The 229,357-nt window shown below is 59.6% G+C and carries 202 protein-coding genes, 12 tRNA genes, 3 rRNA genes and 6 pseudogenes (1 of these 223 cut by a window edge); 106 read left to right on the forward strand and 117 right to left on the reverse strand.

Annotation, left to right across the window (positions count from 1 at the left end; all coding sequences use genetic code 11):
- Window positions 1-46 precede the first annotated feature (46 nt).
- Together ACKZ62_RS18730 and ACKZ62_RS18735 are read right to left on the reverse strand one after the other, a co-directional pair.
- Window positions 47-796, reverse strand: a complete 750-nt coding sequence (locus tag ACKZ62_RS18730; RefSeq protein ID WP_032886672.1) for a TerC family protein — start codon at window positions 794-796, stop codon at window positions 47-49.
- 28 nt (window positions 797-824) lie between these two features.
- Window positions 825-1,076 (reverse strand): hypothetical protein, encoded by a 252-nt coding sequence (locus ACKZ62_RS18735; RefSeq protein ID WP_032886673.1) that lies wholly within the window; start codon window positions 1,074-1,076, stop codon window positions 825-827.
- 134 nt (window positions 1,077-1,210) lie between these two features.
- Here ACKZ62_RS18735 and nhaR point away from each other — a divergent pair, with 134 nt between their 5' ends.
- Window positions 1,211-2,113 (forward strand): transcriptional activator NhaR, encoded by a 903-nt coding sequence (nhaR, locus tag ACKZ62_RS18740; RefSeq protein ID WP_122765007.1) that lies wholly within the window; start codon window positions 1,211-1,213, stop codon window positions 2,111-2,113.
- A 4-nt stretch (window positions 2,114-2,117) separates the two neighbouring features.
- Here the strand turns inward: nhaR and ACKZ62_RS18745 are convergent, their stop codons facing one another.
- Window positions 2,118-3,275: an MFS transporter gene (locus ACKZ62_RS18745; RefSeq protein ID WP_447095651.1), complete on the reverse strand. Its 1,158-nt coding sequence runs from the start codon at window positions 3,273-3,275 to the stop codon at window positions 2,118-2,120.
- A gap of 241 nt (window positions 3,276-3,516) precedes the next feature.
- Here ACKZ62_RS18745 and sstT point away from each other — a divergent pair, with 241 nt between their 5' ends.
- Window positions 3,517-4,737, forward strand: coding sequence for a serine/threonine transporter SstT (gene sstT / locus ACKZ62_RS18750; RefSeq protein ID WP_032886678.1), 1,221 nt, complete (start codon window positions 3,517-3,519; stop codon window positions 4,735-4,737).
- A gap of 63 nt (window positions 4,738-4,800) precedes the next feature.
- On the opposite strand, the gene ACKZ62_RS18755 is transcribed toward sstT, so the two are convergent.
- The gene (locus tag ACKZ62_RS18755; protein WP_032886679.1) at window positions 4,801-5,310 is read right to left on the reverse strand and encodes a DUF1993 domain-containing protein; all 510 of its coding nucleotides are present in this window, start codon (window positions 5,308-5,310) and stop codon (window positions 4,801-4,803) included.
- A 117-nt stretch (window positions 5,311-5,427) separates the two neighbouring features.
- On the opposite strand from ACKZ62_RS18755, the gene ACKZ62_RS18760 reads away from it, so the two are divergent.
- Entirely contained in the window at window positions 5,428-6,075 is a 648-nt protein-coding gene (locus ACKZ62_RS18760; RefSeq protein WP_401380538.1) for a YceH family protein, read from the forward strand.
- Window positions 6,076-6,520: 445 nt separating this feature from the next.
- On the opposite strand, the gene ACKZ62_RS18765 is transcribed toward ACKZ62_RS18760, so the two are convergent.
- Window positions 6,521-7,339, reverse strand: a complete 819-nt coding sequence (locus tag ACKZ62_RS18765) for a shikimate 5-dehydrogenase (RefSeq protein WP_032886683.1) — start codon at window positions 7,337-7,339, stop codon at window positions 6,521-6,523.
- 156 nt (window positions 7,340-7,495) lie between these two features.
- Between ACKZ62_RS18765 and ACKZ62_RS18770 the strand changes: the two genes are divergently transcribed.
- From ACKZ62_RS18770 to ACKZ62_RS18780, 3 genes are all read left to right on the forward strand, one after another.
- Window positions 7,496-7,849, forward strand: coding sequence for a hypothetical protein (locus tag ACKZ62_RS18770; protein WP_032886686.1), 354 nt, complete (start codon window positions 7,496-7,498; stop codon window positions 7,847-7,849).
- Window positions 7,850-8,082: 233 nt separating this feature from the next.
- On the forward strand, window positions 8,083-8,277 hold the full coding sequence (locus ACKZ62_RS18775; protein WP_447095652.1) for a hypothetical protein: 195 nt from the start codon (window positions 8,083-8,085) through the stop codon (window positions 8,275-8,277).
- A gap of 92 nt (window positions 8,278-8,369) precedes the next feature.
- Window positions 8,370-8,552 carry a hypothetical protein gene (locus ACKZ62_RS18780; protein ID WP_032886689.1) on the forward strand — a complete coding sequence of 61 codons (183 nt, stop codon included), beginning with the start codon at window positions 8,370-8,372 and terminating at the stop codon, window positions 8,550-8,552.
- A gap of 3 nt (window positions 8,553-8,555) precedes the next feature.
- On the opposite strand, the gene ACKZ62_RS18785 is transcribed toward ACKZ62_RS18780, so the two are convergent.
- Window positions 8,556-9,623 (reverse strand): AI-2E family transporter, encoded by a 1,068-nt coding sequence (locus ACKZ62_RS18785; RefSeq protein WP_032886690.1) that lies wholly within the window; start codon window positions 9,621-9,623, stop codon window positions 8,556-8,558.
- Between the two features lie 160 nt (window positions 9,624-9,783).
- On the opposite strand from ACKZ62_RS18785, the gene trhP reads away from it, so the two are divergent.
- Window positions 9,784-11,097, forward strand: a complete 1,314-nt coding sequence (gene trhP / locus ACKZ62_RS18790) for a prephenate-dependent tRNA uridine(34) hydroxylase TrhP (RefSeq protein WP_442116640.1) — start codon at window positions 9,784-9,786, stop codon at window positions 11,095-11,097.
- On the opposite strand, the gene ACKZ62_RS18795 is transcribed toward trhP, so the two are convergent.
- The 3 genes and pseudogenes from ACKZ62_RS18795 to ACKZ62_RS18805 form a co-directional block, all read right to left on the reverse strand.
- Window positions 11,094-11,915 carry a methyl-accepting chemotaxis protein gene (locus ACKZ62_RS18795; RefSeq protein ID WP_371260722.1) on the reverse strand — a complete coding sequence of 274 codons (822 nt, stop codon included), beginning with the start codon at window positions 11,913-11,915 and terminating at the stop codon, window positions 11,094-11,096. The genes trhP and ACKZ62_RS18795 overlap by 4 nt on opposite strands.
- A 36-nt stretch (window positions 11,916-11,951) precedes the next feature.
- Window positions 11,952-12,773 (reverse strand): annotated as a pseudogene (locus tag ACKZ62_RS18800) (cache domain-containing protein); the annotation flags it as partial.
- 61 nt (window positions 12,774-12,834) lie between these two features.
- Window positions 12,835-14,154, reverse strand: coding sequence for a Na+/H+ antiporter NhaC family protein (locus ACKZ62_RS18805; protein ID WP_181640430.1), 1,320 nt, complete (start codon window positions 14,152-14,154; stop codon window positions 12,835-12,837).
- Between the two features lie 239 nt (window positions 14,155-14,393).
- On the opposite strand from ACKZ62_RS18805, the gene ACKZ62_RS18810 reads away from it, so the two are divergent.
- On the forward strand, window positions 14,394-16,541 hold the full coding sequence (locus tag ACKZ62_RS18810) for a methyl-accepting chemotaxis protein (RefSeq protein ID WP_122754037.1): 2,148 nt from the start codon (window positions 14,394-14,396) through the stop codon (window positions 16,539-16,541).
- A 13-nt stretch (window positions 16,542-16,554) separates the two neighbouring features.
- Here ACKZ62_RS18810 and ACKZ62_RS18815 read toward each other — a convergent pair whose 3' ends face one another.
- From ACKZ62_RS18815 to ACKZ62_RS18830, 4 genes are read right to left on the reverse strand one after another with little or no spacing between them, the layout of a single operon-like run.
- Window positions 16,555-17,907, reverse strand: a complete 1,353-nt coding sequence (locus ACKZ62_RS18815; RefSeq protein ID WP_032886697.1) for a sensor histidine kinase — start codon at window positions 17,905-17,907, stop codon at window positions 16,555-16,557.
- Window positions 17,904-18,572: a response regulator transcription factor gene (locus tag ACKZ62_RS18820; RefSeq protein WP_032886699.1), complete on the reverse strand. Its 669-nt coding sequence runs from the start codon at window positions 18,570-18,572 to the stop codon at window positions 17,904-17,906. The genes ACKZ62_RS18815 and ACKZ62_RS18820 overlap by 4 nt, the downstream gene beginning before the upstream one ends.
- On the reverse strand, window positions 18,572-18,883 hold the full coding sequence (locus ACKZ62_RS18825; RefSeq protein WP_032886701.1) for a PepSY domain-containing protein: 312 nt from the start codon (window positions 18,881-18,883) through the stop codon (window positions 18,572-18,574). Before ACKZ62_RS18825 ends, ACKZ62_RS18820 begins: the two co-directional genes overlap by 1 nt.
- The gene (locus tag ACKZ62_RS18830) at window positions 18,883-19,185 is read right to left on the reverse strand and encodes a PepSY domain-containing protein (protein WP_032886703.1); all 303 of its coding nucleotides are present in this window, start codon (window positions 19,183-19,185) and stop codon (window positions 18,883-18,885) included. The genes ACKZ62_RS18825 and ACKZ62_RS18830 overlap by 1 nt, the downstream gene beginning before the upstream one ends.
- A 158-nt stretch (window positions 19,186-19,343) precedes the next feature.
- On the opposite strand from ACKZ62_RS18830, the gene ACKZ62_RS18835 reads away from it, so the two are divergent.
- The 5 genes from ACKZ62_RS18835 to codA all read left to right on the forward strand — a co-directional run bounded on the left by ACKZ62_RS18835 (window position 19,344) and on the right by codA (window position 24,917).
- A complete protein-coding gene (locus tag ACKZ62_RS18835; protein WP_181640403.1) occupies window positions 19,344-20,423 on the forward strand; it encodes a patatin-like phospholipase domain-containing protein in 1,080 nt (359 codons plus the stop codon).
- Window positions 20,424-20,499: 76 nt separating this feature from the next.
- A complete protein-coding gene (gene queD, locus ACKZ62_RS18840; protein WP_003173033.1) occupies window positions 20,500-20,856 on the forward strand; it encodes a 6-carboxytetrahydropterin synthase QueD in 357 nt (118 codons plus the stop codon).
- Window positions 20,857-21,183: 327 nt separating this feature from the next.
- Window positions 21,184-22,452, forward strand: a complete 1,269-nt coding sequence (gene codB, locus ACKZ62_RS18845; RefSeq protein ID WP_122681507.1) for a cytosine permease — start codon at window positions 21,184-21,186, stop codon at window positions 22,450-22,452.
- On the forward strand, window positions 22,449-23,654 hold the full coding sequence (locus tag ACKZ62_RS18850) for a PucR family transcriptional regulator (protein ID WP_447095653.1): 1,206 nt from the start codon (window positions 22,449-22,451) through the stop codon (window positions 23,652-23,654). Before codB ends, ACKZ62_RS18850 begins: the two co-directional genes overlap by 4 nt.
- Before the next feature lie 27 nt (window positions 23,655-23,681).
- Window positions 23,682-24,917, forward strand: coding sequence for a cytosine deaminase (gene codA, locus ACKZ62_RS18855; protein ID WP_181640405.1), 1,236 nt, complete (start codon window positions 23,682-23,684; stop codon window positions 24,915-24,917).
- A gap of 9 nt (window positions 24,918-24,926) precedes the next feature.
- Here the strand turns inward: codA and ACKZ62_RS18860 are convergent, their stop codons facing one another.
- From ACKZ62_RS18860 to ACKZ62_RS18880, 5 genes are all read right to left on the reverse strand, one after another.
- A complete protein-coding gene (locus tag ACKZ62_RS18860; protein WP_447095654.1) occupies window positions 24,927-27,077 on the reverse strand; it encodes a lipase family protein in 2,151 nt (716 codons plus the stop codon).
- A 12-nt stretch (window positions 27,078-27,089) separates the two neighbouring features.
- On the reverse strand, window positions 27,090-27,872 hold the full coding sequence (locus tag ACKZ62_RS18865) for a hypothetical protein (RefSeq protein ID WP_260368138.1): 783 nt from the start codon (window positions 27,870-27,872) through the stop codon (window positions 27,090-27,092).
- Entirely contained in the window at window positions 27,865-28,701 is an 837-nt protein-coding gene (locus ACKZ62_RS18870) for a DUF4123 domain-containing protein (protein WP_447095655.1), read from the reverse strand. The genes ACKZ62_RS18865 and ACKZ62_RS18870 overlap by 8 nt, the downstream gene beginning before the upstream one ends.
- A complete protein-coding gene (locus ACKZ62_RS18875) occupies window positions 28,701-30,719 on the reverse strand; it encodes a type VI secretion system Vgr family protein (protein ID WP_447095656.1) in 2,019 nt (672 codons plus the stop codon). Before ACKZ62_RS18875 ends, ACKZ62_RS18870 begins: the two co-directional genes overlap by 1 nt.
- 305 nt (window positions 30,720-31,024) lie before the next feature.
- On the reverse strand, window positions 31,025-32,011 hold the full coding sequence (locus ACKZ62_RS18880) for a diaminopimelate epimerase (RefSeq protein ID WP_447095657.1): 987 nt from the start codon (window positions 32,009-32,011) through the stop codon (window positions 31,025-31,027).
- A gap of 349 nt (window positions 32,012-32,360) precedes the next feature.
- On the opposite strand from ACKZ62_RS18880, the gene ACKZ62_RS18885 reads away from it, so the two are divergent.
- On the forward strand, window positions 32,361-33,512 hold the full coding sequence (locus ACKZ62_RS18885; protein ID WP_032886723.1) for an MFS transporter: 1,152 nt from the start codon (window positions 32,361-32,363) through the stop codon (window positions 33,510-33,512).
- 4 nt (window positions 33,513-33,516) lie between these two features.
- Here ACKZ62_RS18885 and ACKZ62_RS18890 read toward each other — a convergent pair whose 3' ends face one another.
- The 3 genes from ACKZ62_RS18890 to ACKZ62_RS18900 form a co-directional block, all read right to left on the reverse strand.
- Window positions 33,517-34,434: a type III secretion protein gene (locus tag ACKZ62_RS18890; RefSeq protein WP_177434325.1), complete on the reverse strand. Its 918-nt coding sequence runs from the start codon at window positions 34,432-34,434 to the stop codon at window positions 33,517-33,519.
- A gap of 605 nt (window positions 34,435-35,039) precedes the next feature.
- Window positions 35,040-36,092 carry a type III secretion effector protein gene (locus ACKZ62_RS18895; protein WP_178075189.1) on the reverse strand — a complete coding sequence of 351 codons (1,053 nt, stop codon included), beginning with the start codon at window positions 36,090-36,092 and terminating at the stop codon, window positions 35,040-35,042.
- A gap of 238 nt (window positions 36,093-36,330) precedes the next feature.
- Complete coding sequence (locus tag ACKZ62_RS18900) at window positions 36,331-36,495, reverse strand: hypothetical protein (RefSeq protein WP_164440459.1); 165 nt, start codon at window positions 36,493-36,495, stop codon at window positions 36,331-36,333.
- A 116-nt stretch (window positions 36,496-36,611) separates the two neighbouring features.
- Here ACKZ62_RS18900 and ACKZ62_RS18905 point away from each other — a divergent pair, with 116 nt between their 5' ends.
- The 3 genes from ACKZ62_RS18905 (at window position 36,612) to ACKZ62_RS18915 (ending at window position 40,423) form a co-directional block, all read left to right on the forward strand.
- Window positions 36,612-37,412: a glucose 1-dehydrogenase gene (locus ACKZ62_RS18905; protein ID WP_447095658.1), complete on the forward strand. Its 801-nt coding sequence runs from the start codon at window positions 36,612-36,614 to the stop codon at window positions 37,410-37,412.
- On the forward strand, window positions 37,405-39,246 hold the full coding sequence (locus tag ACKZ62_RS18910) for a glycoside hydrolase family 15 protein (RefSeq protein ID WP_447095659.1): 1,842 nt from the start codon (window positions 37,405-37,407) through the stop codon (window positions 39,244-39,246). The genes ACKZ62_RS18905 and ACKZ62_RS18910 overlap by 8 nt, the downstream gene beginning before the upstream one ends.
- A 271-nt stretch (window positions 39,247-39,517) precedes the next feature.
- Window positions 39,518-40,423: an alpha/beta fold hydrolase gene (locus ACKZ62_RS18915; RefSeq protein ID WP_095186466.1), complete on the forward strand. Its 906-nt coding sequence runs from the start codon at window positions 39,518-39,520 to the stop codon at window positions 40,421-40,423.
- Between the two features lie 148 nt (window positions 40,424-40,571).
- Here the strand turns inward: ACKZ62_RS18915 and ACKZ62_RS18920 are convergent, their stop codons facing one another.
- The gene (locus ACKZ62_RS18920; protein WP_447095660.1) at window positions 40,572-41,540 is read right to left on the reverse strand and encodes a GlxA family transcriptional regulator; all 969 of its coding nucleotides are present in this window, start codon (window positions 41,538-41,540) and stop codon (window positions 40,572-40,574) included.
- A 90-nt stretch (window positions 41,541-41,630) separates the two neighbouring features.
- Between ACKZ62_RS18920 and inhA the strand changes: the two genes are divergently transcribed.
- Window positions 41,631-42,311 carry an isonitrile hydratase gene (gene inhA, locus ACKZ62_RS18925; protein WP_447095661.1) on the forward strand — a complete coding sequence of 227 codons (681 nt, stop codon included), beginning with the start codon at window positions 41,631-41,633 and terminating at the stop codon, window positions 42,309-42,311.
- Between the two features lie 50 nt (window positions 42,312-42,361).
- Here the strand turns inward: inhA and ACKZ62_RS18930 are convergent, their stop codons facing one another.
- On the reverse strand, window positions 42,362-42,991 hold the full coding sequence (locus ACKZ62_RS18930; RefSeq protein ID WP_032888237.1) for a LysE family translocator: 630 nt from the start codon (window positions 42,989-42,991) through the stop codon (window positions 42,362-42,364).
- A 158-nt stretch (window positions 42,992-43,149) separates the two neighbouring features.
- Between ACKZ62_RS18930 and ACKZ62_RS18935 the strand changes: the two genes are divergently transcribed.
- The 15 genes from ACKZ62_RS18935 to ACKZ62_RS19005 all read left to right on the forward strand — a co-directional run bounded on the left by ACKZ62_RS18935 (window position 43,150) and on the right by ACKZ62_RS19005 (window position 62,980).
- Window positions 43,150-43,665 carry a sigma-70 family RNA polymerase sigma factor gene (locus ACKZ62_RS18935; protein WP_447095662.1) on the forward strand — a complete coding sequence of 172 codons (516 nt, stop codon included), beginning with the start codon at window positions 43,150-43,152 and terminating at the stop codon, window positions 43,663-43,665.
- Window positions 43,652-44,602: a FecR domain-containing protein gene (locus tag ACKZ62_RS18940; RefSeq protein ID WP_181640416.1), complete on the forward strand. Its 951-nt coding sequence runs from the start codon at window positions 43,652-43,654 to the stop codon at window positions 44,600-44,602. The genes ACKZ62_RS18935 and ACKZ62_RS18940 overlap by 14 nt, the downstream gene beginning before the upstream one ends.
- Before the next feature lie 105 nt (window positions 44,603-44,707).
- Window positions 44,708-47,194: a TonB-dependent siderophore receptor gene (locus ACKZ62_RS18945; protein ID WP_122681522.1), complete on the forward strand. Its 2,487-nt coding sequence runs from the start codon at window positions 44,708-44,710 to the stop codon at window positions 47,192-47,194.
- Between the two features lie 431 nt (window positions 47,195-47,625).
- A complete protein-coding gene (locus ACKZ62_RS18950) occupies window positions 47,626-49,065 on the forward strand; it encodes an undecaprenyl-phosphate glucose phosphotransferase (RefSeq protein WP_095186468.1) in 1,440 nt (479 codons plus the stop codon).
- On the forward strand, window positions 49,065-50,525 hold the full coding sequence (locus ACKZ62_RS18955) for a mannose-1-phosphate guanylyltransferase/mannose-6-phosphate isomerase (RefSeq protein WP_181640417.1): 1,461 nt from the start codon (window positions 49,065-49,067) through the stop codon (window positions 50,523-50,525). The genes ACKZ62_RS18950 and ACKZ62_RS18955 overlap by 1 nt, the downstream gene beginning before the upstream one ends.
- Window position 50,526: 1 nt before the next feature.
- Window positions 50,527-51,438, forward strand: a complete 912-nt coding sequence (locus ACKZ62_RS18960; protein ID WP_181640418.1) for a glycosyltransferase family 2 protein — start codon at window positions 50,527-50,529, stop codon at window positions 51,436-51,438.
- A 29-nt stretch (window positions 51,439-51,467) separates the two neighbouring features.
- Window positions 51,468-52,244, forward strand: a complete 777-nt coding sequence (locus ACKZ62_RS18965; RefSeq protein ID WP_032888222.1) for a polysaccharide biosynthesis/export family protein — start codon at window positions 51,468-51,470, stop codon at window positions 52,242-52,244.
- 14 nt (window positions 52,245-52,258) lie between these two features.
- Complete coding sequence (locus tag ACKZ62_RS18970; RefSeq protein WP_181640419.1) at window positions 52,259-54,250, forward strand: GumC family protein; 1,992 nt, start codon at window positions 52,259-52,261, stop codon at window positions 54,248-54,250.
- Window positions 54,250-55,440 carry a glycosyltransferase gene (locus tag ACKZ62_RS18975; protein ID WP_122681526.1) on the forward strand — a complete coding sequence of 397 codons (1,191 nt, stop codon included), beginning with the start codon at window positions 54,250-54,252 and terminating at the stop codon, window positions 55,438-55,440. Before ACKZ62_RS18970 ends, ACKZ62_RS18975 begins: the two co-directional genes overlap by 1 nt.
- Window positions 55,430-56,758, forward strand: coding sequence for a GH39 family glycosyl hydrolase (locus ACKZ62_RS18980; protein WP_447095663.1), 1,329 nt, complete (start codon window positions 55,430-55,432; stop codon window positions 56,756-56,758). Before ACKZ62_RS18975 ends, ACKZ62_RS18980 begins: the two co-directional genes overlap by 11 nt.
- Before the next feature lie 8 nt (window positions 56,759-56,766).
- Entirely contained in the window at window positions 56,767-57,984 is a 1,218-nt protein-coding gene (locus ACKZ62_RS18985; RefSeq protein ID WP_447095664.1) for a glycosyltransferase family 4 protein, read from the forward strand.
- Window positions 57,975-59,078, forward strand: coding sequence for a glycosyltransferase family 4 protein (locus ACKZ62_RS18990; RefSeq protein ID WP_260368147.1), 1,104 nt, complete (start codon window positions 57,975-57,977; stop codon window positions 59,076-59,078). Before ACKZ62_RS18985 ends, ACKZ62_RS18990 begins: the two co-directional genes overlap by 10 nt.
- A 2-nt stretch (window positions 59,079-59,080) precedes the next feature.
- On the forward strand, window positions 59,081-60,508 hold the full coding sequence (locus ACKZ62_RS18995; protein ID WP_442116734.1) for an O-antigen ligase family protein: 1,428 nt from the start codon (window positions 59,081-59,083) through the stop codon (window positions 60,506-60,508).
- Window positions 60,508-61,917 (forward strand): murein biosynthesis integral membrane protein MurJ, encoded by a 1,410-nt coding sequence (murJ, locus tag ACKZ62_RS19000; protein ID WP_032888208.1) that lies wholly within the window; start codon window positions 60,508-60,510, stop codon window positions 61,915-61,917. The genes ACKZ62_RS18995 and murJ overlap by 1 nt, the downstream gene beginning before the upstream one ends.
- A gap of 22 nt (window positions 61,918-61,939) precedes the next feature.
- On the forward strand, window positions 61,940-62,980 hold the full coding sequence (locus tag ACKZ62_RS19005; protein WP_032888206.1) for an acyltransferase family protein: 1,041 nt from the start codon (window positions 61,940-61,942) through the stop codon (window positions 62,978-62,980).
- 26 nt (window positions 62,981-63,006) lie between these two features.
- Here the strand turns inward: ACKZ62_RS19005 and ACKZ62_RS19010 are convergent, their stop codons facing one another.
- The 4 genes from ACKZ62_RS19010 to ACKZ62_RS19025 form a co-directional block, all read right to left on the reverse strand.
- Window positions 63,007-63,582 (reverse strand): DUF4174 domain-containing protein, encoded by a 576-nt coding sequence (locus ACKZ62_RS19010; protein WP_181644460.1) that lies wholly within the window; start codon window positions 63,580-63,582, stop codon window positions 63,007-63,009.
- Window positions 63,583-63,746: 164 nt separating this feature from the next.
- Complete coding sequence (locus ACKZ62_RS19015; RefSeq protein WP_447095665.1) at window positions 63,747-64,379, reverse strand: glutathione S-transferase family protein; 633 nt, start codon at window positions 64,377-64,379, stop codon at window positions 63,747-63,749.
- Window positions 64,380-64,438: 59 nt separating this feature from the next.
- The gene (locus ACKZ62_RS19020; RefSeq protein WP_447095666.1) at window positions 64,439-66,796 is read right to left on the reverse strand and encodes a DNA polymerase II; all 2,358 of its coding nucleotides are present in this window, start codon (window positions 66,794-66,796) and stop codon (window positions 64,439-64,441) included.
- Between the two features lie 209 nt (window positions 66,797-67,005).
- Window positions 67,006-67,473, reverse strand: coding sequence for an SRPBCC family protein (locus ACKZ62_RS19025; RefSeq protein ID WP_447095667.1), 468 nt, complete (start codon window positions 67,471-67,473; stop codon window positions 67,006-67,008).
- 99 nt (window positions 67,474-67,572) lie between these two features.
- Here ACKZ62_RS19025 and ACKZ62_RS19030 point away from each other — a divergent pair, with 99 nt between their 5' ends.
- Window positions 67,573-67,974: a GFA family protein gene (locus tag ACKZ62_RS19030; protein ID WP_032888194.1), complete on the forward strand. Its 402-nt coding sequence runs from the start codon at window positions 67,573-67,575 to the stop codon at window positions 67,972-67,974.
- Between the two features lies 1 nt (window position 67,975).
- Here ACKZ62_RS19030 and mrdA read toward each other — a convergent pair whose 3' ends face one another.
- The 6 genes from mrdA to ACKZ62_RS19060 all read right to left on the reverse strand — a co-directional run bounded on the left by mrdA (window position 67,976) and on the right by ACKZ62_RS19060 (window position 75,367).
- A complete protein-coding gene (gene mrdA, locus ACKZ62_RS19035; RefSeq protein WP_032888193.1) occupies window positions 67,976-69,868 on the reverse strand; it encodes a penicillin-binding protein 2 in 1,893 nt (630 codons plus the stop codon).
- A gap of 272 nt (window positions 69,869-70,140) precedes the next feature.
- Window positions 70,141-70,256, reverse strand: a 5S ribosomal RNA gene (gene rrf, locus ACKZ62_RS19040).
- Between the two features lie 169 nt (window positions 70,257-70,425).
- Window positions 70,426-73,317 (reverse strand): 23S ribosomal RNA (locus ACKZ62_RS19045).
- A gap of 247 nt (window positions 73,318-73,564) precedes the next feature.
- A tRNA-Ala gene (locus tag ACKZ62_RS19050) sits at window positions 73,565-73,640 on the reverse strand.
- Between the two features lie 30 nt (window positions 73,641-73,670).
- Window positions 73,671-73,747 (reverse strand) — tRNA-Ile (locus tag ACKZ62_RS19055).
- 83 nt (window positions 73,748-73,830) lie between these two features.
- Window positions 73,831-75,367: ribosomal RNA gene (locus ACKZ62_RS19060) — 16S ribosomal RNA — on the reverse strand.
- The 16S, 23S and 5S rRNA genes sit together here with 2 tRNA genes alongside, the layout of an rRNA operon.
- 642 nt (window positions 75,368-76,009) lie before the next feature.
- Between ACKZ62_RS19060 and rhtA the strand changes: the two genes are divergently transcribed.
- Window positions 76,010-76,897 (forward strand): threonine/homoserine exporter RhtA, encoded by an 888-nt coding sequence (rhtA, locus tag ACKZ62_RS19065; RefSeq protein ID WP_032886027.1) that lies wholly within the window; start codon window positions 76,010-76,012, stop codon window positions 76,895-76,897.
- Window positions 76,898-77,061: 164 nt separating this feature from the next.
- Window positions 77,062-77,343, forward strand: coding sequence for a hypothetical protein (locus tag ACKZ62_RS19070; RefSeq protein ID WP_032886026.1), 282 nt, complete (start codon window positions 77,062-77,064; stop codon window positions 77,341-77,343).
- 110 nt (window positions 77,344-77,453) lie between these two features.
- On the opposite strand, the gene ACKZ62_RS19075 is transcribed toward ACKZ62_RS19070, so the two are convergent.
- The 3 genes from ACKZ62_RS19075 to ACKZ62_RS19085 form a co-directional block, all read right to left on the reverse strand.
- A complete protein-coding gene (locus ACKZ62_RS19075) occupies window positions 77,454-79,262 on the reverse strand; it encodes an aminopeptidase P family protein (protein ID WP_099603145.1) in 1,809 nt (602 codons plus the stop codon).
- A gap of 39 nt (window positions 79,263-79,301) precedes the next feature.
- Window positions 79,302-80,462 (reverse strand): cysteine desulfurase family protein, encoded by a 1,161-nt coding sequence (locus tag ACKZ62_RS19080; protein ID WP_447095668.1) that lies wholly within the window; start codon window positions 80,460-80,462, stop codon window positions 79,302-79,304.
- 232 nt (window positions 80,463-80,694) lie between these two features.
- Window positions 80,695-80,964: a hypothetical protein gene (locus ACKZ62_RS19085; protein ID WP_447095669.1), complete on the reverse strand. Its 270-nt coding sequence runs from the start codon at window positions 80,962-80,964 to the stop codon at window positions 80,695-80,697.
- Window positions 80,965-81,363: 399 nt separating this feature from the next.
- Between ACKZ62_RS19085 and msuE the strand changes: the two genes are divergently transcribed.
- Genes msuE through ACKZ62_RS19105 form a run of 4 tightly spaced genes read left to right on the forward strand, consistent with a single transcriptional unit; the run spans window position 81,364 to window position 85,436 of the window.
- On the forward strand, window positions 81,364-81,927 hold the full coding sequence (msuE, locus tag ACKZ62_RS19090; RefSeq protein ID WP_447095670.1) for an FMN reductase: 564 nt from the start codon (window positions 81,364-81,366) through the stop codon (window positions 81,925-81,927).
- A 9-nt stretch (window positions 81,928-81,936) separates the two neighbouring features.
- Window positions 81,937-83,076: an FMNH2-dependent alkanesulfonate monooxygenase gene (gene ssuD, locus ACKZ62_RS19095; protein WP_032886023.1), complete on the forward strand. Its 1,140-nt coding sequence runs from the start codon at window positions 81,937-81,939 to the stop codon at window positions 83,074-83,076.
- 55 nt (window positions 83,077-83,131) lie between these two features.
- Window positions 83,132-84,319 carry an acyl-CoA dehydrogenase family protein gene (locus ACKZ62_RS19100; RefSeq protein ID WP_032886022.1) on the forward strand — a complete coding sequence of 396 codons (1,188 nt, stop codon included), beginning with the start codon at window positions 83,132-83,134 and terminating at the stop codon, window positions 84,317-84,319.
- A gap of 13 nt (window positions 84,320-84,332) precedes the next feature.
- Window positions 84,333-85,436 carry a sigma-54 interaction domain-containing protein gene (locus ACKZ62_RS19105; protein WP_032886021.1) on the forward strand — a complete coding sequence of 368 codons (1,104 nt, stop codon included), beginning with the start codon at window positions 84,333-84,335 and terminating at the stop codon, window positions 85,434-85,436.
- Here the strand turns inward: ACKZ62_RS19105 and ACKZ62_RS19110 are convergent.
- Entirely contained in the window at window positions 85,425-85,790 is a 366-nt protein-coding gene (locus ACKZ62_RS19110) for an antibiotic biosynthesis monooxygenase (protein WP_032886020.1), read from the reverse strand. The two genes, ACKZ62_RS19105 and ACKZ62_RS19110, sit on opposite strands and share 12 nt — an antisense overlap.
- 99 nt (window positions 85,791-85,889) lie before the next feature.
- Here ACKZ62_RS19110 and soxR point away from each other — a divergent pair, with 99 nt between their 5' ends.
- From soxR to ACKZ62_RS19155, 9 genes are all read left to right on the forward strand, one after another.
- On the forward strand, window positions 85,890-86,330 hold the full coding sequence (gene soxR / locus ACKZ62_RS19115; protein ID WP_032886019.1) for a redox-sensitive transcriptional activator SoxR: 441 nt from the start codon (window positions 85,890-85,892) through the stop codon (window positions 86,328-86,330).
- 425 nt (window positions 86,331-86,755) lie between these two features.
- Window positions 86,756-87,955 (forward strand): PepSY-associated TM helix domain-containing protein, encoded by a 1,200-nt coding sequence (locus tag ACKZ62_RS19120; RefSeq protein WP_099603147.1) that lies wholly within the window; start codon window positions 86,756-86,758, stop codon window positions 87,953-87,955.
- A complete protein-coding gene (locus ACKZ62_RS19125; RefSeq protein ID WP_122752749.1) occupies window positions 87,955-88,491 on the forward strand; it encodes a PA2404 family protein in 537 nt (178 codons plus the stop codon). Before ACKZ62_RS19120 ends, ACKZ62_RS19125 begins: the two co-directional genes overlap by 1 nt.
- Window positions 88,488-88,811, forward strand: a complete 324-nt coding sequence (locus tag ACKZ62_RS19130; RefSeq protein WP_032886016.1) for a hypothetical protein — start codon at window positions 88,488-88,490, stop codon at window positions 88,809-88,811. The genes ACKZ62_RS19125 and ACKZ62_RS19130 overlap by 4 nt, the downstream gene beginning before the upstream one ends.
- Complete coding sequence (locus tag ACKZ62_RS19135; protein ID WP_447095671.1) at window positions 88,808-89,368, forward strand: DUF6162 family protein; 561 nt, start codon at window positions 88,808-88,810, stop codon at window positions 89,366-89,368. The genes ACKZ62_RS19130 and ACKZ62_RS19135 overlap by 4 nt, the downstream gene beginning before the upstream one ends.
- A gap of 19 nt (window positions 89,369-89,387) precedes the next feature.
- On the forward strand, window positions 89,388-90,308 hold the full coding sequence (locus ACKZ62_RS19140; RefSeq protein WP_122755843.1) for a metal ABC transporter substrate-binding protein: 921 nt from the start codon (window positions 89,388-89,390) through the stop codon (window positions 90,306-90,308).
- Entirely contained in the window at window positions 90,305-91,051 is a 747-nt protein-coding gene (locus ACKZ62_RS19145; protein ID WP_032886012.1) for a metal ABC transporter ATP-binding protein, read from the forward strand. Before ACKZ62_RS19140 ends, ACKZ62_RS19145 begins: the two co-directional genes overlap by 4 nt.
- Entirely contained in the window at window positions 91,048-91,947 is a 900-nt protein-coding gene (locus tag ACKZ62_RS19150) for a metal ABC transporter permease (protein ID WP_032886010.1), read from the forward strand. The genes ACKZ62_RS19145 and ACKZ62_RS19150 overlap by 4 nt, the downstream gene beginning before the upstream one ends.
- Entirely contained in the window at window positions 91,948-92,862 is a 915-nt protein-coding gene (locus tag ACKZ62_RS19155; RefSeq protein WP_447095672.1) for a metal ABC transporter solute-binding protein, Zn/Mn family, read from the forward strand.
- Window positions 92,863-92,962: 100 nt separating this feature from the next.
- Here the strand turns inward: ACKZ62_RS19155 and ACKZ62_RS19160 are convergent, their stop codons facing one another.
- Window positions 92,963-93,676 carry a UTRA domain-containing protein gene (locus tag ACKZ62_RS19160; protein WP_032886008.1) on the reverse strand — a complete coding sequence of 238 codons (714 nt, stop codon included), beginning with the start codon at window positions 93,674-93,676 and terminating at the stop codon, window positions 92,963-92,965.
- Window positions 93,677-94,028: 352 nt separating this feature from the next.
- Between ACKZ62_RS19160 and ACKZ62_RS19165 the strand changes: the two genes are divergently transcribed.
- The 6 genes from ACKZ62_RS19165 to ACKZ62_RS19190 all read left to right on the forward strand — a co-directional run bounded on the left by ACKZ62_RS19165 (window position 94,029) and on the right by ACKZ62_RS19190 (window position 99,400).
- Complete coding sequence (locus tag ACKZ62_RS19165; RefSeq protein WP_032886007.1) at window positions 94,029-95,105, forward strand: ABC transporter substrate-binding protein; 1,077 nt, start codon at window positions 94,029-94,031, stop codon at window positions 95,103-95,105.
- Between the two features lie 190 nt (window positions 95,106-95,295).
- Window positions 95,296-96,102: an alkaline phosphatase family protein gene (locus tag ACKZ62_RS19170; protein WP_447095673.1), complete on the forward strand. Its 807-nt coding sequence runs from the start codon at window positions 95,296-95,298 to the stop codon at window positions 96,100-96,102.
- Window positions 96,103-96,107: 5 nt separating this feature from the next.
- Entirely contained in the window at window positions 96,108-96,944 is an 837-nt protein-coding gene (locus ACKZ62_RS19175) for an ABC transporter permease (protein ID WP_163033160.1), read from the forward strand.
- Window positions 96,931-97,731 (forward strand): ABC transporter permease, encoded by an 801-nt coding sequence (locus tag ACKZ62_RS19180; protein ID WP_032886004.1) that lies wholly within the window; start codon window positions 96,931-96,933, stop codon window positions 97,729-97,731. Before ACKZ62_RS19175 ends, ACKZ62_RS19180 begins: the two co-directional genes overlap by 14 nt.
- The gene (locus ACKZ62_RS19185; RefSeq protein WP_032886002.1) at window positions 97,728-98,717 is read left to right on the forward strand and encodes an ABC transporter ATP-binding protein; all 990 of its coding nucleotides are present in this window, start codon (window positions 97,728-97,730) and stop codon (window positions 98,715-98,717) included. Before ACKZ62_RS19180 ends, ACKZ62_RS19185 begins: the two co-directional genes overlap by 4 nt.
- Before the next feature lie 29 nt (window positions 98,718-98,746).
- Window positions 98,747-99,400, forward strand: a complete 654-nt coding sequence (locus ACKZ62_RS19190; protein ID WP_447095674.1) for an HAD family hydrolase — start codon at window positions 98,747-98,749, stop codon at window positions 99,398-99,400.
- A 146-nt stretch (window positions 99,401-99,546) separates the two neighbouring features.
- Here ACKZ62_RS19190 and ACKZ62_RS19195 read toward each other — a convergent pair whose 3' ends face one another.
- The gene (locus tag ACKZ62_RS19195) at window positions 99,547-100,509 is read right to left on the reverse strand and encodes a zinc-binding dehydrogenase (protein WP_099603152.1); all 963 of its coding nucleotides are present in this window, start codon (window positions 100,507-100,509) and stop codon (window positions 99,547-99,549) included.
- A 137-nt stretch (window positions 100,510-100,646) separates the two neighbouring features.
- On the opposite strand from ACKZ62_RS19195, the gene ACKZ62_RS19200 reads away from it, so the two are divergent.
- Window positions 100,647-102,728: a carboxy terminal-processing peptidase gene (locus tag ACKZ62_RS19200; protein ID WP_177326425.1), complete on the forward strand. Its 2,082-nt coding sequence runs from the start codon at window positions 100,647-100,649 to the stop codon at window positions 102,726-102,728.
- A gap of 118 nt (window positions 102,729-102,846) precedes the next feature.
- Window positions 102,847-104,616 carry a bifunctional diguanylate cyclase/phosphodiesterase gene (locus ACKZ62_RS19205; protein WP_447095675.1) on the forward strand — a complete coding sequence of 590 codons (1,770 nt, stop codon included), beginning with the start codon at window positions 102,847-102,849 and terminating at the stop codon, window positions 104,614-104,616.
- On the opposite strand, the gene ACKZ62_RS19210 is transcribed toward ACKZ62_RS19205, so the two are convergent.
- The 4 genes from ACKZ62_RS19210 to ACKZ62_RS19225 form a co-directional block, all read right to left on the reverse strand.
- Window positions 104,613-104,984: a hypothetical protein gene (locus ACKZ62_RS19210; protein WP_005786715.1), complete on the reverse strand. Its 372-nt coding sequence runs from the start codon at window positions 104,982-104,984 to the stop codon at window positions 104,613-104,615. The two genes, ACKZ62_RS19205 and ACKZ62_RS19210, sit on opposite strands and share 4 nt — an antisense overlap.
- Window positions 104,981-105,319: a helix-turn-helix domain-containing protein gene (locus tag ACKZ62_RS19215; RefSeq protein ID WP_099603161.1), complete on the reverse strand. Its 339-nt coding sequence runs from the start codon at window positions 105,317-105,319 to the stop codon at window positions 104,981-104,983. The genes ACKZ62_RS19210 and ACKZ62_RS19215 overlap by 4 nt, the downstream gene beginning before the upstream one ends.
- 92 nt (window positions 105,320-105,411) lie before the next feature.
- Window positions 105,412-105,870, reverse strand: a complete 459-nt coding sequence (locus ACKZ62_RS19220; RefSeq protein ID WP_447095676.1) for a YkvA family protein — start codon at window positions 105,868-105,870, stop codon at window positions 105,412-105,414.
- Window positions 105,871-106,181: 311 nt separating this feature from the next.
- On the reverse strand, window positions 106,182-106,913 hold the full coding sequence (locus ACKZ62_RS19225; protein WP_032885995.1) for a BamJ family beta-barrel-assembly machinery protein: 732 nt from the start codon (window positions 106,911-106,913) through the stop codon (window positions 106,182-106,184).
- Between the two features lie 247 nt (window positions 106,914-107,160).
- On the opposite strand from ACKZ62_RS19225, the gene ACKZ62_RS19230 reads away from it, so the two are divergent.
- Complete coding sequence (locus ACKZ62_RS19230) at window positions 107,161-108,969, forward strand: di-heme-cytochrome C peroxidase (RefSeq protein WP_032885994.1); 1,809 nt, start codon at window positions 107,161-107,163, stop codon at window positions 108,967-108,969.
- Entirely contained in the window at window positions 108,966-110,132 is a 1,167-nt protein-coding gene (locus ACKZ62_RS19235) for a catalase family protein (RefSeq protein ID WP_122755838.1), read from the forward strand. The genes ACKZ62_RS19230 and ACKZ62_RS19235 overlap by 4 nt, the downstream gene beginning before the upstream one ends.
- A gap of 266 nt (window positions 110,133-110,398) precedes the next feature.
- Here the strand turns inward: ACKZ62_RS19235 and ACKZ62_RS19240 are convergent, their stop codons facing one another.
- From ACKZ62_RS19240 to ACKZ62_RS19250, 3 genes are all read right to left on the reverse strand, one after another.
- Entirely contained in the window at window positions 110,399-111,766 is a 1,368-nt protein-coding gene (locus ACKZ62_RS19240) for a glutamine synthetase family protein (protein ID WP_122680070.1), read from the reverse strand.
- A 69-nt stretch (window positions 111,767-111,835) separates the two neighbouring features.
- Window positions 111,836-113,236: an aspartate aminotransferase family protein gene (locus tag ACKZ62_RS19245; protein ID WP_447095677.1), complete on the reverse strand. Its 1,401-nt coding sequence runs from the start codon at window positions 113,234-113,236 to the stop codon at window positions 111,836-111,838.
- A gap of 169 nt (window positions 113,237-113,405) precedes the next feature.
- Window positions 113,406-114,197 (reverse strand): SDR family NAD(P)-dependent oxidoreductase, encoded by a 792-nt coding sequence (locus tag ACKZ62_RS19250; RefSeq protein WP_447095678.1) that lies wholly within the window; start codon window positions 114,195-114,197, stop codon window positions 113,406-113,408.
- A 97-nt stretch (window positions 114,198-114,294) separates the two neighbouring features.
- On the opposite strand from ACKZ62_RS19250, the gene ACKZ62_RS19255 reads away from it, so the two are divergent.
- Window positions 114,295-115,200 (forward strand): LysR family transcriptional regulator, encoded by a 906-nt coding sequence (locus ACKZ62_RS19255; RefSeq protein ID WP_032885989.1) that lies wholly within the window; start codon window positions 114,295-114,297, stop codon window positions 115,198-115,200.
- 22 nt (window positions 115,201-115,222) lie between these two features.
- Here ACKZ62_RS19255 and ACKZ62_RS19260 read toward each other — a convergent pair whose 3' ends face one another.
- Window positions 115,223-116,113: a LysR family transcriptional regulator gene (locus ACKZ62_RS19260; RefSeq protein WP_032885988.1), complete on the reverse strand. Its 891-nt coding sequence runs from the start codon at window positions 116,111-116,113 to the stop codon at window positions 115,223-115,225.
- A 165-nt stretch (window positions 116,114-116,278) separates the two neighbouring features.
- On the opposite strand from ACKZ62_RS19260, the gene ACKZ62_RS19265 reads away from it, so the two are divergent.
- From ACKZ62_RS19265 to ACKZ62_RS19295, 7 genes and pseudogenes are all read left to right on the forward strand, one after another.
- Window positions 116,279-117,361, forward strand: coding sequence for a 4-oxalomesaconate tautomerase (locus ACKZ62_RS19265; RefSeq protein ID WP_032885987.1), 1,083 nt, complete (start codon window positions 116,279-116,281; stop codon window positions 117,359-117,361).
- Window positions 117,362-117,404: 43 nt separating this feature from the next.
- Window positions 117,405-118,718 (forward strand): dicarboxylate/amino acid:cation symporter, encoded by a 1,314-nt coding sequence (locus ACKZ62_RS19270; RefSeq protein ID WP_032885986.1) that lies wholly within the window; start codon window positions 117,405-117,407, stop codon window positions 118,716-118,718.
- A gap of 135 nt (window positions 118,719-118,853) precedes the next feature.
- A complete protein-coding gene (locus tag ACKZ62_RS19275; RefSeq protein ID WP_032885984.1) occupies window positions 118,854-120,158 on the forward strand; it encodes a CitMHS family transporter in 1,305 nt (434 codons plus the stop codon).
- 91 nt (window positions 120,159-120,249) lie between these two features.
- Window positions 120,250-121,503 carry an OprD family porin gene (locus tag ACKZ62_RS19280; RefSeq protein WP_095184287.1) on the forward strand — a complete coding sequence of 418 codons (1,254 nt, stop codon included), beginning with the start codon at window positions 120,250-120,252 and terminating at the stop codon, window positions 121,501-121,503.
- Window positions 121,504-121,586: 83 nt separating this feature from the next.
- Window positions 121,587-122,375: pseudogene (locus ACKZ62_RS19285) on the forward strand (cache domain-containing protein); the annotation flags it as partial.
- A gap of 102 nt (window positions 122,376-122,477) precedes the next feature.
- On the forward strand, window positions 122,478-123,233 hold the full coding sequence (locus ACKZ62_RS19290; protein ID WP_375803682.1) for a methyl-accepting chemotaxis protein: 756 nt from the start codon (window positions 122,478-122,480) through the stop codon (window positions 123,231-123,233).
- A 72-nt stretch (window positions 123,234-123,305) separates the two neighbouring features.
- Window positions 123,306-123,455: pseudogene (locus ACKZ62_RS19295) on the forward strand (AAA family ATPase); the annotation flags it as partial.
- A gap of 240 nt (window positions 123,456-123,695) precedes the next feature.
- On the opposite strand, the gene ACKZ62_RS19300 reads toward ACKZ62_RS19295, so the two are convergent.
- From ACKZ62_RS19300 to ACKZ62_RS19315, 4 genes are all read right to left on the reverse strand, one after another.
- Window positions 123,696-123,772: transfer RNA gene (locus ACKZ62_RS19300), tRNA-Asp, on the reverse strand.
- A 19-nt stretch (window positions 123,773-123,791) separates the two neighbouring features.
- Window positions 123,792-123,867: transfer RNA gene (locus tag ACKZ62_RS19305), tRNA-Val, on the reverse strand.
- 176 nt (window positions 123,868-124,043) lie between these two features.
- Window positions 124,044-124,120 (reverse strand) — tRNA-Asp (locus ACKZ62_RS19310).
- Between the two features lie 19 nt (window positions 124,121-124,139).
- Window positions 124,140-124,215, reverse strand: a tRNA-Val gene (locus ACKZ62_RS19315).
- 159 nt (window positions 124,216-124,374) lie between these two features.
- On the opposite strand from ACKZ62_RS19315, the gene rdgC reads away from it, so the two are divergent.
- The 3 genes from rdgC to sugE all read left to right on the forward strand — a co-directional run bounded on the left by rdgC (window position 124,375) and on the right by sugE (window position 126,834).
- The gene (rdgC, locus tag ACKZ62_RS19320; protein ID WP_010567523.1) at window positions 124,375-125,295 is read left to right on the forward strand and encodes a recombination-associated protein RdgC; all 921 of its coding nucleotides are present in this window, start codon (window positions 124,375-124,377) and stop codon (window positions 125,293-125,295) included.
- Window positions 125,296-125,448: 153 nt separating this feature from the next.
- Window positions 125,449-126,414, forward strand: a complete 966-nt coding sequence (locus tag ACKZ62_RS19325; RefSeq protein WP_032885981.1) for a bile acid:sodium symporter family protein — start codon at window positions 125,449-125,451, stop codon at window positions 126,412-126,414.
- A 105-nt stretch (window positions 126,415-126,519) separates the two neighbouring features.
- Complete coding sequence (gene sugE, locus ACKZ62_RS19330; protein ID WP_095184284.1) at window positions 126,520-126,834, forward strand: quaternary ammonium compound efflux SMR transporter SugE; 315 nt, start codon at window positions 126,520-126,522, stop codon at window positions 126,832-126,834.
- 118 nt (window positions 126,835-126,952) lie between these two features.
- On the opposite strand, the gene ACKZ62_RS19335 is transcribed toward sugE, so the two are convergent.
- From ACKZ62_RS19335 to ACKZ62_RS19345, 3 genes are all read right to left on the reverse strand, one after another.
- Entirely contained in the window at window positions 126,953-128,827 is a 1,875-nt protein-coding gene (locus tag ACKZ62_RS19335; RefSeq protein WP_447095679.1) for an MFS transporter, read from the reverse strand.
- A 68-nt stretch (window positions 128,828-128,895) separates the two neighbouring features.
- A complete protein-coding gene (locus ACKZ62_RS19340; protein WP_447095680.1) occupies window positions 128,896-130,044 on the reverse strand; it encodes a TDT family transporter in 1,149 nt (382 codons plus the stop codon).
- A gap of 88 nt (window positions 130,045-130,132) precedes the next feature.
- Window positions 130,133-131,332, reverse strand: coding sequence for an MFS transporter (locus tag ACKZ62_RS19345; RefSeq protein ID WP_099601090.1), 1,200 nt, complete (start codon window positions 131,330-131,332; stop codon window positions 130,133-130,135).
- Between the two features lie 91 nt (window positions 131,333-131,423).
- On the opposite strand from ACKZ62_RS19345, the gene ACKZ62_RS19350 reads away from it, so the two are divergent.
- Complete coding sequence (locus tag ACKZ62_RS19350; protein WP_179179298.1) at window positions 131,424-131,963, forward strand: TetR/AcrR family transcriptional regulator; 540 nt, start codon at window positions 131,424-131,426, stop codon at window positions 131,961-131,963.
- Between the two features lie 125 nt (window positions 131,964-132,088).
- Here the strand turns inward: ACKZ62_RS19350 and ACKZ62_RS19355 are convergent, their stop codons facing one another.
- From ACKZ62_RS19355 to ACKZ62_RS19370, 4 genes are all read right to left on the reverse strand, one after another.
- Window positions 132,089-132,868, reverse strand: coding sequence for an ABC transporter permease (locus ACKZ62_RS19355; RefSeq protein ID WP_032889243.1), 780 nt, complete (start codon window positions 132,866-132,868; stop codon window positions 132,089-132,091).
- Entirely contained in the window at window positions 132,865-133,797 is a 933-nt protein-coding gene (locus ACKZ62_RS19360) for an ABC transporter ATP-binding protein (RefSeq protein WP_095184279.1), read from the reverse strand. The genes ACKZ62_RS19355 and ACKZ62_RS19360 overlap by 4 nt, the downstream gene beginning before the upstream one ends.
- A 134-nt stretch (window positions 133,798-133,931) precedes the next feature.
- Window positions 133,932-134,549 carry a glutathione S-transferase family protein gene (locus tag ACKZ62_RS19365; protein WP_032889239.1) on the reverse strand — a complete coding sequence of 206 codons (618 nt, stop codon included), beginning with the start codon at window positions 134,547-134,549 and terminating at the stop codon, window positions 133,932-133,934.
- A 54-nt stretch (window positions 134,550-134,603) separates the two neighbouring features.
- Window positions 134,604-135,263, reverse strand: coding sequence for a transglutaminase-like domain-containing protein (locus ACKZ62_RS19370; protein ID WP_447095681.1), 660 nt, complete (start codon window positions 135,261-135,263; stop codon window positions 134,604-134,606).
- A 191-nt stretch (window positions 135,264-135,454) separates the two neighbouring features.
- Between ACKZ62_RS19370 and ACKZ62_RS19375 the strand changes: the two genes are divergently transcribed.
- Both ACKZ62_RS19375 and ACKZ62_RS19380 read left to right on the forward strand, forming a co-directional pair.
- Window positions 135,455-137,902, forward strand: a complete 2,448-nt coding sequence (locus ACKZ62_RS19375) for an acyl-CoA dehydrogenase (RefSeq protein ID WP_447095682.1) — start codon at window positions 135,455-135,457, stop codon at window positions 137,900-137,902.
- Window positions 137,903-137,977: 75 nt separating this feature from the next.
- A complete protein-coding gene (locus ACKZ62_RS19380) occupies window positions 137,978-138,385 on the forward strand; it encodes a PA2817 family protein (RefSeq protein ID WP_010567536.1) in 408 nt (135 codons plus the stop codon).
- Here ACKZ62_RS19380 and ACKZ62_RS19385 read toward each other — a convergent pair whose 3' ends face one another.
- Entirely contained in the window at window positions 138,386-139,333 is a 948-nt protein-coding gene (locus tag ACKZ62_RS19385; RefSeq protein WP_032889233.1) for a LysR family transcriptional regulator, read from the reverse strand.
- Window positions 139,334-139,422: 89 nt separating this feature from the next.
- Between ACKZ62_RS19385 and ACKZ62_RS19390 the strand changes: the two genes are divergently transcribed.
- Complete coding sequence (locus tag ACKZ62_RS19390; protein ID WP_032889231.1) at window positions 139,423-140,049, forward strand: serine-tRNA(Ala) deacylase AlaX; 627 nt, start codon at window positions 139,423-139,425, stop codon at window positions 140,047-140,049.
- A gap of 215 nt (window positions 140,050-140,264) precedes the next feature.
- Complete coding sequence (locus tag ACKZ62_RS19395) at window positions 140,265-142,004, forward strand: dipeptidase (protein WP_122765359.1); 1,740 nt, start codon at window positions 140,265-140,267, stop codon at window positions 142,002-142,004.
- Window positions 142,005-142,084: 80 nt separating this feature from the next.
- Here the strand turns inward: ACKZ62_RS19395 and gltS are convergent, their stop codons facing one another.
- From gltS to ACKZ62_RS19430, 7 genes are all read right to left on the reverse strand, one after another.
- Window positions 142,085-143,296 carry a sodium/glutamate symporter gene (gene gltS, locus ACKZ62_RS19400; protein WP_095184274.1) on the reverse strand — a complete coding sequence of 404 codons (1,212 nt, stop codon included), beginning with the start codon at window positions 143,294-143,296 and terminating at the stop codon, window positions 142,085-142,087.
- A gap of 249 nt (window positions 143,297-143,545) precedes the next feature.
- A tRNA-Gly gene (locus tag ACKZ62_RS19405) sits at window positions 143,546-143,621 on the reverse strand.
- A gap of 3 nt (window positions 143,622-143,624) precedes the next feature.
- A tRNA-Glu gene (locus tag ACKZ62_RS19410) sits at window positions 143,625-143,700 on the reverse strand.
- A 103-nt stretch (window positions 143,701-143,803) separates the two neighbouring features.
- Window positions 143,804-143,879, reverse strand: a tRNA-Gly gene (locus ACKZ62_RS19415).
- Window positions 143,880-143,882: 3 nt separating this feature from the next.
- Window positions 143,883-143,958 (reverse strand) — tRNA-Glu (locus ACKZ62_RS19420).
- Window positions 143,959-144,063: 105 nt separating this feature from the next.
- Window positions 144,064-144,139 (reverse strand) — tRNA-Gly (locus tag ACKZ62_RS19425).
- A 3-nt stretch (window positions 144,140-144,142) separates the two neighbouring features.
- A tRNA-Glu gene (locus ACKZ62_RS19430) sits at window positions 144,143-144,218 on the reverse strand.
- Window positions 144,219-144,576: 358 nt separating this feature from the next.
- On the opposite strand from ACKZ62_RS19430, the gene ACKZ62_RS19435 reads away from it, so the two are divergent.
- A complete protein-coding gene (locus ACKZ62_RS19435; RefSeq protein ID WP_032889225.1) occupies window positions 144,577-145,347 on the forward strand; it encodes a hypothetical protein in 771 nt (256 codons plus the stop codon).
- Window positions 145,348-145,446: 99 nt separating this feature from the next.
- Window positions 145,447-146,259 (forward strand): alpha/beta fold hydrolase, encoded by an 813-nt coding sequence (locus ACKZ62_RS19440; RefSeq protein ID WP_032889223.1) that lies wholly within the window; start codon window positions 145,447-145,449, stop codon window positions 146,257-146,259.
- A gap of 36 nt (window positions 146,260-146,295) precedes the next feature.
- On the opposite strand, the gene ACKZ62_RS19445 is transcribed toward ACKZ62_RS19440, so the two are convergent.
- The 4 genes and pseudogenes from ACKZ62_RS19445 to ACKZ62_RS19460 form a co-directional block, all read right to left on the reverse strand.
- Window positions 146,296-147,177, reverse strand: coding sequence for a methyl-accepting chemotaxis protein (locus tag ACKZ62_RS19445; RefSeq protein ID WP_447096971.1), 882 nt, complete (start codon window positions 147,175-147,177; stop codon window positions 146,296-146,298).
- Window positions 147,154-148,263 (reverse strand): annotated as a pseudogene (locus ACKZ62_RS19450) (HAMP domain-containing protein); the annotation flags it as partial. The pseudogene ACKZ62_RS19450 and the gene ACKZ62_RS19445, both read right to left, overlap by 24 nt.
- Before the next feature lie 115 nt (window positions 148,264-148,378).
- Window positions 148,379-149,791 carry an aminotransferase-like domain-containing protein gene (locus ACKZ62_RS19455; protein ID WP_447095683.1) on the reverse strand — a complete coding sequence of 471 codons (1,413 nt, stop codon included), beginning with the start codon at window positions 149,789-149,791 and terminating at the stop codon, window positions 148,379-148,381.
- 202 nt (window positions 149,792-149,993) lie between these two features.
- Window positions 149,994-150,755 carry an SDR family oxidoreductase gene (locus ACKZ62_RS19460; protein WP_122680085.1) on the reverse strand — a complete coding sequence of 254 codons (762 nt, stop codon included), beginning with the start codon at window positions 150,753-150,755 and terminating at the stop codon, window positions 149,994-149,996.
- 228 nt (window positions 150,756-150,983) lie between these two features.
- On the opposite strand from ACKZ62_RS19460, the gene ACKZ62_RS19465 reads away from it, so the two are divergent.
- Complete coding sequence (locus ACKZ62_RS19465; RefSeq protein WP_447095684.1) at window positions 150,984-151,991, forward strand: NADP-dependent oxidoreductase; 1,008 nt, start codon at window positions 150,984-150,986, stop codon at window positions 151,989-151,991.
- Window positions 151,992-152,050: 59 nt separating this feature from the next.
- Here ACKZ62_RS19465 and pyrF read toward each other — a convergent pair whose 3' ends face one another.
- Window positions 152,051-152,749 carry an orotidine-5'-phosphate decarboxylase gene (gene pyrF, locus ACKZ62_RS19470; protein WP_017734306.1) on the reverse strand — a complete coding sequence of 233 codons (699 nt, stop codon included), beginning with the start codon at window positions 152,747-152,749 and terminating at the stop codon, window positions 152,051-152,053.
- Window positions 152,750-153,008: 259 nt separating this feature from the next.
- Here pyrF and ACKZ62_RS19475 point away from each other — a divergent pair, with 259 nt between their 5' ends.
- Together ACKZ62_RS19475 and ACKZ62_RS19480 are read left to right on the forward strand one after the other, a co-directional pair.
- The gene (locus ACKZ62_RS19475; protein WP_095184333.1) at window positions 153,009-153,773 is read left to right on the forward strand and encodes a response regulator; all 765 of its coding nucleotides are present in this window, start codon (window positions 153,009-153,011) and stop codon (window positions 153,771-153,773) included.
- A complete protein-coding gene (locus tag ACKZ62_RS19480) occupies window positions 153,773-154,810 on the forward strand; it encodes a sensor histidine kinase (RefSeq protein ID WP_447095685.1) in 1,038 nt (345 codons plus the stop codon). The genes ACKZ62_RS19475 and ACKZ62_RS19480 overlap by 1 nt, the downstream gene beginning before the upstream one ends.
- Here the strand turns inward: ACKZ62_RS19480 and ACKZ62_RS19485 are convergent.
- From ACKZ62_RS19485 to ACKZ62_RS19525, 9 genes are all read right to left on the reverse strand, one after another.
- Complete coding sequence (locus tag ACKZ62_RS19485; protein WP_032889210.1) at window positions 154,807-155,868, reverse strand: AI-2E family transporter; 1,062 nt, start codon at window positions 155,866-155,868, stop codon at window positions 154,807-154,809. The genes ACKZ62_RS19480 and ACKZ62_RS19485 overlap by 4 nt on opposite strands.
- A 72-nt stretch (window positions 155,869-155,940) precedes the next feature.
- Window positions 155,941-156,759: a DUF4892 domain-containing protein gene (locus ACKZ62_RS19490; protein WP_032889207.1), complete on the reverse strand. Its 819-nt coding sequence runs from the start codon at window positions 156,757-156,759 to the stop codon at window positions 155,941-155,943.
- Window positions 156,760-156,861: 102 nt separating this feature from the next.
- Complete coding sequence (locus ACKZ62_RS19495; protein WP_447095686.1) at window positions 156,862-157,716, reverse strand: alpha/beta hydrolase; 855 nt, start codon at window positions 157,714-157,716, stop codon at window positions 156,862-156,864.
- Window positions 157,713-158,516 carry an alpha/beta fold hydrolase gene (locus tag ACKZ62_RS19500; RefSeq protein ID WP_122680086.1) on the reverse strand — a complete coding sequence of 268 codons (804 nt, stop codon included), beginning with the start codon at window positions 158,514-158,516 and terminating at the stop codon, window positions 157,713-157,715. Before ACKZ62_RS19500 ends, ACKZ62_RS19495 begins: the two co-directional genes overlap by 4 nt.
- 97 nt (window positions 158,517-158,613) lie before the next feature.
- Complete coding sequence (locus ACKZ62_RS19505) at window positions 158,614-159,057, reverse strand: hotdog fold thioesterase (protein WP_032889200.1); 444 nt, start codon at window positions 159,055-159,057, stop codon at window positions 158,614-158,616.
- A gap of 30 nt (window positions 159,058-159,087) precedes the next feature.
- A complete protein-coding gene (locus ACKZ62_RS19510) occupies window positions 159,088-160,737 on the reverse strand; it encodes an AMP-binding protein (protein ID WP_447095687.1) in 1,650 nt (549 codons plus the stop codon).
- 85 nt (window positions 160,738-160,822) lie between these two features.
- Window positions 160,823-161,272: a phosphohistidine phosphatase SixA gene (gene sixA / locus ACKZ62_RS19515; RefSeq protein WP_122752724.1), complete on the reverse strand. Its 450-nt coding sequence runs from the start codon at window positions 161,270-161,272 to the stop codon at window positions 160,823-160,825.
- Window positions 161,269-161,616 carry a DUF4389 domain-containing protein gene (locus ACKZ62_RS19520; protein WP_122680088.1) on the reverse strand — a complete coding sequence of 116 codons (348 nt, stop codon included), beginning with the start codon at window positions 161,614-161,616 and terminating at the stop codon, window positions 161,269-161,271. The genes sixA and ACKZ62_RS19520 overlap by 4 nt, the downstream gene beginning before the upstream one ends.
- Before the next feature lie 10 nt (window positions 161,617-161,626).
- Complete coding sequence (locus tag ACKZ62_RS19525) at window positions 161,627-162,652, reverse strand: NAD(P)H-dependent glycerol-3-phosphate dehydrogenase (RefSeq protein WP_032889192.1); 1,026 nt, start codon at window positions 162,650-162,652, stop codon at window positions 161,627-161,629.
- A 195-nt stretch (window positions 162,653-162,847) separates the two neighbouring features.
- On the opposite strand from ACKZ62_RS19525, the gene ACKZ62_RS19530 reads away from it, so the two are divergent.
- The 5 genes from ACKZ62_RS19530 to fabB all read left to right on the forward strand — a co-directional run bounded on the left by ACKZ62_RS19530 (window position 162,848) and on the right by fabB (window position 169,794).
- Window positions 162,848-164,968 (forward strand): TonB-dependent receptor plug domain-containing protein, encoded by a 2,121-nt coding sequence (locus ACKZ62_RS19530; protein WP_447095688.1) that lies wholly within the window; start codon window positions 162,848-162,850, stop codon window positions 164,966-164,968.
- A 1-nt stretch (window position 164,969) separates the two neighbouring features.
- Window positions 164,970-165,899 carry an ABC transporter substrate-binding protein gene (locus ACKZ62_RS19535; protein ID WP_122755819.1) on the forward strand — a complete coding sequence of 310 codons (930 nt, stop codon included), beginning with the start codon at window positions 164,970-164,972 and terminating at the stop codon, window positions 165,897-165,899.
- Complete coding sequence (locus ACKZ62_RS19540; protein ID WP_095184262.1) at window positions 165,896-167,797, forward strand: ATP-binding protein; 1,902 nt, start codon at window positions 165,896-165,898, stop codon at window positions 167,795-167,797. The genes ACKZ62_RS19535 and ACKZ62_RS19540 overlap by 4 nt, the downstream gene beginning before the upstream one ends.
- A 249-nt stretch (window positions 167,798-168,046) precedes the next feature.
- Entirely contained in the window at window positions 168,047-168,562 is a 516-nt protein-coding gene (gene fabA, locus ACKZ62_RS19545; RefSeq protein WP_010211704.1) for a 3-hydroxyacyl-[acyl-carrier-protein] dehydratase FabA, read from the forward strand.
- A gap of 11 nt (window positions 168,563-168,573) precedes the next feature.
- Window positions 168,574-169,794: a beta-ketoacyl-ACP synthase I gene (gene fabB, locus ACKZ62_RS19550; protein WP_012723103.1), complete on the forward strand. Its 1,221-nt coding sequence runs from the start codon at window positions 168,574-168,576 to the stop codon at window positions 169,792-169,794.
- Window positions 169,795-169,913: 119 nt separating this feature from the next.
- Here fabB and ACKZ62_RS19555 read toward each other — a convergent pair whose 3' ends face one another.
- Window positions 169,914-171,539, reverse strand: coding sequence for a methyl-accepting chemotaxis protein (locus tag ACKZ62_RS19555; protein ID WP_447095689.1), 1,626 nt, complete (start codon window positions 171,537-171,539; stop codon window positions 169,914-169,916).
- Window positions 171,540-171,635: 96 nt separating this feature from the next.
- Complete coding sequence (locus tag ACKZ62_RS19560; protein WP_447095690.1) at window positions 171,636-172,658, reverse strand: amidohydrolase family protein; 1,023 nt, start codon at window positions 172,656-172,658, stop codon at window positions 171,636-171,638.
- A 139-nt stretch (window positions 172,659-172,797) separates the two neighbouring features.
- On the opposite strand from ACKZ62_RS19560, the gene ACKZ62_RS19565 reads away from it, so the two are divergent.
- Together ACKZ62_RS19565 and ACKZ62_RS19570 are read left to right on the forward strand one after the other, a co-directional pair.
- Window positions 172,798-173,214, forward strand: a complete 417-nt coding sequence (locus ACKZ62_RS19565) for an OsmC family protein (RefSeq protein WP_447095691.1) — start codon at window positions 172,798-172,800, stop codon at window positions 173,212-173,214.
- Between the two features lie 64 nt (window positions 173,215-173,278).
- A complete protein-coding gene (locus tag ACKZ62_RS19570; protein ID WP_447095692.1) occupies window positions 173,279-174,145 on the forward strand; it encodes a pirin family protein in 867 nt (288 codons plus the stop codon).
- Between the two features lie 113 nt (window positions 174,146-174,258).
- Here the strand turns inward: ACKZ62_RS19570 and ACKZ62_RS19575 are convergent, their stop codons facing one another.
- The 4 genes from ACKZ62_RS19575 to ACKZ62_RS19590 form a co-directional block, all read right to left on the reverse strand.
- Entirely contained in the window at window positions 174,259-174,987 is a 729-nt protein-coding gene (locus tag ACKZ62_RS19575) for a dienelactone hydrolase family protein (protein ID WP_122680094.1), read from the reverse strand.
- Window positions 174,988-175,053: 66 nt separating this feature from the next.
- A complete protein-coding gene (gene htpG, locus ACKZ62_RS19580) occupies window positions 175,054-176,958 on the reverse strand; it encodes a molecular chaperone HtpG (RefSeq protein ID WP_447095693.1) in 1,905 nt (634 codons plus the stop codon).
- 89 nt (window positions 176,959-177,047) lie between these two features.
- A complete protein-coding gene (locus ACKZ62_RS19585) occupies window positions 177,048-177,500 on the reverse strand; it encodes a PaaI family thioesterase (protein WP_122680095.1) in 453 nt (150 codons plus the stop codon).
- Window positions 177,497-177,973, reverse strand: a complete 477-nt coding sequence (locus tag ACKZ62_RS19590) for a PaaI family thioesterase (RefSeq protein WP_095184257.1) — start codon at window positions 177,971-177,973, stop codon at window positions 177,497-177,499. Before ACKZ62_RS19590 ends, ACKZ62_RS19585 begins: the two co-directional genes overlap by 4 nt.
- Before the next feature lie 158 nt (window positions 177,974-178,131).
- Here ACKZ62_RS19590 and ACKZ62_RS19595 point away from each other — a divergent pair, with 158 nt between their 5' ends.
- Window positions 178,132-178,383 carry a hypothetical protein gene (locus ACKZ62_RS19595; protein ID WP_010211724.1) on the forward strand — a complete coding sequence of 84 codons (252 nt, stop codon included), beginning with the start codon at window positions 178,132-178,134 and terminating at the stop codon, window positions 178,381-178,383.
- 106 nt (window positions 178,384-178,489) lie between these two features.
- Here the strand turns inward: ACKZ62_RS19595 and ACKZ62_RS19600 are convergent, their stop codons facing one another.
- The 11 genes from ACKZ62_RS19600 to sdhC form a co-directional block, all read right to left on the reverse strand.
- Entirely contained in the window at window positions 178,490-179,227 is a 738-nt protein-coding gene (locus ACKZ62_RS19600; protein ID WP_032889167.1) for a DUF599 domain-containing protein, read from the reverse strand.
- Window positions 179,228-179,459: 232 nt separating this feature from the next.
- A complete protein-coding gene (gene brnQ, locus ACKZ62_RS19605; RefSeq protein ID WP_447095694.1) occupies window positions 179,460-180,773 on the reverse strand; it encodes a branched-chain amino acid transport system II carrier protein in 1,314 nt (437 codons plus the stop codon).
- 359 nt (window positions 180,774-181,132) lie between these two features.
- Window positions 181,133-182,014 carry a succinate--CoA ligase subunit alpha gene (gene sucD, locus ACKZ62_RS19610; RefSeq protein ID WP_003210566.1) on the reverse strand — a complete coding sequence of 294 codons (882 nt, stop codon included), beginning with the start codon at window positions 182,012-182,014 and terminating at the stop codon, window positions 181,133-181,135.
- Window positions 182,014-183,180, reverse strand: a complete 1,167-nt coding sequence (gene sucC / locus ACKZ62_RS19615) for an ADP-forming succinate--CoA ligase subunit beta (RefSeq protein WP_003210567.1) — start codon at window positions 183,178-183,180, stop codon at window positions 182,014-182,016. Before sucC ends, sucD begins: the two co-directional genes overlap by 1 nt.
- Before the next feature lie 204 nt (window positions 183,181-183,384).
- Entirely contained in the window at window positions 183,385-184,821 is a 1,437-nt protein-coding gene (lpdA, locus tag ACKZ62_RS19620) for a dihydrolipoyl dehydrogenase (RefSeq protein WP_032889163.1), read from the reverse strand.
- A 98-nt stretch (window positions 184,822-184,919) separates the two neighbouring features.
- On the reverse strand, window positions 184,920-186,143 hold the full coding sequence (gene odhB, locus ACKZ62_RS19625) for a 2-oxoglutarate dehydrogenase complex dihydrolipoyllysine-residue succinyltransferase (RefSeq protein WP_447095695.1): 1,224 nt from the start codon (window positions 186,141-186,143) through the stop codon (window positions 184,920-184,922).
- 44 nt (window positions 186,144-186,187) lie between these two features.
- The gene (locus ACKZ62_RS19630; protein ID WP_032889159.1) at window positions 186,188-189,019 is read right to left on the reverse strand and encodes a 2-oxoglutarate dehydrogenase E1 component; all 2,832 of its coding nucleotides are present in this window, start codon (window positions 189,017-189,019) and stop codon (window positions 186,188-186,190) included.
- A gap of 261 nt (window positions 189,020-189,280) precedes the next feature.
- Window positions 189,281-189,985, reverse strand: a complete 705-nt coding sequence (locus ACKZ62_RS19635) for a succinate dehydrogenase iron-sulfur subunit (RefSeq protein ID WP_003172807.1) — start codon at window positions 189,983-189,985, stop codon at window positions 189,281-189,283.
- Window positions 189,986-189,996: 11 nt separating this feature from the next.
- Window positions 189,997-191,769, reverse strand: a complete 1,773-nt coding sequence (gene sdhA / locus ACKZ62_RS19640) for a succinate dehydrogenase flavoprotein subunit (RefSeq protein WP_032889157.1) — start codon at window positions 191,767-191,769, stop codon at window positions 189,997-189,999.
- Between the two features lie 3 nt (window positions 191,770-191,772).
- Window positions 191,773-192,141, reverse strand: a complete 369-nt coding sequence (sdhD, locus tag ACKZ62_RS19645; RefSeq protein ID WP_032889156.1) for a succinate dehydrogenase, hydrophobic membrane anchor protein — start codon at window positions 192,139-192,141, stop codon at window positions 191,773-191,775.
- Window positions 192,135-192,509 carry a succinate dehydrogenase, cytochrome b556 subunit gene (gene sdhC / locus ACKZ62_RS19650; protein ID WP_016979564.1) on the reverse strand — a complete coding sequence of 125 codons (375 nt, stop codon included), beginning with the start codon at window positions 192,507-192,509 and terminating at the stop codon, window positions 192,135-192,137. Before sdhC ends, sdhD begins: the two co-directional genes overlap by 7 nt.
- A 364-nt stretch (window positions 192,510-192,873) precedes the next feature.
- On the opposite strand from sdhC, the gene gltA reads away from it, so the two are divergent.
- On the forward strand, window positions 192,874-194,163 hold the full coding sequence (gene gltA, locus ACKZ62_RS19655; protein WP_032889154.1) for a citrate synthase: 1,290 nt from the start codon (window positions 192,874-192,876) through the stop codon (window positions 194,161-194,163).
- Between the two features lie 241 nt (window positions 194,164-194,404).
- On the opposite strand, the gene ACKZ62_RS19660 is transcribed toward gltA, so the two are convergent.
- The 3 genes from ACKZ62_RS19660 to ACKZ62_RS19670 all read right to left on the reverse strand — a co-directional run bounded on the left by ACKZ62_RS19660 (window position 194,405) and on the right by ACKZ62_RS19670 (window position 197,485).
- On the reverse strand, window positions 194,405-196,063 hold the full coding sequence (locus ACKZ62_RS19660; RefSeq protein ID WP_095184254.1) for a cation acetate symporter: 1,659 nt from the start codon (window positions 196,061-196,063) through the stop codon (window positions 194,405-194,407).
- The gene (locus ACKZ62_RS19665; RefSeq protein WP_027607054.1) at window positions 196,060-196,371 is read right to left on the reverse strand and encodes a DUF485 domain-containing protein; all 312 of its coding nucleotides are present in this window, start codon (window positions 196,369-196,371) and stop codon (window positions 196,060-196,062) included. Before ACKZ62_RS19665 ends, ACKZ62_RS19660 begins: the two co-directional genes overlap by 4 nt.
- Before the next feature lie 262 nt (window positions 196,372-196,633).
- The gene (locus tag ACKZ62_RS19670) at window positions 196,634-197,485 is read right to left on the reverse strand and encodes a glycine betaine ABC transporter substrate-binding protein (RefSeq protein ID WP_032889150.1); all 852 of its coding nucleotides are present in this window, start codon (window positions 197,483-197,485) and stop codon (window positions 196,634-196,636) included.
- Between the two features lie 332 nt (window positions 197,486-197,817).
- Here ACKZ62_RS19670 and ACKZ62_RS19675 point away from each other — a divergent pair, with 332 nt between their 5' ends.
- The gene (locus ACKZ62_RS19675) at window positions 197,818-199,371 is read left to right on the forward strand and encodes a glycoside hydrolase family 17 protein (protein WP_122752715.1); all 1,554 of its coding nucleotides are present in this window, start codon (window positions 197,818-197,820) and stop codon (window positions 199,369-199,371) included.
- A gap of 81 nt (window positions 199,372-199,452) precedes the next feature.
- On the opposite strand, the gene ACKZ62_RS19680 is transcribed toward ACKZ62_RS19675, so the two are convergent.
- Window positions 199,453-199,821 carry a hypothetical protein gene (locus ACKZ62_RS19680; protein ID WP_095184252.1) on the reverse strand — a complete coding sequence of 123 codons (369 nt, stop codon included), beginning with the start codon at window positions 199,819-199,821 and terminating at the stop codon, window positions 199,453-199,455.
- Window positions 199,822-200,057: 236 nt separating this feature from the next.
- On the opposite strand from ACKZ62_RS19680, the gene ACKZ62_RS19685 reads away from it, so the two are divergent.
- From ACKZ62_RS19685 to ACKZ62_RS19695, 3 genes are all read left to right on the forward strand, one after another.
- Window positions 200,058-201,356, forward strand: coding sequence for a lipid asymmetry maintenance lipase MlaY (locus tag ACKZ62_RS19685; RefSeq protein ID WP_032889143.1), 1,299 nt, complete (start codon window positions 200,058-200,060; stop codon window positions 201,354-201,356).
- Complete coding sequence (locus ACKZ62_RS19690) at window positions 201,349-202,137, forward strand: MlaA family lipoprotein (RefSeq protein WP_032889141.1); 789 nt, start codon at window positions 201,349-201,351, stop codon at window positions 202,135-202,137. Before ACKZ62_RS19685 ends, ACKZ62_RS19690 begins: the two co-directional genes overlap by 8 nt.
- A gap of 230 nt (window positions 202,138-202,367) precedes the next feature.
- Window positions 202,368-202,883: a hypothetical protein gene (locus ACKZ62_RS19695; RefSeq protein WP_447095696.1), complete on the forward strand. Its 516-nt coding sequence runs from the start codon at window positions 202,368-202,370 to the stop codon at window positions 202,881-202,883.
- Window positions 202,884-202,947: 64 nt separating this feature from the next.
- Here the strand turns inward: ACKZ62_RS19695 and ACKZ62_RS19700 are convergent, their stop codons facing one another.
- Window positions 202,948-203,868, reverse strand: a complete 921-nt coding sequence (locus ACKZ62_RS19700) for a DUF808 domain-containing protein (RefSeq protein ID WP_099601481.1) — start codon at window positions 203,866-203,868, stop codon at window positions 202,948-202,950.
- 133 nt (window positions 203,869-204,001) lie between these two features.
- Between ACKZ62_RS19700 and ACKZ62_RS19705 the strand changes: the two genes are divergently transcribed.
- Entirely contained in the window at window positions 204,002-204,607 is a 606-nt protein-coding gene (locus ACKZ62_RS19705) for a TetR/AcrR family transcriptional regulator (RefSeq protein ID WP_032889137.1), read from the forward strand.
- A 118-nt stretch (window positions 204,608-204,725) separates the two neighbouring features.
- Here ACKZ62_RS19705 and ACKZ62_RS19710 read toward each other — a convergent pair whose 3' ends face one another.
- Complete coding sequence (locus tag ACKZ62_RS19710) at window positions 204,726-205,166, reverse strand: GlcG/HbpS family heme-binding protein (RefSeq protein ID WP_095184250.1); 441 nt, start codon at window positions 205,164-205,166, stop codon at window positions 204,726-204,728.
- A gap of 255 nt (window positions 205,167-205,421) precedes the next feature.
- On the opposite strand from ACKZ62_RS19710, the gene gcl reads away from it, so the two are divergent.
- The 9 genes from gcl (at window position 205,422) to ACKZ62_RS19755 (ending at window position 216,312) form a co-directional block, all read left to right on the forward strand.
- Complete coding sequence (gcl, locus tag ACKZ62_RS19715) at window positions 205,422-207,197, forward strand: glyoxylate carboligase (protein WP_447095697.1); 1,776 nt, start codon at window positions 205,422-205,424, stop codon at window positions 207,195-207,197.
- A gap of 10 nt (window positions 207,198-207,207) precedes the next feature.
- The gene (gene hyi, locus ACKZ62_RS19720) at window positions 207,208-207,990 is read left to right on the forward strand and encodes a hydroxypyruvate isomerase (RefSeq protein ID WP_032889131.1); all 783 of its coding nucleotides are present in this window, start codon (window positions 207,208-207,210) and stop codon (window positions 207,988-207,990) included.
- Between the two features lie 126 nt (window positions 207,991-208,116).
- Window positions 208,117-209,007, forward strand: coding sequence for a 2-hydroxy-3-oxopropionate reductase (locus tag ACKZ62_RS19725; protein ID WP_032889129.1), 891 nt, complete (start codon window positions 208,117-208,119; stop codon window positions 209,005-209,007).
- A gap of 178 nt (window positions 209,008-209,185) precedes the next feature.
- A complete protein-coding gene (locus ACKZ62_RS19730) occupies window positions 209,186-210,466 on the forward strand; it encodes a glycerate kinase type-2 family protein (protein WP_032889128.1) in 1,281 nt (426 codons plus the stop codon).
- Window positions 210,456-211,871, forward strand: coding sequence for a pyruvate kinase (gene pyk / locus ACKZ62_RS19735; RefSeq protein WP_095184248.1), 1,416 nt, complete (start codon window positions 210,456-210,458; stop codon window positions 211,869-211,871). The genes ACKZ62_RS19730 and pyk overlap by 11 nt, the downstream gene beginning before the upstream one ends.
- 137 nt (window positions 211,872-212,008) lie before the next feature.
- Window positions 212,009-212,884, forward strand: a complete 876-nt coding sequence (locus ACKZ62_RS19740) for an urea transporter (protein ID WP_032889124.1) — start codon at window positions 212,009-212,011, stop codon at window positions 212,882-212,884.
- A gap of 31 nt (window positions 212,885-212,915) precedes the next feature.
- Complete coding sequence (locus ACKZ62_RS19745) at window positions 212,916-213,740, forward strand: ion transporter (RefSeq protein ID WP_032889122.1); 825 nt, start codon at window positions 212,916-212,918, stop codon at window positions 213,738-213,740.
- 96 nt (window positions 213,741-213,836) lie between these two features.
- Window positions 213,837-214,841 carry a sulfate ABC transporter substrate-binding protein gene (locus tag ACKZ62_RS19750; protein ID WP_447095698.1) on the forward strand — a complete coding sequence of 335 codons (1,005 nt, stop codon included), beginning with the start codon at window positions 213,837-213,839 and terminating at the stop codon, window positions 214,839-214,841.
- Window positions 214,842-215,115: 274 nt separating this feature from the next.
- Window positions 215,116-216,312 (forward strand): MFS transporter, encoded by a 1,197-nt coding sequence (locus ACKZ62_RS19755; RefSeq protein WP_081797774.1) that lies wholly within the window; start codon window positions 215,116-215,118, stop codon window positions 216,310-216,312.
- On the opposite strand, the pseudogene ACKZ62_RS19760 reads toward ACKZ62_RS19755, so the two are convergent.
- Together ACKZ62_RS19760 and ACKZ62_RS19765 are read right to left on the reverse strand one after the other, a co-directional pair.
- Window positions 216,309-216,758, reverse strand: a pseudogene (locus ACKZ62_RS19760) (type II toxin-antitoxin system HicB family antitoxin). The gene ACKZ62_RS19755 and the pseudogene ACKZ62_RS19760 overlap by 4 nt on opposite strands.
- Window positions 216,759-216,865: 107 nt before the next feature.
- Window positions 216,866-217,990 (reverse strand): cytochrome P450, encoded by a 1,125-nt coding sequence (locus ACKZ62_RS19765; protein WP_447095699.1) that lies wholly within the window; start codon window positions 217,988-217,990, stop codon window positions 216,866-216,868.
- Window positions 217,991-218,064: 74 nt separating this feature from the next.
- Between ACKZ62_RS19765 and ACKZ62_RS19770 the strand changes: the two genes are divergently transcribed.
- On the forward strand, window positions 218,065-218,760 hold the full coding sequence (locus tag ACKZ62_RS19770; protein WP_447095700.1) for an ArsR/SmtB family transcription factor: 696 nt from the start codon (window positions 218,065-218,067) through the stop codon (window positions 218,758-218,760).
- A gap of 35 nt (window positions 218,761-218,795) precedes the next feature.
- On the opposite strand, the gene phnN is transcribed toward ACKZ62_RS19770, so the two are convergent.
- Entirely contained in the window at window positions 218,796-219,368 is a 573-nt protein-coding gene (gene phnN, locus ACKZ62_RS19775; protein WP_447095701.1) for a phosphonate metabolism protein/1,5-bisphosphokinase (PRPP-forming) PhnN, read from the reverse strand.
- Window positions 219,368-219,599: pseudogene (locus ACKZ62_RS19780) on the reverse strand (alpha-D-ribose 1-methylphosphonate 5-triphosphate diphosphatase); the annotation flags it as partial. The gene phnN and the pseudogene ACKZ62_RS19780, both read right to left, overlap by 1 nt.
- A gap of 95 nt (window positions 219,600-219,694) precedes the next feature.
- Between ACKZ62_RS19780 and ACKZ62_RS19785 the strand changes: the two are divergent.
- On the forward strand, window positions 219,695-220,678 hold the full coding sequence (locus ACKZ62_RS19785) for a hypothetical protein (RefSeq protein WP_447095702.1): 984 nt from the start codon (window positions 219,695-219,697) through the stop codon (window positions 220,676-220,678).
- A 209-nt stretch (window positions 220,679-220,887) separates the two neighbouring features.
- On the opposite strand, the gene ACKZ62_RS19790 is transcribed toward ACKZ62_RS19785, so the two are convergent.
- From ACKZ62_RS19790 to ccmA, 10 genes are all read right to left on the reverse strand, one after another.
- On the reverse strand, window positions 220,888-221,286 hold the full coding sequence (locus ACKZ62_RS19790; protein WP_032889109.1) for a hypothetical protein: 399 nt from the start codon (window positions 221,284-221,286) through the stop codon (window positions 220,888-220,890).
- 16 nt (window positions 221,287-221,302) lie between these two features.
- Complete coding sequence (gene ccmI / locus ACKZ62_RS19795) at window positions 221,303-222,487, reverse strand: c-type cytochrome biogenesis protein CcmI (protein WP_032889107.1); 1,185 nt, start codon at window positions 222,485-222,487, stop codon at window positions 221,303-221,305.
- Window positions 222,480-222,953, reverse strand: a complete 474-nt coding sequence (locus ACKZ62_RS19800) for a cytochrome c-type biogenesis protein (protein ID WP_032889105.1) — start codon at window positions 222,951-222,953, stop codon at window positions 222,480-222,482. The genes ccmI and ACKZ62_RS19800 overlap by 8 nt, the downstream gene beginning before the upstream one ends.
- Entirely contained in the window at window positions 222,950-223,486 is a 537-nt protein-coding gene (locus ACKZ62_RS19805; RefSeq protein WP_032889103.1) for a DsbE family thiol:disulfide interchange protein, read from the reverse strand. The genes ACKZ62_RS19800 and ACKZ62_RS19805 overlap by 4 nt, the downstream gene beginning before the upstream one ends.
- Complete coding sequence (locus ACKZ62_RS19810; RefSeq protein WP_095184240.1) at window positions 223,483-225,471, reverse strand: heme lyase CcmF/NrfE family subunit; 1,989 nt, start codon at window positions 225,469-225,471, stop codon at window positions 223,483-223,485. Before ACKZ62_RS19810 ends, ACKZ62_RS19805 begins: the two co-directional genes overlap by 4 nt.
- A 3-nt stretch (window positions 225,472-225,474) precedes the next feature.
- Entirely contained in the window at window positions 225,475-225,930 is a 456-nt protein-coding gene (gene ccmE, locus ACKZ62_RS19815; protein ID WP_447095703.1) for a cytochrome c maturation protein CcmE, read from the reverse strand.
- The gene (ccmD, locus tag ACKZ62_RS19820) at window positions 225,927-226,103 is read right to left on the reverse strand and encodes a heme exporter protein CcmD (RefSeq protein WP_003172771.1); all 177 of its coding nucleotides are present in this window, start codon (window positions 226,101-226,103) and stop codon (window positions 225,927-225,929) included. Before ccmD ends, ccmE begins: the two co-directional genes overlap by 4 nt.
- Window positions 226,100-226,855: a heme ABC transporter permease gene (locus tag ACKZ62_RS19825; protein WP_447095704.1), complete on the reverse strand. Its 756-nt coding sequence runs from the start codon at window positions 226,853-226,855 to the stop codon at window positions 226,100-226,102. Before ACKZ62_RS19825 ends, ccmD begins: the two co-directional genes overlap by 4 nt.
- Window positions 226,856-226,946: 91 nt before the next feature.
- Window positions 226,947-227,615, reverse strand: coding sequence for a heme exporter protein CcmB (ccmB, locus tag ACKZ62_RS19830; RefSeq protein WP_003189951.1), 669 nt, complete (start codon window positions 227,613-227,615; stop codon window positions 226,947-226,949).
- Window positions 227,612-228,247, reverse strand: coding sequence for a cytochrome c biogenesis heme-transporting ATPase CcmA (ccmA, locus tag ACKZ62_RS19835; protein ID WP_122680110.1), 636 nt, complete (start codon window positions 228,245-228,247; stop codon window positions 227,612-227,614). Before ccmA ends, ccmB begins: the two co-directional genes overlap by 4 nt.
- 200 nt (window positions 228,248-228,447) lie before the next feature.
- Here ccmA and fliK point away from each other — a divergent pair, with 200 nt between their 5' ends.
- Window positions 228,448-229,357 carry the 5' portion of a flagellar hook-length control protein FliK gene (gene fliK / locus ACKZ62_RS19840; RefSeq protein WP_122680111.1) on the forward strand. Its footprint extends 668 nt past the window's final position, so the window shows 910 of its 1,578 coding nt (coding positions 1-910); the start codon lies at window positions 228,448-228,450; its stop codon lies beyond the right edge, outside the window.

Genomic DNA, 229,357 nt, shown 5'->3' on the forward strand with positions numbered 1-229,357 from the left:
GCCGGCTGGGCGCTTGCGAGCACAGCCGGCTTTCAGGTTTCAGCGATTACTGGCGGGCAGCGAGCAAACGCTTGTGACGGTTGCGTCGTGCGATGTTCAAGCATTCGATGGCCGCCGAGAAAGCCATGGCTGCGTACACGTAGCCTTTAGGCACATGGGCGCCGAAGCCTTCGGCGATCAGCGTCATGCCGATCATGATCAGGAAGCCCAGGGCCAGCATCACCACGGTCGGGTTGTCGTTGATGAATTTGGCCAACGGCTCAGCCGCCACCAGCATCACGATCACCGAGGTCACCACGGCAATGATCATGATCGGCAAGTGCTCGGTCATGCCCACAGCGGTAATGATGCTGTCGATGGAGAACACCAGGTCGAGCAGCAGGATCTGCCCGATCGCCGCGGCGAAGCCAATGGCCACGGTGTTGCCAACCGACGCTTTCTCTTCAGGCTCCGGGTCCATGCTGTGATGGATCTCGGTGGTGGCCTTCCACACCAGGAACAGACCACCGGCGATCAGGATCATGTCCTTCCACGAAAACGCCTGGCCGAGTACTTCAAACACCGGTGCCGTCAACTGCACGATAAACGCGATAGTGCTCAACAGGCCCAGGCGCAATATCAGCGCCATGCTGATACCGATGCGCCGTGCCTTGGCCCGGTGCTGCTCGGGTAATTTGTTGGTGAGGATCGAAATAAAGATCAGGTTATCGATGCCCAGCACGATTTCCATGACGATCAGAGTGGCCAGTGCAACCCAGGCGGTGGGGCTGGCGGCCAGTTGTAAAAGGTAATCCATAGGTCAGTCCTGAGGTTGTGCCGGGAAATTAAGCTTCTTTACTGTTCGAGTCAGACTCGTTTTCTTCCTGATCGTCCTTTTTTTGCGGACTGATAAGGCCTTGTGTCGCTTCACTCAATGCCTGCTCGGCAGCCTTGTGGGTGTCATCGATGGCTTGCTTGGCCGACTCGGTAGCCTTGCCCAAGACCTGCTGCGCACTTTTCTCGACCTGATCGCAACCACTGATCATTACCAAGGTAAGCGCAAGCAACGATGCCGCGCCCAGGGAATTGAGCTTCATCATGTATTCCTCGTTAGAACCATTGGGTCCAAATAGTGGCCCCGCGATAGCGAGGCATTCTATGCACGCGAACACTTCAGTAAAATTCGTATTTTTCTAGCATATACTTCGTTTTTTACGAAGTGATGGCTGCCATGCTCAATTACCGACAATTGCACTACTTCTGGGTCGTGGCCAAAACAGGCAGCATTGTGCGCGCCTGTGAGCAACTGAACCTCACGCCCCAGACCATCAGCGGGCAGATCAGCCTGCTGGAGCAAACCTTCGGTCTCGCGCTGTTTCAACGAGTCGGCCGCCAGTTGGAGCTGACCGAAGCCGGGCGCCAGGCTCTGCCCTATGCCGAGCACATGTTCCAGACCGGCAATGAATTGGAAGCAATGCTGCGCGCGCAACCCGATCAACAGCAGATTGTGTTCCGAGTCGGTGTGGCGGATGTGGTGCCCAAGTCCATCGTCTACCGTCTGATCGCGCCGACCATGGAGCTGAGCGAGCCGCTGCGCATCACCTGCCGCGAAGACAAACTCGAACGCCTGTTGGCCGACCTGGCGATCCAGCGCCTGGACCTGGTGATCTCCGACAGCCCGATGCCGTCGCACCTCGACATAAAGGGCTACAGCCAGAAATTGGGGGAATGTGGCATCAGCTTTTTTGCCACTCAGGCATTGGCCGACCAACATGGCGGCGATTTCCCACAGTGCTTGCACGGCGCGCCGCTATTGATTCCAGGCGCGGAGACGGTAGTGCGCAGCCGCTTGCAACGCTGGTTCGCCGAGCAGCAGATCCAGCCGAAGATCATCGGCGAGTTCGATGACAGCGCCCTGATGCAGGCGTTTGGCCAATCCGGCAGCGGGATTTTTATCGCTCCCAGCGTGATCGCCGAGGAGGTGGTGCGCCAGTACGGCGTGGCGCTGATCGGTCAGACCGATGCGGTCACCGAGTCGTTCTACGCGATCTCGGTGGAACGCAAGGTCAAGCACCCCGGCATCGTGGCGATTACCGAAGGGGCAAGGCGCGAGCTGTTCACCGCCCTGCCCTGAAGACTCAGGCCCCGGACGCGACCGGCTGTTTGGCGGTCATCAGCCACAGCGCCAGCAGGATCGACACCAGGATAAACCCGGACGCCGCAAAGCCCAGACTGCCCAGGCCAAAGGTGTCGATGACATGCCCGCCGACCAACGCCCCCAAGCCAATCCCCAGGTTGGCCCCGGCAATGTTGAGCGACGCGGCGAACGCCGGCGCATGGGGCGCGGCCTTCATCAGTCGCACATGGCTGACCAGGAACATCGCCGCTTGGGTCACGCCCCACACCGCCATCGCTGCCGCCAGGCCGACGGTGGAGTGAATCGCCGGCACCAATGCAACCATACCGGCGATCATGAAACCGCAGAACACCATGGACGCGATCAACGGGTGGCGATCCACAGCGCGGCCGCCCAAAGAGTTGCCAATCAGCCCGACAGCACCAAAGCCCATCAGGCACCAGCCCACCAGGGTCCCGTCGAAACCGGCCAGGCGTTCAAGGATGTCCGCCAGGTAGGTATAAGCCGTGAACATGCCGCTGAACACCAGGATCGACAGCAGGATATTACCCTGCATCAAGGGGTTGCGCAGGATCTTGAACTGCGAGCGCAGTGTCACTTCGTCGTTTTTCGGTTTCGTCACTGGCAAGTAGATAAACAGCAGCAAAGCCTTGGCCAACGCCACCACAGCCAGGATGGCGAACGCGGTACGCCAGCCGAACATATCGGAAATCAGCGTGCCCACCGGGATGCCAAATACCGTGGCGCAGACAATGCCGAAGCCGATCTTTTCAATGGCACGCCCGGCGTATTCCGGACCGACGATGTCCACCGCCGTTTCGCTGGCCAAGGCCCAGAACAGCGGCAAGCCCAGGGCCGGAATCAGACGCGCCACGGCCATTACCCAGATATTCGGCGCCAGCGCGGCCACGGTGTTGGCTGCCGCGAACATGATCAGGATGGTGATAAACAGGCGCTTGCGCGGGAAACGAGCGCAGTACGCCGTTAGGAACGGCCCGAACGCCGCTACGGTAAACGCGAACAGCGTCACCAGCAGCCCCGCCTGGGACACGCTGACATTCAGGTCCCGGGCAATCGACGGCAACAGACCGACGATGATGAATTCTGTGGTCAGCACGGTAAAGCCGGCGGCCGACAGCAGCAGGATGGGAAACAGCATGAAAACTCCAGAAACAACGACATCAACGACAGCCCGGAGGGCCCGCTGACGGATAGGAAAGTTGAGAGGGGGCGAATCTTAACAGAGTATGTCCGGAGTTGAACAAGGCTCGCCGCCGTGGGTGACGGAATGCCGCACTAAACGGGACATGTCCTACAGCATGCTAGACTCGCCGCCTGCTTCCTACAGCGCTTTCGCCTGCAATGCTGCGCCCTACTAAAAAAACTAGAGACAACTGTTTATGACTCCTGCCCCTTCCCTCCTCCAACGGCTGACACGCGTCAGCCTGGTCACGCAAATCGTCATCGGTTTGATCGCCGGCATTCTGCTGGCATTGCTGTTGCCTGAAGCCGCCAGAGCCACCGGATTTATCGGCAAAGTGTTTGTCGCCGCGCTCAAGGCAGTCGCGCCGATATTGGTGTTTGTGCTGGTGATGGCCTCGATAGCCAACCATAAACACGGCCAGGAAACCCATATCAAACCGATTCTGTTCCTGTATTTGCTGGGCACATTCGCCGCCGCCGTGGTGGCGGTGATTGCAAGCATGTGGTTTCCCTCGCCGTTGGTGCTCGTCACCCATGACGCCGCCGTCAGCGCTCCCGGCGGTATCGACGAGGTGCTGCAAAGCCTGCTGCTCAGCGTCGTGGACAACCCGATCAGCGCGCTGATGAACGCCAACTTCATCGGCATCCTGGCCTGGGCGATCGGCATGGGCATCGCCATTCGCCATGCGGGCGAAACCACCCGCACCGTGCTCGACGACCTCTCCAACGGCGTGACCCTGATCGTGCGCGTAGTTATCCGCTTCGCCCCCCTGGGTATTTTCGGCCTGGTCGCCTCGACCCTTGCCACTTCCGGTTTCGGCGCCCTGCTCGGCTACGCGCACCTGCTGCTGGTATTGATCGGCTGCATGCTGTTCGTGGCCTTGGTGGTCAACCCGGCTATCGTGTTCTGGAAGCTGCGCCGCAACCCCTATCCGCTGGTGTTGATGTGCCTTCGCGAGAGCGGCATCACCGCGTTCTTCACCCGCAGCTCCGCAGCGAACATTCCGGTAAACCTGGCGTTGAGCAAACGCCTGGGCTTGCATGAAGACACCTATTCAGTGTCGATCCCGCTGGGTGCCACCATCAACATGGCCGGCGCCGCGATCACCATCACCGTGCTGACCCTGGCCGCCGTGCATACCCTGGGCATCAATGTCGACCTGCCGACCGCCGTGCTGCTTAGCGTGGTCGCGGCCGTGTGTGCGTGTGGCGCATCAGGCGTGGCCGGGGGTTCGCTGTTGCTGATCCCGCTGGCGTGCAGCCTGTTCGGTATTCCGAGTGAAATCGCCATGCAGGTGGTGGCCGTCGGCTTCATCATCGGTGTGCTGCAGGATTCGGCGGAAACTGCGCTCAACTCCTCCACCGATGTGCTGTTCACCGCCGCTGCGTGCCTGGGCAAGGAAGAGCAACCAGCTTAACGTTCGCGCACAAAAAAACCGGGGCGATTCCAGAGGGAACTGCCCCGGTTTTTTTATGGAAGCTTAGAACGCGCCCATGTAGTCACGCTTGCCCACTTCAACGCCGTTATGGCGCAGCAAGGCGTAAGCGGTGGTGACGTGGAAGAAGAACTGCGGCAGGCCGTAGGTCAGCAGGTAGGACTGGCCGCTGAAGCGCTTCTCTTTCGGGGTGCCTGGGCGGGTGATGATCTCGATACCTTCTTTGCCGTCGACTTGCTCAGGCTTGATGGTGTCGACAAACGCCAGGACCTTGGCGATCAGCGCTTGCAGGTCGGCGAAGGTCACTTCGCTGTCTTCGTATTTAGGCACTTCGATCTCGGCCAGGCGCGCAGAAACGCCTTTGGCGAAGTCGACGGCGATCTGCACCTGGCGCACCAGTGCGAACATGTCCGGGAACAGACGCGCTTGCAACAGAGCGTTGGGTTCGATGTTCTTGGCAGTAGCGTGGGCTTCGGCCTTGTTCAGCACATCGCTGAGGGCGTTAAGCATTTGCTTGAAGACTGGGATGGAGGCGGCGTACAGGGAAATAGTCATGACAGTCTCATCGGTAATGGCAGGGTTGGAACCAGCGGCGATTATAGCCATGCCCGGCGCTTGTCTTTTATTTTTTCAGGATTACGCTAGTGGCCTTCACTGCATAGGGAACGCGCGATGACCGCCGAGCACGACACCGACACCCCTGAGCCGCGCCTGAACAGCACGGAAATCCGCATTCTGGGCTGCCTGATCGAAAAACAGGCAACCAACCCGGAGACCTACCCCCTGACCCTCAACGCCCTGGTGCTGGCCTGCAACCAGAAGACCAGCCGTGAACCAGTGACAAACCTCAGCCAAGGCCAGGTCGGGCAAAGCCTGCGCGTACTGGAAGGCCAAGGCTTTACCCGCCTGGTGATGGGCAGCCGCGCAGACCGTTGGGAACACCGTGTGGACAAGACACTGGAGCTGGTACCGGCGCAGGTGATCCTGATCGGGCTGCTGTTTTTACGTGGCCCGCAGACCGTCAATGAACTACTGACCCGCAGCGGACGCATGCATGATTTCGAAGATGCCGAGCAGGTGGTGCACCAACTGGAACGCCTGATTGCACGCGGGTTGGCGCTGCTGGTGCCGCGTCAGGCGGGGCAGCGGGAAGATCGGTATACCCATGCGCTTGGGGATCCGGCGGATATCGAGGTAATCATCGCGGCGCGAGGGAATCCTGTGGAGCGCGGGGCTGGAGTGTCTGTGGAGCGTATTGAAGAGCTGGAAGCGCGGATCGCAGCGCTGGAAGAGCGCCTCGCACAGCTGGAACAGGCATAACTCGGTAAAAACTGTGGGAGGGGGCGGTTCAGTTGGATCAGATTTGACTGACACACTGCTATCGGGAGCAAGCCCCCTCCCACAGTTGAGTGGATTCCAGTCCGGCAATGTGTTGATCGTGAATGCGTAAAGTTAAAGCTAAGTAACTGCCCGCTGAAGATCAACATGTGGGAGGGGGCTTGCTCCCGATGGCGGTGCTTCAGTTGGAACAGCTTGTACTGACTCAGCACTATCGGGAGCAAGCCCCCTCCCACAGTTGAGTGGATTCCAGTCCGGCAATGTGTTGATCGTGAATGCGTAAGGTTAAAGCTAAGTAACTGACCCCCAGGAGATCAATATGTGGGAGGGGGCTTGCTCCCGATGGCGGTGGTTCAGCTGGAACAGCTTGTACTAACTCAGCGCTATCGGGAGCAAGCCCCCTCCCACAGTTGATTACCAGCGATCTTCAGCTCCGGGCAAAAGCCACGGCTTTTTCGAACTGTTCCGGGGTCGGCCGCACGCCCGTGTAGAGCACAAACTGTTCCAGCGCCTGGATTGCAATCACTTCCAGCCCAGTAATGACGCGCTTACCTTGGGCCCGTCCACGCACGATCAACGGCGTTTCGGCGGGAATCGCCACCACGTCGAAAACAGTCTCGGCGTTATCAACCGCATCCGCTTCAAACGCCAACGCATCTGCCTCGGCGCCGCCGGTCATGCCAATCGGTGTCACGTTGACCAGCATCTGCGGGCGCAGGTCGCCCAGTTCAGCCAGCCACTCATACCCCAGGCTCTGCGCCAGCGCCTTGCCCGTTGCTTCATTGCGCGCCACGATTACGCCATTGGCATAACCGCCGTCACGCAAGGCGCTGGCCACGGCCTTGGCCATACCGCCGCTGCCGCGCAGGGCGAACGTGGAGTCTTTGGGCACATCGTGCTTTTTCAGCAATTGCTCGATGGCGATGTAATCCGTGTTGTAAGCCTTCAGATGCCCGCCGGTATTGACGATGGTGTTGAGGGAGGCGATGGCCTGAACCGAATCGTCGAGTTCGTCCACCAAGGCAATAGCGGCCTCCTTGAACGGCATCGACACCCCGCAACCACGAATGCCCAACGCCCGGATACCGCCTATCGCTCCCGATAAATCCTGGCTGCTGAACGCCTTATAGTAGAAATTCAGACCCAACTGTTCGTACAGGTGGTTATGAAAACGCAGGCCAAAATTCCCGGGGCGGGCCGACAATGACATGCACAGCTGGGTGTCCTTGTTGGGGTGCATCTGCATGGATAACTCCTTTGAGTAAGCAAATCGGTACAGACCTTACACAACCTTTACCTAGCGGCCGTGCTGTTTTTCAGAAATACGTTGTCTTAAAAGTATCCCCGCGACATTACTTGAGTCTATTGACTGCAGACCACAAGCGCAGGGGCCAACCGAGGAATGACCATGATTCGTAAACTCCCCAAGATCGCCTTGCTGGTAGGTGCACTCGCTATGGCCGGCCAAGCCTCCGCCCACGGTGGTGGATGGGGTGGCCCGGCCGTCTTGGGTGCACTGGTCGGCGCCGCCGTGGTGGGCTCCGTAGTTGCCAGCCAACCCCGTGAGGTCTATGTGCAGCAGCCGGTGTACGTGCAACCGCAGCCGGTGTATGCCGCGCCGCCACCGGTCTACTACGCACCGCCTCCACCTGTGTATGTGCAGCAAGAGGTGTATTACCGCCCGGCTCCCGTCTATTACGGCCCACCGCGTGGTTATTACGGCCCTCCCCACGGCTACTACCGTCACGGCTGGTAAGCCCTTATCTTCATGTTCGAAACAGGCCTCGCCCAACAAGCGAGGCCTTTTTTGTACACAACGACCGGATTTATCGTGCCAAGGTCGCTCTGAGGACAATGGCCAAGCGACAATCGCGCACTATTCAGTTCGAAAGTCTACTTGCCCGACCGGGGCTCACGCTGTCATGTTTGTGTCACGACACACTCCCACTATCCATGCAGTCCACCCAATAACAACAAGGACGACAGACCATGCCCACACAAAACCCGCACCGCACCGCTGGCCTCTGTACGTCCAGCAAGGTTTACAGCGCCCTCACGGAACTCAAGCACCTGGAAGGCCACCGCACCGCAAAATTCCTGGCGTTGCTGGCGGAAAACCTCGTGCTCAAAGGTCTGCTCAATGAGCAGGAAGTGGTGAGCATGCTCGATCAGGTAGTCGACTGACGTCTCTTGTTGATGTCGACTATTGAGCCAGGTGATTTTTCTTAAGCCGCCAGGCCCCTTAAGGTGACCCCCATAGCGATTGGAGGCCCCTTATGCCAACTGTTCAAATCATGTCTGTCATCGGCAGCGCCGTCCCCGCCCCTCTTCGGGAGCTGGGTTTGCTTGCCTGCTGGTACCTGGTACGCGACGGCGAAACCATCAGCGGCCCACTCACGTCCCTGTCCGCCGCCGAAAAACAACTGCAAAACGCCTCGAATTTCCGGCTCCACGCCTGAGACTTATGGCAATGGCAGCTTGACCCGAGGCTTACTTTCGACAAACAGCGCCCAACTGGACATGAACAGCGCCGCCACCAGCGGCCCTATCACAAACCCGTTGAGGCCAAACACCGATAAGCCGCCCAGCGTCGAGATCAGGATCAGGTAGTCCGGCATCCTGGTGTCTTTGCCCACCAGGATCGGGCGCAGCACGTTGTCCACCAGCCCAATCACAAACACGCCAAACAAGCTCAACACGATGCCCTGCCAAATCGAACCGCTCAGCAGGAAGTAGGCGGCCACAGGCCCCCACACAATCCCCGCGCCCACCGCTGGCAGCAACGACAGAAACGCCATCAATACCGCCCAGAGCAACGCACTGGGAATGTCCAGGAACCAGAAAATCAAACCACCCAGTGCCCCTTGAGTCACGGCCACCAACACGTTGCCCTTGACCGTGGCACGCACCACCCGATTGAACTTCAGCTGCAACCGGCGCTTCTGCGGCTCGGCCAGCGGCACTGCCGTTCGCACTTTGCGCACCAGTTCCGGACCGTCGCGCAGCAGGAAAAACAGCAGATACAGCATGATGAAAAAACTCACCAGGAAATCAAACGTGCCCTGCCCAAAGCTGAACGCCTGCGACGCGAAGAACTGGCTGCCCTGCATCGCGCTCTTGACGATATTCTCACGCAGCCCCTCAAGGTTACCCATGCCAAAGCGGTCCAGCAGGTGCTGGAAGTAAGGCGGCAGGAAGTGCTTGAACTGCTCGATATAACCGGCCACGTCGAGCTTGCCACTCTCGATGTTTTTGTAGAGCGTCGCGCCCTCTTGCACGAGCAAGGCGCTGGTGATGATCACCGGCAGGATCGCGATCACCAGGCACACCATTAAGGTACTCAGGGATGTAAGGTTGCGGTTCCAGCCGAACCGCTGCTGCAGGCGGCGCTGCATGGGGGCAAAGATGATGCCGAGGATCACGGCCCAAAACACCGCACCGTAGAACGGCAGCAATATCCAGATAAAGGCGATGGTCACCAGGACCAGCAGCAGCAACAGGGTTTTGAATTGCAGGTTGGTTTGATTCATGTTCGATCCATGTCAAAAAAGCAGGGCGCGCGTTTGCGTCCCGGTGCTTAGTCCCCCGCAACTCCTGGGAGTGCCATCTTTGTTGAGGTAAGCGTAGACCCAGATCAATAAAGCCTTGCGCCGCTTCAACTACCCTCGCGCCTTTTTGCGACCCAAGCCCATGCCTCCTATCATCGCCCCCGAACTGCTCGCCCCCGCCGGCACCCTGAAAAACATGCGCTACGCCTTCGCCTACGGCGCCGATGCGGTGTACGCCGGCCAGCCGCGCTACAGCCTGCGCGTGCGCAACAACGAATTCGACCACGCCAACCTGGCCCTCGGCATTGACGAGGCTCATGCACAGGGCAAGCGCTTTTACGTGGTGGTCAACATCGCGCCGCACAACGCCAAACTCAAAACCTTCCTCAAGGACTTGGCCCCGGTCATCGCCATGGGCCCGGACGCACTGATCATGTCTGACCCTGGCCTGATCATGCTGGTACGTCGGCATTTTCCGATGATGCCGATTCACTTGTCAGTGCAGGCCAATACGGTGAACTGGGCCAGCGTGGAGTTCTGGCAGCAGCAAGGGATTTGCCGAGTGATCCTGTCGCGGGAACTGTCACTGGAAGAGATCGAAGAAATCCGCCAGCAAGTGCCGGCCATGGAGCTGGAGGTGTTTGTGCACGGCGCCCTGTGCATGGCCTATTCCGGGCGCTGTCTACTCTCGGGCTACATGAACAAGCGCGACGCCAATCAAGGCAGTTGCACCAATGCCTGTCGCTGGAAATACCAGGCCACACCGGCGGTGGAGAACGCCACGGGGGATATCGTCCAGGAGTATCAGCCGACCCTCGGGATTGGCGCACCGACTGATCAGGTGTTCCTGTTGCAGGAGGCCAACCGTCCCGATGAGCAGATGCCCGCCTTCGAAGACGAACACGGCACCTACATCATGAACGCCAAGGACCTGCGCGCGGTGCAGCACGTAGAACGCCTGACTCACATGGGTGTGCATTCGCTGAAAATCGAAGGCCGCACCAAGTCCCACTTCTACTGCGCACGCACCACCCAGGTGTATCGCCAGGCCATTGATGATGCAGTGGCCGGTCGCGCGTTTGATCGCGGCTTGATGATTAATCTGGAGTCCCTGGCCCAACGCGGCTACACCGAGGGTTTTCTGCGCCGCCATGTGCACGATGAATACCAGAACTACCAGAACGGCAGCTCAGTGTCCGAGCGCCAGCAGTTTGTGGGCGAGTTGACCGGCGAGCGCCGGGGCGACCTGGCCGAGGTCAAGGTTAAAAACCGCTTTGCCGTGGGTAATCACCTGGAGCTGATGACCCCCGCCGGCAATTTCCACTTTGACCTGGCCGACTTGCGCAACGCCAAGGGCGAAGCCATCGAGGTAGCGCCGGGAGACGGACACACAGTGTATGTGCCGCTCCCAGCCCAGATGGACTTGCGCTTCGGCTTGCTGATGCGCGACGTTTAAATCCGGAACTGCCCGACCAATTGCCCCAAACGATGCCCCAGATCCGCCAGGCTGCGAGAGGTCTGGGCGCCCAATTGGGTTTCGTCTGCCACGCTGTCCACCGCCACGGCAATCTGGTGCACGCTGCGGTTGATCTCTTCGGCCACAGCGGTCTGTTCTTCGGCGGCGCTGGCGATCTGTGCGTTCATTGAATTAATGGTGCCGATCAACTGGGCCATGGTGTCCAGGGATGCGCCAGCCTGATTGGCCTGGGCCGAAGTGCCGTCACCGGCATCGCTGGAGCGGCGCATCGCGTCCACGGCGGCGACCGTGCCTTTTTGCAGGCGGTCGATCATGCCCTGGATTTCCTGGGTGCTGGTCTGGGTGCGACTGGCGAGGGCACGTACTTCGTCGGCGACCACCGCAAAACCACGGCCGGCCTCCCCTGCCCGCGCGGCTTCAATCGCCGCGTTCAGGGCCAACAGGTTGGTCTGCTCGGCAATCGAACGGATTACGCTCAATACGCTGACAATCGACGCCACATCCTGCTGCAGGCTGTCGAGGGATACGCCGCTGCTGCGGATATCGCTCACCAGTGCATGGATCTGCGCGATGCTGCCGTCCACCACCCGCTTGGCGGCCTGGCCTTCGGCGTCGGTCTGTTGCGCCGCCACGGAGGCGCCCTGGGCACTGCGCGCCACTTCTTGCGCAGCCGAGGACATCTGGTTGATCGCGGTGGCCACCTGGTCGGTCTCGTGGCGCTGGCGTTCCATGGCCTGCTCCGAGCGCTGGGCCTGGTCGGACACCTGGCTCACCAGCCCGGTCAGTTGCGCGGTCATTTCGGTGATCTGGCGCACCAGGCCGTGGATCTTGTCGACAAACCGGTTAAACGCGCCGGCCAGCTCGCCCAACTCATCCTGACTGGTGATGGCCAGGCGGCGGGTCAAGTCGCCTTCACCGGCCGCGATGTCATCAAGGTTGGCTTTCATCAGGTGCAGCGGACGCAGGATGGTATTGGCCAGCAGCATGCCCACGGCGGCAATCACCAACAGCACCACCGCGGCCACGCCAAGGATGCTCAGCAACACGCCTTCCATGCGCTTTTCTACCTTGGCCTCGACCACTGCCACCTGGGCTTCGATGCCGTCCAGGTTCACCGAGGTACCGATGACCATGTCCCACTTGGGCAGGTATTCGGTGTAGCCGAGCTTGGGCACCAGTTCGGTCTGGCCGGGTTGGGTGGAGCTGTATTGCAGGTAGTGGCTGCCGTCCTTACCGACCTTGACCAAGTCGCGGTTGACGTAGACGCCGTTGGGGTCACGGTTGTCCTTGAAACTCTTGCCCACGCCGTCGGGGCTGTTGCCCTTGAACAGGCGGATGGTCTCGGAGTCGTAGCCGAAGAAGTAACCGTCCTTGCCGTAGCGGGTGTTGGACAGCAGCTTGACCACCTCGGCGCGCGCCGCTGTGTCGCCAGGTGCGGCAGCGTCGTAAAGCGGCTTGATGGTGGTCATGGCCACTTCTACATAACTTTGCAGAGTGGCCTTGGCGTCGTTGAGCAGGCGCTGGCGGGTTTCATCCACCTCGTTGCGCGCCTGCCCCTGGAGGATCCATACGGTGGTCAGGCTGATCACCACGGCAAACAGCAGCACCGGCACGATCGCGAGGGACAGTACTTTGGCCTTCAAATTCAGACGCATGGCTTTTCTCTCTTATTAGGCGACTTGAGAGGTTATCGACCAACGTCAATGAATCTGTAGATCAGAGCGTCATCGCCGCAAACCAGCCAAATGCCAGCAACGGGATGTTGTAGTGCAGGAACGTCGGCACCACGGTGTCCCAGATATGGTGATGCTGGCCGTCGATATTCAGGCCGGAGGTCGGACCGAGTGTCGAGTCCGACGCCGGTGAACCGGCGTCGCCCAGCGCACCCGCCGTACCGACGATGCACACGATGGCCATCGGGCTGAAGCCCAACTGCACACACAGCGGCACAAAAATCGCGGCAAGGATCGGCACCGTGGAAAACGACGAGCCGATGCCCATGGTCACCAACAGGCCCACCAGCAACATCAACAACGCACCGACCCCACGGCTGTGGCCGATGAACGCCGCCGAGGCTTCCACCAGCGAGCGCACGTCGCCGGTGGCCTTGAGCACCTCGGCAAAGCCTGAGGACGCAATCATGATGAAGCCGATCATGGCCATCATCTTCATGCCTTCGGTGAACAGGTCGTCGGTGTCGCGCCAGCGCACAATCCCCGACACCGAGAAGATGAGGAAGCCAGCCAAAGCGCCGATGATCATCGAGTCCAGCCACAGTTGAATGATGAACGCCGAGGCAATCGCCACGCCGGCCACCATCAGGGTCAGCGGGTTGTACTGAACGGCCACTTGCTCGACCCGCTCGATTTTTTCCAGGTCATACACACGTTTTTTGCGGTAGCTGATAAACACCGCCACCAACAAGCCAACCACCATGCCCAGGGCGGGCAGGCTCATGGCGTGGGTCACGTTGACCTGACTGATGTCCACCCCACTGTTGGCCACATTGGCCAGCAGGATCTGGTTTAGGAAGATGTTGCCGAAGCCCACCGGCAGAAACATGTAGGGGGTGATCAGGCCGAAGGTCATCACGCAGGCAACAAGGCGGCGGTCCAGTTGCAGCTTGGTCAGCACGTACAACAGTGGCGGCACCAGCAGCGGGATAAACGCAATGTGGATCGGCAGGATGTTCTGCGATGCAATCGCCACTATCCACAGCAGGCCGATCAACAGCCATTTGACGTGGCTGCCGCCGGTGGCTTCCTGGCGATCGACCAGCAGCAGCGCCTTGTCCGCCAGGGCGTGGGCCAGGCCTGACTTGGCAATCGCCACCGCGAAAGCGCCGAGCAATGCGTAGGACAACGCCACGGTCGCGCCGCCGCCCAAACCGCCGTTGAAGGCTTTGAGCGTGGCTTCGATGCCCAGGCCACCGGTCAACCCGCCCACCAGGGCGCCGACAATGATGGCGATGACCACATGCACGCGGGACAGGCTGAGCACCAGCATGGTGCCGACCGCGGCGATGACTGCGTTAATCATGGTTACCTCAAGCAGAAACATAAAAAACAGGCATGCCCGCGCCCAGGTGGCCATTGGCTGGCGACCCGCGTGCAGGCTTTAAGGAGGTCTTATTAGAGGGCGCGCACTTTGCAGCAGGTAGGGCTACATGTCAAAAAACGACACCGATTTCAGATTTAAATTGATTGTTTGAATAAAGAAGCCTTCACAGCGGCCGATAAACTGACTCTATGTGCTTTCAGGTTAAGGATGTCCCGATGTCGCTCAGGCAGCTCTCCATTCAATGGAAAATCACCCTGCTCGCCGGTCTTTGCCTGCTAGGGATCGTGACCCTACTGGTGGGTTTGTCGCTGTATCGCATGGCGCAAAGCTCGGAGCAGGTCCAGGCGTCCAGCATGCAGATGCTCAACACCTCCGCCCAGGCACGCATCGAAGCCCAGGGCGAAGCGCAGGCGCTGGGTATTCGTCGCCAGTTCATGGATGCCTACCAATACGGCCACGGTTTTTCCCGTCAGGTCCTGTTCCTGCGCGAACAGGCCGAAAAGCGCTTCCTCGATGCCTTCGACACCCGCGAAGACCTGACCCGCCAGGTCAAGGCCGCGCTGCAGGCCAACCCGGACTTGCTGGGTTTGTCCCTGGTGTTTGAAGCCAACGCGCTGGACGGCAAGGACGAGTTGTTCGCCGATCAGGCGGAGTTGGGCAGTAACAACAAGGGCCGCTTCGCCCTGTACTGGTCTCAGCCAACTCCGGGCACACTCACCTCGATGGCGCTGCCTGAAAGCGACATGGCCGACACCAGCATTGGCCCCAGTGGTGAACCGGCAAACGCCTGGTTCACGTGCCCACGCACCACCCTCAAGCCATGCGTGATCGAACCGTACTTTTATATGATCAACGGCCAGAACGTGCTGATGACCAGCATCGTGTTCCCGCTGATGGTCAACGGCAAAGTCATCGCGTCGCTGTCGGTGGACATCAACCTCAACAGCCTCCAGGCCGTGAGCCAACAGGCCAGCAAAAAACTGTACGACGGCCAGACCCAGGTGAGCATCCTCAGCTCCACCGGTTTGCTCGCCGGCTACAGTGCGGATGCCACTCAATTAAGCAAACGCCTGGATCAAGTCGACACCGTCAGCGGCCCTAAAGTGCTCAGTGCATTGGCCAGCGGTCCACAGATCCGCAGCCTGCGCACCGACCGTCAGCTCAAGGTGCTGGCGCCGTTCGCGCCGATCCCCGACGGCAAGCTGTGGGGCGTATTGCTGGATGTGCCGGAAAAAGTCCTGGTCGGCCCAGCCGAAGCACTGAAGGCGCAATTGGATGCCGACAACGCGCGTGGCACGTTGCTGGAACTGGGCCTGGGCCTGCTGGCCGCGGTGATCGGCCTGATCCTGGTATGGCTGATGGCCCGCAGCGTGACGCGACCGATCCTCGGCGTGGCACACATGCTCGAAGACATCGCCAGCGGCGAAGGCGACCTGACACGTCGCCTGGCCTACGACAAGAAGGATGAGTTGGGGCAGCTCGCGGGCTGGTTCAACCGTTTCCTCGACAAGCTGCAGCCGATCATTGCCGAAGTGAAACGCTCGGTGCAGGACGCTCGTGGCACCGCCGACCAATCCGCCGCGATTGCCACGCAGACCAGCGCCGGCATGGAACAGCAGTACCGCCAGGTCGACCAGGTGGCTACCGCCTCCCACGAAATGAGTGCTACCGCCCAGGACGTCGCACGCAGCGCGGCCCAGGCCGCGCAAGCCGCACGCGATGCCGACCAGGCCACCCGCGACGGCCTGACCGTGATCGACCAAACCACCACCAACATCGGCCACCTGGCGGCGGATATGAGCACGGCCATGGCCCAGGTCGAAGGCCTGGCCGCCAATAGCGAAAAAATCGGCTCGGTACTTGAAGTGATTCGCGGCATTGCCGAGCAGACCAACCTGCTGGCGCTCAACGCAGCCATCGAAGCCGCCCGCGCCGGTGAGGCCGGTCGTGGCTTTGCGGTGGTGGCGGATGAAGTGCGCAACCTTGCGCGGCGCACCCAGGAATCGGTGGAAGAAACCCGCCTGGTGATTGAGCAACTGCAAAGCGGCACCGAGGATGTAGTCGGTTCCATGGGCAACAGTTATCGCCAGGCGCAGGGCAGTGTCGAACAGGTCGGCCAAGCCGTGACGGCCCTGCGCCAGATTGGCGATGCGGTCACAGTGATCAGCGACATGAACCTGCAGATCGCCAGCGCCGCCGAAGAGCAAAGCGCGGTGGCCGAGGAGATCAACAACAACGTGGCAACCATTCGCGATGTGACCGAGTCGTTGTCGGAACAAGCCAATGAATCGGCGCGGGTGAGCCAGGCGTTGAACAGCCTGGCGAATCAGCAGCAGGGGTTGATGGACCAGTTCCGCGTCTGAGGGTTGAAGAGGGTCAAATGTGGGAGGGAGCCGGTCGAATCGTCGCACCGCCCCTTCCACAGGGCAATTCGATCAGCACCTTGAGCCCGCCCAGCTCGCTTTCCTGCAACTGCAACACCCCGCCCCACACCTCGACGATATCCCGCACGATCCCCAGCCCCAAACCATGGCCATCAATCTGCTCATCCAGGCGTGTGCCACGGCTGAATACCTGATCGCGCTGGGTTTCGGGGATACCGGGTCCGTCATCCTCAACCACCAGCAGGTAGCTGTTGGCGGTTTCACTGATATTCAGCCGCACATCGGCATCCGCCCATTTGCAGGCGTTGTCCAGCAGGTTGCCGAGCAGTTCCAGTAGGTCTTCCCGGTCCCAAGGCAATTGCAAGCCTGGGGCCGCGTGGTAACTGAGGTCCAAGTGCTCGCCGTGGACCATGTTCAGGGTGGCCAGCAAACCGGGCAGTTCTTTTTCACAGTCGAACAAGGCGCCCGGCAAGGTTTCGCCGGCCAGGCGTGCGCGGTTGAGCTCACGGTTGAGGCGCTGTTGAACCTGCTCCAACTGCTCGCGCAAGAGTTTGCTCAGTTTAGGGTGATCCTTGAGCGCCTCGCTCGACGCAGCGCTCAACAGCACCGCCAGCGGGGTTTTGAGGGCATGGCCCAGGTTGCCGAGGGCATTGCGTGAGCGCTTGAGGCTGTCTTCGGTGTGGGCCAGCAGGTGGTTGATCTGCGCCACCAGCGGCTCCAGCTCCAACGGCACCTGGGTGTCGAGTTGCGAGCGCTGGCCCTGCTGCAATTGGGCGATCTGGTTGCGGGCGGTTTCCAGCGGGCGCAAGGCGCGACGTACGGTGACCCGCTGCAGGATCAATACCAGCAGCAACGCCGCCAACCCCAGCACCAGACCGATCTGACGCATCAGCCGGAAGCTTTCCCGCACGGGTGTGTAGTCCTGAGCCACGCTGATGGAAATTGATTGGCCAAAGCGTTTGTAGTCCGAGCGCAATACCAGCAACTGCTGGCCTTCCGGGCCCAGTTGCAGGTTGCCCTTGAGCCCCACTTCGGGCAGTCGGGGCAACTCCTGATCCCACAGCGAACGGGAACGCCAATGGGTGTCAGCAAAATCGATACGGAAGTAATGCCCGGAAAACGGCCGCTGATAGGCCGGCGAGAGGCGCTGCTCATCCAACTGTACGCCGTTGGGCCCGCGCACCAGCGCCACCAACAGGTTTTCAGCGTCGTTGCGCAACCCCGCTTCCAGGTAGCGCTGCAAACCGGCTTCGAACAACCACAGACTGGTTTGCGCCAACACCAGACCGACGATCACCATCACACTGATCAACCCCAGGCTGAGGCGGCGTTGAATCGACTTCATGCAGGGCTGGCGCCAAAGCGGTAACCCTGGCCGCGCCGGGTTTCGATCACGCTGCGCCCCAATTTGCGGCGCAGGTGATTGACGTGGACTTCCAGCACGTTGGAATCGCGCTCTGTCTCGCCGTCATACAAGTGCTCAGCCAGGTGGCTTTTCGACAGGATCTGTTCGGGGTGCAGCATGAAGTAGCGCAACAGGCGGAATTCGGCGGCGGTCAGTTGGATCTCGTCACCGTCGCGCAGTACGCATTGGCGACCTTCGTCCAGGTGCAGACCAGCGGCCTGCAAGGTGGGCTGGTTGGCCTGGCCGTGGGAACGGCGCAACAGCGCCTGGATGCGCAGGTGCAGTTCTTCGGGGTGAAAGGGTTTACTCAGGTAGTCGTCGGCACCGGCCTTGAGCCCTTCGATCCGTTCTGCCCACGAATCGCGGGCGGTAAGAACGAGCACCGGAGTGGCCAACGCGGCTGCACGCCATTGCGCCAGCACCTCAAGGCCGGGCAAACCGGGCAGGCCGAGGTCGAGGATGATCAGGTCGTAGGGTTCGCTGCGGCCCTGGTAAGCAGCGTCGCGGCCGTCGGCCAGCCAGTCGACGGCATAGCCCTGGCGCTGTAGGCCGGCCAACAATTCATCGGCCAGGGGTACGTTGTCTTCCACCAGGAGCAGGCGCATCAGTCTTCCTCGTCTTTGATCAGTACACCGTTGGTGGCGTCGAGTTTAATCTCACGTACCACACCTTCGGTGGTCACCAACTCCACTTCGTAGGCATATTGGCCGTGTTTTTTCTCAAGCTCGGCTTCCAGCAAACGGGAGCCGGGATACCGCGCCATGGCCTGCTGCAACAGTTGCTCCAGCGGCAGGATCACCCCCTGCTGGCGCAGCGCGAGGGCTTCGTCCTGGTTGAGATCGCGGGCCTGCAAACCTGAGCAGAACACCACCAGCACCAACGCCACTCGACTGCCGGCGCGTAAATTTACCTTCATTACGTATCCTGATGATTCTTGAGAACCTGCCCGGTGAGCGCGTCCAATTCAACATCCCATTCAATGCCGTGGCGATCTTCCAACTCAACCTCGTAGACGTACTTGCCATACGCCTCGTCCAGATCGGTGTCCAGCAGCGTCGAACCGGGGTGCAGGGCCAGGGCCGTGGCTTCCAGTTGGTCAAAGGCGACAATTGTAACAGTGGCGGGCACGGTCAGTGGCTTGTCGGGGTCCACGGCTCCGGCCTGGGACGCCGCGGAGGCGATGATAGCGGCGGCGACCAGAGCAGTGAGGCGTTTCATGATAAGTCTCCATAACACGAAGTTAGTCCTACGCCAGCCACGGTATATGCCGCAACTTAACTGAAACTGAATTGCCACCATGGCAATTTCGGGAAAGGCCTTTTCCCACAACCCGCGAGATTTCCTATACTGCCCCGCTCGCTTCAACAGAGACCGGTATGACAGCCATTCACATCAAGTTTCCCGCCCTGACCCTCAAGGCCGGCACGCGCGCCCTCGCCCGCATCCGCGAACAAGGCCTTAAGCCTGCCGACGTAGGCATCCTCCCCGGTGCGGCTGGCGGCCCCAAGGCTTTGGGCATCCAGGGCCTGGACTTGGCGCTGTTCGGCGACTGGCTGCCCCGCGCACCACGGGAGCGGGCGCTGATAGGCGCATCCATCGGTTCCTGGCGCTTTGCCAGCGCCTGCCTGCCCGACCCGGTGCAAGGCCTGCTGGACCTCGGCCGCTTGTACAACGAGCAGCGTTTTGCCAAAGGCGTGACCATGGCCGAGGTCACCCAGAGCTGCCAGCGCATGCTCGACGACCTACTGGCCGGCCGCGATGCACGCGTACTGGACAATCCCGACTATCGCCTGAATATCATGGTGGTCAAAAGCCACGGCCTGCTTGCCGACGACCATCGCGGGCGCCTGGGTCTGGGCCTGTCAACGGTGATCGCCGACAACCTGCGCGGCCGCGCGCGGCTGTCGCGGCATTTCGAACGGTTGATCATCCATGACCCGCGCCAACTGCCACCGGTGCATCCACTGAAGGATTTCCCATCGCGGTTTCTTGAACTGGATGCAGGCAACCTGCGCCAGGCACTTCTGGCGTCGGGCTCGATCCCGATGGTGATGCAAGGCGTGCGCGACCTGCCCGGCGCAGGCACTGGCACCTACCGCGACGGCGGCCTGCTGGACTACCACCTTGATCTTCCCTACCACGGCGATGACATCGTGCTGTACCCGCATTTTACCGATCGGGTGATCCCCGGCTGGTTCGACAAAGGGCTGCCATGGCGGCGCAGCAATCAGCAGGGATTGCAGGACGTGTTGCTGCTGGCGCCGTCCAAGGACTACCTGGCCCGCCTGCCCCAAGGCAAACTGCCGGACCGCAGCGATTTCAAACGCTTTTTGGGCGACGACAAAAGCCGCAATAAGTACTGGCAAACCGCGATGAGCGAGAGCCAGCGGTTGGGGGATGAGTTTCTGCAACTGGCGGATAACGGAGGCCTGGGCGAGCGCTTGCAGGCGCTTTGACCCAGCGGTATGCGCGGCGCGTGATCAAGCTGTTAAACTCGCCGCCTGCCAGATACCTGACCGAGCTGAAAATACTGTGGAAATCTTCAAAGAGTTTACCTTCGAATCCGCCCACCGCCTGCCGCACGTGCCGGATGGCCACAAATGCGGGCGCCTGCATGGGCATTCGTTCAAGGTGGCGATTCACCTGAGCGGCGACCTGGATCCCCACACCGGCTGGATTCGCGACTTCTCGGAGATCAAGGCGATTTTCAAGCCACTCTATGAACGCCTCGACCACAACTACCTCAATGACATCCCAGGCCTGGAAAACCCAACCAGCGAAGTGCTGGCCAAGTGGATCTGGAATGAACTGAAACCACTGCTGCCAGAACTCAGCGCAATTCGCATCCATGAGACCTGCACCAGCGGCTGTATCTATCGCGGCGAGTAAGCCAGCGATGTGAAAAAACCACCCATGCGGTGGTTTTTTTGTGGCTGCCTCACTTACAGCCACGCTTCCCGACGGTAAGGAGCACTTGCGCCGACGGCCGGACTCAAGCCCAGCGATCACACACGCTGTCCGACTGATCCATTTTGTATCACCCCTGCACTGCTTTCGTGCCCGACTGGGCACAGCGAACATTCTTTTCTGCGCGTCTCCCCTGTTTGGCTATAAATACTGTGCACCGTGCACAGCCGCCACCGTGCGCCCGTCACTGCTGCGGATTTGGCACGCGCGGTGCAATAGGCCTCGTCACTCATTCAGGGAGCAAGGCACATGACGCAGCAAGAAACGGGCAACGATTACCCTTTAAGCGAAGTCCCCATGCATGCGCGCAAGGGCCTGGCGTCAACCGCCATGGTGCTGTTGGGCTTTACGTTTTTTACCGCGACCATGTTTGCCGGCGGCAAGCTGGGAGTAGCGTTCAGCTTCACCGACATGCTCGGCGTGGTGGCCCTGGGTAACCTGCTGCTGGGTATTTACGCCGCAGGCCTGGGCTACATTGCCTTCAAGAGTGGTTTGAACTCGGTGCTGATGGGGCGATTCTGCTTCGGCGAAGTGGGCAGCAAACTCAGCGACTTGATCCTCGGTTTCACCCAAATCGGCTGGTACGCCTGGGGCACCGCCACTGCTGCCGTGGTGCTGGGTAAATATTTCGAGCTGAGCCAGGGCAGTGTGCTGGCCTTGATGGTGCTGTTCGGCCTGGTGTTCTGCGCGACAGCCTACGTGGGCTATCGCGGGTTGGAGATTTTGTCCTACATCGCGGTGCCGGCCATGGGCCTGTTGCTGTTTTTGTCGATGTGGGTCGCCACGATGAAAATCGGCGGGCTGGACGGGTTGCTGGCGGTGGTGCCGACCGCTGAACTGGACTTGTCGACGGCAATCACCCTGGTGTTCGGCACCTTTGTCAGCGGCGCGACCCAGGCCACCAACTGGACGCGGTTTTCACGCTCAGCCAGGGTGGCGGTGCTGGCCAGCCTGATCGGTTTCTTTATCGGCAATGGCCTGATGGTGTTGATCGGGGCCTATGGCGCCATCGTCTATCAGCAACCGGACGTGGTGGAAGTATTGCTGCTGCAAGGCTTTGCCATGGCGGCGATGGCCATGTTGCTGCTCAACATTTGGAGCACCCAAGACAACACCATTTATAACTTCGCCGTGGCCGGCTGCAATCTGCTGCGCACCAAACGCCGCAAAACCGTGACCCTGGCTGGTGCGGTGATCGGCACGTTGCTGGCGCTGCTCGGCATGTACGACATGCTGGTGCCCTACCTGATCCTGCTGGGCACGGTGATCCCACCCATTGGTGGCGTCATCATGGCGGACTTCTTCTACCGCTATCGCGGCCAATACCCGCGCCTGGCTGAAGCGCGTCTGCCGGCGTTCAACTGGCCGGGGCTAGTGGCGTATGCGGTGGGCACCGTGCTGGCATTCAACTCACCCTGGGTCGCGCCGTTGGTGGGGATCGCTGCCGCGTCGCTGACCTACATCGCGCTGACCGCCGTACTACGCGTGCGTGTACCGCTGGCTGACGCCCAGGCATGAGCCTGACCCTCGCCGACGTACTGGCCCTGCCCGGGCTGGAATCCATGCGCCTGCGGGCCGGTGAAGCCAGCCTGGATAACCGCGTTCGCTGGCCGTACGTGGCGGAAAACAGCGGGATCGCCGAGTGGGTACTGGGCGGCGAACTGGTGTTCGTCACCGGCATCAACCACCCACGGGATGAAGCCAATCTGCTGCAACTGCTGGACGAAGCGTGTCAGCGCCAGGTCGCCGGATTGGTGATTCTTACCGGGCCGGCATATATCCAGGCGATCCCCCAGCGTTTACTCGACGCCGCCGAAGCCGCCGGCATGCCACTGATCGAACAGCCTTATTCGTTGAAAATGGTACTGGTGACCCAGGCCATCGGCTCCGCACTCATTCAGTCCGAACAGCTGGGGCGCTCACGCCATGATGTGCTGGAGCGCTTGCTGACCGGTGACTATCAATCCCTGGATCTGCTGCTGCACCGCGCCGTGCAATTGGGCATGTCCCTGGCAGGGCATTGGCAAATTGTGCAATTGCAACTGGAAGGCAGTGAATTGCTGTTCGCCCAAGACGACGCGACGCGGGTGGAGGCGCAACTGGCCCGACAGCATGATGCAATCAGTCGCCGCTTGCGTCAGTTGTCGACCGCGCTGCCGATACTCGGGCGGGCCGGACAATGGACCCTGTTGCTACCGGCGCCGGATGCTGTCGCGGCCTCGGCCAACCGTCAGCAATTGGCCCAGTGGCTGAAGCCCCTGAACCTGCGCCTGGCACCCCTCAAGCTATTTATCGGCTTGAGCGCGGCGCGCCATCCGGCCGAGCGCCTGGCTCAAGCACAGGATGAAGCGCGCCAGGCCCTGGCCGCCGCGCGACGGTTCAGCGAGCGGGCCGGATTGTGCGTGTATGACGAATTGGGCGTGCTCAAGTTGCTCAGCGGCGTGCGTGATCGCGCCCTGCTCGACCAATTTCTCAATGAGCGCCTCGGCCCGTTGCTGCGCCACGACCTGCACCATGGCCCCGGCCTGATGCCAACCCTGGAAGCCTGGTTTCACGAGAATGGTAACCTGATGGCCGCCGCCCAGCGCCTGGCCGTACACCGCAATACCCTGACCCACCGCATCCAGCGCATCGAAGCCCTGTGCGGGCTGACGCTGGATAATTCATATGACCGCCTGGACATCGGCATTGCCCTGATGATCTGGCGGCTGTCTGCCTGATTGTTTTTAGCCAAGAGGAACTTGCCCATGCACATCATCAACGCCCGCCTGCGCAACCGTGAAGGCCTGCATGATCTGCACCTGGAAAACGGCCGGATCGCCAGCATCACCCCACAAGCGACGCCACCCGTCATGAAGGCTGGCGACCTGGATGCCGCTGGCAATCTGGTAGTCCCGCCCTTCGTCGAACCCCATATCCACCTTGACGCCACTCTTACCGCTGGCGAACCACGTTGGAACATGAGCGGCACCCTGTTCGAAGGCATCGAGTGCTGGGGAGAACGCAAAGCCACCATCACCGAGGAAGACACCAGGACCCGTGCCAAGAAAACTATCCAGTCCCTTGCCGCCCACGGCATCCAGCACGTACGCACGCATGTCGACGTGACCGACCCCGACCTCACGGCGCTCAAGGCCATGCTGCAAGTGCGCGAAGAAAGCACGCACCTGATCGACCTGCAAATCGTCGCCTTCCCTCAAGAAGGCATCGAGTCGTACCGCAACGGCCGCGAGCTCATGGAAGAAGCCATCCGCCTGGGCGCCGACGTGATCGGCGGCATCCCCCACTTTGAATACACTCGCGACCAAGGCGTGAGTTCTGTGAAATTCCTGATGGACCTGGCAGAGCGCACCGGTTGCCTGGTGGACGTGCATTGCGACGAAACCGACGACCCCCATTCGCGCTTCCTCGAAGTGTTGGCAGAAGAAGCCCGCAGCCGCGACATGGGCGCCCGCGTCACGGCCAGCCACACAACGGCCATGGGTTCCTACGACAATGCCTACTGCGCCAAGTTGTTCCGCCTGCTGGGCCACTCCGGTATCAGCTTCGTCTCGTGCCCGACCGAAAGCATCCACTTGCAAGGCCGCTTCGACAGTTTCCCGAAACGCCGAGGTGTCACGCGGGTCAACGAACTGCTCGAAGCGGGCATGAACGTGTGCTTCGGACAGGACTCCATCGTCGATCCCTGGTACCCGCTCGGCAACGGCAACATCCTGCGGGTGCTCGAAGCCGGTTTGCACATCTGCCACATGCTCGGCTACCGCAACCTGCAAAGCGCACTCGACCTGGTGACCGACAACAGCGCCAAGGCCATGGCCCTGGGTGATCGCTACGGCCTTGAGCCTGGACGCCCAGCCAATTTGTTGATCCTCTCGGCGGACAGCGACTACGAGGTGATTCGCAGCCAAGGACTACCGCTGTACTCGATTCGCAACGGCAAGGTGTTGATGAAGCGCCAGCCCGCGCAGGTGGAGTTTGTGTAAGCACGGGGATCATACGACTGAGTCGATATCCAGCGATTGCGCCCTCCCCAGCTCGCTTGGCGTGGCGGGAGGGATACTGGCGACCTGAGGCAGTGCCTGGTTTTCACGATGACGAAACCAGCGCTTCAGGCTCGGCGGCAGCGCTGCAGAGTGGGCGTGGCTCCCGTAGATATCATGGGCATCGAGGCGACGCCAACGCAGGGTTTGCAGGCGTTCGCGACTGGTGTGCAGGCGGTCGATTTCGGCATTCAAGGGCTCGTGATATTCATAGGACCGTGCGTTGGTCGGGCGATGTCGGGTGAGTTCACGCCGCTTGTCTTGCAGTTGTTTGCGCATGGTCGCCAGGGCATGGTCGAGCAGTTCAAACTCGCGCTGGGTCACCAGAGGGCCGTTGCTATCCAAAGCTTGTTGCCAGCGCCGCAACGTCGCCCAGGCAGCAGGGATGTAGCTGGCGGTCATGAAGTGCTGTTTGTATTGCACCAGTTGCCTGATCAAACCTTCGCGGTCGGGCATGTCACCTCGCACTTGCAACGCTCGACTGTGACCAGCCTCTTCGATGGACTCACAACCAGGCTTCCACAATACCGACGAGTGCGTGCCATCCGGGAGCATGATCGGCATAAAGTGCTGCTGCTCGCCATGATGTTGGTAAGGGTTGCCGCCAATACGTACCAAGCCGGCTGCGAACAGCAGACCACCTGCGGTGGGCGCGCTGAATAGCGTGACGGCGCCAGGGATCCAGAGCTTGGCGGTGGTATTCATCCAGGGCGCAGGGACGCTGGGAACGGGGTCGTTGTGGTTGACGATGCGATGGTGAACCAACGTGGATGCGCCGCGAGTGAACTCGGAGTCGGCGGCGCGGGGAGCGCCGTAGGTGTAAAGGAGGACGTTGTAATTGGCATCGGGAATTCGACGTAACCCTTCAGCCAGGAGCAACGCAATCGCGCCGCCCAGGCTGTGGCCACAAATCACAATGCGCTGGCCGGTGTGAAACTGATCAAGGTAGCGTAGTACGAAATCACGCACCGCTTGGTATGCCAGATAAAACCCTTCATGCGCCTTGCCAACACCCTCCGCGAAAAGCACCTGGTGGGCGTTGGCATCTCGCAACCCATCAGCTGAACTGGCAGTGCCTCGCACCGCTATCAGAATTACCTCATCGTGGTGAGTGATGAACGCCTGAGTATCAGTGCCGCCTTTTTCGTCATCGAAGAAATGCAAGCGCGCGGGGTGTTCCTGTTCATCCCCCAGTTCCGGGCGATTCTGTGGGTATAACGCAGGATCAAAGGGCAGGATTTCGAAGCGCCTGGAGTACGGGACTTCCTCATAGAGTGGATAGAAACGCTGTGTTTGCTCCGGATCAACCCGCCACGCTTCCTGATGCCCTGAAAGCTGCTCAGCAAATAGATTTCCGACACTTGGGTCTAGCGGAAAACGCACTTCATCCTGGGGTTTCTCCGGCGGCACCTGACCGAAGTTGCAATAACTCAGTGATGCAAACAATGCCAACTGGTACAGGTTCAACGCACAGAAATCGTCTTGAGTGGAAAGCATTGGGCGCAGGGCTCGAAGCGGACGTACTTCGAGAACCGTGTGGTTGTTGGGGAAGAGCACGACCCCGAACAAGGCTGGCTGGGGTGGGCCGAAGCCGAGGTCTGCCATCATTTTTAGGGCGTGGCGTTGGGGGCGATGGGCTGAAGGTGCTACAGGGGGTAGGTGGGCAATGTGACGAACCAAGTCGCTCACTTCGACTTGATAAAACTGATCGCCTTTATGACGCGAGTGATTACGCTCGGCTCGTTTGCCATTAGGATTTAAAAAATGCGTTTGCTCAGCTCTGACTTGAAGGTCGGTAATGGGTAATGGATATTTTTCTCGCTCCTGCAATGTCGAATAAAAGGAGCCCGTTGCCTTATATTCAGCATCGAAAACCAGCACGACAGGACCACGGCATTGCCCGTGTATACGTGCAACACCATCTCCGTTTAAATGCCCTTTGTATCCTTTCCCAGCGCTGTCAAAAACTTCATATTTGAGCCCACCATAAACTTGCCAATCGCCTGATTCATCTACTAGGCAAAAACTCAAACTGCCATCACTCAACGCACAGGCAGGCATATTTTCATTAAAAAAAGGTTGCTTCCATTGCTCCATCGTCATGCCTGGATATCCTTATTCAGTACAAGTCGGGTATATGTCGCATACGCGCCCATCGGGCATTTTGAAGGGTTTGAAATCCGTAGTGTTACCCATGCAGAACGCGTACTGGTCCTCCATACTCGTCCCCCGGCAACGTTTCCATCCCTGAGGAAAACGAACCCAGTTGTCGCCCATATAAGGTCGTTCTTCGTTAGTCAGGCCCAGTTTTATCAGTATCGTTTTTCCTCCCAATTCATCTCGCGAAAAACCTCCGCCAGCGTAAGCTGTGCGCGATTGAACCCTCGCGCCCGACGAATTACAGCTCAGAACCTTCCTGATCGCATGTATCGGCCCCACCGTCCGAAACAACCACTGGCACTGCCACGACAACTCCTGAATCCCAGACTCAGGCATCACCAGCATTTCTCCCGCTAAACGATCTCGAATGGAAATACCCGCAATATCCCCCCCAACATCCCCATCCCGTTTCCCCCATTTCGCATAAAAATCAAACTCGACGCCACGCAACACCAACGGGCATCCCTCCACCGTTTCAGTTAGCGGCAATTGATAACTCACCCGACTGGCCGCAGGTTTGTATTCGGTAAAAAAGACCTTCCGCTCTGGCCGCTTGCCTCGACGCCTTGGCAAGGTGCAGGTCTCACCCGTGGCGGGCCTGTAGTTGGCGGCTGTTTTAAGTTTAAATTCCGGTGGTAGATCCACCTGCAGCGTAAAGCTTTCGACCGGCTTTACCGCACACCCCGAAAGCCCCGCCATCCCCAGCGCCAGCAGCACACCCAAGATCCGCCTACTCATCGGTTTTCTCCATCGAGCGCCACAGCTGCAACGTCCGCTGGAAATGATCTTCAGGGGTTTCTCCGACGGTTGGCTGCCATCGAATCACACTGGCGCGACTGGCCTCTTCCAACCGTCGCACTACCAGAAACTCCAACTGCTCCGGCCGGTTCCATTGCCAGGCCCGAGCCTGTTCGAGTACCTGGGTCAGCCATACCCTGGGGTCTTGGAATTCGACCAGCGCTGCCAGACTTTCACTGTGCTCCGCCAGCAGGTAACGCAGGATATTGGCGTGCAAAATGGCGTAGGCATTTGGGTTAGGTATGTTCAGCCAAGGGGCTGGATCGGGCACCGGATAATCACCGGGAGCAGGGTTACTGCCATAGTGCCAACGGTCTTCATGCCAGTAACACACACTGATCAGCGGACCTAGGAATGCTGGCCATTGCTCAACCTTCAGGCAGTTGAGTGCACGCGCCAGCGTACGATTGTCGTGAAAGCGGTACAGCGCCTGGTGCCCCTCGGGCCCGACCAGCAGCCGGTCGCGCCAATGCCGCGTCACGTCCGTGAGGTCCACGTTTGGCAAACTGCCCAACCACCCCCAATTCATCTCCGGCTTTTGTAGAAGATCGAGCAGCGCGGGCTCGCCAACCTGATCCAGCAGCAGGATCAAGGGGCCAGCCGTGGCGATTTCCGCCAGCGGGGTTTGTGCGTAGAGGCTGCAATAGTCTGGAAAGCCTCGCGCTGCCAACATCGGCTGGCGGGCTGCGTTACTGCCTTCAAGTATCAAACACAGCCTGTGCCCTGCCTGCAGCTGCTGGCTCATCCATTGATTTGGAAGGTTGTCCATCAGGCAGCCCTCTCACTGATATCGCACAGGCCTTCGCGGCAGCGTTCGCACACTGGACAGAAGTCCGCGCCCAGTTGCTTGGCCAAGTGCATGATGACGCCCTGGACAACGGAGACTTCAGGGGTTGTAGCAACCGACACAGAACTCGCCGACCCGGTCGCGGACGGTGTGCCACCGAGAGTAATGGGCCGACTACTGAAAATACCTCCCGCCTGGATCACCAGGTGCTCTCCGCCCGCCTTGAAGCTCAGGTGTGCGCCGGCGTCGATCACCAAGCTGGCACCGGCCTTGAGATGCACCTCTTGGCCAGCTTCGATCACGAGGGTCTGCCGGACATACGTCTGGCTATCGCCCTGCACGTCCAGGTGGTCGCTGGCTTTGAGAACAACCTTACGATCACCCGTGACATGACGATGCTCCTCACTTTCCAGGTGAACCGTGCTTAACCCCCGGATGATTTCCCGTCGCTCCCCATCCACTTCCAAGCGAGCGTCATGGCCCACCTGTTGCTCAAAATCCCGTTGAGCCCGAACGTAGATGAGCTCCTCGCCACGACGATCTTCGAGGTGCAACTCGTTGGAACCTTCACCGCCCAGGGTGCTGCAAGTGCGCAAGACACTGCGGGTCTTGTGTTGCGGCAAAGGATAGGTAGGCATGTGCAACGCATTCGGCAGGCAACCGTGGATCAACGGCTGGTCCGGGTCTCCTTCAAGGAAGGTCACCAGCACTTCCATGCCCACCCGTGGGAGCATCGTTGCGCCAAACCCATCACCGGCCCATCCTGACGCCACTCGCACCCAACAACTGCTTTTGTCATCGGTCTTGTCCAACCGGTCCCAATGAAATCGCACTTTCACCCGACCGTATGCATCGCAATGCACCTCCTCACCGGAAGGCCCGGTGACCGTTGCGGTCTGGGTCCCGTTGATGGTCGGCTTGGGGTGTTTGAGGGGCGGTCGATGCGTCGCACTCCAGGGTGTCGCCGTGAAGCGATTGCGATACCCCTGAAATGTACCCACTTCCTCTGCCGCTTCCTCCAGCACCTGGGGTTGATAACCCTCGTGACGGACCGAAGTGATTAACCAAAGGTCGTTGCAGAGCGGGTCTGGATAGTCTTGCAATTCAAGGAAATGCCCACTGCGCAATACCGGCTGGTCGCTCTTGCCCAGCGCGCGAAAACGGTCGCGTTGATGACGCTCCAAGCCTCTGCGTGCCAGGCGCGAACCCCGTGCATGACCGCTAAAACCTGCTGGATAACAGTAGTCTTCAAGGGTTTGCGCTGCGGTCGAGCCTGCGGTGGTCTGTAAGCGCAAGGAGGGATGTTCAAAGTCATGATCGCGGCGCACCGTTTGCCCACTACGGGTGCCCAGGCGCACATCGAAACGCTGGATAACCCGCGTATCAGCCTGCGGCCCGCCGGCAGGTGAATAACGTTGCACGGGCAAGCGGCGGAATACGGTCTGGTCATCGCCAAATACCAACACATGCGCGCCCTCGCTGTGACGGAAGTGGTAATGAATGCCCTCCTCTTCACACAGCCGCTGGATGAAATGCAGGTCGGTTTCCGCGTATTGCACACAGAACGTACGCGGCGGATACACCACTGGCCCCAGCTCAAAGACATAGCTGTCGGCCAGAACGCCGTGGTGCTCAAGGACTGTCGCGATGATCTGGGGAACGCTGCGCTGCTGGAAAATCCGCTGGTCGCGCCGATGACCAAGGTAGGCAAGGCGCGGCGCCAACGTCAGGTGATAGCGGGTGAGCCGCTGGCCAGGATCATCGCGGCCAATTGCGTAAATCTGCCCATGCAATCCTGTATCCGTGTCGCCGAACGCCAGGTATGCAGGCTGGTGGAGCAAAGCCTCCAGATCCAGTGAAGGATTTTCGCTGACCACCTGCACCTGAATAAAAAATGGTTGATCAACGACCTCCTGGCCTTTGAACGCCAACACTTGAAAGTCACTTTTAATACCTGGAAGGATCAAATTGAAACGTGACGAAAAAAACGCACTAACCATCCGTTGTTACCCGCCAAATCTATTTATTACCGTACTGAAATACTTCCCCCGTCAAACGTAGAAAAGTTACCGAGAGAAAGCGCCTGAACGCCATGAAGCTTAGCGATTTCAGGAAAAAATCGACCTCGGAAAAATAAAAGAGAAGTTTCGTACAACGAAGATTGAAGGGTCTTTTACAAGATATTAATTCTATTCAATCAAACACTTCTTAAAGACAAGAAATGCCCTACACCAACTTTCGTCTAATCAATTAATTGATCGTGAAACAGCTGACACCCCCTTGGGCATCAGCGATTCAAAAAGCTTTACGCCTGAGGCCGCGCGGTCCCGAACAGACTGACGCTCTGCAGTGTGTCGTTCTGCGTATGCAGGCGGACCGGCGCAGTGCCACCAGGCATCACCACGGCGACTTCACCGCCCTCAACCCAACCCGCTCGCCAAGCCGCACAGGCCACGGCACTGGCGCTGGTTCCGGAGGACGCCGTAGGGCCTTCTCCCCGTTCGAACACCCGGGCAATCACTCGGTTGCGGGAGTGCCTGGCGACCCATTGCAAATTGACCCCGGCCAAACAGGGGCGACCGCTGCCAGCCGGAGGGGCGAAGGCTATCGCCTGCAAGGGTTCATACAACGCGGGTTGCTGCATCTGTAGGTTTTCCGGCAAAGCTGACACCTGATCGACCAAGGTCACACAATGAGGGTTACCTACACGCACAAACTGACTGTGTGTCCACCGCGGATCGATCGCCGCCAACGCCCTCACGTAACTCAGTTCAGTGCCGGCCAGAATTGTCTGCTCCACCTCTTGCGCACCAACGGCTGACGGCCCAAATCCAGGCAAACCCAAGGCCAGCCAAAATCCCGAGAGGTGCTCGTAGACGGCAGGCTCGACACGAGTCACCACCGGCGACACTGCATCAGGCTTGTCATGATGCACTCGCAATTCACACGCCTCAGTCATCAAGCCCTGGTCAGTGAGGGCCTGGGCGAAAATCGTCAACCCATTGCCACTGCGCTCAGCCAGGGAGCCGTCGGTGTTCACGATCAATAGGTCAAACGGCGGTTCGGTCTGGAACGGGCCAACCAACAAACCATCACAGCGGTGGGGCTTGGCATTGATGGGACGCGGCGTCGTACCCCAGTCGCATTCAGACGTTATGGCTCGGGTTGCCCAACGCTCGCGAGCACGCACGGCTTGCGCGGCGCTGTCGGGCACCTCAATGCCCTGGTTTCGTAAAAAAGCCGGGCTGGTCACGCCATAAATATTGCCTCGTGCGTCATAGAACAGGGTCATGGTGCTAGTCGCCTTCCAATTTTCATCGGTTCGTCCGCTCACTTGCCTACAGGCTGGGCAAGCAGCGTATTACACAACATAGCGTTTGTGGGAGGCGGCCTGGAAGGTGGTAATCCACCACGAGAAACCCGGGGTTCACCGGTTTCCACAGGGATTACGCACCTTCCAGGCCGCCTCCTACGAGCTCAACACCTCCTGTTGTGGCTGCCGACATCCATAGGGTTCCTGGTTTTTAAAAATTAACCTGAGTACAGGTCATCTTCGGGGAACCCGGCTCGCCCCCCAAGGCCCGATGTGCAAGGATGTCGCATCGGACACCGTTCGTTGAACGCAAAACCAAGGATTTTTCATGACTGCCATTCCCACCTCCGCGCCCGTGATCCCCGGGCGGTTGGAGCAGATGTCGACACGTATTGCATTTTTTATCGCCGGCTTCGGCATTGCTGCGTGGGCGCCGCTGGTGCCGTACGCCAAGGCTCGTGCAGAACTGAGTGAGGGCACCTTGGGCCTGCTGCTGTTGTGCCTGGGGGTGGGGTCTATCATCGCCATGCCGGCCGCCGGCGCATTGGCATCGCGCTATGGTTGCCGACGCGTGCTGAGCGCCGGCACGATCATGATCTGCCTGGCCCTGCCCATGCTGGCCACGGTCAGCTCGATACCGTTACTGATCGCCGCGTTGTTCCTGTTTGGCGCGGGCTTGGGCACTGTGGACTCCACGGTGAACCTGCAAGCCGTGATTGTTGAGCGGGCCAGTGGCAAAACAATGATGTCGGGCTTCCATGGTTTGTTCAGCCTGGGAGGTATTGTCGGCGCGGCGGGGGTTGCCGGGTTGTTGGGACTGGGGCTGTCGCCTCTCCAAGCGACCCTGGTGGTGATCGTCATCATGGCGGTGGCGCTGCTCAAGGCCGGGCCGCATTTGCTGCCCTACGGCAGTGAAAGTTCGGGCCCGGCATTTGCTGTTCCCCACGGCGTGGTGCTGTTTATCGGCTGTCTGTGCTTTATCGTGTTTTTGGCCGAAGGCGCCGTGCTTGACTGGAGTGCGGTGTTCCTCAGTGCCGAACGCGGACTTGACGAAGCCTACGCTGGCCTGGGTTACGCAGCGTTCGCCCTGACCATGACCGCCGGCCGTTTGACGGGTGATGCCATCGTACGGCGCCTGGGCGCTACGCGGGTGATCGTGATCGGGGGCGCACTGGCCACCGCCGGCATGTTGCTGGCGACGCTGCTTCCTGCCTGGGAAACCGCTCTGCTGGGCTACGCATTGGTAGGCGCCGGGTGTTCTAATATCGTACCGGTGCTGTATACCGCCGTCGGTAAACAGACAGTGATGCCAGAGCACATCGCCGTGCCCGCCATCACTACCCTGGGGTATGCCGGGATTCTTGCCGGCCCCGCCGTGATCGGTTTCATCGCACATGGCAGCAGCCTGAGCAGCGCCTTCGTGCTGATCGCATTGTTACTTGCGGGTGTGTCCCTCAGCGGCAAAATTCTCAAGGTGTAAACCATCAGCGCGCCTTGCGAGCTTCGTCTTGTTCCAGCCAACGATCGAGACTTTTGTTGCTGAGCCAGCCTTCCTTTTGAGGAGGCCCAAATAGTCGCGTTCCGTTCGCGCGCTCCAGTGAAGGCAGTAACCCTGGCCGCTCTAGAATGTTCTTTGCGGTGTAGACGCAAAGCTCGCTGTACTTGGGCCTGGGCATGCCGGTGGACGGCTCCAGCACTGGGATACCCTGCGGGTCAACGGCATACGGGTCCTGCATGACCGCCTTGAGTGTGGCGATTTCGACGTACTGGTGCTGCTCAAACAGAAACGTCCGGTCCTGGGATTTGTCTCTCAGTTGCTCGAAGTGGCCCTGCAGGGCCTGCACCACCTGGGTGTTACTCTGGGCATGGAACGGATCCTGGCTGAACACGCTCGGAGAACTATTGCCCTGCAATGTTTGGGCGGCGGCCCTGAGACTGTCACGAGTAATATCACCGTCGCGGCTCAAGATCGCGTCATTCAATCGCGGTCGCTTCAGAATTTCACTGACCACCTGAATCGTTCGGTCCAACTCCTCGTGTTGACCCGTACGTTCAGCGGCAACGCGCCGCAATGACGACCAGGTCAAACGTCCTTCGTTCAGGAATGGGTGCAGCCTGCCAAAATCTTTCTCCAGGGCCGTTGCTAATTGGCTGTCCGTGGACGCCACCCCGGGAGGCGAAAGATTGGCGCGCGTCACTGACAGGTTCTGCAGTGCTCGGTGATGCAGCACCGACAATGTACCGCGCAACGGCAATCGCCCGCGCGACGCGTTTTCCGGGTGCGCTGGGCGAGCGTCATTCCAGGTTTCAGCGTGGGTGAGCGACGCTGGCGCTGTGGGTCTCGAAACCATCCCGTCCAGTGCCAGAGGCCCACCATGAGGTAGTACACCCTCGATTTTCATGGGTTTTCTCCAACTTTTTCCCGATCCCTGCCTGTACGGTGATCGCCCCCTTGGCGGCCGAAATCATTGAATGGATTCCACTCAGGCAAGCACCTCATGTGTGGCTGGACGAATACGACAGTTCCTTACGACCAATGAATTCCAATGACAGCATGTAAAAACCCACGAACGCGCCTTTACCGACTCCACCAGGCCGTCAGGTAACTCATCAGCCTGGAGTGTTTAAGTGGCTTGGTGTTATCACTAGAGGCGTGGTTGGACTTGAGCAGTCCCCTGCAAAAATCTTCCTCTACGGGCGCCTGGAATTTGTGCTGACCTGCGAATGTCCTCATGCGCCTGGCTTCGACAGCATGCGCAGTCTGCAGGGCCAGGGACTCTTGCGTCGCTATGTCGCCTTTGGACAGAGTTGAGTCGCCATCATGAGAATCACGAAACAACTCATGACAGCTGGGTTGAGATGAGTGAAACGAGGTTGACGTCATTTGCTAGCCCTCCACTTGGAATTTGAAAGACGGTGCATATGACCTATGTGGTAAATCGACGTAAACAGTTCCTGACACAATTGAAGCAGACGCCGTCATTCAATAACGGCGTCTGAGTTTCGGTTAACGGGAAAGCTGGTAGAGCGCTTGCCAGCTGATGCGACCGTCGTTATCACGGCCCGCGAGATTGTCCATTTTCTTCAACACGTCACTGCGTCTGAGAATTTCCTGGGCAAGCTGGACAAGGTGATCCTTGGAAGAATCGCCCGTCTGAGACTGTGACGCCAACCGCCTGAGGTCATGGAAGCTCAGTTCCCCGGCCCTGGGATTACTTTTCAACTCGTTGAAGTGCTTAAGCATTTCCCCGGCCAACTCCTTGTCGCTCTTGTATTTGAAGTAATTTTCTCCCTTGATTACAGCATTCACATTTTGCCGATTGATCAGGCCATCCAACGCACCGGTGGAGGTATTCCGGTCAAGGGCGCTCATCAGTTCTGGACGACGTAGCAACTCGTTGGCCAGGCGAATGTTCGCGTTCGTGACGGGATCGGGAGACCAGCCTTTTTTGGCCATCGCATGGATACTATCAACGCTTATATACCCAGGGTTATTGCGGTCCCTGAAGGCGTTGAAGTTGTCGCTCAACTGCTGCGCCAATTGTTCGTTGTTTTTCAACGAGTACTGCGGATCAGGCCTGCATGGAGGCATCGGATAGGGTCTGCAGGGGGTGGGGTTGGGTCGTGGGGGTGGATTGCTACAGCCAGGATTTGGCCTCGGCGGCGGATTACTGCAACCAGGGTTTGGCCTTGGTGGCGGATTGCTGCAGCCTGGGTTTGGCCTCGGTGGTGGATTGCTGCAACCGGGAAAGGGTGGTCGATAGCCGGAAAAACAATGGCCTACCCAGTGTTTGAAAGAGGTCACGAAATTCGACGTGGCCGGCGCGCTGTAAGAAGGCTCCATACGTTCAAAAGGGTTCTGACGGGCCGGCAACGACTGGCGATCGCCGAATACCGGCCCGCCCTGGCTCTCCGGCGACAGGAACCTGACGTTCGCAGCCGCGTTGCCGTTCGGGGCGGGCACCTGCCGTTCGGCGTTGCCTTGAGGCGCAACATTGTCCTGCGAACGAGCAGAGGTTGATGAAGCAGCAGCGTGTGTATCGGACATCGATACCGACATAAGTTTTCTCCATTGCGGTGGGCGCGATCTTCAGCTTGTCGCTCCAACGTAACGTCGAAGCCCATCAGCTTTCCCATGCGTGGTGCTTTCGTCGGTACCGGTTCCTGTGTCCGCCGCAATATGCGCTGCATGGATGTAAGAAATAGCCAAAAAAATCAAAGCCCCTCGCTGAGCTGCGACTTTTCCCAAACGATACGGGTCAGAACCCGACGCTGGCCTGTAAAAAGAACGTACACGGCTAGCCCAGGTACAACCCCGCGGTGTTGTCGCTGGAGCGGGTGTAGTGCTGCTGGTCGAACTCATAGTGGTGTTCTGAGTTCTCAGTGCGCCACGCGTCGAAACGCTGGCGCTCGATGGCGTCCACATTGCGCGCGGTTTGATACGGATACGTCGATATAAGCACCCGCACAACAACCAGTGTGAGTCGGCTCAGTTTCTCCCAGCTACCACACGGATGAACTTCCGTTGCGCGCCATCAGTCAGCTAATTGAACTCATGAATTAATAGGCTGGGTGGGCAATGCACATCTCGTTAGAGCAACAAGTAGCACTGGTGACGGGCGCCAGTTCCGGAATCGGTGCTGGTGCGGCCAAGGCTCTGGCTCAGGCCGGGGCTGCCGTGGTGCTGAACTACAACCGCCAAGCCGCCCCCGCCGAAGCGCTGGCGGCGCAGATCAACGCCGACGGCGGGCGGGCGATTGCCATTGGCGCCGACGTGTCCAAAGAGGCCGATGTAGAACGGCTGTTTGCCCAGACCCTCGATGCGTTTGGCCACTTGGATATCCTGGTGGCCAACTCCGGCATGCAGAAGGACGCTGCCGTGGTCGACATGAGCCTCGACGATTGGAACAGCGTGATCGGCGTCAACCTCACCGGCCAGTTCCTCTGTGCCCGCGCCGCCCTGCGTATCTTCAACCGCCAGGGCATCCGTGAAGGCGTGTCCCGGGCGGCGGGCAAAATCATCCATATGAGCTCGGTGCACCAACTGATCCCTTGGGCCGGGCATGTGAATTACGCCGCGTCCAAAGGCGGCGTGGAAATGCTGATGCGCAGCCTTGCCCAAGAGGTCAGCGAGCAGCGCATCCGCATCAATGGGATTGCGCCAGGGGCGATTCGGACGGCGATCAACCGCGCAGCCACCGAAGGCGCGGCGGAAAAAGAACTGCTCAAGTTGATCCCGTATGGCCGGGTCGGCGATGTGGAAGACGTCGCCAACGCCGTGGTCTGGCTGGCCAGCGATGCCTCCGACTATGTGGTCGGCAGTACCTTGTTCATTGACGGCGGCATGAGCCTATATCCGGAGTTTCGTGACAATGGTTGATTTGAAAAAGGTTGATTTGAAAAACGAACCACAGAGCGCCATTGACGCCCACGGCATCATCGGCGACATGCGCAGCGCGGCGCTGGTTAACGATAAAGGCAGCATCGATTTTTTCTGCTGGCCGGAATTCGACAGCCCCTCGATCTTTTGCTCGCTGCTCGACACCCCCGATGCCGGTATCTTCCAACTCGCCCCGGATTTGCCCAACGCCCGCCGCGAGCAGATCTACCTGCCCGACACCAACGTGCTGCAAACCCGCTGGCTCAGCGATGAAGCCGTGGTGGAAATCACGGACCTGCTGACCATCAGCGAAGAAGCCGATGATCTGCCACTGTTGATCCGCCGGGTACGCGTGGTCAGCGGCCAAGCTAACATTCACCTGCGCTGCGCCGTGCGCCATGACTACGCACGCACGCCAACCGCCGCCTCCCTCGATAACGGCACCGTGTGCTTCAGCGCCGACGGCCAGCCTGGCCTGCGTTTGTCCAGCAGCCATCCACTGCAACTCGAAGACAACACTGCCGTGGCGAGCTTTACCCTGACTCAGGAAGAAGGCGCCGAATTTGTCCTCGGCGGCCAAAACGATGAACGCGTCGACAGCAGCTGTACCGACTTGGCGCTGGCCCACACGTTGAAGTTCTGGCGTGGCTGGATCGCCCAATCGAACTACCGTGGGCGCTGGCGCGAAATGGTCAACCGCTCGGCCCTGGCGCTGAAGCTGTTGACCTCGCGCAAACACGGCGCAATTATCGCCGCCGCCACCTTCGGGCTGCCGGAAGCACCCGGCGGCGAGCGCAACTGGGACTACCGTTACACTTGGATCCGTGACGCCTCGTTTACCGTCTATGCCTTTATGCGCTTGGGCTTCATCGACGAAGCCAATGCTTACATGCGTTGGCTCAAAGGACGCGTCAGCGACTGCTGCGGCAAGCCGACCAAAATCAACATCCTCTACGGCATCGACGGTCGTCAGGAGCTGCCAGAAACCGAGCTGGACCACTTCAGCGGCCACGGTGGCGCCCGGCCGGTGCGCATCGGCAATGAGGCCGTCGACCAGATCCAGCTGGATATTTATGGCGAGTTGATGGACGCGGTGTACTTGGTCAACAAGTACGGCGAAGCCATCTCCCACGAGGGTTGGAAACACACCGTGGAAGTCGCCGATCAGGTCTGCGAAATCTGGAACCAGAAAGATGTGGGCATCTGGGAAATGCGCGGTGAGCAGCACCACTTTCTGCATTCGCGATTGATGTGCTGGGTGGCCGTGGACCGTGCGATCCGCCTGGCCTCCAAACGCTCGCTGCCGGCGCCGTTCGCGCGCTGGGACCAGACGCGCCAGGCGATCTACGCCGACATCTGGAGCAACTTCTGGAACGAAGAACGCGGGCACTTTGTACAGCACATCGGCAGCACGGCGCTGGATGGTTCGATGCTGCTGATGCCGCTGGTGCGCTTCGTCGCCGCCACCGACCCGCGCTGGTTGAGCACCCTGGAAGCGATCCAGAAAAGCCTGGTGCGCGACGGCATGGTCTACCGCTATCGCAACGACGACAGCCAGATCGACGGCCTGCAAGGCACCGAAGGCGCATTCACCGCTTGCTCGTTCTGGTACGTGGAATGCCTGGCCCGCGCCGGCCAGGTGGAAAAGGCCCACCTGGAATTCGAACAACTGCTGCGCTACGCCAACCCACTGGGGTTGTATGCCGAAGAGTTCGACAGCCAGGCGCGGCATCTGGGCAATACGCCCCAAGCGTTGAGCCATTTGGCGCTGATCAGCGCGGCGACATTCCTGGACCGTAAATTGAGTGGGGAGAAAACGGTATGGCAACCCTGAGAGGTGACCGGTAAGGCACTGACTCACTGCGGTCCAAATAGCGGTCTGTGATCCACAAAAATGCAAAGGCTGACACATACTTCTGTGGTGAGCGGGCTTGCCCCGCGCTGGGCTGCGAAGCCGACCCAGTAAAAACGCCGCATTCTGCCTGACAGAACGCGGCGTCTGATTTCAGGGCCGCTTCGCAACCCAGCGCGGGGCAAGGCCGCTCACCACAAGGGCCTTGCGTCCCTTCAAATGTGCTAACGCTGGCCAACCACGGAGCCCAACCATGACCCTGACCGCCCCATTGCTCCACGCGCAAACCTCCATGCTCGACATCGCCTATGAAGCCCACGGCCCTGCAGACGGTGAGCCGGTGATCCTGCTGCATGGTTTCCCTTACGACCCGCGCGCTTACGACGCCATTGCCCCGGTGCTCGCCGGGCGCGGCTGCCGGGTGTTGGTGCCGTACCTGCGCGGTTATGGCCCCACGCGTTTTATCAATGCGCAGGTAATGCGTTCCGGGCAACAGGCCGCGTTAGCCAAGGATTTGCTGGAGTTCATGGATACGCTGGGTATCGCGCAAGCCACGCTGGCGGGTTATGACTGGGGTGGGCGCGCCGCGTGTATCGTCGCCGCGCTGTGGCCGCAGCGGGTGCGCGGGCTGGTGACCGGGGATGGCTACAACATCCAGAACATCGCCAAGTCGCTCAAGCCTCGGGCGCCGGTGACGGAGCATCGGTTGTGGTACCAGTATTACTTTCACACCCAGCGCGGTGTGGACGGGTTGACCGCCAACCGTCGCGAGCTCTGCCAATTGCTATGGGCGCTGTGGTCGCCGTCATGGGCCGAGGGGCCGGACCTGTATGGGCAGACGGCGCCGTCCTTCGATAACCCGGACTTTGTCGAGGTGGTGATTCACTCATACCGCCACCGTTTCATGTATGCGCCCGGCGATCCGGCGCTGGAAGCCATCGAGCAGGCGTTGGCGATGCAACCGGCGATCTCGGTGCCGAGCATCTCGTTGTGCGGTGCCGATGACGGCGTAGGCCCACCGCCGGAAGAGGACGATGACGTGGAGCACTTCAGCGGTTTTTACCGACGCCAGGTGTTGCCCGGCGTGGGCCACAATATTCCCCAGGAAGCACCGCAGGCGACCCTGTCAGCGATCATCGAGCTACTCGATAGGGCTTAAGGCACTGCGGCAATCCTGAAGCTGAACACGCTGCCCTGCCCCTCCTCGCTCTCAGCTCGGAGGGTGCCGCCGTAGGCTTCGATAAAAACCCCGCCCGCTGTGGGTGGGAGGCCAACATAGCACCTTGGTTCAACGGTGTACTTTTCGTTCAGGCCAGTGCGCAAAAGCGTTCGCGGTAGGCCTGGGGCGTGACCGACAAGGCCCGCAAAAAGCTGCGGCGCAGGGTTTCTTCACTGCCAAAACCGCACTGCACGGCAATACGTTTGATTGACGCATTGCTGTCTGCCAATTGCCGGCGGGCGGTTTCGACGCGGATCAGCTCGACGGCGCGCGCTGGGGTTTGCCCGGTTTCGGCGCGGTAGTGGCGCACAAAGCTGCGCTCGCTCATGCCGGCCTGGGCGGCCAGGGTCGAGATGTTCAATTCCAGAGTGAGGTTTTCGGCCATCCAGGCGTGGAGTTCTGCGAAGCGGCTGTCGCCCTTTTGCAGGGACAGGGTCACGCTGAACTGCGATTGGCCGCCGGGGCGCTTGAGAAACACCACCAGGTGCCGCGCCACTTCCAGCGCTACCGCGCCGCCGAGATCTTCCTCCACCAAGGCCAGGCACAAGTCGATGCCGGCGGTGACACCGGCCGACGTCCACACGGCGCCCTGCTGGATGAAGATCGGATTGGACTCCACCGTCAGCGAAGGAAACCGGCGCGCCAATTCCTCGCAGCGCGTCCAGTGAGTCGCCACGCGACAGCCATCGAGCATGCCGCTGGCGGCCAGCAAAAATGCGCCCGTGCACACCGAGGTCATGCGTCGGGTATGCCGGGCCTTTTCCCGAACCCAGTCCACCAGCGCCAAGTCTTCGGAGGCGCCATAAACGCCCCAGCCGCCAGCGATTACCAAGGTATCGCAAGGCGCATCGACGGCGGGCAGCGGTTCGGCTACCAGGGCCAGCCCGGCAGAGGTCATCACCGGCGCGCTTTGAGCAGCGATCACCGAGACCGCATAAGGCAGCGGCAGGCCGCGCTGGCGGGCCAAGTCATTGGCGGAAGCGAACACCTGCAACGGCCCGGTCACGTCAAGCACTTGGGCGTTATCGAAAGCGAGGACGTGGACAATTCTGGGCATGATTGGCGTAATTCGTGGGTTCAATGGCGTATTCGCCAAAGCCTAGGCCTCTAGAGTGAAGCCGTCCACCTCTTTATCGGAGCATCCTTGATGACCTTGCAGATCGGCTTTGTGTTGTTTCCCGGCATCCAGCAACTGGACCTGACCGGCCCCTATGACGTGCTGGGTTCTCTGCCGGACGTGAAATTGCACCTGGTGTGGAAAGACCTGGCGCCGGTCACCTCCAGCACTGGGTTGGTGTTTACACCGACCACCACCTACGCCGACTGCCCCAATCTGGATGTGCTCTGCGTGCCCGGCGGTTCCGGCGTGGGTGCGCTGATGGAAGACCCGGCCACCCTGGATTTCCTCAAGACCCAGGCCCAGACCGCACGCTATCTGACCTCGGTGTGCACCGGCTCGCTGGTACTCGGCGCGGCGGGTCTGCTGCGCGGCCGCAAGGCCACCACCCACTGGGCCTACCACGACATGCTTGCCCCGCTCGGTGCTATCCCGGTGCAGGAGCGCGTAGTGCGTGACGGCAACCTGTTTACAGGGGGTGGAATCACTGCGGGGATCGACTTCGCGCTGGTGCTGGCGGCCGAGTTATACAGCGAAGCGGCGGCGCAACTGGTGCAGTTGCAGATCGAATATGCACCCGCACCGCCGTTCGATTCGGGCAGCCCGCAGACGGCGCCTGCGCATGTGCTGGAAGAGGCGAAGAAGCGCACGCAGGAATCGCGCAGGGTGCGCGGTGAGATCACCGCACGGGCGGCGGCGCGGTTGGGCTGACATGGACGCGCGCCGCTAGCTCTGCCTGGCGTGCTCCCCGCCACCCAAGATCAGTTGGGACGAGACATCACCGCCAGGCGCACCGCCAGCAGCATCAGTACCGTCGCCAAGCCCCACTTCTGTAGCCAGGCGCTGTTCGAGCGCCTGGCAAAGAACCGGCTGAGCGCCCCGCCAAAACACCCCAGCAGTACGTGAAATACACCGGCAATCACAGTCAGCACACCGCCGAGCACCATCAACTGCATGGCAATGGGCCCGGCCTCGGGCCTTACGAACTGCGGCAGGAATACCAAAAAAAACAGCAACGCCTTAGGGTTGAGCAAGCTGTTGAGCATCGCCTGCCAACAGACTTGGCCCAAGGCCACGCGGTTGATGTGAGCCATGTCCAGGCCAGGGCTTTTCTGCAAGGTCTTGAACACCAGCCACAGCAGGTAGATCACTCCCGCATAGCGGATCACATCAAAGGATGGCGGCCAACTGGCAACCAGCGCCGTCACCCCGCTGGCAGTCAATACCGTCAGCAGCAGGTCCGCCACACAGATGCCCAACGCCGACGCCATTGCTCCGCGCCAGCCGTGGGTCACGCCATGGCTGATGACAAAAGCCATGTTCGGCCCCGGTGATAGCAACAACAGCACCACGGCACCGGAAAATATCGCCAGGGTCGCCACGTCGATCATGCTCAGCCCTCCACCAGGAAAGCCCGCAGACTAATCGGCGCGCTTTGGGCAAACAAAAAATTGTGCTGGATACATTGCTTGCCAGTGATTGCTCAACGCCACGACCAACGTCTAGAATGCGAAACATTATCAATTAAGACTGCTGCGCCAGGATGCCCATGTCGAGCGATCACCCACTGGACCATGCCGCCATCGGCCAGCTGTACAATGCCCATCATTCGTGGTTGCGCGGCTGGTTGAGTCGGCGCACGGGTTGCCGTGAGCATGCCGCCGACCTGGCCCAGGAAACCTTCGTACGCCTGCTCAATGCGCGCAAGCAGCAGACGGTGCAGCAGCCGCGCGCGTACCTGAGCAGCATCGCGCGCAGCCTGATGATCGACCAGTACCGGCGCCGTGAACTGGAGCGTGCCTACCTCGAAAGTCTCGCGCATTTTCCGCAGGCTGAAGTGCCGTCGGAGGAAACCCGGCGGCTGATCCTCGACAGCCTCGAACGTATCGACCGCCTGCTCGACCAACTCAAGCCGCGCGTGCGCGAAGCGTTCCTGTTGGCCCAACTTGATGGCCTGACCTGCGCCCAGATCGCCCTGCGTCTGGGCGTGTCCAAAGCGACCGTGGAGCGCGACCTGTCCAAGGCGCTGCACGCCTGTTATCGGTTGCGTTATGCCGAGCTATGACCCGCGCCTCGTAGACCAGGCCATCCAGTGGATGATCACGCTGCGCTTCAACACAGCCGACGACGCCAGCACCGCCGCATTTGACCGCTGGCTGCACACCAGCGCCGAACACCAGCAAGTGTGGCAGCGGGTGGCGACGATGAATGACGACTTCAGCCAACTACCGGCCCAGGTCGGGCGCCATGCCCTGCGGGGTGCGCGCCAACGCATCAGCCGTCGTGATGGCTTGAAACTGCTCGGGCTGACGGCCGGCGCAGCCGGTTTGACCTGGCTTGGCCGCGACTACACGCCGCTGCCGGCCCTGATAGCCGATTACCGTACCGTCACCGGCGAACGACGCTGGGTGGCGCTGAACGATGGCAGCAACATCCAGCTCAACAGCGCCAGCGCTTTCGATACGGCGTTCAATCAAGAGCGGCGCCTGGTGCACCTGCGCCAGGGTGAAATCCTGGTCAATACCGGCGTCGACAGCCGACCTTTCTGGGTGCAGACCCGCGACGGTTACTTGCGCGCCATTGGCACCCGCTTCCTGGTACGCGAAGACGCCCAAGGCACATTGCTCGCCGTGCAACAGGGCAGCGTGGCGCTGTTTGCCGACCGTCACGACACCCACGCACAGCAGTTGATAAAGCCGGGCGAACAGGTGCTGTTCGACCGCAATGGCATCCGCCCTCCCCTCGCCAATGGACTCGACCCTTGGGCCTGGAGCGATGGCGTGATCAGCGCCCACAACATGCGCCTGGATAACTTCCTCGCCGAGCTGGGGCGCTATCGAAACGGCCTGCTGCGGTGCAGCGAAGCGGTCGCCGGGATGCGCGTGTCGGGCACCTATCAGTTGGACGATACCGATCAAGTGCTCAGCCTGGTGGCGCATTCACTCAAGGTCGACGTCACCTACCGCAGCCGTTATTGGGTGACTGTTTCACCCCGCGTATAACCCTTCAAAAATAAATGAGGTGAATTCGCATTACCGCTCGACCTGTTAGGAAAGGCCGATCAACAGGCCGGTTCTGTTCACTTCCTTCAGGAGCATCCCGCGGTCATGCAAGCGTTCCCCTCCCAACGTTCCCCCCTCAAACGCGCAGCGCAGGCCGCTTTGCTCGGCGCCTGCCTGAGTGGCGCGGCTGTGCCATTGGCCGTGATGGCTCAAACCCCAGCCAGTGACATCCAGGCCCGCGACTGGCATATCGCCGCCGGCTCCCTGGCCGATGCGCTGGACCAGTTCGCCCGTCAGGCCAGTATCAGCCTGTCGTATGACGCCACCAGCGTCGCCGGCAAGGCCAGCCCAGGCCTCAACGGCCGCTTCGACCCGCAACAGGCCCTCGGCCAGTTGTTGCGAGGCCAAGGCCTGGAAGCCCAGCGCCAGGGCAACAACACGTGGTTGCTGCTGCCCGAAGTGGCCGAAACCGGCGCTCTGAACCTGGGCGCCACGATGGTCACCGGCGAGCGCTTGGGCGTCATCACCGACGGCACCGGTTCGTACACCACCGGCGCAGTGACCATTGGCAAAGGCGAACACAGCCTGAGGGAAACGCCGCAGTCGGTCAGTGTGCTGACCCGCCAACTCATGGATGACCAGAACCTCACCACCATCGACGATGTGATGGAACGCACGCCGGGGATCACCACCTACGAGTCGCCCATGGGCGGCAAGTACTTCTATTCCCGTGGCTTCAAGATGCTCGGCCAGTACCAGTACGACGGCGTGCCGTTGGACATGGGCAAAGACTACGTACAAGCCGACAGTTTCAGCGCCAACATGGCGATCTACGACCGAGTGGAAGTGCTCAAGGGTGCGGCCGGGATGCTCAAGGGCGCCGGCACCGCCAGCGGCGCGGTGAACTTCGTGCGCAAGCGACCCCAGGCCAATCCCACCAGCAGCCTGTCGTTGTCCGCCGGCACCTGGGACAACTACCGCGCCGACGTCGACACCGGCGGCCCGTTGAATGACAGCGGTACTATTCGCGGCCGCGCAGCGATCAGCCAGCAGGAGCGCGGCTCTTACATGGACATCCAGAAGCGCCAGGACCAAGCGTTCTACGGCGCGCTGGACATCGACCTCAGCCCCGAAACCACCCTGGGCGTCGGCGCCAGTTACGAAGACGTCGACGCCACACCTTGCTGGGGCGGCCTGCCCCGCTACGCCGATGGCAAAAGCGCCAACCTCAGCCGCTCCACTTGTCTGGGCCAGTCCTGGAACGACTGGCAAAGCCGGCGTACCACGTTCTTTGCCGACTTGACCCATCAATTCAATGATGACTGGAAACTCAAGGTGTCGGCGGTGCACAGCCGCAATCTGCAAGACACCAAGTACGCTGCCAGCGAAGGCACGATCGCCTACGGTGATCCGGCACCCACGGCCGGTTCCTATGCCGCATTGATGGACTACAACCACAAGGACTTCGGCCTCGACGCCTACGTCGATGGCACGTTCGAAGCCTTCGGCCTGGAACATGAGTTGATCCTCGGCGCCAACGGCAGCCGTGGCACTCAGGACGATGTCTACGCGATCCAGAGCCTGGCCTTGCGCCAGAGCATCTACCAACCTAATCGTCACTTCCCGGAACCGGCCGACAGCACCTTCTGGCCGAACATGTACCGTGGCGGCACGGTCAAGGAGACCGCTACCCAATACGGCACCTATGCCACATTGCGCCTGCGCCTGGCCGAGCCGCTGATGTTAATCGTCGGCAGCCGCGTCAGTTGGTACGAGAACCGTCGCCAATCCTACAACCTGGCCTGGGGCGAATGGGCCTCGCAGGATGCACGCACTCGGGAAACCGGCGAAGTCACACCGTTTGCCGCGCTGATCTACGACCTCAATGAGCACCTGTCGGTGTACGCCAGCTATGCGGATATCTTCCAGCCGCAGAGTTCCTACGCTACCGTCGACGGCGCTGCGCTCAAGCCGAAGATCGGCGACAACTACGAGTTGGGCATCAAGGGCGAATGGTTCGACGGACGCCTCAACAGCTCCCTGGCGCTGTTCCGCGCCCTTGAGAAAAACGGCGCCGAATCCGACTACACCACCCAATGCGCGACCTCCGCCGATGGCTATTGCTACACCGACAAAGGCAAGGTGCGCGCCCAGGGCATAGAGGCCGAAATCAGTGGTGAAGTGCTGGAACGCCTACAGCTGTTCGGCGGCTATACCTACACCCAGACCAAGTCCCTGAGCAACATCGAAGTCGCGAAGGAAGGTGGCGTTTCCAACACCTACGTGCCCCGCCACATGCTGCGTTTGTGGGGCGATTACCAACTCGACGGCGCGCTATCGAAATGGAGCGTCGGCACTGGGGTCAACGCCCAGAGCAGCAACTATCGTGTGCAGACCATCAAGCTCGAACAGCCCGGTTACGCCACTTGGAATGCGCGCCTGGCCTACCGCGTGGATGACACCTGGACCGTAGCGCTCAACGGCAACAATCTGTTTGATAAAACCTACTACAACACCGTGGGTACCGCCTCTTGGGGAAACTTTTATGGCGAACCGCGTAATTTTTCGGTGAGTTTGAAAGGCAACTTCTAATCCCGCGAAAGCCCCAGTGGCAAGGCACTTAGTGCGCCTTGCCACGCCCTCTTTGTCCCCCTTTCCTACCTCGGTCATAAAAAGGTTTTCCCGTTAAGCAGGAAAAATCTCACATTTATTCCTACACTCAAAAACACACCCCATCACCGAGTGTTCGGACAAGGAATGTCAATAAAATGCCGATAAAAAGACTGATTAACCCGTCTATCCTGCATGCCCCGCAACATCGTCAATCCGTTGACTAGCACTATGAAGGAAACACTCCTTAAGTCACTACCCCCGCGAAAAGCATTCAAATGGATTTATTTTTTTGAATGGATAGTTGCGTATTACCCAGCGTAGCCGTAGTTCGAAGTGCCTTTAAAGCAACCCGTTGCTTTATTGAACAAACAATCGAGCAAGCGCGACTGGAGTGCAATGAGGGATGTTTTATGCGAGAAAAGTCGTCCGTCGACAGTCTGTTTTTAACGCGTGCCGGTTTTGTTGAGTTCTTTGTTGTTTTCGTCAAATTCATACATGGCCTGAGCGCCATTTTGCCCCCGTTGGTCCTGGTGATTTTCATCGACCCGATGGACCCAGAGCTACGCGGTCATTTCCTCGGCCTATTGGTATTTTTCGCGGTCCTGACGATCATTCTGTTCCAGGCCCTGGGCATCTATTCCGAAGAGTTATTCAGCAACCGGTTGCGTCTGAAAACCAAGATCAAAGCCTGGTCGGCGGCGTTTTGCATCCTGCTGTTCATGTACCAGATCCTGCAGTTTTTCCCGCTATTGACCCCGCGCAATCTGGTGGCGTGGTACGTCGCCAGCCTCTGCTTGTTCTGCCTGGAACGCCTGCTGATGCTGCGCCTGTACCGCCACCTGATGCGCAAGGGCAAATACCTTCAACGCACGGTGATCCTGGGCTTTACCGACACCGCCGTGCATGTGGCCGACCACCTGCAACGCAACGGCGATATCCGTTCCGGGCTGATCGGTTTTATCGACGACCGCACCGAACGCATCCCCAAGGAATTGAGCCGCCTGCCCTTGCTGGGAAACACCCGTGACCTGGAAAAACTGATCCGCGCCGAGCAGGTCAACCAGGTGATGATCTGCCTGCCTTGGGCCGCCGAGCAGCGCATTCATGGGCTGGTCAATCGCCTGCGGCAGCTGTCGGTGAACGTGATGCTGGTGCCCGACATGGCCGCCTTGCGCTACGGCCACAGCAAAATCACCGACGTCGGCGGCATCCTGATGTTCAACACCTCGCAACTGCCGTTGCGCGGCTGGTCGCCGGTGATTAAGCGCTTGGAGGATTGCTTCCTCGCCAGCCTGGCGCTGGTGTGTCTGTCGCCGGTGATGGTGGTCACGGCGATTGCGATCAAACTCGATTCCAAGGGCCCGGTACTGTTCCGCCAGAACCGTTACGGCTACAACGACAACGAAATCCGCGTCTTCAAGTTCCGCTCGATGTACACCGACCAGAGCGACTTCACCGCCGAACGCCAGACCACTCGCCAGGACCCACGCATCACTCGGGTGGGCCGCATCATCCGTAAGACCAGCATCGACGAGCTGCCGCAGTTGTTCAACGTGCTGCTGGGCAACATGTCGATGGTCGGCCCGCGCCCGCACGCCACGGCGACCAAGGCCGCAGGTGTCCCGTTCGAAGTGGCGGTGAGCGAGTACAGCTCGCGCCACCGCGTGAAGCCAGGCATCACCGGCTGGGCGCAGATCAATGGCTACCGGGGTGAAACCGACACGCTGTTCAAGATCCAGAAACGCGTCGAATACGACCTGGAATACATCTCCAAATGGTCGGTGTGGTTTGACCTGTACATCGTCTTCATGACGGTCCCCGCCGTCCTTTCCACCAAGGAAGTCTATTGATGAATACCCTCAACGGATTAATTCCCTGCATCGTTTCCGGTGGTTCGGGCACACGGCTGTGGCCGGTGTCGCGACAGAACATGCCCAAGCCCTTCATGCGCATGCGTGACGGCCAGAGCCTGCTGCAAAAAACCTTTCAGCGCGCAGCCAAATTGCCTGGGGTGGAAAGCGTGCTGACGGTGACCAATCGCGACCTGCTGTTCCGCACCCTGGATGACTACCGACCGGTCAACAACGCCCACCTGCCCCTGGACCTGCTGCTGGAACCGTTCGGCCGCAACACAGCGGCGGCCATCGCCGTGGCGGCCTTGCATGTGCAGGAACACTTCGGCGGCGACGCGCAGTTGCTGGTGATGCCCGCCGACCATTTGATCCTCAATGAAGCCGCGTTCGCCGAGGCCGTGACTCAGGCCCGCGACCTGGCCGAAGCCGGCTACCTGGTGACCTTCGGCATCCAGCCCGACCATGCGGAAACCGGCTTCGGCTACATCGAGCAGGGCGAAAAACTGAGCCACGGTAACCGGGTAAAACGCTTCGTCGAGAAACCCGACCTGGCCACCGCCCAAGGCTACCTCGACGGCGGCAAGCACCTGTGGAATGCCGGCATGTTCTGCTTTAAGGCCAGCACCCTGGTAGACGAACTGGCCGCCCATGCCCCGGACGTGCTGGACGCCGCACGCGCCGCGCTGGAGCGCAGCCAGAGCCTGCAAAACAAAACCTCGCGCCAGCGTGAATTGGACGCCGACGCCTTCGCCACTGCGCCGGATGTTTCCATCGATGTGGCACTGATGGAAAAGTCCAACCAAGTGGCCGTGGTGCCCTGTGACATTGGCTGGAGCGATATCGGCTCGTGGGAAGCCCTGCGCCAGCTCACCCCCAGCGACGCCCAGGGCAACCAGGTCAATGGCGAAGCAATTTTGCATGACGTACACAACTGCTACATCGACTCACCCAAGCGCGTATTGGGCGCCGTGGGCGTGCGCGACCTGATCATCGTCGACACCCCCGACGCCTTGCTGATCGCCGACGCCCACCGCAGCCAGGACGTGCGCTACATCGTCGCCGAGCTCAAGCGCCAGAACCATCCGGCGTACAGCCTGCACCGCACCGTCACCCGGCCGTGGGGCACCTACACCGTGTTGGAGGAAAGCAGCCGCTTCAAGATCAAGCGCATCGTGGTCAAGCCCCAGGCGTCGTTGTCGCTGCAGATGCACCACCACCGCAGCGAGCACTGGGTGGTGGTCAGCGGCGCGGCGCAGATCACCAACGGCGAGCGGGAGTTCCTGATCAACGCCAACGAGTCCACCTACATTCCGGCCGGGCACAAACACCGGCTGACCAACCCCGGCATCATCGACCTGGTGATGATCGAGGTGCAGAGCGGCGAGTACCTGGGCGAAGACGACATCGTGCGCTTCGACGACATCTACGGCCGTGCGCCTGCCGACGTGAAAAAATGACATGCGCACCTCCTTGATCATCCCGACCCGTAACGCATCCAGCCACCTGGCACGCCTGCTGCCGGCGCTGAAGATGCAAACCCTGCAACCGGACGAAATGCTGGTGGTGGACAGCGCCTCCAGCGATGACACCGTGGCGCGTTTTCGAGAGTTCGGAGCATGGGTCGAAGTGATCGACGCCCGTGACTTCAACCACGGCGGCACCCGCCGTTGGGCCAGCGAGCAAGTTGGCGGCGACGCGTTGTTCGTGATGACCCAGGACGCTATTCCCGCCACGCCCGAAACGTTCGCCAACCTGCTCGCCGAGTTGCAGGAGGACCCGCTCAATGGCGTCGCCTATGGGCGCCAACTCCCCCACCCTGACGCGGGTGTACTGGGCGCGCAATCGCGACACTTCAACTACCCGGAGCACAGCCGCAGCAAAAGCCTGGCCGACGCGCCCACGCTTGGGATCAAGACCTGCTTCAGCTCCGACTCATTCTCCGTGTACCGACGCAGTGCACTGCACGCGGTGGGTGGTTTCCCCGCCGACGTGATCGGCAGCGAAGACGCCTACGTCGCCGCGCGCATGCTTCTCGACGGCTATAAGGTGCGCTACGCCGCTACGGCGCTGGTGCATCACTCCCACGATTACAAACTCATGGACGAGTTTCACCGCTACTTCGATATCGGCGTGTTCTACGGCCGTGAGCCGTGGATCAAACAGGCCTTTGGCGACGCGGGTGGCGAAGGCAAACGCTATGTAATGGCTGAACTCGCAGCCTTGCGCAAAGCCGGCGCCTTGCACCGCGTGCCGGAGGTGCTGGTGCGCAGCGCGTTCAAATTGCTCGGTTACCGCCTGGGCCATCTTGAGCGTCGTCTGCCTCTCGCCCTCAAGCGGCGCATCAGCATGTTTCCCGGTTATTGGAGGTGAGCATCATGACCCACAGGAAGTCCCCCTTGATGAAACGAACCCTGCTCGTCGTGGCCATGATGGCTCTGGCCGCCTGTAATACACCGGCGCGCATCGTGCCGCCCGACAGCCAGACCGTCGAGGACGGCAAGCGCGCCCTCGACCAACTGGCCCAGTTGCCACCGGCGGTGGAACGCATCCGCATCGGCGACCAGTTGCGCATCGTGCGTGATGCCGGCGAGATGCCGACGCTGTCGGCGTTCAACGTCAGCACGATCTACGAGTTGACGCTGTACACCGTGCAGACCGACGGCAAGATCAACTACCCGTTCCTGGGGCCAATCCAGGTTGCGGGGCGCCAGCCTTCGGAGCTGGCGACAGAGCTGACCGGCAAGCTCGCGCAGACATACCGCGAGCCGCGTGTGACGGTGAACATCAATCAGGCGCCGGGCAGCTCTGTCATTGTCGGCGGCGCGGTGAATAACCCGACGGCGGTGCAGATCGCCACGGCCAACACGCTGGAACAGGCGATTATCGGCGCCGGCGGGGTGAGCCCGGCGGGCAATGCCAGCATGGTTGCGCTGCTGCGCGAAGATGCCCAGGGCGCCTATCGCGCCTATTTCCTGGACTTCAGCCAACTGCTCAAGACCGGCCCCAACGGGCGCAAACCGGTGCACCTGCAACGCGGCGATGTGGTTTTCGTGCCCAAATCCAACGTGGGCGAGCGCATCCAGGGAGTGGATACCTACATGAACCAACTGATCCCGTTCACCAAGTCCATTGGGGTTGGCTACAACTACACACGCACCAGCGGCGGCAATAACTAAAGGAGCGACATCCTATGATCGAGATCCGTTCTTTTCGTGATCTGCTGCGCCTGTTCTTCATCTTCCGGCGCGAGTTCAAACTGGCCGCCATTGCCGCGTTGGTGATCATACTGCTGGGGGCGTTCCTGCTGCCGGCCAAGTACGAATCCACCGCTCGACTGCTGGTGAAACCGGGCCGCGATTCGACCCTGCCCATCGAGATCAGTAATCGTCAGGCGCTGGTGATGCCCAGCACCCAGCGCGACCCGATTGTCGACGAAGAACGCCTGCTGACCGGGCGCCCTATCGTGCGTGCAGTGGCCGAGCACTACCTGGAAGTCATCAACAATGCGCCGCCGCCGGAGGGTTTCTGGAAGCGCACCAAGCACGCCGTCAAGGAGGGCGTCGGCGCGGTGTTCGACGGTATCCGCGTGGTGCTGGAAAGCATCGGTGTGATCGAAAAAACCACGCCGGTGGAACGCCTTGCCGCCAACCTGGAAAAGAGCTTTGAAGTGAGCCACGCCGCCGGTTCCACGGTGATGGACATCAGCTTCACTTGGGGTGATCCGCAAATCGCCCAGGCGGTGGTCAAGGATTGGGTCGAGACCTACATCAACGAACGTACCCAGGCTCTGGGGCGCAAGAGTTTGTATGTGTTCTATGAAGGTCAGGTGTCCACCAGCGCCACGGAGATCAAGGGCTACAAGGAGCAGATCCTCACACACCTGAATGAGATCGGTGCGGCCAGCATCACTGATCGCCTGGAAGACTTGTCCGAGCGCATCAACGTATTGCGCGGCGAGACGTTCAACACCACGCGCCTGATCGCCTCCTCCGACAGCGCCATCGCGAGCACTCGCACGCAGCTCAAGACCCAACCCAAGGAAGTGACCACGGTTCGCCAGATCGCACTGAACCCGCAGCAGCAGGACTTGCGTCGCCTGCTCAACCAGAAGCTGCTGGAAAAGGCTGACATGATGCGCACCTACACGGATAACGCGCCGCCGGTCAAAGCCCTGGATGCGTCGATCCGCGCGATGCAGGCCCACGTCTCCAGCGAAAGCAACACCGTGCAGAGCTCGGAAAACCGTGCGCCCAACACGCTGGAAATCCACTTGCAGCGCGTGCTGCTGGATGAAACGAGCAACAACCTGGCGCTGCGCACTCAACTGGTCCAGCAGCAAAAGCAACTGGTCAACCTTGAAGCTCAACGCAAGCAAGCCCTGGAGATCGAACCGGAATTGACCCGCCTGGGCCGCGAGCTGAGCACCGCCGAACGCAACTACGCGTTGTACGTGGACAACCTGGAAAAATCGCGTATCGACCGTGAGCTGGATAACAGCCAGATCAGCAACATCGCGGTGATCGAAGAAGCCACCCTGAACCCTGGCCGCATCTTCCCGAAAACCCTGGTGATGCTGCTGTTGGCGATTCCGTTTGCGATCGTCGTCGGCCTGCTTGTGATCTACCTTTGCTACCTGCTCGACCAGCGCATCCACGACGGTGGTTTGGTGGAACGCAAGTTCGGCCTGCCACTGTGGACGACCCTGCCGGAGTTGGACACCAGCACCGCCCAAGGCACCAACGCGTTCAATGCGAGCATCTACCGCCTGTACGGTTTGCTGCAGTTGGAGCGGATTGCCGAGCAAGGCATGACGCTGGGGCTGACCTCGGCGCGCCATGGCGAGGGGGTGACCTTTGTGGTGGAACACCTGCGTCAGTTGCTTCAGGAAAACGGCATCAACGTGCGGGTCGGCGGGGCTGAACCTGCCAAGCCGGGCGAAGTGGTGCTGCTGGACGCGTCGGCGCTGCTGGATAACCGCGATGCGTTTATCAACCTGCGCCGCGCCGACCTGATCGCCCTGGTGGTGGAAGCGAACACCAGCACGGTGCCCGTGGTCGAGCACGCGCTGTCGATCCTCAATACGGCATTCGGCAAGGTGGACGGCATCATCATCAACCGGCGTAAGTTCGAAGTGCCGGCCAAGGTGCTTAAATTCATCGCCAAGTACCGGGGAGCGTTCTGATGCGCATCGCCCTGCTCGCCCCATTGCCGCCGGAAAAAAACGGGATCGCCGACTACGCGAACCATTTCCGCACGGCATTGGAACACCTGGGCGTAACGGTGCTGACGCCGTTGACCGGTGTGGCGAGCAACAGCGAGGCCATCAAGCAGGCTATCGCTGCATTCGACTGGCAGAGTGTGGACCTGGTCCACGCCGAGCTGGGCGGCGGGCGGCTGGGGGAGTTTCTGGCCCTGCGTGAACTGCGCAAGACCTACCCGGCATTGCCCTTGACCGCCACCGTGCATGACCCGGAACGGATCGTGTGGCGGCGCGAGCAGTTGCCATTTCCGTTGAACCTGCTGGACCGCTTGCCGAGCCCGCTGCCCCAGGCGGCGGTCGTGCTGGCCGACCCACTGACCCTGCGTGAAGAGCGTCAGGTCGCTAAAGGCCTGACGCGGCTGATCACCCTCACTCGCCTGGGCGCCCAATGCCTGAGCCAGCGCATGCAACTGCCGGCGGGCAAAGTCGCGGTGATCAACCACGCCAACCTGGCCATCCCACCCGTGCCGCTGCCGCCGTTGGACACGCTGCACCTGCTGTACTTCGGTTTTATCTACCGGGGCAAAGGCATCGAGGACCTGCTGCAGGCCCTGGCCGCCGTGTTCGAACAAGCCCCTGAATTGCGAGACCGTGTGCGCCTGACCCTGGCCGGAGGCACAGCCGCCGAAATGGCGTTTGGCGCAGGCAGCAATTACCTGGAGCAGTTGAATAGCCAAATCGCCGACCTCGGCCTGACGGACGCTATCGATTGGCGGTTGAACTTGCCGGCCGACGACATCGCCCAGACCATTCAGGCGCACCATGTGATGGTGCTGCCCTACCGTGAATCGAAAAAACTCGGCCTGCTCGGGCGCCAGCGCGGCACCAGCGGCGCGTTGTCCTGGGCGGCGGCGTGCGGGCGTGGAGCGATTACCTCGGATGCCCGGGCGTTTGCCGAAGAAGTCGCCAGCGGCAACGGCGCCATCTACCCCGAAGGCGACGTGGCCGCGCTCAGCGAGCAACTGCTGCGTCTGGCGCGCACACCGCTGTTGGCCCGGGACTGGGCCGAACGCGCCGGCGAAATCGGCCGTGAGCGCTTGTGGCCGTTAACCGCGCAGAAGTTCGCCGCACTGTTTGGCGACGCCATTTCAGGAGCTCGCCATGGCGCGTAAACGCACCTACTTCGCCACCCTGGCCGTGGTCGCTGCCTTGGGCCTGACTGCGTTTTTTTGGGGGCGCCAGGCGGATGCAGAAAGCCATGTGCTCAAGGGCAACAAAGAGGTGGTATGGAAGGATTTCCTGGGGGTGAACGCGCAATTCCTATGGTTCAGCCCCGAGCGTTATCAGAAGCAGATCGACCGTCTCAAGGCGCTGGGTTTGGAGTGGGTGCGCCTGGACCTGCATTGGGATCAGTTGGAACCCGTAGAGGGCCAGTACCAAGTGGCACCCCTGGACCAACTGGTGGGCAAGCTGCAGGACAACCAGCTCAAGTCGGTGTTTTACCTGGTCGGCTCGGCGCCGTTTGCCACCACGGCACCGGCGGGTGCGCCCTATCAGGACCAGTACCCGCCGAAGGACCCGAACGTGTTCGCCAACCGCATGGCGTTGCTCGCCCAGCGCTACCCCAGCGTGGACGCCTGGCAAGTGTGGAATGAACCTAACCTGCTGGGCTTCTGGCGTCCGGTGGCCGATCCGGCCGGCTACGCCACGCTGCTGACCACCTCAGCCGCCGCGCTGCGAGCGATGAGCCCGAGCAAACCGGTGGTCGCAGCCGGTATGGCGTTCTTCAGCGAAATGCCTAACGGCCAGACCATGTTCGATGCCCTCGGCGCACTCGGCGTGGCCAGCCTGAATACCGTCATCTCCTACCACCCCTACACCCAATTGCCCGAAGGCAACGACCCCGCCAACCTGGACTTTATCGCCAAGACCACCGCACTCAACCAAGCCTTGCGCACCGGCGGTGTGCAGACCCTGTGGAGCACCGAATGGGGTTGGTCGACCTACACCGGCCCCAAAGACGCCCAGGACATCATCACCCCACAGGCCCAGGCCGATTACGTAGTACGCCGCCTGGCGCTGATGAGCGCGATGGATTACGACAAGATTTTCCTGTTTACCTTGAGCGATCTGGACCAGCGCGCCAGCGTGCGTGACCAGTCCTACGGTTTGCTGGACATCGACACTAACCCCAAGCCGGTCTACACCGCGCTGAAAAACTTTCTCGACGTCAGCGGGCCGAAGCTAATCCCCGGCGACCCACCCACCGCCGACCAATTGCCCGATGGCCTGTTCAGCATCGGCTGGACCCGCACGGATGGTCGCAAGTTATGGTTTTTTTGGTCGGCACAGGGCGGTGACGCTCACTTGCCAGGATTGGCCAGCGCGACCCTGTATGACCCGCTGCGCGGCACGCAAACCCCGGTGAGCGGCACCAACGGACTGACCATCACGGTCAAGCCAAATCTGCAAATACTGTTATGGGAGTGAGGCCTGCGATGCGCATTTTATGGATCCTGCCCTACTCGCCCTGGCCCGCCACCAGCGGCGGCAAGACGCGTCAGTTCCATTTGCTGCGCAGCCTTGCGGCGCGTGGGCACCAGATCACCTTGCTGCTGCATGACAAGCACCCGGTGTCGCTCACCGACCGCCAGGTGCTGGAGGCGTTTGTCGAACAGTTGATCATCCTGCCGCGCCGCCCGTTGCGCAGTTTCAAGACCCTGGTGGCCGGGCTGTTTGCGCCCTACCCGCTGCTGGCCAGCGTGAATGGTTTGGCGGGCGAGTTGCAGGACACTTTCAATTGGTTGCTGGGTGAGCAGTGGGACGTGGTGCAGATTGAGCACAGCTACAGTTTCCAGCCTTACGAAGACGCACTGGCGCGCAAGTCACAGCCGTTTGTGCTGACCGAACACAATGTGGAGTCGGCCCTGGGCGCAGCCACTTACGACCGTTTGCCGCGTTGGGCGCTGCCGTTCATTCGCTACGATCAATGGCGCTATACCCGCTGGGAACGCCGAGTGATGCGCCAGGCCGCGCAGGTGGTGGCCGTCACCGACAGCGACGCGCAGGTCCTGGAAAAAATCGCCGGAAAACCGGTACCGGTGGTGGTCAATGGCGTGGACTGCGATCACTTCGCCGCCGCCCGTCCCGACCCGTCGACCCGACGCGTGCTGTTCCTGGGCAACTATGAATACGCGCCGAACGTGGACGCCATCGAATGGGCGCTGGATGAAATCCTGCCCAAGGTCTGGGCGCACTGCCCGGATGCGCGCATGAGCGTGTGCGGTTTCGGCATGCCGGGCAGTTGGCGCGAGCGCTGGAAGGACCCGCGCATCGAGTGGCAAGGTTTCGTGCCCGACCTGCTGAATCTGCAATCAAGCTGCTCGGTCTTTCTGGCGCCGTTGCGCCACGGCGGCGGGTCGAAACTCAAGGTGCTAGAAGCCCTGGCCGCCGGCCTGCCGTTGGCCAGCACCGAGCAAGGTGTATCCGGGCTGGACTTGGTGGAAGGCCTGGACTACCTCGGCGGACAAAGCGCCACCAAGCTGGCCGATGCGGTGGTACGCCTGCTGCAATTCCCCGACGCCGCCGCGCCCATGGGTGAAGCTGGCCGCGCCTACGTGCGTCGGGCCCATGACTGGAGCGTCGCCGCCAGCCAGTTGGAGCAGGTGTACGCCACCCTCGCGCCGCAGAACCAAAAGGAGCCGGCATGCGTGTAGGCCTGGATTACCGCACCGTCGGCACCTCGCCGCAATCGGGCATCAGCCGCCAGGTGTATGCGCTGGAGAGTGCGCTGCACACACTGCCGAACATCGAGGTCGAGCGCTTTACCGTAGCGCCCCTGGGCGATGAAACCCGGCTGTGGGCCCATTGCCCGGCTTGGGGCTGCGCCAAGACTGCCATGCACCAGCCACAGAATCGCCTGCGTTTCGAGGCGGGTTTCTTGCCGCGGGCGTTGCGCGAACACCATGTCGATCTGTACATCAGCACCTTCAATATGGGCCTGCCGTTGCCACCCAAGCCTCAAGGACTGCGCACCGTCGTGCTGTTGCATGATCTGTTTCAGATCACCCTGAACAACTACCACGCCAACCGCTTGAAGGCGTTGATCTACAAGACCAGCGATCGCCTGTCGATTGCCTACGCGGTGCACAGCGCCGACCGCGTGTGGACGCCGTCGCAGTACAGCGCCGATGAAACCGCGCGGCTGTTCCCCAAGGCGGCGGGCAAGATTCGCGTGTTGCCCAACCAGGTCGATGGGTTCTCCGAGCTGGCCGCCGACCTCAGCACGCGCCAGTTGCCTGCGCGTTACTGGTTGCTGGTGGGCACCCGCGAGTTGCGCAAAAACGTGCCATTTCTGGTGGACGCCTGGCAGCAAGCGCGACGCCAATCGCCCTCAGTGCCGGAACTCGTATTGGTAGGCAGCCTCGATCATTTGCCCGAAGCCCAGCGCACACTGCCAGGTATTCGCGCCTTGAGCGGTGTGTCGGACGCTGAGTTGCACGCGTTGTACCGCCGGGCCTCGCGCCTGTGGCAGCCGTCGTATGCCGAAGGGTTTGGCCTGCCGGTGATCGAAGCCTTGAGCGTCGGCACCCCCGTGGCGGTGGCCAGCGGTACATCACTGGATGAAATCACGCCACCGTCAGCCCCCCGCTTTTCGCCCACCGATGGCCCGGCGCTGACGCAATTGATGATAGGCCTGGGCGAGCAACCCGACGAAGAATCCCCCGAGCAACGCCGCCAGTGGGCGCAACGCTTCAACCACCACGCTTATCGCCGGCGCCTGGCCGAACTGATCGAGGAACTGACGTGAGAGTGAATCTGGCAAGCCTCGTCGCGATACTCTTCGGCCTGCTGTTTGGCGCCCTGGCTTTGCTGCTGTCGCCGGCCAAGGCGTTTCTGGCTGTGGTCGGTCTGGCGGCTGCGGTGACCATCCTGCGCTTTCCGTTCTGGGGCCTGTTGCTGTTTGCGGCCGTGGCGACGTTCATGCCGTATTCCACGGTTAACCTGGGCATTCGCACCACGGTGAGCGAGGCGATTCTGGCCCTCACCTGGGGCGCGATCCTGTGGCACAGCTTCCTGTCGCGCCTGCCGCAAGCGCCCAGCCTGACACGACGGCCCACCGACCAAATGCTGTTGTGGCTGATGCTGTTCAGTGCGTTCCCCTTCATGGTCGGTCAGGTTATCACCCACGCCGACAGCAGCGGCTTGGCCAACTGGCTGCGCTGGTTGCTGAACCTGTCGGGGGTGTTCCTCGCGGCCAAATTGCTGGTGGATCAAAAGCACCGCGAATCCCTGGTGATCGCACTGTTGCTCGGCACCCTGGCGATGCTGGTGTTGTCCATTGGGGTGTTTGTGCGCACACGCTCAGGGGCCGGGATCGCGCCGATTCTTGGCCTGTTCAACTACGCCAATTTCGACATGCTCAAATTTGGTCTGGAGGCCATGTCTTCGCGCATGGGCTCGCCGTGGACGCACCCGAATGCCATCGGTGGGATCATGGCGTTGCTGCTGCCTTTAGCCTTCTGCTTCGGCATGACCGAACAAGGCTGGAAACGCGCACTCGGTTTGGGCGTGGCCTGTTTGGGAGCGGCGGCATTGCTGCTGGCCAGCAGCCGTGGCGCGATGGTCAGCCTGGCGCTGGTGCTGATATGGATGGCCTCACGGCGCGTGCCGTACACCGGTCGCCTATTGATGATCGGTGCGGCGCTGACGATAGCGCTGGTGATGGCTTATCCACCGTTGCAGGATCGCCTGGCGACGATTTTTTCTTCGAACAACGCCAGTACCGAAGTGCGTTTCGATGAGTACCGCATGTTCCCGCAGGCCGTGGCGGCCTATCCGCTGGGCATCGGCTTCAAGGTCGACCCGCCAGTGCCGGGCACTGGTCTGCTGGGCATCTCCAACCTGTGGCTGAACTACATCTACAAGATCGGCCTCGTTGGCATGCTGCTGTTTGTGGCGGTAACCGTCCGCTGGTGGCGTGAAGCCCGTCCAGAGAAAGGTCCGATCCGCCTGACCAAGGACAACGCCCTGTGGCTGGGTACCACGGCGGGGATTCTGTCCGCGCTGGTCAGTGGCTTGTTTGACCACTACTTCAGTTTTGCGGTGGTGATGGTGGCGCTGTTCTGGCTGATGGTGGGCATCAATGTGCTGGAGGCGCGGCGCTTGTTTCCGGCGCGCCTGCCGCAGGTCAAGACAGTGACCTACCGTAAACCGCTGTTCAGCGGCGCACGGCCCTGATGCTGGGCTCCGCCGCATGGCTGACCCTGGCGACCTTGCTGGGCCTGTGCCTGGGGTTCGCCCGTGAGTGGTTGCTGGTCGCGGCGTGGGGCGCGGGGGAGCGCAGTGATGCGTTCCTGATTGCGCTGTTCTTGCCCGAGGCGCTGCGCATGTCTTTGGCCGGCGGTGTGCTCAGTGCGGCGGCGTTGCCGTTGTACCTGGCGCGCAAGGATGGCGAGCGGCTGGACTGGCTGGCGGTATTGTTTCCGGCCTTGATGCTGATCGCCTTGGTGACCAGTCTGCTGCTGACGCTGTTGGCGCCGTGGCTGGTGCAAGTGCTCGGCCCAGGGTTGGCCGACACGGCGACGGCGTTGGCCAGCAGCAACCTGCAGGTCGTCGCCTGGTGCGTACCGGGGCTGATGCTGCATGCGCTGTTCAGCATTCCATTGCAGGCCAGCGAGCGTTTTGTGCTGGCCGGCTTGGGCTCGCTGCTGTTCAACCTGCCACCAGTGACGTACCTCGCCCTCGCCGGCACCGCGACTCAACCCCACTCACTGGCCCTGGCATGCCTCGCCGGCAGCTTGCTGATGCCATTGGCGCTGCTGCCGTCGATGTGGCGCCAAGGCTGGCGGCCGTGGCGCTGGCAGCTGAGCTTCGCGCCGTTACGCGAGCTGGGCCAACGCATCGGCCCCTTATTGATAAGCAACGGAGCCAGCCAGGGCCTGGCGCTGATCGAAAGACTCGTAGCATCGCTGCTTGGCGAAGGCGCAGTCACCTGGGTCAACCTGGCCCGCAAGCTGATGAACCTGCCGCTGATTGCGCTGATGAGCCTCAATCAGGTGCTGCTGGGCATGATGAGCCGACGTCAGGGCGATGCGCGCCTGGCCCTGCTCAAGCGCGGCCTGGAAACCGCCAGCGTGCTGACGCTGCCCGCCGGCGTCGGGCTGGTAGCCGCCGCACCAAGCCTGGTGGCGCTGCTGTTGCCCCAGCAATCGTCTGACTCACCATTGCCGCTGCTGCTGGCGTGGTTTGCCGTGCCGTTGGTGTTCGGCGCCTGGAACGCCTTGCTCGCGCGTTACGCCTACGCAGCCGGCGATACGCGCCAGCCGCTGCGCTGCGAATTGCTCGGCAGCCTGGTCAACGTGTTGCTGCTCTGCGTCTTGCCATTTGTGTTCGGCCTGGCAGGAATTCCACTGGCCGCGCTGGCGGGAGTGATCTGCACCGCGCTGCTGCTGATGCAACGCCAAACACTGCTCGGCGCCCTGCCCTGGGCCCGGCACTGGCTACTCAGTGCGCTGGTGCTGGGCGTGGCGGCGCTGGTGTTGTTTCGTCTTGAAGGCGTATGGCTGCAACTGGGGCTGAGCACCCTGGCCGGTGCCTTGGTATTGCTCGGGATGGGGCTGTGGCTGAAACCATGGCGCAAGGCATGAAGGGTTGACTGGGGAGACGCAGATGAAACATCGCTGGATCCAAATGGACATCGCCAAAGGCATCGGCATCCTGGTGATCGTGTATGCCCACAGTTGGTTTGTCGCCACGTCACCGGACCTTATGTACCTGATCCTGGCGTCGTTCGTGCTGCCTTTGTTCTTCTTTCTGTCGGGGGTCCTTTTCAAGCCTGAACAGCCCTTTCTCGAGATGGCGGTGCGTAAGGCGGATGCTCTGCTCAAGCCGTTTTTCTTCACCATGCTGGTGTACGTGATCGTGCGAGATCTGCTGCGCGGCCAGCCGCTGCTGCCGGATATCGGCGGCGTGTTGTATGCCTCGGTGGACACCATCCCATGGCAGGCTCTTTGGTTTTTGCCGCACTTTTGGGTGGCGATTCTGTTTGGTTGGGTGCTGCTACGGTTGATCCAGCGTCTTTCGCTGGCCGTGAGTTGTGTACTGATGCTGGTGCCGCTGCTGATCGGCATCTGGATGCTGCCCTGGTTCTGGCAATTGCCGGTGACGGTCGGCGGGCAAACCTGGGTACTGCCCGGCTTGCCGTTCAGCCTGGACATCACGCTGATCAGCAGCGCGTGTTTCGTCTACGGCTATCTGCTGCGGGACTGGCTGCGTACCCATGCGGGGTCAGTGCTGACCCTGTTGCTTTCGGTGGCGCTGTTCGCGGTTGTGTTCATCTACAGCCACGACACCATGGACCTGGCGCAACGGCGCTACGACCACTGGCTGTGGACCAGCCTGCTTGCGGTGATTGGTGTTTACGTGTGCTGGGCGCTGGCACGGGTGCTGATGGTGTCGGCACTGATTACCCGGGCGATGACCTATATTGGCCAATCGACGCTGATTTTGTTGATCTTCCATGGCGAGATCCAGCACAAGACGTTTGACCTGATGGAGCGGCTGGGGCTGCATGCGTTTGTCGCGGCGTGTATCGGTTTTGTCGTGGCTGTGGTGGTGCCGTTGTTGATCGGGGAAGTGATCAAGCGGGTGGCGTTTTTGCGGTTTTTCTACTTTCCGTTTCCGGTGCGTAAGCCACAAAAAACCCTGTAGGCGGCGGGGCCTACAGGGTTTCGGGTTCAGTCATCCAGTTGTTGAGGGGCTGGCTTGCTGCCCGGCTTTGCGGGCTTGGCGCCCTTGGCTGGCGCTGGTGGGGCGGGTTCAGGTTCTGCGGCGGCAGCGGCTTCTTTCTCCGCCATGGGCATCTGGTCGATGGTGCTGAAGAATTCCTTCAAGTCGAGGGTATCCGGTGGCACGGTCTTCTCAAGTTTCTTATCGCCATCCTTGCCGATCAGGATCACCTTAGTGCCGCTGCCAGCGCCAAGTTTGAGTGCGCGGATCAGTGCATTGGTTTCGGGCGGCGTTAGCTTTTTATTGTCCTTTGGGTCCTTGGCGAACTTCTCGCCTTCGGCGCCAATGCTGCCGAACTTCACGGTGTAGAACACCATGGCGCGCTCTTCAAAGGACTGCTTGATGGCGGGCTCGTCCAGTTGTTTCTTAAGGGTCACCAGCGTGGAGTTGCCTGAATCAAGCTCAACCACCACCAACGGCCGGGCCTTGCCCAGATCCTGCTTGAGCGGGTTGATATCATCAGCAGCCAACAGCGGCCCCGTAAAAGCCATCAAGGTAGCCAGGGTCAGCGACCGGATGAGCATGCGCACCTCCTTTGAATTCCATGCAGGGTTCTTGAGTTTCATGTCTGCGACAGTCAAATTCAAGGATGATTCCTACAGCGCTTTAAGAAAGCGTAGGTCAGGACGCCCGCTACGCAAGGGTTTGGCGCGGACATCCGTGATTGTTTCCGTTGATTGCGGAAACATTACGAGACCTTCCACTCCGGCCAATGCCGCGCAAAAACCGGGGCCACGACAGGATCGGCATCCACCTGCGCCAACGTCTGGGCAAAGCCGGGTGCCAAGCCGCCCAACGCCTCACGGGCGTCATCCCAGCGCGACACTGCTGCCGCCATAATGCCCAGTGCATTCGGCTCACCGTTCGGCGCAAACAGCTGCTGTTCGAACTGATCGGCGAACACTACCCAGGCCTGATGCAGATAGCGGCGAGTGCCGGTCGCCAGTTGCACTTGGGCCGCTTCATTGGCGTTGCCCAACCAACGTTGCGGGTAGTCAATGATGCCGATCGCCGAATAACAGTTGGCGGCGATATACACCAGGCCTCTGATGATCTGCGCCCGGTCGCCGTTCAGCAGGTGCGAGTCAGGAAATTCGAGCCCCAGGTGAATGAGGATCGCGGCTCTTTCCGTCAGCACCTGCCCGCCGGGAGTGACCAGCGTGGGGATTTGCTTGAGCGGGTTGATGCGTGCCAAGGCTTCGCTGCCCTCGCTCTCCTGCCAGGAGCTGGCGTCCACTCGGTGCCACGGCACCGCACAGCGCTGCAGGGCGATTTCGATCATGCAAGAGCCGGATTCGTCGGTGCCGTAGAGCGTGTACATGAGCGTTTTCTCCTATCGATGGAGGCGTAACCTCCCACACTTTTAAGGGGTGTTGATCGTTAGAACAGCCCCATTTGCCCACCGACCAAGGTGCCGAAATCGTCATTCACAAAGGGCAGAATCGCATCGGCCACCGGCTGCAATTGCCGGGTAACGTAGTGATCGTAGTCGATGGGCGCTTGGCGCACTTCCAACGGTTCAGGGCCGTTGACGCTGATCACGTAGCTGATCCAACCGCCGCGCTGGTACTGGCGCGGCCGCCCCAGGCGGTCATTGTAGTCATCGGCCAGGCGCGCGGCGCGCACGTGGGGCGGTACGTTGCGTTCGTAGTCATCCAACCGGCGGCGCAGGCGCTTGCGGTAAATCAGCAGTTCGTCGAATTCGCCGCTCAGGGTTCGGCGAACGTAGTCGCGAATGTAGTCCTGATGGGGCTGGCGGTGAAAGATACGCTGGTAGAGTTCCTGCTGGAATTGCCGAGCCAGGGGCGACCAGTCGCTGCGCACGGTTTCCAGGCCTTTGTAGACCATGTCTTCGCTGCCATCAGCACGCGTGACCAAGCCGGCGTAGCGTTTTTTGCTGCCCTCCTCTGCACCGCGAATGGTGGGCATGAGAAAGCGCGTGAAGTGGGTTTCGTATTGCAACTCCAAAGCGCTTTGCAGGCCAAATGCGCTGTGCAGATGCTCGCGCCACCACGCATTGACGTGCTGCACCAGCGCCTGTCCGATACGGCTGGCAGCTTCCTGGGAATGGGCCTTGCCGAGCCAGACGAAGGTTGAATCGGTGTCGCCGTAGATCACCTCATAGCCCTGAGCTTCGACCAGCTCGCGGGTCTGACGCATGATCTGGTGGCCGCGCATCGTGATCGAGGACGCCAGTCGTGTGTCAAAGAAGCGGCATCCGCTGGAACCGAGCACGCCATAAAACGCATTCATGATGATTTTCAGAGCTTGGGACAGCGGCGCGTTGTGTTCGCGCTTGGCCACTTCACGGCCCTCGGAGACGCGGGCGACGATAGACGGCAGGCAATGACGCGTACGGGAAAAACGCGCACCGCGAAAACCTTCCACTGATTCGCTGTCGTCCGGGTGCTTGAGGCCTTCGATCAAGCCCACGGGGTCGATCAAAAAGCTGCGGATGATCGACGGGTAGAGGCTTTTGTAATCGAGTACCAGCACGGATTCGTAGAGACCGGGACGTGAGTCCATGACAAATCCGCCGGGGCTGGCCTGGGGCGGTTTGTCGCCCACGTTGGGCGCGACAAAACCCTGGCGGTGCATCAGCGGCATGTACAGGTGGGTGAATGCTGCGACCGATCCGCCATTGCGGTCGGCTGGCAACCCGGTGACGCTGGCTCGTTCGAGCAGGAACTTGAGCAGTTCGGTCTTCTCGAAAATCCGCGTGACCAGCTCGCAGTCCTTGAGGTTGTAGCGCGCCAGTGCGGGCTTGTCCTCGGCGAACATGCGGTTGATTTCGTCCATGCGCTGGTAGGGCGTGGAGATATCCTTGCCCTCGCCCAGCAAGGTCTGCGCAACGTTTTCCAGACTGAAGGATTCAAAGCTCCAGGTGGCCGACCGCAGGGCTTCGATACCGTCGATGATCAGGCGCCCCGCCGCTGAGGCGAAGTAATGGTTGCGACTGCCATGTTCGCGCCAGGCCATGGGTTCGTCGCCACGGCCAAGCATGAGCGGCACCTTGAGGCGTTGGGCGTGTTCGTGGAGCACGCGCAGGTCGAACTGCACGACATTCCAGCCGATGATGGCGTCGGGATCAAAGGTGGCGAGCCATTGGTTGAGGCGCTCCAGCAGTTGGGCGCGGGTGTCGCAGTAGTCGAGCTTGAAGTCCACTGCGTCGGTTTTGTTCGGTGGCCCGAGCATGTAGACCTGGCGCTCACCGCAGCCTTCAAGGGCGATGGAGTACAGGTCGCCCTGAGCGGTGGTCTCTATGTCCAGGGACACCAGTTTGAGCGGTGGGCGGTAGTCGGCGGAAGGTTTCATCTGCGCGTCGCACAGAGCGCCAGAGACGTCGGGTGTGCCACCGAACCAGACCGGGGCGGTGATAAAGCGCTCCATCATGTAGCGCTCAGGTGGACGTACATCGGCTTCGTAGACGTCGACGCCGGCAGCGCGCAGGCGTTTTTCTACATCCATCAATTGGCGGTGCTGGCGGGTGTACAGGCCCAGGACCGGGCGGTGATGAAAATCGCACAACTGCAAGGGGCGCAATTCAATATCACGCTCGCCCTTGAGCAACCAATCCAGCGGCTTGCGATGGGCCTCTGGGATGAACATCACCGAGGTCTGCATGGGTAGGCGGATGAACTGTGGGCCCTGGTCCGTGGCCAGCCAGAAACTGACCTCCGTACCCGCCGGGGTATCGCGCCAATGCCGGGTCAGGACAAAACCCTGCTGTAAATCCACCTTGCCGCACCTCAGGAATCGCTTTCAGGCGTTGATTCTACGCGGCATCTGGGCCAGCGCGGCAGGTAAACGCGTACGCAGGCTGCAATCTCACACATTTATTGCATTAGCCGACTCAGGGCTCTTGGCACATGGAAGTTCTGGAAGTCACTACAGCCATGGGAGCTGAAAGCTGTAAGCACGGGCATCAGCAATGATGCCCGTTTGGGTCATGCCCGACGGGCAGTGTTCAGATAGTTTTCGATATTACCCATCTGCTCGTCCCAGCCACGAGAGTTCATCTTGAAGGCCTTCTGGCGACGAGCCTGGGGCACTGCGTCGAAGCCGGACTCCACAACCCGAAGCAGAATGCCCGGGGCACGATCTTCAATCGTGAACTCAACCAAGGTGGGTGTCTCCTGGTCATAATCGACGCCCTTCTCAACCGCAAAGGGATGCCACCAGAAAGAGAACAATGTCTGTGGCAGGATGCGTTCGATTTTGGCTTTCCAGACCACATGCTCGTAACCTGGATAGGTAATCGGCGCCTCGATGGTTTCTCCCGCCCCGAAAACTTTGCCCTTAAGGGCGACGCCAAACCAATCGCCGAATTGCTCAGCGTTGGTCAGTGCCTCCCAGACCTGTTTGCGTGAAGCGTTGAGCAGGACTTTTCGCTCGATGCGATCTAATACGTGCATAAGTCACCTCCTCCATTGACAGTAGGCGACATCAAACAATGCGCAACCTGAGGTTGTAAGCAATGATGATGACCCCATCCTTGAACCCGGCAATACGTTATGACTGAACCATTGAATGGAAGTTGCTTTTGCAAAGGTGTGCGCTATCAGGTGGACATCTTGGATATGCCCATCAGCCACTGCCATTGCAGGAGCTGCCGCAAGATACACGCGGCGGCGTTTGTCGCCACGGCAGGGGTAATGCGCGAACATTTTCGCTGGACGTTAGGGGAGGAATTGCGCGCGGCCTTCGAGTCTTCACCGGGAAAATTCAGACATTTTTGCAAACGCTGCGGCTCACACCTGATGGCGGAGCGTAGCCAGCAGCCCCATGTAATTGTGCGAGTGGCAACGCTGGATGATGATCCGGGCGTCAGTCCCACCTCGCACATATGGGCGAGCCACGATGTACCCTGGCTCGCCTATGAGGATATGGAACGCTGGGACGAGTGGAAGCCATGACCTAGACGCGCGGCTCACCCGGTGCCTTGGCTGGCGCTGCATATTGCGGCTTCAGGTGACCGTCCTGGTCCAGCAGCCAAGCATCCATGATCTGCCGCACGACCGGTCCTGCAACGCGACCACCGGCCTCACCGTTTTCGATCATCACCGAGATCACGATTTTCGGGTGTTCGGCGGGAGCAAAGCCGACGAACAAGGCGTTGTCGCGGTGGCGTTCCAATGTCTTCTCACGGTTATAGCGCTCGCCCTGCTTGATCGCGACCACTTGGGCCGTACCACTCTTGCCGGCGATGCGATATTGCGCACCTTGCGCAGCGGCCCGGGCGATACCGCGCGGATCGTGCATTACCAGTTGCATGCCGTGGTTGACCTGCTCCCAGTCGCGAGGGTCTTTGAGTACAACGTTCGGCATGGGGTTTTCGTCAACGGGCGGCACGCCATTGATCGTTTTGGCCAGGTGCGGTCGGTTCCATACACCTTTGTTGGCGATCAGCGCGGTGGCCTGAGCCAGTTGCAGCGGCGTGACCTGCATGTAGCCTTGGCCGATGCCGAGAATCACGGTTTCGCCTGGAAACCAGGGCTGGCGGCGGGTCGCGCGCTTCCAGGCCTGAGACGGCATCAGGCCGGCTGACTCTTCAAACATGTCTAGGGATACTTTCTGACCCAGGCCGAATTCCGCGAGATAGTCGTGTAGGCGGTCGATACCCAGCTTGTGGGCCAGGTCGTAAAAGTATGTGTCGTTGGAGCGCATGATGGCTGCGTCCATATCCACCCAACCGTCGCCGCTATGGTTCCAGTTGCGGTATTTGTGGTCGAAGTCGGGTAGTTGGTAGTAACCCGGGTCGAACACACGGGTTTGGGCGGTGACGACACCGCTGTCTAGGCCTGCGATGGCCACTTCTGGCTTGATGGTCGATCCCGGTGCGTACAGGCCTCTAAGGACACGGTTGAACAGCGGTCGGTCGATGGAGTCATGCAGCGCGGCATATTCCTTGAAGCTGATACCGGTTACGAACAGGTTCGGATCGAAGCTGGGCTTGCTGACCATGGCCAGTACTTCACCGGTTTGCGGGTCAAGTGCCACTACTGAGCCGCGACGATCACCCAGGGCCTCCTCAGCCGCTTCCTGGAGCTTGACGTCGAGGCTCAGGACGATGTTCTTGCCGGGGATCGGGTCAGTATGCTTGAGCACGCGCAGCACGCGACCCTGGGCGTTGGTCTCAACCTCTTCATAACCGACATGACCGTGTAGCTCGGATTCGTAAAACCGCTCAATACCGGTCTTGCCGATAGACTGCGTGCCACGGTACTCCACCGAGTCGAGGGTCTTAGATTCTTTCTCGTTAATACGGCCCACATAGCCAATGGAGTGGGCGAAGTGAGCGGCGAGCGGATAGTGACGGACGAACTGTGGTTCTACATCGACCCCCGGCAGGCGGAACTCATTCACTGCCAGCAACGCAATTTGCTCTTCGGTCAACTCGTAAAACAACGTCACTGGAACGAAGGGATGGCGCGCTTGCTTCAAGGCCTTGTCGAATAATCCACGGTCCTCAGGCGGCAAGTGCAGAAGATTGACGATGGCATCCAACTCCCCCTTGAGGTCGGTGGTGCGTTCGCGGGTGATGGTCAGGTTGTAGCTGGGGCGATTGTCGGCCAATACCACACCGTTGCGGTCATAGATAAGGCCACGCGTCGGTGTAATGGGTAATACGTGGACGCGGTTGTTCTCAGAAATTGTGGAGTGGTAGTCGAACTGTACGACCTGCAGGAAATACATACGCCCCACCAGAGCGCATGTGATGCCAATGACCAGTAGCGCGCAAGCGAGCAGGCGTTTATTGACAAGACGGTTTTCTTTTTCGTGATCTTTGATCGGTATCGGTTCTGGCATTTCTACAGCATCTCGTTGAAGAGGGTCGACGCCGCATCCTGCGATGAAAGATCAATCCTTGGGAAAATGTGCTGCACCATACCAAAAATGCAGAAACACTTTGCATTGAATTCCTCAACGGTACTTTGACGGATGTTTGCACATCAATGACAAAGGTGGCAGGCCCGCCGCCCCTGAGGATATTCGAGAGCACGCCCTGACCCGCCCTCGCACTTTCCGCCCGCCCAAAACAAAACCCCATCTGCTTTCGCAAATGGGGTTTCGGAATTTAATCTTGACGATGACCTACTCTCACATGGGGAAACCCCACACTACCATCGGCGATGCATCGTTTCACTACTGAGTTCGGGATGGGATCAGGTGGTTCCAATGCTCTATGGTCGTCAAGAAATTCGGGTACTGAGTCGTGACCAGCTGGCCTCGCTTCAGCAAATTGGGTATGTGATAGCTTTCGGTGTTTGCAAGAGTCGAACTTTCGGTTCATTTCGTCTTCACACACCGCAATCTGGTGCTCTTTCGCTTTTCAGCTCGAAGCAAGCAAATTGCTTGGGTGTTATATGGTCAAGCCTCACGGGCAATTAGTATTGGTTAGCTCAACGCCTCACAGCGCTTACACACCCAACCTATCAACGTCGTAGTCTTCGACGGCCCTTTAGGGAACTCAAGGTTCCAGTGAGATCTCATCTTGAGGCTAGTTTCCCGCTTAGATGCTTTCAGCGGTTATCTATTCCGAACATAGCTACCCGGCAATGCCACTGGCGTGACAACCGGAACACCAGAGGTTCGTCCACTCCGGTCCTCTCGTACTAGGAGCAGCCCCTCTCAAATCTCAAACGTCCACGGCAGATAGGGACCGAACTGTCTCACGACGTTCTAAACCCAGCTCGCGTACCACTTTAAATGGCGAACAGCCATACCCTTGGGACCGGCTTCAGCCCCAGGATGTGATGAGCCGACATCGAGGTGCCAAACACCGCCGTCGATATGAACTCTTGGGCGGTATCAGCCTGTTATCCCCGGAGTACCTTTTATCCGTTGAGCGATGGCCCTTCCATACAGAACCACCGGATCACTAAGACCTACTTTCGTACCTGCTCGACGTGTCTGTCTCGCAGTCAAGCGCGCTTTTGCCTTTATACTCTACGACCGATTTCCGACCGGTCTGAGCGCACCTTCGTACTCCTCCGTTACTCTTTAGGAGGAGACCGCCCCAGTCAAACTACCCACCATACACTGTCCTCGATCCGGATAACGGACCTGAGTTAGAACCTCAAAGTTGCCAGGGTGGTATTTCAAGGTTGGCTCCACGCAGACTGGCGTCCACGCTTCAAAGCCTCCCACCTATCCTACACAAGCAAATTCAAAGTCCAGTGCAAAGCTATAGTAAAGGTTCACGGGGTCTTTCCGTCTAGCCGCGGATACACTGCATCTTCACAGCGATTTCAATTTCACTGAGTCTCGGGTGGAGACAGCGCCGCCATCGTTACGCCATTCGTGCAGGTCGGAACTTACCCGACAAGGAATTTCGCTACCTTAGGACCGTTATAGTTACGGCCGCCGTTTACCGGGGCTTCGATCAAGAGCTTCGCGTTAGCTAACCCCATCAATTAACCTTCCGGCACCGGGCAGGCGTCACACCCTATACGTCCACTTTCGTGTTTGCAGAGTGCTGTGTTTTTAATAAACAGTCGCAGCGGCCTGGTATCTTCGACCGGCATGAGCTTACGGAGCAAGTCCTTCACCCTCACCGGCGCACCTTCTCCCGAAGTTACGGTGCCATTTTGCCTAGTTCCTTCACCCGAGTTCTCTCAAGCGCCTTGGTATTCTCTACCCAACCACCTGTGTCGGTTTGGGGTACGGTTCCTGGTTACCTGAAGCTTAGAAGCTTTTCTTGGAAGCATGGCATCAACCACTTCGTTAACTAAAAGTTAACTCGTCATCAGCTCTCGGCCTTAAGATCCCGGATTTACCTAAGATCTCAGCCTACCACCTTAAACTTGGACAACCAACGCCAAGCTGGCCTAGCCTTCTCCGTCCCTCCATCGCAATAACCAGAAGTACAGGAATATTAACCTGTTTTCCATCGACTACGCTTTTCAGCCTCGCCTTAGGGACCGACTAACCCTGCGTCGATTAACGTTGCGCAGGAAACCTTGGTCTTTCGGCGTGGGTGTTTTTCACACCCATTGTCGTTACTCATGTCAGCATTCGCACTTCTGATACCTCCAGCAAGCTTCTCAACTCACCTTCACAGGCTTACAGAACGCTCCTCTACCGCATCACTTACGTGATACCCGTAGCTTCGGTGTATGGTTTGAGCCCCGTTACATCTTCCGCGCAGGCCGACTCGACTAGTGAGCTATTACGCTTTCTTTAAAGGGTGGCTGCTTCTAAGCCAACCTCCTAGCTGTCTAAGCCTTCCCACATCGTTTCCCACTTAACCATAACTTTGGGACCTTAGCTGACGGTCTGGGTTGTTTCCCTTTTCACGACGGACGTTAGCACCCGCCGTGTGTCTCCCATGCTCGGCACTTGTAGGTATTCGGAGTTTGCATCGGTTTGGTAAGTCGGGATGACCCCCTAGCCGAAACAGTGCTCTACCCCCTACAGTGATACATGAGGCGCTACCTAAATAGCTTTCGAGGAGAACCAGCTATCTCCGAGCTTGATTAGCCTTTCACTCCGATCCACAGGTCATCCGCTAACTTTTCAACGGTAGTCGGTTCGGTCCTCCAGTTAGTGTTACCCAACCTTCAACCTGCCCATGGATAGATCGCCCGGTTTCGGGTCTATTCCCAGCGACTAGACGCCCTATTAAGACTCGCTTTCGCTACGCCTCCCCTATTCGGTTAAGCTCGCCACTGAAAATAAGTCGCTGACCCATTATACAAAAGGTACGCAGTCACCCAACAAAGTGGGCTCCCACTGCTTGTACGCATACGGTTTCAGGATCTATTTCACTCCCCTCTCCGGGGTTCTTTTCGCCTTTCCCTCACGGTACTAGTTCACTATCGGTCAGTCAGTAGTATTTAGCCTTGGAGGATGGTCCCCCCATATTCAGACAAAGTTTCTCGTGCTCCGTCCTACTCGATTTCATGACTAAGAGATTTTCGCGTACAGGGCTATCACCCACTATGGCCGCACTTTCCAGAGCGTTCCGCTAATCTCAAAGCCACTTAAGGGCTAGTCCCCGTTCGCTCGCCACTACTAAGGGAATCTCGGTTGATTTCTTTTCCTCAGGGTACTTAGATGTTTCAGTTCCCCTGGTTCGCCTCTTACGCCTATGTATTCAGCGTAAGATAACCATCTTATGATGGCTGGGTTCCCCCATTCAGACATCTCCGGATCAAAGTCTGTTTGCCGACTCCCCGAAGCTTTTCGCAGGCTACCACGTCTTTCATCGCCTCTGACTGCCAAGGCATCCACCGTATGCGCTTCTTCACTTGACCATATAACCCCAAGCAATCTGGTTATACTGTGAAGACAACATTCGCCGAAAATTCGATTTGGCTCTTTCGAGCCACTCACAAATTTTACCTTAGCCTGATCCGTTACCAGTGAAAGTAACGTTCAGTCTATCTTTCTATCACATACCCAAATTTTTAAAGAACGATCTAATCAAAGACTAGAAATCAACATTCACCATCATAACAATGGAATGCTCATTTCTAAGCTTTCAACAAACAGAAGCAGTAGTGGTGGAGCCAAACGGGATCGAACCGTTGACCTCCTGCGTGCAAGGCAGGCGCTCTCCCAGCTGAGCTATGGCCCCGTATTTCTACAGGCGTTTCCCACACAAAATTGGTGGGTCTGGGCAGATTCGAACTGCCGACCTCACCCTTATCAGGGGTGCGCTCTAACCAACTGAGCTACAGACCCAATTTCGGGCTGCTTCTTTATCGTCTTCTTCAATGAATCAAGCAATTCGTGTGGGAACTTATGGAGCAGCTGATGTCGTCGATTAAGGAGGTGATCCAGCCGCAGGTTCCCCTACGGCTACCTTGTTACGACTTCACCCCAGTCATGAATCACACCGTGGTAACCGTCCTCCCGAAGGTTAGACTAGCTACTTCTGGTGCAACCCACTCCCATGGTGTGACGGGCGGTGTGTACAAGGCCCGGGAACGTATTCACCGCGACATTCTGATTCGCGATTACTAGCGATTCCGACTTCACGCAGTCGAGTTGCAGACTGCGATCCGGACTACGATCGGTTTTATGGGATTAGCTCCACCTCGCGGCTTGGCAACCCTCTGTACCGACCATTGTAGCACGTGTGTAGCCCAGGCCGTAAGGGCCATGATGACTTGACGTCATCCCCACCTTCCTCCGGTTTGTCACCGGCAGTCTCCTTAGAGTGCCCACCACTACGTGCTGGTAACTAAGGACAAGGGTTGCGCTCGTTACGGGACTTAACCCAACATCTCACGACACGAGCTGACGACAGCCATGCAGCACCTGTCTCAATGTTCCCGAAGGCACCAATCTATCTCTAGAAAGTTCATTGGATGTCAAGGCCTGGTAAGGTTCTTCGCGTTGCTTCGAATTAAACCACATGCTCCACCGCTTGTGCGGGCCCCCGTCAATTCATTTGAGTTTTAACCTTGCGGCCGTACTCCCCAGGCGGTCAACTTAATGCGTTAGCTGCGCCACTAAGAGCTCAAGGCTCCCAACGGCTAGTTGACATCGTTTACGGCGTGGACTACCAGGGTATCTAATCCTGTTTGCTCCCCACGCTTTCGCACCTCAGTGTCAGTATCAGTCCAGGTGGTCGCCTTCGCCACTGGTGTTCCTTCCTATATCTACGCATTTCACCGCTACACAGGAAATTCCACCACCCTCTACCATACTCTAGTCAGTCAGTTTTGAATGCAGTTCCCAGGTTGAGCCCGGGGATTTCACATCCAACTTAACAAACCACCTACGCGCGCTTTACGCCCAGTAATTCCGATTAACGCTTGCACCCTCTGTATTACCGCGGCTGCTGGCACAGAGTTAGCCGGTGCTTATTCTGTCGGTAACGTCAAAACAATCACGTATTAGGTAACTGCCCTTCCTCCCAACTTAAAGTGCTTTACAATCCGAAGACCTTCTTCACACACGCGGCATGGCTGGATCAGGCTTTCGCCCATTGTCCAATATTCCCCACTGCTGCCTCCCGTAGGAGTCTGGACCGTGTCTCAGTTCCAGTGTGACTGATCATCCTCTCAGACCAGTTACGGATCGTCGCCTTGGTGAGCCATTACCTCACCAACTAGCTAATCCGACCTAGGCTCATCTGATAGCGCAAGGCCCGAAGGTCCCCTGCTTTCTCCCGTAGGACGTATGCGGTATTAGCGTCCGTTTCCGAACGTTATCCCCCACTACCAGGCAGATTCCTAGGCATTACTCACCCGTCCGCCGCTCTCAAGAGAAGCAAGCTTCTCTCTACCGCTCGACTTGCATGTGTTAGGCCTGCCGCCAGCGTTCAATCTGAGCCATGATCAAACTCTTCAGTTCAAACATCTTTGGGTTTTTAAGAAACCCTAAACTTGGCTCAGCAATCGTTGGTTACATCTTTGATTTCTCGCGGAGTAACTTGTGATGCTGATAATCTTGTTGACTATCAGTCTGACTCCACAAGCACCCACACGAATTGCTTGATTCAGTTGTTAAAGAGCGATTGGTTAAGATCTTTCGTCTCAACCGAGGCGCGCATTCTACAGCAGCCTCATTTGCTGTCAAGTGATTATTTTCAGAAGCTTTCGAAGATTTCTTCAACAACTTCAACCACTTGCGCTTCTGATCTCTCATCAGCGGGAGGCGAATTCTACAGCGTTACACGCTGCTGTCAACACCTCTTTTTCAACTTCCTTTTGGCTTCGATGAACTGAAGCAACTTACTGCCGAAAACTGCGTAACTCGTTGTTTACCAAGGAGTTTTCCGTTTCGACTGCGCCGGAAGTGGGGAGAATTATAGGCTCCCAGAATTTTACGTCAACCTTTAATTTGGTTTTTCTATCAAGTCGCCCACCAACCTTCATGTCCTTCTATATATAGACAGCCACCCGCATAACACTGAGCAATATATTGCTCAATTCCAAGTAGTTAAGCATCATAGCAGCCTCTGCTACTCAAATATGACATCGGACGTACATCCCAATGACCACCTCTCCCCGCAGCCTGGCTTCGGCATTATTTCCTGTCGGCCTGCTGCTGATCGCCATGGCTTCCATCCAGTCAGGAGCCTCGTTGGCCAAGAGCATGTTCCCGATTGTAGGCGCACAAGGCACTACAACCCTGCGCCTAATTTTCGCCAGTGTGATTATGCTGCTCATATTGCGACCATGGCGCGCCAAGCTGACCGCCAAGTCCCTGCGCACCGTGGTCATCTACGGAATGGCCCTGGGCGGCATGAATTTCCTCTTCTATATGTCACTGCGCAGCGTGCCCCTGGGCATCGCCGTAGCCCTAGAATTCACGGGACCTCTTGCAGTGGCCATCTACGCGTCGCGCCGGGCGGTGGACTTCCTGTGGATTGCCCTCGCAATCGTCGGCCTGCTTCTATTGATCCCCATGGGAGAAGCGAGCAATGGTATCGACTTAGTTGGCGCAGCCTATGCATTAGGAGCGGGAGTCTGCTGGGCACTCTACATTCTGTTCGGACAGAAAGCAGGTAACGACAACGGCGTCCAGACCGCCGCTCTTGGGGTGATGATCGCAGCACTGTTTGTCGCGCCCATTGGCATCGTCCACGCTGGCAGTGCCTTGTTGACGCCTGCGCTGATTCCAATAGCCATCGGCGTCGCCATTCTGTCCACTGCCCTACCCTACACCCTGGAGATGGTAGCGCTGACGCGCCTCCCTGCACGAACCTTTGGCACCCTCATGAGCATCGAACCCGTATTCGGCGCGCTCTCAGGCCTGCTCTTCCTGCAAGAGTACTTATCACTGGCACAATGGCTGGCCATTACCTGCATTATCCTGGCCTCGGTAGGCGCGACGCTGACGATGCGCAATGACTCGAAACCACTGGTTCCAGCGGATTGAATCATCTTTGAATGTACCTCTGGCATTTGCCGCTCATTTAGGCCATGTTTAAGCGCTAAACGAATGTCATTCATGGAGTTTTTCGACAAGGACAGCGCGAACACTACACTCGAGAGCGAGTAGAGCCGGCTTCAAGTATTGGGAAGTGGCTATTAAGGATGGGAATGAAGCGAATTTTGATAGTGTTAATGGTCGTAGCCATTGCTGGCTGTGCCGCGACTACCAAGACAGAAGTAAAACGGGGAAAAAGAGGACTGCATATCAACTGTTCCGGCCTGTCCTCCTCTTGGGACCAGTGCTACACCAGTGCAACCAACTCTTGCGGTACCAAGGGATATCGGGTCATCGCCAAGTCCGGTGACAATTCCGAGGAACCCGGGGACTATCCCTTTGGCATCAATCCTGCCGGGTACACCAGCCGCAGCATGATCGTTATCTGTAAGTAATCGCCCCCGAGCAGTCATCCTCGACTGCTCATCGTGCCCAATCAGCTCTCGATTAACACTCATCCTTGAACGCCGCTTGCAAGCAGATCGCAGGCGGCGTTTGCTTCAGATCAGATAGCTGCCGTACGCAGTTGCAACCACTCTAGCCCCGCGCCGCTCAGCAACGAGCTCAAGCGCTCACGCACCTGCGCGTGATACGCGTTGAGCCACGCGCGCTCATCCGTGGTGAGCAGCGACGGCTCAAGACAACGCGTGTCGATCGGGCAAAGCGTCAGGGTTTCAAACGACAGAAACTCACCAAACTCGGTCTTGCCCGCTTCGCGGTTCAGCACCAGGTTCTCGATACGCACACCCCAACGCCCCGGCCGGTACGTACCCGGTTCAATGGAAGTGATCATCCCCGGCTGCATCGCCGTTTGCGGAGCGGCGGCGGCCTGATAAGCAATCACTTGTGGACCTTCATGCACATTGAGGAAATAACCTACGCCGTGCCCAGTACCGTGGCCGTAGTCCACACCTTCAGCCCATATCGGCGCACGGGCAATGGAATCCAGCAACGGCGATAGAATCCCCCTCGGGAAATGCGCACGGGACAGCGCAATAACGCCCTTCAGCACCCGGGTGCAGTCTCGTTTCTGCTCCTCACTCGGCGTACCGATAGGCACCATGCGTGTGATATCCGTTGTGCCGCCCAAGTACTGGCCACCCGAGTCGATCAGCAGCAAGCCATCACCTTCGATCACCGCATGCTCTTCCTCGGTGGCGTGGTAATGGGGCATTGCGCCATTGGCGTTAAAGGCGGCAATAGTGTTGAAACTCAGCGACACATAGTCGGGGCGACGGGTACGTGCTGCGGTCAGGTGTTCATCAATGGTCAACTCCGTGATGCGCTCACGGCCCAGCGCACTGTCCAGCCAGGCGAAGAATTCGCACAGAGCGGCGCCATCCTGCTCCATGGCCCGGCGGATGTGCTCGGCGTCTGCCAGACTCTTGCGTGATTTGGCCAATGTGGTCGGATTCAGTCCTTCGATCAACTTGACGCCAGCATCCAGGTTTTCCAGCAAGCCGGCGGTTACGCGGGCAGGGTCGACGTGCAAACCTGCACCCGACGGCACTGCACGCAAGGCATCCGCGACCTCGCTGTAATCGCGCAACGCCACGCCATCCTGTTCAAGCACAGCACGCAGATCCGCGTCGACTTTACTCAGCGCCACGAACAACGTGGCCTGCTGTTGACTGATCAGCGCAAACGATACAAACACCGGGTTAAATGAAACGTCGCCGCCACGCAGGTTGAACAACCAGGCGATGTCGTCCAGGGTCGCGATAAAGTGCCAGTCGGCGCCCTTCTCTTTCAAACTGGCGCGCAGTGCAGCGAGCTTCTCGCCACGACTAACGGTCGCTTGCGGTGGCAGATGCGCATAAATCGGCTGGTTCGGCAGGCTTGGACGGTCTGTCCAAACCGTATCGAGCACGTCGATATCGGTACGCAAGCGCGCGCCACGTTCTGCCAGCTTGGCGCTCAAGGTGCGCGCCGAAGCGACCGCCATCACTGCACCGTCCACCGCCACCACACCGCCTTCCGGAGTTTGCTCGGCCAGCCACTCCAGCGGTCCAGGTTGGCCCGGCTGCAGTTTTACTAGCTCGATGCCGCTGCCCTTAAGCTCCTTGGTCGCTTGTTCCCAGTAACGGCTGTCGGCCCACACGCCAGCGAAATCTGCGGTGACAATCAGCGTCCCCACCGAGCCATGGAAACCCGATAACCATTGGCGGCCCTGCCAGTAACCCGGCAAGTATTCGGACAAATGCGGGTCAGCCGACGGCACCAGCAGGGCGTGGATGCCCTCGCGGCTCATCAGTTCGCGGGTGCGCGCCAGGCGCTGGGGAACCGTTCCATGGGTCAAAGGCTGCGTGCTCATTGTGTCTCCTGCTAACCACTAATAATTGTTATGTGAAAATCAGACGGCCCAGAAGGCCGGCGCGCTGGCCAGTGCGGCCTTAATCAATAGCACCGCTTGGTCAATGTCATGCTCGGTGGTGAACCTACCCAGACTCAAGCGAATGGTGCGGCCGGCCGAGCGGGCGTCATGGCCAAGGGCAAGCAACACGTGGGACGGTGCATTGCTCGCAGAATTGCAGGCCGACGTCGCGGAAAAAGCGATACCGGCGCTCAATGCCGCGGCATTGAATTCACCTTCGCCGAACGTAAGGCTCAGGGTGTGGGGAATACGTTGCGTGGCACTGCCATTGAGGCGTACACCGGCGATCGAAGCCAACTGATCCAGCAGGCGTTGCCGCAACGCGACGATCACCGCTTTCTCTTCGGTGAACGACTGCGCTGCCAGCGCAAATGCCGTGCCCATCCCTGCAATCTGGTGGGTCGCCAACGTGCCGGAGCGCAAGCCGCCCTCGTGTCCGCCGCCATGAATCTGGGCCAACACCTTCTGTTGCGCCCGAGGCCCGACGTACAGCGCGCCGATACCCTTGGGGCCGTACAACTTGTGCGCAGAAAACGACATCAAATCCACCGGCCATTGCGCCAGATCGATCGCCACCTTGCCTGCTCCCTGAGCCGCGTCCACATGCAGCAGCGCGCCGTGTTCACGCACCCGCGCGCCGATGCCGGGGATGTCATTCAGGGTGCCAAGTTCGTTATTCACCAGCATCAGCGAAACCAGGAAGGTGTCTTCGCACAACGCCTCACTGACCGCGTCGACGCTGATCAAACCGTCGGCGTCGGGTACCAGATAGGTCACGGCTACGCCGGCTTCCTGCAACTGTCGCGCGGTGTCCAGCGTGGCCTTGTGCTCGATCTGGCTGGTGATGATATGCCCACCGGCCACACCCCGCGCCTGGAACACGCCTTTGATGGCGAGGTTGTTGGATTCAGTGGCGCCGGAGGTCCAGACGATCTGCTCAGGCTGTGCGCCCACCAACTCGGCCACCTGGCGACGCGCCTGTTCAACCGTTTGCCGGGCCGCCTGGCCGTAAGCGTGGGAACTGGACGCGGGGTTACCGAAATTGGCGTTGAAGCCCAGGCACTCGACCATCACCTGGATGACCCGCTCGTCCACCGGGGTGGTGGCGGCGTAGTCGAAATACAAAGGACGTTTATTCATGACAGTTAAGACTCGCAAAGCAGGTTCCCGAGAGCGGCGTCTCAGGAGCATCGGCCGGAACAGAGGTCGTCATGTCTACCGGATCGAATGCCATTAAAGAAGGACAACTTTAAGTAAATGTGCGTAGGAACGCTCCTGAAATTCAGCTTAACAGGCTGAAGTCGCGCCATGGAAAACAAAAAGCCCGAGGTCCTTAAAGGGCGCCTCGGGCTTTTTGCTGCGCAGAACGCGATCAACTAGGACGACCATGAAGTACGACGTCGCGCTCGGCATTCATTTCACCTTGGCGATCAAAGCCGAAGGACTTCTGTGGCTGACCGGTCAGTGCCGCACGCTGCTGTTGATATTCATCGAACGACAAGCCTCGACGACTCAGCGCTTCAAGAGCCAATTGCTTGGTCTCTTCGGCCGAGTAGGGACGTAATTCTGGCGATGGATGGCTCGCACAGCCGGCGAGTACGGCGCTGACAATCAATAAGCAAACGGAGAGGAATAGGTTCATGGCGGCGGCTCTGCAAAGGAGGTTTCGAGTCAATGAACACAGGCTACTCCCGACGTCATTCGGTGAAAAATCACCGTCCGTGATAGTCGCTATCAACCGCCGAAGCCCCCTCCGATGGCCCCCTCATATATTTCTTTATGATCTATAAATATGGAAATACGTTCATTTACGGAATAACAGTAACCCTCTATAACTAGCTCCAATTCTGCCAGGCACTGTTCGCCAAGCAACTGTTGCCCAGGCAACAGCCATTCAACAAATCACCAGGCAGGCAACAGCAACATTTTTCAGCAGTGAGCCGCAGCCCAAGCCAATCAAGGCCTGCAGCCGTTGGTACAGCTCTTGCTCAACACCTTGCACCTCACTTGCTATGAACCACTGTTGAAAAAGGAACTGTTCATGACCCGTCCACTGAATGTCGTTGCCCTCTCCGGCGGAACCTGGCGCCCGTCGCGCACCCTGGTGTTGACCCAAGCCGTTCTGGCCGAATTGGCCACCCTCCTGCCAATCCAGACCACACTGATCGAACTGGGCGACATTGCCCGGCCACTGGGCGGTGCACTGTCGCGCGATGAATTGCCCGCCGAAGTCGAAGCCCAACTGTTGGCCATCGAACAGGCCGACCTGCTGATCGTCGCCGCGCCGGTCTATCGCGCTTCCTACCCTGGCCTGCTCAAGCACCTGTTCGATCTGGTCGGTCTCAACTCCCTGGTCAACACCCCGGTGCTGCTCGCCGCCACCGGTGGTAGCGAACGCCACGCGCTGGTCCTCGATCATCAACTGCGCCCGCTGTTCGCCTTCTTCCAGGCCCTGACCCTGCCGATCGGTGTGTACGCCACCGAAGCCGACTTCACCGACTACCAAATAACCAGTGAGCCCCTGAAGGGCCGGATACGCCTTGCGGCAGAACGTGCTGCACCCTTGTTTGCAGCGCACTCCCCTTCTCTGCTGAAAATCGCTTAAGGATTGGTCATGGATGTTTTCTGGTTTCTGCCGACACATGGCGACGGTCATTACCTGGGCACCACCCAAGGTGCCCGGCCCGTCACGCTCAATTATCTGAAGCAAGTCGCCCAGGCGGCTGACAACCTGGGTTACTACGGTGTGTTGATTCCTACCGGCCGCTCGTGTGAAGACTCCTGGGTCATCGCCTCGGCGCTGGTACCGCTGACAGAACGCCTGCGTTACCTGGTGGCCATTCGTCCCGGCATCATTTCGCCGACCGTCTCGGCACGCATGGCCGCCACCCTGGATCGCCTGTCCAACGGCCGCCTGCTGATCAACGTAGTGACCGGTGGCGACCCCGACGAAAACCGTGGCGACGGCAGCTTCCTCGACCACGCTGAACGTTACGAAGTCTCCGACGAATTCCTACGGATATGGCGCCGCGTATTGCAGGGTGAATCGGTGGATTTCGAAGGCAAACACCTGCGCGTGCAAAACGCCAAAGCGCTTTACCCACCGGTGCAGAAGCCTTACCCACCGCTGTACTTCGGTGGATCCTCCGACGCCGCCCACGACCTCGCCGCCGAACAGGTGGATGTGTACCTGACGTGGGGCGAGCCGCCCGCCGCCGTCGCGGAAAAACTCGCGGATGTGCGTGAGCGCGCCGCGCGCCACGGGCGTACGGTGAAGTTTGGCATTCGTCTGCATGTGATCGTGCGCGAAACCGAAGAAGACGCCTGGAAAGCCGCCGACAAACTGATCGAGCACATCAGCGACGACACCATCGCCGCCGCGCAAAAATCCTTCTCACGCTTTGACTCCGAAGGTCAGCGCCGCATGGCCGCCCTCCACGACGGGCGCCGCGACAACCTGGAAATCGCGCCCAACCTGTGGGCCGGTGTCGGCCTGGTGCGCGGCGGTGCCGGTACCGCATTGGTGGGCAACCCGCAACAAGTGGCCGAACGCATTAAGGAATACGCCGACCTGGGCATCGAGAGCTTCATCTTCTCCGGCTATCCGCATTTGGAAGAGGCCTATCGCTTCGCCGAACTGGTGTTCCCGCTGCTGCCGGAACCCTACGCCAGCCTCGCTGGACGCGGTATCACCAACCTCACCGGCCCGTTCGGCGAAATGATTGCCAACGATGTACTGCCGGCCAAGGCCTGATCGGCGCAGCGGCGGCACCGGCCCGGGCCGCTGCTGCCAATAAAGAGGAAAACCCGTGACAGCCAAACCCCACAGCGTCCTGCCATCTCCCCTGCAGACCGCCAAACTGCTGGCCGCCGAATTCGCCCTCAGCGCCGTCGAACGCGACGAGCGCGGCGGCACACCCAAAACCGAGCGTGACGCCCTGCGCCACAGCGGCCTGCTGGCCCTGAGCATTCCCACCCAATACGGCGGCCTCGGCGCCCGCTGGAGCGACACCTTGGGCATCGTGCGCGAATTCGCCAAGGTCGACAGCTCCATCGCCCACGTCTTCGGCTTTCATCATCTGATGCTGGCCACCGTGCGCCTGTTTTCACGCCCGGACCAATGGCAACCCTGGTTCGAACAAACCGCCCGCAAGAACTGGTTCTGGGGCAACGCCCTCAATCCATTGGACACGCGCACCGTGGTCAAGGACTTCGGCGGCTGGCGCGAATTCTCCGGCAAAAAGAGCTTCTGCTCCGGCGCCAGCGACTCGGAAATGCTGATCGCCTCGGCGGTGGATGAAAATGCCGGCGGCAAACTGCTGATTGCCGCCATCCCCAGTGGGCGCAGCGGCATCACTCTGCACAATGACTGGAACAATATCGGCCAACGCCAGACCGACAGCGGCAGCGCCAGCTTCGAACGGGTGCGCGTCGAAGAGTCGGAATTGCTGCTCGACCCAGGCCCGCTGAGCACGCCGTTCGCCTGCCTGCGCCCGCTGATCGCACAGTTGACCTTTACCCATATGTTTCTCGGCATTGCCGAAGGCGCATTCGAAGAAGCACGCACCTACACCCTCACCGAAACCCGTGCCTGGCACAAATCCTCGGCCGAGGACGTGCGCCAGGATCCTTACGTGCTCCACCACTACGGCGAGTTCTGGGTGGCCCTCCAAGGCGTGCGCCTGCTGGTGGAGCGAGCCGCCGAGCTACTGGACCAAGCCTGGGCCAAAGGGCCAAACCTCAGCGAACACGAGCGCGGCCAACTGGCAATTGCCATCGCCACCGCCAAGGTCGCCGCCACCCGCCAAGGTCTGGATCTGTGCAGCCGTCTGTTTGAAGTCACCGGCGCGCGTTCAACCCATGCCTCCCTGCGCCTGGATCGCCACTGGCGCAACCTGCGCACGCAAACCCTGCACGACCCGGTGGACTACAAGCTCCATGAACTGGGGGACTGGGCGTTGAACCAATCCCTGCCGATTCCTACGTTCTACTCATAAAAAAGAGGTGCCCATGCAGCTTCTAACCCTACCGCCCTCGCCCGCCCTTGCGACCTCGATTCGCGCCACGGCCCAGGTCTTCGAAGACCCGAAATCCCAGGCGCTGCTCGACCATATCCAGCAAGTGGCGCCCAGCGAAGCCAGCGTGCTGATCATCGGCGAAACCGGGACCGGTAAAGAGCTGGTGGCGCGCCACATTCATAACCTCAGCGCGCGGCGCAACCGCCCGTTCGTGGCGGTGAACTGCGGCGCCTTCTCTGAATCCCTGGTGGAGGCCGAACTGTTCGGCCATGAAAAAGGCGCCTTTACCGGCGCCCTCAGCGCCAAGGCTGGCTGGTTCGAAGAAGCCGATGGCGGCACGTTGTTCCTTGATGAGATCGGCGATTTACCGATGGCCATCCAAGTCAAATTGCTGCGTGTCCTACAGGAACGCGAAGTCGTACGCTTAGGTTCGCGCAAGAGCATTCCGATTGATGTGCGCGTACTGGCTGCAACCAACGTGCAGTTGGAAAAAGCCATCAACGCCGGGCATTTCCGCGAAGACCTCTACTACCGACTCGACGTGGTGAGCCTGGAACTGAGCCCGCTGCGCGAGCGCCCCGGCGATATCCTGCCGTTGACCCGGCACTTTATCGAGGCTTACAGCCGACGCCTGGGCTACGGCCCGATCACGATCAGTCGCGAAGCCGAACAAAAACTCAAGAGCTACAGCTGGCCGGGCAATATCCGCGAACTGGAAAACGTCATCCACCACACCCTGCTGATCTGCCGTAACGGCGTGATCGAACGGGATGATTTACGCCTGTCGAACATGCGCATTGAGCGCCAGGACGACAGTCAGCACGGCACCGACAACAGCGCCGAAGCCTTGTTGGAGCGCGCCTTCCAAAAGCTCTTCGAAGAACAGGCTGGCGCCCTGCATGAAAAGGTCGAAGACGCCCTGCTTCGGGCCGCTTACCGTTTCAGCCATTACAACCAGGTGCACACCGCCAACCTGCTGGGCCTGAGCCGTAACGTCACGCGCACACGCCTGATCAAGATTGGCGAATTGGCGGTGAATAAGCGTCGGCCGGGGGAGAACGTGCAAGGTGAACGGATGCTGCATTTATCCATATAGACGGCAGTGCAATGCATTGTCATGGCTGCGCTCAAAACTGCGCAGCACCTGGAACGAACCAAAGGTCACCGCCGTGGCCTGATGGGCGCGAATCAGTGTCCAGAAGTCTTCCTCACCCTGCTCAAAACGCTTGAACGCTGCCTCACCGTGCGCTCGGGACGTCCATTGCAGGTAATTAAGCACCCGCCGGCCGTCATCGCTGACCTGCACGCTCGCACTGAGAAATCCGTCATGGCCCTGGGCCAAACGCTCGCTTTGGGTGGACAAGGCCGCCACCAGGGCAACTTGCTGCTGAGGCTCGATATGGAACTCGATCAGCTGAGTGAAGCCGAGATTCTTCTCTGATACCTGCATGAATACTCCCCTTCCGCTGTAGGCAGAATCTTGCGATTCGATGCCACGCAGGGTAAAACCTCCAGTTAAGTCAAGGTCAAGCGCTTAATCGGAGTTTTCATGATTACCAAGGAACTCACCGTCGGCCAACTGGCCGCCCGTAGCGGCGTAGCCGTCACGGCCCTGCACTTCTACGAAACCAAGGGGCTGATTCAGAGCAATCGCAACGCGGGCAATCAGCGGCGCTATCCGCGGGATGTATTACGCCGCGTGGTGGTGATTAAGATCGCCCAGCGCTTGGGGATTCCCCTGGCGACGATTGGCGAGGCATTACAGACGCTGCCAAATGGCCGCACCCCCACAGCCAAAGACTGGGAACGTCTGTCGGCACTGTGGCGCGAAGACCTGGACGAGCGCATCAACAAAATGATGCTGCTGCGCGACAAGCTCAACGGCTGCATCGGCTGCGGATGCTTGTCGTTGGAAGCATGCCCGCTGCGCAATCAGGATGACCTGCTGGGTGAGCGAGGGCCTGGTGCGCAATTGCTCGAGCCCAGTTGAGCTTTCTCGTCGTAACCGCCGGAGCCCTTGATTGGCGTGGCCTATCGTGAAAGGCCGGACCTGGGCATCGACAATGCCACCGAGAGCATCGAGCGCTACAAGAAAGCCTTCGGGGCCACCCACGCGTATCTGTCGTAAAGGGTTCTGGCAGTCATTTTGGGCGGGCCGTTCAACGGCCAAGCCCATCCTACGCAGCGCGCCGGCCCTATCAACGCCTGCTCGGTGATAGCTCGGAACATGTTTCGTGTTCGATAAACGGGTAAAAAACCACCGAATGTGAATCTGAAACATTTTCTTTCATATCCGGGTTAGGGATTTCTCATTCTCATCCGTCTTATTTAGATACAGCCTGTCGCGTCAGCAAAAGCTACGACTGGCCTTTTCCGGGCCTCCCTCGCCCCCCTCCGATCAAGACCCTCATTTACATGTCGAAGAAGTCACGCTCCAAACTCTGGTTTCTCGTACATAGCTGGCTGGCGTTGCCCATCTGGTTCTTTGTACTGATCGTCTGCGTCACCGGCACCCTGGCGGTGGTCAGCCAGGAAATCGTCTGGCTGGCCAACCCGGATATCCGCGCGAGCAAACCGTCGGATGACGCCGAACTGTTGAGCTACGACCAAGTGATCAGCGCCATCAAGCGTGCCGAGCCCGAGGTGATTGTCCAATCGCTCAGCCGCCCGGATGAGTCGCACTTCGCCCTGAGTGTCGACCTCAGCTACCCCGACGGGCGCTCGCTTGAGGTCTACGTCAACCCTTACACCGGCGCGATCCAGGGCATCAGCCCGTCGTTCAATTTCCGTCAGTTCACCCGTGCGCTGCACGGCTGGTGGCTGGTGCCGTTCACCAATGGCTACAGCTGGGGCTGGTACCTGGTGTCGTTGCTTGGTCTGCCGCTGCTGGCCTCGCTGGTTACCGGGCTGGTGGTCTACAAGCGCTTCTGGAAAGGTTTTTTCAAACCAACCCTGCGGTTTCGCCACGGTGCGCGAATCTTCTGGGGTGACTTCCACCGCCTGAGCGGTATCTGGTCTATCTGGTTTATCGCAGTCATTTCCATCACCGGCACCTGGTTCCTGATCCAGGCGATCCTGGGGGACAACCAGATTTCAATTTCCAGCGAGCCCATCGTCCCGGTGATCGCCCGTGAAAAAGTACCGTCCTCGGCAGCAGGTGTGCCGGCACCAATGATTCCCCTGGATGAAGCCATCACGATTGCGACCCAGCGCATCCCTGGCCTAGAAGCGAGCTTCGTGCGCATGCCCTTCAACGCCTACAGCCACCTGCAAATCGGCGGCCGCGGCTGGTACCCACTGATGTACCAAACCGCCCAACTCAACCCCTATAGCGGCGAAATCGCTGTCTCGCACCTCCTGTCCGACCGCACCGCACTTGAGTTCGTCACCGAATCCATGCGCCCGCTGCACACCGGCGATTTTGGCGGACTGTGGATCAAGCTGATCTGGGCGTTCTTCGGCCTGGTGCTGAGCATGATGGTCTTGAGCGGCTTGCTGATATGGACCAAGCGCACCGCCTTGGCCACCCTCAATGCCCTCAAGCGCGAGGCCAAGACCCAGCGCAAGCCTGTTTCCACCCCGGCCTTGCAGGCTGAAACTTCGGAGAGCCACTGATGAGCAAGGTCGCAGCGACACCGCCGACTGCCCTGCGGGCTTTCTGGCTGAAATGGCGATTCCATATCAATGTTCTGCTACTGCTGGTGCCCCTGGGCTTCATGCCCAAGTATTTTGCCGATGCCGCACTGTTTCGCGGTGACGCGGGTATCGGCGAGCGGGTGGCCGGAGAAATACAGGTTGGCCCCTGGAGCCTGACCCTCGCCGAGTTCCGCAATGAGGGCCCAAGCCCGGACCCGGCCGGCCCGATGAAGTTCTTCAACGCCGCCCTGTGCGACACCTGTGCCGACCAGGTCAAAGCTACTTACCTGCGCATCGGCAAGCCACGCAGCCTGCGCGCGGCCGGGGTGATCTTCTTTGGCACACCGTACCGCATGGGCGCTGCCCTGCCCGTCCCTGAACGCACACCTGCCGACGCCGAACTGTGGGTCACCATGGAAGGCTGGGACGGCACGATGCACCAGGGTTCCATCCCGCTGAGCCAGGCCTCGCCTGCCACCATTGCCTGGCTGAACAAGCAAGGAGTCAAACCATGATGATCAAGCACCTGTCCCGCGCCGCGCTGTTGCTGTGCGCGGGTTTAAGTACCGTGGCCCTGGCCCACAACCCTATGTGCGAATGCAAGGAAATCCCCGGCGAGCAGATCCAGTGCAAGGGCGGCTTCTCCGACGGCAGCGGTGCGCCCGGCGTGACCCTGGATGTGATCGGCTACGACGAAACCATCCTGGTGCCCGGCAAGCTCGGCCAGGATTCGACCCTGACCTTCAAGAAGCCATCCGCCGAGTTCTACGTGCTGTTTGACGCCGGCCCTGGCCACGTCGTTGAAATCGACCAAGCGGATATCCAGTCCCAATGAGTACGACACACGTTGTACGTCCCGCGGGCGCTGGCCACGAAACCCTCTACGTCTTGCTGCTGTGCCTGATCATCCTCGCGGTCGCCGGCACGGTGGTGGCGCTGCACGGCGAATCCCAGGAAGTGGCCACCGTGCCCAGCCACCAGTTGGACGCCCGCCGCGACCTGAGCGCCGCCGAGCAAGGCATCTACGCCGACTTGCGGGTGACCCTGGATGAAATCCACTTGCTGCAGCAAGAGCAAAGCGCCCTGCCGACGCCTGGGCAATTGGCCGAAGAAGGCTTCGCGCCGTTCGCCCAGGATGCGAGTTCGGTCAGCCGTGGCGATCACCGCTGGCAGTTACTGGCGCCTGCGGCCTACTTCGGGTTGAGCCAGGCGCCGACCACCAGCGGTTCACTGCTGATGCGCGTACAAGGCACCGAGCCGGATATCTGGCTCAACCGCCGCAAAGACCTGGCCGCCCCCTCCGACCTCACTGACCAGGCGCTGATCGCGGCCGGCTGGCAGCAAGTGGTCGCGCAATTCGATGCCGGCGTTACCCGCCAGCACCGTCACTGAACGAGAAGACCGATTGCCCATGTCTATTTCATCTCCCCTGTTGCGCCTGTTGCTGGTCAGCCTGCTCAGCCTGATACTCGCCCCGCTGGCCAACGCCGAAGCGGCTAAACGCCTGCGTATCGGCATCACCCTGCACCCTTATTACAGCTACGTGGCCAATATCGTCGGCGACAAGGCCGACGTGGTGCCGCTGATTCCAGCCGGTTTCAACCCACACGCCTACGAGCCGCGCGCCGAAGACATCAAGCGCATCGGCACCCTGGACGTGATCGTGCTCAATGGCGTCGGCCACGACGACTTCGCCGACCGTATGATCGCCACCAGCGAGCGCCCGGACATCCCGGTGATCGAAGCCAACGCCAACGTGCCGTTGCTGGCCGCCACCGGCAATGCCGCGCGCGGTGCGGGCAAGGTGGTCAACCCGCACACCTTCCTGTCGATCAGTGCATCGATTGCCCAGGTCAACAACATCGCCCGTGAGCTGGGCAAGCTCGACCCGGACAACGCCAAGACCTACACCCAGAACGCGCGTGCCTATGGCAAACGCCTGCGCCAGATGCGCGCCGACGCCCTCGCCAAGTTGACCAGCGCGCCTAACCCGGACCTGCGCGTCGCCACTGTGCATGCGGCCTACGACTACCTGCTGCGTGAATTCGGCCTGGAAGTCACCGCCGTGGTAGAGCCGGCCCACGGCATTGAGCCCAGCCCCAGCCAGTTGAAGAAGACCATCGACGAACTGCGCGCCCTGGACGTGAAGGTGATCTTCTCGGAGATGGATTTCCCCTCCACCTACGTCGACACCATCCAGCGTGAATCCGGGGTCAAGCTGTACCCGCTGTCGCATATTTCCTATGGCGAATACAGCGCTGAAAAGTACGAAGTGGAAATGACCGGCAACCTCAACACGGTGGTCCGGGCGATTCAGGAGTCGGGCGCATGACGGCGGCACAATCCCTGAAGGTCGCCAGCGTCGGCCCGACACTCGACTTCGACACGGTGTCCCTGACCCTGGGCCGCACCGTGATCCTCGACGGCGTGAGTTTCCAGGTGCAGCCGGGCAGCATCCACGCGCTGGTCGGCCCCAACGGCGGCGGCAAGAGCTCGCTGATCAAGACCCTGCTGGGACAAACGCCGCATCAGGGTCGCTTGAGCCTGCAGTGGCCGACCACGCCGGGCACAATCGGCTATGTGCCCCAGGCGCTGGAATTCGACCGGGGTTTGCCGATGACCGTGGACGATTTCATGGCCGCCATGTGCCAGCGGCGCCCGGCGTTTCTGGGCTTGTCCAAGCATTACGCCGCGGCGATTGGCGAGGCTCTGGAACGGGTCGGCATGCAGGACAAACGCAAGCGGCGCATGGGTGCACTGTCCGGAGGCGAACGCCAACGCGTGCTGCTGGCCCAGGGCTTGATCCCTGCGCCGCAATTGCTGGTGCTGGATGAACCGATGTCGGCCCTCGATGAAGCGGGCATCCAGGTGTTCGAACGCCTGCTCAGTGACTGGCGCCTCGCCGGCATGACCGTGCTGTGGATCGAGCACGACCTCGAAGCCGTAGGCCGTCTGGCCGACCGAGTTACCGGCCTTAACCGCCGCGTGCTGTTCGACGCCACACCACAGGAGGCGCTCACCCCGGATCGCCTGCTGACCCTGTTCTCCACCCACCCTCGGAGCCCGGCGCAATGAGTTATGAAGCGTTTCGCCTGATGGTACAGGGCTGGGCCTCTGCCGGTTACCTGCCGGAGGCACTGGCCTATGGTTTTGTAGTCAATGCCCTGCTCGCCGGTTTGCTGATCGGCCCAGTGCTCGGCGGCTTGGGCACGCTGGTAGTGGTAAAGCGCTTCGCGTTTTTCTCCGAAGCCGTCGGCCATGCTGCGCTGACCGGCGTCGCCGTGGGCATTTTGCTCGGCGAACCCTACACCGGCCCCTACGGCAGTCTGTTCGGTTACTGCCTGCTGTTTGGCATCCTGCTCAATTACCTGCGTAACCGCACCGGCCTGGCGCCGGACACTTTGATCGGCGTGTTCCTGTCGGTGTCCCTGGCGCTGGGCGCGAGCCTGCTGCTGATCCTGGCGGGCAAGATCAACGTGCACATCCTGGAGAACGTGCTGTTTGGTTCGGTGTTGACGGTCAACGGTAACGACCTGCTGGTGCTCGCGATTGTCGGCTCGCTGGTGATGGCTCTGGCGCTGCCGCTGTACAACCGCATCATGCTCGCCAGTTTCAACCCGCAACTGGCGGCAGTGCGCGGAGTGGCGGTGAAGACCCTCGATTACCTGTTCGTAATTCTGGTGACGCTGATCACCGTCGCGGCAGTCAAGGTCATCGGCGCGATTCTGGTCGGCGCCCTGCTGGTGATTCCAGCGGCGGCGGCGCGCCTGTTGAGCCAGTCGCTCAAAGGCTTCTTCTGGGTCTCGGTGGTGATCGCCACTGTCAGTACCCTGTGCGGGATCCTGCTGCCGATCATCTTCGACCTGCCGATTCCTTCCGGTGCCGCGATCATCCTGATGGCCGGTATCGCTTTCGCTTTTGCCGCCATCGCGCGCGGCACCGTGCCCAGCCTCAAAGGGAACTTTGGATAAATGCGCTCTGTTCTTCAGCCTCTCGCCTTGGCCATCGCCTGTTTAATCACTCCGCCGCTGATCGCCGCCGAGGCAGTCAAACCGGCTGCCCACGCCGCCAAACCGGTCAAGGTGCTGGCGTCGCTGCCAATCACTTATGGCCTGGCCGAGGTGCTGCTCAAAGGCACCGACGTGCAGCTTGAGCGCGCAGCCCCGGCCAACCTGCCGGGCTCGCGCCAGGTGTCGTACTTCACCGGCCGTGGCGCCTCCGTACTGAGCGCGCTAGCCCAGGACGCCGACGCCGCCATCGGCCTGCGCTCGCTGTGGGCAGATGACCCGCTGTACCCCGTGGCACGGCGCAGCAACATCCGCATTGTCGAAGTCGATGCCGCACGCCCCGTGGACGGCGGGTTGCCGGGGATCGCCGTGCAACCGGGCGTCGCTGACGGTTTGAACAGCCAACCATGGCAATCGAGCAATAACCTGGGGCGCATGGCCGATGTCTTGTCCACCGACCTGAGCCGCCTGGCACCGGGCGCCAAGGTGAAAATCGACGCCAATCTGGCTGCACTCAAGCAACGCCTGCTCAAGCTCACCGCCGACAGCGAAGCCCGGCTGGCCAAGGCGGACAACCTGAGTGTGGTCAGTTTGAGCGATCACTTTGGGTATTTGGTCAGCAGCCTGAACCTGGAACTGATCAGCACCGATGCGCGACCGGATGCCGAGTGGACACCTGAGGCGTTGCACACACTCAGTACTGAATTGAAGGACAACGATGTGGCCGTGGTGCTGCACCATCGCCAGCCGAGTGAAGCGGTGAAAGCCGCCATCACGGCAGGCGGCTCGATATTGCTGGTGCTGAATGTCGACGGTGCAGACCCGGTGACGGAGTTGGAAACCAATGTGGATCAGGTGATCAAGACGCTCAGTCACTGATATGGAGGTGACCAGCACCCTGTTTTAGGGCTGCTTTGCAGCCCAGCGCAGGGCAAGCCTGCTCACGACAGAAGCAAGCTCAGCGCCGGGAGAGCGGTGGTTAAACCACATCCACGCCCACATGAATCGCATCATGCCGCCAGAACTCCAGGTCGCAGTCGATCAAGCGCTGGTGCTGGTCATAATTAACCCGAGCAATCCGCAAACCCGGGCTGCCCACCGACACGCGCAATGCGGCGGCGGCTTCCACCGGCAGTGACGTCGGCACAATCTCGAAGCGCACCCGTCCGTAGTGCAAGTCGTATTTGCGCACGTACAACTCGGTCATCGACTGATTCAGGTCGCACTCAAGAATCCCCGGGAAATATTGCGGGTTCAGGTAGTGCTCCACATACAACACCAGTCGCCCATCGATCCGCCGGCTTCGGCAGATCTGGATCACGCTGGACAATGCCGGCAGTTGCAGCCATGCACACACCGCCGCCGATGCAGGTTGCAGGCGCGCCGAAATCACTTCGGTGGACGCCACACGGCCCTGGTCGTTGACCATCGCGTGAAAGTGGCTGCGCTGCATCAGGTTGTAGGCCAATCGTGGCGGCGACACGAACCAACCCCGGCGTTCCTCGCGATAAATCTGCCCTTGGGCCTCAAGTTGTAACAAGGCTTCCCGCACGGTAATTCGGGTGGTACCGAACAACTCGCTGAGCTTGCGCTCGGCGGGCAGTTTGCTTGCAGGCGGCAAAAGTCCATGGTCGATCTGCTCTTGCAGCGCCAGGCCGATGGATGTCACCGCCTTGATTGCCTCATCACGCATCAACGTTACCTATCTGGACTAGACCAGCACCGTTCAGGTGCATAAAAGCTCCGCAATCGGGCCCTTGCGACTGCGTGCAAGCGTAGGCATTGCAGATGACCGACAGATGACAGCCCGCCTCAAGTGCATGCCGCACCTCTTGCAATACACCGGCCAAGTCCAGAGCCTACGGGCACTTGGTCATGGTCTACGCTCAGCCTGTGCCGAGCGACATCGGCGCGTTAAAAACGACAACGACATGAAACTGTCATCCATCGAGCCTAAATTGGCTCAGGTATTGCTCTGACCTAGACCAACACCACCGCAAACGTTCATAAAAACGCAGCGTTGAAAACGCCCAAAGGAGCTTCGGATGAAACAGCTTTTCCTGGCATCACTGTTAGGCTCGACCATTGCCATGTGCACCGCCGCCATGGCCGCTGATACCGATCTAAAAACCTTGGAAGCCGCCGCGAAAGCGGAAGGCGCCGTCAACAGCGTCGGCATGCCCGATGACTGGGCCAACTGGAAAGGCACCTGGGAAGACCTGGCCAAGACCTACGGCCTCAAGCACATCGACACCGACATGAGCTCGGCCCAGGAGATTGCCAAGTTCAAGGCCGAGAAAGACAACGCCAGCGCCGACATCGGCGACGTCGGCGCAGCATTCGGTCCGATTGCGGTGAAGCAGGAAGTCACCCAGCCGTACAAACCGTCCACCTGGGCTTCGGTGCCGGACTGGGCGAAAGACAAAGACGGTCACTGGGCCCTCGCCTACACCGGCACCATCGCGTTTATCGTCAACAAGAAGCTGCTGCACGGTTCCGAAGTCCCCACCAGTTGGGCCGACCTGCAAACCGGCAAATACAAAGTCTCGGTGGGTGACGTGAGCACCGCAGCCCAGGCGTCCAACGCCGTGCTGGCGGCGGCCATCGCCAACAAAGGCGATGAAAAGAACATCGCGCCAGGCCTGCAGTTCTTCACGAAGATCGCCCAGCAAGGCCGGCTCGGCCTGTCCAACCCGACCATCGCCACCATGGAAAAAGGTGAAGTCGAAGTAGGCATCGTCTGGGACTTCAACGGCCTGAGCTACAAAGCCAAGATGGCCAACCCGGATGACTACGTGGTGCTGATCCCCTCGGACGGCTCGGTGAAATCCGGCTACACCACCATCATCAATAAATACGCCAAGCACCCGAACGCCGCCAAGCTGACCCGCGAGTACATCTTCAGCGATGCCGGCCAACTCAACCTGGCCAAGGGCAATGCGCGTCCGATCCGTGCGGAAACCGACCTGAAACTGCCGGCTGAAATCGCCAAGAACCTGATTCCGGGCGAGCAGTACACCAAGGCCAACCCGCAACCGATCAAGGATGCCGATGCCTGGGAAGCGACTTCCAAGAAGCTGCCGCAGCTGTGGAATGAGCAGGTCATCGTAGAGATGAAGTAAGGGTTTTATCCCACATTGGAGCTCCAGTGGAGATCCAATGTGGGAGGGGGCTTGCCCCCGATGACGGTGGATCAGCTAACAAATCCGTTGAATGACACACCGCTATCGGGGGCAAGCCCCCTCCCACATTTCTGACCCCGTTCCTCCAGAGGAATTGAGCCAAGTCAATCGTTGCGGAGCGCTCTCCCCCATGAAGCACACTGTCATCCTTGTCGTGCTCGACGGCCTGAACTTCGAGGTTGCCCGACACGCCATGGGGCACTTGCAGGCCTATGTCGGCGCAGGACGCGCAGCCCTCTACAAGCTGGAATGTGAACTGCCCTCGCTGTCCCGCCCGCTCTATGAATGCATCCTAACCGGCGTGCCACCGATCCAGAGCGGTATCGTGCACAACCAGGTCGCGCGCCTGTCCAACCAGCGCAGCATTTTCCATTACGCCACCGACGCGGGTCTTAGCACTGCAGCGGCGGCTTACCATTGGGTCAGCGAGTTGTATAACCGCTCGCCCTTTCTCGCCGCCCGTGATCGCCATACCGACGACACGACGCTGGCGATCCAGCACGGACATTTCTACTGGAATGACCATTACCCCGATTCCCACCTGTTCGCCGACGCCGAAAGCCTGCGACTCAAGCACGCGCCGGACTTTATGCTGATGCACCCGATGAACATCGACGACGCCGGCCACAAGCACGGCCTCGACAGCGCGCAATACCGCAACAGCGCACGCTCGGCCGACATCATCCTGGCTGACTACCTGCAAGGCTGGCTCGACGCAGGCTACCAAGTGCTGGTGACCGCCGACCACGGCATGAACAACGACCGCTCCCACAACGGCCTGCTGCCGGAAGAACGTGAAGTGCCGCTGTTCGTCCTCGGCGATGCCTTCAGCCTGGATGCCAACGCCAAGCCGAAACAGACCGACCTGTGCGGCACCGTCTGCGAACTGCTGGGCGTGCCCCACGACAAACCTGTATGCCGGGAGCTATTGAAGTGAATGCCATGACTCGCGGCAAATGGCTGGCATTGCTGTGCCTGGTGCCCTTCGCGCTGTTCTTTATCGTGTTCGAGATCGCACCGCTGGTGTGGGTGCTGATCAACAGCCTGCAAACCGAAGAGGCCGGCTGGGGCCTGGAAAACTTCACCCGGATCTTCAGCTCGAAGTTCTACCGGCAAGCGATCCAGTTCAGCCTGGAGATCAGTTTTTACTCCAGCATTTTCGGCATCATCATCGCCACTCTCGGCAGTTATTCGCTACGCCGCGTCGATGGGCCGCTGCGCAACTTCGTTACCGCCTTCGCCAACATGACGAGCAACTTCGCCGGCGTCCCCCTGGCGTTCGCGTTCATCATTTTGCTGGGGTTCAACGGCAGCATCACTCTCATGCTCAAGCAGGCCGGGATCATTCAGGACTTCAACCTGTATTCCAAGACCGGGCTGATCATCCTCTACACCTACTTCCAGATCCCCCTCGGCGTGTTGCTGTTGTACCCGGCCTTCGATGCGCTGCGTGAAGACTGGCGTGAGTCCGCGTCGTTGCTCGGCGCGAATGGCTGGCAGTTCTGGCGGCATATCGGTTTGCCGGTGCTGACGCCTGCGCTGCTGGGCACCTTCGTGATCCTGCTCGCCAATGCCTTGGGCGCCTACGCCACGGTCTACGCCTTGACCACCGGCAACTTCAACGTGCTGCCAATCCGTATCGCGGGCCTGGTCTCCGGCGATGTGTCCCTCGATCCGAACATGGCCAGCGCCTTGGCCGTTGTGCTGGTGGCGCTGATGACCGTGATCACCGTGGTCCATCAACTGCTGCTCAAGAGGAGCTACCATGTCTCGCGCTGAAGCCGGCCCGGCCTCCCTCTACCACCGCGTGGTGGTGTACCTGCTCTTTGCGATCCTGGTATTGCCGTTGGTGGGCACGTTCGTTTACTCGATTGCCAGTAGTTGGTCGGCAACCATCCTGCCGGCGGGCTTCACCGTGAAGTGGTACGTGCAGCTCTGGAGCGACCCGCGCTTTCTGATGGCCTTCGGGCAGTCGCTGCTAGTGTGCGTAGGCGCGTTGATCCTGTCGGTGGTGCTCATTCTGCCGCTGCTGTTCGTGGTGCATTACCACTTTCCCAAGCTCGACGCGCTGATGAACATCCTGATCCTGCTGCCCTTCGCGGTGCCGCCAGTGGTGTCATCGGTGGGCCTGCTGCAACTCTATGGTTCCGGGCCGTTGGCAATGGTGGGCACGCCATGGATCTTGATCGGCTGCTACTTCACCGTGGCGCTGCCGTTCATGTACCGGGCGATCACCAACAACCTGCAAGCCATCAACTTGCGCGACCTGATGGACGCCTCCCAACTGCTGGGCGCCAGCACTTGGCAAGCGGCGATCTTCGTCGTGCTGCCCAACCTGCGCAAAGGCTTGATGGTGGCGCTGCTGCTGTCGTTCTCGTTCCTGTTCGGCGAGTTCGTGTTCGCCAACATCCTGGTGGGCACCCGCTACGAGACCCTGCAGGTGTACCTCAACAACATGCGTAACAGCAGCGGACACTTCACCAGTGCCGTGGTCATTTCCTATTTCTTCTTTGTGCTGGTGCTGACCTGGGCCGCCAATATCTTGAACAAGGACAAAAGCCAATGAGCTTCGTCAGCGTCCAACACTTGCAAAAGGGCTACTCCGGTACGCCCGTGTTTAGCGATATCAACTGCGAAATTGCCAAAGGCGAGTTCGTCACCCTGCTCGGCCCGTCCGGGTGCGGCAAGTCCACGCTGCTGCGCTGCATTGCCGGTCTGACCTCGGTGGACAGTGGGAAAATTCTGCTCGATGGCCAGGACATCGTTCCGCTGAGCCCGCAGAAAAGAAACATCGGCATGGTCTTCCAGAGCTACGCGCTGTTCCCCAACATGACCGTGGAACAGAACGTCGCCTTCGGTCTGCGCATGCAAAAGGTCAACGCCGACGACAGCCACAAGCGCGTGCAGGAAGTACTGCAACTGGTAGAGCTCAAAGACCTGGCCGGGCGCTACCCGCACCAGATGTCTGGCGGCCAGTGCCAGCGCGTGGCCCTCGCCCGCTCCCTGGTGACACGCCCACGCCTGCTGCTGCTGGATGAGCCGCTGTCGGCGCTGGATGCACGCATTCGCAAGCACCTGCGTGAGCAGATTCGCCAGATCCAGCGCGAACTGGGGCTGACCACGATTTTCGTGACCCATGATCAGGAAGAAGCCCTGACCATGTCCGACCGCATCTTCCTGATGAATCAGGGCAAGATCGTGCAAAGCGGCGATGCCGAGACCCTCTACACGGCGCCAGTCGACGTGTTCGCCGCCGGTTTTATCGGCAACTACAACCTGCTCGACGCCGACAAGGCCAGCCAATTGCTGCAACGCCCGATCAGTGGGCGCATCGCGATTCGCCCCGAAGCCATCGAACTGAGCCGCAGCGGCGAACTGGATGCACTGGTGCGCAGCCACAGCCTGCTGGGCAACGTGATCCGCTACCGCATCGAAGCGCGCGGCGTGGAACTGGTCGTCGATGTGCTCAACCGCTCGGCGGACGATCTTCACCCGGATGGTCAACGCCTGGCACTTTCCATCGACCCCAGTGCGCTGTGTGAAGTAGCCTGATGCAACGATTTACAAAGAGAGCGTGACGGATGGCATTGGTAATTTTTGATCTGGACGACACCCTGATCCACGGCGACTGCGCCACCCTGTGGAGCGAGCAGATGGGCCGCCTGGGATGGGTCGACCCCGAGTCGTTCATGCGCAGGAACAACGAACTGATGGACGCCTACAGCCGCGGCGAACTGGCCATGGAGGACTTCATGGACTTCAGCCTGGAGCCAATGATCGGCCGCACCCCGGAAGAGATCGATCACCTGGTCGAGCCGTGGGTGGAGGACGTGATTGAACCGCTGATCTACAGCGAGGCCACTAAGACCATCGCCAGGCATCGTGCGAATGGCGACCGGATTTTGGTGATTTCGGCATCGGCAACGCATTTGGTGAAACCGATTGCGGCGCGAATCGGTATTGATGAGGTGTTGGGTATTGATCTGGACATGAGCCATGGCGTGTACAGCGGCCGTACCGTGGGTGTACTCACCTACCGCGAAGGCAAGATCACGCGATTGCTGGATTGGCTGGAGCAGGAACGTGAGACATTGGATGGCGCGTACTTCTATTCGGATTCGCGCAATGATCTGCCGTTGCTGCTGAAGGTGGATCACCCGCAGGTGGTGAACCCGGATCCGGTGCTGCGCGAGCATGCAGAGAAGGCTGGTTGGCCAATCCACCATTGGATCTGACACGCCCTATCTTGAATTGAAATCCAATCAGGCGAATGTGGAGGGGGCTTGCTCCCGATGCCGGTGGGTCAGATGAAATATTCTTCACTGACACACGGTTATCGGGAGCAAGCCCCCTCCCCATTTGGTCGCATTTCAATTCAAGGTCAGGTCACGCTTTCGTCGATCACCAACACCAACTTCCCTGAAATCTGGTTAGTCGCAAGCTCAGCAAACGCCGCCTCGGCATCCTTGATTGGGAAGGTCTTGGCCAACTGCGGGCTCAAGCGCCCTTCGGCAAACAACGGCCAGACATGCTGGCTCAAGTCACTGAACAGGTCTGCCTTGAACTGATCGTCACGGCTGCGCAGGGTCGAGCCCAACAACTGGATACGCTTGCCCAGCACTTGGGCCAGGTCCAACTGCGCCTCGCGACCGCCCATCAAACCGATCAACACCCAACGGCCGTCCAGCGCCAGCAGCTTCAGATCCAGCGCCGCATAGCTGCCGCCGACCGGGTCAAGGATCACATCAAACGGCCCGAAATCCCGCAGCCCTTCGATCCCATCGGTACGTACCACGCCGCCCTGGGCGCCCAGGTCTTCACAGTAGGCCAAGCGTTGCGCCGAGCCGACGCTGACCCAGCACGGGCTGCCAAACGCCTTGCACAGTTGGATCGCCGCCGAGCCCACGCCACTGGCACCGGCATGCAGCAGCACTTTCTCACCGGGCTTGAGGCCCGCCAGTTGGAACAGATTGAGCCATGCGGTGCTGTACACCTCAGGCAAGGCCGCCGCTTCAATCAACGACAGACCTTCCGGCACCGGCAGCACATGGCGAGCATCTACCACCACCTCTTCGGCCATGCCACCACCGGCGAGCAGCGCACAGACTCGATCCCCCACTTGCCACGAGGAACCAGGCCCCACTTCGCTGATCACCCCGGAACATTCCAGGCCCAGCACAGAGCTGGCGCCAGGAGGTGGCGGATAGAGCCCGGCACGCTGTAATAAATCGGCGCGATTAAGACCCGCAGCCGCCACGCGAATGCGAACTTGGCCTACGTCACATGTAGGACTTGGTTCGTCCAACCACTCCACATGACCTTCAACGCCTTGCAATGCTTTCACAGTGCCTCCATAGTGAGTCTGGACTGAGCCCGTAGCAGTAGCGCGGGCTTTTTGCATTATGCGACCGGCCCCTATGGAACCGGCAACTTCAAAGACGGCCTAATATGCGTTATCAATTGCCCCCGCGTCGAATCAGCATGAAGCATCTGTTCCCCAGCACCGCCCTCGCTCTTTTCATTGGTCTCGGCTTCGCGTCGATGTCGACCAATACGTTCGCAGCCAACAGCTGGGACAACCTTCAACCGGATCGCGATGAGGTGATTGCCAGCCTTAACGTGGTCGAGTTGCTTAAGCGCCATCACTACAGCAAGCCGCCGCTGGACGACGCTCGCTCGGTGATCATCTACGACAGCTACCTCAAGCTGCTGGATCCGTCGCGCAGTTACTTCCTGGCCAGCGATATCGCTGAGTTCGACAAGTGGAAGAGCCAGTTCGACGATTTCCTCAAGAGCGGCGACCTGCAGCCCGGCTTCACCATCTACAAGCGCTACCTGGACCGCGTCAAAGCGCGTCTGGATTTCGCCTTGGCTGAGCTGAACAAAGGCGTCGACAAGCTCGACTTCACCCAGAAGGAAACCCTTCTGGTGGATCGCAAGGACGCCCCTTGGCTGACCAGCACCGCCGCCCTCGATGACCTGTGGCGCAAACGCGTCAAGGACGAAGTGCTGCGCCTGAAGATCGCCGGCAAAGAGCCCAAGGCCATTCAGGAGCTGTTGACCAAGCGCTACAAGAATCAGTTGGCGCGTCTGGATCAGACCCGTGCAGAAGATATCTTCCAGGCATACATCAACACCTTCGCGATGTCCTACGACCCACACACCAATTATCTGTCGCCAGATAACGCGGAAAATTTCGATATCAATATGAGTCTGTCGTTGGAAGGCATTGGTGCCGTCCTGCAAAGCGACAATGACCAAGTGAAGATCGTGCGTCTGGTGCCGGCCGGTCCGGCAGACAAGACCAAGCAGGTCGCTCCGGCGGACAAGATCATCGGTGTGGCCCAGGCCGACAAAGAGATGGTCGATGTGGTCGGCTGGCGCCTGGACGAAGTGGTCAAGCTGATCCGTGGGCCGAAAGGCAGCGTGGTGCGCCTGGAAGTGATTCCGCACACCAATGCGCCAAACGACCAGACCAGCAAGATCGTGTCCATCACCCGTGAAGCGGTGAAGCTCGAAGACCAGGCGGTGCAGAAGAAAGTCCTCAACCTCAAGCAGGATGGCAAGGACTACAAACTGGGCGTGATTGAAATCCCGGCCTTCTACCTGGACTTCAAGGCCTTCCGCGCTGGCGACCCGGACTACAAGTCCACCACTCGCGACGTGAAGAAAATCCTGACTGAACTGCAGAAGGAAAAAGTCGACGGCGTGGTCATCGACCTGCGCAACAACGGCGGCGGCTCCCTGCAGGAAGCCACCGAGCTGACCAGCCTGTTTATCGACAAAGGTCCGACCGTGTTGGTGCGCAACGCTGACGGCCGTGTGGACGTGCTTGAAGACGAGAACCCGGGCGCCTTCTACAAAGGCCCGATGGCGCTGCTGGTCAACCGCCTCTCCGCCTCGGCCTCGGAAATTTTCGCCGGCGCCATGCAGGACTATCACCGCGCGTTGATCATCGGCGGCCAGACCTTCGGCAAAGGCACCGTGCAGACGATCCAGCCGCTGAACCATGGCGAGCTCAAGCTGACGTTGGCCAAGTTCTACCGGGTTTCCGGGCAGAGCACCCAGCATCAGGGCGTGCTGCCGGACATCGATTTCCCGTCGATCATCGACACCAAGGAAATCGGCGAAAGCGCTCTGCCGGAAGCCATGCCGTGGGACACCATCCGGCCAGCGATCAAGCCTGCTACGGATCCATTCAAGCCGTTCCTGGCACAGTTGAAAGCTGACCACGATACCCGCTCCGCCATGGATGCAGAGTTCGTGTTTATTCGCGACAAGCTGGCCCTGGCCAAGAAGTTGATGGAAGAAAAAACCGTCAGCCTCAATGAAGTGGACCGTCGCGCGCAGCACAGCGATATCGAAAACAAGCAGCTTGTGCTGGAGAACGTCCGCCGCAAGGCCAAGGGCGAAGAACCACTCAAGGAGCTGAAGAAAGAAGACGAAGACGCGCTGCCGACCGAAGCGGATAAAACCAAGCCGGAAGACGATGCGTACCTGGCCGAGACAGGCCGGATCCTGCTGGACTACCTGAAAATCACCAAGCAGGTAGCCAAGCAGTAAATGATGGCGATTTAATGTGATCGCTCCCCAGAGTGTCATCATATAGACATCATTCTGTCGTGAAATGAAGGACCGCAGGCTTATCGCCTGCGGTCCTTTTTTTTCGATCGAGATCACCATGACCATGACCGAACAGCTGAATGCATTGGGCTCTATCCTGGCTCAACGCAGTTTGCACAGCCTGTTCCAACCGATCATCTGCCTGTCCGAACGGCGCATCCTCGGATACGAAGCCCTTAGTCGTGGCCCGTCCAACAGCCCTCTGCACTCCCCCGTTGCGCTTTTCTCGGTGGCCAGGCAAACCGGGCGCCTCAGCGAATTGGAAATGGCATGCCGCGAAAGCGCGTGCCGACGCTTCAGCGATCAAAAGCTTCCAGGCAAGCTGTTCCTGAATATCTCGCCGGAATCCTTGATGGAAACGGCGCACCAACCGGGACGCACCCTGCAACTGCTGCGCGACTTCGGCATTCCGCCGAGCCAAGTGGTGATCGAACTCACCGAGCAAACCCCCACCGACGATTTCGACCTGCTGCAAACCGCCCTGCACCATTACCGCAACATGGGCTTTTCAATTGCCTTGGATGATCTGGGTGCCGGCTATTCCAGCCTGCGCTTATGGTCGGAGTTGCGTCCGGACTACGTGAAAATCGACCGGCACTTCATCGACGGCATTCATCAGGATGCGCTCAAGCGCGAGTTTGTCGGTTCGATCCTGCAAATCGCCAGGGCCTCCCGTGCCCAGGTCATCGCCGAAGGTATTGAATTGCCGGAAGAGCTGGCGGTGTTGACTGAGATGGGCGTCGATCTGGTGCAGGGCTACCTGCTCTGCCGTCCACAGGAACAACCGCCACAAGAAGCACGGCTGATGTTGCCCAAACCGGACCAGACCACGGTGACGCTCAACGACGAAGGCAGCGACCTCAGCGCCCTGCTCAATGAGCAACCGGCAGTGGATCAAAGCACCGCCACGGCCAAGGTGCTGGAAGCATTCCGCCGCCAGGCCAACCTCAACTCCCTGGCGGTGCTGGATGAGCGTGGGCACCCCGTTGGCATCGTCCATCGGCATTCGCTGTCCGACGCGCTGCTCAAGCCGTTTGCCACTGACCTGTTCGCTCGCAAACCCATCAGCCGCTTGATGAGCGCTGACTTTCTGGCGGTGGAGCTGAGCCAGTCACTGCAGCAGGTCAGCCGCTTGCTGACCAGCCGCGCAAGGCAACGTATCGAGGAAGACTTCATCATCACGCTCAATGGCGATTACCTGGGCCTGGGCCGAGTGATCGATGTGCTTAAGCTGATCACCGAGTTGAAAATCCAACAGGCCCGCTACGCTAACCCGCTGACGCTGCTGCCCGGCAATGTACCGATCCAGCAGTGCCTGACACGGCTGTTGCAGCAACAGCGCGAGTCAGTGATCTGCTACGTGGATATCGACAGCTTCAAACCGTTCAATGACATCTACGGCTACGGGCGTGGGGATGAGGTGTTGCTGTGCCTGGCGCAGTGCTTGAACGACCGGGTCGACCCCAGCCGCGACTTCGTCGGGCATATCGGCGGCGATGATTTTTTGCTGGTGCTGGGGCCACAGGAATGGCGCAAGCGGCTCAACCAGTTGCTGGATGACTTCCATACCCAATGCCGGCGTTTCTACCGCGCCGAGCATCTCGACGCTGGTTGCTTTGTAGCGCTGAACCGTCAGGGCGTGCGCCAGGAATTTGCGCTGCTGTCGTTGTCGATTGGAGTGGTGCATTTGTATCCACAGGCCTGTGGACAACTCGATGCCAGCCAGTTGGCGGAATTGGCGTCGCAGGCCAAGCACCATGCCAAGGATGTGGCTGGTTACAGCATCCATGTGATCGACAGCATGGACATGTTGCCCCAGACGCTTTAGGCCTCGGCCGACTCCGGATACTCGTATTCGAACACCCGCACCACTTCGGAGGCATGCCAGGACGCCGCGGCCACGCCATCGGAGGGTCCGCTGAAGCGCCCGAGGCGCTCCACGCATTCAAAGAAGCCGGTACGCGGCAGGCGGCTGGCGCCCTGGCTGATCACCAGGGAGCTGCGCAACGGTTGCTCAGCCTTGGCGTCCAGTGCCGCTAGGTGCTCCAGAGCAGCGGCCAGGGTTTGCATCGCCGGCGTCGGAAACTGCAGGCGCTCCAGCAGCGCGCGGTAAGTCAACAGATGGCGCTGGCGGCGCGCCTGGTCCAGTTCGTTAAGTAACCCATCCCAATGCTGACGGCTGATACGTAGGCTCAAGATTCATCCCTCCAACCTGCAACGCCTAATTCCCAGGCCAGGCTGCGTCGTATCGCGGCATCCGGCTGACGTTCACCACTTTCGATCAATCCGAGATACGACGGGCTGATGCCCACGGTGCGAGCCAGCACTTCAATCGCCAGGCCCTTGGTTTCACGCAAACCGCGCAGGTCTGCGAGCGGGCGCAAGTCCTGGTCAGGTGCGGCTTGGACAGTAGGAGAATGAGGCGGTGAAGGCTGTTGCTGACCGGCAGCTTTTAGCAGCGCCTGGTACTGATCCCATGGCAACACCGCGTACTCGGGTTCGCCATTGCGTGAAATTATCTGAATATCCATGACTGCCCCGTAGGATAACTGCACTTACTGAGTAAGCTCTTTCCTTAGGAGTGTAATCCTAACAGCCACAAAGGTCGCAGGGGATAGCTGCCTCATCCGTTTTTTTGCGGGTTTTCCTTGGCCAGCAAGGCCGGGGTCGCTGGCAAACGCTCAACCACCGCGAGCTTTTCCGGGCGCTGCGCGTCACGCCAGGCGCGAAAAGCGCTCAGTTCGCCCTCCAGGGTCTTCATGACCCACGCAAGTACGGCGATGTCATCGAGCACGCCGAACATCGGGATAAAGTCCGGAATCGCGTCAATCGGGCTGAGGAAATACATCAGCCCCGCTACCACCGAGATCAGCGCCTTGGGGCTGATCGCCCGATACTCTCCCCGCCAGTACGCGAGGCACAGGGCCTGGAGCAGTTTGAAATCATCCTTGAGCTTGCCCAGGCGATTGCCCTGGCTTGACCCCTTGGCGGCCACCGCGAACAGCAGGGTCGGCAGGCGCCCACGGCCCAGCAAGCGTGCAGCCATGGGTAGGAAACGGGTGAAATTGAAGGGTGGTTTCATCTGTCACTCCAGTTCCATCAAACAGAAAGGTTATCCACACAAATTGTGGATAACCTTGTGAACAGAGCCTGTTTTACTGGCTGAAAGCCACGGTTTAAAAGGCTTTCAGTCAGATCGGGCGTTTTTTGCGCACATCAAAAAAACCCAAGATTTCATTGACTTGGCGGTTGTGTGCGGCTAGTGGTGCCTTAGCCTTATATCAGACTGCCACTGACCAGGGATGTTCGTTTGGATTTGCCCAAACCGCAATGTAAGTGCTTCAGAAACAACAACGCCCCGTCGAGACGGGGCGTTGTGTGTTCAGGCGCCTATTACTTCTTGGCGGCTGGTGCGTCAGGAGCTTCAGCCTTGGCTGGGTCCTTGATGGCCAGCAGTTCCAGGTCGAATACCAGCACGGAGTTGGCTGGAATCGCCGGGCTTGGGCTCTGGGCGCCGTAGGCCAGGTCGGACGGGATGTACAACTCGACCTTCTCGCCGACGTGCATCAGTTGCAGGCCTTCGACCCAACCTGGGATCACGCCGCTGACCGGCAGGTCAATCGGGCTGCCGCGATCCACGGAGCTGTCAAAGGTGGTGCCGTTGGTGAGTTTACCGGTGTAGTGAACAGTCACCACGTCAGTCGGCTTAGGCTGTGCGCCGTCAGCTTTCTTGATGATCTTGTACTGCAGACCGGAAGCGGTGGTGACGACGCCGTCTTTCTTGGCGTTGTCTTCGAGGAATTTCTTGCCGGCGGTTGCCGACTCTTCGCTCATTTTGGTCATGCGTTCTTCAGCACGTTTTTGCAGTGCGGCGAACGCTTCAACCAGTTCGTCGTCTTTGAGCTTCTGCTCTTTCTTGCCAACGGCATCTTCGATGCCCTGGGCTACTGCTTTGGAATCCAGGTCATCCATGCCTTCTTGAGCAAGGCTTTTGCCCATGTTCAGGCCGATGCCGTAGGAAGCTTTTTGCGCCGGGGTTTTCAGCTCTACGCTGGTCTGCGAATCACAACCCGCAAGTACCAGGCTAACCAGGGCCACCGCCGCCGCCAACCGATGCTGTTTCATGCTATTTCCTTGTTCATGCGCCAATAGGGCATTCGAATAAAGTCGCGAGCTTATCAGGCGGCCACGACCAATGGCTACCGGCATGTGAGCAGGAAACTTCCGATAAGTTCACGTGTTTAAAAGCATTTTCATTCATGATGGGCGTCCGCGACGGATCGCGGGACCGCCTCTCATAAGGCTCATGGCCACTTGCCGCACTTATGGCGTAGTGGCATAACAACGCTACAACTCGACAAGGATAGTTATCTTGCGCATTTTTTCCCGTGTTTTACTCCTGATATTCGCCATTCTGGTCCTATCACTGGCCGTGGTGCTCTATTACACCGTTAACCCCAAGCTACCGAACTACGTGCCCGTGGAGCAGGTGCACTATCAGGATCAATGGAGCGCCGCCGACCGCCAGACCTATTACTTCACGCCCCAAGGCACCCAGGTAAAAGGCCTGCATTACGACTGGTTCACCGCCCTGGAGCTGCCGTTCTCCGAGGGACGTTTTGCCACGCCAGAGTACCTGGCGCGCTTCGGTTTCCTTGTGGATCCCAAGCAAGTGCCCACCGCGCAAAACCCCGGCAACCTGCCGGTAGGTTTTGCCCGACATAAAAACGCGGGCAGCAACGTTGAGTACTTGGACATCACCTGCGCCGCCTGCCACACCGGCGAGCTGCACTTCAAGGGTCAGGCCCTGCGGATTGACGGCGGCTCGGCACAGCATGTGCTGCCTTCAAGCGTGCCGACACTACGCGGCGGCAGCTTTGGCCAGGCCTTGGTCGCCAGCCTCGCAGCGACTTATTACAACCCATGGAAATTCGAACGCTTCGCCCGTCAGGTGCTGGGTGATCGTTACGACGCCGAACACAGCCAACTGCGCCAGGACTTCAAGCAGTCGCTGAACAAGTTCCTAAAAGTCGCCTGGAACGATACACACCGCGGCCTCTACCCCACCGAAGAAGGGCCGGGCCGTACCGACGCGTTTGGCCGCATTGCCAATGCCAGCTTCGGCGATGCCATATCCCCGGAAAATTATCGCGTCGCCAACGCACCTGTGGACTACCCACAGCTGTGGGATATCTGGACCTTCGATTGGGTGCAATGGAACGGCTCGGCCCAGCAACCGATGGCACGGAATATCGGCGAAGCGCTCGGTGTGGGGGCGACCCTGACGTTTTTCGATGGCGCTGGCCAACCGCTTCAAGGCGATGCGCGTTACCCGTCCAGCGTACGAGTGCGCGACCTCCACCTGATCGAAGAAACCCTGCAACGCCTCAAACCGCCCACCTGGCCCGAAGAATTGTTCGGGCCTATCGACAAGCCCCTAGCCGCTCAGGGCCGCGCGCTGTTCGCCGAGAACTGCGCCGGCTGCCACGTGCCCACCGTCAGCCAGGAAGGTGGCCGCCCTGTGCAGACACTGAAAATGCTGCCGGTGGACTACATCGGTACCGACCCCGGCACCGCCACCAACATCGCAGACCAGCGCTATGACCTAAGCGCCCTGCAATGGGACCCTGCGGAGCTATCCAAGCTGAATGTCCAACTGCACCCGACGCCAACCGAACCCCTGGACCTGAAAAAAATGTCCGTGGCCAAGGGCCTGGCGTATGTCACCGCCTTCGTCGAAGACCACGCTTACCGCGCCGCCGGTGTCACACCGGCCGAACGCCCGCGCCTGGATGGTTTTGGCCTTCCGATTGGCGTGCGCGAGCTGCGTGCCTACAAGGCCCGTCCACTGGCGGGCGTGTGGGCCACCCCGCCATTCCTGCATAACGGTTCGGTGCCGACGATCTACCAATTGCTCTCGCCCCAGGACGAGCGCAGCACCACGTTCTATAAAGGCACCTTCGACTACGACCCTCGCCATCTCGGCTTCGAGACTGCGGCGTTCAAGAATGCTTTTCTGTTCGATACCAAAATTACCGGCAACCACAACAGCGGCCACGAATTCCGTGCAGGCGCTCGTGGCAAAGGCGTCATCGGCCGTGGCCTGCAGCCGCAGGAACGCTGGGCGCTGCTGGAATACCTCAAAGTGCTGGGCGGCCCGCTGGAGCAACAATTGCCATGATGATTCGATCTCGATACGACCAACCGTCCCTGCTCGCCCGCCTGTGGCTGCGCATTGGTAGGTTTCTCGGCAAGACCCTGTTGTGGCTGGTCGGACTGGGCTTGCTTGGCTGGCTGGCCGCTACCGCCTGGTATGCCTGGCAGCACAGCGGGCCGGTGTCGCCGGATGAACACGTCCCGGCAGGTGAAGCCGCGATGACTCAGGGCATCATCCAGACGGCGGTGCGCATCGTTGACCAGCACCGCGAAGGCACGCGCTACCTGCGCGATGCCCATGCCAAGGCCCACGGCTGCGTGAAGGCCGAAGTCAGCGTACTGGCGGATCTCGACCCGGCATTACGCCAGGGTGTATTCGCCGAACCGGGCAAGACCTGGCAGGCCATGATGCGGTTATCCAACGGCAACGCCTACCCGCAGTTCGACAGCATTCGCGATGCCCGGGGCATGGCGCTCAAGCTGTTGGACGTGCCGGGCAAACAACTGCTGGCCGACCAGCAGACCCGCACGGAACAGGACTTCGTGATGTTTAGCCATCCGAACTTCTTTGTCAGCGATGTGGCGGAATACGCGCAGAACATCGGTGCCCAGGCCGATGGCAAAAAAGTCTTGGCGTTCTTCCCCAAGGCTGACCCACGCACTTGGCAGGTGCGTCATCTATTTATCGCCCTGGCAACCCTGGCACCGGCCCCGGCAAGCCCGACGCAAACTACGTATTTCTCGGTATCGCCCTACAAGTTCGGCGCGGCGAATGCCAAGTTCCGCGTCGCGCCCGATCCGCAGAGCTGCCCGGAATACGTCCTGCCCAAACAGAACCAGGACCTGCCGAACTTCCTGCGCAGCGCCCTGAGCCAGCAGTTGTCCACGGACCGCGTGCCGGCGTGTTTCGTGCTGCAGATCCAGCGGCAGAACCCGCAGAAATTCATGCCGATCGAAGACACCAGCATCGAGTGGAAAGAAAGCGATGCGCCCTACGAGAGCGTGGCCAAGGTGCGAATCCCGGCTCAGGATTTCGATACACCTGAACTGAACCTGGCGTGTGACAACCAGTCATTCAACCCGTGGTTCGGCGTGGAAGAACACCGCCCCATCGGTGGTATCAACCGCTTGCGCAAGGCGGTGTACGAGGCCGTCAGCGATTACCGCCACAGCCGCAACGCACCGTAAAGAGAGCGTAATAATGGGCCCGGCGTCGTAAGGATTGCGTCGCGTCTATTGAGGCGCTTTCGCCGTAACTCTACCGTGGACGCCTACTCCATCACGTAGGACGCCCATCGTGGAAAACTCAACCCTAGGCATGATCGTGCTGACCATAATCGCCGTGTTCGGCACTGCCTCTTTTTGCTTCGAACACTTGGCCACGCGCCAGCCACGCAAGAAAAAGGTCAGGTAGCCTCAGCGGTCCGTTTCAAGGCGTCCTGACGGGTCGATATTCATGCGTGAGTGAGGTACCAGCGCCAGTCCTGCTCTCCGACTTCAGCATTGAATTGACGGAACTCGCGCCACTTGATCGCCAGGAACACCTTCAGGAATTCAGCGCCCAGTGCCTCACGTGCCCAGGTTGAGCGTTGCAGTGCCTGCAACGCTGTCAGCCAGTCGGTGGGTAGAAAATCGGTCGCCTGTTCATAGCCATTCCCCACAATCGCCGCGCCGGGATCGCTTTGATGAGTGATGCCGTGGTGAATGCCCGCCAGTAACGCGGCAGCGGCGAGATAGGGGTTGGCATCGGCACCGCAAATGCGGTGTTCGATGTGCCGACTGATGGCAGGGCCGCCGGGCACGCGGAACGACACCGTACGGTTGTTGACGCCCCAACTTTTAGCCAGCGGCGCGTAACTACCGGTCTGGAAGCGTCGATAGGAATTGGCATGGGGGCAAAATATCGCCAGCGCGTCAAACAAGGTCTCCATCATCCCGCCGATGGAGTGCCGCAACAGTGGCGTACCCTGTGGGTCTTCGCTCGCATACAGGTTATTCCCGTGCTCGTCGGCCAGGCTGACGTGCAGGTGCATACCGCTTCCGGCCTGATCGCTGAATGGCTTGGCCATGAAGCACGCTTGCAGACCATGTTTGTTGGCCACCCCCTTGACCAGGCGTTTGTAACGTACGCCTTCATCAATGGCCTGGAGTGCGTCGAAACGATGCTCCAGCGTCAACTCGACCTGGCCTGGCGCGTACTCGGATATCGCCGTACGTACCGGCAACCCCTGCAGCGCGCACGCCGCGTAGAGGTCATCAAGAAACGGTTGAAGTTGCTCCAGCTCGTACACGCCATAGACCTGTGGAGCAACAGGGCGTACGCCATTGGTCTGCAACGCCGGCTGCGGCCGACCGTTGACGTCGCGTTGTCGGTCCAGCAGGTAGAACTCCAACTCAACGGCCATGACCGGATGGAATCCATCGGCTTTCAGCCGCTCAATGGTGTTCACCAGTACGTGGCGCGGGTCCGCCGGTGCGGCGGGAATACCTTGGGTCGGGTGCATGCTCACCTGCACTTGACCGGTGGGGTTGGTACGCCAGGGTTGCAAGGTCAGGCTTCCCGCCAAGGGGTACGTCCAACAATCGGCGTCAGCAACATCCCAGACCAAGCCTGTGTCTTCTACGTCTTCACCCTGCACGGTCAAGGCGAGAATGGAACTTGGCAATGGCCGACCATTTTCGTAGATCGCCAGCAGTTCGTCGCGATGCAACAATTTGCCCCGTGGAACGCCATTCGCGTCGATAAGGAACAACTCGATGCTCAGCACTTCAGGGTGGGCGGCCAGATAATCTACGGCCTCTTTTTTATCCGCAAATTGCATGTCAAACCTCTTAGCGCTTATTCAAGCGACTGGCAGTATTTAAGAACAATGGCGTTTTCAGACGTGCAGTTATGAAGCGATAACCCGCGCGCCGGGTAGGGCAAGCAGGGTGGTCAGCGCGTTATCCAACTCAGCGATCAGCCTGTCGATATCCGCATCACTTGTTTGCGGACAGCACAGGGTCATGTTGTGAAAAGGCGTGATCAGGATTCCGCGGTTGATGAGATAAAGATGCAGCGCCATTTGAAGGCTGTCATGAAAAGCCGCCTCGGCTTGCGCGCCTGTTCTTGGCGAGGTAGCACAGAATTGAAACTCACAACGCGCGCCCAACTCTGTGACAGACCAGTTCAGTTGGTGCCGCTTGAACAACTCTCGAAATCCCTGGGCCAGCCTTGAGGCCAGGGGCAACATGTGCTCGTATGCAGACTCTGTCATGACCTCTTCAAGACTGACGCGCATGCAACGCATCGCCAGGGCATTGGCGGACAGCGTCGTTCCCATGCCACTGTGGCCATGCCCGCCGCTCTCCTCGCTGATGGTCTTCTGGACGTCGCGCATAGCCGAGGCGACTGGTTCGCTAACGCCAAACACCGCGCAAGGAACGCCACCTGCAATGGGTTTACCCACCACGAAAAAGTCGGGTTTCAAATCCCACTGGCGAGTGCATCCACCGAGGCCGGTGGAAATAGTGTGGGTCTCATCAATGACCAACAGGCTGCCATATTTAAGGGTCAGCTCTCGGCACTTTTGCATGAACTCCGGATCCGGCAGGACCATGCCAATGTTCGTCATCGCCGGCTCGCACATCAGCGCGCACACATCGCCCTGGGCTAACGCCGCCTCCAGTGCGGCGACATCGTTGAAGGGGATGGATCGACTGTATTGGCTCAAGTCGTAGGCTTGGCCCACAAGACCTGAACGGTGCACTGTTTTGCCGTCGCGGTAGCGCACCATCACGTCATCCACGGTGCCGTGGTAGCAGCCATCGAACACCAGCAAGACGTTGCGCTGGGTGATCGCGCGCGCCCAGCGCAGCACATACCGGTTGGCGTCAGTCGCATTGGCGGTCACTTGCCAGTAAGGCAGCTTGAATCGCCGAGCCAGCAACTCGCCGCAGACCACCGCGTCTTCGCCGGGCAGCATCGTGGTCAAGCCATTATTCGCCTGCTCGGTTATGGCGCGGACAATAGGATCAGGTGAATGGCCAAACATCGTGCCGGTGTCGCCAAGGCAAAAGTCTATGTATTCATGCCCGTCAACGTCGGTGAAGCGCGCCCCTTTTGCACGCTGTACGAAGAGCGGCGAAGGCATCGACCAGTCGCTCATCCAGTGCATGGGCACACCGTTGAACAGACTCGCCTTGGCGCGCTCGGCCAGCGCCAGTGAAGTTGGGTTGTTTTCTATAAACCGGGCACGCTCGGAGGCGGTAAAAGCAGCAATCGCTGATTCACTAATTCCACTTTTCGACATGATCAATACCCTATGTTAATTATCAACTTAATTAAAAGTCCGTTGCTGAATGACAGCCGGATACAGCTCAAAGAACTCAACGGTTCTTTGATACATCGCGCTTTTATAAATCTCGGTTATAGCCCCCCGCCCAATATCGTGGATTGAGCGCGCTGGAGCGTATTCAAACTTAATAATCGCCGTGAGGGGCTTTGTTCTCGACCAGACAGTTACCGCCATCCACTACGAGGACTTCCCCAGTGATGTAACTGGCGTCAGGCGATGCCAGAAATGCAACCGCCGCCGCCACTTCGCGGGGGCTGCCTGCGCGCCCAATCGGGGTGAAGCGCCCCGCCTCGGCTTCAACGGGCGTGGTTGAGCCCGTGGTGATCCAGCCGGGGGCCACGCTGTTGACGGTAATCCCCTGCTTGGCGACTTCAAGCGCAAGCCCCATGTTCATGCCCACCATCGCTGCCGTGGCGGCGCTATAAGCGGCTTCCCCCGGATTGCTCCCTCGGGTGCCCGTGGTGGAACTGATATTGACAATGCGCCCGTAACTTCTCGCCCTCATACCGGGCAAAACGGCCCGTGTCAGAAGAAAAGCGGTCGTTACGTTTCTGGCCAGTGAAAGATTCCACTCATGCAGTTCCATCGTTGCCAATTCCGAGAAAACTTCAGGGCTTCCTTGCATGGCCATACCGGCATTGTTCACCAGAATATCGACCCACCCCCAGACTGACGCGGCCCATAGGCCGAATTCACGCACCTGACGTTCATCGGTGAGGTCAGTTGCCCGGCCTTCAACTTCAAACCCTTCTGCGAGTAACTCTTTAACTCGATCCTCGATGCGGTTGCTGCTAGCGGTGATGATCAATCTCGCGCCCGCTGCACCCAGCCTGCGTGCGATCGCCATACCAATACCCGCTTCACTTCCGGCACCACTGATAAGTGCCACTTGCCCCCTCAAATCAGTATTTAACATGGTGTTCCCCACGTACTTAATTTGTAATGGAAGTGGAAATTAGGCTAATAAATCTGATAAATAAAGACGATCATCATCAGAAAATCTGACAACCACCATGGCGTTTACCAGTGAGTCACTGAAAGTTTTCCTTGCGGTTGTCGACAGCGGCTCCTTTTCTGCCGCCGCACGCAAATTGGGCCGGGTACCCTCGGCCATCAACATGGCGGTGTCGCAGCTTGAAGCAGAGCTGGATTTATTGCTTTTTGACCGATCAACCCGCAAAGCCATTCCTACGGCCGCCGCCAAAGCACTTGAGCCCCAGGCACGACAGGTCGCCAGCCAGCTAAACCTGCTGGACGCCCATGCTCTCCAGCTTCATCAAGGGTTGGAGGAGCGCCTGGTCCTTGCGATGGCGCCGGAGTTGCAAACAGGCGTATGGAATCGTCCGCTGTCCATTATCGCCAGCGAGTTCCCCACGCTTGAAATCGAGATTCGCTCCGCGTCCCATCCGGAAGCGATGCGCATGCTCCATGAGGGACGTGTGCAATTGGCACTTGGATTTGAACGACCAGGGCTCGACGAGCGCGAGACGTTTCTTGAGGCGGGAAGCCAGTTGCTGGTGGCCGTTGCCTCTCCTGATCATCCTGCCGCCGCCGGCAAGAAAAGCCCCTTAAGTGAAGAGCAACTGGTCAACGTTCGGCAGATCATCGTGGCCACTGGAGGACCTACCGACTCTGATCCACGTGTTGTGCTGTCACGGCGCATTTGGCACAGCGACAATTACCTGGCAACGCTGGACCTGGTGCAGCAAGGATTGGGCTGGGCTTATCTTCCACAGCCGCTGGTACAACCCTTAATCACTTCGGGTGCATTGACGGAGGTGGTGTTTGACTACATGCCAAGTCAGATGCGGTTATGGGTCGATATCATCTGGGTAAAGAACCGCCCCCTGGGGCTGGCAGCGAGTCGCTACCTGAGCCTGATGCGCAAGATTGCCGAGGGCGAGCCGCGTCGTGTTTGAGAAAAAATACTCGCCGTATGGCTCATTGCGGCCACTGCTCAAGCAGTATTGAGACGAATTTTTCCGCTGCCGGCGAGAGCGATGCCCCGCGGCGGTAGACCAGGCCCAATGAGCGGTTTACCACTGGCTCGATCAACGGGACGCTGACCAAAGTGGGATGATCTTCCGCCGGCATGGCCAGGCTCGGCATCGCCGAAACCCCCAGCCCAGCCTCCACCAGCCCCAGCGAAGTAGAGAGGTGCTGGACTTCGTAGAACCATTGCGGCCGCCAACTCAAGCCAGACAACGCGTGATCGAGCAGCATCCGGTTACCGCTCAGGCGCCCTACCCCGATAAGACGGTAATCGCTCAATTCAGACCAGGTGACCGAACTGCGTCCGGCCAATTCATGATCACGCCGGCACGCCAATACAAAAGGTTCGCTGACCAATGGGACGAACTCAATGTCCGGGTGCTGCCCACTCATCATATTGATACCGAAGTCGGCTTCCCCGCGCAGTACCGCTTCAAGCCCCTCATTGGCACTCAAATCCAGTAGACGGATGCGGATTTTTGGATAGCGCTCGTTATACAGGCGGATCACTGAGGGCAAAAAATAGAATGCGGCAGTAGGGATGCACGCCAGGGTGACACGGCCAATCTGGCGTTCGGCCAATTCACGGATATTGAGAATCGACTCATCGAAGTCGTCCAGCAACCGACGTGCCTTTGGAAGAAAGTCACGGCCGACGCTCGTGAGGCTGACCTTGCGCGTGGTGCGATCAAGCAATGCGGTGCCCAACCCCTCTTCCAGCTTTTTTATCCGCCGACTGAGTGCGGGTTGAGACAGGTGCAAGGCATCAGCTGCTTCGTGAAAGCTCCCAAGTTCGGCGATTTTCACGAATGATCGGATATCGTTTAGCTCATATTCCATGTCTTATCTCGTCAGCAGAAGGCGTCAAAAAGAAATTCAGCGTAAATTTATCATTCGCAAAACGCAATAATCGCTTCAATTTTTGCATTTGAAACATTTTTTAAAGCTTGAGACTCTTGCTCCAAGAACATCAATTACACCGATTGATCAACAAGAGTCAGTGTCATGCAAAGAATTCCCTGTGTGCTGATGCGTGGTGGTACCTCAAAAGGTCCGGTTTTTCTCGACTGGGACTTGCCCGCAGCCGTTGAGGCCCGTGACGAACTGCTACTCAACCTGATGGGCTCCGGCCATGAACTGGAGATCGACGGAATTGGCGGTGGCAATCCGCAAACCAGCAAGGTTGCGATTGTCAGCCCTTCGCTGCACCCGGATGCGGACGTTGATTACTTGTTCGTTCAAGTGATGGTTTCACAACGCCGGGTCGACAGCGCACCCAACTGCGGCAACATGCTGTGCGCGGTTGGCCCGTTCGCCATCGAACAGGGCCTGGTCAAAGCCACCCAAGAGCGCACTCGTGTGCGTATTCGCAACGTAAACACTGGGACGTTCATCCATTCCGAGGTGTACACACCGAATGGCAAAGTCAGTTATGAGGGTGATACCGCCATTGATGGCGTGCCCGGTACCGCAGCGCCGGTGCAATTGACCTTCCTGGATGCAGCCGGCAGCAAGACTGGCAAACTCTTTCCCACCGGCAACACGCAAGACGTCATCGACGGCATTGCGGTGACCTGTATCGACATGGCGATGCCCATGGTGCTCGTCGAGGCCAGCCAACTGGGCAAGCGTGGCGATGAGACCCCTGCGGAACTGGACGCTGATAAAGACTTCCTGCGACGCCTTGAGACACTGCGGCTTCAGGCCGGCTTGGCCATGGGCTTAGGCGATGTCAGCAACAAGGTAATTCCCAAGCCGGTCCTGGTGTCGCCTGCGAAAGCCGGCGGTACGATTCAGGTTCGCTATTTCATGCCACACAGCTGCCACCGCGCGCTGGCCATTACGGGCTCGATTGGTTTAGCGACCGCGTGCGTGATAGAGGGCAGCATCGTCGCGCAGATGCTCGGCGGGATCAGTACGCCGCGCCTTGAAGCGGTGCGTATCGAACACCCGAGCGGCGGAATTGATGTCGTATTGTCCTACACCGGCGTCAACGGTGAGACAATTCAAGCGTCCGTCGTACGCACCGCGCGCAGGCTTTTTTCCGGTTACGTCTACGCCACTGACTCTCAGCGCCTCGCCGGATAATTCCGGCGGTCGTTGGCATTTTTGCATCCGCACAATTCTAAAAATGGGTGATGCCATGAAAGTTGTTAAATCGCTCTACTTCCAGATTCTCTGCGCCGTGGTGCTCGGCATCGTCGTCGGGCATTTCTGGGCCCAGCAGGCCATTGCACTCAAACCGCTGGGTGACGCGTTCATCAAACTTATCAAGATGATGATTGCCCCCGTGGTGTTCTGCACCATCGTCACCGGCATCGCCGGGATGAGCGACAAACGCTCGCTCGGACGCCTGCTCGGCAAAACCATGCTGCTGTTCTTCGTCCTGACGGTGATCAGCCTATTGATTGGCCTGGTCGCGGTGTACGTGTTCCAGCCGGGCGCCGGCATGAACATTGATCCCACCCAGTTGAGCACTAAAGGATTGGCCCAATACACGGAGTCGGCCGCAAAGCTTGGGGTTGTGGAGTTTTTCATGCACATCATTCCCGAGACTTTTATCGGCGCCTTCAGTAAAGGTGAGGTGTTGCCGGTGCTGTTTATTGCGGTGTTGTCCGGCTTTGCCTTGTCGTCGCTGGGCGAGCGTGGCAAACCGGTACTCGACGTGCTCGAATCCGCCTCGCAAATGGTCTTCAAGATCTTTTCTTACCTGATGCGTTTTGCACCGGTCGGCGCTTTTGGGGCCTTGGCGTTCACTGTCGGCCAGTACGGCATCACCTCGCTGGGTTCGCTGGCGAAGTTGATCATGACCTTGTACATCGCCTGCGGCTTTTTCGTCTTCGTGGTACTGGGTAGCATTTGCCGCGCCAACGGCTTCAGTCTGTGGAAACTGCTGCGCTACTTTCGGGAAGAGTTCCTGGTGGTACTCGGCACCTCTTCCACGGAACCTGTGATGCCGCGCATGCTGGAGAAACTCGAAGCACTGGGTTGCAAAAAAGGCGTCGTGGGCCTGGTACTGCCCACCGGCTACTCGTTCAACCTGGACGGCACGGCCATCTACCTCTCGTTGGCGGCGATTTTCATTGCCCAGGCCTGCAACATCGACCTGAGCCTGACGCAAATCATCACCATGTTGGCGATCATGCTGTTGTCCTCCAAAGGTGCCGCCGGCGTTACTGGCAGCGGGTTCGTGGCGCTTGCCTCGACCCTGACGGTCATTCACGACATCCCATTGGCCGGCCTGGCATTGCTGATCGGCGTTGACCGCTTCATGTCTGAAGCGCGCGCCCTGACCAGCCTGGCCAGTAACGCTGTAGCAACGGTAGTGATTTCGATGTCTGAAAATGCCTGCCACCGCGAAACGCTGAACCGGATGCTCGACGCAAAATCTTCCGAGGCACCAGGAAACGCCTGGAAAGACTTGAAGGTCGCCAAACGCGCCTAGAGAAAACCGGATAACACCTCCCCCCTGACTTGACTGACCCCCCTCCCCGCCAGGCGCCGTTGTGCCGCCCGGCGGGTCAGGGCTCGTGCGCCTCGGCGTCAGCCATTTTTACGATAACAACAAGAGAATCGTTCTATGCTCGCTTTCCTTGGCTTGGCCATGGTGGTCGTATTCACCTTCCTCATCATGACGAAACGCTTGTCGCCGATCGTCGCACTCACTGTGGTGCCTATTGTCTTCGCGGTCATAGGTGGCTTTGGCGGCACCACCGGCAAGATGATGCTAGACGGCCTGAAAATGGTCGCACCGTCTGCCGCACTGCTGTTGTTTGCCATCCTGTTCTTCGGCCTGATGATCGACGCAGGCTTGTTCGACCCGCTGATCCGCAAAATCCTGAAGCGGGTCAATGGCGACCCGATGAAGATCGCGGTAGGCACTGCCTTACTGTCGTTGCTGGTGGCTCTCGATGGCGACGGCACAACGACCTACATGATCACCTGCGCAGCGATGCTGCCGCTGTATAAACGTATCGGCATGAACCCGATGATCCTCGCGACCATCTCCATGCTGTCGCTGAGCATCATGAGTGGCATGACGCCCTGGGGCGGCCCCGCGACACGGGCTATTGCCGCGCTGGGCCTGGATGCCGGTGAATACTTCGTGCCGTTGCTGCCGACCATGATCGGCGGTGCCCTGTGGGTGATCTTTACGGCCTTCATACTGGGTCGCGCAGAGCGCAAACGTATCGGCAACGTGCAACTGCAAAGCGGCGGCGGCGATTGCTACATCAACGCGATTCTTGAGGACACGCCCCACAAACGTCCGAAGCTGGCCTATGTCAATCTGGTGCTGGTGATAGCGGTGATGGCGGCCCTGGTGATGGGGCTGATGCATTCCGCGATCCTGTTCCTGATCGGCTTCGTGCTCGCGCTGATGATCAACTACCCGCAATTGGACATTCAGAAAGAACGCATCCTGGCGCACTCGGGCAATGCCATGACTGTGGTGTTGCTGGTATTTGCCGCCGGGATCTTTGCCGGGATCTTCTCCGGCACAAAGATGGTGGATGCCCTGGCACAGACACTCGTCGACTGGATCCCGCCGTCCTGGGGTCACCTGTTTCCATTGGTGGTTGCCATCACCAGCATGCCGCTGACCTTTGTACTGTCCAATGACGCTTACTATTTTGGTGTGGTGCCGATCCTGGCCAATGCCGCCGCCGCTTATGGCATCGACCCGGTGGAAATCGCGCGCGCCTCGATCCTGGGGCAGCCCGTTCACCTCATGAGTCCGCTGGTGGCCTCGACCCTGTTGCTGGTGGGCATGGTCGATCGCGATATTGGCGACTTCCAGAAAGCCACCGTCAAATGGGCTGTGCTGACCTCTCTGGTCGTCACCGCGCTGGCCTTGTTGACCGGGGCCATCAGCCTGTTCACCTGATTCACCCACAACCTCTGCTGCCTTCCATCGCGCCTCACTCACGAGGCGCGTGTCGCCCTGTACCCCAAATAACAACAACGAGTCATTTGCCATGAACCATGTGTATACCCGTCGGGCTTTGTTTTGCGCGTTAGGCCTGGTACCCGTCGCAGGGGCCAACGCCGAAGGTTTTATTGATGACAGCAAACTCAAGCTGCAACTGCGCAACGTGTATTTCAACGAGAACTTTCGCGACGAGCACGGCTTGAGCGCACGGGCTGCGCGCACCGCAAAAAGCGAACGCACCGAGTGGGCCCAAGGATTTCTGCTGGACTATCAGTCCGGATTTACCGCCGGCACCCTCGGCTTCGGCGTGGATGCCCTGGGGCTGTATGGCGTAAAGCTTGATTCAGGGCGCGGTCGCAGTGGTACCGGGCTTATGCCGGTGCATGATGACGGGCGAGCGGCCGACGAGTTTGCCAGCGCCGGCGCTACCGCAAAAGTCAGGTTCGCCAAAACCACCGTCAAGTACGGCACCTTGCTGCCCAAGACGCCGGTGCTGATTTACAACGATGCACGCTTGTTGCCCCAGACCTACCAGGGCACCCAGGTCAGCAGCACCGACATTGAGAACCTGACCGTCACCGGAGGGCATCTGGACCGTTTCAAATTACGGGACTCCACCGACAGCGTGCCGATCGTGCCTGATGGCTACAGCGGGGAAAAGTCGGGAGATTTCAATTACGCCGGGGCCGAGTACAAATGGGGTAAGAATGTTCGCCTGAGCTATTTCTACGGGGAGCTGGAGAACTTTTACCGACAGAACTTTGCCGGCATCCAGCACGACCTTCCGCTTGCCGGTGGCGTGCTGACCAGCGACCTGCGCTACTTCAACAGCGTTGATAGCGGCTCTGCCTACGCAGGCAAAATCGACAATGACATGCTCAGCGGCCAGTTGTCCTACGTGATCGCAGGCCATACCGTCGGAGGCGGCTACCAAACCCTTCGCGGTGATGCCGGTTTACCCTACATCAGCGGCGCAACCGTCTACTCATTCAGTAATGCGGGCATCGGCAAATTCATTGAGGAGGATGAGAAGACCTGGATGCTCAACTACGGCTACAACTTCGCCGCCGTCGGCGTGCCCGGCTTGACCTTTTCAACGCGCTACCTGAGCGGCAATGACGGCAAGTCCACGACCACGGTCAAGGAATGGGAGCGTGATACCGAGCTGGCTTACGTTGTGCAAGCCGGCACGTTCAAGGGGCTGGGCGTGCGCATGCGCAACTATGTCTACCGTTCTGAGTTCTCCCGCGGCCGCGACAGCAATCGCCTCTACCTCACCTATGACATCGCCCTTTGGTAAGTCGACGAGCGCGGCCCTTGCGGCCGCGTTCATACAGATTCAGGTGAGGAACCCCAAGCATGCTGTTTAAAAACAAAGTACTGATGCTGGTGCTGGCCCCGGTGGTGCTGTTGTCCACGGTGCTGGCGCTGACAACAAGCACCACTCTGCTGTCGAGCGCCGAGCAAGAAGTCACGGTGACTCGGGAACGCCTGCTTGATGAAAGCCGGGAGCGCTTGAAAGACTACGCCAACCTTGCCCGAACCTCAGTAGCGGAACTGTATGCGCAGGCAGAGACGGGGGACAAAGCAACGCGTGCGCTGGCGATCGCGCGACTGTCCCAAATGAAGTATGGGGACGACGGCTATTTCATCGGTTACGACAGTCAGGTCGTACGCCTGTTTCGAGGCGACAGCCGCGAAGGCGTCGGCACTAACATGAGCGACCGCAAAGACAAGAATGGAATTTACCTGAACCGGGAAATGGTGGCCGCAGCGAAGAACGACACCCACTTCGTCAATTATTCAGGCGCCCTGATCAATACGGATAAAGTCGTTCCCAAGCTTGCTTACAGCTTTTACCTGCCTGCTTGGGACATGGTCGTGGTCACCGCGATTAACCTGGACAGTATCGAAAGCCAGGTTGCCAAAGTACGAGGGGAAATCCATCAGCGCGTGCGCAGCCTTGTCTATGGGATAACCGTCATCGCCTTGGTTGCGCTCGGAATCACCGGCGTGCTCGCCTTGTTATTGGTTAAAAGCAGCCTGCGCCCCCTGTCACGGATTCGTGAGCACCTTGATGAGATCGCAGCGGGCGAAGGCGATCTGACGCGGCGCTTACCCATCAGCCGCGACGAGTTCGGCCAGGTGGCCGTGTCGTTCAATGCCTTCGCGGATAAGATTCATGGGCTGGTCAGCCAGATCGTCGGCATGGCCCGAGAGCTGAATACATCGGTCACCCAAGTGGCCGAACAGAGCAAATGCATCGATCAGGTCATGGAACAGCAACGCCAGGAAACCGATCAGGTCGCCGCAGCAATTAATCAAATGTCATCCGCGGCGCAAGAGGTAGCCATCAGTGCTCAGAGCGCGTCAGATGCAGCAGGCGAAACCGATTTGCAGGCCCAGCACGCCAGGCAGGTCGTCAATGAAAGCATCGCCCGACTGGGCACCCTGACCGAGGACTTGTCCGCGGGAGGCGTCTCGTTGAAAAGCCTGCAAGGCGATGTAGAAGGCATTGTCACGGTGCTTGATGTCATCCGCTCGATCGCAGAGCAAACCAACCTTCTGGCACTTAATGCCGCGATCGAAGCGGCACGAGCCGGGGACGCGGGGCGCGGATTTGCAGTGGTTGCCGATGAAGTACGCGCGCTGGCAAGCCGGACGCAACTTAGTACCCAGGAAATTCAAGCGATGATCGAGCGCCTTAACCTGGCCACAACCAAGGTCGTCACTGCGATGAGCCATTCAGGCGCAGCAGGTCATGGTGCCAGCCTGCACGCGGAACAAGCCGGGCAATCGCTGGGCAAAGCGGTCGAGTTGATCGTCACTATCAATACGATGAACGCGCACATCGCCAGCGCCGCGCAAGAGCAGACGTCGGTCGCCGAAGAAATCAATCGAAGCGTCCATCAGATAGCCCACGCGATTGAAAACGTCGCAGACCAGACGCAAAGCGGCGTACACACAGTCGATGAACTGTACGCCATCGGTCATCGCCTTGAAGGCCTGTTGAGGCAATTCAAGATTTAACCGGGACGTCGGTTTGTTCAGGTTGCAACGTTGCAAGCGCTGGGCTCATTGCCCGATATCGCCACTTAGCAAGTGGATCGGCTGACACACAGCTGTCCTATCGTCGAAATGGACAACGAGTCCTACCGCCTGCAACACAACACCTTGGCCGCCCAGAGAAAGATCAAATCGTGTGAACGAAAGCGCAAGGACAAAGAGGGTATCGAGGACGATGAGCCGTTTGAACTGCACCGTAGACCGCGTTCAGCAGGCCTGCATGCGGTGGGGCCAGATGAGTTTTCAGCGAAGACACTGCTGCTAAGGTCATCCACAATTATTGGGACAACGATCAGCAATCGGCCGTGGGTCAATTTTCAAGTGGCTGGAGGTGGAATCCAGTGGATTCCAGAAACGAAAAAAGCGGCACAAGGCCGCTATTTCCGTGGCTTCCAGGCGCTCAGTGGGCCTTGGCGGAAGCAAATATGGCGCAGCGGACGGGACTCGAACCCGCGACCCCCGGCGTGACAGGCCGGTATTCTAACCGACTGAACTACCGCTGCGCGTAACACATGAAGCGAATGGTGGGTGATGACGGGATCGAACCGCCGACCCTCTGCTTGTAAGGCAGATGCTCTCCCAGCTGAGCTAATCACCCTTCGTTTCGGTGTGGGCGCATCATACACCAAAAAATCGTAATGTCTTGATTTAAATGCAATTTATTTAAAAAAAGTTTCCAGCACGACTTTTTGCCATATTTCGGGCAAAAAAAACCCGCTCAATGAGCGGGCTTTTTGTGGTGACCTGGCGTTCAGCATTCCAGGTTACCGAATATGGCGCAGCGGACGGGACTCGAACCCGCGACCCCCGGCGTGACAGGCCGGTATTCTAACCGACTGAACTACCGCTGCGCGTAACACATGAAGCGAATGGTGGGTGATGACGGGATCGAACCGCCGACCCTCTGCTTGTAAGGCAGATGCTCTCCCAGCTGAGCTAATCACCCTTCGTCTCGGTGTGGCGCGCATTCTACGGAGCGACCCTAGGTCTGGCAAGCACTTTCTTAAATCTTTTTTTTGAGGCCTTCCAATGGCTTAGGCAGGGTTGGCCTGGGGCGCTATCAAGAGAATAATGCCCCCCTTTGTATAAAGGAGAGACTCACCCCATGTGGTTCAAGAACCTGCTTATCTATCGCCTGACCCAAGATCTGCCTGTTGATGCCGAGGCGTTGGAAGCGGCCATGGCCACCAAACTGGCGCGCCCTTGTGCAAGCCAGGAGTTGACCACTTACGGTTTCGTCGCGCCTTTCGGTAAAGGTGAAGACGCTCCCCTGGTCCACGTCAGCGGTGACTTCCTGCTGATTGCCGCGCGCAAGGAAGAACGCATCCTGCCGGGCAGCGTAGTGCGTGACGCACTTAAAGAGAAAGTCGAAGAGATCGAGGCCGAGCAGATGCGTAAGGTCTATAAGAAGGAACGCGATCAGATCAAGGATGAAATCATCCAGGCCTTCCTGCCACGCGCATTTATCCGTCGCTCGTCGACCTTCGCCGCTATCGCGCCGAAACAAGGCCTGATCCTGGTCAACTCGGCCAGCCCGAAACGCGCCGAAGACCTGCTTTCCACCCTGCGTGAAGTGATCGGCACCCTACCAGTACGCCCACTCACCGTAAAAACCGCGCCAACCGCGATCATGACCGACTGGGTCACCACCCAGAAACCGGCCGATGACTTCTTCGTCCTGGATGAATGCGAGCTGCGTGACACCCACGAAGACGGCGGCATCGTGCGCTGCAAGCGTCAGGACCTGACTGGCGAAGAAATCCAGTTGCACCTGACCACCGGCAAAGTGGTGACCCAACTGTCCCTGGCCTGGCAGGACAAGCTGTCCTTCATGCTCGACGACAAGATGACCGTCAAGCGCCTGAAGTTCGAAGATCTGCTGCAAGATCAGGCGGAACAGGACGGCGGCGACGAGGCACTGGGTCAATTGGATGCGAGCTTTACCCTGATGATGCTGACCTTCGGTGAATTCCTGCCGGCGTTGATCGAAGCACTCGGCGGCGAAGAAACGCCACAGGGCATCTAAGCCGTTTGAAGATCAAAATGTGGGAGGGGGCTTGCCCCCGATTACGGTGTGTCAGCTACGCACATGTTGGCTGACATACCGCCATCGGGGGCACGCCCCCTCCCACATTTGATCGCATTTGCACTTCAAGAATCTAACAACAAGGACACCCCCATGCGCGCACTCGCCGCCTTGAGCCGCTTCGTCGGCAATACCTTCGCCTACTGGGTGCTGATTTTCGCCGTGCTCGCCTTCCTCGAACCGAGCTGGTTCATCGGTCTGAAAAGCGCCATCGTCCCGCTGCTGGGTCTGGTGATGTTCGGCATGGGGCTGACCCTAAAACTCGAAGACTTCGCCGAAGTCGCACGCCACCCGTGGCGCGTGGCACTCGGCGTGGTTGCGCACTTTGTGATCATGCCGGGTGTGGCCTGGCTGCTGTGCCAGGCATTCCACCTGCCGCCGGAAATTGCCGTCGGCGTGATCCTGGTCGGTTGCTGCCCAAGCGGCACATCGTCCAACGTGATGACGTGGTTGGCCCGGGGCGACCTGGCGCTGTCCGTGGCCATCGCTGCTGTCACCACCCTCCTCGCCCCCCTGCTCACGCCAGCTTTGATCTGGCTGCTGGCCTCGGCCTGGCTGCCGGTATCGTTCATGGAGCTGTTCTGGTCGATCCTGCAAGTGGTGCTACTGCCGATCGTGCTTGGCGTGATCGCGCAGCGCGTACTTGGCGAGCGAGTTCGCCACGCGGTGGACGTATTGCCACTGGTGTCGGTGGTGAGCATCGTGATCATCGTCGCGGCGGTGGTTGCCGCCAGCCAGGCGAAGATTGCCGAATCTGGCCTGCTGATCATGGCCGTGGTGATGCTGCACAACAGCTTCGGCTACTTGCTGGGCTACTTCACTGGGCGACTGTTCAAGCTGCCGTTGGCACAACGCAAGTCGCTGGCACTGGAAGTCGGCATGCAGAACTCTGGGCTGGGCGCCGCGTTGGCCAGTGCGCATTTCTCGCCACTGGCGGCAGTGCCGAGTGCACTGTTCAGCGTCTGGCACAATATTTCCGGGGCGTTGCTGTCGACGTATTTCCGACGCATGAGCGAGAAGGAAGACCGTCGCATCCTGGAGAACACCCCGCAAACTTGATCGCCCGATCCGTTTTCGGCACTCTACGGGCTTCGCGGGGACGACCTCGCGACGCCAACGAGCGTTGAATCCGGGGACGACCCCGCCTGAAGAAGCGAGGTCATCATGTCCTGGATCATTCTGTTTTTTGCCGGGTTGTTTGAAGTCGGCTGGGCCGTCGGCCTGAAGTACACCGACGGTTTCAGCAAGCCACTGCCCACCGCCCTGACCATCACCGCCATGGCTATCAGCCTCGGCCTGCTGGGGCTGGCCATGAAGGAACTGCCACTGGGTACCGCCTACGCCATCTGGACCGGGGTGGGTGCGGTGGGCACCGTGATCGCCGGTATTATCCTGTTTGGGGAATCCATGGCGTTATTTCGGTTGGCCAGTGTGGCGCTGATCATTTGCGGGCTTATTGGCCTCAAGATCAGCACTTAGGCCGCTACCGCCATCAAGGGCTAGCCCCCTCCCCCATTTGACCGAGCTGTTGTGACGAGCGCGGCCTAATGGAGGAAGGGGCTGGCCCCCCGATGAGGCCAATACATCCAGTACAGAACTACCTGACACTCCCCCGCAAAACACCAACCACCGCCTGCAACTGATCAGGCGTCGCCGCCTCTGCATCGACAGGCTCGCCAGCTACCAACACTACCCGCGACCAGATCCGATGGAAAATCCCCTTGTTCGGATCGCGGCTGAAGAAACTTCCCCACAACCCCTGCAACGCCATCGGAATCACCGGTACCGGCGTCTCCTCCAAAATCCGCGTAACCCCACCACGAAACTCATTCATCTCGCCATCGGCGGTCAATTTGCCTTCCGGGAAGATACACACCAACTCGCCTTCCTTCAGGTACTGGGCAATTCGCGTGAAGGCCTTTTCGTAGATCTGAATATCTTCATTGCGTCCGGCAATCGGAATCGCACCAGCGGTGCGGAAGATGAAGTTGAGCACCGGCAAGCGGTAGATCTTGTAATACATGACAAAACGGATCGGACGACGCACCGAGCCGGCAATCAACAGCGCATCGACAAAGGACACGTGGTTGCACACCAGCAAGGCCGCGCCCTCATCAGGAATGGCCTCCAGGTTACGGTGTTCCACGCGGTACATGGAATGGCTGAGCAGCCAGATCATGAAGCGCATGGTGAACTCAGGGACGATCTTGAAGATGTAGGTGTTGACCGCGATGTTGAGCAGCGACACCACCAGGAACAACTCAGGGATCGACAGCTTGACCACGCTCAGCAACAGGATCGAAACAATCGCCGACACCACCATGAACAGAGCATTGAGGATGTTGTTGGCAGCGATCACGCGCGCGCGCTCGTTCTCGGCGGTTCGTGACTGGATCAGCGCATACAGCGGCACGATATAGAAGCCGCCAAACACGCCGAGGCCAAGGATATCGATCAACACCCACCAGGCCTGGCCATAACTGAGCACCGCCAGCCAGTCATTGGCCTGCACGTTCTGCGGAAACCCGCCAGAGTGCCACCACAGCAACAGGCCGAACACCGTCAAGCCGAATGAACCGAACGGCACCAGGCCGATTTCGACCTTACGCCCGGAGAGTTTTTCGCAAAGCATTGAGCCGAGGGCGATGCCCACCGAGAACACCGTGAGGATCAGGGTCACCACGGTTTCATCGCCATACAACCATTCCTTGGCGTAGGCCGGGATCTGGGTCAGGTAGATCGCGCCGACAAACCAAAACCAGGAGTTGCCGACAATGGAGCGTGACACCGCCGGCGTCTGCCCCAGGCCCATGCGCAGGGTGGCCCAGGACTGGGTGAAAATATTCCAGTCCAGGCGCAGTTGCGGCGTAGACGCCGCTGCTCGTGGAATGCTGCGGCTGGCCAGGTAACCCAGCACCGCCACGCCGACAATCGCCACCGCCACGATCGGCGCGTAATGGGTGGACGACATCATGATCCCGGCACCAATGGTGCCGGCCAGGATCGCCAAAAACGTGCCCATTTCCACCAGGCCATTACCGCCCACCAGCTCATCTTCGTGCAGGGCCTGGGGCATGATCGAGTACTTCACAGGGCCGAAAAGCGCCGAGTGAGTGCCCATGGCAAACAGCGCCAGCAACATCAATTCCAGGTGGTTAGTCAGGAAGCCCGTGGCGCCCACGGCCATGATCACGATCTCGCCGATCTTGATCACGCGGATCAGTGCGTCCTTGTTGAATTTCTCGCCAAACTGCCCGGCCAGCGCCGAGAACAGGAAGAACGGCAGGATAAACAACAAGGCGCACAGGTTGACCCAGATCGAGCGGTCACCGTCGATGGTGAGTTTGTAGAGGATCGCCAGGATCAGCGATTGCTTGAAAATGTTGTCGTTGAAAGCGCCCAGCAACTGGGTGATGAAGAACGGCAGAAAACGCCGTGTGCGCAGCAAGGTGAATTGCGAAGGATGGCTCATCGTCGTCCGTGTTCCTGCGTGGCCTGAAGGCTTATAGGTTGTCAGGCCAAGACTTTACCTAATCCCGCTTACTTATTCGCTAGGCCTGCAATGCATGGCGAAACAAAAAGCTCACCTTTATAAGCGCCTTGCACGGTGCGCTTGGCCACGATCAACCACATCAGCGTCAATGCCATCACCAACACGCAACCAAATACACTGAAGAACCCCAGTTGCAACAGACTCGCCAGCTTTAACGTGGCCAGGGCGTACACGCCCAGCGGGAAGGTAAAGCCCCACCAGCCCAGATTGAAGGGAATGCCAGCGCGCAGGTAACGCAGGGTTATCAGTACAGCGATGAGCATCCACCACAAGCCGAAGCCCCACAGGGTGATACCAGCAACCAGGCCGAGACCATTGGCCATTTCACCCACGCCAGGCAAGCCATTGGCGGCAAAGATCGCTGGCGCATCGCCGCCCAGTAGCAACATGCCAAGGGCACCAGTGCCAATGGGGCCGAGCGCCAGCCAGCTCGACGCAGCCATGTTGGCGTGAGGCAGTTTATGCAGGGCCATGCGCAACATCAGGATGGTCAAAATGCTGAACGCCACCGGCAGGGAAAACGCCCACAACACGTAGCTAGTCACCAGCATTATCAGTTGCGACTGAGCGTCCGCCAGGTGCGGTGCGAGCAGGCCACCGCTGGCTGCAGCGACTTCGGCCGCCACCACCGGCAGCAACCAGACAGCCGTCATCTGGTCGATGCTGTGTTCTTGACGGGTGAACATCATGAAGGGGATGAGCACACCGCAGGCCAGTGCCATCGCCACATCCAGCCACCACAGGGATTCGGCCAGCGGGATCACATCGCCACCCCAACGCGGCAGGCCAAACAACAGCAAGCCATTGAGAATGGTCGCCAGGCCCATGGGAATAGTGCCGAAGAACATCGAGACAGTGGAGTGCCCGAAGATTCGCCGCGCCTCGTGGAAAAACATCAACCAACGCGCGGCATACAAGCCACTGAACAGGATGAACAGGCCGATGGTGAACCACCACAGCCCTTCGGCAATGGCATGCAGACCGGGCATATTTACCGGCAACTGCGCCAGGGCCAGCGCCAGTACGCCGGTGCCCATGGTCGCGGCGAACCAGTTGGGGGTGAATTGGCGAATCACTTCCCGAGGACGGGCCAGGTGACTGAAGGGCTTGTAGCTGATGGCATTCGAGCAGGTCATGATGAAAATCCTCTTCCTCGCATGAGGTTGAGACCATCATAGAACCTGATCGAATATCTATATAACGGGTAATATCTCTAACTGTTATCTACTTGGCAGATATGCAGGCCGCCTTGGACTTTGCCGAATCCTGCAGCAGCAAAGCGACCAACGCCCCGAGGGCCAGCAGAATGAGGACTGCGCCGTAACCGTCGGTGGTGGCGATCAGGCCAAAGCTGCGAATCAGGTTGCCCGCCAGCAACGAAGGCAAACAAAACGCCAAATAACTCAGCACATAGAATGCCGACATCAAGCCTGCGCGTTCATGGGGCAAGGCCAGCGGCACCACACTGCGCAATGCGCCGAGAAAGCCGGCGCCGAAGCCGCCACCGGCGATCAACGTGGCGATAAAAAACAGCGGCAGGCTGGCGCTGTGCACTGCCGTGAGGATCAGCGCCACCCCCACAGCCAACAGCGCAGCGCCCAGGCGCAGTACCTTACTGGCCGGTCGATTGCGCAGGGTGAAGATCACCAGCGCCCCGCTCAATGTCAGCACCGCCACCAAGCCACCACCGATAAGGTTCGACGTAGAGCCTGTCGCCGCCCGCACCAGCGACGGCGCCAGGGACAAGTAAAAGCCCCCCATTGCCCACACCGCCACGTCCACCGGCAGCGAAAGCCACAACGCTCGACGCGCCTGGGGCGGCACATGCAGCGTTGGGCGCAGCGATGCCACTGCACCGGGAATGCGATCAACGGTTTCCGGCAGGCGCCATACATAAAGCGCCTGCACCAGCATCAGCGCCAGCAGCGTCCAGTAGATCAACTGCGTCGGCAGCGGCGCGAACTCCACCAGCAAACTGCTGCCCATCGCCCCGCACGCCATACCCAGCAGAGGCGCAACACTGTTGACCAGCGGGCCCTGTTGACGGTCGGTGTCGAGCAATGCCGCGCCCAGCACCGCCGTGGCCATCCCGGTGGCAAACCCTTGCACGGTACGCGCGGCAATCAGCCAGGCCACGCTGCCCTCATTGATGAACAGCAGCATCGCCAGCATATTCAGGACCAACGCAGCAAAAATCACTGGCTTGCGTCCCAGGTGGTCCGACAGCGAGCCCACGGTCAACAGCGCCGCCAAGAGGCTCAAGGCGTAAACGCCAAAGATCAACGTGAGCATGCCTGCCGAAAAATGCAGCCCCTCCTGATACAGGTGATACAACGGTGTCGGCGCGCTGGAAGCCGCTAGAAACGTCAGCAACGTGATCGCCAGGAACACCAGGCTCGAACGATGAGAAATACGGCTGGACATAGGCACGCTCCACTAAAGCTAATATTTTGCTTTTGCGGAGTGTGCTACTGACCAACGCTTAAAGCAAATTCTTTGTGTTAAGGTCATAAACATGGCGATTAAAGAAGGCCTCCGCCCGGGGGGTCGTAGTGCCCGGGTACAAGAATCCGTTCATTCGGCCGTGCGTGAGCTGCTGAAAACCCAGGAGCGCTCCAGTGTCACCGTGCCGATGATTGCCACCCGCGCAGGCGTCACGCCGTCGACCATCTACCGGCGCTGGGGCGACCTTTCCATGCTTCTGGCCGATGTGGCGCTGGCGCGCATGCGGCCTGATAGCGAGCCGGCCAACACCGGGACCCTGCGCGGTGATCTGCAAGCCTGGGCCGAGCAATATCTGGATGAGATGAGTTCAGAACCGGGGCGAAACATGATGCGCGACGTGCAATGCAGCCTGACACCCGGGTATTGCGTGAGCATCTTGAGTGGGCAGCTTCAGGCGATTGTTGATCGTTATCCGGATAACAACCCGCCCAGCGTCGACCGCCTGATCAACTTGCTGGCGGCGCCGACGGTGTTTCGTATTCTGTTCTCAACCGAGCCACTGAAAGTTGAAGAACTGCACGCGCTGATCGAACTGGCACTGAAGGCCTGACACAAAACCAAATGTGAGAGGGGGCTTGCTCCCGATTGCGATGTGTCAGCTACAGATAAGCTGACTGACATAGCGCAATCGGGAGCAAGCCCCCTCTCACATTTTTTACGCGTTCGGGTCAGTACTCAGGTACGCATCCCACGCCCGCTCACCAGCAACTTCGCGCAACCGATATACAACACCACCGTCGCCACGATCATGAAAGTGATCGCCACACTGATCTTGATATCCGACACACCCAAGATGCCGTAACGGAACGCGTTGACCATATGCAGCACCGGGTTGGCCAGCGACACCGTCTGCCAGAACGGCGGCAGCAAAGTGATGGAGTAAAACACCCCGCCCAGGTAAGTCAGCGGCGTCAGCACAAAGGTCGGGATGATCGAAATATCATCGAAGTTGCGTGCGAATACGGCGTTGATGAAACCCAGCAGCGAGAAAATCGTCGCCGTCAGCACGACCACCAGAATGGTGACCCCGAGGTGATGCACTTGCAGGTGGGTGAAGAACAGCGACAGCAGCGTCACGATCACCCCGACCATCAAGCCACGCAACACACCGCCAGCGGTGTAGCCAAGCAGGATAGTGTGCGGCGACACCGGCGAGACCATCAGTTCTTCGATGGAGCGCTGGAACTTGCTGCCGAAAAAGCTTGAGACCACGTTGCCGTAGGAGTTGGTGATCACCGACATCATGATCAGGCCCGGCACGATGTACTCCATGTAAGTGAAGCCGCCCATATCACCGATCTGCCGGCCGATCAGGTTACCGAAGATCACGAAGTACAGAACCATGGTGATCGCCGGCGGCAGCAAGGTCTGCGGCCATATTCGGGTAAAGCGCTTCACTTCGCGGTAAACGATGGTTTGCAGTGCGACGAGGTTGGGTTGCAGTTCGGAACTCATACCGCCACCTTCGTCAGATTTTTCTCCACCAGGGACACGAACAACTCCTCAAGGCGATTGGTTTTGTTACGCAGGCTCAGCACTTCGATGTTCTGGGTCGCCAGCTGCGTAAACAGCGCGGTGATGCCCATGGCTTTATCCACTTGGACTTCCAGGGTGTGGCTGTCCACTAGGCGGCTTGGGTAGCCAAGCAATTGCGGCGGCGCCGACAGATTGTTCTTCAGGTCGAGCAGGAAAGTCTCCACATGCAACTGGCCCAGCAGGTTACGCATGCTGGTGTTCTCGACGATGGTGCCGTGGTCGATGATGCCGATGTTGCGGCACAACTGTTCAGCCTCTTCCAGGTAATGGGTGGTGAGGATGATGGTGATGCCCTTCTCGTTCAGCTCGGTGAGGAAGGTCCACATCGAGCGACGCAGCTCAATGTCCACGCCGGCGGTGGGCTCATCGAGGATCAGCAGCCGCGGCTCATGCACCAGGGCGCGAGCAATCATCAGGCGACGTTTCATGCCGCCGGACAATGAACGGGACGGCACGTCGCGCTTGTCCCACAGGCCCAACTGGGTCAGGTACTGCTCGGCGCGTTCCTTGGCAACTTTCGCCGGGATGCCGTAGTAACCGGCTTGGGTCACGACGATGTCGAAGGTTTTTTCAAACTGGTTGAAGTTGAATTCCTGGGGCACCACGCCGATGGAACGCTTGAGCGCCGCCGGGGATTTGTCCAGGTCATGGCCGAAGATATTCACCGTGCCGCTGGTTTTGTTGACCAGGGTGGAGAGGATGCCGATGGTGGTGGATTTGCCGGCACCGTTGGGGCCGAGCAAGGCGAAGAAATCACCTTCGGCAACGTCCAGATCGATACCACTCAGGGCCTGGAAACCGTTGCCGTAGGTTTTGGTTAGCTGCCGGATGGACAGAGCGGAACTCATATCGGAATACGCACCAAAGAAGGGAATAGAAAGAGTAGATGAGCGCGCAGCGCACGTAGTTCAACGGCGGCGCATGACAAGCATGGTGCTTGGCTGCGCCGCACAAGTACAGTCACCTGTATTAATAGTCAGTATTAAGTCAACGCGGTCATGACCGCTTTGCGATAAGCCGGACGCTGTTGCAGACGCTGGTACCAGGCTTCCAGATGGGGCATTGCGGGGCGCTCGATGGGCATCTCGAACCAGGCATACGCAAAGCATCCCAGGGGGATATCGCCTATGCCGAACGCGTTGCCGGACAAGTAAGGCTGCTCGGCGAGGGCTTGATCGACTGTTTTGAGCGCATCGATACACGCCTGGCGCCCGGCGTTGATACTGTCCCAGTTCTGTTTTTCCGCCGGAGTACGCAGGACACCCCAGAACACCGCTTTGAAGGGCTCAGCCAAGGTGGAGGTTGTCCAGTCCATCCACTTCTCTGCGCTTGCTCGGGCTTGCGGGTCGCTCGGGTAAAATTCCGACGCATGCTTCGCGCATAAATAACGCACGATGGTGTTGGATTCCCACAACACAAAGTCACCGTCCTGAATCATCGGCACCCGCCCATTGGGGTTCAGTGCCCGATATTGCGGGGTGTCGACCACACCAAAAGCCCCGCCCGCATCAATTGCTTCATAGTCCAGGCCGAGCTCCTCGGCGCACCATAGTGCTTTCCTGACGTTTGATGAATTTTTACGACCCCAGATCTTCAGCATGACCGCGCCTTATTGTTGATGAACATGGCTATGGACGCAGCAGCATACGCCGGTTCACCCGCGGCTTAAATCGCTCTGCATATCACCCAACAGGTTTGGCATGTCTTCGACAAACAGGTGCGGGTAGCATTTCTGAATATGGGTGAAGAACAAATGCTCGGGTACATCAGCAAATTGCCCATGGTCCAACACATACTCCATCGAGCGTTGGCCCTGACGATTGAACGCGTGAAACACACTGTCGTTGAGCCCATCAAATTCCAGCGGCGGCACATCAAACACCGCGCACAATTGCTGATTGAACGCCGGCGTGGCTTTGACCCAGCCACCGTTCAGGTGCAGCTCGGTGTAACCGTGCATGGCGAACACATCACTCTTGAGCAACGCGAGCAGACGCGGCGTCGACAGGTGATTGCGCACATCCGCCAGGCCTATGCGCGCCGGGATACCACAGTGGCGCGCGCAGGCAGCGAGCAACGTGGCCTTGGGCACGCAGTAGCTCTCACGGGTAGCCAGGGCGTAGCTGGCATTCAAGGTGTCTGGGTCGCGGCTGAACGTGTAGGGGTTGTAGCGCACCGCCTCACGCACGGCGTAATAGAGACTGACTGCCTGGTCAGTTAAATCCGCGCGGGTTCCGCGATGTTTTTCGGCGAACTCCACCACCGCAGGGTGGTCACTATCGATGAAGCGGCTGGGACTCAGGTACGTTTCCATGAGTGTTATCTCCGAAGGAAGCCTGGAGTTTAGCGACAGGTCTGCCATAGAGATAACGACGATTCGGCCAAATGTCGGCGCCTGTAGATCGGTGCTTTGCGTACAACTCGTTACACCCTGACTGCCGCGCTTTCTCGGATGCCGACTAAGCTCCTTGGTGGTTTCGCCCCTGGTTTCACGGAGGATTGAATATGCTGTTGTTGTGGATACTGGTTCTGGTGGTCGGCATTGCCTACCTGGCACACCGCCGCACCGCGCCCCTGCCCGCCTTGGGCGTGGTCGCCGTCTACCTGCTGGCGATGGGCGCCTGGAGCCATGCACCGGGCTGGCTGCTGCTGATCTTCTGGGTGCTGATCGCCGCCGTCGCAGCGCCGTTGCTGCTGCCCGACCTGCGTCGCCAATACTTCACCAAGCCGCTGTTCAGTTGGTTCCAGAAAGTCCTGCCGCCCATGTCCGAAACCGAGCGCGATGCCATCGACGCGGGCACCGTGTGGTGGGACGGCGAGCTGTTCAGCGGTCGCCCCGATTGGGACAAGTTGCTTGCCTACCCCAAGGTACAACTGACCGAAGAGGAACAGGCCTTTATCGACGGCCCAACCGAAGAACTTTGTGCCATGGTCAGCGACTGGGAAATCGGCCAGGCCATGGACCTGCCGCCAGCCGCCTGGGAGCACATCAAGACCCACGGTTTCTTCGCCCTGATCATTCCCAAGGAATATGGCGGCAAAGGCTTTTCCGCCTACGCCCACTCCCAGGTCGCAATGAAGCTTGCCACCCGCAGCGGCGACCTCGCCTCAACCGTGATGGTGCCCAACTCCCTCGGCCCGGCCGAGCTGCTGCTGCACTACGGTACCGACGAACAACGCAACCACTACCTGCCGCGCCTGGCTCGTGGCGATGACATTCCGTGCTTCGCCCTCACCGGCCCACTGGCAGGGTCCGATGCGGGCGCCATGCCCGACACGGGCGTGATCTGCAAAGGTGAATGGGAAGGCAAGGAAACCCTCGGTCTTCGCCTGAACTGGGAAAAACGCTACATCACCCTTGGACCCGTCGCGACCTTGCTCGGGCTGGCCTTCAAGGCCCATGACCCGGACCACTTGCTGGGCGAAGAGGAAGACTTGGGCATCAGCCTGGCGTTGATTCCCACCGACACTCCTGGCGTGGAAATCGGCCGTCGTCACCTGCCCCTGGGCGCCGCGTTTATGAACGGCCCCAACTCTGGCAAAGATGTGTTTATCCCCCTGGAATTCCTCATCGGCGGCCAGGAAATGCTCGGCAAGGGCTGGATGATGTTGATGAACTGCCTGTCGGTGGGCCGTTCGATTTCCCTGCCAGCAGTCGGCACCGGCGCTGCCAAGTTCACCAGTCTGGTGACCGGCCAATACGCCCAGGTGCGCGAGCAGTTCAACGTACCGCTGTCGGCCTTCGAAGGTATCCAGGAAGCCCTGGCTCGCATCGGCGGCAACGCCTGGCTGATGGACAGCGCGCGCATGCTCACCGCCAATGCCGTCGACCTTGGGGAAAAGCCTTCGGTGCTGTCGGCGATTCTCAAGTACCACCTGACCGAACGGGGCCGCGAGTGCATCAGCCATGCCATGGATGTGCACGGCGGCAAGGGCATCATCATGGGCCCGAACAATTACCTGGGCCGTAGCTGGCAAGGCGCACCGATCTTCATCACCGTGGAAGGCGCGAACATCCTCTCGCGCAACCTGATGATCTTCGGCCAGGGCGCCATCCGCTGCCATCCGTTCGTACTCAAGGAAATGGCCCTGGCCGGCCGCGAAGATCACGACCAGGCGTTAAAGGAATTCGACGGCCTGCTGATGCAGCATATCGGTTTTGCCGTGAGCAACGCCGCCAGCACCCTGGTACTGAACCTCGGTATTGGCCGCTTTGAGAAAGCGCCGGGCAACCGCTTGAGTCAGGGTTATTTCCGTGCGCTGAACCGCCAAGCTGCGGCGTTCGCCCTGCTAGCGGACTTGAGCATGATGCTGCTGGGTGGCGAATTGAAACGCCGCGAACGCCTGTCGGCACGCCTGGGGGATGTACTGAGCCATATGTACCTGGCCTCGGCGGCGCTCAAGCGTTATCACGACCTGGATTCACCGGACCACCTGGAACCGCTGTTCGCCTGGGCCATGGAAGAAAGCCTCGGCGAGTCGGAACGCGCGCTGGATGAGTTGCTGAGCAACTTCCCAAACAAGGTGCTCGGATGCCTCTTGCGGGTGATCGTATTCCCGTTCGGCCGTCGCCACACGGGGCCGTCCGATGCACTGGATGCCGAAGTGGCCGCAGTGATAGGCCGCGCCAAAGGCGATCCAACCCTGGAAGAATTGCTGGCCGGCTGCTATCGCCCGCAATCGGCGGACGATCCGGTAGGCGCCCTGCAACATGCCTACGACCTGCTGGGTGCCAGCCATCCGCTGCAGAAAAAACTCCACACTGCGCTCAAAAGCGGCCAGGTCAAACCGAGCGCCGGCGAGCATGCCATCGACGCAGCACTGCACTCCGGGGTGCTGCAACCGGCCGAAGCACAGACTCTGCGTGACGCCGAGGCAGCACGACGCAAGGTGATCGACGTGGATGATTTCAGTAAGGAAGAGTTGACCCAGGCTGAGGGTAAAGTCCGCTGAGTCGAGCGGTCATATAAATACGGGCGCGAGAGCTATATACTCTCGCGCCCGTTTTTGCTTTAGAGGACTTATCTCGTGTCCAACGTCGTTGCCGATCATCTCGTCTTGCTCGACCACCTGCGCAGCATCCTGGTTGCCGTCGGCGAAGCCGAACAGGTGCCCGAGGAAAGCCACACCCTGTTCCTGGAGCGCTTCGACGAATTGCGCGCGCTGCTGCCCATCGACCCGATCGAAAGCCAGTACCTGGGGCAGGACTTGATGAGCCAGGTCATCCTGCGCTACCCGCAAATTGCCCACCTCGTACCACGCGATCTGCTGTGGTTCTTCGGCGGCGACTGCCTGCACTTCATGCCCGACGAAGAACTGGACCTTTACCAAGCCTTGGAAGAACGTCGCTTTGAGGCCGAACAGAACGACGAACCGTTCGACTGGAACCAGGAAAAACAGTTGCTGGCCATGCCCCAGGATCAGAGCAAGCACTGATCAGCCAACCACACCAGAGGGCCGACGCAACGTCGGCTCCTTCGCCATACACTCCACCAAATAATCAATGAACACCCGCAGCTTAGGCGGCAGGTAGCGCGTGGGCGAATGCAGCAGCCACGCCTCGCCATGGTAGGACGCAATAAAATCCCACCCCGGCAGCACCTGCACCAACCGCCCCTCCTCCAATGCATGACGCGCTGTAAAGTACGGCAAGCTGCCAATCCCCACATGCTGCAGCACCGCATCCAGCCGCACGCCGGTGTGGTTAGCGGCATAACGCCCACGCACGCTGACGGTCACCGCCCTACCTCCCTGGCGAAACTTCCAGCGCGAGTCGCCCGGGGTTTCGCCAAGGTAGATACAGCTGTGCTCCAACAAGTCGTGGGGATGCTCCGGTGTACCGTGCTCGGCCAAATACTGCGGCGTAGCGCAAAGCAAATGTTCAATCGGCAATAGCTGGCGCCCCACCAGGCCCGGCGGCGGGCTGTCGGTGATGCGAATGCTCAGATCAACATTGTCATCGATCATGTCCACCTGCCGGTCTTCCAGTATCAATTGCACATCCACCTTGGGATATCGCCGCAGGAACTCGGGCATATGCGGATGCACCACAAACCGCCCGACCGCCTTGGGCACACTGACACGCACCAGGCCCTCAGCCTCATGGGTGAATTGACCGCTGATTTCCATCACCGAGCGCGCAGCGCTGACCATCTCCTGGCAGCGCTTGAATACCTCTTCCCCCCCGTCGCTCAGGCGCAGTTTTCGCGTGGTACGTTGCAGTAACCGGGTAGCCAGGGCTTTTTCCAGGCGCGAAATACTGCGACTCACCGCCGACGGCGAGACACTCAGTTGCCGTGCCGCTTCGGAGAAGCTGCCGGTCTCTACCACCTTGACGAAAATCGCCATTTCACCCAGCAGCGGTAACGGAAGATTGATGCTCATGACGCACAGGTCCATTGATAATTGAGCGGATTATCACCTAATCCGACAGCATTTATACTGCCCGCAGAACCCTGATGCGGATGTAGAAAATGACCGAGCGCCTGTTTTTCACCCATGACCACCTCACCGCAGAGCTTGAAGTGCTGGGTTGCACGCCCTTTGAGGACCAGTTTGCGGTCATTTTGCAGTCGACGATTTTTCATCCCCAAGGCGGCGGCCAGCCGTCCGACACCGGTTGGCTGGGTGAAGCCCGGGTACTGCGCGTCACTCAGGAGGTTGATCGCGTGGTGCACTATCTCAACCAACCTGTGCCACTGGGCGCCATCAATGCGCGGGTCGATGAACCACGCCGCGCCCTGCACACGCGCCTGCATTCCGCCGGGCATTTGATCGGCAACGCCGGCGAAACCCTGGGCTGGATGCCAATCAAGGCCCACCACTGGCCGGGCGAAGGCAAGATCACCTTTATCCGTGGCGAAACCGCGCAAGCCATCGACGCCGAAACCCTCCAGCAGCAGATCAACCAATGGATCGCCGCAGACTACCCACGCCATATGACCCTGGACGAAGGCATCCGCGAAGTAGGTTTCGGCGAGTTGCCCACGTACGCATGCGGTGGCACCCATGTGCAAACACTGGGCGAGCTGGGTGAGGTGACGATCCTTGCCTTGTCGGAAAAAAAGGGCGCGCTGTCGGTACGTTACAGCCTTGACTAAACCGCAATCGCTCTCGCCGAGCACCATGAGCTGCGCGGCCTCTAAAACGGAGGTCACGACGTTGCGAAATAAGCATTCAAGGGGGCTATCGAGTTTTTAGATAAGCCTTCTTACGGCCTCCCCGGCACACCTTTGCAGTGTTAATGTGTGGAAATGTTTCTGACACATTGATCAGAAATCTCCTACTTTCCCTTTGCAAAGGAATGCCTTTAGCCATGCACTTCCCTCTCAAACATTTGGCGGCTGCTACCCTGTTCGCGGCGAGCCTTTCGGTGATGAGCACTCCCGTCTTTGCCAATATCACCCCGCAGCAAAGCACGGCAATTCTGAAGAGCTTCAACGAAACTTCGGTCACCGACTTTCGTGGTTTCCTCAGCACACTAGCCAAGGGAGACCTGGGCAAAACGGCGGATGTAGGCCCTGCAATCAGCGTCTTCCTCGACAACCAGACCCTGACCGCCGACCAGCAGAACGAGATCCATCGCTTGCTGGGTATTTACACCCGAGTTAAATACGGAAAAGCCGCCCTAGAAACTCTGCGCGAACTGGTGGAAATCCCAACCTTCAACGTAGACGGTGTTCCGCAATACAAGAATCCAGAATTCACCCGGATTGCCGACAAGCTACAGGCCCTGGCCAAGACCTTTGACCTGAACTTCCGTAACGTCGACAACCGCGTGTACGAAATTTCCCTGGCAGGCAGCGGCGACGAAGTGGTGGGCATCCACGCCCACGCCGACGTGGTGCCGGTAACCCCGGAAAACTGGGTACTGAAAGACGGCACCAAGCTTGATCCGTTCAAGGTCACGCTGATCGGCGACCGCATGTATGGCCGTGGTACCGAGGATGATAAAAACGGCATCGTGGTGGCTATGTATGCCATGAAAGTGATCAAGGAAGAAAAGCTGCCGCTGGCGCGCAATTTCAAACTGCTGGTGGATACCACCGAGGAGACCTCCGGAGACGCGATCCCTTACTACTTCGAACGCAACCCGACACCGCAATACAACCTTGCGCTGGATGGCGGCTATCCGGTGGTGATTGCCGAAAAAGGTTATGGCACCGTCATGGCCACCTTCCCCCGCCGCAAAGGGGAAGGCAAAGGCGCAGAAATCATCGCAATGACCGGCGGCATGGCCACCAACCAGATTCCATCGGCGTCGGTGGCCACGTTTATCAGCGACAACCCTAAGGAATTAGCAGCCAGCCTCCAAAAGGCCGGCACGGAATACGTCAAGCGCAACGGTGGCGATTTTGAGGTGAGCGCCAAGGTCAACGGCAAAGACGTCAAGCTGACTGTCACCGGCGTGTCGGCGCACTCCTCCGAGCCGGAGTCCGGCATCAACCCGGTCGCGCGCATGCTGGAGCTGATTCACAGCGTCGACGGCAAGATCGCTCTCAAGCACAACCACATCACCGACGCTGCGCGGTATGCGTCCGACAATTGGGGCCTGGATTACTTGGGTGGCAAATTGGGCGTGGGTTTTGCGGATGATTTCATGGGCCCGCTGACCACCTCACCGACCTTTGTCGGGCTGGACGAAAAGGCTTTCAAGCTGGCAGTCAACCTCCGGGTGCCGAAGGGTAAATCCCCGGAGCAGCTCAAGGCCGAGATCGCCGACAAGTTGAGCGCCTGGGACAAGAAAACCAAGATCAACGTGGACTTCACCTACTCGGTGGCCGAGCCGATGTTCCGCAACCCGGAAGGTGAATGGGTGAAGGCCTTGCTCGCGGTAGCCAGCGAAAACCTGGGCATGGAACACAAGTTCGGCACCTCGGCTGGAGCGACCTCCGTGCACGAGTTGCCCAACGGTGTGCAATTTGGCCTGGCGCGACCGGAAGTGAAGTACACCGGGCATACCGACAATGAGTTCAAGACGGTCGACCAGTTCTTGCTGGATCTGCAGATCGTCACCGAAATGATGGGGCGTATCGGACAGCTGCCCAAGCTCTGATAGCGACTGAAGCGCTCCCCAACAACAAACGCCGATCATTGCTGATCGGCGTTTTTGTGTGCGGCGCAGGGGTTAACGCGTCAACCCGCCGCGCCCAGGAACGGCAGCGCCAGATACAACTTGATCACCACCGCATTGGTGATATCGATAAAGAATGCGCCCACCATCGGCACCACCAGAAACGCAATCTGTGACGGCCCGAAGCGTTGCGTCACCGCCTGCATGTTGGCAATCGCCGTCGGCGTGGCACCGAGCCCGAACCCGCAGTGCCCTGCGGCCAGCACTGCCGCATCGTAATTGCTGCCCATGACCCGGAACGTGATGAAAATCGCAAACAGCGCCATCAGCAACGCCTGCGCGGCCAGAAGGATGACAATCGGCAAGGCAAGTGCTGCCAGGTCCCACAGCTTGAGCGACATCAAGGCGATAGCCAAGAACAACGACAGACTGACATTGCCCAGCACCGATACCTCGCGCTCGAACACCTGATGCCAGCCCAGCGCCGACAAGCCGTTACGCAGCACGACGCCTACAAACAGCACACAGACGAAAGTGGGCAACTCCAGTGCTGTGCCTTGAAGGAAGCCGTTGAGGTAGGTGCCGACCTGGAGGCTGATCGCAAGCAACGCGAGGGTTTCGATGAATGAGAACGGGGTAATCAAACGCTCCCTGTTCGGTTGCTCGAAGCCCTTGGGCAGGCGTGGCTGCACCTGCTCAATACCAGGCACCTGGACCCGCTTGATCAGCAAGCGGGCAACCGGACCTCCAATCAAGCCCCCGAGTACCAAGCCGAAGGTTGCGGAGGCGATCGCCAATTCTGACGCGGAGGCCACGCCATACTTCTCGCTGAACACAGTCCCCCAGGCGGCACCCGTACCGTGTCCGCCTGACAGCGTCACCGAGCCGGCGAGCAAGCCCATCAACGGGTCGAGTCCCAAGGCCTTGGCCAATGCGATGCCCATGGCGTTTTGCACCACCAGCAGTGTGGTCACGACCAACAGAAAGATCGCCAGGATTCGACCGCCTTTCTTCAAACTGGCGAAATCCGCGTTCAGTCCAATAGTGGCGAAAAATGCCAGCATCAACGGGGTTTGCAACGAAGGGTCGAAGCGCACCTCAATATCGGCCAGCCCCCGCAACGCCAAAAGCACTAAAGCGACCACCAGGCCGCCGGCTACCGGCGCGGGAATATTGTAGGCGCGTAAAAAGCCTATGCGGGCAACCAGCCAGCGGCCAAGCAAAAGCACAAGGGACGCGGCGACCAGGGTTGAATAGAAGTCCAGCTGTAACATCCGGGCAGCTCTCTGAGGTGAACAAGGAAAATAGGCACGCCAGAGTAGAGACAGCGGGACCAATTCGCATCAACCTCACGGAAAGTACAGACTATTCCTACAAGACCCACCACATCAGCGGCGCAGCAGATGGCTTTACCAGGAAAAGCACATCTGGAACCGGCAAGAATGAAAAAAGAGACCGAAGCCCCTTTACGTAAATCGCAGGCAAAAAAAAGCCACTCGCTTGAGTGGCTTTTTTCTTGAATATGGAGCGGGAAACGAGACTCGAACTCGCGACCCCGACCTTGGCAAGGTCGTGCTCTACCAACTGAGCTATTCCCGCAAATGGCGTCCCCTAGGGGACTCGAACCCCTGTTACCGCCGTGAAAGGGCGGTGTCCTAGGCCACTAGACGAAGGGGACACGCTACTGAAACACATGGTGTGTATTTCAGTGCCCAGAGGCCTCATCCGAAGACTTGGTGCTGGTTTCACTCAGCGCCGCCCGAAAGCAACACTGCTTAAAATGGAGCGGGAAACGAGACTCGAACTCGCGACCCCGACCTTGGCAAGGTCGTGCTCTACCAACTGAGCTATTCCCGCAAATGGCGTCCCCTAGGGGACTCGAACCCCTGTTACCGCCGTGAAAGGGCGGTGTCCTAGGCCACTAGACGAAGGGGACACGCTACTGAAACACATGGTGTGTATTTCAGTGCCCAGAGGCCTCATCCGAAGATTGGGTCCTGGTTTCACTCAGTGCCGCCCGAAAGCCACACTGTTTGTAAATTGGAGCGGGAAACGAGACTCGAACTCGCGACCCCGACCTTGGCAAGGTCGTGCTCTACCAACTGAGCTATTCCCGCATATGGCGTCCCCTAGGGGACTCGAACCCCTGTTACCGCCGTGAAAGGGCGGTGTCCTAGGCCACTAGACGAAGGGGACACACGTACAACATTCACTACTCAACGCGTTTCGCTGTGTGCTTTACGCTTTAAGTGGCGCGCATTCTATGGATGGATTGGGGGATCGTCAACCCCCAAGGATAAATTTATTAAAATCAATGACTTCGCCCGCGTTTACCAGCCGTTGCGAGCATTCTGCCCGTCCGCACCTTGACGCCTATATTCTGGCACCCGACAAGACGTTATAGTTCGCCCTGGCAAATAATGGCAATGTGCATCTACGCAGGGAGCGCTTGTCTATATAGAAGAAACTACCCGGGCAGCTGGTCGATCAGCCCTATCCGATAGCCGGCCCAGTCACTACACTCCATTGCAAACCCTATAAAGAGGTCACACCGGTGACACCACTCATGATCACCCTGCTGGTAATAGCCGGGATCGTAATACTGATCGCCATTGGCTATATGAACCACGTGGTGGAAAACAACAAGCTGGAAAAGCAGCGCGTCCAGATCGAGCTTAACGATCGCCTGCGCCGTTGCGGTGAGATCACCGAAACATTCCCAGGCCAACTGATGACCCCGGCGCTCAAACTGTTGTTGACCCGCCTGGAGCTCAACGTGAACCAGCGCCTGCTGAACCTCAACAAGACCAGTGCTCCTATTAAAGCGCGCATCACTGAGCTGAACACACTGGTGGCCCAGGGCGAATCCATCCCGGTCAACAACCCCCCGGCACCGATCCAGACCGAAGCCAAGGCCAAGGACGTGCGCTTCCTGCTGGAAGCCCTGCACGGCCAGGTCACGCGCGCAGCCCAGGACGGTTTCCTACCCTCCAACGAAGCCAAGCATTGGATCAAAGAAATCCGCCATATCCTGGTGCTGCTGCACATCGAGTTCTTCAACAACCTCGGCCAGCACGCGCTGCAGCAGGGCCAACCGGGCCAGGCACGCCTGGCCTTCGAGCGTGGTGTGCAGTACCTACGCAAACAGCCGGAGCCGGTACTCTACAGCGCCCAGCTGCAATTGCTGGAAGGCCAACTGGCCCGCGCCAACTCCACCGTGCTGGCTAACAGCAAACAGGCCGCAGAAGAGGTCAACGAACTGACCCAAGGCATGAAAGAAGTCGACGCCGACGCCGAGTGGAAGAAGAAAGTCATCTACGATTGATCCTCGCAAAATAATAGGTGCCATCATCCTGGCACCTATCCTCCGCCCCCCGACTAGCGTAAAAAAGTGCGCCTCACTCCGTGAAGTCAGAGGCCTGCTATGCCTATCGCCGTCATTGATGGACAACCCCTGCACTACCTCGACCAAGGCACCGGCCCGGCCGTGCTGCTGGGCTCCAGCTACCTGTGGAACCGCGACATGTGGGCACCGCAGATCGACGCCCTGTCGCAACAGTACCGTGTGATCGTGCCCGAGCTATGGGGCCACGGTGAATCGGGCCAACTGCCCACGCAAACGCGCTCCCTCGACGACCTCGCACGCCAGACCTTGGCCCTGCTGGATCACTTGGCTATCACGCAGATCAACCTGGTGGGCCTCTCGGTCGGCGGAATGTGGGGCGCGCGCCTGGCGTTGCAGGCCCCCGAACGCATCAACAGCCTAATACTGATGGACACCTACCTCGGCGCCGAGCCCGAGGCCACGCGCCAGTATTACTTCTCGCTGTTCAAGATGATTGAAGACGCCGGCGCCATTCCCGAGCCGTTGCTGGATGTGATCGCACCGATCTTCTTCCGCCCGGACATCGACCGCGAATCAGCGCTGTACCAGGACTTTCGCACGTCACTGCGGGCCTTTTCCCGAGAACGCCTGCTGCAGAGCGTCGTGCCCTTGGGCCAGTTGATCTTCAGCCGCGACGATGTGCTGGAGCAATTACCGCGCCTGGACGCCGATACTACTTTGGTGATGTGCGGCGAGCAGGACAAACCTCGTCCACCCGTCGAATCCAAGGAAATGGCCGAACTGATTGGCTGCGCACTGACGTTGATTCCAGACGCAGGGCATATCTCCAGCCGGGAGAACCCGGACTTCGTCAACGAAGCGCTGCTGACCTTTCTCGCAAACCACGCTTGATCGCCCTCCCCTTTGATCGCAGCCTCGGTGCTGCGATCAAAGGCGGAAATGCCCCACCATCCCCTTGAGCTCCGCACCCAACTGCGCCAGCTGGATACTCGACGCCGCATTGCCCTGCATGCTCAACGCCGATTGATCGGCACTCGCACGAATACTGGTGACGCTACGGTTGATCTCTTCAGCCACCGAGCTTTGTTCCTCAGCGGCAGCGGCGATCTGCTGGTTCATCTGCTGGATCAACGACACCGCCACCGCGATGCTGCCCAGGGCGCTCTCGGTTTCCAGGGCATCGCTGACCGCCAGTTTGACCAGCTCACCGCTTTGCTGGATCTGCTGCACCGATGATTGCGCCGCGCTGCGCAAGGTGCTGACCAACCGCTCGATTTCTTCGGTCGATTGCTGGGTACGCTTGGCCAGCGCCCGCACTTCATCGGCCACTACCGCAAAGCCACGGCCCTGCTCACCCGCACGAGCAGCCTCGATGGCCGCGTTCAGGGCCAGCAAGTTGGTCTGCTCCGCCACGCTTTTGATCACGCCCAACACAGTGCCAATGTTCTGGATTTCGGCACTGAGGCTCTCGATGCTCGCACTGGCATTGTTACTGGAAGTGGCCAGCAACTCGATGCGCTGCAAACTCTGGCGCACCACTTGCTGACCGCTGTCGACCTTGTCATCCGCGGTCTGCGCGGCTTGCGCGGCCTCTTCAGCGTTGCGCGCCACATCGTGCACCGTGGCGGTCATCTGGTTCATAGCAGTGGCCACCTGCTCGGTTTCCTCCTTCTGGCTGCTGACCTCGACATTGGTTTGCTCGGTCACGCTGGAGAGCGACTGCGCCGAGCTGGCCAATTGCTCGATACCGGCCTGCAGGCCGCTGACCATCTGGCTCAGGCCGTTGCCCATCTGTTGCATCGCCTGCATCAACTGGCCGATTTCATCACGACGACTGACCTCCATACGCCCGCTCAAATCCCCGGCGGCAATCTGCTGCGCCACCGCGATCACACTGCGCAGCGGCGCGACGATCAAACGGGTAATCACCCACGCTGCAATCAACCCCACCAGCAACGCCAGGGCCGACGAGACGATGATCAACATCGCGTTTTTTTTCAGTTGTGCCTGCATCGACAGGTCTTCGGCGTCATAGGCCTGGTTGACCCGGCTGACCACCAGAGCCGCCCGGTCATGCAGTTGTTTGTAGACCACTTTTTCCTGGGCCAACAGGCCGGTGTATTCACCCAGCTTCTCGCTGAACGCGGCAATGTGCCCTGAGACTTCATTGAGCACCGTCTGATAACCGGAGTCCTTGACCGACGTTTTCAGTTGCTCGACTTGAGCAAGAGCCTGGTCAGCCTGCTCGATCTTGCCTTGCTCGGCATCCTCGGCATCCACTTTGCGGCTCTGGTCCAAGCGTACGTGAGCTTCGTTCATGGCCTGCAACATCAAGCGCGACACCTGACTGACCTGTCCAGCCTGCTCGATAAACTCGGCGCCCTCCTTGCCCTGGCTTTCCTTGAGGCCATATGCCCCGTCGTCCGCCAGGCCGGCCTGCAACACGTCCAGGTTGTTCGCCACGCTGGACACCGACCAAGTGGCCATTTCCAGCGCCAGATCCTTGGTCTGGGTCAGCTCGACAAACTCATCGAACGCCTGGCGGTAGGCGACCAAGGCCTGCTCGACGTCAGTCATCACCGGCACATTCGCCGCAGACTGTGCCTTGAGGGCGGCGGCCTGGGCCGCCAAGGCGTCAACGCTTTCATGCAGGGCGTCGACAGCCTTGGGGTCGGCGTGCAGCGCGTAGTCCTGCTCGATCAGGCGTACCTTGAGCAAGCCGCTGTTGAGCGAAGACATGGCCTTGAGCCCCTCGAAACGCTGGCCAACGGTCTGCAGGGACCACACGCCGATAGCTGCTACCAAAGCCGTCAGCAGCAGCACCAGCATGAAGCCCAAACCCAGTTTTTTCGCCATACCGAGGTTGGCGAAACGTCGTTGCACGCCTGAAATCATTGCACTTGAATCCTCTTGCAATGGCAGATGCCATCAAGCCCGATTGACATCCAGCGAGATTCGCAACCACAAGGCACTGAGCACAAGACGTTGGCGCCACAATAATGGCAAAAAGCTACACGCTCGTCGTTTTCAGAATGGTCGAGGTCGATCTGGTAGGCCCCATGGCACGGAACAATGCCAAAGCCCGTGGATCAGTTGCATAGGCCACATTGATGCGCAGCCACTCACAGGGCTCCGCCGTTGGGCTGAACAACGCCCCGGGAGACAACAATACTCCCAGACGTCGGGCACACCTCTGCAACAGCGAAGGTTGCGCCTCCCCCGGCCGCGCCCACAGGAACATGCCTCCGGCAGGCACTGCGAACACCTCCCACTCCTCGTCTTCCAGCACTTGCAGGGTGGCTCTCATCTCAGTGCCCAGTCGCTTGCGCAGGCGCTGTACCCATTTACGATAGGTGCCATTGGCCAATAGCGTAGCAACCACTGCCTCGGCAAACCGCGAGGTGCCGAATCCGGTCAAGGTCTTGAGGCTGGCCAGTTGCGTGATGATCGCCGAACTGGCAGTGAGATACCCCACGCGCAACGCACTGCTCAGGGTCTTGGAGAAACTCGCGACATAGATCACCCGATCATCATGGGGCAATGCCGCGAGCCGTATGCAACTGGCATGTTGCAGGTCGCCGTAGACGTCTTCTTCAATGATCAGGAAGTTTTCGCGGTGCGCCAGTTCCAGCAAACGCTCGGCCACCTCGCGGCACAGACTCGTCCCGGTGGGGTTGTGATAAAGGCTGTGGATGAACAGGCATTTTGGCCGATGGTCTTTTAGTAACGCTTCCAGGGCCAGGAGGTCGGGGCCGCCTCGGGTACGCGGCACCTCCAGCAGTTGCACACCCTGGAACGCCAATTGTTGATAGAGGTTGCCGTACCCCGGGGTTTCGACCACCACGCAATCGCCGGCCTTGAGCAGCGTGCGTATCAGCAGGTCCTGGGCATGGCCAGCGCCCGCGGTAGTGAGGATGCAGTCCACGCTGGAGGGGATATGAATCTGAGTCAGGCGCTTGGCCAGTTGTTCGCGCAACGCGGGTAAACCTAAGGGCGTGCTGTAGTTGAACAGTGCTGCAGTGTCGGTGCGGGTAACTTCACGGATTGCGTAACTGATGTCATCGCTTTCGCGCCAGGCGTCTGGCAACCAGCCGCAGCCCAGTTTCAACTCGCCCAGCGGATTATCGGCAAAGGCCCCCCATTCGCGCTCCGCCCCCTCATACCAATTGCCTTCGTGGGAGACGGCTGGCTGGGCCACTACAAATCCCGAGCCTTGCCGGGGGGCCAGCACTCCCTGGGCGACCATCCGTTCGAATGCTTCGATCACGCTGGATTGGCTGAGCAGATTATCCCGAGCCAGTTGGCGGATGGAGGGCAAGCGTGTGCCGGGGCTTACCTCGTCCTTGCGAATCCATTGCGCCACTGCACTGACAATTTGCTGCACCACCGGTACAAGGGCTTGTCGATCAATCCTTAAATCCATGAGCCACTCACTTCAACTGTCTGTTATCAACCCGAAGAGTTAAGCACAGAAGCCGTTGACTGCCGGTCACACAAATTTATTAAAGTATTGATTTAATTGAATTATTTACCTAATGACACATATTCGGTCGCGGCGTTTTGCCAGCTCTGGAAAAGCCCCACATCCCCCCAAGACGTTTTCGAATAGAGGGCGACGCGAGGTCCTAGATCGCCGTCGCGCCACCGTCCACCGCCAAGGCGTGCCCGGTGGTGAATGCGGCGCCATCGCTGCATAGGTAAAGCACGGCGCTGGCGATTTCTTCTACTTTGCCGATACGCCCAACCGGGTGCATGGCGGCGGCGAATTCAGCCTTGCGGGGGTCGGCCTCATAGGCACGGCGGAACATGTCGGTGTCGATCACCGCCGGGCAAACGGCGTTAACGCGAATTTTCTTCTTCGCGTACTCAATGGCCGCCGATTTGGTCAGGCCGATCACTGCATGCTTGGAGGCCGCGTAGATGCTCATCTTCGGCGCCGCCCCCAGGCCCGCGACCGACGCGGTATTGACAATGGCCCCGCCACCTTGGGCCAGCAACAGTGGCAATTGGTACTTCATGCACAGCCACACGCCTTTGACATTGACGCCCATGATGGCGTCGAACTCATCCAGGCTGCCGTCCGCCAGCTTGCCCTTCTCAATCTCGATGCCGGCGTTATTAAAGGCGTAGTCCAAGCGGCCATAAGCGCCGATGGTCTGCGCCATCAATTGCTGCACATCCGCCTCCTGTGTGACGTTGCAGCGCACAAACAACGCCTCGCCACCGGACTGATGGATCAGCGCGACAGTGCCCTCGCCGCCCTCCACATCCAGGTCGGCAACCACGACCTTCAAACCTTCGGCGGCGAACGCCAGCGCGGTGGCGCGGCCAATACCGGCGGCGGCGCCGGTCACCAGGGCGACTTGGCCGGAAAACGTCATGCTCATGGGGGAATGTCCTATGGGAGAAATAGCCGTGGGCCGAGTCTAGCCAACACTGACACTGGCGCGTCAGCACTATCAAACGCCCGGTTAGGGCTGCATGAGTACCAGTGATAAGGACACCCTGCGCACTATCAACGCAGCCTATCGACCAGCATTCGCGCCTTCAGCCGGCCTTGCCCCCGACCCGCTCAAGGTCTATCACTCATGCTCCACTTCTTAAGAGTCTCTGCCATGACTGCCCAGACCAACCGCCAATTCCTGCTCGCCAAACGCCCGGTCGGCGCGGCGACGCGGGAAACCTTCACGTACCAGGAAGTACCGCTGGGCACACCCCAGGACGGGCAAGTGCTGGTACGCAATGAATACTTGTCCCTCGACCCGGCCATGCGTGGCTGGATGAATGAAGGCAAGTCCTACATTCCGCCCGTCGGTATCGGCGAGGTGATGCGCGCGCTCGGCGTGGGCAAGGTGATTGCCTCGAACAACCCGAAATTCGCGGTCGGCGACTACGTGAATGGTGCCTTGGGCGTGCAGGATTATTTCCTCGGCGAGCCGCGCGGCTTCTACACCGTCGACCCAAAGCTCGCCCCTCTGCCCCGCTACCTTTCTGCACTGGGCATGACCGGCATGACTGCCTACTTCGCGCTCCTGGACACCGGCGCACCCAAGGAAGGTGAAACCGTGGTCATTTCCGGTGCAGCCGGCGCCGTGGGCAGTATTGCCGGGCAGATCGCCAAGCTGAAAGGTTGCCGCGTGGTCGGCATCGCCGGTGGTGCTGACAAGTGCAAGTTTCTGGTAGACGAATTGGGCTTTGATGCAGCCATCGACTACAAGAACGAAGACGTACCCGCCGCCCTCAAGCGCGAATGCCCGAAGGGCGTGGATGTGTATTTCGATAACGTCGGCGGCGACATTCTTGACGCAGTACTTAGCCGCCTGGCGCTGAAGGCGCGGGTGGTGATTTGCGGCGCCATCAGCCAGTACAACAATAAGGAAGCCGTGAAAGGCCCGGCCAACTACCTGTCACTGCTGGTCAATCGCGCGCGGATGGAAGGCTTTGTGGTGATGGATCACGCGGCGAATTTTGCCGCCGCCGGGCAGGAAATGGCCGGCTGGATGGCGCAGGGCAAGCTCAAGAGCAAAGAGGATATTGTCGAGGGCCTGGAGACGTTCCCGGAGACGTTGATGAAGTTATTCAACGGCGAGAACTTTGGGAAATTGGTGCTTAAGGTCAGCTGACACACTGCATAGCAAATGTGAGAAGGGGCTCGCTACAGCAAGCCCCTTCCCCATTCGGATCAGGCGATCTCGGCAACGACCGCCGCCAACGCCTTGGCCGGATCCGCCGCTTGGCTGATCGGGCGACCGATCACCAGGTAGTCAGAACCTGCATCGAGTGCCTGACGCGGGGTCAGGATACGGCGCTGGTCATCCTGGGCGCTGCCCGCCGGGCGGATCCCCGGGGTCACCAATTGCAACGACGGATGGGCGGTCTTCAAGGCCTGGGCCTCCAGCGCCGAGCACACCAAGCCATCAAGGCCGGCTTTCTGGGCCAGGGCTGCCAGGCGCAGTACCTGCTCCTGAGGCTCGATGTCCAGGCCGATACCGGCCAGGTCTTCGCGCTCCATGCTGGTCAGCACGGTCACACCGATCAGCAGGGGTTTAGGGCCGCTGCGCTGTTCCAGCACTTCGCGGCAGGCGGTCATCATGCGCAGGCCGCCGGAGCAGTGCACGTTGACCATCCACACGCCCATTTCGGCGGCGGCCTTGACCGCCATGGCGGTGGTATTCGGGATATCGTGGAATTTCAGATCGAGGAACACTTCGAAGCCTTTGTCACGCAGGGTGCCGACGATTTCTGCGGCACAGCTGGTGAACAGTTCCTTGCCGACCTTGACCCTGCAAAGCTTGGGGTCCAACTGGTCAGCCAGCTTCAGTGCGGCGTCACGGGTGGGGTAATCCAGGGCGACGATGATAGGAGTCTGGCAGACGGACATTGGAATGGGCTCTCAGGCAAGTCGAAATCGGCGCGGATTGTAGCGCAAGCAGCGGCGTTGCGGGATCCGATGATCGGTAAATACTGACCAACCGGCATTTGGCGGGCCTTTCGGGCAAATATTTCAAAGCTGATACATTCACGACATGCCCCCAACACGCCCCACCGCTAGCCTCGCCCGCACGACCCAACGACCAGCACTTCCAGCCATGGGGCTGGGCGCCTATGCTGACCGCAACAACCAGGCAGATGATCGCACTATGCAGACCCCTTTTGTCCCAGTGAACGACGAACAAAAAGGCGCGGTGACCGCCGATGACAAGCGCTGGAATACCCGCGCGCTGATCGTCGACGACGATGTGCCGATTCGCGAACTGCTGATCGACTACCTGGCACGCTTCAATATCCTCGCCACCGGCGTCACCGACGGCGCCGCGATGCGCCTGGCCATGCAAGCCGAAACCTTTGACGTGGTGGTGCTCGACCTGATGCTGCCAGGCGAGGACGGCCTTTCGCTGTGCCGCTGGCTGCGCTCGGAGTCGGATATACCGATCCTGATGCTTACCGCCCGCTGCGAACCCACCGACCGCATTATCGGTCTGGAACTGGGCGCCGACGACTACATGTCCAAGCCTTTCGAGCCGCGCGAACTGGTGGCACGTATCCAGACTATCCTGCGCCGAGTGCGTGATGACCGCACCGAACAGCGCGCCAATATCCGTTTCGATAACTGGCGCCTCAATAGCGTGTTGCGCCAACTGGTGGCGGACGATGGCCTCGTGGTGCCGCTGTCCAACGCCGAGTTTCGTCTGTTGTGGGTGTTTATCGAGCGCCCGCGGCGGGTGTTGAGCCGTGAGCAATTGCTGGATGCCGCTCGTGGGCGGTCCATCGAAGCGTTTGATCGCAGCATCGACTTGCTGGTGTCGCGCCTGCGTCAGAAACTGGGGGATGACCCCAAGGCACCACAGTTGATCAAAACTGTGCGGGGCGAAGGCTACCTGTTTGACGCGCGGGATATCGGTTGATGCGTGCCGCCTTCAATACGCTGTTTGGTAGGCTGTTCGGCGTGTTGCTGGTGGCGATTGTGCTGGCCCATGTGCTGGCGATCTGTTGGTTTCGTTATTACGGTCCTCCCCCGCCACCGCCTCAGGAAGCCTTTGTCGAACAGCCTGACGGCACTATGACGCAACGGCATAAGGAACATCGCCGCCCGTGGTTTGGCGGCCCGCTGGTCCCGCTGACGTTCCAGTTCATCTGCCTGATCATTGCCGCCTGGTACGGCGCCAAGCTGCTGAGCCGGCCGATCCAGCGTCTGAGCGAAGCGGCCGAGCGCCTGAGCCTGGACCTCGACAGCCCGCCGCTGGATGAGTCCGGTCCGCAGGAAGCGCGCAAAGCAGCATCGACCTTCAACCTGATGCAACGGCGTATCCGCGAACAGGTCAGCCAACGCGCACGTATGCTCGGCGCCGTCTCACATGACCTTCGCACTCCGCTGTCACGCCTCAAGCTACGCCTGGAACAGATCGACGACACGAAGTTGCAGGGCCAGATGCGCCAGGATCTGGACGACATGATCAACATGCTCGACGCCACCCTGAGCTACCTGCATGAACAACGCACCAGCGAAACACGGCATTGGTTGGATGTACAGGCGCTGGTGGAATCACTGAGTGAAAACGCCCAGGACCAGGGCTCCGATGTGCAATTCGCCGGCACTTGCGTTCCGTTGCAGGTGCAACCGATGGCCCTGCGCTCCTGCTTGAACAACCTGATCGACAATGCCTTGCGCTATGCCGGCACGGTGCGTGTTGAACTTGAAGACAGCCGCGAAGCCCTGCTCATCCGCGTGATCGACCACGGCCCTGGGATTGCCGCCGATATGCGCGAGGCGGTGTTTGAGCCCTTCTTCCGCCTGGAAGGTTCACGCAACCGCAATTCCGGTGGCGTAGGCCTGGGGATGACGATTTCCAAGGATGCCGCTGAGCGCCTCGGCGGCCGCCTGAGCCTGGAGGAGACCCCAGGCGGCGGTTTAACTGCAGTGATGTGGTTGCCCAGGGCTTAAAGAGGCTTGTCTTCGCGTCGCCCTTGAGCTTGTGTCGCGCTCCAATCCATCAACAGGCTGTAAGCCACGGCCAACAAGGTCGGGCCAATAAACAGGCCGATAAAACCAAATGCGATCAAGCCGCCGAACACCCCAAGCAAAACGATCACCAACGGCAGATTGCCGCCACGGCTGATCAGGTACGGCTTGAGCACGTTGTCCACGCCGCTGATGATGAACGTACCCCACACGCCCAGGAACACCGCATAGGTGTAATCGCCCTTCCATGCCAGCCACGCCGTGGCCGGGATCCACACCAGCGGCGGGCCCATGGGGATCAGGCTGAGCAGGAAGGTCACGATCCCCAGCACCAGGGCGCCCGGCACGCCGGCAATCCAGAAACCGATCAGCGCCAGCAATGCCTGGGCAGCAGCGGTGCCGATCACGCCGTTGACGACACGTTGCACGGTACCTGCAACCAGTTCGATGTAATAACCGGCGCGATCACCGATCAAGCGCTCCAACAGGCGATGCACGAACATCGCCAACCGTGGCCCATCGCGATAGAAAAAGAACACGAACACCAGGCTCAGTGTCAGCTCAAGGATACCGCCGCCGATCTGTGCACTGCGCGCCAGCAGCCAGTTCCCCACTTGGCCCAGGTACGGCTTGATGCTGACCATCAGCGCCGCACCCTGCTCGTCAATGCTGTTCCACATCCCGACCAATCGCTCACCCACAAAGGGAATTGAGCCCAGCCAGTTCGGTGCCTCGGGCAGCCCGTCTACCTGGATATCCTTGATCAACGCCACCGCATCGCGCACATGGTCCGCCAGGTTGAATCCCAGCCACACCAGCGGCACCGCCACCAACAGCATCCAGCCCAGCGTCAGGATGCCGGCAGCCAGGGATTCACGGCCACCCAACCAGCGCGTCAGCAGCACCATCAGTGGCCAACTGGCGAACGCCAGAACGGCGCCCCAGAACAGCGCCGACCAGAACGGCGCCATCACCCAGAAACTGGCACCAAAGAGCACCAGCAGCAGGATTTGCACCAGCAGGCGATCGTTATTGAGCATGGGGTATCTCGGAAAAAAGGCTGTAGGAAGAAAGCTTAGGCGAACGGCTCGGGTCCGTTCGCCTTATATGGGTCAGCGTATCAGATGCAGGTGCAGACCTTTGGTTTCACCGGTTCCGGTTTCAAGGCGCGCAGCGCGCACGCCTTTTTCGACCAAAGCCTGGCGCCAGGCTTCGGCGTGGGTGCCGGTCAAGCTGACGCGCAGGGTGGTATCGAGGTTCAAGCCACGGGAGATGAGGGTCAACCAGGTGTCGTCAGGCTCGGCGCCCAGCGCGGGGAAATCCAGTTCGCCGGTGCTTTTCAATTCGCGCAAGAGGGTCGCGGAGGTGGGCAGCAGGTCACCCAGCGGTGCGCTGGCGTCCAGTTGTTCCACATGCAGATAGGCACGGCGGTTGCCTCGGGTGATGCCGTACAACGCCACCAAGGAATTGTCCTGCGGTGCGGCCAGACGCAACAGCAGGTATTCCTGCTGGCCATCGGCGCCGACCAGCTTGGCGTTGCCGAACACCTCATTGGCCCACAGGCTGCTCTCGCCGCAATCGCGGGCCTTACACCAGAACAACAGCTGTGCACCCTTTGCCTGCAATGCTTCGCGGGTCGCGGTGAACGCGGCGCTGGAGCTGTGTTCAGCGGGCAATTCATAGGTGATGGCGGTGGTTTGGCCCCGGGCGGTGGCCTGGCCTTCATAGCGCAGTTGGCCACTGATCTTGCGGATCGCACCCATGGGGTAGATGCGTTCTTTTTCTTCGGCGGGACGGTAATCGACAATTTGTGTGTCGACCTGTCGGGCCACGGTGGGCAGGTCCTGGCTGCCCGGCAGGTCGGCGGCGAATACCATTGGGCTGAGCAGGCTCAGCCCCAGGATACGGATACATCCGTTACGCACGCTCATAAGCTCAAAAAGCCCTGGCCATTGGAGGTCGTAGCGGTGTTGAAAACATTCATGGTTGACTCCCTTTCAATCCGCCCAGCCTCGGCAGTTGACCGCCCCAAGTCAAGGCGCGGAGAAGAACCGATTGAAACAGTCTGCAACAAGGACTGCGCCGGGCTCATCATTCAGGTGCAAATGATGGCCGCCTGGCAGCGTGGTTACCGCAAAGGGCAGCTGGGAAAGCAAGTCAGGATGTTTCGCCAACATACCGTCGGCGGCAACCACCAACTGCGTAGGGCAACCCACTCGCCGCACGAAGGCCATTGCCTGCTCATCGGTCAGACGCATCGGCGAAGCCAGGGTGAGACGACTGTCCGTACGCCAGGTGTAACCACCCGGAACCGGCATCAAACCGCGCTGGGCCAGTAGCTCTGCGGCTTCACGGCTGACGGCGACCAAGCCTTTCATGCGCGCTTCGACCGCTAGATCCAGGGTGCTGTAGACCGGTTTGCGCTTGCCCTGCAGGTTCAATTGCGCCTGCAATGCCATGCCCAAACGTTCCGCAGCGTTCTCACCACTGGCGGTGGGTGGGATCACGCCTTCGATCAAACCTAAGTGCGTTACCCGCTCCGGCAACGCGCCGGCCAGTACCAGGGAAACGATGGCTCCCAAGGAGTGGCCAAGTAATGCAAAACGTTTCCAACCCAGTTGCTCGGCGACTTGCAGTACATCGTGGACGTAATCCCACAAGGCATATCCGGCACCCGTAGGACGATGCGCGGAATGCCCATGCCCCGCCATGTCCAGGGCCACGATACGCAACCCTGAAAGCTTGGGCGCCAGACGCGCAAAGCTGTTGGCATTGTCCAGCCAGCCATGTAGGGCAATCACTGGCAAGCCATCCTCGGGGCCAAATAGATGGGCCGCCAATTCGATATGAGGCAGGCTCAGGCGCACTTCTTCGACAGGCGTGCTCATGCGCAACTGCGCTCACGGGCTTCCCAGCGAGTGAACAGGGTTTTGATCAAGGTCGCGGTGTCCTGAGGGCGTTCGAGTGGGAACATATGGCCACCGGGCATGGTGAGCATTTCACCCATGGGCAGACGGTCGACCCCGCTGGCGTGGTGACGCATCACTACCCGGCTTTGGCGGCCACGCACCACTGCCAGCGGCACCTTCAGTTGGCGCACCTGGCCGGGGCTGGTGTGGGGTACGCCACGGTAGATGCTGATTTCGGTGGCTGGGTCGAAGCGCAGGCGCAGGCGATCACCCGCCTGGTAAAGCCCGTGTTGCAAGTACGCGTCGAAACATTCCGGGTCGAAGCCACGGAACAGGGTCTTGCCAGCAAAGTAACTACGCGCGGCGTCGATGTCGCTGAACTCTTCACGACGGCCCAGCGTGCGGCCGGCCGGGGTCAGGCGGTCGATAAAGCCGAAACGCTTGGCGGCGCGGATCACCCAGCGGTCCGCGCGGGTCAGCACTGGCGAATCGAGCATCACCACGCCGCGATAGAACTGTGGGCAACGCATGGCGGCGTGCAAATGCAACACACCGCCCAGAGAGTGGCCCACACCCCATACCGGCTCCGGCTGCTGCTCCAGATGGTGGATCAACTCGTCCACCAGATTCTGCCAGTTATCGTCCACCGGGAACCTGGGGTCGTGACCGTGCTGCGGCAGGTGAGCCACTGCGTACTCCGGCGCCAAGGCGGCAAACAGCTTGCCGTAGGTGGCCGAAGGGAAGCCATTGGCGTGAGTAAAAAACACATGCTGCGACATACCGGACCCATCTACAAAAACAGAAATTGATTGTCACCATGCCTGGGCAGTACAGCAATGACTGTAACTGCCAGGAATGATGACACTCACGCCACGCCTATCGTGCCGGCGGGTTCTCGCCCAGCGGAACCACGGCCATGGTCAGACGTGAAACGCAGCTGGCCTTGCCATCTTCCGTGGTCAGGCGGATATCCCACACCTGAGTGGTGCGCCCAATATGGATCGCCCTGGCCACCGCAGTCACTCGCCCACTGCGCACGCCACGCAGGTGATTGGCGTTGACCTCCAGGCCCACGCAATAGAACTTGCTGGCGTCGACGCACAGGTAAGCCGCCATAGAGCCAACGCTTTCGGCCAGCACCACCGAAGCGCCGCCGTGCAGCAGGCCGTAAGGTTGATGGGTGCGGTGATCAACCACCATGCTGGCGGTCAGGGATTCGTCGTCGAAGCTTTCAAAGCGAATATCCAGCAGTTCACCGATGGTGTTTTTCTGGATGGCGTTGAGTTGTTCGATATTCGGTTGGGTACGCCACAGGCTCATGCGGTTGTCCTTGTTGGTTTTATGATGACCCTAATCCTGCCACACAACCGCCTCGGAACGCTCGCTCCAGTCCTGAAACTGTGGACCGTAAGTCGATTCGATCACGTTGCGCTTGATCTTCAAGGTCGGGGTCAAAAAGCCGTTCTCCACCGCCCAGTTGTCCTTGACCACCACCAAACGGCGCAAACGCTCATGTTTATCCAGCGTCTGGTTGACCTGCTCCAGCCAGCGTTCGAGGCTGGCGCCAAGCGCTTGCCGGTCCTGGTCCCGCGCTGACAGCACACACAAACCGATTGGCGCGCCAAGGCCATCGCCCACCACGCAGACTTGTTCGATGCGCGCGTGCTCCGCCAGACGGTTCTCAATCGGCGCCGGAGCCACGTATTTGCCCTTGCTGGTCTTGAAGATCTCCTTGAGGCGTCCGGTCAAGCGCAGGCGACCCTCAGCGTCCTGCTCACCTTTATCGCCCGTGCGCAGGAAGCCGTCCCCAGTAAGGGTTTCAGCGGTTTTTCCAGGATCCTTGAAATAGCCGAGCATGGTCGCGCCGCTGCGCACCTGCACCTCACCCGACGCATCGATGCGCACTTCCACACCGGGGCACGGCAGGCCGATCCAGCCGATTGTCTGCTGGCCGGGACGACACACATGGGAATAGCCGCAGCTCTCGGTCATGCCATACACCTCCAGCACATCCAGGCCCAGGCGTTGATACCATCGCAGCAACGCCTCGGGAACCGGCGCGGCACCGGACAACGCAATTCGCAGTGCATCCAATCCGAGGCCGGCGAGCACCTTGCGGCCTACGCGCTTGCCGATAAACGGCAGCCGCAGCAGGGTGTCCAGGCGTTTTTCAGGGATTTTGCTGTAAACACCCAGCTGGAATTTGGTCCAGATACGCGGCACACCAAACAGCGCTGTAGGCCTCGCCCTGCGCAAATCCGTCAGAAAGGTATCCAGGCTCTCGGCGAAAAATACCGTTTGCCCGGTGTAGATTGAGGCCATCTCTACAAACATCCGCTCAGCCACATGGCACAGCGGCAGGTACGACAGCAGCCGGTCGCCCTCCCCCAGGCCAAACAACTCAGTACCGTGTGTGGCGGCAAACCCCAGGGTGCCGAAGCTGTGCATCACGCCCTTGGGCAAGCCCGTGGTGCCAGACGTGTAGATGACAGTAGCCAGTTCAGAGGCAACGGGTGTGGGGCTGTCCTGGATCGGTGAGCAGGTTTGCAGGTCTGCCCACGTGAAGTCGAACTCGCCGGGTGGGCACAGCGGCAGGCTGATGGTCGGAACACCGTCCGGAACACCGGGGGCCATGGCAGGCCAATCATCGAGCTTGCCGACAAACACCAGCGCCGCCTCGGAATGAGTGAGTACGTGACCAACGGAATCGGCGGTGAGATTGGGGTAAAGAGGGACCGAAACATGCCCCGCCATCCAGATTGCCAGATCGGCGATGATCCAGTGGGCGCAGTTTTTCGAGATCAGGGCAATGTGCGAGCCCTGAGGAAGCTCCCTGGCGCGCAGCCAGTGCGCAGCGCGACGAGCCTGTTGGCCAACGTCGCCCCAGGTGAGGGTCTGCACCTCGCCCCCGCCAACGGGTTGAACCAGATAAGCCTGGCGCGGGTGTCGCGCTTCACGTTCGAAGAAGAGCTGCAACGGCAAACGAACAGCGACGGGCATGGGACGCGCTCCTTTGTGGTCCGACCATAGCCAACCAAGCACTTGCTTGGTTGACTGTATAGCACACACAAAGCAGCGGTATTGCCTACGGGTTCTTCACACTTACCAGGCTCATCAGCCCGGCCAGCGGGAAGTCACCCTCCAATTCCGCCAGGCTGGCGGTGTACATCGGCTCTGGCTGGCGCTGATGGCCGTGCTGCAAAAAGCTGATCAAGCTGCCGACCAAGGGCTGATGACTAACCAGCAGCACATTGTCATCCGTGTCGAGCTTTTCCAGCACATGCAGTGGGTTGCCCTCCGGTGTCAGCCAAGGCACGGTGCGGACTTCTGGCTCGAACCCCAACACGTCGCGTACCAATTGAGCGGTTTGCTGCGCCCGCACATAGGGGCTGGCGATAATGGCGCTGAGCGGTTGGCCAATCAGATGCGCGGCACTGCGCAACACTTCGCCACGGCCATGCTCAGTAAGGTTACGTTCGGCGTCGGTGCGGGCATGCCCTTCTGCCTCGCCGTGGCGCAAAATCCATAGTTTCACAGTTTCGGCTCTTCATCGCGCACAGGGTGCGGCGCCGGCGGTACGCTGTGGGCGGCTTCGCCCTCGGGTGTGCGCGGGGTTGGCCAGTCGGCGAACGGCCAAGGCTTCTGCTCGCTATGAAAGCTGCCGAAACGGCCGATCTGCGCCAGGAACTGGCTGAGGCTGTCGCCAAAATTCATCAGGCCCAGGTTCGGCGCGCCGTAGATCAGTCGATAGATCAGTTGCACCACGACCAACGCGCCGAGAATGAATTGCGCCACTTGCCACACCAGGGCAAACACCAGCATCCACAGGATGCGCAGGACAATGGATTCGTACTTGGGGGCTGCTTTAGGATCGTTCATGACGCGTTCCTCAATTGAAACCACTGGTGGAAATAAAGTCGACATCGGTTTTCGGCTCGGCGCGCATCAGCAACTCGATAACCTGGTTCAAAGTGCGCCCTTCAAACAGGATCGCGTGCAATCCCGCGACCAGCGGCATGTACACGCCCACTTCCTGGGCCTTGGCTTTCAGCACCTTGAGGGTGTTGACGCCTTCGGCCACTTCACCCAGACGCGTCACCGCGTCTTCGAGGCTCAGCCCCTGGCCTAGGGCGAAACCCACCTGGTAGTTGCGACTTTTCGGCGACGAACACGTAACGATCAGGTCGCCGACGCCTGCAAGGCCGAGGAATGTCATCGGGTTGGCGCCTTGGTTCACCGCAAAGCGCGTCATTTCCGCCAGTGCACGGGTGATCAGCATGCTCTTGGTGTTTTCGCCCATGCCCAGCGCCACTGCCATACCGGCGATGATGGCGTAGACGTTCTTGAGCGCACCGCCCAACTCGACGCCGAAACGATCACTACTGGCATACACGCGGAAAGTACGGCCATGCAGCACCGCCTGGACACGTTCGCACAGGGCTTCGTCTTCGCTGGCGACCACAGTGGCGGTCAGCGCGTGCTCGGCGACTTCCCGCGCGAGATTCGGCCCGGACAATACGCCAATACGTGCCTGGGGCGCGATTTCTTCAAGGATTTCGCTCATCAACTTGAAGGTTTGCGCCTCGATGCCCTTGGTCAGGCTGACCAGCATCTTGCCTGCCAGACGTTCGGCATGGGGCGCCAATACCGAGCGCAAGGCGCTGGAGGGCAGCGCGACAAAGCACAGATCGCAGTCCGTCAGGGTAGCCAACAGATCGGTGACCGGCTCGACCGCCGGATGAATCTTGATACCTTTGAGGTAACGAGGGTTTTCCCGATGCACGCGGATGGCCTCGGCCTGCTCAGGATCGCGCATCCACTGACGCACCGCGTGACCGTTCTCGGCCAGCAGGTTAGCCACGGCGGTACCAAAACTCCCGCCTCCCAGGACCGCAATAGGGCGCTGCTCAGTCATATGCAATCCGTTAATCCATACCAGTGGCGATGGCGGCATTATACGGAGCGACCCGCTTGCGGCCAGCCCCCGTTTCAATTCGTGCGTCTGTGGGAAAATGCCCTACTCGTGTGACGTAATTGCAAAGGCACTGACTGGCAAATACCCCAGCCTCAGTTAACATGGGCGGCTATCCGTCATTATCAAGGCCGTGTCGTGTATTTGGGCCCTTCTTCCCATTCGTCTCTACTGCTATTGCTGTTGTGCAGTACATCAGTGCTGGCTGACGATCTGTTCCTCGACAGCCAGCCGCTGCCGCAGGTATTGACCGCCACACGCCTCAAGCAATCGGCCGCCGCCGTACCCGGCAGCATGACCGTAATCGATAGCGAGCTGATCAAAGCCAGCGGCGCACGGGACATCAGCGAACTGCTGCGCCTGGTGCCGGGAATGATGGTCGGCTACACCACCGGCAACCAGGCTGCAGTGAACTACCACGGCACCAGTGCCAACGATGCGCGGCGCATGCAGGTGTTGATCGACGGGCGTTCGGTATACCGCGCCGGCCTCGCCACGGTGGACTGGAGCGATATTCCTGTGGCCATGGAGGATATCGAGCGTATCGAAGTCTTCCGGGGCCCGAACACCGTCAGCTACGGCGCCAATGCGTTGATGGCGGTGGTCAATATCCTTACGCGGTCACCGGCTAACAGCCACGGCTCACGGGTAAAGGTGATTCGGGGCGAACGTGGGATCAACGACTTCTATGCCAGCCAGGGCGTGGGCTGGGAAACCGGTGATTTGCGCCTGTCCCTGTCCGGGCAGCAGGACGATGGCTTCGACAGCGATGCCGCCGGTGCTGATCGCCGCGACGGTCGCCGCCTCAACCGCTTCAGCCTGGCAATGAGCCAGACGTTGAACGCGCAGCAGAGCATCGACTGGCAACTGGATGCCAAGGAAGGCACCAATCAGCGTCCGTATACCTACACCCCAGTATTTGCCGGGATTACCGAAGGCGGTAACAACTCCGACGTCGCGGCCAAGGACTACGCCGGCTCCCTGCGCTGGAACATCGACTTAAATCCCGAGCACAGCCTGTATATCCAAGGCTCGGCCCAGCAGTGGAATCGCCAGCAAATTTGGAAGGCCTGCGACGCCAAGGTCTCGTTCAGCCCCGAGCTGACCCAGTTGTGGCAATTGAACCCAAATTACGCCGAACTGCTGGCCCGGCACATGGACACCTACAGCCAAGGCACCGCACCGCCGGGCAGTGCCGCCGAGCAAGCCCTGGCCAATCAGGTGCTGGACCAATGGCGTAACGGCGCGAACCAGAGTGTGTGCGGTGACATCGACCAGAGCACTCGCGAAAGCCGTTACGACCTGGAGATTCAAGACACCCTCAGCCTGTCCGACAGCCTGCGCCTGGTCAGCGGCATGAACTACCGCTACGACCGCGCCGATTCCGACACCTACTTCAACGGCACCCTGGACGACACCACCTGGCGCCTGTTCGGCCAGTTGGAATGGCGCGCCAGCGAGCATTGGCTGCTCCAAGGCGGCGCCATGTTCGAAGACACACAACTGAGTGACCACTCACTCACGCCAAGGGTGGCGGTCAACTATTTGATCAACCCGCGCCACGGCCTGCGCGCGGTGTATTCCGAAGCCATCCGTTCACCGGACATGTTCGAGAACAACGTCAACTGGAGCTATCGCGTCACCAACCTCAGCTCCCCGGCCTACGGGCAGAACTCCGGGCAGTACTTCGTGAAGACCCGGGGCCCGGGCAATTTGGACAAGGAGCTGATGCGCTCGCGGGAACTGGGATACAACGGGTTCTTTGCCGATCTCGGGCTGACCATGGACGTGAAACTGTTCTATGACGAAATCACCGACATGATCAGCTCGCCCCTGCGCAACAACCAGTACATCGCCAGCAACGCCAACAGTTCGCGGTTTACCGGGGCCGAGTCGCAATTCGATTGGCGGGTGAGCAGCGCCGATCGCCTGCGGCTGACCTATGCTTACGTCGACGCCGCCACCAGCAACCCTCTGGACAAAGCCCAGACGGCGCGCAACAGTGGCTCCGCCGGCTGGTTGCGCGAATGGGGCCGCGGCTGGTCCAGCGCGCTGTTCTACTATGGCGATGACGCACTCAACCAATATCGCTTCGAACGGGTCGACCTGCGGGTGGCCAAGCGCATTGCCCTGGGCAACGCCAACGTGGAGCTGGCCGGCATGCTGCAAGAACGCTTCGATAACCAGCCCACCACTTGGGCCGACAACACTTACGACCATCGCCACGTCCTCTACTTCAGCGCGGAGCTAGAGTTCTGACATGGGCGACTCGTCACGGATGACCCGCTTCTTTATCTATAAGTGCTGCCGACGCGCCGTGCTGCTGGCCTGCCTGTTGCTGGCCGCACCGGCGTGGAGCGCCGAAATCCTGCTGACCGCAGACGAAGACGGTGCAGGCGTGCAAGCCTTTGCCCGGGCCCTGGCCCAGCAACGCCCCGAAGACCACGTTACTTTCACTCCTCTCAAGGACTTGCCCGCGCCCAGCCGCTTGCCCTCCAGTACGCGCTTGATCCTGCTGGACCTGCCTGGCCTGGACTGGCGTCTGCAGGACCTACAAGGCCCGCCGACCCTGGTGATGCGCATCAGTCGGCTACAAGCCCACCAACGTCCGGAGGCCTCGCGGCACGCGCGGATCAGCCTGTTGTGGAGCGACCCACCGCTGGAACGCCAACTGCGCCTGATCACCAGCATCCTGCCCCAGGCGCAGCGCATCGGTGTGCTCTACAGCACCGAGAGCGAATTCCTGCTGCCCGAGCTACGCCGCTATGCAGAGGCGCTGGAGCTGGCCATCGAACCTCAGCGCTGGGACAACACAAACGACAGCCGCCCACTGCAAAACCTGTTCAGGAGCAGCCACGTACTGCTGGGCCTCGACGACCCGCAACTGTACAACCCAAAGACCGTGAAAAACCTGCTGCTGAGCAGCTACGCCCAGCAATTACCGCTGGTGGGCCCGAATGCCGGGTTTGTGCGCGCCGGCAGCCTGGCCAGCACCTACAGCGACCAGGCCGACTGGCTGGCGGTACTCGACCGCTTGCTGGACCAGCCGCCGGCCAGTTGGCCACGATCACTGTATCCAGAACATTTCAAAGTCTTGGGCAACCCGCAGGTCGCGCGCTCACTGGGCATTGAACAGGTGGACGAAGCCAGAGTCGCCGCCCGATTGGCAGAAGGAGAAAAACGCCCATGACCTTGCGTCGTCGTTGGGACATCAACACACGCACCCAGCTCATCACCCTGGGTCCGGCACTGTTGCTGACGTTGCTGCTGATCAGCTTTTTCACTTTCGTGCGTATCCAGGACCTGCGCCAGGAACTGGACCACACGGGCCAACTGATCGCCAACCAGCTCGCGCCCGCCACCGAATACGGCGTGATCTCAGGCAACAACGATGTGCTTGATAGCCTGCTGCGCGCGACATTGGCCACGCCCCATGTGCGCTTCCTGGAGATTCAGGACAGCAGCGAAAACATTCTGGTGTACGTCGAGCAGCCGTCGGAGAAACACGACCGCTCGCTGTCGGTGAAAGTCTTCCAGGCGCCGATCCGCCTGCAACATATCCAGCTGGGCAACGACTTTTTCGAGGACAACCTCAACGAATCCAAGGCGCCGCGCGCGGATTACCTGGGACGGGTGATTGTCGGCATGTCCAATGACGCCTTCAGCCAGCGCCAACAGGAGATTCTGTTCAAGGCGGGCATCCTGGCGTTGTTCGCCCTGTTGTTTACCTTCCTGCTCGCCCGGCGCCTGGCCGCCAGCCTGTCGCAACCGATCAGCGCCATGGGCAATGCCGTCAAGGCGATCCAGCAAGGCGACTACAAGACGCCACTGCCGATTGTGGATGATTCAGAGCTGGGCGACCTTTCGAGGCACATCAACAATTTGGCCGAAGGCCTCAACCAGGCCAGTCGTGAACAGCAGCAGGCCATGGCGCAACTGATCCAGACCCGTGAAGAAGCCGAGCGTGCCAACAATGCGAAGTCAGACTTCCTGGCGATGATGAGCCACGAACTGCGCACGCCGATGAACGGCGTACTGGGCATGCTGCAACTGCTGGAAACCACCGAGATGACCGAGGAGCAGACCGAATACGCGGCGCTGGCCTCCGAGTCCACCGAGCATCTGCTCAAGGTGATCAACGATATCCTCGACTTCTCGCGCATCGAACGCGAGGCCCTGGAGCTGGAACATATTTCGTTCAACCTGGCCGACCTGATCAACAGTTGCGCCCAGGCCTTCCAGCACAGCGCGCAGCAGCGTGGGCTGGTGCTCAAGCTGCCGATCCCGCCGGGCATGGATGCACTCCGAGTGCAGGGGGATCCGACGCGGATCCGCCAGATTCTGGTGAACCTGATCGGCAATGCCTTGAAGTTCACGGAGCACGGCAGCGTCAGCGTCGAACCCCATTGGCAAACCCTCGACCATGAGCTTGTGTGGTTCACCTGCACCGTGCGTGACAGTGGCATCGGGATTTCCACGGAACGCCTGGAATTGATGTTCGATGCGTTCCAGCAGGCCGACAGTTCCATTTCAAGACGTTACGGCGGCACCGGGCTGGGACTTCCCATCGCCCGCACCCTGGCCGAGCGCATGGGCGGCACCCTCCGCGCTCAGAGCGAAGAAGGCCGTGGCTCGGTGTTTACCCTGGAAATTCCACTGGCGCTGGATCAACAAAGCCTGCCCGCGGTGGCCCAGAATGCTGAGGGCAAACACAGTGCTGGTGATGGCCGCCATGTGTTGCTGGTGGAGGACAACCCGGTCAACCGCACCGTGGTGGAAGCGATGCTGCGCAGCCTGGGGTTCGAAGTGAGCCTGGCCACTGACGGTGCCGAAGCGATCCGCAGTGCCGAGAGCCTAATTTTCACGGCGATCCTGATGGATTGCCGACTGCCGCTGATTGATGGCTACGAAGCCACCCGGCAGATTCGCCAGTTGCCAGGGTGTGCCGACCTGCCAATCATCGCTCTCACCGCCAACGCCTTGCAGGGCGACCGCGAAGCCTGCCTGGCGGCGGGCATGAACGATTACCTGGCCAAGCCGTTCAAACGTACGGATTTACAGCAAATCCTGCAGCGTTGGGTGCAATAGCGGTGCGCCATCAACCAAGTCCGACTGGCGTGAAAGACGAAAGTGCGGCAGTCTTAGGCACCCGAACGGGCCCCTCAAACGGGCCCGGTTTAAAATTTCAGTGAACAAGTGTACATTCAGTGCCTAACGCTGTGACTTTCACTACAACGCAATAGTCTATGTGTAGGCTGCCGACATGAGGCATGAACGCTTCATTCGGTTCGGGAAGATTTGCCCTACCCTGCCGCATGGGATTATTGAGGAGCTCGCATGACCAAACAAAACGCCTTTACTCGGGAAGACCTGCTGCGCTGCAGTCGCGGTGAGCTGTTCGGCCCAGGTAACGCGCAACTGCCCGCCCCGAACATGCTGATGGTGGATCGCATCACCCATATCAGTGAAGAGGGTGGCAAGTACGGCAAAGGTGAATTGGTCGCCGAGCTGGATATCACCCCGGACCTGTGGTTCTTCGCCTGCCATTTCGAAGGTGACCCTGTGATGCCAGGTTGCCTGGGCCTCGACGCCATGTGGCAACTGGTCGGCTTCTTCCTGGGCTGGCAGGGTTTGCCAGGCCGCGGCCGCGCCCTGGGTTCGGGCGAAGTGAAGTTCTTTGGCCAGGTCCTGCCGACCGCCAAGAAAGTCACCTACAACATTCAGATCAAGCGCGTCCTCAAGGGCAAGCTGAACCTAGCCATCGCCGATGGTTCGGTGAGCGTCGACGGTCGCGAGATCTATACTGCCGAAGGCCTTCGGGTCGGCGTATTCACTTCCACTGACAACTTTTAAGGGTTATCCGCATGCGCCGCGTCGTTATCACTGGTCTGGGCATCGTTTCTTGCCTGGGCAATGACAAAGAGACCGTCACCGCTAACCTGCGTGCAAGTCGCCCTGGCATCCGCTTCAACCCGGAATATGCCGAAATGGGTCTGCGTAGCCAGGTTTCCGGCTCCATCGACCTGCCCCTCGAAGAACTGATCGATCGCAAGATCTATCGCTTCGTTGGCCACGCTGCCGCCTACGCCTATCTGGCCATGAAAGATGCCATCGCCGACTCCGGCCTGAGCGAAGACCAGGTATCGAACGTACGCACCGGCCTGATCGCCGGTTCGGGCGGCGCATCCACCCTGAACCAAATGGAAGCGCTGGACATCCTGCGCGAGAAAGGCGTGAAGCGCGTTGGCCCGTACCGTGTAACGCGGACCATGGGCAGCACCGTTTCGGCCTGCCTGGCCACACCGTTCGCCATCAAGGGCGTGAACTACTCGATCTCCTCCGCCTGCGCCACCAGTGCTCACTGCATCGGTACTGCGGTAGAGCAGATCCAGCTGGGCAAGCAGGACATCGTGTTCGCCGGCGGCGGTGAAGAAGAACATTGGAGCCAGTCGTTCCTGTTCGACGCCATGGGCGCGCTGTCCACCCAGTACAACGAAACCCCGGAAAAGGCCTCCCGCGCCTACGACGCCAAGCGTGACGGCTTCGTCATCGCCGGCGGTGGCGGCATGGTGGTGGTCGAGGAGCTGGAACACGCTCTGGCCCGTGGTGCCAAGATCTACGCGGAAATCGTTGGCTACGGCGCGACGTCCGACGGCTACGACATGGTTGCCCCGAGCGGTGAAGGCGCTATCCGCTGCATGCAGATGGCCATGTCCACTGTAGATACCCCAATCGACTACCTGAACACCCACGGCACCTCGACTCCGGTCGGCGACGCCAAGGAAATGGAAGGTGTACGTGCGGTATTCGGCGACAAGGCTCCGGCCATCAGCTCCACCAAGAGCCTGTCGGGTCACTCCTTGGGCGCCGCTGGCGTTCACGAAGCGATCTACTGCCTGCTGATGATGGAAGGCAACTTCATGGCCGGTTCGGCCAACATCGATGAGATCGACCCGGTCGTCGCCGATATGCCGATCCTGACCAAGACCGTTGAAAACGCCAAGATCGACACAGTGATGAGCAACAGCTTCGGCTTCGGTGGCACTAACGCCACCTTGGTACTGAAGCGCTGGCAGGGTAAGTAAGACCTGTAGCTTGATCCACTGAAAAAGCCCCGACTGGTTCGGGGCTTTTTTATGGAAGACTGGAGTTGACCGGGTATACATCCGTTACTTGAACAACGGACATACACCCAACCTGCGCACTACACCGAAAACCGCGCCACCATCGAATTCAAATCCACCGCCAACCGCGACAACTCCTGACTCGCCGCACTGGTCTGATTAGCTCCGGCGGACGTCTGATGCGCCAGGTCGCGGATATTCATCAAGTTGCGATCCACCTCCCTCGCCACCGCCGCCTGCTGTTCGGACGCACTGGCAATCACCAGGTTGCGCTCATTGATCAGCGTGAACGCCGATGCAATTGCCTCCAGCGCCGTCCCCGCCGACTTGGCGATGTCCAGGGTGGAACGCGCCCGGGTGTTGCTCTGCTGCATTGAACTGACGGCTTGCTCCGTACCTTGCTGAATCCCACCGATCATCTGCTCGATTTCCTGCGTCGACTGCTGAGTGCGATGGGCCAGCGCGCGCACCTCGTCGGCGACCACCGCAAAGCCGCGCCCCGCATCACCTGCCCGCGCAGCCTCAATGGCAGCATTCAGCGCCAACAGATTGGTCTGCTCGGCAATCGAACGAATCACATCCAGCACCTTACTAATGCCATAGACCTTCTGAGCCAAGTCCTCGACCTGGTTCGCATTGGCGGTCACATCCGAGGCCAGCGCCTCAATCGACACTACCGTTTGATGCACCTGCTCACGCCCTTGCTGGGCGATACGGTCAGACTCGCGAGATGCCTGTGACGTGGCCACCGCATTGCTTGCCACCTCCTCCACCGCGGCCGTCATCTGGTTGACCGCAGTTGCGGCCTGTTCGATTTCCTGGCTTTGCTGGTGCAAACCACGGGTGGCATCCTCGGTAACGCAGCTGAGTTCCTCGGACGCCGACGCAAGTTGGCTCGAAGACTCCGAGATACGCCGGATGGTGTCACGCAAGGTGTCCTGCATCCCCTTGAGCGCCCGCTGCAAGCGCGCGGGTTCATCCTTGCCACTCAGTATGATTTCCCCAGTCAGATCGCCGCTGGCAACGTTCTGGGCAACTTTGAGCGACTGAGCCAGTGGCAACACGATACTGCGGGTCAGCCAGACCGCCAGGCCGATGGTGACCAGTGCGGCCAGGGCAACCATGGCGATCACCCAAGTTCGCGACTGGCTGAATACATGCTGTGCCTGCTTTGCCGCTTCGTTGGCACTGACCTTGTTTAGATTAACCAGGGATCGCAAGGTCAGTGCCATTTCGTCAGCCAACTGATTCATCTCACCGTTGACCACCTGAATCGCTTCCTCCAGCCGGTTAGCCTTGGACAGCGCCACCACCTGCTCCTGGCGCTGCAGGTAGCGCTGCTCCTCGACCTTGAGTCGATCAAACAACACACGCTCCTCGGGCAATACGATCAACGCTTCGTACAGCCCTTCGGCGTTATGCAGCGCGGCTTTGATCTCGGTGATTTTCTGCTCGTTCTGCGCCACGGCCTGGGGATCGCGGGTGACCAGCAAGCGCAAGGTCAGCGCACGAATGCGCAACACGTCCTGGCTCATCTCCCCCACTGCCATCACGCTGGGCAGCCAGTTGTTTTCCACCTGATCCGACTGCTGGCGCATGTTGGCCATCTGCAGCAGCGCAAAGCCGCCCAGAGCAAACACCATCACCGCCAGTACGCCAAAGCCCAAACCGGCGCGCGGGGCAATATTCAAACTACGGATATTCATTGCCTGGATCCTTCCAAAAGCGCTGCATTCACCTGCAGCCGGTCTCCTGGAAGTTATCGGCGCTCTACTGTATTTGCGTAAGACGAAAACGCGATATCAACGTGCGCCACCATCGCGAGGTGGTTTAGGCAGAATGGCCAGGAAGTTATCCCGTGCAACCTTGTGGGCGACGTCTTCGGGCAATGCATCGAGGAAGGGATCAAAGCGGCGCATTTCCTTACCCAGCTTATTGAAACGCCCTACGACGTCCGAGCCCAGCATAAAACGCTCCGGGAAGCGCTCCACCAGCTTTACCCACTCCGGCCGAGGCTGACCCGCATCGTCCAGCAAATACGGCGTGAGCATGCTCCAGGACAGGTCGATATACAGATTGGGATAGGCCTCCAGCATCCGGCTTAACGTGGGCAGCAGGAAGTCCATCTGGACCTGATGACGGTGAATTTCCTTGCTGGTACCGGCATGGGCCCAGATAAAACGGGTGTGCGGGTGGTTGCGCAACGGCTCTTCGATCTCAGCCAAATACAGCGGGTTACGCTCGCGCTTGGAGGTGATGTTCGAGTGCAGCATTACCGGCAGGTCGTTTTCGGCGGCCAGGTGGTATATCCGCGTCATTGCCTCGTTATTGGCACGCGGGGTATCGCCTGAGGTGAGCGCGGTGAGGTCATCGTGACGGGTGAACACCTCTCCAATGCCCTGCCAGAGCCCTGGATTAAGGTCGAGCATGCGTTGGATATGGGCGGCAGAGTTCTTGTCGTTGGGATTGAAGCCGCTTAGAAACGGATGAAAATGCTGGCGCTGTTCTGGGGTGAGCTTGTTCACGGCCGCAGCGACGATGACGTCAGTGGCGCTGTACCAATAGGCATCGGCGTCATCACCGGCGTAGTAGCGCGGGCGTTTGGGCTCGTCTTCGTGCCATTTCTTCGCAACGGGAATGCCGGAAATCATCACATGTTCGATGTGATTCTCGGCCATGGCCTTGAGCAATTTATCCATGCCGGCAGTTTCCTGGAAAAAATCCACGTAATGCAGGTGGGCGTCGCTGTAGGCATAGTCACGCGCCTGCACAGCGAGACTACCGGCGGCGAGCAATAGGGCAAGACTCAGGCGGATCCAGGGCACGGTACAACCTCGATGGGGGCCAATACGGGTAGACCTTGTGCCCTGTGCCGAGGTTCATCGTGGAAAAACGCGGAACACTGAAGTGCCAGCATGCTCTATAACTGCATGACCTTCATCCTGCCACCCTGTGAGGTTTGCCATGCCTGTTACCGTGAACACATTGAACGCTGAAAACTTCCGCCACAGCGTCAACATCAACAACCACGAGCTGTTTACCGACCTGCCCAAGAGCCTGGGTGGCGACGACTCGGCGCCCTCCCCCCACGATTACTTCGATGCCGCACTGGCGTCGTGCAAGGCCTTGACCGTCAGGCTCTATGCCCAGAAGAAAGATATTCCGCTGACCGGCGTGACCGTGGAAGTCACCCACGACGCCGCCGAAGAGCCAAAAGGCAAATACACACTCAACGTCAAATTGACCCTCAAGGGCGTACTCACAGACGCGCAGCGCGATGAACTGCATCACGTGGCGGACAAGTGCCCGGTGCACAAGCTGATGACCACTGCCGAAATCAGCATCGAGACCCAGCTGTCCGAAGGCGCATTCAGCCAATAGCGGCAACCTCTCGTCGAGCGGGTTATGCTCAATCACACCTAACCCGCTCAGACTGGGACGTACCATGACACCCCTCACCGTGATCCGCCCTCGCCCCGAAGACGTTGAAGGCCAGCCGATCCTGCGCCCCTTGCCCTCACGGGAATGCCGTAGTGTCGGGCCCTTTGTGTTCTTTGATCACATGTTGCCCACCCACTACCCAGCGGGCAGCGGCATGAATATCCGTCAGCATCCGCATATCGGCCTATCCACTCTCACCTATCTGTTCGACGGTGCGCTGCAGCATAAGGACAGCTGGGGTTCTGACCAGGAGGTGCAAGCGGGTGATGTCAGCTGGATGACTGCCGGCAGCGCGATTGCCCATGTGCAGCGCACGCCCGAAGCACTCAAGGCCAGTGGCTTCAGCCTGCATGGGTTGCAAGTGTGGCTTGCGTCACCCAAGGATCATGAAACCGGGCCCGGCCATTACAGCCACCACCCGGCGGCGAGCCTGCCGATCAGCGACAACTTGGGCGTGCAGATTCGCATGATCGCCGGCAATGGGTTTTGCCTGAAATCGCGAGTGCCAGTGCTGTCGCCCACGCTGTATGCCGAGGTGCGGATGCAGACGGCCACTACCCTGCTGATCCCTGACGAGCATGAGCAACGGGCGGTGTACGTGCTGGAGGGTGAAGCACAGTTGGAGGGCGAGGCGCTTGAGGTGCAGAGTCTGGTGGTCTTGCCGGCCGGACAGGAGATGACGCTGTGCGCCGGGAGCGATTGCCACCTGGTGGTGTTTGGCGGTGCACCGCTGGATGGGCCACGGCGGATCAATTGGAATTTTGTCGCGAGCGATCCGTTGAAGATCGAGCAGGCCAGGCAGCGCTGGGCCGCTGGGGATTGGCCGACGGTGCCGGGTGAAACTGAAAGAATTGAGTTGCCCCTGAGATAGCAAACGGGGGCAAGTCGAATCTTCGCACCGCCCCTCCCACACTTGATCGGATTCACACGGTCAACATGTGGGAGGGACTTGCCCTCGGTGAGGCCGGAACAAGCGCTTAAGCGTTAGCCCTTGAACACTTCATCCAACAAGTTATGCATCGACTGGAAGGCCCGTGCTGCGGTCTTCGCGTCGTACATCATCTTGCCCGGCACATTGGCCTCCGGGTCAGTGAAGGAATGCACCGCACCGCCGTAGCTCAGCAATTGCCAGTCCACGCCGGCCGCGTTCATTTCATCTTCGAACGCCGGCAGTTGCTCTTTTGGCACCAACGGGTCGGAAGCACCGTGCAGCACCAGCACCGAGCCCTTGATGTTCTTCGCGTCCGCCGGATTCGGCGTGTCGAGGGTGCCGTGGAAGGACACCGCAGCCTTCAACGGCGCGCCGGTACGTGCCAGCTCCAGGGAGCAGCAACCGCCAAAGCAGAAACCAAAGGTCGCCAGCTTCGAGGTATCCACTGCGGCTTCGGTCTGACCTTGCAACTGCTCAAAGGCCGCCTGCATGCGCTTGTTCAGCAACGGGCGATCATTCTTCAACGGCATCATCGCGGCACCGGCTTCGTCGCCATTCGACGGGCGCACACTTTGCCCGTACAAGTCGGCAATCAGCACCACATAACCTTTGCCGGCAACGGCCTTGGCGATTTCTTCGGCACCCGCACTCACGCCCATCCAGTTCGGCGCCATCAACAAGCCCGGCAACGGACCCTGGTGGCTGGCATCGAATGCCAGGCGGCTCTCATAAGGCTGGCCATCAATCTGATAGACCACGGAACGCACAGTGACTTGGCTCATCATTTACTCCAGTTGAGGTGCAGTAGAACGAAAAAACCCGCCGAAGCGGGTTTTTCTACAACGGGGTCAAACCGACAGTTCAACCAACAGCTTGTTCAGGCGGCGCACATACGCGGCCGGATCCTTGAGGCTGTCGCCAGCGGCCAGGGCCGCCTGATCGAAGAGGATGTGCGACAGGTCGCCAAACCGCTCTTCGCTCTGCTCGCCGTCGAGTTTCTCGATCAGCGGGTGAGCCGGGTTGAATTCGAAGATCGGCTTGGAATCCGGAACCTTCTGGCCGCTGGCTTCGAGAATCTGGCGCATCTGCATGCCCAGGTCCTGCTCGCCGATAGCCAGGATCGCCGGGGAGTCGGTCAGGCGGTGGGAAACCCGCACTTCGCTGACCGCATCGCCGAGGGCCGTCTTGATCCGCTCAACCAGGCCTTCTTTGGCCTTGGCGACTTCTTCGGCTTCCTTCTTCTCTTCTTCGGAGTCCAGGTTACCCAGGTCTAGGTCACCACGGGCAACGTCGACAAAGGTCTTTCCGTCGAATTCGCTGAGGTAGCTCATCAGCCACTCATCGATACGGTCGGTCAGCAGCAGCACTTCGATGCCTTTCTTACGGAAGACTTCCAGGTGCGGGCTGTTCTTGACCTGAGCGTAGGTTTCGCCGGTCAGGTAGTAGATCTTGTCCTGACCTTCCTTGGCGCGTGCCAGGTACTCGGCCAGGGACACCACCTGCTCGCCATCTTCGCCCTGAGTCGAGGCAAAACGCAGCAGGCCGGCGATTTTTTCCTTGTTGGCAAAATCTTCCGCCGGGCCTTCTTTCATGACCTGACCGAAGTTTTTCCAGAAGCCTTTGTATTGCTCAGGCTCGTTCTTCGCCAGTTTTTCCAGCATGTCGAGGACGCGCTTGGTCAACGCCGACTTCATGGAGTCGATGATCGGGTCTTTCTGCAGGATTTCCCGCGACACGTTCAGCGACAGGTCATTGGAGTCGACCACGCCTTTGATGAAGCGCAGGTACAGCGGCAGGAACGATTCCGCCTGGTCCATCACGAACACGCGCTGCACGTAGAGCTTCAGGCCTTTCGGCGCTTCACGCTGGTACAGGTCGAACGGAGCACGGGCCGGTACGTAGAGCAGCGAGCTGTATTCCAGCTTGCCTTCGACCTTATTGTGGCTCCAGCTCAGTGGGTTTTCGTAGTCGTGGGCGATGTGCTTGTAGAACTCCTGGTATTCCTCGTCCTTCACCTCAGTGCGAGGACGGGTCCACAGGGCGCTAGCGCGGTTGACCACTTCCCATTCCTGGGCAGGCGCTTCTTCGCCTTCGGCGGCAGCCTGCTCTTTCGGCAACTCGATTGGCAGAGCGATGTGGTCGGAGTATTTCTTGATGATATTGCGCAGGCGGTAGCCGTCAGCGAACTCATCTTCAGCGGATTTCAGGTGCAGCACGATGCGGGTGCCACGGTCGGCTTTATCGATGGTGGCGATTTCAAACTCGCCCTCACCTTTGGAGGACCAATGCACGCCTTGGCTGGCGTCAAGGTCGGCGCGGCGGCTGAACACTTCAACCTTGTCGGCAACGATGAAGGCCGAGTAGAAGCCCACACCGAATTGGCCGATCAGGTGCGAATCTTTCTTCTGGTCACCGGACAGGTTCTTCATGAAATCAGCGGTGCCGGATTTGGCGATGGTACCCAGGTGGGTGATCGCATCGTCACGGCTCATGCCGATACCGTTGTCTTCGAGGGTGACGGTCTTGGCGTCTTTATCGAAGCTCACACGGATTTTCAGTTCGGCGCCACCTTCCAGCAACTCAGGCTTGGACAGGGCTTCGAAACGTAATTTGTCGACAGCGTCAGAGGCGTTCGAGATCAATTCGCGAAGGAAAATTTCCTTGTTGGAATACAGCGAATGGATCATGAGGTGCAGCAGTTGCTTCACCTCGGTCTGGAAGCCCAGGGTTTCCTTTTGAGTTTCCACACTCATGGTCATCAAACTCCAATTGGATGGCAGTGGCCGTACCCTTGAGGGTTGGCGGCGGGTTGTCATCAAAGTTGGGGGCTAAGGCCAGGATTTCAAGGGCGAGTCGTTTCCTCAATTTTGAAATGCGCACGGGCGGTGGCAATAGGTTCTGCCGGGGTGCTCTGCCAGGCGGTAATTGCCACGTTCGCGACCCGTCGGCCCTGGCGCCAGACCTGGCATTTGGCATAAGTGTCGCGGAACTGGCCTGCACGCAGGTAATCCAGGGAGAAATCGATGATTTTCGGCAAGCCCGGCGCACCGGTAAATACCAGCAGGTGCAACGCCGCCGACAGCTCCATAAAGCCGGCAATCACCCCGCCGTGCAGCGCCGGCAATATGGGGTTACCAATGTTGTCTTTGTTGGCGGGCAGGCGAAACAGCAATTCATCGCCCAGGCGTGTGCATTCGATGCCGATCAGCTTGGCGTAAGGAATCAACGCCAGCAGCGCCTCATAGTTGCCGAGTTCGTGGGCCTGTTCCAGGCGCGTCTTGAATCGATGCGTCATGCCTGTTCTCCCTTGATCGTGCTGCTCAGTCCTTGGGCTCCCTTGAGCCGCTTGCCCATGCGCATGAACGTGCCAACCACATGGGCAATGGGCTGCTGCGGGTCATCCTGATAGGCAACGCCACGGGTAAAAATCACGTCAGTCGTCACCCGGTAACATTGGGCGAAGCCATAAACCGGCTTGTGGGGTTCGGCGGTGTGCATGTAGTCGACGCGCAGGTCGAGGGTCGGGCACACCTCGAACTCTGGTAATACACACAAGGTGGCCATGCCACAGGCGGTGTCCATCAGCGAAGTCAGCGCACCGCCATGGATCACCCCGGTGCGAGGGTCGCCGACGATGGAGGGGCCGTAGGGCAGGACCAAGGTCATACCTTCCAGGTTGGCGGCATGCACGGTAATCCCCAGCACCTGGCAATGGCGCAGGGCCGAAACAAAGCGCGTCGCACGCTCTAACAGTAGGTTTTCGGTCATTCGGTCTAGACTCTTATTAGCGTTAATCCGCGGAGTAGGCAGTGCGGTTGAAAGTTCCTTGGGGTGCGCTGTTTATATATCTGCGCAATAAAAGGAACTAATGCTGAACCCTCAGGCTCGAAAGGCCAGTAGATATCTTCAATAAGGAGAAACACCCAATGCGCAAGACTTTAGCTATTTCCATGATGCTCGCCGCTGCCCTCGGTCTCGCTGCCTGCGACAAAAAATCCGAAGACAAAGCCCAAGACGCTGCCGCGCACTCTGAGCAAGCTCAGAAAGATATGGCGAAGGCTCAGGATAAAGTGAACGACGCTGCGAAAGAAAACGCCGATGCTGCCAAAGCTCAGGCTGAATCGAACGAAGCCGCCGCAAAAGAAGCAGCACCTGCTACTCCAGCCACCGGTTCTTGAGACCGCGGTTTGAAATAGCTTCGCTGCGATAAAGAAAGCCCGCTCAAATAGCGGGCTTTTCTTTGCCTGTGTTTTTTAATTTGAAGCGTTAACTCGCTGATGTGGACTAAGCCGACTCTTTGATCGCCTCGGGCACTGGCGTATCAGTCTGCGTATACACCATCACTTGCAGCACGTCGGAATGAAACTCTCGACGGTAAAGCACGACTACCACTCCCGCGCTCATCAACATGAATAACCATGGGCTGACAAACCACGCCAACATGGTCATGCCGAAGTAATAAGCGCGCAGACCAAAGTTAAACTGGTTGGCGGCCATGGAGATTACCCTTGCCGCCCGCAAGGCAAACGCCTTGCGCTCTTGCTCGGACACATGCCGCTCACCGATCATCGGCGCAGACCCCACCAACACCGCCGCAAAGTTGTACTGGCGCATACACCAGCTGAACGTGAAGAAGGCGTAGACGAACACCAATGCCAGGCACAACAACTTAATTTCCGACATGCCCTGGGACGCCTGCTGCACCATAGGAATGTCCGCTAGCAAGGACACGGCCCGCTCAGAGGCGCCAAGCACGGTGAGAATACCAGCGAGGATAATCAGGGTACTGGAGGCAAAGAACGAAGCATTGCGCTCCAGGTTGCCGATCACGCTGGCGTCGGCAATGCGGTTGTCGCGCAGCAGCATGCGACGCATCCAGTCCTCACGATACAAATGCAGCACACTGGCCAGGCACGCAGTGTCCCGAGCTTTCCAGGTCGCATAACGGGTGTAGCCGCCCCAACACAGAACGAACCAGAGGGCGGCAAGCAGGTGGATTTGATTGGTTTCGACGAACGACATGCGGGTCCTATATCAAGAAAGTTTTTGCAAACGTGGTCAACATTGGGGGAGAGGCTTTGATCCCGAATGCTTTATGACAGTCACTGCATCTGTTGAATAGCACAGTGCCGTCTGAGGCAAGCCCCCTCCTACATCGACCGCGCTCCAACTTTAGAAGGTCGTAGTCTACCAAGCATAAAAAATGCCCCGTATTGATTGATACGGGGCATTTCTGTGCAGCCTTGAAGCGGTGTTACGCGATCGCTTCGCTACGCTTGCCAAGCATACGATCGACCACCACAGCCACGACCAAGGTCATTACCGACGGCACCAACCACGCAAGGCCCTGCTCGCTCAGCGGCAGATGCGCCAGTTGCGACGGCAGCCAGTCGGCAAAGCCCGCGCCCTTCAGCGCATCAATGCAGCCAAATATGAACGACACCAGCATCACCGGGCCAACGATCCGGCCCTGTTCCTGCCAGAAGTCTTTGCAGAAGCTCAGGGCCACCAGCACGATGCACGGCGGGTAGATCGCGGTAAGCACCGGGATCGAAAAGGCAATCAGCTTAGTCAGGCCCAGGTTGGACACGAACAACGAGAACAGCGCCAGGATCACTACCAGGGTCTTGTAGGACAGCGGCAGGATTTTGCTGAAGTACTCGGCGCAAGCGCAGGTCAGGCCAACCGCGGTAACCAGGCACGCCAAGGAAATCAACACCGCCAGGAAACCACTGCCCAAGGAGCCGAAGGTGTGTTGCACGTACGCGTGCAGTACGGCTGCGCCATTAGCCGCACCAGCGGCCACTTCATGACTTCCCGCACCCAGGCGGAACAGGCTGACGTACACCAGCGCAAGACCCACGCCTGCAATCAGGCCAGCGATGATCGCGTAGCGGGTGATCAGCTTGGGCGAGTCGACACCACGGGAGCGGATAGCGTTGACGATCACAATGCCGAATACCAGAGCACCAAGGGTGTCCATGGTCAGATAACCATTGATAAAACCTTGGGAGAACGGTGCAGCGACGTATTCCGGGGTGGCGACACCCACCTCACCGGCCGGCAAGGCAAACGCAGCGATGCCGAGGATGGCTAAAGCGATGATCTTCAACGGCGCAAGGAAACGACCGACAGTGTCCAGCAGGCGCCCTGGGTACAGGGACACAAAGAACACCACCAGGAAGTAAACGGAGCTATAGAGGAACAGCGCCAACGGGCTTTCACCGGTGAGCGGCGCCAAGCCGACTTCAAAAGACACCGTCGCGGTACGCGGGGTAGCGAACAGCGGCCCCACCGCCAGATACGCAGCCGCCGCAAGCATGCCACCGGCGATCTTGCCGATCGGGCTGCTCAACGCATCCATACCACCGCCGACCTTGGCGAGGGCAATCACGGTGACCACTGGCAAACCCACTGCGGTGATCAGGAAGCCCAACGCCGCCATCCAGACGTGAGGTCCGGACTGCAAGCCAACGATAGGCGGGAAGATGATGTTACCGGCGCCCACGAACAGGGCAAAGGTCATGAAGCCCAGCGCCAGGATATCCTGGCTTTTCAACACTTTCATTTCGGGAAATACCACACTACTGAATCGGAATTTAGAGAGGGATTCCCTGTGGATGAGGGAAATACTGCCGGCCCTGATGGGGCCGACCGGTCTAGCGCGCGGCTTCCTTTTGGGAGGCCAGCGCATAAAGAGGCGGGTAGGTTACAGAATCAGGCTGACAAACGCACTGTTGCGGGGCGAACTGTCCGATAAGCGACATCTTGATGTCGCGTTTTCATACTTATGTTGGCAATACAAACAAATGTGTGAGGGCTAGTTGAATCGTCGCACTGACCCTTACATAGGATCGAGTACATCCAAACGCACAAAGGCCACCCGAAGGTGGCCTTTGCTGGTAAAGCGTCAGCTAAGCGCGAAGCTTACTTGACAGCCCAACCGGTCAGCTCGGACAAAGCCTTGCCGATGTCTGCCAGCGAACGCACGGTTTTAACGCCTGCGTCTTCCAGGGCAGCAAACTTCTCGTCTGCAGTGCCTTTGCCGCCAGAGATGATTGCGCCAGCATGGCCCATGCGCTTGCCCGCAGGGGCAGTCACACCAGCGATGTAGGAAACAACCGGCTTGGTCACGTGTGCCTTGATGTAGGCAGCCGCTTCTTCTTCAGCCGAACCGCCGATCTCACCGATCATCACGATCGCTTCGGTCTTCGGGTCTTCCTGGAACAGCTTCAGGATGTCGATGAAGTTCGAACCTGGGATCGGGTCACCGCCGATGCCGACGCAAGTCGACTGACCGAAACCGGCGTCAGTAGTTTGCTTGACAGCTTCGTAGGTCAGGGTGCCGGAACGGGAAACGATACCGACTTTACCTGGCAAGTGAATGTGACCTGGCATGATGCCGATCTTGCATTCGCCTGGGGTGATCACGCCTGGGCAGTTAGGGCCGATCAGGACAACGCCCAGTTCGTCGCACTTAACTTTAGCGTCCAGCATGTCCAGGGTAGGAATGCCTTCGGTGATGCAGACGATCAGCTTGATGCCGCCGAATGCTGCTTCCAGGATGGAGTCCTTGCAGAAAGGAGCTGGAACGTAGATCACGCTGGCGGTGGCGCCAGTGGCAGCTACAGCATCTTTCACGGTGTTGAACACTGGCAGACCCAGGTGCTCAGTGCCGCCTTTACCAGGAGTTACGCCGCCAACCATCTTGGTGCCGTATTCGATGGCTTGCTGGGTGTGGAAACTACCTTGCGAACCGGTAATACCCTGGCAGATAACTTTGGTGTCTTTATTGATCAGGACGCTCATTATTTGCCCTCCGCAGCTTTAACAACTTGTTGAGCAGCGTCGGTCAGGCTGGTAGCCGCGATGATGTTCAAACCGCTTTCTGCCAGTACTTTAGCGCCCAGTTCAGCGTTGTTACCTTCAAGGCGAACAACAACCGGGATTTTAACGCCAACTTCTTTCACTGCACCGATGATGCCTTCGGCAATCATGTCGCAACGAACGATGCCGCCGAAGATGTTGACCAGCACTGCTGCGACGTTGGAGTCGGACAGGATGATCTTGAAGGCTTCGGTAACGCGTTCTTTGGTAGCACCGCCGCCTACGTCGAGGAAGTTGGCTGGTTTGCCGCCATGCAGGTTGACGATGTCCATGGTACCCATGGCCAGGCCAGCACCGTTGACCATGCAACCGATGTTACCTTCCAGGGCTACGTAGTTCAGTTCGAACTTGGCAGCGTGCGCTTCGCGCGGATCGTCTTGCGACGGATCGTGGAAAGTCTTCAGCTTAGGCTGACGGTACATGGCGTTGGCGTCGATGTTGATCTTGGCATCGAGGCAGTGCAGATCGCCATCAGCCTTGATCACCAGCGGGTTCACTTCCAGCAGAGCCAGATCGTGATCCTGGAACAGTTTGGCCAGACCTACGAAGATCTTGGCGAACTGGGCAACTTGCTTGCCTTCCAGACCCAACTGGAAAGCCAGCTCACGACCCTGGAACGGCTGAGCGCCAACCAGTGGATCGATAGTGGCTTTCAGAATTTTTTCTGGGGTTTCTTCGGCGATCTTCTCAATGTCCACGCCACCTTCGGTGGAAGCCATGAACACGATGCGACGGCTCGAACGGTCAACGACAGCGCCCAGGTACAGCTCTTTAGCGATATCAGTGCACGATTCAACCAGGATCTTGGTGACTGGCTGGCCATTGGCATCAGTCTGGTAAGTCACCAGACGCTTGCCCAGCCATTGCTGTGCGAAGGCCTTGGCGTCTTCTTTGCTGCGAACCAGCTTAACGCCGCCCGCTTTACCGCGACCACCAGCGTGGACCTGGGCTTTGACAACCCACTCGGTACCGCCGATTTTGTCGCAGGCTTCTGCTGCTGCTTCCGGGGTGTCTACTGCGTAGCCCTTGGATACTGGCAGGCCGTATTCAGCGAACAGCTGCTTACCCTGATACTCGTGAAGATTCATGCTTTTTACCGTCTTCGTTAGGTACTGCGCATTCGGCGCTGCGCTCATTATGAGTGCCGCGCCACCTGTGACTGCTGCTTGCGCAACTTGCGGGGCTCAAGGCCCGTAAAGCTGCGCAAGACTGCGTCCAGCGGATATTCCGCGGTGAGTCTTGCGCGCAAGGCTCACGACGGGCAACTCCGCCGTGGTTTCTTATTATCTCGCTTAGCGCTTCTTGCGGTTGGCGATGTGGATGGCGCCGCCATTCACAGCCAACGCTGCTTCGTGCAACGCTTCGGACAGGGTCGGATGGGAGAAAACCATCATGCCCAGGTCCTCGGCACTGGTGCCGAATTCCATACCGATTGCGCCTTGCTGAACCAGTTCTGCAGCGCTCGGGCCAATCACGTGGACGCCCAATACGCGGTCAGTCTTGGCATCAGCGATGACTTTGACAAAACCACCGGTGTCGTTGGCTGCCATGGCACGGCCAGAAGCAGCAAACGGGAAGGTGCCGACGTTAACTTCAACGCCTTCAGCTTTCAACTGCTGTTCGTTTTTGCCGACCCATGCAATTTCCGGGTGGGTGTAGATAACCGATGGGATCAGGTCGTAGTTCATCTGGGTTTTGTGGCCCTTGATGCGCTCGACAACCATGATGCCTTCTTCGGAAGCTTTGTGCGCGAGCATCATGCCGCGAACCACATCGCCAATGGCGTAGACGCCAGGAACGGTGGTAGCGCAGTGATCGTCAACGTGGATGAAGCCACGCTCATCGATGTTCACGCCACTGTCGGAAGCCAGCAGGTCGGTGGTCACTGGACGGCGACCTACGGCTACGATCAGCTTGTCGAAAGTGATGGTCTGCTCGCCGTCTTTGTCGGTGTAGGTCACAACGACTTCTTCGCCGTTGACCTTCGAACCGGTAACACGTGCGCCCAGCTTGATATCCAGACCTTGTTTGGTCAGGGTTTTCAGCGCTTCTTTGGACACGGCGGTGTCGGCAGCCAACAGGAACGTGTCCAGGGCTTCCAGTACAGTCACTTCAGAACCCAGGCGGGACCAGACCGAACCCAGTTCCAGGCCGATCACGCCAGCGCCGATCACGCCCAGACGCTTTGGAACTGCTTGGAATTCCAGGGCACCGGTCGAATCAACGATTACGTTCTGGTCAACTGGAGCTGGTGGAATGTCGATAGGACGCGAACCCGGAGCCAGAATCACGTTCTCGGCTTCGATGACTTCAACCGAGCCGTCTGGCTTGGTGATTTCAACTTTCTTGCCGGCCAACAGTTTGCCGTGGCCTTGCAGGGAAGTGACGCCGTTAGCCTTGAACAGGGTTGCAACGCCGGAAGTCAGGCCTTTAACAATGTTGGCTTTACGGCCGACCATTGCTGGCACGTCCATGGTCACGCCAGCATGGTTGATGCCGTGGATCGCGAAGCCGTCTTGGGCTTCGTGGAATTTCCAAGAGCTGTCCAGCAGCGCCTTGGAAGGAATGCAACCAACGTTCAGGCAAGTACCGCCCAGTGCCAGTTTGCCTTCCTTGTCGGTGTATTTTTCGATGCAAGCAGTCGAGAGGCCCAGTTGTGCGGCCTTGATGGCGGCAACATAGCCTCCAGGACCTGCACCAATCACTACAACGTCAAATTTCTGCGACATGAAAATAGTTCCTCTATTTAGCAGCAAGCTTTCAAGCCACACGCTCCAGGTCAAGCCGCCCTATTTGGCGGCTTGCCCGGAGCCTGCAGCTGCTTCTATCAGATATCCAGCAGCAGACGAGCCGGGTCTTCCAGCAGGTTCTTGATGGTCACCAGGAAGGTCACGGCTTCTTTACCATCGATCAGGCGGTGATCGTAAGACAGTGCCAGGTACATCATTGGGCGGATCACGACTTGGCCGTTGATCGCCATCGGACGCTGGATGATGTTGTGCATGCCCAGGATCGCGGCTTGTGGCGGGTTGACGATCGGGGTCGACATCATCGAACCGAAGGTACCACCGTTGGTGATGGTGAAGGTACCACCGGTCATCTCGTCGATGGTCAGCTTGCCGTCACGGGCTTTCTTGCCGAAGCCGGCGATGCCGCCTTCGATTTCGGCCAGGCTCATCAGCTCGGCGTTACGCAGGACCGGAACCACCAGGCCACGGTCGCTGGACACGGCAACGCCGACGTCTGCATAGCCGTGGTAAACGATATCGCCGCCGTCGATGGAAGCGTTGACTGCCGGGAAGCGTTTCAGCGCTTCGGTGGCCGCTTTCACGAAGAACGACATGAAGCCCAGGCGCACGCCGTTGTGGGACTTCTCGAACAGATCCTTGTACTTCGAACGCAGGGCCATGACTTCGGTCATGTCGACTTCGTTGAAAGTAGTCAGCATCGCCATGTTCGACTGTGCTTCAACCAGGCGCTTGGCCACGGTGGCACGAACGCGGGTCATCGGCACACGCTTCTCGGTGCGATCGCCAGCAGCGAACACAGGAGCAGCGGCAGCCGGGGCAGCAGCCTTGGCAGGCGCAGCAGCAGGAGCGTTTTTCTTGGCTTCAACAGCAGCAACCACATCTTCCTTGGTCACACGGCCGTCTTTACCGGTGCCTTTGATGGAAGCCAGGTTGATACCGTTTTCTTCAGCCAGCTGACGCGCAGCCGGTGCAGCGATTGGATCTTCACCACCCGCAGCCGGAGCGGCAGCAGGTGCCGAGGCAGCGACCGGTGCAGCAGCGGCAGCAGGAGCAGCGGCAGCGCTGCCTTCTTCGATCGAGCCCAGTACCTGGTTCGACAGAACGGTAGCGCCCTCTTCGGCAACGATTGCGCCCAGTACGCCGTCAGCTTCGGCCAACACTTCCAGAACGACTTTGTCGGTCTCGATGTCGACGATCAGGTCGTCACGCTTTACAGCGTCGCCTGGTTTCTTGTGCCAAGTGGCAACGGTGCCATCGGCAACCGATTCCGGGAATGACGGGGCTTTGATTTCGATAGCCATTATCTGTGGGTCCTTAAAATTCGGTTTCAGTCAGCGCGAAGGCGTTAAACAGTGAAAGCATCTTGCAGCAGTTTTTCCTGCTGCTCGGCGTGCATCGACGCATAACCACAAGCAGGTGCAGCAGAAGCATCACGACCGGCGTACTCCAGGCCCAAGGCCTTGTTGTGGTTGCCGATACTGCGACGCAGGTGATGCTGGCTGCTGTACCAAGCGCCCTGGTTCATCGGTTCTTCCTGACACCACACAACATTAGTGAGGTTGGTGTAAGGCGCGATGATCTCCATGAGGTCATCTTCCGGGAACGGGTAAAGCTGTTCGATACGTACGATGGCGATGTCTTCGCGGCCCTCGGCACGACGTTTTTCCAGCAGGTCGTAGTAGACCTTGCCGCTGCACAGGATCAGGCGAGTGACCTTGGCCGCGTCCAGCGTATCGATCTCTGGAATCACGGTCTGGAACGAACCATCTGCCAGATCTTCCAGGGTAGAGATGGCCAATTTGTGACGCAGCAGCGATTTCGGGGTCAGCACTACCAGCGGCTTGCGCAGCGGACGGATCACCTGACGACGCAGCAAGTGGTAGATCTGCGCCGGAGTAGTCGGCACGCACACCTGGATGTTGTGCTCGGCGCACAGCTGCAGGTAACGCTCCAGACGGGCCGAGGAGTGCTCCGGACCCTGACCTTCATAACCGTGTGGCAGCAGCATGGTCAGACCGCACAGACGGCCCCACTTGTGCTCGCCGCTGGTGATGAACTGGTCGATAACCACCTGAGCACCGTTGGCGAAGTCGCCGAACTGGGCTTCCCAGATCACCAGCGCCTGCGGCGTGGTGGTCGAGTAACCGTATTCGAACGCCAGTACGGCTTCTTCGGACAGGAACGAATCGTACAGGTCGAAACGCGGCTGGCCTTCGTACAGGTTCTGCAACGGGATGTAGGTGCCCGCGTCTTTCTGGTTGTGCAATACCGCGTGACGGTGCGAGAACGTACCACGGCCGATATCCTGGCCGGTCATGCGGATCGGGTGACCTTCAAACGCCAGGGTCGCGTACGCCATGGTTTCGGCATAGCCCCAGTTGATCGGCAGGCCGCCGGCTTGCATCTTCTGACGGTCTTCGTAGATCTTCGCAACCTGGCGCTGCACCACGAAGCCATCCGGGATTTCCAGCAGCTTGGCGGATAGTTCCTGCAGGGTCTTCAGATCGAACGAGGTGTCGTGACGCGCCGTCCAGGTGTGACCCAGGTACGGACGCCAGTCAACGAACAGCTCTTTGTTCGGCTCTTTGACCAGGCTCTTTACTACGTGCAGACCATTGTCCAGCGCGTTGCGGTATTCATCGATCTTGGCCTGAACACGCGCATCATCAACAATACCGGCCTTCGTCAGGCTTTCGGCATACAGCTCACGTGTGGTGCGCTGCTTGGTGATCTGCTGGTACATCAACGGCTGGGTGCCGCTTGGTTCGTCAGCTTCGTTGTGACCGCGACGGCGGTAGCAAACCAGGTCGATCACCACGTCACGCTTGAACTGCATGCGATAGTCGACGGCCAGTTGGGTCACGAACAGCACAGCTTCCGGATCATCACCATTCACATGGAGGATCGGCGCCTGAATCATCTTGGCAACGTCGGTGGCGTACTCGGTGGAGCGCGCATCCAGTGGGTTGCTGATGGTGAAGCCAACCTGGTTGTTGATGACGATGTGAACGGTACCGCCGGTCTTGAAGCCGCGAGTCTGCGACATCTGGAACGTTTCCAGTACCACGCCTTGACCGGCGAATGCCGCGTCACCGTGGATGGAAATCGGCAGAACCTTTTCACCGGTGGTGTCGTTACGACGATCCTGACGAGCACGGACCGAACCCTCGACCACTGGAGAAACGATTTCCAGGTGGGATGGGTTGAAGGCCATGGCCAGGTGAACTTCGCCGCCTGTGGTCATGACGTTGGACGAGAAGCCCTGGTGATATTTAACGTCACCGGAACCCAGCTCGACCTTCTTCTTGCCTTCGAACTCGTCGAACAGTTCACGTGGGTTCTTGCCGAAGGTGTTAACCAACACGTTCAGGCGACCACGGTGAGCCATGCCGATCACGATTTCCTTGGTACCGTAGGAACCGGAACGCTGGATCAGCTCGTCGAGCATCGGGATCAGGCTTTCGCCGCCTTCCAGGCCAAAACGCTTGGTGCCTGGGTATTTGGTGCCCAGGTATTTTTCCAAACCTTCAGCTGCGGTCACGCGCTCAAGCAGGTGGCTGCGAACGTCGGCGGACAGCACCGGACGGCCACGCACACCTTCCAGGCGATGCTGGAACCAGTGACGTTGCTCGGAATCAGTGATGTGCGTGAACTCAGCGCCGATGGTGCGGCAATATGTCTGCTGCAACGCTTCGTGAATTTCGCGTAGGCTCGCTTCCTCTTTGCCGATGAACAGGTCGCCGGCACGGAAGGTCGTATCAAGATCGGCATTGGTCAAGCCGTAATGATTGATCGACAGGTCAGCAGGTGCAGGACGCTGCCAGAGCCCCAGCGGGTCAAGCTGGGCCGCCTGGTGGCCACGCATCCGGTAGGCCTGGATCAGTCGCAGTACTTCAACTTGCTTCTTCTCATGCTCACTGCTCACGCTACCGGCGGAAACCGGTTGGGCGCGGCGCTGGTTCTTTGCCAGCAGCACAAACTGATCGCGAATCGTTGCGTGCGATACATCGGTGGCAGCGTTGCCGTCTGAAGACAACGTCTGAAATTTGGTGCGCCATTCTTCTGGCACAGCGTTAGGGTCGTGCAGGTAGAGCTCATAAAGCTCTTCCACATAGGCAGCGTTACCACCTGAAAGATAGCCGCTGTTCCACATGCGCTGCATCACGCTTTCTTGCATGCTTGGTCACCCTCGATTTGGGGACACCACCGGCGGAAACACCGAGTTTGCTTGCAAAAGGCCAAGTGCAGCGACCAAAACAAGCCACTTAGGATCACGCTGATAGTTCGGGTACCAACCCGAATGCCCCTGCTTGTCTCATTTCTTCAAAATAAGAGCCGCGGCTTTGTAAGTCGCTGCTCAAGTTAAAACTACGGCGCCGGTTGAAGCCTGCGCCGCAGCATTTACGGGCACAACGGTCCTGCTTTGTTACAACGTCAGTTACACGCCGCTTTGGAGCAGCATGTTACGGATGTGACCAATGGCCTTAGTCGGGTTCAGGCCTTTGGGACATACGTTGACGCAGTTCATGATCCCGCGGCAGCGGAATACGCTGAACGGGTCATCCAGCGAAGCCAGACGCTCGGATGTCTTGGTGTCACGGCTGTCTGCCAGGAAGCGATACGCTTGCAGCAGGGCAGCTGGACCCAGGAACTTGTCCGGGTTCCACCAGAAGGACGGGCACGAGGTCGAGCAGCAAGCGCACAGGATGCACTCGTACAGACCGTCGAGCTTTTCACGCTCTTCAGGGGACTGCAGACGCTCGATGGCCGGAGCCGGCGTGTCGTTCTGCAGGAACGGCTTAACTTTCTCGTATTGCTTGTAGAAGATGCTCATATCGACGACCAGGTCACGGATAACCGGCAAACCTGGTAGAGGACGAACGATCAGCTTGTTGCCTTTAACAACGGCGGACAGCGGCGTGATGCACGCCAGGCCGTTTTTGCCGTTGATGTTCATGCCGTCGGAACCGCAAACACCTTCACGGCAAGAGCGACGATAGGAGAAACCCTCGTCCTGCTCTTTGATCAGTGCCAATACATCCAGCACCATCAGGTCTTTACCACCGGTATCGACCTGGAACTCCTGCATGAACGGCGCAGCGTCCTGATCAGGGTTGTAGCGGTAAACACTGACTTTCAACATGGCAGCCACCCTTAGTAAGTCCGAATCTTCGGTTCAAACGTCGGAACCGTCTTCGGCGAGAAGTTCACGGCACGCTTGGTTACGCGCTTGTCACCCGGGAAGTACAGGGTGTGGCACAACCAGTTTTCGTCATCGCGGTCTTCAAAGTCTTCACGAGCGTGAGCACCACGGGATTCTTTACGAACCTCGGCGGCGATCGCAGTCGCTTCAGCCACTTCCAGCAGGTTTTGCAGTTCAAGGGCTTCGATACGAGCGGTGTTGAACGCCTGGCTCTTATCGTTGATCTTGACGTTGGCGATGCGCTTGCGCAGATCGGCCAGCTGGGCAATACCCTTCTGCATGTATTCGCCGGTACGGAATACGCCGAAGTAGTTCTGCATGCAGCTTTGCAGCTCACGACGCAGAGTTGCCACGTCTTCGCCATCAGTGCGCTCGTTCAGAGCGTTCAGGCGGGCCAAGGCAGCCTCGATGTTAGCGTCGGTAGCGTCATCGTATTCGATGCCGTCGGTCAGCGCTTTTTCCAGGTGCAGGCCGGCCGCGCGACCGAATACCACCAGGTCGAGCAGCGAGTTGCCGCCAAGACGGTTGGCACCGTGTACCGATACGCAAGCCACTTCGCCTACTGCGAACAGACCGTGGATGATCTCGTCAACGCCGTCGGCGTTCTGGGTGATCGCCTGGCCATGAATGTTGGTCGGAACACCGCCCATCATGTAGTGGCAGGTTGGAACAACCGGAACCGGAGCAACCACTGGGTCAACGTGGGCAAAGGTCTTGGACAGTTCACAGATACCCGGCAGGCGGCTGTGCAGTACTTCTTCACCCAGGTGATCGAGCTTCAGCAGAACGTGGTCGCCATTCGGGCCACAGCCGTTACCGGCGATGATCTCTTTAACCATGGAGCGAGCTACAACGTCACGACCCGCGAGGTCTTTCGCGTTCGGAGCATAACGCTCCATGAAACGCTCGCCGTGTTTGTTGATCAGGTAACCACCTTCACCACGGCAACCTTCAGTCACCAGTACACCGGCGCCGGCGATGCCGGTCGGGTGGAACTGCCACATTTCGATGTCTTGCACGGGCACGCCAGCACGCAATGCCATGCCAACGCCGTCACCGGTGTTGATCAGGGCATTAGTGGTCGACGCGTAGATACGGCCTGCACCGCCAGTTGCCAGAACAGTAGCCTTGGCACGGATGTAGGTGGTTTCACCGGTCTCGATGCAGATGGCGATAACACCAACAAATGCACCGTCGGCGTTCTTCACCAGGTCAACCGCGTAGTACTCGTTCAGGAACGTGGTGCCAGCTTTCAGGTTGCCCTGATAAAGGGTGTGCAGCAGCGCATGACCGGTACGGTCGGACGCAGCGCAGGTACGGGCAGCTTGGCCACCTTTACCGTAATCCTTCGACTGACCGCCGAATGGACGTTGGTAGATACGACCTTGCTCGGTACGGGAAAACGGCAGGCCCATGTGGTCCAGCTCGAACACCGCAGCCGGACCTTCCTGACACATGTATTCGATAGCGTCCTGGTCACCGATGTAGTCGGAACCCTTGACGGTATCGTACATGTGCCAGCGCCAGTCATCGTTTGGATCGGCGGAGGCGATGGCGCAGGTGATGCCACCCTGGGCCGATACGGTGTGGGAGCGGGTCGGGAACACCTTGGTGATCACGGCAGTCTTGTGACCACCCTGGGCCAGCTGCAGCGCTGCGCGCATGCCAGCACCGCCGCCACCAATAATGATGGCGTCGAAGGAAATAGTTGGAATGTTAGCCATGAATCAGATACCCCAAAGAATCTGCACACCCCAGACGAAGTAAGCGAACATCGCAATGCCGCATACTGCCTGGAAGAGGAAACGGACTGCGGTTGCGGACTTGCCCAGCGCCATAGGCGTCAAGTAGTCAGTCGCAATGGTCCACATGCCAACCCAGGCGTGAGCGCCCAGGGCTACAAGGGCCAGCAGGCTGAAGATTCGCATCGCATTGTGGGAAAACAGGCCGTGCCATTGCTCATAGCCGATGCCCGGATTTGCGACGAGGTATCCGATCAGGAAAATGAAATAAGCCGCGAGAACGACCGCAGACACACGCTGTGCCATCCAGTCATAGAGGCCTGAACGCGAAAGGTTCGTAACGCTGGTTACCATATCCAAACTCCTGCCAGAACGATCAGCACCACGGAAATGGCGATGATGATTTTCGAGCCCAGGCGGCCGCCTTCCAGCGTCTCACCGATACCCGCATCCATGATCAAGTGGCGCACACCGGCTACCAGGTGATAAAGCAGAGCGGACAGGAGGCCCCATGCTACGAACTTGGCCAGCGGGCTGGTCAAGCATGCCTTCACCTCGGCGTAACCTTCCTCGGAACCCAGGGATTTGCTCAATGCATAAAGCATGATGCCCAAGCCCAGGAACAGGATGATGCCGGAAACACGGTGCAGGAACGACGTAACGCCGGTGATGGGGAGTTTGATGGTCCTTAGGTCTAGGTTTACAGGTCGTTGGCTATTCACGGCTTTTTTTCACACTGAAGAGCCCCTAACAATCAGGGCAAAGTTGTTGGGGAGTGCACTGGTCAGGTAAGCACCACCCAGGGAGTGCGACCCCCAATGAAAGCAAGCCCAAAAGCCCTTGGCGGTCGGTGGCCGAGTATAGACAGTTAGGTTACTAATGACAACGCGCGCTCCTCACCCTAATAGCGGATTGCGCTGGCGAGATAAAAGGCGTAAATGGCAGTCAATTTCGAGGAAAAAGTACGGTTAAAGCCTTCTGGAGCAAGACTTTAGGCAAATTGACATCTGAATTTATCTCACTATAGTGGTGCGGGCCCTGCGTGGGGGGTCTGTCTGATGATTTGAAGCATAAATAGGAGGCCACATGGCTGACAAAAAAGCGCAGTTGATCATCGAGGGCGCAGCCCCCGTCGAGCTGCCCATTTTAACCGGCACCGTTGGTCCCGATGTTATCGACGTACGGGGCCTGACGGCCACGGGCCGTTTCACTTTCGACCCAGGCTTCATGTCGACCGCCTCTTGCGAGTCGAAGATCACCTATATCGACGGCGACAATGGCATTCTGCTGCATCGGGGCTACCCGATCGAGCAACTGGCTGAAAAGTCGGACTACCTGGAAACCTGCTACCTGCTGCTAAATGGCGAACTGCCAACAGCCGAGCAAAAAGCCCAGTTCGTCAGCACTGTAAAGAACCACACCATGGTTCACGAGCAGTTGAAGACCTTCTTCAACGGCTTCCGTCGCGACGCCCATCCGATGGCCGTCATGTGCGGTGTGGTTGGCGCCCTGTCAGCCTTCTATCACGACTCCCTCGACATCAATAACCCGCAGCATCGCGAAATCTCCGCGATCCGCCTGGTTGCCAAGATGCCGACTCTGGCCGCAATGGTTTACAAGTACTCCATGGGTCAACCCATGATGTACCCGCGCAACGACCTGACGTACGCGGAAAACTTCCTGCACATGATGTTCAACACCCCGTGCGAGATCAAACCGATCAGCCCGGTACTCGCCAAGGCCATGGACCGGATCTTCATCCTCCACGCCGACCACGAGCAAAACGCCTCGACGTCCACCGTACGCCTGGCAGGCTCTTCGGGTGCCAACCCGTTCGCCTGTATCGCCGCCGGTATCGCCGCACTGTGGGGCCCTGCCCACGGCGGTGCGAACGAAGCCGTATTGACCATGCTCGATGAAATCGGCGATGTGTCCAACATCGACAAGTTCATCGCCAAGGCCAAAGACAAGAACGATCCGTTCAAGTTGATGGGCTTCGGTCACCGGGTCTACAAGAACCGCGACCCGCGCGCGACCGTGATGAAGCAGACCTGCGACGAAGTATTGAAGGAACTGGGCATCAAGAACGATCCGCAACTCGAACTGGCCATGCGCCTGGAAGAGATCGCCCTGACCGACCCATACTTCATCGAACGCTCGCTGTACCCGAACGTCGACTTCTACTCGGGGATCATCCTCAAGGCGATCGGCATTCCAACCAGCATGTTCACCGTAATCTTCGCCCTGGCCCGCACCGTGGGCTGGATCTCCCACTGGAAAGAAATGCTCTCCAGCCCGTACAAGATTGGCCGTCCGCGCCAGCTGTACACCGGCTACGAGTCGCGTGACATCTCCAAGCTGGAAGATCGCAAGTAAGCACCTTTTAGCAGCACCGAAAACGGCCTCCCTCAGTGGAGGCCGTTTTTATTTGTGTCGACTGATCTACCACCATCAGGGGCAAGCCACCTCCCACATTGAAGTGCATTCCAAATGATGCACTCGGTTAACTGCAGGAGGAGGCTTGCCCCCGATGGCATTGGCACAAGCACCTCATAACCTCCAGACAAAAAAATGCCCCGGCCTTTCGACCGGGGCATTTCCTTATCCAGCTTCAACCTTAGTGGTTAACCGCCCCACTCGCCCCCAGGCCAGTCTGCGAACGCACAAACTGCGGGAAGTACAGCGCACGCTCTTTCTCTGCCGCCGCCGACTTGTCGGTGATGGAGAAGAACCAGATACCCACAAACGCGATGATCATCGAGAACAGCGCTGGGTATTCGTACGGGAAGATGGCTTTTTCATGATGCAGGATCGAGACCCAGATGGTCGGACCCAGCACCATCAGGCCAACGGCGCTGATCAAGCCCAACCAGCCACCGATCATGGCGCCACGGGTGGTGAGGTTTTTCCAGTACATGGAAAGCAGCAACACCGGGAAGTTACAGCTGGCCGCAATCGAGAACGCCAGGCCGACCATGAACGCAATGTTCTGGCTTTCGAACAGGATGCCCAGGCCGATCGCCAACACTGCGAGGGCGATGGTGGTGATCTTCGACACGCGAATCTCATCCTTTTCGTTGGCCTTGCCTTTCTTGATCACGCTGGCGTACAGGTCATGGGACACCGCCGAAGCACCGGCCAGGGTCAAGCCGGCCACTACCGCGAGGATGGTGGCGAAGGCCACGGCCGAGATAAAGCCCAGGAAGATACTGCCGCCCACCGCGTTAGCCAGGTGCACCGCCGCCATGTTGTTACCGCCCAACAGAGCGCCTGCAGCATCCTTGAACGCCGGGTTGGTGCTGACCAGCAGGATCGCGCCGAAGCCGATGATAAAGGTCAGGATATAGAAGTAGCCGATGAAGCCAGTGGCATACAGCACGCTCTTACGCGCTTCCTTGGCGTCGCTTACGGTGAAGAAGCGCATCAGGATGTGCGGCAGGCCGGCGGTACCGAACATCAGTGCCAAGCCAAGGGAGAACGCGGAGATCGGGTCCTTCACCAGGCCGCCGGGGCTCATGATCGCTTCACCTTTAGGGTGAACCTTGATTGCCTCGGAGAACAGCATGTTGAAGTCGAAGTTGACGTGCTTCATCACCATCAGCGCCATGAACGAGGCACCGGACAGCAGCAGCACTGCCTTGATGATCTGTACCCAAGTCGTCGCCAACATGCCGCCAAACAGCACGTACATGCACATCAGGATACCGACCAGGATCACCGCGACGTGGTAGTCCAGACCGAACAGCAGTTGGATCAGCTTGCCCGCACCCACCATCTGAGCGATCAGGTAAAACGCCACCACCACCAGGGAGCCACAGGCCGACAGGCTGCGGATCTGGGTTTGGCCGAGGCGGTAGGACGCTACGTCAGCAAAGGTGTACTTGCCCAGGTTACGCAGGCGCTCGGCGATCAGGAACAGAATGATCGGCCAGCCCACCAGGAAGCCGATCGAGTAGATCAGGCCATCGTAGCCAGAGGTGAACACCAGCGCGGAAATACCCAGGAAGGACGCGGCCGACATATAGTCGCCGGCAATCGCCAGGCCATTCTGGAAACCGGTGATCTTGCCGCCGGCCGCGTAATAGTCGGCCGCCGAGTTGTTGCGCTTGGACGCCCAGTAGGTGATGCACAACGTCGCGCCGACAAAGGCCACGAACATCAGGATCGCTGCGATATTCAGCGGTTGTTTGTGCACTTCACCAGTCAATGCATCCGCCGCCCACACAGCGGGCGCGAAGACCGAAGCGCCGAATACAGCCAATAGACGACGGATCATTGCGCAGCCTCCTTGAGAATCGCATTGTTCAGGTCGTCGAATTCGCCGTTGGCGCGTCGTACGTAGATGCCGGTGAGGACAAAGGCCGAGACAATCAGCCCGACCCCAATAGGGATACCCCACGTAATAGATGAACCAGGGCTCAGTTTGGCCCCTAGCACTTGCGGCCCGTAGGCGATCAACAGGATGAATCCGGAGTAAAGCCCTAGCATGATCGCCGAGAGAATCCAGGCGAACCTTTCCCTTTTTCTCACCAGCTCCTTGAAACGAGGGCTGTTTTGAATCGAGAGGTAAATGCTGTCGTTCATTGTTTTTATCCTCGCAGCACAGCTTTTTTATTATTGGAACATAGCCACTGTATGCGGCTGCGGAACAGGTTCCAGACGACCTTAGTATTAGAGGAAGTGTAGCGAGGGATTGGGAGGGCAAAGAAACATTTGCGGATGACGAAAATAATGTGGGAGAGGGCTCGCTCCCGATCGCGGTGAGCCAGTCAGATCATTGACGACTGACACACCGCAATCGGGAGCAAGCCCCCTCCCACTGGGGTTGTATCAAGGCATTGGGGGGTTATTTACCGGTCCACTCGGCTACACGCTCAGGGTGCTTGGCGACCCAGTCCTTGGCCGCTGCATCAGGCTTGGCACCTTCTTGGATAGCCAACATGACTTCGCCGATTTCGTCCTTGGAGGCCCACTGGAATTTCTTCAGGAAGGCCGCGACTTCCGGCGCTTTCTTCTCCAGGCCCTTGCTGCCGATGCTGTTGACGGTTTCAGCAGCACCATAAATCCCTTTTGGATCTTCCAGGAAACGCAGTTTCCACTTGGCGAACATCCAGTGTGGCACCCAACCGGTGACCGCAATGGATTCCTGTTTGTCTTCGGCACGGGTCAGTTCGGCGATCATTGCTGCGCCCGAGCTGGCCTGCAGTTTGTAGTCCAGGCCGTAGGCCTTGATCGCTTCGTCGGTCTTGAGCATCACGCCTGAACCGGCGTCGATACCAACGATTTTGTTCTTGAAGGTGGTGTCGGTCTTGAGGTCTTCGATGGACTTGGCCTTGACGTACTCCGGCACGATCAGCCCGATTTTCGCATCCTTGAAGTTGGGGCCGTAATCGACCACCTTGTCCTTGTTCTTGGTCCAGTATTCACCGTGAGTCACGGGCAGCCAGGCGGAAAGCATGGCATCGAGTTTGCCGGTCGCCACGCCCTGCCACATGATGCCGGTGGCAACCGCCTGCAGTTTCACGTCATAACCGAGCTTTTGTTTGATCACTTCTGCCGCCACGTGGGTGGTGGCAACGCTGTCCGACCAACCATCAACGTAGCCGATGCTCAGGGTTTTGCTGTCGGCGCTGGCCAGTGTGGAGCTCATCGCAACTACCAGAGTGGCAGCTGCGCCCAAGAGTCGTCGCATCTTCATCGTACTTCCCCGAAAGTGCTGCGCTCGACGGATGCCGAGCGACGTCAACCTGTTGTTATGTAGTGCACCGCGCCCCGTTCACGCGCATCGATCCGGTGGCTGCGACATCAGTTGAGTACTGACACCCTGATCATCAACCCGCAGAAGCCGTCGACCTGCTCTGTCAGCGACCTTATGCAAGCAAGAAACGACATCACATCGCCAGCAGGACGTTTCCTGGAACATGGCGTCAATATTCCGCCCGAACTTTGCATGTCAAAATTATGCAGCCCCACTGGGAGAGGGCAAATCCGGGTAAGATGCGCGCCTTTGCTCCCCCAGATAAGCCGACCATGCCCGCGAACGCCCGCTTCCCTGCCCTGCCCTATTTCTTCGCCCTGATCCTCGGCCTGCTGGCCCTGGTCGGCTATTGGTATGGCCTCGGCCGTCCGGTGGTGTTGCCGGATGTCGCCAGTGCCAGCCATAAACTGCAATGCGCGTCCTACACGCCGTTCGACAAAGACCAATCCCCGTTCGACCAGCCGTTCAAACTACGCCCCGAGCGGATGGACGCCGACCTGGCCCTACTGGCCACCCGATTCGAATGCATCCGCACTTACTCCATGACCGGCCTGGAAGCCCTGCCAGGCATGGCGCGCAAACATGGCCTCAAGGTGATGGCCGGCGCTTGGGTCAGCAGTGATCCGGTGGCCACCGAAAAAGAAATCGACGAGTTGATCGCAGCGGCAAACGCCAACCCGGATGTGGTGACCTCGGTGATCGTCGGCAACGAAGCGCTGTTGCGCAAGGAAGTCACCGCCGCGCAGTTGGTGAAACTGATCCAGACAGTCAAAAGCCAGATCAAACAACCGGTCACTTACGCCGATGTCTGGGAGTTCTGGCTGCAACACCCGGAAATCGCCCCGGCGGTGGATTTCCTGACCATTCACCTACTGCCCTATTGGGAAGATGATCCTTCGAGCATCGACCAGGCCCTCAAGCACGTGGGCGATGTGCGCCAGACCTTCGGCAACAAGTTCGCGCCCAAGGACGTGCTGATCGGCGAAACCGGCTGGCCCAGCGAGGGTCGCCAGCGTGAAACAGCCGTGCCGAGCCGAGTCAATGAAGCCAAGTTCATGCGTGGTTTTGTGGCGATGGCCGAAGCCAATGGCTGGCGCTACAACCTGATCGAAGCGTTTGACCAGCCGTGGAAACGTGCCAGCGAAGGTGCGGTAGGCGGCTACTGGGGCTTGTTCGATGCTGATCGCCAGGAAAAGGGCATCCTCGCCGGGCCGGTGACTAACGTGCCGTACTGGCCGCTGTGGTTGGGGGTGGGTGGTGTCATCCTGCTGGGGACGTTGGTGCTCGGTGGTCGCGTTCGCAGCAGTCGCGCCGCCATGGCCCTGCCGCTGCTCGGCGCAGTGGCGGCCTGCTCTATCGGAACCTGGGCCGAACTGACCCGCGTGACTGCGCGATTTAATGATGAGTGGGTGTGGGCGGCGTTGTTGATGACGCTCAACTTGCTGGTATTGGCTCATGCAGCACTGGCATTGAGCACTCGGGAAGGTTGGCGCGAGCGGGCCTTCAATTGGCTGGAACAGCGTGCGGGCTGGCTGGTGGCAATCGCCGGCTTTGCCGGTGCGGTGATGATGCTGGCACTGGTGTTTGACCCACGCTACCGCAGTTTCCCGAGTGCGGCGCTGCTGCTGCCGGCGTTGGTGTATCTGGTTCGCCCGGTGACCGGGCCACGCCGGGAGATTGCACTCTTGACCTTTATTATCGGTGCCGGGATTGCGCCGCAACTATACCGTGAAGGCTTGCTGAACCAGCAGGCGTGGGGTTGGGCGGTGGTCAGTGGGTTGATGGTTGTGGCTTTGTGGCGGTGCTTGCGGATGCGTAAGGCTTAAGACCGCTATCGGGGGCAAGCCCCCTCCCACATGAGAACGCATTCCAAGGGAGGGAGAGGGATTGCCCCCCGATTGGCCTTATCAGGCGCCCCGCGGCTGTCTGACCAACCGCAACCCCGCAATCACCACCGCAAACACCGCAAACGTGGTGTTGTACAACGCCAGGGCCGGGAACCCGAACACCAGCCCCAGCACTGCCAATCCCCAGCCCACGCGACCCGGCACGAAAAACGCCAGCACCGAAGTCACCAGTGCGGCCCAGCCCAGCACCTTAAAGTGAATCATCAAGCCCAGGTTCGAACGCACCTGGCATTCCCAGCGGCTGGCCTCGTCGGCACAGATGCCGACCCACTGGCCATCTTCCATAAAGCCGTAACGTGCGCCATAACTGGCAGCCAGCCATAACGGCAGGGCAATAAGCAGCAGAATCAAGGGCAAGCGGCGGGACATGGAGCACTCCGATAGGCAAAAACGGCGCTCAGCTTAATGCGCCAGCGGTCGTTAGCAAGGTGCATACACACAATTAGTGTTCACTAATGCATGGCAAAGTGTATCGTCTCGCTACTATTACCCCGATTCCGACGTTATTTTCCGACTTTTCGTGCCGAGAGCTGGCACTTCGGTGGCAACGCGGTGGTCATAGCCTGCGAACTTCATTAAGCACGTTTCCTCTTAGGGATTAAGTCATGCTCCGTTCCTTGCGCTGTGCTGCCTTACTGGGCAGCCTTTTTTTGAGTGCGTCAGCACTGGCGGTCGATATCGACCAAGCCAGCTATGGCTACCCTTTGACCAACCCGTTCGAAGCGACCATCGCCACCACTCCGCCTGACCTTCGGCCCACATTGCCGAGTGATAGCGAAATCAACCAGTCCGACTACACCCTGAACATGCGCCCAGAGCGCGAGTTCAGCCTGCCGGACAACTTCTGGGCGGTGAAGAAACTCACCTACCGCATCGCCAAGCAAGACCGCGCCGCGCCGCTGATCTTCCTGATCGCGGGCACCGGTGCGCGGTTCGATAGCAGCATCAACGAATACCTGAAAAAACTGTATTACCAAGCCGGCTATCACGTAGTGCAACTGTCGTCGCCTACCAGCTTTGACTTCATCAGTGCCGCCTCGCGCTTCGCCACCCCTGGGATCACCCAGGAAGACGCCGAAGACATGTACCGCGTGATGCAAGCCGTGCGTGCGCAAAACGCCTCGCTGCCAGTGACCGACTTCTACCTCACCGGCTACAGCCTCGGTGCGCTGGATGCGGCGTTCGTCAGCAAACTGGACGAGACCCGCCGCAGCTTCAACTTCAAGAAAGTGCTGTTGCTCAACCCGCCGGTCAACCTCTATACCTCGATCACTAACCTCGACAAGCTGGTACAGACCGAGGTCAAGGGCATCAACAACACCACCACCTTCTATGAACTGGTGCTGAACAAGCTGACTCGCTACTTCCAGCAAAAGGGCTATATCGACCTCAACGACGCCCTGCTCTACGACTTCCAGCAATCCAAGCAGCACTTGACCAACGAACAGATGGCCATGCTGATTGGCACGTCGTTCCGCTTTTCGGCGGCCGACATTGCCTTTACCTCGGACCTGATCAACCGCCGCGGCCTGATCATCCCGCCGAAGTACCCGATCACCGAAGGCACCAGCCTTACGCCGTTCCTCAAGCGTGCACTGCAATGCGATTTCGACTGCTACCTCACCGAACAGGTAATCCCGATGTGGCGCGCCCGTTCCGATGGCGGCAGCCTGTTGCAACTGGTTGACCAGGTCAGCCTGTACGCCCTCAAGGACTACCTGCACGCCAGCCCGAAAATCGCCGTCATGCACAACGCCGACGACGTAATCCTCGGCCCAGGCGACCTTGGCTTCCTGCGTAAAACCTTCGGCGATCGCTTGACCGTCTACCCACTGGGCGGCCACTGCGGCAACCTCAATTACCGCGTCAACGCCGACGCCATGCTGGAGTTCTTCCGTGGCTAAATATCTTCTGCTGCTCGCCGCCCTGATGTGCGCGGGCGTAGCCAATGCCGACAACAGCAAGGCTCACGCGCCGGTCGTGGTGGATTCCGACGGTTTCAAAGAGCCGTTAAGCAAACTTAAATTCAACCCGGGTCTGGACCAGCGCGAGTTTGAACGCTCGTCCGTCAACGCCCTCAACGTGTATGACCCGCTCGAATCGTGGAACCGTCGCGTGTACCACTTCAACTACCGCTTCGACCAATGGGTGTTCCTGCCCGTGGTCGACGGCTACAAATACGTGACCCCGAGCTTCCTGCGCACCGGCGTGAGCAACTTCTTCAACAACCTGGGCGACGTGCCCAACCTGTTGAACAGCTTGCTCCAACTCAAGGGGCACCGCTCCCTGGAGACCACTGGCCGCCTGCTGCTCAACACCACCGTCGGCATCGCCGGCCTGTGGGACCCGGCCACCGCCATGGGCCTACCACGCCAGAGCGAAGACTTCGGCCAGACCCTGGGCTTCTACGGCGTCCCCGGCGGGGCGTATTTGGTACTGCCGATCTTCGGCCCATCGAACTTGCGCGACACCGGCGGCTTGCTGGTGGACTACACCGCGGAATCGCAGATCAACTTCCTGAACGTCTCGGAAGTCAGCTCCAACCACCCGGAAATCTGGGCCCTGCGCGCGGTGGACAAGCGTTATCAGACCAGCTTCCGTTATGGTCAGATGAACTCGCCGTTCGAGTATGAGAAGGTGCGGTATATCTACACGGAATCGCGCAAGTTGCAGATTGCCGAGTAATCACCTCTAGCTTAATTAAAAGGCCATCCAGGCAATCTGGATGGCCTTTTTTTTCGCACAACAGACTCAAGCAACCTCCCACAGAGCACGCACACTTTGCCCGGGAACTATCCCTGGGGAAAAACTCAATACTAAGAGTGTGCCTCTCAGGTTCAGTTAACGCCTGAAGCAGCAGACGCCCCCAACCAAAGAACATCCCATCAGACGCTTTATTTTAAAGGCCGACACAGATGCTGTTATCCAGCGCTTCAGTAACACACTCAAACGTGGACAAGGTTCTGACGACTACCTCCACACATCAGAACGAAGTAAAGCACGCGCCGCCGACCCAAAATACCGGCCGGGACGAGGGTGACTATCGTAGCCATCACGACTTCTACGAGGATCCGCTTTTTGCTTCGGTTTTCGGCACTAGCACCAAGCCTTCTGTGCTCACTAAAACTCAACTCCAAGCGTTTTTCCTCAAAGTCGGCGGCGTTCCCCAGCATGAGTTGCATAAACTCACGCCCTACGACCGCGCGAACATCGCAGCCAATGCTCTTCGGGTACTTAAATACATTGATAGCACCCCACATGCCTTTTCGACGCCCAACAACGACCGCATAGACACTGGCTTTAAGAGTCCATCAGCGCACAACGCTTCAACTCCGAACAACGACAAGATGCACCTTTGGAACTCCGAAGCGAGCATGCTTGTACGCTTCACGGAAGAAGGCTATCCAGGGCTGCAACCCGGTCCGAGATAAGCGGCACCACGATCAGACCGAACGCCCTTATAGCGCCCTGAACACACATGCGTGACTGCGAACTTCACGCCTGACGTTTAGTGCGCTGCCATACCTTGCGAACCAGCGACACCATCATCAACACCAGCGCACCGGCGATAATCCCCGCCACCGCATTCAGCAAGGTCGGCATCAACCAAGCGATTGCGCCGGCGCTCTGACTCACCGATTCGATCCAGTGATGCACCACCGGTACGCCGTGGGTGAGGATGCCGCCACCGACCATAAACATCGCAGCCGTGCCGATCACCGACAGGCTTTTCATCATGTATGGCGCCGCACTCAGGATCCCACCACCGATGCTGCGCGCTACCTGACCGGGCTTCTGGGCGAGCCACAGACCCAAGTCGTCCAGCTTGACGATACCGGCCACCAGCCCATAGACGCCGATGGTCATGACAATGGCGATGCCCGACAGCACGATAACCTGCTGGGTCAACTGCGCGTCAGCCACAATACCGAGGGTAATGGCGATGATTTCGGCGGAGAGGATGAAGTCGGTGCGGATCGCGCCTTTGATCTTGTCTTTTTCGAACGCCACCAGGTCGGTCGCCGGGTCCGCTACGGCGTCGGCCAACTGCGCGTGCTCGGCCTGGTCTTCAGCTTTGCTGTGAAGGAATTTGTGCGCGACTTTCTCGAAGCCTTCAAAACACAGGTAGGCGCCGCCGAGCATCAACAGCGGCGTCACCGCCCACGGCGCAAAGGCGCTGATCAACAGTGCGGTGGGCACCAGGATCAGTTTATTGACGAACGAGCCCTTGGCCACCGCCCACACCACGGGAATTTCACGCTCGGCGCGCACACCTGAAACCTGCTGGGCGTTGAGCGCCAGGTCGTCACCCAGCACGCCGGAGGTCTTCTTCGCGGCCATTTTTGTCATCAAGGCAACGTCATCGAGTACCGCGGCGATGTCATCGATCAACACCAACAAGCTGCTTCCTGCCATGAATCGCACTTCCGTAAGGGGGGATGGCGCGAGCATAACGCGGCGCAAGGCGTTGCGGGCACATTGTTGAGGCCCGCGGATAGCCGGTGCTACCATGCGCAACCGCCGGTATTGGCAAGGAAACTCCTGGTTTATGAGCACCATTCGCGAGCGCAACAAAGAAAAAATCCTGCGGGCGGCAAGCGAGGAGTTTGCCGACAAGGGCTTCGCCGCGACCAAAACCAGCGACATTGCCGCCAAGGCCGGCCTGCCCAAGCCCAACGTCTATTACTACTTCAAGTCCAAGGACAACCTCTACCGCGAGGTGCTCGAAAGCATTATCGAGCCGATCCTGGCCGCTTCCACGCCGTTCAATCCGGACGGCGACCCCAAAGAAGTGTTGAGCAACTACATCCGCTCGAAAATCCGCATCTCCCGCGACTTGCCGTTTGCCTCCAAGGTGTTCGCCAGCGAAATCATGCACGGCGCCCCGCACCTGAGCAGCGATCAGGTCGAACAGCTCAACGCCCAGGCCAAGCACAATATCCAATGCATCCAGAGCTGGGTGGATCGTGGGTTGATTGCGGCGATCGACCCAAATCACCTAATGTTCAGCATATGGGCGGCGACGCAGACCTATGCGGATTTCGACTGGCAGATTTCGGCGGTGACCGGCAAGGCCAAGCTCGATGAAGCGGATTACGAAGCGGCGGCGCAGACCATTATTCGGTTGGTGCTCAAGGGCTGTGAACCCGACTGATACACCGAGGTGTGGGTGCCAATCGGGGGCAAGCCCCCTCCCACATGTTGAACTGCGAACGCGGTCAAAATTGTGCGAGGGGGCTTGCTCCCGATGGGGCCCTGACAGTCACCGACGATTAGGCTGACACCCCAGCATCCGCCCACAACCCCACCCCCTCGATCGCCGTGATCGCACACTGCTCATCAATATCCGACGTATCCCCACTGATACCGATTGCTCCCAGTACCGCCCCATCCTGATCCCGAATCAACACGCCACCCGGTGCCGGCACGACGCTGCCCTGCCCCAGGCTATTCAACGCCGCAATAAACGCAGGCCGTTGCTGCGCATCCAGTGCCAGCAAGCGCGAGCCCTTGCCCAACGCAATCGCCCCCCAGGCCTTGCCGATGGCGATTTGCGGGCGCAGCAGGCTGGCGCCGTCTTCGCGCTGCAGGGTGATCAAGTGGCCGCCGCTGTCGAGGACCGCGATGGTCAGCGGTGCCGCTGAAATCGTGCGGCCTGCGGTGAGGGCCTGGCTGGCCAGTTGGGTGGCAATCTTCAAGGTTAAAGCGCTCATGGTGCCGTCCTTCTTTTGTTATTGGGAAAGCGGTGGAGGTCTGTTTGATCAGATGCTCGATCAAACAAATAGAACACAATGACATTTGTTTTTGTATACAATATTTTCGCACAAAGGCTCCATACGTCGAAAAAAGCCGTTCCGACGAACGCAAAGACCAATCAATAAAATGGATTGACCTGCGCATCCCGCCGTGAATACACTTTGAACAGACACCACTTGTATACAATTACAAAACGCAAGAGGCACCAAAACATGAGCAAAATGAGAGCAATCGAAGCCGCCGTCCTCGTCATGCGCCGTGAAGGCGTGGACACCGCCTTCGGCATCCCAGGCGCCGCGATCAACCCGCTGTACTCAGCCTTGCAGAAGGTGGGTGGCATCGATCACGTCCTTGCTCGCCACGTTGAAGGCGCCTCGCACATGGCCGAGGGTTACACCCGCACCAAGGCCGGGAATATCGGCGTGTGCATCGGCACCTCGGGCCCAGCGGGCACCGACATGGTCACCGGCCTCTACAGCGCCTCGGCCGACTCGATCCCGATCCTGTGCATCACCGGCCAAGCCCCTCGTGCACGGATGCACAAGGAAGACTTCCAGGCCGTGGACATCACCAGCATCGTCAAGCCGGTGACCAAGTGGGCGACCACCGTCCTGGAACCGGGTCAGGTGCCCTACGCGTTCCAGAAAGCCTTTTATGAAATGCGCTCCGGCCGACCAGGCCCAGTGCTGATCGACCTGCCGTTCGACGTGCAGATGGCCGAAATCGAATTCGACATCGACGCCTATCAGCCACTGCCCCTGGCCAAACCACTGGCAACACGCATCCAGGTCGAAAAAGCCCTGGCCCTGCTCGACGAGGCCGAACGTCCGTTGCTGGTCAGCGGGGGTGGCGTGATCAACGCCGATGCCAGCGAGCTGCTGGTGGAATTCGCTGAACTCACCGGTATCCCGGTGATTCCAACCCTGATGGGCTGGGGCACCATCGCCGATGATCACCCGCTGATGGTGGGTATGGTCGGGCTGCAAACCTCCCACCGTTATGGCAACGCGACCATGCTCAAGTCGGACGTGGTGCTGGGCATCGGCAACCGCTGGGCCAACCGCCACACCGGTTCGGTAGAGGTCTACACCGAGGGCCGCAAGTTCATCCACGTCGACATTGAGCCGACCCAGATTGGTCGTGTTTTCACCCCGGACCTGGGTATCGTTTCCGACGCCGGTGCGGCGCTGACAATGTTTATCGAAGTGGCCCGCGAGTGGAAAGCCGCCGGTAAGCTCAAGGACCGAAGTGCCTGGCTGCATGACTGCCAGCAGCGCAAAGCCACCCTGCACCGCAAGACTCACTTCGACAACGTGCCGGTCAAGCCGCAGCGCGTGTACGAAGAGATGAACCAGGTGTTTGGCAAAGACACCTGCTACGTCAGCACCATCGGCCTGTCGCAGATTGCCGGCGCGCAGTTCCTGCACGTCTACAAGCCACGCCACTGGATCAACTGCGGCCAGGCTGGCCCGCTGGGCTGGACCATTCCCGCCGCACTCGGCGTGGTCAAGGCCGACCCGAGCCGCAAGGTGGTGGCGTTATCCGGCGACTATGACTTCCAGTTCATGATCGAAGAACTGGCCGTGGGCGCGCAGTTCAAGCTGCCGTACATCCATGTAGTGGTGAACAATTCCTACCTGGGTTTGATCCGTCAGGCACAACGTGGCTTTGAAATGGACTACTGCGTGCAGCTGTCTTTCGACAACCTCAACGCCCCGGAACTCAATGGATATGGCGTGGACCACGTCGCCGTCGCCGAAGGCCTGGGTTGCAAGGCCCTGCGTGTATTCGAGCCAGGCCAGATCCAGCCGGCGCTGCGCAAGGCCCAGGAGATGATCGAAGAGTTCAAGGTGCCAGTGATCGTCGAAATCATTCTGGAGCGCGTGACCAATATTTCCATGGGCACCGAGATCAACGCCGTCAACGAATTCGAAGACTTGGCCCTGGTTGGCAACGATGCGCCGACTGCCATTTCCCTGCTCGATTAAGGAGAACCTTATGCCGCGTTTCGCCGCCAACCTGTCCATGCTGTTTACCGAACAGGATTTCCTTGCCCGTTTTAAAGCGGCCGCCGATGCCGGTTTCGAAGGTGTCGAGTACCTGTTCCCGTATGAATTCAGCTCGGCTGACATCAAGGCACACCTCGACGCCAACGGCCTGACCCAGGTGCTGTTCAACCTGCCAGCCGGTGACTGGGCCAAAGGCGAACGCGGCCTGGCGTGCCACCCGGACCGGGTCGAGGAATTCCGCGCCGGGGTCAAGCTGGCCATCGCTTACGCCCAAGTGCTGGGCAATACCCAGATCAACTGCCTGGCGGGCATTCGGCCACAAGGCGTTGACGACGACACCCTGGAAAAAACCTTCGTCGCCAACCTCAAGTACGCCGCCGACAAGCTGCAAGCAGCGGGCATCAAGCTGGTGATGGAGATGATCAATACCCGCGACATCCCCGGCTTCTACCTGAACACCACAGCGCAAGCCCTGTCGATCCGCGAGCAGGTGGGCAGTGCCAACCTGTTCCTGCAGTACGACATCTACCACATGCAAATCATGGAAGGCGACCTTGCCCGGACCATGGCCACGCACCTGGATGAGATCAACCACATCCAGCTGGCGGACAACCCTGGGCGCAATGAGCCGGGCACGGGCGAGATCAACTATCGCTTCCTGTTCGAGCATCTGGATCGGATTGGCTACTCGGGTTGGGTCGGCTGTGAGTACAAGCCGTTGACCACCACCGAAGCGGGCCTGGGTTGGCTTAAAACCCATAACGCCATCTGACAGACACCACACAAAACCCTGTAGGAGGGGGCTTGCCCCCGATAGCGGCGGGTCAGTCAGCAATGTTTTGCCTGACACACCGCCATCGGGGGCAAGCCCCCTCCCACATAAGAAGAGGATTTCACCATGGCTAAAATCGGATTTATCGGCACCGGCATCATGGGCCAACCCATGGCCGCGAACCTGCAGAAAGCAGGTCACCAACTGTTTCTTTCCGAGCACCACGGCAAGGCGCCGGCCGAGCTGATCAACGCTGGCGCAGTGGCCCTGGCCAATCCGCAGCAAGTCGCCCAGGAAGCCGAATTCATCATCGTCATGGTGCCCGACACCCCGCAGGTCGATGACGTGCTGTTCCGCGCCGACGGCGTCGCCGCTGGCTTGTCGCCGAACAAGGTTGTGATCGACATGAGTTCGATCTCGCCCACGGCCACCAAAGCATTCGCAGCGAAAATCAACGAGACCGGTGCACAGTACCTCGATGCACCGGTGTCCGGCGGTGAGGTCGGCGCCAAGGCCGGCACCCTGAGCATCATGGTCGGCGGCGAGCCCCAGACCTTCGAACGTGCCCTGCCGCTGTTCCAGAGCATGGGCAAGAACATCACGCTGGTCGGCGGCAATGGCGATGGCCAGACGGCCAAAGTGGCCAATCAGATCATCGTTGCGCTGAACATCCAGGCGGTGGCCGAAGCGCTGCTGTTTGCCTCGAAAAACGGCGCCGACCCGGCCAAGGTGCGTGAAGCGCTGATGGGTGGGTTTGCCTCGTCGAAGATTCTGGAAGTGCACGGCGAACGCATGATCAAGGGCACCTTCGATCCTGGCTTCCGCATCAACCTGCACCAGAAAGACCTGAACCTGGCCCTGGCCGGAGCCAAGGAGTTGGGGATCAACCTGCCGAACACTGCCGGTACCCAGCAGGTGTTCAGTACGTGCACGGCAATTGGTGGCGGCAACTGGGATCACTCGGCGCTGATCAAGGGGCTGGAGCATATGGCGAATTTCTCGATTCGCGATAAGTAACCCGCCAGTGGAAACACCTTGAATGTGGGAGGGGGCTTGCCCCTGAGGACAGTGTTTCAGCCCAATCATCTACGTCTGACACACCGCTATCGGGGGGCAAGCCCCCTCCCACACTTGATCGCATTCCAAATCTGAAATTGCTGCACCTCTAATAACAAAAATCCCCGGGAGCCCGCTTATGTCGGTCGATCCGCAACACCTGCTTCGCGAGCTGTTTGCCACAGCCATCGACGCCGCCCACCCCCGGCAAGTCCTTGAACCCTTTCTGCCCGCCGACCGCACCGGCCGCGTGATCGTGATCGGCGCCGGCAAAGCCGCCGCCGCCATGGCACTCGTCGTCGAGAACTGCTGGCACGGCGAGGTCACTGGCCTGGTGGTCACCCGCTACGGCCATGGCGCACCGTGCAAAAAAATCGAAGTGGTTGAAGCCGCCCACCCCGTCCCCGATGCTGCCGGCCTGGCCGTGGCCAAGCGCGTGCTGGAGTTGATCAGCAACCTCGGCGAAGACGACCGTGTGATTTTCCTGCTCTCCGGCGGCGGCTCTGCATTGCTGGCCCTGCCCGCCGAAGGCATCACCCTGGCGGACAAACAAACCATCAACAAGGCGTTGCTTAAATCCGGCGCGACCATTGGCGAGATGAACTGCGTGCGCAAGCACCTCTCGGCAATCAAGGGCGGTCGGTTGGCCAAGGCCGCATGGCCGGCAACGGTGTACACCTACGCCATCTCCGACGTGCCGGGCGACCAGGCCACGGTGATTGCCTCCGGCCCTACCGTCGGCGACCCGAGCACCTCGCAACAAGCCCTGGCGATTCTCAAGCGTTACGGGATCGACGCACCCGCCTCCGTGCGCAGCTGGCTGCAAAACCCGGCCTCGGAAACCGTCAAACCCGGCGATCCGATCCTCGCCCGCAGCCACTTCCAATTGATCGCCCGCCCCCAGCAATCCCTGGAAGCCGTGGCCGTAAAAGTACGCCAGGCCGGTTTCAGCCCGCTGATCCTCGGCGATCTGGAAGGTGAAGCGCGGGACGTGGCCAAAGTGCACGCGGGCATTGCCCGGCAGATCGTGCAGCACGGCCAACCGTTGGCAGCGCCGTGCGTGATCCTGTCCGGCGGTGAAACCACCGTCACGGTGCGCGGCAATGGCCGGGGCGGGCGCAATGCGGAATTTCTGCTGAGCCTGACCGACAGCCTCAAAGGCCTGCCCGGCGTGTACGCACTGGCCGGCGACACCGACGGCATCGACGGTTCGGAAGACAACGCCGGCGCAATCATGACGCCCTGCAGCTACCGCCGCGCCGAAGCCTTGGGCCTGAGCGCCAGCGATGAGTTGGATAACAACAACGGCTACGGCTATTTCGCGGCGCTCGACGACTTGATCGTCACCGAGCCAACCCGCACCAACGTCAACGACTTCCGCGCCATTCTGATCCTTGAGAGCACTGCCCATGACGCCTGACAAAAAGGTCAAGATCCTCGCCACCCTGGGCCCGGCCACCGACGGGATCGATGACATCCTCGAACTGGTAGAAGCCGGGGTAAATATCTTCCGCCTCAACTTCAGCCACGGTGACCACGCCGATCACGCCCAGCGCTACCAATGGATTCGCCAGGTGGAGCGCCAGCTCAACTACCCGCTGGGCATCCTGATGGACCTGCAAGGGCCGAAGCTGCGAGTCGGGCGTTTCGCCGAAGGCAAGGTGCAATTGGTGCGCGGCCAGGCCCTGCGCCTGGACCTGGATGAGACCCCGGGCGACCAACGCCGGGTCAACCTGCCCCACCCGGAAATCATTGCAGCGCTGGAGCCGGGCATGGACCTGCTGCTGGACGACGGCAAGCTGCGCCTGCGGGTGATCACCAAGCACACCGATGCCATTGATACCACCGTGCTCAATGGCGGTGAGCTTTCCGACCGCAAGGGCGTGAACGTGCCACAAGCGCTGTTGGAACTGAGCCCTCTGACCGCCAAGGACCGCCGTGACCTGAGCTTCGGCCTGGAGCTGGGCGTGGACTGGGTGGCGTTGTCGTTCGTGCAACGCCCGGAAGACATCCGCGAAGCCCGCGAGCTGATCGGTGACAAAGCCTTCCTGATGGCCAAGATCGAGAAGCCTTCGGCCGTGCAGCGCCTGCGGGAAATCGCCGAACTGAGCGACGCGATCATGGTGGCCAGAGGCGACCTGGGTGTGGAAGTACCGGCCGAGAGCGTGCCGCAGATCCAGAAGGACATCATCAGCACCTGCCGTCAGTTGGGTAAACCGGTGGTGGTCGCCACCCAGATGCTCGAATCCATGCGTTTCTCACCGGCGCCCACCCGTGCCGAAGTCACCGACGTGGCCAACGCCGTGGCCGAGGGCGCAGATGCGGTGATGCTGTCGGCAGAAACCGCATCGGGCGAGTACCCGCTGGAAGCCGTGCAGATGATGAGCAAGATCATCCGCCAAGTGGAAAACGGTCCGGATTACCAGGCGCAACTGGACGTCAGCCGGCCCAAAGCCGATGCCACCGTGTCGGACGCCATCAGCTGCGCGATCCGTCGTATCAGCAGCATCCTGCCGGTGGCGGTGCTGGTGAACTACAGCGAATCCGGCAGCTCCAGCCTGCGCGCTGCACGGGAACGGCCCGTGGCGCCGATTCTTAACCTCACGCCGAACCTGTCCACGGCGCGACGGCTGAGCGTGGCGTGGGGCGTGCACTCGGTGGTCAATGATCGGCTGCGCCAGGTGGATGAGGTGTGTTCCACGGCACTGGAGATTGCCCAGGCTCAGGGCATGGCGCAGCGCGGGGATACGTTGGTGATTACAGCGGGGGTGCCGTTCGGGCAGCCGGGGTCGACCAACTCTTTGCGTATAGAGACGCTGATCTAGCGCCTGTAGAGGCCCCATCGGGGGCAAGCCCCCTCCCACACTTGATTGGATTCACATCGTTAGATGTGTGAATGCAGTCCAATGTGGGAGGGGGCTGGCCCTCGATGGGGACAACTCAGTCTCACTGAATCCCCATCATGCACAACCAGACCTGCCCCGACTGGGCCGAAGCGCTGCTCAACGGCTTCAGCCAAATCTTCCTGCAACGCCAGCCGCTGTGCGGCTTGCTGTGCCTACTGGCCATCCTGATCGGCGCTCCGGCCTTGCTCGGCGGTGCGCTGCTGGGTGGCGTGGCCGGGTTGCTCACGGCCCAGCGCCGGGGTTATCCCAAAGCTGAACGCCAAGCTGGCTTATATAGCTACAACGGCGTGTTGCTGGGCTTGTTGATCAGCGAGCATTTCGCGTGGTCTGCCTTGTTGCCGCCGCTGATCCTGGCGTGTGGCGGCCTGAGTGCGATTCTCACGCGGCAATGGCTCAAGCACGCGACGCAACCGGATGACTTGCCTGCCTACACCGCGCCGTTTGTCATGCTGGGTTGGCTGCTGCTGGGCACTGCGGCGCCAAACACCTTTGCCCTGGGCGCGCCGGACGCCCTGGCTTTGTTCAGCGCGCCCTTCACTGGCCTGGCGCAAATCATGCTGCTGGATCAGCCCATGGCCGGCGCCTTGATTGCACTTGGCCTGTGGCTCGCCAACCGACGCGCGGCCATCTGGGCCTTGATCGGCGCCAGCGCCGGCGTGCTGATCGGCGTCATGCTGGAGGACAGCACCGGCGCCCTCCTCGGCCTGCACAGCTACAACCCGGCCCTCGCGGCCCTGGCCCTGAGCCAAGCGCGTCGCCAAGCCTGGCTGCCGCTGCTCGGCATCCTGCTGGCGATCCTTCTGACACCGGGCTTTGCCGCCCTGCACCTGCCCGCGCTCACCGCGCCGTTTATCCTCGCCTGCTGGCTGGTACGCGCCGGTCGCCGAATCGTGCAGAAACCGCGCATGGACAGCCCCTTCGAATCCCCCTAGGCTTGCTCGATCTTCGATTCGGGCGGGACTTATGGACAGCAACAACGACTGGCGCCAGCGGCTCTACGTCATGGTTTTTCAGAGCGACACCGTCGCCGGACGGCGCTTTGACGGCATCTTGTTGCTGATCATCCTTGCTAGCCTGGTGATCGTGATGCTCGACAGCATCGACCAGATCCACCAGAACTACGCCAATGTGCTGGCGTATATCGAGTGGGGCTTCACCGTCATCTTCCTGATCGAGTACGGGCTGCGCCTGTACTGCTCGCCCAAGCCGTTGCGCTATGCCTTCAGTTTTTACGGGCTGGTGGATTTGCTCGCCATCGTGCCCGGCATCCTTGCGCTGTATTACAGCGATGCGCAGTACCTGCTGATCATCCGCATCATCCGCATGCTGCGGATTTTCCGCGTGCTCAAGCTCAGCCCGTACCTCAAGCAAGCCAACTACCTGATGGCGGCGTTGCGCGGCAGCAAGCAGAAGATCGTGGTGTTCCTGGTGAGCGTATGCACCCTGGTGACGGTGTTCGGCACCTTGATGTACGTGATCGAAGGCCCGGAACACGGGTTTACCAGCATTCCCAAAGGCATCTATTGGGCCATCGTCACCCTGACCACCGTGGGCTTTGGCGATATCGTTCCGAAGACGCCGCTGGGCCAAGTGATTTCGTCACTGGTGATGATCACCGGTTACTCGATCATCGCAGTGCCCACGGGCATTTTTACCGCCGAGCTGGCCAGTGCCATGCGCGGTGAACAGCTGCAAACCGACTGCCCGGTGTGCAAGAAAAACAGCCACGAGCCCAATGCGGCGTTCTGCTCGCGCTGCGGCAGCAATCTTTTCAAGAAAGTGGAATAAGCAAAGTTCTTTTTAATCTTTAAGCGACTATGGCGCCCCGGCTATAGTCGCTGGCAAATGGCCTTACCCCTTCTCCCGAACAACAAGGAATGAGCAGTGAAAAAACTCGTTACCGCCTCTCTCCTGGCCGCCGGTCTTGCCCTGGCGGGCGCCGTGCACGCCGCACCGGTCACACTGCTCAACGTCTCCTATGACGTAATGCGCGATTTCTACAAGGACTACAACGCCGCCTTCCAGAAGCATTGGGAAGCCGAGCACCCGAACGACAAGCTGACCCTGCAAATGTCCTTCGGCGGTTCCAGCAAACAAGCGCGTTCGGTGATCGACGGTCTGCCAGCTGACGTGATCACCATGAACATGGCCACCGACATCAACGCCCTTGCCGACAACGGCAAACTGGTGCCAGACAACTGGGTCACGCGCCTGCCCAACAACAGCGCGCCGTTCACCTCCGCCACCGTGTTTATCGTGCGCAAGGGCAACCCCAAGGCGCTGAAAGACTGGCCGGACCTGCTCAAGGATGGCGTGCAAGTGATCGTGCCTAACCCGAAAACCTCGGGTAACGGCCGCTACACCTACCTGTCGGCCTGGGGTTATGTGCTCAAGAACGGCGGCGATGAAGAAAAGGCGAAAACCTTCGTCGGCAAGCTGTTCAAGCAAGCGCCTGTGCTCGACACCGGTGGCCGTGCAGCGACCACCACGTTCATGACCAACCAGATCGGCGACGTGCTGGTGACCTTTGAGAACGAAGCCGAAATGATCGCCCGTGAATTCGGCCGTGATCAGTTTGAAGTGATCTACCCAAGCGTTTCCGCTGAAGCCGAGCCGCCGGTGTCAGTGGTCGACAAAGTGGTCGAGAAGAAAGGCACCCGCGTGGCCGCCGAAGACTACCTGAAGTACCTGTGGTCGCCGGAAGGCCAGGAAATCGCCGCAAACAACTACCTGCGCCCGCGTGATCCAAAAGTACTGGCCAAGTACACCGACCGCTTCCCGAAAGTCGACTTCCTGTCGGTGGAGAAAACCTTTGGTGACTGGCGCACCGTACAGAAGACCCACTTCAATGACGGTGGCATCTTCGACCAGATCTACTCCGGTCAATAACTAAGAAACGCGGTAAAAAATGTGGGAGGGGGCTTGCTCCCGATAGCAGCGTGTCAGCCACTACACCCAGTGACTGACACTCCGCCATCGGGGGCAAGCCCCCTCCCACATTTGGCTGTCTGTATGGCCGTTGCATCGGTAGTGTCACACCACCTTAGTTGTTTCTGAATGTATCATCAGCCAGCATAAGTGATATCACCACGAGCGCCCTACTCGTGCGTACGCCTTGGCTTTACTCTCGCTCGCCATCTTCCTCCGCTTTTATGAGAACACCATGAACGCTACTCCCCACACTACAAGCACCATGACCCGCGGGATGGTGATGCTGTTTGCGTTCTGCTGCGGCGCCATCGTTGCCAACATTTACTACGCGCAACCGATCATTGAACTGATCGCCCCGGACATCGGCCTTACGCCGGCCATGGCCAGCCTGATCGTGTCCCTGACGCAAATCGGTTATGCCCTGGGACTCTTCTTCCTGGTGCCGTTGGGCGACCTGCTGGAAAACCGCAAGCTGATGATCCTCACCACCGTGGTGGCCATCGCCAGCCTGCTGGGCGCAGCGTTCACCGCACAGCCGAACCTGTTCTTGCTGGTGTCGCTGCTGATCGGATTCAGTTCAGTATCGGTGCAGATCCTGATCCCGCTGGCCGCGCACCTGGCGCCTGCCGAGTCCCGTGGCCGTGTGGTCGGTAGCATCATGGGCGGTCTGTTGCTGGGTATCCTGCTGGCACGGCCGGTCTCCAGCGTGGTGGCGGACCACTTCGGCTGGCGTGCGATGTTCATGGCGGCGGCGGGGTTGATGGCGTTTATCAGCGTGGTGCTGATGCTGACCATCCCCAAGCGCCAACCCGACCACAGCGCCACATATGGCCAATTGCTGGGCTCGCTGGGCACCTTGTTGCGTCGCCAGCCAGTGTTGCGCCAGCGCGCGTTTTACCAGGGCTGCATGTTTGCCACCTTCAGCCTGTTCTGGACCGCCGCGCCACTGGAGCTGGCGCGTAATCACGGCCTGAGCCAGAGCGAAATCGCCCTGTTCGCCCTGGTCGGTGCCTTGGGCGCCATCGCCGCGCCCATCGCCGGGCGCCTGGCGGACGCCGGTCACACTCACCGCGCTTCGTTGCTGGCGATGCTGTTCGCCGCGCTGAGCTTCCTGCCGGCTTTCGTGCACCCGCTGTACAGCGTGATCGGCCTGGCGGTAACCGGTGTGGTCCTGGACTTCTGCGTGCAGATGAACATGGTCCTGGGCCAACGCGCCATCTACGCCCTCGACGCCAACAGCCGCAGCCGTTTGAACGCGCTGTACATGACCAGCATCTTCATCGGCGGCGCCTTTGGCTCAGCGATTGCCAGCAGCGTGTATGAACACGGCGGCTGGCTCGGGGTGATGCTGGTCGGCAGCGCATTCCCGCTGGTGGCGTTGTTGCGGTTCCTGAGTGCGTCCCGGCGGGTGGCGGTCGCAACCGCTTAAGAGCGCACCAACTTCTCCAGAGCCGCGTCCGCCAGAAATGACGAGCGGCTTTTGACCTTGTGCTCACGCACATAACGGTCGATTCGCTGGATGACATAACCGGGCAAGGTCGCATTGACCTTCTCGGTCTTGCCCAGATAAGGCGAGATCTCCAACGCCAGTATCCCCCAGCCCATCCCCGCATAGTCCTCATGAGCGCGATGGTTCGCGACTGACGTTGGCATCGGAATCGTCCCGCCCTCTGCAGCGATCTCCTGCAGCAGGATGTGCGCGACTTACACGGCAGCGTTGCAAGCCTCTTCAAAGCTGTCCCCGGCGGTGACAGCGCCTGGAATATCGGGGATTTGAATGCCGGTGGCGGTAAAGTCATCGCCCCATTCGATAAAAATATGATGACTGCCCGTGACGCGATCCAGTACCCATCCAGCCTCTTGCAGCTCCTTGATCAATCACCTGCTTTGCACCCCAGCCTCCTTGGCTTGGCCTGAACAAAAACAACCCTAGAGTTATCTTTGCTCAAGCACAGAACCTCTCAGCCTGACTGGCGGTGGTTTTACCGAATGTTGAGCGCTGCCGAGTGAAACCTCGGAATCCGCCCGTTGAGCGACGGCCAGTAACCGAATGACCCCCCGCCCGCCAGCAAGGCAGGCTGGCGACGGAGCAGCGCAAGGATGGTTTGGGACGCAATGATCAACGCCAGCCGCTGGCCAGGACATTGATGAGCGCCGAAACCAAAGCTGAAGCTGCGCCGCTGCGGGCGTTCAAGCACAAACCTATCGGGCATCGGGTTTGCCGCAGGGTCACGATTGGCGGACGCCAGCACCACCAGAAGGGTATCCCCGGCCTCCAGCACGCGGTTACCGATGACACACCGGTCGGCAACAAACCGCCGAGTGTTCTGCACTGGGGAATCGAAGCGCGCCACTTCTTCAACCAGCGCCATGACCTGGGCGGGCGCGTGCTGAACCTGCTCCAGCAGATCAGGCTGCCGGGCGAGCATCACCAATGTGTTACCTATCAGGCCGGCCGTGGCTTCGCAGGTCTGTGACAGCAGCCCGATCAGGTTCGCGGTCAACACGTCAGTGTCCATCCAGTCGCCTGTGCGGATGTGCGTCATCAACGCCGAAGCTTCAAGTACGTTGCCAAACATTTGCGTCAACTGCGACGCTCCGATGTCGGCGTTATGCCGTTGGGCCTCGTTGCTCAGCGGCGAGAGGCAGGCGACGAAATCCCGTGTCAGCTCGGCAACCGCTGCTGTCTGCCCAGCTGGAAAACCCAGCAACGCCGCAACCGCCGAGACCGGCAAGGTGAACATCAACGCCTCCAGGTTATCCACGCGGTCGATAAGGCTGCCGACCACCTCCGCGACGGTCCCGACGCCTACGCCAGCCAATGCCGGTTCGACTGCTGCTCGCGGGCATCGATGGGCCGTCCCTTCATTCATCCGCATCAAGCTGGCAAATACCTGGCCTGCAGCGCCTTGCGCAATCGCAGCAGGCACCGGCTCGTGATGCGGGCGTACTCGACAATCCGGGTGAGCCAGAACAGCCGCAACCACCTCGGCTGTACTGGCGACCCACAGCCCAAGTTCAGCGTCGAACAGCAACCCGCCAGTACATCTCAGGCGTGAGTAATAGTCATAAGGGTCAGCGTGGGTAGCGGCTTCAAGCGGTGTCATTCAGGACGTCCTGTTCACGAAGAACCGCTACTATCAGCCACCTCACCCGGTAACGATTCGCTCAGGAACGAAATATGAATGGCCAGGACGACGACGCCGCACTCTCACAGGTCGCCGGCGCAATTGCAGAACCTGCGCGCACGAAAATGCTCTGCGCGCTGATGGATGGGCATGCGCGTACCAGTACCGAAATGGCGGTGATTGCCGAGGTCAGCACCTCAACCGCCAGCGCGCACTTGGCCCGGCTCAAGGACGACGGCTTGATCACGCTGCACACGCAGGGGCGTCACCGTTACTACAGCCTCGCCGGTCCGTCGGTGGCCCAGGCGATTGAAGGGTTGATGGTGATCAGCCGCAACAGCGCCAAGGCGTTTGTGCCGAGCACGCCCACGCGTCTGCAGTTTGCGCGCACCTGCTACGACCACATGGCGGGTACGTTGGCGGTCACGCTGCACGACCATTTCATTGAGGCCGGCTGGTTGACCGGGAACGACAGCTACCAACTCAGCGCACACGGCGACAAGGCGATGGTTGAACTTGGGATCGATGTGGCGGCGCTGCGCACGCAACGACGGCGATTCGCCTGCGCCTGCCTGGACTGGAGCATGCGCCGCCCGCACCTGGCGGGTGCTTTGGGCGCGGCGCTTTTGCAAAACGCTGTTCGCTGTGAATGGGTAACACAGGACCTGGATAGCCGCGCACTGAGTGTGACGCCAAAGGGCCGCAAAGCGCTCAAGGCACGATTTGGAACAACGATCTGCGAGCCATGAAGATCACCAGCCAAACTCGCCGATGCGGAGCAGGATCAGGCGCATACCGAATGCCCAGCATCCAGGCAGTGCAGCAGGCGCTCGACCGTGTGATCCAAGGGGCCGGAGTTATCCAGCACAAACAACCCTGAACCACTGCCGGCGATCAGCTCTTGAGTAAACCGCGCATTGCGCGCCAAGCGCTCCTCGATGTCGGCCGGCAACTCTCGTCCCCGCGCGATCAAGCGCTGGCGTAACACGCCTTGATCCACGGTCAGCAATAGCACCAGCATCTGCGGATAACGCGCGCGGGCCTGCGCCAGGTGTGCACGCGAGCCGTTGACCAGAACGTCATCCCCCGCCGCCAGCCAATCGTCGATTTCCCGTGGAATGCCATAGGACAAGCCGTTGGCCTGCCAACTGAGGGCAAACGCCCCCTCGGTACGCATCACCGCAAACTGCTCCGCGCTCACACCGTGCGCCGCCTCGCCCACGGCTTCCGCCGAACGGGTGATGACGCGCCGCACGATGCGGCAGCCGCGCTCGGCCAACTGCGGACGGGCGGCATCCAGCAGGCTGTCCTTGCCCGAACCCGATGGCCCGATGAGATAGATCAACCTGCCCGCCATCAATACACCCTCTTCGCTTGTCGCCAGACTTATGCACCACAGGAAGCCCTTCGCGGCGCCTGGCTTGCATCAGCTCGGCCCGATGGCCAGTACAAATGCCGCCTGCAACAGGCTGGGCGGATAGCGATCACTGAAAAGTATATCCAGCAATCCTTCGGCAGCCAGGCCGGCGGCGGCCACATTACCCGAGTGCGACCCGCCGCGCATCAGGTTCGGCGCCACCACAAAGACGAGTGATGCCTCCCCGAACAATCCTACAGCCAGCACTACGGTGCTTATCTACGGTACAGGCTCCTATCCCTTCTCCCCTCAACGGAGACGAAACAGTGCCCGACTCAATCGCAGCGCAAGTACGTGAAACCGCTCAAACAGAACAGTCAAAAGAAGACATATTCTTTAGCCTTCTTTCCGGACTGGCTGGCCTTCACCCCATCATCACAACCATAGGCGCCGCCAGAAGTTATATGAAGGTCTGCGAAAAAAGCGGGTTGAAACTCAACCCGTACTTTGTCAAAAACGGCAATTGCGGACCCTCGCCCAAAACCCAAAAGATGCTTTCACACCGCAAATACAAAAGCTTGGGTGTTGGCGCAACCGGGGTGGGAGTGGCGGCGATAAGCCCGGCGATCTCGCCTATTCCCGCGCCCTTCTATGCGGCCAGGCACGCGTCTGCCACGACCTCTACGGCGATACATCTGCGTCGGCTGTCAAAAATGCTGGCGGCTTATCAACCCTTCGCCGCTGGTGATGAACAAATCAGTGATGCGATTAAATGGCTGCAACTGGCCATCGAGGTAAAGTTCAAGAAGCTCGCATTTCGAGGCACAGAAATGGCCATCTCGACCACCTCGACCTTGCTTTCATTTACCGGCATTGGCCTGGTCGGGAAAATCCCGCTCATCATGGTCAGCTTCCAACTTGAACTGGCCAGGCTGATGGTCAGCGACCGTTACGCCGCCCTGTGCAAGGTGGCGGCGATGGAGTTGCAGTGGGCGGCCTTTCTTGAACAGAACCCCAACTTCGGCGATATGCCGCAAGCCAGCCTCGCCGGTTTATCCCGAGCAGATCAGATCAAGCAGCTTGAACAAAGAAAGATGATGCTCGGCGCCGCAATCACCACTCAAGTGCGAGGTCGTGCACTCGATGCCCGAACCGGCAATACCGGCTTGGGCCCTGCCACGATGATCATCAAGGAGATCATGGCTAAGCACACGTTTCAGGGGCAGTTCTTCGCGGGCCATGACTACCTAACCATGATCCATGAACCGGCGGGCTGGAATGCCATTGCGGCGAAACTGATGAACATATGAGAAGCGGCACGGTACCGGCGCCTCCGTGGCCTGAGGGCTGAGGAGATCCACTATGGGAGGGGGCTTGCCCCCGATGGCGATGCCACACTCAGCTAATCAGTGACTGACCTGGCGCTATCGGGAGCAAGTCCCCTCCCGTATTTGAACTTCAGTGCCTGAAAGGATGGAATTCACAGGCGTGAAAAAGGCGACCCGAAGGTCGCCTTTTGTCATTGCGCGTACTGCTTGCTCAACCCCGGCGGCACACCTTGCACGTTGGTGTCTTCCCACGGCCCATTGGGGCTGATGGAGCGGCTCCAGCCGTTGCTCCAGCGGTAGTAGGTACGCTGGCGGTAGAACGTGTCCGGTTGGTCATCAAGCACGTACACCTGCATCTTGCCGTCCCAATGGCTGGCGGCGCCCGGTGGTGGGGCGAAGGTCGGCGATTTAGTGGGCACAGGCTTCGGTGGCGGGGTGACCGGGCCGGAAGGCTTGGTGCTCGGCTGAGTCGAGGGGCCGGACGGCGGGATAGTCGGGCCGGTCGGGCCAGGTGGTGGCCGATGGACCGCACAGGCGCTCAGGCCCAGTACCAGGCTGAGCAAGGTGATGCGTGCGAATGCGGTCGTCATAGGCGTTTCCTCAAAATTACTTGTCCGGACTGTCGATGGTCAGCTGTTGCAGCGCAGTGGTGCTGCTGGCCAGGGGTTGGCTGCGGCCGATCCACTCGCCAGTGGTTGGTTGACCGGCCCGGGATATGCGCGCAACCAGTTGGACTTCGGGGAAGTTGGACAGTTTCAATTGCGGCATCATTGCATCGGCGTCACCCAGTTCGACGGTAACAGGCAATTCGGCGACGGTGACGCGTTTGACCGCCAGAGGTGCCGGCGGGCCACTAACGGCGCGGGCGAAGATGAACACGCTGTCGGTTGGCAAGGCCTTGGCCTTCACGTCGGCGGAGAGGTCCACACGTACCTTCATCACAGCCTTCTGGGCGACGCTGCCCCCGCTCTCCTTCAGACTTTGCGCAGCCCGGTCGATGCCGCCTTGCAGGGCAGCACGGGAATTATCTTCCGGTGGCAGTTGGGCCAACAGACGGGTCCAGTAGTCGATGGCCTCTTGATAACGCTTGCCTTCAAATGCCGCAATGCCCAGCAAGCCCAGGCTGGTGACTTCCTTCGGGTCCAGCTTCAAGGCTTCATCAGTGAGCGCCTGCACCTTGGGCGACCACTGTTTGTTGTCGGCAAAGTACTGCGCCTGGGCCCACTGCCCCAGCAGCTCCGGCTGGCGCCCGGCCAGGGCCACGGTGCGCTCGAACACTTTCGCGGCGTCTGCGGAGCGGTCTTGGGCCATATAGGCGCGACCGAGGAAGTACAGGCCTTCGGCCGAATCCGGTTGGGCCGCAGCCGCGCGTTCCAGGCGGTGGGTCATGTCTTCCATGGACACCGGTGGCTGTGAGAATTCGCGGGTCAGCTCGACCTTGTCGCTGGCACCAAAGTGCATGTACAGGCCCAAGCCAAGGACAGGGACGAGGACGGCGGCGAGCAATGGCAGCGGTTTGCCCAGGCGCGATTCGCGGGGTTTTTCCACACCCTCGGTATCCGCCAGCAGTTCGCGGGCGGCTTCGGCGCGACCGGTGTCGAGTTGCGCGGCGTTGAGCACGCCTTCGTCCTGCTGCACTTGCAACTCGGCGACGCGTTCTTGATACAGCGCCACGTTCAGCGCGGTGCGATCCTCTTCGCGCTGGGCACGGCGGCCGCGCAACACAGGGATCAACAGGAAACTCAGGGCAATCAGAAGCAGCAAGCCGGCTGCGAGCCAGAAATCAATCATCAGTCTTGGTGTCCAGCAATTGGTCGAGGCGTTTACGCTCTTCGGGGGACAGCGCGTCGGAACCATCGGTCGGCGCTGCGCGGCGACGGCGTACGATCACCGCCATCACCACCACGCCGGCCAATAACAGCCCTGCTGGGCCGAACCAGAGCAGCGCGGTCTTGCCGGTGAGGGCCGGTTTGTAGCGCACGAAATCACCATAGCGATCGACCATGAAGTCGATGATCTGCTGGTTGTCCTTGCCCTCTCCCAGCATGCGGAAGATCTCTTTGCGCAGGTCGGCGGCGATGGGAGCGTTGGAGTCGGCGATGTCCTGGTTCTGACACTTGGGGCAGCGCAGTTCCTTGGTCAATTCGCGGAAACGCTCGCGGTCACCGTCCTTGGCGAATTCGTACGTGTCGATGGCGGCGTGGGCCACACCCGCCAAACCCAGTGCCAGCACGGCAGCGACTAACAGACGCTTCATGGCTTGGCCTCATCGACAAGCGCCTGGTACTTGGCAGCCAGTTGCTCGCGCCAGACCACCTCGTCGATCACACCGACGTATTTGTCGCGGATCACGCCCTTGGCATCAATGAAGAAGGTTTCCGGGGCGCCGTAAACGCCGAGGTTGAGACCGAGATTGCCGTCTTCATCACGGATGTCCAGTTGGTACGGGTTGTGGAACTCGGCCAGCCACTTCAAGGCCGCCGCATTGTCGTCCTTGTAGTTGATGCCGTAGATCACCACGCCCTTCTCAGCCAACTTATTCAGCACGGGGTGTTCGACGCGGCAGGAAATGCACCATGTGCCCCATACGTTGACCAGTGCCGGTTTGCCCAGCAAGTCGGCACGGGTCAGCGTCTTGTCTCCTTGCACGTTCGACAGCGAGAACTCGGGGAAAGGCTTGCCGATCATCGCCGAAGGCAACTCTGCCGGATCCAGGTAGAGGCCGCGATACAGGAACACCGCCACCACCAGGAACAACGCCAGCGGCAACACCATCAACCAACGCTTCATACCGCCGCTCCTTGCATACCCAAGGCTTCACGCACTCGGCTCTTGACCTTGACCCGATAACGCCGGTCCAGCGCGGCCAGCAAACCGCCAAACCCAGTGAGCAAACCGCCGAACCAGATCCAACGCACAAACGGTTTCACATGCACGCGCACTGCCCAGGCGCCCTCGCCCAACGGTTCGCCCAGTGCCACATAGAGGTCACGGGTGAAACCCGCGTCGATACCGGCTTCGGTCATCATCGAGCTCTGCACGGTGTACAGGCGTTTTTCGGGGTGCAATACGGCGATTTCCTTACCGTTGCGGACTACCCGCACGGTGCCTTTGTCCGACGTGAAATTCGGCCCTTCAAAGTGCTTGGCGCCCTCGAAGATGAACTGGTACCCAGCAAGGTCCATGGACTCGCCCGGCGCCAGACGCAGATCGCGCTCGGCGCTGTTCTGGCTGGACAGCACCACGCCCAGCGCACACACGGCGATGCCGATGTGGGCGATCTGCATGCCCCAGTAGCTGCGGGTCAGCGTCGGCAGGCCTTTGACCAGGCCTTTGTGGCGGGTCTTGTCGAAGATGTCGCGCACACCGGCCAGCAATACCCAGGCGGCGAGCAGGAAGGTGGCGAGCACCGCCCAGTTGAAGTCGCCATAGGCAATCCCGGCGACCACGGCCAGGGCCACGCTGCCGAGCAGTACCGGCATCAACATGCCGACCAGCCATTTGACCGGGGTGTCCTTCCAGCGCACCAGCATGCCGACCGCCATCACCACCATCAACAAACCCATCAACGGGATGAACAACGCGTTGAAGTACGGCGGGCCGACGGACAGTTTGGCGCCGCTCAGGGCATCCAACACCAGGGGGTACAGAGTGCCGAGCAGGATCATCGACGCGGCCACCACCAGCACCAGGTTATTGCCCAGCAGCAGGGTTTCCCGCGACCACAGATTGAAGCCGACCTGGCTTTTGACCACCGGCGCGCGAAGGGCGAACAGGGTCAGGGAGCCGCCAACCACAAACAGCAGGAAGATCAGGATGAACACGCCGCGCTCCGGGTCGGACGCAAAGGCGTGCACCGAGGTCAGCACACCCGAACGCACGAGGAATGTGCCCAGCAGGCTGAGGGAAAATGCCGCGATGGCCAGCAACACGGTCCAGCTCTTGAACACGCCGCGCTTTTCGGTGACGGCCAACGAGTGAATCAGTGCAGTGCCCACCAGCCACGGCATGAACGAGGCGTTTTCCACCGGGTCCCAGAACCACCACCCGCCCCAGCCGAGTTCGTAGTAGGCCCACCACGAGCCGAGGGTGATGCCGATACCCAGGAACGCCCAGGCGACGATGGTCCATGGCCGCGACCAGCGCGCCCACGCGGCATCCAGACGCCCGCCAAGCAAGGCGGCGATGGCGAAGGCGAAGGCCACGGAGAAACCGACGTAACCCATGTAGAGCATCGGCGGGTGCACGATCAGGCCAATGTCTTGCAGCAAGGGGTTGAGGTCATGCCCATCCGATGGAATCTGCGGCAGGATGCGGCTGAAAGGGTTGGAGGTCATGATCAGGAACAGCAAAAAACCAATGCTGATCATGCCCATCACCGCCAGCACCCGCGCCAGCATCACTTGCGGCAATTGGCGCGAGAACACCGATACAGCGAAGGTCCAGCCGCCGAGGATCAACGCCCACAGCAGCAACGAACCTTCGTGGGCGCCCCACACGGCGCTGAACTTGTAGTACCAAGGCAGCGCGGTGTTGGAGTTATTGGCGACATAAGCGACGGAAAAGTCGTCGGTCATAAAGGCGTAGGTCAGGCAGCCAAACGCGAACAGCAGAAAGGCAAACTGCCCCCAGGCGGCCGGCTGCGCCAGGCTCATCCATAGGCGGTCGCCGCGCCAGGCACCGAGCAACGGCACCACGGCCTGCACGATGGCGAAGCACAAGGCGAGAATCATCGCCAATTGGCCCAACTCAGGAATAAACAGTGCGGACGTCATCACTTAGCCCTCCTTCGCTGGGGTTGGTGCCGATTGGCCGCTTTCTTTCAACGCCTTGGTGACTTCCGGCGGCATGTATTTTTCGTCGTGCTTGGCCAGCACTTCATCGGCCACCACCACGCCGTCAGCGTTGAGTTTGCCCAGGGCGACGATGCCCTGGCCTTCGCGGAACAGGTCCGGGAGGATGCCACGGTAGGTGATGGTCACGGCCTTATTGAAGTCGGTAACCACGAAGGTCACGTCGAGGGAATCGCCGGAACGTTTCAACGAGCCCTTCTCCACCATGCCACCGGCGCGGATGCGGGTATCAACCGGTGCTTTGCCATTGGCGATCTGGGTCGGGGTGTAGAACAGGTTGATGTTCTGTTGCAGCGCGCTCAAGGCCAGGGCCACGGCAATGCCGACGCCGGCCATGATGGCGAGGATGATCATCAGACGTTTTCTACGCAGCGGATTCACTTTTCGGTCTCCCGGCGCAGACGACGCGCCTCTTGTTGCAGGTAACGCTTGCGGGCCAGGATCGGCGCGGCGACGTTGAGGGCCAGCACCGCCAGGCAGATGCCGTAGGCCGTCCAGACATACAGGCCGTGGTGGCCCATGGCGAGAAAATCACTGAAAGAAGCAAAACTCATCCGCGCGCTCCCAGGCTGCGTTGCACTTCGGCCTTGACCCAACTGGCGCGGGCTTCACGCTTGAGCACTTCGAGGCGCATGCGCATCAGCAGCACGGCGCCGAAGAAACAGTAGAAGCCCAGCACCATCAACAGCAGCGGTGCCCACATTTCCACGGGCATCGCCGGTTTTTCGGTGAGGGTGAAGGTGGCGCCCTGGTGCAGGGTGTTCCACCACTCCACCGAGTATTTGATGATCGGGATGTTGATCACGCCGACAATCGCCAGCACCGCGCAGGCCTTGGCGGCGCTGTCACGATTACTGATCGCGTTGCCCAGGGCAATCAGACCGAAGTACAGAAACAGCAGGATCAGCATGGACGTTAGTCGCGCATCCCACACCCACCACGAGCCCCAGGTGGGTTTGCCCCAGATCGCGCCGGTGACCAGCGCCACGGCGGTCATCCACGCGCCGATGGGCGCGGCGCATTGCAGGGCAACGTCCGCGAGTTTCATCTTCCAGACCAGGCCGACGACACCGCATACCGCCAGCATCACGTAGCAGGACTGGGCCAGCATCGCGGCAGGCACGTGGATGTAGATGATGCGAAAGCTGTTGCCTTGCTGGTAGTCCGGCGGCGCGAAGGCCAGGCCCCAGACCAGGCCGATGCCGATCAGCAACACGGCGGCGATGCTGAACCAAGGCAGCAGTTTGCCACTGATGCCGTAGAACCATTTGGGCGAGCCGAGCTTGTGAAACCAGGTCCAGTTCATTGCTGTTTCTCACGGTTGCTTCTCGTCATTGCGAGAGGCGTAGGGTCTTTCTTATGTTGAAGAGCTGACAATGTCGCTGGGTCAGACCTCATTATTCGCCGACGCTGATCTTCAGGCCGGCGGCTATAGCAAAGGGTGTCAGGGTTACCGCCAGGGCGGTCAGGCTACCAAGCCACAGGAGGTAACCGGTCGCCGGCATGCCCATGAGCGCAGCCTGCAAAGCGCCGCTGCCAAGGATCAGTACCGGGATGTACAACGGCAGAATCAACAGGGCCAGTAGCAGGCCACCACGCTTCAAACCGACGGTCAACGCTGCGCCCACGGCCCCCAACAGGCTGAGCACTGGCGTGCCGAGCAACAAGGACAAAAGCAATACCGGCAGGCATTCGACGGGCAAGCCCAGCATCATCGCCAACAGCGGCGAGAGCAAGACTAGCGCGAGGCCGGAAAAAGCCCAGTGTGCCAGCACCTTGGCCAGTACCAGAAGTGGCAAAGGGTGCGACGAAAGGACCCACTGTTCCAGGGAACCGTCTTCGAAATCACTGCGAAACAGCCCGTCCAGCGAGAGCAGAACCGATAAAAGCGCCGCGACCCACACCAGCCCCGGCGACAAGGTTTGCAACAGTTTAGTCTCGGGGCCGACCGCCAGCGGGAACAGCGCAATCACGATGGCAAAGAACACCAGCGGGTTGGCCAGTTCAGCCGGGCGACGGCACAGCAGCCGTGCTTCGCGGGCGACCAGCAGGGCGAAGACACTCATGCCGACCACCGGCCCAGATCAAGGTCGCGGTAACCGGCGGGCATGCGCGCCAGGGTGTGGTGGGTGGTGAGCAAGACGGTTCCGCCCTGCTCGCAATGCCGCGCCAAGTGCTCTTCCAACTGGGCGACGCCTTGTTTGTCGAGGGCGGTGAAGGGTTCGTCGAGAATCCACAGTGGCGGGCCCGGCAGGTACAGGCGCGCCAGGGCCACGCGGCGCTGTTGGCCGGCGGACAGGGTGTGACAGGGAACGTCTTCGAAACCCTTGAGGCCGACGGCGGCCAAGGCCAGCCAGATGGCGTCACGGGAAGCAGGATGGTGCAGGGCGCTGAGCCAGCTGAGGTTTTCTTCGGCGGTGAGCACATCTTTGATGCCGGCGGCGTGGCCGATCCAGATCAAGTTGCGTGCAAGCTCGGTGCGCTGTTCGTTGAGGGGCTTGCCGTTAAGCCGCACTTCACCGGCCGTGGGTTGCATCAACCCGGCCAGCAGGCGCAGCAAACTGGTTTTGCCGCTGCCGTTGGGACCGCTGATCTGCACCATATCGCCACCCGCCACACGCAGGTCGAGGTGCTCGAACAGCAGGCGCAAGTCGCGTTCACAGGAGAGCGCTACGGCTTCAAGAAGAGGGCTGGTCAAGAGATCGCGGGCCTTTACGGTTCAAGTCGGCGGTGCAGCGGCCGTTATAGAAAGAAGCACAATAACGGCTTTGGCGACCGATTTTAGAGAGCTGGATCAAATAGTTGTGAGGTTTTTAGCGCTCTCTTTGCAGACGGGCGGCATTATACATGCGATGCCCTACGCTAAAGAGGGCAATTTCCCCAGAGACGATGCGCACGATGACCGGCGAGATCAACCTTCCTACGCTTCCTCCCACCCCGGCAGCCGGGCAAAGCTCCGCGCCTGCGCCTGGAGCACTGCTGAAACTGCTGGAGCCGCAGATTGGGCTGATCGACCCTGGGAAAACCGCGAATGCCGAAGTCATCGCCCTTAAACAAGGCGGTGAAGCCTTTCAGTTGCTGCTCAAGCTGACCTTGGACGGCGGCCGCCAGACGCTGGTGCAGGCCAGCAGCGCGCAGCCATTGCCCTTAGGCAGCAATGTGGCGGTGAGCCAGACGCCAGCGGGCAATCTGACCCTCAGCCTGCAACAGGCTTTGAGTGCCAACGTCGCCGCCCTCACCCGCATCGATACCGCCAAAGTCCCGGAAGGTACGCTGTTGCAAGCCAAGGTATTGACCACTCAGATGCTGCCCCAGGGCACGGCGCAACCGGCGATCTATCGTTCGTTGGTGACGGTGCTGAATAACGCCCTGGCCGGCGCGACACTGACGGTGGAAAGCCCACAGCCGTTGCGCGTAGGCAGCCTGCTCAGCGCCGTGGTGCAGAACGCGCAGACCTTGAATTTTGTGCCGCTGAGCGGGCTCAAGGATCAATTGGCGGTCACCCAGCAACTGTCGACCCAGCAAAGTCGCCAGGGCTCCCTGGATGCGGTGTTCACTGCCCTGCAAAACCTGCCCCGTGGCGATAGCACCTCCGCCGACCTGCGCGCCGCCGCCGACCGTTTGCTCGCGGCGCTGCCCGATCTGGCACAGGTCAGTAACCCCAAAGTCCTGGCCCAAGTGATTCAGAACAGCGGCGCCTTTCTGGAGGCCAAATTACTCGCAGGACAGAATCCCCAAATACCACCACTGGACATGAAGGGCGCACTGCTGCGCCTTGTCGCGGACCTATTGCCCGCCCTGCCCGCCA

Source organism: Pseudomonas sivasensis (assembly GCF_052938085.1).

Bases quoted from the DNA above. Each gene is read 5' to 3' on its own strand.
- ACKZ62_RS18730 (WP_032886672.1), bottom strand. From the start codon at position 796: ATGGATTACCTTTTACAACTGGCCGCCAGCCCCACCGCCTGGGTTGCA.
- ACKZ62_RS18735 (WP_032886673.1), bottom strand. From the start codon at position 1,076: ATGAAGCTCAATTCCCTGGGCGCGGCATCGTTGCTTGCGCTTACCTTG.
- nhaR (WP_122765007.1), top strand. From the start codon at position 1,211: ATGCTCAATTACCGACAATTGCACTACTTCTGGGTCGTGGCCAAAACA.
- ACKZ62_RS18745 (WP_447095651.1), bottom strand. From the start codon at position 3,275: ATGCTGTTTCCCATCCTGCTGCTGTCGGCCGCCGGCTTTACCGTGCTG.
- sstT (WP_032886678.1), top strand. From the start codon at position 3,517: ATGACTCCTGCCCCTTCCCTCCTCCAACGGCTGACACGCGTCAGCCTG.
- ACKZ62_RS18755 (WP_032886679.1), bottom strand. From the start codon at position 5,310: ATGACTATTTCCCTGTACGCCGCCTCCATCCCAGTCTTCAAGCAAATG.
- ACKZ62_RS18760 (WP_401380538.1), top strand. From the start codon at position 5,428: ATGACCGCCGAGCACGACACCGACACCCCTGAGCCGCGCCTGAACAGC.
- ACKZ62_RS18765 (WP_032886683.1), bottom strand. From the start codon at position 7,339: ATGCAGATGCACCCCAACAAGGACACCCAGCTGTGCATGTCATTGTCG.
- ACKZ62_RS18770 (WP_032886686.1), top strand. From the start codon at position 7,496: ATGACCATGATTCGTAAACTCCCCAAGATCGCCTTGCTGGTAGGTGCA.
- ACKZ62_RS18775 (WP_447095652.1), top strand. From the start codon at position 8,083: ATGCCCACACAAAACCCGCACCGCACCGCTGGCCTCTGTACGTCCAGC.
- ACKZ62_RS18780 (WP_032886689.1), top strand. From the start codon at position 8,370: ATGCCAACTGTTCAAATCATGTCTGTCATCGGCAGCGCCGTCCCCGCC.
- ACKZ62_RS18785 (WP_032886690.1), bottom strand. From the start codon at position 9,623: ATGAATCAAACCAACCTGCAATTCAAAACCCTGTTGCTGCTGCTGGTC.
- trhP (WP_442116640.1), top strand. From the start codon at position 9,784: ATGCCTCCTATCATCGCCCCCGAACTGCTCGCCCCCGCCGGCACCCTG.
- ACKZ62_RS18795 (WP_371260722.1), bottom strand. From the start codon at position 11,915: ATGACCGCGCAACTGACCGGGCTGGTGAGCCAGGTGTCCGACCAGGCC.
- ACKZ62_RS18810 (WP_122754037.1), top strand. From the start codon at position 14,394: ATGTCGCTCAGGCAGCTCTCCATTCAATGGAAAATCACCCTGCTCGCC.
- ACKZ62_RS18815 (WP_032886697.1), bottom strand. From the start codon at position 17,907: ATGAAGTCGATTCAACGCCGCCTCAGCCTGGGGTTGATCAGTGTGATG.
- ACKZ62_RS18820 (WP_032886699.1), bottom strand. From the start codon at position 18,572: ATGCGCCTGCTCCTGGTGGAAGACAACGTACCCCTGGCCGATGAATTG.
- ACKZ62_RS18825 (WP_032886701.1), bottom strand. From the start codon at position 18,883: ATGAAGGTAAATTTACGCGCCGGCAGTCGAGTGGCGTTGGTGCTGGTG.
- ACKZ62_RS18830 (WP_032886703.1), bottom strand. From the start codon at position 19,185: ATGAAACGCCTCACTGCTCTGGTCGCCGCCGCTATCATCGCCTCCGCG.
- ACKZ62_RS18835 (WP_181640403.1), top strand. From the start codon at position 19,344: ATGACAGCCATTCACATCAAGTTTCCCGCCCTGACCCTCAAGGCCGGC.
- codB (WP_122681507.1), top strand. From the start codon at position 21,184: ATGACGCAGCAAGAAACGGGCAACGATTACCCTTTAAGCGAAGTCCCC.
- ACKZ62_RS18850 (WP_447095653.1), top strand. From the start codon at position 22,449: ATGAGCCTGACCCTCGCCGACGTACTGGCCCTGCCCGGGCTGGAATCC.
- codA (WP_181640405.1), top strand. From the start codon at position 23,682: ATGCACATCATCAACGCCCGCCTGCGCAACCGTGAAGGCCTGCATGAT.
- ACKZ62_RS18860 (WP_447095654.1), bottom strand. From the start codon at position 27,077: ATGACGATGGAGCAATGGAAGCAACCTTTTTTTAATGAAAATATGCCT.
- ACKZ62_RS18865 (WP_260368138.1), bottom strand. From the start codon at position 27,872: ATGAGTAGGCGGATCTTGGGTGTGCTGCTGGCGCTGGGGATGGCGGGG.
- ACKZ62_RS18870 (WP_447095655.1), bottom strand. From the start codon at position 28,701: ATGGACAACCTTCCAAATCAATGGATGAGCCAGCAGCTGCAGGCAGGG.
- ACKZ62_RS18875 (WP_447095656.1), bottom strand. From the start codon at position 30,719: ATGGTTAGTGCGTTTTTTTCGTCACGTTTCAATTTGATCCTTCCAGGT.
- ACKZ62_RS18880 (WP_447095657.1), bottom strand. From the start codon at position 32,011: ATGACCCTGTTCTATGACGCACGAGGCAATATTTATGGCGTGACCAGC.
- ACKZ62_RS18885 (WP_032886723.1), top strand. From the start codon at position 32,361: ATGACTGCCATTCCCACCTCCGCGCCCGTGATCCCCGGGCGGTTGGAG.
- ACKZ62_RS18890 (WP_177434325.1), bottom strand. From the start codon at position 34,434: ATGAAAATCGAGGGTGTACTACCTCATGGTGGGCCTCTGGCACTGGAC.
- ACKZ62_RS18895 (WP_178075189.1), bottom strand. From the start codon at position 36,092: ATGTCGGTATCGATGTCCGATACACACGCTGCTGCTTCATCAACCTCT.
- ACKZ62_RS18905 (WP_447095658.1), top strand. From the start codon at position 36,612: ATGCACATCTCGTTAGAGCAACAAGTAGCACTGGTGACGGGCGCCAGT.
- ACKZ62_RS18910 (WP_447095659.1), top strand. From the start codon at position 37,405: ATGGTTGATTTGAAAAAGGTTGATTTGAAAAACGAACCACAGAGCGCC.
- ACKZ62_RS18915 (WP_095186466.1), top strand. From the start codon at position 39,518: ATGACCCTGACCGCCCCATTGCTCCACGCGCAAACCTCCATGCTCGAC.
- ACKZ62_RS18920 (WP_447095660.1), bottom strand. From the start codon at position 41,540: ATGCCCAGAATTGTCCACGTCCTCGCTTTCGATAACGCCCAAGTGCTT.
- inhA (WP_447095661.1), top strand. From the start codon at position 41,631: ATGACCTTGCAGATCGGCTTTGTGTTGTTTCCCGGCATCCAGCAACTG.
- ACKZ62_RS18930 (WP_032888237.1), bottom strand. From the start codon at position 42,991: ATGATCGACGTGGCGACCCTGGCGATATTTTCCGGTGCCGTGGTGCTG.
- ACKZ62_RS18935 (WP_447095662.1), top strand. From the start codon at position 43,150: ATGTCGAGCGATCACCCACTGGACCATGCCGCCATCGGCCAGCTGTAC.
- ACKZ62_RS18940 (WP_181640416.1), top strand. From the start codon at position 43,652: ATGCCGAGCTATGACCCGCGCCTCGTAGACCAGGCCATCCAGTGGATG.
- ACKZ62_RS18945 (WP_122681522.1), top strand. From the start codon at position 44,708: ATGCAAGCGTTCCCCTCCCAACGTTCCCCCCTCAAACGCGCAGCGCAG.
- ACKZ62_RS18950 (WP_095186468.1), top strand. From the start codon at position 47,626: ATGCGAGAAAAGTCGTCCGTCGACAGTCTGTTTTTAACGCGTGCCGGT.
- ACKZ62_RS18955 (WP_181640417.1), top strand. From the start codon at position 49,065: ATGAATACCCTCAACGGATTAATTCCCTGCATCGTTTCCGGTGGTTCG.
- ACKZ62_RS18960 (WP_181640418.1), top strand. From the start codon at position 50,527: ATGCGCACCTCCTTGATCATCCCGACCCGTAACGCATCCAGCCACCTG.
- ACKZ62_RS18965 (WP_032888222.1), top strand. From the start codon at position 51,468: ATGAAACGAACCCTGCTCGTCGTGGCCATGATGGCTCTGGCCGCCTGT.
- ACKZ62_RS18970 (WP_181640419.1), top strand. From the start codon at position 52,259: ATGATCGAGATCCGTTCTTTTCGTGATCTGCTGCGCCTGTTCTTCATC.
- ACKZ62_RS18975 (WP_122681526.1), top strand. From the start codon at position 54,250: ATGCGCATCGCCCTGCTCGCCCCATTGCCGCCGGAAAAAAACGGGATC.
- ACKZ62_RS18980 (WP_447095663.1), top strand. From the start codon at position 55,430: ATGGCGCGTAAACGCACCTACTTCGCCACCCTGGCCGTGGTCGCTGCC.
- ACKZ62_RS18985 (WP_447095664.1), top strand. From the start codon at position 56,767: ATGCGCATTTTATGGATCCTGCCCTACTCGCCCTGGCCCGCCACCAGC.
- ACKZ62_RS18990 (WP_260368147.1), top strand. From the start codon at position 57,975: ATGCGTGTAGGCCTGGATTACCGCACCGTCGGCACCTCGCCGCAATCG.
- murJ (WP_032888208.1), top strand. From the start codon at position 60,508: ATGCTGGGCTCCGCCGCATGGCTGACCCTGGCGACCTTGCTGGGCCTG.
- ACKZ62_RS19005 (WP_032888206.1), top strand. From the start codon at position 61,940: ATGAAACATCGCTGGATCCAAATGGACATCGCCAAAGGCATCGGCATC.
- ACKZ62_RS19010 (WP_181644460.1), bottom strand. From the start codon at position 63,582: ATGCTCATCCGGTCGCTGACCCTGGCTACCTTGATGGCTTTTACGGGG.
- ACKZ62_RS19015 (WP_447095665.1), bottom strand. From the start codon at position 64,379: ATGTACACGCTCTACGGCACCGACGAATCCGGCTCTTGCATGATCGAA.
- ACKZ62_RS19025 (WP_447095667.1), bottom strand. From the start codon at position 67,473: ATGCACGTATTAGATCGCATCGAGCGAAAAGTCCTGCTCAACGCTTCA.
- ACKZ62_RS19030 (WP_032888194.1), top strand. From the start codon at position 67,573: ATGACTGAACCATTGAATGGAAGTTGCTTTTGCAAAGGTGTGCGCTAT.
- mrdA (WP_032888193.1), bottom strand. From the start codon at position 69,868: ATGCCAGAACCGATACCGATCAAAGATCACGAAAAAGAAAACCGTCTT.
- rhtA (WP_032886027.1), top strand. From the start codon at position 76,010: ATGACCACCTCTCCCCGCAGCCTGGCTTCGGCATTATTTCCTGTCGGC.
- ACKZ62_RS19070 (WP_032886026.1), top strand. From the start codon at position 77,062: ATGAAGCGAATTTTGATAGTGTTAATGGTCGTAGCCATTGCTGGCTGT.
- ACKZ62_RS19075 (WP_099603145.1), bottom strand. From the start codon at position 79,262: ATGAGCACGCAGCCTTTGACCCATGGAACGGTTCCCCAGCGCCTGGCG.
- ACKZ62_RS19080 (WP_447095668.1), bottom strand. From the start codon at position 80,462: ATGAATAAACGTCCTTTGTATTTCGACTACGCCGCCACCACCCCGGTG.
- ACKZ62_RS19085 (WP_447095669.1), bottom strand. From the start codon at position 80,964: ATGAACCTATTCCTCTCCGTTTGCTTATTGATTGTCAGCGCCGTACTC.
- msuE (WP_447095670.1), top strand. From the start codon at position 81,364: ATGACCCGTCCACTGAATGTCGTTGCCCTCTCCGGCGGAACCTGGCGC.
- ssuD (WP_032886023.1), top strand. From the start codon at position 81,937: ATGGATGTTTTCTGGTTTCTGCCGACACATGGCGACGGTCATTACCTG.
- ACKZ62_RS19105 (WP_032886021.1), top strand. From the start codon at position 84,333: ATGCAGCTTCTAACCCTACCGCCCTCGCCCGCCCTTGCGACCTCGATT.
- ACKZ62_RS19110 (WP_032886020.1), bottom strand. From the start codon at position 85,790: ATGCAGGTATCAGAGAAGAATCTCGGCTTCACTCAGCTGATCGAGTTC.
- soxR (WP_032886019.1), top strand. From the start codon at position 85,890: ATGATTACCAAGGAACTCACCGTCGGCCAACTGGCCGCCCGTAGCGGC.
- ACKZ62_RS19120 (WP_099603147.1), top strand. From the start codon at position 86,756: ATGTCGAAGAAGTCACGCTCCAAACTCTGGTTTCTCGTACATAGCTGG.
- ACKZ62_RS19125 (WP_122752749.1), top strand. From the start codon at position 87,955: ATGAGCAAGGTCGCAGCGACACCGCCGACTGCCCTGCGGGCTTTCTGG.
- ACKZ62_RS19130 (WP_032886016.1), top strand. From the start codon at position 88,488: ATGATGATCAAGCACCTGTCCCGCGCCGCGCTGTTGCTGTGCGCGGGT.
- ACKZ62_RS19135 (WP_447095671.1), top strand. From the start codon at position 88,808: ATGAGTACGACACACGTTGTACGTCCCGCGGGCGCTGGCCACGAAACC.
- ACKZ62_RS19140 (WP_122755843.1), top strand. From the start codon at position 89,388: ATGTCTATTTCATCTCCCCTGTTGCGCCTGTTGCTGGTCAGCCTGCTC.
- ACKZ62_RS19145 (WP_032886012.1), top strand. From the start codon at position 90,305: ATGACGGCGGCACAATCCCTGAAGGTCGCCAGCGTCGGCCCGACACTC.
- ACKZ62_RS19150 (WP_032886010.1), top strand. From the start codon at position 91,048: ATGAGTTATGAAGCGTTTCGCCTGATGGTACAGGGCTGGGCCTCTGCC.
- ACKZ62_RS19155 (WP_447095672.1), top strand. From the start codon at position 91,948: ATGCGCTCTGTTCTTCAGCCTCTCGCCTTGGCCATCGCCTGTTTAATC.
- ACKZ62_RS19160 (WP_032886008.1), bottom strand. From the start codon at position 93,676: ATGCGTGATGAGGCAATCAAGGCGGTGACATCCATCGGCCTGGCGCTG.
- ACKZ62_RS19165 (WP_032886007.1), top strand. From the start codon at position 94,029: ATGAAACAGCTTTTCCTGGCATCACTGTTAGGCTCGACCATTGCCATG.
- ACKZ62_RS19170 (WP_447095673.1), top strand. From the start codon at position 95,296: ATGAAGCACACTGTCATCCTTGTCGTGCTCGACGGCCTGAACTTCGAG.
- ACKZ62_RS19175 (WP_163033160.1), top strand. From the start codon at position 96,108: ATGACTCGCGGCAAATGGCTGGCATTGCTGTGCCTGGTGCCCTTCGCG.
- ACKZ62_RS19180 (WP_032886004.1), top strand. From the start codon at position 96,931: ATGTCTCGCGCTGAAGCCGGCCCGGCCTCCCTCTACCACCGCGTGGTG.
- ACKZ62_RS19185 (WP_032886002.1), top strand. From the start codon at position 97,728: ATGAGCTTCGTCAGCGTCCAACACTTGCAAAAGGGCTACTCCGGTACG.
- ACKZ62_RS19190 (WP_447095674.1), top strand. From the start codon at position 98,747: ATGGCATTGGTAATTTTTGATCTGGACGACACCCTGATCCACGGCGAC.
- ACKZ62_RS19200 (WP_177326425.1), top strand. From the start codon at position 100,647: ATGAAGCATCTGTTCCCCAGCACCGCCCTCGCTCTTTTCATTGGTCTC.
- ACKZ62_RS19205 (WP_447095675.1), top strand. From the start codon at position 102,847: ATGACCATGACCGAACAGCTGAATGCATTGGGCTCTATCCTGGCTCAA.
- ACKZ62_RS19215 (WP_099603161.1), bottom strand. From the start codon at position 105,319: ATGGATATTCAGATAATTTCACGCAATGGCGAACCCGAGTACGCGGTG.
- ACKZ62_RS19220 (WP_447095676.1), bottom strand. From the start codon at position 105,870: ATGAAACCACCCTTCAATTTCACCCGTTTCCTACCCATGGCTGCACGC.
- ACKZ62_RS19225 (WP_032885995.1), bottom strand. From the start codon at position 106,913: ATGAAACAGCATCGGTTGGCGGCGGCGGTGGCCCTGGTTAGCCTGGTA.
- ACKZ62_RS19235 (WP_122755838.1), top strand. From the start codon at position 108,966: ATGATGATTCGATCTCGATACGACCAACCGTCCCTGCTCGCCCGCCTG.
- ACKZ62_RS19240 (WP_122680070.1), bottom strand. From the start codon at position 111,766: ATGCAATTTGCGGATAAAAAAGAGGCCGTAGATTATCTGGCCGCCCAC.
- ACKZ62_RS19245 (WP_447095677.1), bottom strand. From the start codon at position 113,236: ATGTCGAAAAGTGGAATTAGTGAATCAGCGATTGCTGCTTTTACCGCC.
- ACKZ62_RS19250 (WP_447095678.1), bottom strand. From the start codon at position 114,197: ATGTTAAATACTGATTTGAGGGGGCAAGTGGCACTTATCAGTGGTGCC.
- ACKZ62_RS19255 (WP_032885989.1), top strand. From the start codon at position 114,295: ATGGCGTTTACCAGTGAGTCACTGAAAGTTTTCCTTGCGGTTGTCGAC.
- ACKZ62_RS19260 (WP_032885988.1), bottom strand. From the start codon at position 116,113: ATGGAATATGAGCTAAACGATATCCGATCATTCGTGAAAATCGCCGAA.
- ACKZ62_RS19265 (WP_032885987.1), top strand. From the start codon at position 116,279: ATGCAAAGAATTCCCTGTGTGCTGATGCGTGGTGGTACCTCAAAAGGT.
- ACKZ62_RS19270 (WP_032885986.1), top strand. From the start codon at position 117,405: ATGGGTGATGCCATGAAAGTTGTTAAATCGCTCTACTTCCAGATTCTC.
- ACKZ62_RS19275 (WP_032885984.1), top strand. From the start codon at position 118,854: ATGCTCGCTTTCCTTGGCTTGGCCATGGTGGTCGTATTCACCTTCCTC.
- ACKZ62_RS19280 (WP_095184287.1), top strand. From the start codon at position 120,250: ATGAACCATGTGTATACCCGTCGGGCTTTGTTTTGCGCGTTAGGCCTG.
- ACKZ62_RS19290 (WP_375803682.1), top strand. From the start codon at position 122,478: ATGGAACAGCAACGCCAGGAAACCGATCAGGTCGCCGCAGCAATTAAT.
- rdgC (WP_010567523.1), top strand. From the start codon at position 124,375: ATGTGGTTCAAGAACCTGCTTATCTATCGCCTGACCCAAGATCTGCCT.
- ACKZ62_RS19325 (WP_032885981.1), top strand. From the start codon at position 125,449: ATGCGCGCACTCGCCGCCTTGAGCCGCTTCGTCGGCAATACCTTCGCC.
- sugE (WP_095184284.1), top strand. From the start codon at position 126,520: ATGTCCTGGATCATTCTGTTTTTTGCCGGGTTGTTTGAAGTCGGCTGG.
- ACKZ62_RS19335 (WP_447095679.1), bottom strand. From the start codon at position 128,827: ATGAGCCATCCTTCGCAATTCACCTTGCTGCGCACACGGCGTTTTCTG.
- ACKZ62_RS19340 (WP_447095680.1), bottom strand. From the start codon at position 130,044: ATGACCTGCTCGAATGCCATCAGCTACAAGCCCTTCAGTCACCTGGCC.
- ACKZ62_RS19345 (WP_099601090.1), bottom strand. From the start codon at position 131,332: ATGTCCAGCCGTATTTCTCATCGTTCGAGCCTGGTGTTCCTGGCGATC.
- ACKZ62_RS19350 (WP_179179298.1), top strand. From the start codon at position 131,424: ATGGCGATTAAAGAAGGCCTCCGCCCGGGGGGTCGTAGTGCCCGGGTA.
- ACKZ62_RS19355 (WP_032889243.1), bottom strand. From the start codon at position 132,868: ATGAGTTCCGAACTGCAACCCAACCTCGTCGCACTGCAAACCATCGTT.
- ACKZ62_RS19360 (WP_095184279.1), bottom strand. From the start codon at position 133,797: ATGAGTTCCGCTCTGTCCATCCGGCAGCTAACCAAAACCTACGGCAAC.
- ACKZ62_RS19365 (WP_032889239.1), bottom strand. From the start codon at position 134,549: ATGCTGAAGATCTGGGGTCGTAAAAATTCATCAAACGTCAGGAAAGCA.
- ACKZ62_RS19370 (WP_447095681.1), bottom strand. From the start codon at position 135,263: ATGGAAACGTACCTGAGTCCCAGCCGCTTCATCGATAGTGACCACCCT.
- ACKZ62_RS19375 (WP_447095682.1), top strand. From the start codon at position 135,455: ATGCTGTTGTTGTGGATACTGGTTCTGGTGGTCGGCATTGCCTACCTG.
- ACKZ62_RS19385 (WP_032889233.1), bottom strand. From the start codon at position 139,333: ATGAGCATCAATCTTCCGTTACCGCTGCTGGGTGAAATGGCGATTTTC.
- ACKZ62_RS19390 (WP_032889231.1), top strand. From the start codon at position 139,423: ATGACCGAGCGCCTGTTTTTCACCCATGACCACCTCACCGCAGAGCTT.
- ACKZ62_RS19395 (WP_122765359.1), top strand. From the start codon at position 140,265: ATGCACTTCCCTCTCAAACATTTGGCGGCTGCTACCCTGTTCGCGGCG.
- gltS (WP_095184274.1), bottom strand. From the start codon at position 143,296: ATGTTACAGCTGGACTTCTATTCAACCCTGGTCGCCGCGTCCCTTGTG.
- ACKZ62_RS19440 (WP_032889223.1), top strand. From the start codon at position 145,447: ATGCCTATCGCCGTCATTGATGGACAACCCCTGCACTACCTCGACCAA.
- ACKZ62_RS19445 (WP_447096971.1), bottom strand. From the start codon at position 147,177: ATGCAGGCGATGCAACAGATGGGCAACGGCCTGAGCCAGATGGTCAGC.
- ACKZ62_RS19455 (WP_447095683.1), bottom strand. From the start codon at position 149,791: ATGGATTTAAGGATTGATCGACAAGCCCTTGTACCGGTGGTGCAGCAA.
- ACKZ62_RS19460 (WP_122680085.1), bottom strand. From the start codon at position 150,755: ATGAGCATGACGTTTTCCGGCCAAGTCGCCCTGGTGACCGGCGCCGCC.
- ACKZ62_RS19465 (WP_447095684.1), top strand. From the start codon at position 150,984: ATGACTGCCCAGACCAACCGCCAATTCCTGCTCGCCAAACGCCCGGTC.
- pyrF (WP_017734306.1), bottom strand. From the start codon at position 152,749: ATGTCCGTCTGCCAGACTCCTATCATCGTCGCCCTGGATTACCCCACC.
- ACKZ62_RS19475 (WP_095184333.1), top strand. From the start codon at position 153,009: ATGCAGACCCCTTTTGTCCCAGTGAACGACGAACAAAAAGGCGCGGTG.
- ACKZ62_RS19480 (WP_447095685.1), top strand. From the start codon at position 153,773: ATGCGTGCCGCCTTCAATACGCTGTTTGGTAGGCTGTTCGGCGTGTTG.
- ACKZ62_RS19485 (WP_032889210.1), bottom strand. From the start codon at position 155,868: ATGCTCAATAACGATCGCCTGCTGGTGCAAATCCTGCTGCTGGTGCTC.
- ACKZ62_RS19490 (WP_032889207.1), bottom strand. From the start codon at position 156,759: ATGAGCGTGCGTAACGGATGTATCCGTATCCTGGGGCTGAGCCTGCTC.
- ACKZ62_RS19495 (WP_447095686.1), bottom strand. From the start codon at position 157,716: ATGAGCACGCCTGTCGAAGAAGTGCGCCTGAGCCTGCCTCATATCGAA.
- ACKZ62_RS19500 (WP_122680086.1), bottom strand. From the start codon at position 158,516: ATGTCGCAGCATGTGTTTTTTACTCACGCCAATGGCTTCCCTTCGGCC.
- ACKZ62_RS19505 (WP_032889200.1), bottom strand. From the start codon at position 159,057: ATGAGCCTGTGGCGTACCCAACCGAATATCGAACAACTCAACGCCATC.
- ACKZ62_RS19510 (WP_447095687.1), bottom strand. From the start codon at position 160,737: ATGCCCGTCGCTGTTCGTTTGCCGTTGCAGCTCTTCTTCGAACGTGAA.
- ACKZ62_RS19520 (WP_122680088.1), bottom strand. From the start codon at position 161,616: ATGAACGATCCTAAAGCAGCCCCCAAGTACGAATCCATTGTCCTGCGC.
- ACKZ62_RS19525 (WP_032889192.1), bottom strand. From the start codon at position 162,652: ATGACTGAGCAGCGCCCTATTGCGGTCCTGGGAGGCGGGAGTTTTGGT.
- ACKZ62_RS19535 (WP_122755819.1), top strand. From the start codon at position 164,970: ATGGGCGACTCGTCACGGATGACCCGCTTCTTTATCTATAAGTGCTGC.
- ACKZ62_RS19540 (WP_095184262.1), top strand. From the start codon at position 165,896: ATGACCTTGCGTCGTCGTTGGGACATCAACACACGCACCCAGCTCATC.
- fabA (WP_010211704.1), top strand. From the start codon at position 168,047: ATGACCAAACAAAACGCCTTTACTCGGGAAGACCTGCTGCGCTGCAGT.
- fabB (WP_012723103.1), top strand. From the start codon at position 168,574: ATGCGCCGCGTCGTTATCACTGGTCTGGGCATCGTTTCTTGCCTGGGC.
- ACKZ62_RS19555 (WP_447095689.1), bottom strand. From the start codon at position 171,539: ATGAATATCCGTAGTTTGAATATTGCCCCGCGCGCCGGTTTGGGCTTT.
- ACKZ62_RS19565 (WP_447095691.1), top strand. From the start codon at position 172,798: ATGCCTGTTACCGTGAACACATTGAACGCTGAAAACTTCCGCCACAGC.
- ACKZ62_RS19570 (WP_447095692.1), top strand. From the start codon at position 173,279: ATGACACCCCTCACCGTGATCCGCCCTCGCCCCGAAGACGTTGAAGGC.
- ACKZ62_RS19575 (WP_122680094.1), bottom strand. From the start codon at position 174,987: ATGAGCCAAGTCACTGTGCGTTCCGTGGTCTATCAGATTGATGGCCAG.
- htpG (WP_447095693.1), bottom strand. From the start codon at position 176,958: ATGAGTGTGGAAACTCAAAAGGAAACCCTGGGCTTCCAGACCGAGGTG.
- ACKZ62_RS19585 (WP_122680095.1), bottom strand. From the start codon at position 177,500: ATGACGCATCGATTCAAGACGCGCCTGGAACAGGCCCACGAACTCGGC.
- ACKZ62_RS19590 (WP_095184257.1), bottom strand. From the start codon at position 177,973: ATGACCGAAAACCTACTGTTAGAGCGTGCGACGCGCTTTGTTTCGGCC.
- ACKZ62_RS19595 (WP_010211724.1), top strand. From the start codon at position 178,132: ATGCGCAAGACTTTAGCTATTTCCATGATGCTCGCCGCTGCCCTCGGT.
- ACKZ62_RS19600 (WP_032889167.1), bottom strand. From the start codon at position 179,227: ATGTCGTTCGTCGAAACCAATCAAATCCACCTGCTTGCCGCCCTCTGG.
- brnQ (WP_447095694.1), bottom strand. From the start codon at position 180,773: ATGAAAGTGTTGAAAAGCCAGGATATCCTGGCGCTGGGCTTCATGACC.
- sucD (WP_003210566.1), bottom strand. From the start codon at position 182,014: ATGAGCGTCCTGATCAATAAAGACACCAAAGTTATCTGCCAGGGTATT.
- sucC (WP_003210567.1), bottom strand. From the start codon at position 183,180: ATGAATCTTCACGAGTATCAGGGTAAGCAGCTGTTCGCTGAATACGGC.
- lpdA (WP_032889163.1), bottom strand. From the start codon at position 184,821: ATGTCGCAGAAATTTGACGTTGTAGTGATTGGTGCAGGTCCTGGAGGC.
- odhB (WP_447095695.1), bottom strand. From the start codon at position 186,143: ATGGCTATCGAAATCAAAGCCCCGTCATTCCCGGAATCGGTTGCCGAT.
- ACKZ62_RS19630 (WP_032889159.1), bottom strand. From the start codon at position 189,019: ATGCAAGAAAGCGTGATGCAGCGCATGTGGAACAGCGGCTATCTTTCA.
- ACKZ62_RS19635 (WP_003172807.1), bottom strand. From the start codon at position 189,985: ATGTTGAAAGTCAGTGTTTACCGCTACAACCCTGATCAGGACGCTGCG.
- sdhA (WP_032889157.1), bottom strand. From the start codon at position 191,769: ATGGCTAACATTCCAACTATTTCCTTCGACGCCATCATTATTGGTGGC.
- sdhD (WP_032889156.1), bottom strand. From the start codon at position 192,141: ATGGTAACCAGCGTTACGAACCTTTCGCGTTCAGGCCTCTATGACTGG.
- gltA (WP_032889154.1), top strand. From the start codon at position 192,874: ATGGCTGACAAAAAAGCGCAGTTGATCATCGAGGGCGCAGCCCCCGTC.
- ACKZ62_RS19660 (WP_095184254.1), bottom strand. From the start codon at position 196,063: ATGATCCGTCGTCTATTGGCTGTATTCGGCGCTTCGGTCTTCGCGCCC.
- ACKZ62_RS19665 (WP_027607054.1), bottom strand. From the start codon at position 196,371: ATGAACGACAGCATTTACCTCTCGATTCAAAACAGCCCTCGTTTCAAG.
- ACKZ62_RS19670 (WP_032889150.1), bottom strand. From the start codon at position 197,485: ATGAAGATGCGACGACTCTTGGGCGCAGCTGCCACTCTGGTAGTTGCG.
- ACKZ62_RS19675 (WP_122752715.1), top strand. From the start codon at position 197,818: ATGCCCGCGAACGCCCGCTTCCCTGCCCTGCCCTATTTCTTCGCCCTG.
- ACKZ62_RS19680 (WP_095184252.1), bottom strand. From the start codon at position 199,821: ATGTCCCGCCGCTTGCCCTTGATTCTGCTGCTTATTGCCCTGCCGTTA.
- ACKZ62_RS19685 (WP_032889143.1), top strand. From the start codon at position 200,058: ATGCTCCGTTCCTTGCGCTGTGCTGCCTTACTGGGCAGCCTTTTTTTG.
- ACKZ62_RS19695 (WP_447095696.1), top strand. From the start codon at position 202,368: ATGCTGTTATCCAGCGCTTCAGTAACACACTCAAACGTGGACAAGGTT.
- ACKZ62_RS19700 (WP_099601481.1), bottom strand. From the start codon at position 203,868: ATGGCAGGAAGCAGCTTGTTGGTGTTGATCGATGACATCGCCGCGGTA.
- ACKZ62_RS19705 (WP_032889137.1), top strand. From the start codon at position 204,002: ATGAGCACCATTCGCGAGCGCAACAAAGAAAAAATCCTGCGGGCGGCA.
- ACKZ62_RS19710 (WP_095184250.1), bottom strand. From the start codon at position 205,166: ATGAGCGCTTTAACCTTGAAGATTGCCACCCAACTGGCCAGCCAGGCC.
- gcl (WP_447095697.1), top strand. From the start codon at position 205,422: ATGAGCAAAATGAGAGCAATCGAAGCCGCCGTCCTCGTCATGCGCCGT.
- hyi (WP_032889131.1), top strand. From the start codon at position 207,208: ATGCCGCGTTTCGCCGCCAACCTGTCCATGCTGTTTACCGAACAGGAT.
- ACKZ62_RS19725 (WP_032889129.1), top strand. From the start codon at position 208,117: ATGGCTAAAATCGGATTTATCGGCACCGGCATCATGGGCCAACCCATG.
- ACKZ62_RS19730 (WP_032889128.1), top strand. From the start codon at position 209,186: ATGTCGGTCGATCCGCAACACCTGCTTCGCGAGCTGTTTGCCACAGCC.
- pyk (WP_095184248.1), top strand. From the start codon at position 210,456: ATGACGCCTGACAAAAAGGTCAAGATCCTCGCCACCCTGGGCCCGGCC.
- ACKZ62_RS19740 (WP_032889124.1), top strand. From the start codon at position 212,009: ATGCACAACCAGACCTGCCCCGACTGGGCCGAAGCGCTGCTCAACGGC.
- ACKZ62_RS19745 (WP_032889122.1), top strand. From the start codon at position 212,916: ATGGACAGCAACAACGACTGGCGCCAGCGGCTCTACGTCATGGTTTTT.
- ACKZ62_RS19755 (WP_081797774.1), top strand. From the start codon at position 215,116: ATGAACGCTACTCCCCACACTACAAGCACCATGACCCGCGGGATGGTG.
- ACKZ62_RS19765 (WP_447095699.1), bottom strand. From the start codon at position 217,990: ATGACACCGCTTGAAGCCGCTACCCACGCTGACCCTTATGACTATTAC.
- ACKZ62_RS19770 (WP_447095700.1), top strand. From the start codon at position 218,065: ATGAATGGCCAGGACGACGACGCCGCACTCTCACAGGTCGCCGGCGCA.
- phnN (WP_447095701.1), bottom strand. From the start codon at position 219,368: ATGGCGGGCAGGTTGATCTATCTCATCGGGCCATCGGGTTCGGGCAAG.
- ACKZ62_RS19790 (WP_032889109.1), bottom strand. From the start codon at position 221,286: ATGACGACCGCATTCGCACGCATCACCTTGCTCAGCCTGGTACTGGGC.
- ccmI (WP_032889107.1), bottom strand. From the start codon at position 222,487: ATGATTGATTTCTGGCTCGCAGCCGGCTTGCTGCTTCTGATTGCCCTG.
- ACKZ62_RS19800 (WP_032889105.1), bottom strand. From the start codon at position 222,953: ATGAAGCGTCTGTTAGTCGCTGCCGTGCTGGCACTGGGTTTGGCGGGT.
- ACKZ62_RS19805 (WP_032889103.1), bottom strand. From the start codon at position 223,486: ATGAAGCGTTGGTTGATGGTGTTGCCGCTGGCGTTGTTCCTGGTGGTG.
- ACKZ62_RS19810 (WP_095184240.1), bottom strand. From the start codon at position 225,471: ATGACGTCCGCACTGTTTATTCCTGAGTTGGGCCAATTGGCGATGATT.
- ccmD (WP_003172771.1), bottom strand. From the start codon at position 226,103: ATGAGTTTTGCTTCTTTCAGTGATTTTCTCGCCATGGGCCACCACGGC.
- ACKZ62_RS19825 (WP_447095704.1), bottom strand. From the start codon at position 226,855: ATGAACTGGACCTGGTTTCACAAGCTCGGCTCGCCCAAATGGTTCTAC.
- ccmB (WP_003189951.1), bottom strand. From the start codon at position 227,615: ATGAGTGTCTTCGCCCTGCTGGTCGCCCGCGAAGCACGGCTGCTGTGC.